This window comes from Pseudomonas sp. Pseusp9 (assembly GCF_059491265.1).
Genome location: NZ_CP168500.1, coordinates 2,420,172 through 2,650,857, shown reverse-complemented (window position 1 = coordinate 2,650,857; position 230,686 = coordinate 2,420,172). Strand labels below are relative to the sequence as shown.

198 protein-coding genes, 1 tRNA gene, 2 pseudogenes and 2 riboswitches (2 of these 203 only partly in view) are annotated in these 230,686 nt (G+C 59.6%); of the genes and pseudogenes, 91 read left to right on the top strand and 110 right to left on the bottom strand.

Translation table 11 applies throughout. The annotated features are described in order from the left end of the window. The 7 genes from ACEN8E_RS11940 to ACEN8E_RS11910 all read left to right on the top strand — a co-directional run. On the top strand, positions 1-255 hold the end of the coding sequence (locus ACEN8E_RS11940; protein WP_495592780.1) for an ABC transporter ATP-binding protein. Its footprint begins 1,323 nt before the window's first position; the window shows 255 of its 1,578 coding nt (coding positions 1,324-1,578); its start codon lies beyond the left edge, outside the window; the stop codon is at positions 253-255. 139 nt (positions 256-394) lie between these two features. Beyond that, a complete protein-coding gene (locus ACEN8E_RS11935) occupies positions 395-1,810 on the top strand; it encodes a sigma-54 interaction domain-containing protein (protein WP_495592779.1) in 1,416 nt (471 codons plus the stop codon). Positions 1,811-2,095: 285 nt separating this feature from the next. Further along, positions 2,096-3,487, top strand: coding sequence for a GntP family permease (locus tag ACEN8E_RS11930; RefSeq protein ID WP_413705012.1), 1,392 nt, complete (start codon positions 2,096-2,098; stop codon positions 3,485-3,487). 7 nt (positions 3,488-3,494) lie between these two features. Further along, positions 3,495-4,268 (top strand): 3-hydroxybutyrate dehydrogenase, encoded by a 774-nt coding sequence (locus tag ACEN8E_RS11925; RefSeq protein WP_495592778.1) that lies wholly within the window; start codon positions 3,495-3,497, stop codon positions 4,266-4,268. A gap of 119 nt (positions 4,269-4,387) precedes the next feature. Then, complete coding sequence (locus ACEN8E_RS11920) at positions 4,388-6,343, top strand: acetoacetate--CoA ligase (RefSeq protein ID WP_495592777.1); 1,956 nt, start codon at positions 4,388-4,390, stop codon at positions 6,341-6,343. Between the two features lie 195 nt (positions 6,344-6,538). After that, entirely contained in the window at positions 6,539-9,076 is a 2,538-nt protein-coding gene (locus ACEN8E_RS11915; RefSeq protein WP_495592776.1) for a PAS domain-containing hybrid sensor histidine kinase/response regulator, read from the top strand. Positions 9,077-9,142: 66 nt separating this feature from the next. Further along, the gene (locus tag ACEN8E_RS11910) at positions 9,143-9,418 is read left to right on the top strand and encodes a peptidylprolyl isomerase (RefSeq protein ID WP_007898282.1); all 276 of its coding nucleotides are present in this window, start codon (positions 9,143-9,145) and stop codon (positions 9,416-9,418) included. Positions 9,419-9,533: 115 nt separating this feature from the next. Here ACEN8E_RS11910 and ACEN8E_RS11905 read toward each other — a convergent pair whose 3' ends face one another. The 8 genes from ACEN8E_RS11905 to ACEN8E_RS11870 all read right to left on the bottom strand — a co-directional run bounded on the left by ACEN8E_RS11905 (position 9,534) and on the right by ACEN8E_RS11870 (position 16,208). Continuing rightward, a complete protein-coding gene (locus ACEN8E_RS11905; RefSeq protein ID WP_495592775.1) occupies positions 9,534-10,466 on the bottom strand; it encodes a sugar kinase in 933 nt (310 codons plus the stop codon). Between the two features lie 129 nt (positions 10,467-10,595). Further along, on the bottom strand, positions 10,596-11,813 hold the full coding sequence (locus tag ACEN8E_RS11900) for an amino acid deaminase (RefSeq protein ID WP_495592774.1): 1,218 nt from the start codon (positions 11,811-11,813) through the stop codon (positions 10,596-10,598). Between the two features lie 39 nt (positions 11,814-11,852). Next, positions 11,853-12,617 carry an IclR family transcriptional regulator gene (locus ACEN8E_RS11895; RefSeq protein WP_495593309.1) on the bottom strand — a complete coding sequence of 255 codons (765 nt, stop codon included), beginning with the start codon at positions 12,615-12,617 and terminating at the stop codon, positions 11,853-11,855. A gap of 146 nt (positions 12,618-12,763) precedes the next feature. Then, positions 12,764-13,153 carry a RidA family protein gene (locus ACEN8E_RS11890; protein ID WP_429371004.1) on the bottom strand — a complete coding sequence of 130 codons (390 nt, stop codon included), beginning with the start codon at positions 13,151-13,153 and terminating at the stop codon, positions 12,764-12,766. 30 nt (positions 13,154-13,183) lie between these two features. Further along, a complete protein-coding gene (locus tag ACEN8E_RS11885; protein ID WP_495592773.1) occupies positions 13,184-13,978 on the bottom strand; it encodes an amino acid ABC transporter ATP-binding protein in 795 nt (264 codons plus the stop codon). Continuing rightward, positions 13,975-14,637 (bottom strand): amino acid ABC transporter permease, encoded by a 663-nt coding sequence (locus ACEN8E_RS11880; RefSeq protein ID WP_495592772.1) that lies wholly within the window; start codon positions 14,635-14,637, stop codon positions 13,975-13,977. Before ACEN8E_RS11880 ends, ACEN8E_RS11885 begins: the two co-directional genes overlap by 4 nt. An 8-nt stretch (positions 14,638-14,645) precedes the next feature. Continuing rightward, positions 14,646-15,308 (bottom strand): amino acid ABC transporter permease, encoded by a 663-nt coding sequence (locus tag ACEN8E_RS11875; RefSeq protein ID WP_008015908.1) that lies wholly within the window; start codon positions 15,306-15,308, stop codon positions 14,646-14,648. Between the two features lie 51 nt (positions 15,309-15,359). Then, positions 15,360-16,208, bottom strand: coding sequence for a transporter substrate-binding protein (locus ACEN8E_RS11870; protein WP_495592771.1), 849 nt, complete (start codon positions 16,206-16,208; stop codon positions 15,360-15,362). A gap of 391 nt (positions 16,209-16,599) precedes the next feature. Between ACEN8E_RS11870 and wecB the strand changes: the two genes are divergently transcribed. The 6 genes from wecB to ACEN8E_RS11840 all read left to right on the top strand — a co-directional run bounded on the left by wecB (position 16,600) and on the right by ACEN8E_RS11840 (position 25,940). Next, entirely contained in the window at positions 16,600-17,754 is a 1,155-nt protein-coding gene (gene wecB / locus ACEN8E_RS11865; RefSeq protein ID WP_495592770.1) for a non-hydrolyzing UDP-N-acetylglucosamine 2-epimerase, read from the top strand. After that, the gene (gene nfrB / locus ACEN8E_RS11860) at positions 17,751-19,925 is read left to right on the top strand and encodes a cyclic di-3',5'-guanylate-activated glycosyltransferase NfrB (RefSeq protein WP_495592769.1); all 2,175 of its coding nucleotides are present in this window, start codon (positions 17,751-17,753) and stop codon (positions 19,923-19,925) included. The genes wecB and nfrB overlap by 4 nt, the downstream gene beginning before the upstream one ends. Next, complete coding sequence (locus ACEN8E_RS11855) at positions 19,922-23,086, top strand: NfrA family protein (protein ID WP_495592768.1); 3,165 nt, start codon at positions 19,922-19,924, stop codon at positions 23,084-23,086. The genes nfrB and ACEN8E_RS11855 overlap by 4 nt, the downstream gene beginning before the upstream one ends. Next, complete coding sequence (locus ACEN8E_RS11850; RefSeq protein WP_495592767.1) at positions 23,086-23,955, top strand: DUF4434 family protein; 870 nt, start codon at positions 23,086-23,088, stop codon at positions 23,953-23,955. The genes ACEN8E_RS11855 and ACEN8E_RS11850 overlap by 1 nt, the downstream gene beginning before the upstream one ends. Beyond that, positions 23,948-25,024: a GGDEF domain-containing protein gene (locus ACEN8E_RS11845; protein ID WP_495592766.1), complete on the top strand. Its 1,077-nt coding sequence runs from the start codon at positions 23,948-23,950 to the stop codon at positions 25,022-25,024. Before ACEN8E_RS11850 ends, ACEN8E_RS11845 begins: the two co-directional genes overlap by 8 nt. Before the next feature lie 187 nt (positions 25,025-25,211). Beyond that, entirely contained in the window at positions 25,212-25,940 is a 729-nt protein-coding gene (locus ACEN8E_RS11840; protein WP_495592765.1) for a hypothetical protein, read from the top strand. 12 nt (positions 25,941-25,952) lie between these two features. Here the strand turns inward: ACEN8E_RS11840 and ACEN8E_RS11835 are convergent, their stop codons facing one another. Continuing rightward, positions 25,953-26,357, bottom strand: coding sequence for a MerR family transcriptional regulator (locus ACEN8E_RS11835; protein ID WP_495592764.1), 405 nt, complete (start codon positions 26,355-26,357; stop codon positions 25,953-25,955). A 76-nt stretch (positions 26,358-26,433) separates the two neighbouring features. Between ACEN8E_RS11835 and ACEN8E_RS11830 the strand changes: the two genes are divergently transcribed. Further along, positions 26,434-27,657, top strand: a complete 1,224-nt coding sequence (locus tag ACEN8E_RS11830) for an NADH:flavin oxidoreductase/NADH oxidase family protein (RefSeq protein ID WP_495592763.1) — start codon at positions 26,434-26,436, stop codon at positions 27,655-27,657. A 148-nt stretch (positions 27,658-27,805) separates the two neighbouring features. Here ACEN8E_RS11830 and ACEN8E_RS11825 read toward each other — a convergent pair whose 3' ends face one another. The 4 genes from ACEN8E_RS11825 to cobW form a co-directional block, all read right to left on the bottom strand. Next, entirely contained in the window at positions 27,806-28,351 is a 546-nt protein-coding gene (locus tag ACEN8E_RS11825; protein WP_495592762.1) for a vWA domain-containing protein, read from the bottom strand. A 119-nt stretch (positions 28,352-28,470) separates the two neighbouring features. Then, entirely contained in the window at positions 28,471-29,478 is a 1,008-nt protein-coding gene (locus ACEN8E_RS11820; RefSeq protein WP_495592761.1) for a magnesium chelatase ATPase subunit I, read from the bottom strand. A 162-nt stretch (positions 29,479-29,640) separates the two neighbouring features. Further along, positions 29,641-33,483, bottom strand: coding sequence for a cobaltochelatase subunit CobN (gene cobN, locus ACEN8E_RS11815; RefSeq protein ID WP_495592760.1), 3,843 nt, complete (start codon positions 33,481-33,483; stop codon positions 29,641-29,643). Between the two features lie 3 nt (positions 33,484-33,486). After that, on the bottom strand, positions 33,487-34,557 hold the full coding sequence (gene cobW, locus ACEN8E_RS11810; RefSeq protein WP_495592759.1) for a cobalamin biosynthesis protein CobW: 1,071 nt from the start codon (positions 34,555-34,557) through the stop codon (positions 33,487-33,489). A 102-nt stretch (positions 34,558-34,659) separates the two neighbouring features. After that, positions 34,660-34,872, bottom strand: a riboswitch (cobalamin riboswitch). A 73-nt stretch (positions 34,873-34,945) separates the two neighbouring features. Next, a riboswitch (cobalamin riboswitch) is annotated at positions 34,946-35,171 on the top strand. 121 nt (positions 35,172-35,292) lie between these two features. Between cobW and ACEN8E_RS11805 the strand changes: the two genes are divergently transcribed. From ACEN8E_RS11805 to cobM, 4 genes are all read left to right on the top strand, one after another. After that, positions 35,293-35,484, top strand: coding sequence for a CbtB domain-containing protein (locus tag ACEN8E_RS11805; RefSeq protein ID WP_413423532.1), 192 nt, complete (start codon positions 35,293-35,295; stop codon positions 35,482-35,484). Between the two features lie 11 nt (positions 35,485-35,495). Continuing rightward, complete coding sequence (locus tag ACEN8E_RS11800; protein ID WP_495592758.1) at positions 35,496-36,203, top strand: CbtA family protein; 708 nt, start codon at positions 35,496-35,498, stop codon at positions 36,201-36,203. After that, positions 36,200-36,613, top strand: a complete 414-nt coding sequence (locus tag ACEN8E_RS11795; RefSeq protein ID WP_495592757.1) for a cobalamin biosynthesis protein — start codon at positions 36,200-36,202, stop codon at positions 36,611-36,613. Before ACEN8E_RS11800 ends, ACEN8E_RS11795 begins: the two co-directional genes overlap by 4 nt. A gap of 84 nt (positions 36,614-36,697) precedes the next feature. Beyond that, positions 36,698-37,444, top strand: coding sequence for a precorrin-4 C(11)-methyltransferase (cobM, locus tag ACEN8E_RS11790; RefSeq protein ID WP_495592756.1), 747 nt, complete (start codon positions 36,698-36,700; stop codon positions 37,442-37,444). Between the two features lie 167 nt (positions 37,445-37,611). On the opposite strand, the gene nfuA is transcribed toward cobM, so the two are convergent. Both nfuA and ACEN8E_RS11780 read right to left on the bottom strand, forming a co-directional pair. Continuing rightward, entirely contained in the window at positions 37,612-38,196 is a 585-nt protein-coding gene (gene nfuA / locus ACEN8E_RS11785; RefSeq protein ID WP_007912592.1) for a Fe-S biogenesis protein NfuA, read from the bottom strand. Between the two features lie 218 nt (positions 38,197-38,414). Beyond that, complete coding sequence (locus ACEN8E_RS11780; RefSeq protein ID WP_495592755.1) at positions 38,415-40,712, bottom strand: fatty acid cis/trans isomerase; 2,298 nt, start codon at positions 40,710-40,712, stop codon at positions 38,415-38,417. Between the two features lie 155 nt (positions 40,713-40,867). On the opposite strand from ACEN8E_RS11780, the gene metH reads away from it, so the two are divergent. Next, positions 40,868-44,578 carry a methionine synthase gene (metH, locus tag ACEN8E_RS11775; protein WP_495592754.1) on the top strand — a complete coding sequence of 1,237 codons (3,711 nt, stop codon included), beginning with the start codon at positions 40,868-40,870 and terminating at the stop codon, positions 44,576-44,578. Positions 44,579-44,642: 64 nt separating this feature from the next. On the opposite strand, the gene ACEN8E_RS11770 is transcribed toward metH, so the two are convergent. Then, complete coding sequence (locus tag ACEN8E_RS11770) at positions 44,643-51,323, bottom strand: NEL-type E3 ubiquitin ligase domain-containing protein (protein WP_495592753.1); 6,681 nt, start codon at positions 51,321-51,323, stop codon at positions 44,643-44,645. Between the two features lie 178 nt (positions 51,324-51,501). Here ACEN8E_RS11770 and ACEN8E_RS11765 point away from each other — a divergent pair, with 178 nt between their 5' ends. Further along, entirely contained in the window at positions 51,502-51,720 is a 219-nt protein-coding gene (locus ACEN8E_RS11765; protein ID WP_429371051.1) for a DUF2970 domain-containing protein, read from the top strand. A 6-nt stretch (positions 51,721-51,726) separates the two neighbouring features. Here ACEN8E_RS11765 and ACEN8E_RS11760 read toward each other — a convergent pair whose 3' ends face one another. After that, positions 51,727-52,815 (bottom strand): ABC transporter substrate-binding protein, encoded by a 1,089-nt coding sequence (locus ACEN8E_RS11760; protein WP_495592752.1) that lies wholly within the window; start codon positions 52,813-52,815, stop codon positions 51,727-51,729. A gap of 523 nt (positions 52,816-53,338) precedes the next feature. On the opposite strand from ACEN8E_RS11760, the gene ACEN8E_RS11755 reads away from it, so the two are divergent. Together ACEN8E_RS11755 and ACEN8E_RS11750 are read left to right on the top strand one after the other, a co-directional pair. Beyond that, positions 53,339-54,997 carry a nitrite/sulfite reductase gene (locus ACEN8E_RS11755; RefSeq protein ID WP_495592751.1) on the top strand — a complete coding sequence of 553 codons (1,659 nt, stop codon included), beginning with the start codon at positions 53,339-53,341 and terminating at the stop codon, positions 54,995-54,997. After that, on the top strand, positions 54,981-55,475 hold the full coding sequence (locus ACEN8E_RS11750) for a DUF934 domain-containing protein (RefSeq protein ID WP_111283403.1): 495 nt from the start codon (positions 54,981-54,983) through the stop codon (positions 55,473-55,475). Before ACEN8E_RS11755 ends, ACEN8E_RS11750 begins: the two co-directional genes overlap by 17 nt. A 45-nt stretch (positions 55,476-55,520) precedes the next feature. Here ACEN8E_RS11750 and ACEN8E_RS11745 read toward each other — a convergent pair whose 3' ends face one another. Beyond that, positions 55,521-59,438: a dermonecrotic toxin domain-containing protein gene (locus ACEN8E_RS11745; RefSeq protein ID WP_495592750.1), complete on the bottom strand. Its 3,918-nt coding sequence runs from the start codon at positions 59,436-59,438 to the stop codon at positions 55,521-55,523. 182 nt (positions 59,439-59,620) lie between these two features. After that, the gene (gene sohB / locus ACEN8E_RS11740; protein WP_495592749.1) at positions 59,621-60,643 is read right to left on the bottom strand and encodes a protease SohB; all 1,023 of its coding nucleotides are present in this window, start codon (positions 60,641-60,643) and stop codon (positions 59,621-59,623) included. 201 nt (positions 60,644-60,844) lie between these two features. Between sohB and ACEN8E_RS11735 the strand changes: the two genes are divergently transcribed. The 5 genes from ACEN8E_RS11735 to ACEN8E_RS11715 all read left to right on the top strand — a co-directional run bounded on the left by ACEN8E_RS11735 (position 60,845) and on the right by ACEN8E_RS11715 (position 65,277). Next, a complete protein-coding gene (locus tag ACEN8E_RS11735; protein ID WP_495592748.1) occupies positions 60,845-61,555 on the top strand; it encodes a histidine phosphatase family protein in 711 nt (236 codons plus the stop codon). Positions 61,556-61,619: 64 nt separating this feature from the next. Then, positions 61,620-61,934: an SCP2 sterol-binding domain-containing protein gene (locus tag ACEN8E_RS11730; protein ID WP_008015934.1), complete on the top strand. Its 315-nt coding sequence runs from the start codon at positions 61,620-61,622 to the stop codon at positions 61,932-61,934. A 151-nt stretch (positions 61,935-62,085) separates the two neighbouring features. After that, positions 62,086-62,949, top strand: a complete 864-nt coding sequence (locus tag ACEN8E_RS11725; protein WP_495592747.1) for a LysR family transcriptional regulator — start codon at positions 62,086-62,088, stop codon at positions 62,947-62,949. Positions 62,950-63,055: 106 nt separating this feature from the next. Further along, a complete protein-coding gene (locus tag ACEN8E_RS11720) occupies positions 63,056-64,201 on the top strand; it encodes an SRPBCC family protein (protein WP_495592746.1) in 1,146 nt (381 codons plus the stop codon). Next, positions 64,198-65,277 (top strand): SMP-30/gluconolactonase/LRE family protein, encoded by a 1,080-nt coding sequence (locus ACEN8E_RS11715; protein WP_495592745.1) that lies wholly within the window; start codon positions 64,198-64,200, stop codon positions 65,275-65,277. The genes ACEN8E_RS11720 and ACEN8E_RS11715 overlap by 4 nt, the downstream gene beginning before the upstream one ends. A gap of 249 nt (positions 65,278-65,526) precedes the next feature. Here ACEN8E_RS11715 and ACEN8E_RS11710 read toward each other — a convergent pair whose 3' ends face one another. From ACEN8E_RS11710 to ACEN8E_RS11700, 3 genes are all read right to left on the bottom strand, one after another. After that, on the bottom strand, positions 65,527-65,760 hold the full coding sequence (locus tag ACEN8E_RS11710) for a hypothetical protein (protein ID WP_495592744.1): 234 nt from the start codon (positions 65,758-65,760) through the stop codon (positions 65,527-65,529). 224 nt (positions 65,761-65,984) lie between these two features. After that, entirely contained in the window at positions 65,985-68,096 is a 2,112-nt protein-coding gene (locus ACEN8E_RS11705) for a hybrid sensor histidine kinase/response regulator (RefSeq protein ID WP_495592743.1), read from the bottom strand. Positions 68,097-68,304: 208 nt separating this feature from the next. Continuing rightward, entirely contained in the window at positions 68,305-68,994 is a 690-nt protein-coding gene (locus ACEN8E_RS11700; RefSeq protein ID WP_495592742.1) for a GntR family transcriptional regulator, read from the bottom strand. Positions 68,995-69,134: 140 nt separating this feature from the next. Here ACEN8E_RS11700 and ACEN8E_RS11695 point away from each other — a divergent pair, with 140 nt between their 5' ends. From ACEN8E_RS11695 to ACEN8E_RS11665, 7 genes are all read left to right on the top strand, one after another. Continuing rightward, complete coding sequence (locus ACEN8E_RS11695) at positions 69,135-70,220, top strand: ABC transporter ATP-binding protein (RefSeq protein WP_495592741.1); 1,086 nt, start codon at positions 69,135-69,137, stop codon at positions 70,218-70,220. A gap of 1 nt (position 70,221) precedes the next feature. Further along, positions 70,222-71,139 carry an ABC transporter permease gene (locus ACEN8E_RS11690; RefSeq protein ID WP_495592740.1) on the top strand — a complete coding sequence of 306 codons (918 nt, stop codon included), beginning with the start codon at positions 70,222-70,224 and terminating at the stop codon, positions 71,137-71,139. Next, a complete protein-coding gene (locus ACEN8E_RS11685) occupies positions 71,136-71,924 on the top strand; it encodes an ABC transporter permease (protein ID WP_429371083.1) in 789 nt (262 codons plus the stop codon). The genes ACEN8E_RS11690 and ACEN8E_RS11685 overlap by 4 nt, the downstream gene beginning before the upstream one ends. 17 nt (positions 71,925-71,941) lie before the next feature. Beyond that, the gene (locus ACEN8E_RS11680) at positions 71,942-73,009 is read left to right on the top strand and encodes an extracellular solute-binding protein (protein ID WP_495592739.1); all 1,068 of its coding nucleotides are present in this window, start codon (positions 71,942-71,944) and stop codon (positions 73,007-73,009) included. A gap of 132 nt (positions 73,010-73,141) precedes the next feature. Then, positions 73,142-74,338: an amidohydrolase family protein gene (locus tag ACEN8E_RS11675; RefSeq protein WP_495592738.1), complete on the top strand. Its 1,197-nt coding sequence runs from the start codon at positions 73,142-73,144 to the stop codon at positions 74,336-74,338. Continuing rightward, positions 74,335-75,822 carry an amidohydrolase family protein gene (locus ACEN8E_RS11670; protein ID WP_495592737.1) on the top strand — a complete coding sequence of 496 codons (1,488 nt, stop codon included), beginning with the start codon at positions 74,335-74,337 and terminating at the stop codon, positions 75,820-75,822. The genes ACEN8E_RS11675 and ACEN8E_RS11670 overlap by 4 nt, the downstream gene beginning before the upstream one ends. Positions 75,823-75,834: 12 nt before the next feature. Continuing rightward, on the top strand, positions 75,835-76,497 hold the full coding sequence (locus ACEN8E_RS11665; protein ID WP_495592736.1) for a flavin reductase family protein: 663 nt from the start codon (positions 75,835-75,837) through the stop codon (positions 76,495-76,497). A 130-nt stretch (positions 76,498-76,627) separates the two neighbouring features. On the opposite strand, the gene ACEN8E_RS11660 is transcribed toward ACEN8E_RS11665, so the two are convergent. The 4 genes from ACEN8E_RS11660 to lexA are packed head-to-tail and all read right to left on the bottom strand — an operon-like array spanning position 76,628 to position 82,359. Further along, positions 76,628-79,726, bottom strand: a complete 3,099-nt coding sequence (locus ACEN8E_RS11660) for an error-prone DNA polymerase (RefSeq protein WP_495592735.1) — start codon at positions 79,724-79,726, stop codon at positions 76,628-76,630. Next, positions 79,702-81,117 carry a Y-family DNA polymerase gene (locus tag ACEN8E_RS11655; protein ID WP_495592734.1) on the bottom strand — a complete coding sequence of 472 codons (1,416 nt, stop codon included), beginning with the start codon at positions 81,115-81,117 and terminating at the stop codon, positions 79,702-79,704. Before ACEN8E_RS11655 ends, ACEN8E_RS11660 begins: the two co-directional genes overlap by 25 nt. Positions 81,118-81,124: 7 nt before the next feature. Beyond that, entirely contained in the window at positions 81,125-81,742 is a 618-nt protein-coding gene (gene imuA, locus ACEN8E_RS11650; protein ID WP_495592733.1) for a translesion DNA synthesis-associated protein ImuA, read from the bottom strand. Continuing rightward, a complete protein-coding gene (gene lexA, locus ACEN8E_RS11645; protein WP_007987463.1) occupies positions 81,742-82,359 on the bottom strand; it encodes a transcriptional repressor LexA in 618 nt (205 codons plus the stop codon). The genes imuA and lexA overlap by 1 nt, the downstream gene beginning before the upstream one ends. A gap of 1,412 nt (positions 82,360-83,771) precedes the next feature. On the opposite strand from lexA, the gene ACEN8E_RS11640 reads away from it, so the two are divergent. Beyond that, entirely contained in the window at positions 83,772-84,491 is a 720-nt protein-coding gene (locus ACEN8E_RS11640) for an ATP-binding cassette domain-containing protein (protein ID WP_495592732.1), read from the top strand. Between the two features lie 69 nt (positions 84,492-84,560). Here the strand turns inward: ACEN8E_RS11640 and ACEN8E_RS11635 are convergent, their stop codons facing one another. From ACEN8E_RS11635 to ACEN8E_RS11585, 11 genes are all read right to left on the bottom strand, one after another. Next, positions 84,561-84,839 (bottom strand): DUF971 domain-containing protein, encoded by a 279-nt coding sequence (locus tag ACEN8E_RS11635; protein ID WP_495592731.1) that lies wholly within the window; start codon positions 84,837-84,839, stop codon positions 84,561-84,563. Then, on the bottom strand, positions 84,836-85,798 hold the full coding sequence (locus ACEN8E_RS11630; protein ID WP_495592730.1) for a HEAT repeat domain-containing protein: 963 nt from the start codon (positions 85,796-85,798) through the stop codon (positions 84,836-84,838). Before ACEN8E_RS11630 ends, ACEN8E_RS11635 begins: the two co-directional genes overlap by 4 nt. Further along, entirely contained in the window at positions 85,795-86,643 is an 849-nt protein-coding gene (locus ACEN8E_RS11625) for an ABC transporter ATP-binding protein (RefSeq protein ID WP_495592729.1), read from the bottom strand. The genes ACEN8E_RS11630 and ACEN8E_RS11625 overlap by 4 nt, the downstream gene beginning before the upstream one ends. Continuing rightward, positions 86,643-87,425: an ABC transporter permease gene (locus ACEN8E_RS11620; protein WP_495592728.1), complete on the bottom strand. Its 783-nt coding sequence runs from the start codon at positions 87,423-87,425 to the stop codon at positions 86,643-86,645. Before ACEN8E_RS11620 ends, ACEN8E_RS11625 begins: the two co-directional genes overlap by 1 nt. A 149-nt stretch (positions 87,426-87,574) precedes the next feature. Beyond that, entirely contained in the window at positions 87,575-88,981 is a 1,407-nt protein-coding gene (locus ACEN8E_RS11615; protein ID WP_495592727.1) for an ABC transporter substrate-binding protein, read from the bottom strand. A 241-nt stretch (positions 88,982-89,222) separates the two neighbouring features. Next, on the bottom strand, positions 89,223-89,468 hold the full coding sequence (locus ACEN8E_RS11610; protein ID WP_007946457.1) for a 4Fe-4S dicluster domain-containing protein: 246 nt from the start codon (positions 89,466-89,468) through the stop codon (positions 89,223-89,225). Positions 89,469-89,494: 26 nt separating this feature from the next. Further along, positions 89,495-91,225 (bottom strand): fumarate reductase/succinate dehydrogenase flavoprotein subunit, encoded by a 1,731-nt coding sequence (locus ACEN8E_RS11605; RefSeq protein WP_495592726.1) that lies wholly within the window; start codon positions 91,223-91,225, stop codon positions 89,495-89,497. Beyond that, a complete protein-coding gene (locus ACEN8E_RS11600; RefSeq protein ID WP_495592725.1) occupies positions 91,222-91,974 on the bottom strand; it encodes a GntR family transcriptional regulator in 753 nt (250 codons plus the stop codon). The genes ACEN8E_RS11605 and ACEN8E_RS11600 overlap by 4 nt, the downstream gene beginning before the upstream one ends. Before the next feature lie 221 nt (positions 91,975-92,195). Next, positions 92,196-93,164, bottom strand: coding sequence for a Gfo/Idh/MocA family protein (locus tag ACEN8E_RS11595; protein WP_495592724.1), 969 nt, complete (start codon positions 93,162-93,164; stop codon positions 92,196-92,198). A 16-nt stretch (positions 93,165-93,180) separates the two neighbouring features. Further along, positions 93,181-94,068, bottom strand: a complete 888-nt coding sequence (locus ACEN8E_RS11590) for a Dyp-type peroxidase (RefSeq protein WP_495592723.1) — start codon at positions 94,066-94,068, stop codon at positions 93,181-93,183. A 93-nt stretch (positions 94,069-94,161) separates the two neighbouring features. Beyond that, entirely contained in the window at positions 94,162-95,202 is a 1,041-nt protein-coding gene (locus ACEN8E_RS11585; protein ID WP_495592722.1) for an AraC family transcriptional regulator, read from the bottom strand. A gap of 208 nt (positions 95,203-95,410) precedes the next feature. Here ACEN8E_RS11585 and ACEN8E_RS11580 point away from each other — a divergent pair, with 208 nt between their 5' ends. Beyond that, a complete protein-coding gene (locus tag ACEN8E_RS11580; RefSeq protein WP_429371119.1) occupies positions 95,411-96,358 on the top strand; it encodes a SphA family protein in 948 nt (315 codons plus the stop codon). A 102-nt stretch (positions 96,359-96,460) separates the two neighbouring features. Here ACEN8E_RS11580 and ACEN8E_RS11575 read toward each other — a convergent pair whose 3' ends face one another. The 3 genes from ACEN8E_RS11575 to ACEN8E_RS11565 form a co-directional block, all read right to left on the bottom strand. Then, entirely contained in the window at positions 96,461-97,669 is a 1,209-nt protein-coding gene (locus ACEN8E_RS11575; protein WP_495593308.1) for a DSD1 family PLP-dependent enzyme, read from the bottom strand. Positions 97,670-97,743: 74 nt separating this feature from the next. Further along, on the bottom strand, positions 97,744-99,138 hold the full coding sequence (locus ACEN8E_RS11570) for a D-arabinono-1,4-lactone oxidase (protein ID WP_495592721.1): 1,395 nt from the start codon (positions 99,136-99,138) through the stop codon (positions 97,744-97,746). A gap of 21 nt (positions 99,139-99,159) precedes the next feature. Beyond that, positions 99,160-99,546, bottom strand: a complete 387-nt coding sequence (locus ACEN8E_RS11565) for a c-type cytochrome (RefSeq protein ID WP_495593307.1) — start codon at positions 99,544-99,546, stop codon at positions 99,160-99,162. 266 nt (positions 99,547-99,812) lie between these two features. On the opposite strand from ACEN8E_RS11565, the gene ACEN8E_RS11560 reads away from it, so the two are divergent. After that, the gene (locus ACEN8E_RS11560) at positions 99,813-101,438 is read left to right on the top strand and encodes an NADP-dependent glyceraldehyde-3-phosphate dehydrogenase (protein ID WP_495592720.1); all 1,626 of its coding nucleotides are present in this window, start codon (positions 99,813-99,815) and stop codon (positions 101,436-101,438) included. 44 nt (positions 101,439-101,482) lie between these two features. Next, positions 101,483-102,523, top strand: a complete 1,041-nt coding sequence (locus ACEN8E_RS11555; RefSeq protein ID WP_495593306.1) for an FUSC family protein — start codon at positions 101,483-101,485, stop codon at positions 102,521-102,523. Positions 102,524-102,538: 15 nt separating this feature from the next. Here the strand turns inward: ACEN8E_RS11555 and ACEN8E_RS11550 are convergent, their stop codons facing one another. Next, positions 102,539-103,432: a DMT family transporter gene (locus ACEN8E_RS11550; RefSeq protein ID WP_495592719.1), complete on the bottom strand. Its 894-nt coding sequence runs from the start codon at positions 103,430-103,432 to the stop codon at positions 102,539-102,541. A 136-nt stretch (positions 103,433-103,568) separates the two neighbouring features. On the opposite strand from ACEN8E_RS11550, the gene ACEN8E_RS11545 reads away from it, so the two are divergent. Both ACEN8E_RS11545 and ACEN8E_RS11540 read left to right on the top strand, forming a co-directional pair. Then, on the top strand, positions 103,569-104,006 hold the full coding sequence (locus ACEN8E_RS11545; RefSeq protein WP_007973356.1) for an Lrp/AsnC family transcriptional regulator: 438 nt from the start codon (positions 103,569-103,571) through the stop codon (positions 104,004-104,006). 56 nt (positions 104,007-104,062) lie between these two features. Next, the gene (locus ACEN8E_RS11540; RefSeq protein ID WP_495592718.1) at positions 104,063-104,392 is read left to right on the top strand and encodes a YceK/YidQ family lipoprotein; all 330 of its coding nucleotides are present in this window, start codon (positions 104,063-104,065) and stop codon (positions 104,390-104,392) included. 60 nt (positions 104,393-104,452) lie between these two features. Here the strand turns inward: ACEN8E_RS11540 and ACEN8E_RS11535 are convergent, their stop codons facing one another. Next, on the bottom strand, positions 104,453-105,124 hold the full coding sequence (locus ACEN8E_RS11535) for a Bax inhibitor-1/YccA family protein (RefSeq protein WP_495592717.1): 672 nt from the start codon (positions 105,122-105,124) through the stop codon (positions 104,453-104,455). Between the two features lie 123 nt (positions 105,125-105,247). On the opposite strand from ACEN8E_RS11535, the gene ACEN8E_RS11530 reads away from it, so the two are divergent. The 4 genes from ACEN8E_RS11530 to ACEN8E_RS11515 all read left to right on the top strand — a co-directional run bounded on the left by ACEN8E_RS11530 (position 105,248) and on the right by ACEN8E_RS11515 (position 106,550). Beyond that, positions 105,248-105,335, top strand: a tRNA-Ser gene (locus ACEN8E_RS11530). Between the two features lie 280 nt (positions 105,336-105,615). Further along, positions 105,616-105,750, top strand: coding sequence for a hypothetical protein (locus tag ACEN8E_RS11525; protein ID WP_495592716.1), 135 nt, complete (start codon positions 105,616-105,618; stop codon positions 105,748-105,750). A 150-nt stretch (positions 105,751-105,900) separates the two neighbouring features. After that, positions 105,901-106,185: a hypothetical protein gene (locus tag ACEN8E_RS11520; RefSeq protein WP_495592715.1), complete on the top strand. Its 285-nt coding sequence runs from the start codon at positions 105,901-105,903 to the stop codon at positions 106,183-106,185. A gap of 86 nt (positions 106,186-106,271) precedes the next feature. Then, positions 106,272-106,550 carry a hypothetical protein gene (locus ACEN8E_RS11515; RefSeq protein ID WP_495592714.1) on the top strand — a complete coding sequence of 93 codons (279 nt, stop codon included), beginning with the start codon at positions 106,272-106,274 and terminating at the stop codon, positions 106,548-106,550. A gap of 346 nt (positions 106,551-106,896) precedes the next feature. On the opposite strand, the pseudogene ACEN8E_RS11510 reads toward ACEN8E_RS11515, so the two are convergent. Continuing rightward, positions 106,897-107,049, bottom strand: a pseudogene (locus ACEN8E_RS11510) (CHAD domain-containing protein); the annotation flags it as partial. Between the two features lie 177 nt (positions 107,050-107,226). Between ACEN8E_RS11510 and ACEN8E_RS11505 the strand changes: the two are divergent. Both ACEN8E_RS11505 and ACEN8E_RS11500 read left to right on the top strand, forming a co-directional pair. Further along, a complete protein-coding gene (locus tag ACEN8E_RS11505; RefSeq protein ID WP_495592713.1) occupies positions 107,227-107,499 on the top strand; it encodes a YuaX family protein in 273 nt (90 codons plus the stop codon). Next, positions 107,496-108,173, top strand: coding sequence for a DUF3313 domain-containing protein (locus ACEN8E_RS11500; protein ID WP_495592712.1), 678 nt, complete (start codon positions 107,496-107,498; stop codon positions 108,171-108,173). Before ACEN8E_RS11505 ends, ACEN8E_RS11500 begins: the two co-directional genes overlap by 4 nt. A 366-nt stretch (positions 108,174-108,539) precedes the next feature. Here the strand turns inward: ACEN8E_RS11500 and ACEN8E_RS11495 are convergent, their stop codons facing one another. From ACEN8E_RS11495 to ACEN8E_RS11475, 5 genes are all read right to left on the bottom strand, one after another. Then, positions 108,540-109,193 carry a GntR family transcriptional regulator gene (locus ACEN8E_RS11495; RefSeq protein WP_495592711.1) on the bottom strand — a complete coding sequence of 218 codons (654 nt, stop codon included), beginning with the start codon at positions 109,191-109,193 and terminating at the stop codon, positions 108,540-108,542. Positions 109,194-109,317: 124 nt separating this feature from the next. Next, a complete protein-coding gene (locus ACEN8E_RS11490; protein WP_495593305.1) occupies positions 109,318-111,711 on the bottom strand; it encodes an efflux RND transporter permease subunit in 2,394 nt (797 codons plus the stop codon). 55 nt (positions 111,712-111,766) lie between these two features. Next, on the bottom strand, positions 111,767-112,789 hold the full coding sequence (locus tag ACEN8E_RS11485) for a WD40/YVTN/BNR-like repeat-containing protein (RefSeq protein ID WP_495592710.1): 1,023 nt from the start codon (positions 112,787-112,789) through the stop codon (positions 111,767-111,769). Between the two features lie 70 nt (positions 112,790-112,859). Next, entirely contained in the window at positions 112,860-114,200 is a 1,341-nt protein-coding gene (locus ACEN8E_RS11480; protein ID WP_495592709.1) for a DUF1329 domain-containing protein, read from the bottom strand. Positions 114,201-114,212: 12 nt separating this feature from the next. After that, the gene (locus ACEN8E_RS11475; RefSeq protein WP_495592708.1) at positions 114,213-115,787 is read right to left on the bottom strand and encodes a DUF1302 domain-containing protein; all 1,575 of its coding nucleotides are present in this window, start codon (positions 115,785-115,787) and stop codon (positions 114,213-114,215) included. Between ACEN8E_RS11475 and ACEN8E_RS11470 the strand changes: the two genes are divergently transcribed. After that, positions 115,786-116,031, top strand: a complete 246-nt coding sequence (locus ACEN8E_RS11470; RefSeq protein ID WP_495592707.1) for a hypothetical protein — start codon at positions 115,786-115,788, stop codon at positions 116,029-116,031. The two genes, ACEN8E_RS11475 and ACEN8E_RS11470, sit on opposite strands and share 2 nt — an antisense overlap. On the opposite strand, the gene ACEN8E_RS11465 is transcribed toward ACEN8E_RS11470, so the two are convergent. The 9 genes from ACEN8E_RS11465 to ACEN8E_RS11425 form a co-directional block, all read right to left on the bottom strand. Next, positions 116,032-116,697, bottom strand: coding sequence for an RraA family protein (locus ACEN8E_RS11465; protein ID WP_495592706.1), 666 nt, complete (start codon positions 116,695-116,697; stop codon positions 116,032-116,034). It abuts the gene before it with no gap. A 13-nt stretch (positions 116,698-116,710) separates the two neighbouring features. Continuing rightward, entirely contained in the window at positions 116,711-117,535 is an 825-nt protein-coding gene (locus ACEN8E_RS11460; protein WP_495592705.1) for a carbon-nitrogen hydrolase family protein, read from the bottom strand. A 56-nt stretch (positions 117,536-117,591) separates the two neighbouring features. Continuing rightward, complete coding sequence (locus tag ACEN8E_RS11455) at positions 117,592-118,935, bottom strand: MFS transporter (protein ID WP_495592704.1); 1,344 nt, start codon at positions 118,933-118,935, stop codon at positions 117,592-117,594. A gap of 53 nt (positions 118,936-118,988) precedes the next feature. Next, complete coding sequence (locus ACEN8E_RS11450; RefSeq protein ID WP_495592703.1) at positions 118,989-119,744, bottom strand: HpcH/HpaI aldolase family protein; 756 nt, start codon at positions 119,742-119,744, stop codon at positions 118,989-118,991. Positions 119,745-120,032: 288 nt separating this feature from the next. Continuing rightward, positions 120,033-121,676, bottom strand: coding sequence for an acetolactate synthase large subunit (locus ACEN8E_RS11445; RefSeq protein WP_495592702.1), 1,644 nt, complete (start codon positions 121,674-121,676; stop codon positions 120,033-120,035). Positions 121,677-121,855: 179 nt separating this feature from the next. Next, positions 121,856-123,235, bottom strand: a complete 1,380-nt coding sequence (locus tag ACEN8E_RS11440; protein WP_495592701.1) for an OprD family outer membrane porin — start codon at positions 123,233-123,235, stop codon at positions 121,856-121,858. Between the two features lie 247 nt (positions 123,236-123,482). Then, the gene (locus tag ACEN8E_RS11435; protein WP_495592700.1) at positions 123,483-124,805 is read right to left on the bottom strand and encodes an MFS transporter; all 1,323 of its coding nucleotides are present in this window, start codon (positions 124,803-124,805) and stop codon (positions 123,483-123,485) included. A 15-nt stretch (positions 124,806-124,820) separates the two neighbouring features. Next, entirely contained in the window at positions 124,821-125,927 is a 1,107-nt protein-coding gene (locus ACEN8E_RS11430; RefSeq protein ID WP_495592699.1) for a M14 family metallopeptidase, read from the bottom strand. 14 nt (positions 125,928-125,941) lie between these two features. Then, complete coding sequence (locus tag ACEN8E_RS11425; RefSeq protein ID WP_495592698.1) at positions 125,942-126,751, bottom strand: gamma-glutamyl-gamma-aminobutyrate hydrolase family protein; 810 nt, start codon at positions 126,749-126,751, stop codon at positions 125,942-125,944. Positions 126,752-126,867: 116 nt separating this feature from the next. Here ACEN8E_RS11425 and ACEN8E_RS11420 point away from each other — a divergent pair, with 116 nt between their 5' ends. Beyond that, positions 126,868-127,800: a LysR family transcriptional regulator gene (locus ACEN8E_RS11420; protein ID WP_495592697.1), complete on the top strand. Its 933-nt coding sequence runs from the start codon at positions 126,868-126,870 to the stop codon at positions 127,798-127,800. 144 nt (positions 127,801-127,944) lie between these two features. On the opposite strand, the gene ACEN8E_RS11415 is transcribed toward ACEN8E_RS11420, so the two are convergent. Together ACEN8E_RS11415 and ACEN8E_RS11410 are read right to left on the bottom strand one after the other, a co-directional pair. Next, positions 127,945-128,172 carry a YMGG-like glycine zipper-containing protein gene (locus ACEN8E_RS11415; RefSeq protein ID WP_495592696.1) on the bottom strand — a complete coding sequence of 76 codons (228 nt, stop codon included), beginning with the start codon at positions 128,170-128,172 and terminating at the stop codon, positions 127,945-127,947. Between the two features lie 11 nt (positions 128,173-128,183). Continuing rightward, a complete protein-coding gene (locus ACEN8E_RS11410) occupies positions 128,184-128,564 on the bottom strand; it encodes a hypothetical protein (RefSeq protein ID WP_495592695.1) in 381 nt (126 codons plus the stop codon). A 596-nt stretch (positions 128,565-129,160) separates the two neighbouring features. Here ACEN8E_RS11410 and ACEN8E_RS11405 point away from each other — a divergent pair. Next, entirely contained in the window at positions 129,161-130,954 is a 1,794-nt protein-coding gene (locus ACEN8E_RS11405; protein ID WP_495592694.1) for an alpha/beta fold hydrolase, read from the top strand. Positions 130,955-131,176: 222 nt separating this feature from the next. Here the strand turns inward: ACEN8E_RS11405 and ACEN8E_RS11400 are convergent, their stop codons facing one another. Both ACEN8E_RS11400 and ACEN8E_RS11395 read right to left on the bottom strand, forming a co-directional pair. After that, positions 131,177-131,965, bottom strand: a complete 789-nt coding sequence (locus ACEN8E_RS11400) for an ABC transporter substrate-binding protein (protein ID WP_495592693.1) — start codon at positions 131,963-131,965, stop codon at positions 131,177-131,179. Between the two features lie 59 nt (positions 131,966-132,024). Beyond that, on the bottom strand, positions 132,025-133,194 hold the full coding sequence (locus ACEN8E_RS11395) for a M20 aminoacylase family protein (protein WP_495592692.1): 1,170 nt from the start codon (positions 133,192-133,194) through the stop codon (positions 132,025-132,027). Positions 133,195-133,326: 132 nt separating this feature from the next. On the opposite strand from ACEN8E_RS11395, the gene ACEN8E_RS11390 reads away from it, so the two are divergent. Further along, positions 133,327-134,280 (top strand): LysR substrate-binding domain-containing protein, encoded by a 954-nt coding sequence (locus tag ACEN8E_RS11390; protein WP_495592691.1) that lies wholly within the window; start codon positions 133,327-133,329, stop codon positions 134,278-134,280. 129 nt (positions 134,281-134,409) lie between these two features. Here the strand turns inward: ACEN8E_RS11390 and ACEN8E_RS11385 are convergent, their stop codons facing one another. The 3 genes and pseudogenes from ACEN8E_RS11385 to ACEN8E_RS11375 all read right to left on the bottom strand — a co-directional run. Further along, positions 134,410-138,789 (bottom strand): response regulator, encoded by a 4,380-nt coding sequence (locus tag ACEN8E_RS11385; protein ID WP_495592690.1) that lies wholly within the window; start codon positions 138,787-138,789, stop codon positions 134,410-134,412. 48 nt (positions 138,790-138,837) lie between these two features. Next, positions 138,838-139,995 carry an HD-GYP domain-containing protein gene (locus ACEN8E_RS11380; RefSeq protein WP_495592689.1) on the bottom strand — a complete coding sequence of 386 codons (1,158 nt, stop codon included), beginning with the start codon at positions 139,993-139,995 and terminating at the stop codon, positions 138,838-138,840. 135 nt (positions 139,996-140,130) lie between these two features. After that, positions 140,131-140,259, bottom strand: a pseudogene (locus ACEN8E_RS11375) (IS30 family transposase); the annotation flags it as partial. 273 nt (positions 140,260-140,532) lie between these two features. Here ACEN8E_RS11375 and ACEN8E_RS11370 point away from each other — a divergent pair. The 3 genes from ACEN8E_RS11370 to ACEN8E_RS11360 all read left to right on the top strand — a co-directional run bounded on the left by ACEN8E_RS11370 (position 140,533) and on the right by ACEN8E_RS11360 (position 143,096). Continuing rightward, positions 140,533-141,354: a glycosyltransferase gene (locus ACEN8E_RS11370; protein ID WP_495592688.1), complete on the top strand. Its 822-nt coding sequence runs from the start codon at positions 140,533-140,535 to the stop codon at positions 141,352-141,354. A 71-nt stretch (positions 141,355-141,425) separates the two neighbouring features. Continuing rightward, entirely contained in the window at positions 141,426-142,223 is a 798-nt protein-coding gene (locus ACEN8E_RS11365) for a 2OG-Fe(II) oxygenase (protein ID WP_495592687.1), read from the top strand. Between the two features lie 132 nt (positions 142,224-142,355). Then, positions 142,356-143,096: a Mut7-C RNAse domain-containing protein gene (locus tag ACEN8E_RS11360; RefSeq protein ID WP_495592686.1), complete on the top strand. Its 741-nt coding sequence runs from the start codon at positions 142,356-142,358 to the stop codon at positions 143,094-143,096. 227 nt (positions 143,097-143,323) lie between these two features. Here ACEN8E_RS11360 and ACEN8E_RS11355 read toward each other — a convergent pair whose 3' ends face one another. The 8 genes from ACEN8E_RS11355 to ACEN8E_RS11320 all read right to left on the bottom strand — a co-directional run bounded on the left by ACEN8E_RS11355 (position 143,324) and on the right by ACEN8E_RS11320 (position 150,798). Then, the gene (locus ACEN8E_RS11355) at positions 143,324-143,860 is read right to left on the bottom strand and encodes a hypothetical protein (protein WP_495593418.1); all 537 of its coding nucleotides are present in this window, start codon (positions 143,858-143,860) and stop codon (positions 143,324-143,326) included. Continuing rightward, positions 143,860-144,441: a hypothetical protein gene (locus ACEN8E_RS11350; RefSeq protein ID WP_495593417.1), complete on the bottom strand. Its 582-nt coding sequence runs from the start codon at positions 144,439-144,441 to the stop codon at positions 143,860-143,862. Before ACEN8E_RS11350 ends, ACEN8E_RS11355 begins: the two co-directional genes overlap by 1 nt. A gap of 477 nt (positions 144,442-144,918) precedes the next feature. Further along, on the bottom strand, positions 144,919-145,668 hold the full coding sequence (locus tag ACEN8E_RS11345) for a hypothetical protein (protein WP_495592685.1): 750 nt from the start codon (positions 145,666-145,668) through the stop codon (positions 144,919-144,921). Between the two features lie 102 nt (positions 145,669-145,770). Continuing rightward, positions 145,771-147,396, bottom strand: a complete 1,626-nt coding sequence (locus ACEN8E_RS11340; RefSeq protein WP_495592684.1) for a DUF5666 domain-containing protein — start codon at positions 147,394-147,396, stop codon at positions 145,771-145,773. After that, on the bottom strand, positions 147,393-148,235 hold the full coding sequence (locus tag ACEN8E_RS11335; RefSeq protein ID WP_495592683.1) for a DUF6502 family protein: 843 nt from the start codon (positions 148,233-148,235) through the stop codon (positions 147,393-147,395). Before ACEN8E_RS11335 ends, ACEN8E_RS11340 begins: the two co-directional genes overlap by 4 nt. Positions 148,236-148,366: 131 nt before the next feature. Beyond that, a complete protein-coding gene (locus tag ACEN8E_RS11330; RefSeq protein ID WP_495592682.1) occupies positions 148,367-149,050 on the bottom strand; it encodes a hypothetical protein in 684 nt (227 codons plus the stop codon). Between the two features lie 383 nt (positions 149,051-149,433). Continuing rightward, complete coding sequence (locus ACEN8E_RS11325; RefSeq protein ID WP_495592681.1) at positions 149,434-150,006, bottom strand: hypothetical protein; 573 nt, start codon at positions 150,004-150,006, stop codon at positions 149,434-149,436. 360 nt (positions 150,007-150,366) lie between these two features. Continuing rightward, positions 150,367-150,798, bottom strand: a complete 432-nt coding sequence (locus tag ACEN8E_RS11320) for a glycine zipper domain-containing protein (RefSeq protein ID WP_495592680.1) — start codon at positions 150,796-150,798, stop codon at positions 150,367-150,369. Positions 150,799-151,090: 292 nt separating this feature from the next. On the opposite strand from ACEN8E_RS11320, the gene gltS reads away from it, so the two are divergent. The 6 genes from gltS (at position 151,091) to ACEN8E_RS11290 (ending at position 156,393) form a co-directional block, all read left to right on the top strand. After that, a complete protein-coding gene (gene gltS, locus ACEN8E_RS11315; protein ID WP_429373436.1) occupies positions 151,091-152,305 on the top strand; it encodes a sodium/glutamate symporter in 1,215 nt (404 codons plus the stop codon). A gap of 141 nt (positions 152,306-152,446) precedes the next feature. Further along, positions 152,447-152,764, top strand: coding sequence for a hypothetical protein (locus tag ACEN8E_RS11310; protein WP_495592679.1), 318 nt, complete (start codon positions 152,447-152,449; stop codon positions 152,762-152,764). Between the two features lie 159 nt (positions 152,765-152,923). Beyond that, positions 152,924-154,663 carry a dipeptidase gene (locus ACEN8E_RS11305; protein WP_495592678.1) on the top strand — a complete coding sequence of 580 codons (1,740 nt, stop codon included), beginning with the start codon at positions 152,924-152,926 and terminating at the stop codon, positions 154,661-154,663. 289 nt (positions 154,664-154,952) lie between these two features. Then, positions 154,953-155,108, top strand: coding sequence for a hypothetical protein (locus ACEN8E_RS11300; RefSeq protein ID WP_495592677.1), 156 nt, complete (start codon positions 154,953-154,955; stop codon positions 155,106-155,108). 342 nt (positions 155,109-155,450) lie between these two features. After that, positions 155,451-156,098, top strand: a complete 648-nt coding sequence (locus ACEN8E_RS11295; RefSeq protein ID WP_495592676.1) for a hypothetical protein — start codon at positions 155,451-155,453, stop codon at positions 156,096-156,098. Between the two features lie 88 nt (positions 156,099-156,186). Further along, on the top strand, positions 156,187-156,393 hold the full coding sequence (locus ACEN8E_RS11290) for a co-regulatory protein PtrA N-terminal domain-containing protein (protein ID WP_495592675.1): 207 nt from the start codon (positions 156,187-156,189) through the stop codon (positions 156,391-156,393). A 262-nt stretch (positions 156,394-156,655) separates the two neighbouring features. Here the strand turns inward: ACEN8E_RS11290 and ACEN8E_RS11285 are convergent, their stop codons facing one another. Further along, complete coding sequence (locus ACEN8E_RS11285; RefSeq protein ID WP_495592674.1) at positions 156,656-157,579, bottom strand: LysR family transcriptional regulator; 924 nt, start codon at positions 157,577-157,579, stop codon at positions 156,656-156,658. Between the two features lie 85 nt (positions 157,580-157,664). On the opposite strand from ACEN8E_RS11285, the gene ACEN8E_RS11280 reads away from it, so the two are divergent. The 5 genes from ACEN8E_RS11280 to ACEN8E_RS11260 all read left to right on the top strand — a co-directional run bounded on the left by ACEN8E_RS11280 (position 157,665) and on the right by ACEN8E_RS11260 (position 163,254). Further along, positions 157,665-158,726: an LLM class flavin-dependent oxidoreductase gene (locus ACEN8E_RS11280; protein ID WP_495592673.1), complete on the top strand. Its 1,062-nt coding sequence runs from the start codon at positions 157,665-157,667 to the stop codon at positions 158,724-158,726. A 66-nt stretch (positions 158,727-158,792) separates the two neighbouring features. Further along, on the top strand, positions 158,793-159,791 hold the full coding sequence (locus ACEN8E_RS11275) for a flavin reductase (RefSeq protein ID WP_495592672.1): 999 nt from the start codon (positions 158,793-158,795) through the stop codon (positions 159,789-159,791). Positions 159,792-159,862: 71 nt separating this feature from the next. Next, positions 159,863-161,263: an MFS transporter gene (locus tag ACEN8E_RS11270; protein WP_495592671.1), complete on the top strand. Its 1,401-nt coding sequence runs from the start codon at positions 159,863-159,865 to the stop codon at positions 161,261-161,263. A gap of 8 nt (positions 161,264-161,271) precedes the next feature. Continuing rightward, a complete protein-coding gene (locus tag ACEN8E_RS11265; RefSeq protein ID WP_495592670.1) occupies positions 161,272-161,685 on the top strand; it encodes a GFA family protein in 414 nt (137 codons plus the stop codon). Positions 161,686-161,880: 195 nt separating this feature from the next. Beyond that, complete coding sequence (locus ACEN8E_RS11260; RefSeq protein WP_495592669.1) at positions 161,881-163,254, top strand: DUF1329 domain-containing protein; 1,374 nt, start codon at positions 161,881-161,883, stop codon at positions 163,252-163,254. A 98-nt stretch (positions 163,255-163,352) separates the two neighbouring features. Here ACEN8E_RS11260 and ACEN8E_RS11255 read toward each other — a convergent pair whose 3' ends face one another. Continuing rightward, positions 163,353-163,529, bottom strand: coding sequence for a helix-turn-helix domain-containing protein (locus tag ACEN8E_RS11255; protein WP_495592668.1), 177 nt, complete (start codon positions 163,527-163,529; stop codon positions 163,353-163,355). A gap of 86 nt (positions 163,530-163,615) precedes the next feature. On the opposite strand from ACEN8E_RS11255, the gene ACEN8E_RS11250 reads away from it, so the two are divergent. The 4 genes from ACEN8E_RS11250 (at position 163,616) to ACEN8E_RS11235 (ending at position 169,124) form a co-directional block, all read left to right on the top strand. After that, entirely contained in the window at positions 163,616-165,742 is a 2,127-nt protein-coding gene (locus tag ACEN8E_RS11250) for a TonB-dependent receptor family protein (RefSeq protein WP_495592667.1), read from the top strand. A 188-nt stretch (positions 165,743-165,930) separates the two neighbouring features. Continuing rightward, a complete protein-coding gene (locus ACEN8E_RS11245) occupies positions 165,931-166,395 on the top strand; it encodes a MarR family winged helix-turn-helix transcriptional regulator (protein ID WP_495592666.1) in 465 nt (154 codons plus the stop codon). Then, the gene (locus ACEN8E_RS11240; RefSeq protein WP_495592665.1) at positions 166,388-167,593 is read left to right on the top strand and encodes an HlyD family secretion protein; all 1,206 of its coding nucleotides are present in this window, start codon (positions 166,388-166,390) and stop codon (positions 167,591-167,593) included. The genes ACEN8E_RS11245 and ACEN8E_RS11240 overlap by 8 nt, the downstream gene beginning before the upstream one ends. Beyond that, positions 167,586-169,124 (top strand): DHA2 family efflux MFS transporter permease subunit, encoded by a 1,539-nt coding sequence (locus tag ACEN8E_RS11235; protein WP_495592664.1) that lies wholly within the window; start codon positions 167,586-167,588, stop codon positions 169,122-169,124. Before ACEN8E_RS11240 ends, ACEN8E_RS11235 begins: the two co-directional genes overlap by 8 nt. Positions 169,125-169,213: 89 nt before the next feature. Here ACEN8E_RS11235 and ACEN8E_RS11230 read toward each other — a convergent pair whose 3' ends face one another. Then, entirely contained in the window at positions 169,214-170,044 is an 831-nt protein-coding gene (locus tag ACEN8E_RS11230; protein WP_495592663.1) for an oxidoreductase, read from the bottom strand. A gap of 130 nt (positions 170,045-170,174) precedes the next feature. Between ACEN8E_RS11230 and ACEN8E_RS11225 the strand changes: the two genes are divergently transcribed. The 4 genes from ACEN8E_RS11225 to ACEN8E_RS11210 all read left to right on the top strand — a co-directional run bounded on the left by ACEN8E_RS11225 (position 170,175) and on the right by ACEN8E_RS11210 (position 175,071). Then, positions 170,175-171,092, top strand: a complete 918-nt coding sequence (locus ACEN8E_RS11225) for a LysR family transcriptional regulator (RefSeq protein WP_495592662.1) — start codon at positions 170,175-170,177, stop codon at positions 171,090-171,092. Positions 171,093-171,130: 38 nt separating this feature from the next. Beyond that, positions 171,131-172,408 (top strand): peptidase MATCAP family protein, encoded by a 1,278-nt coding sequence (locus ACEN8E_RS11220; protein WP_495592661.1) that lies wholly within the window; start codon positions 171,131-171,133, stop codon positions 172,406-172,408. 165 nt (positions 172,409-172,573) lie between these two features. Then, positions 172,574-174,148: a DUF3300 domain-containing protein gene (locus ACEN8E_RS11215; protein ID WP_495592660.1), complete on the top strand. Its 1,575-nt coding sequence runs from the start codon at positions 172,574-172,576 to the stop codon at positions 174,146-174,148. Positions 174,149-174,228: 80 nt separating this feature from the next. Then, a complete protein-coding gene (locus ACEN8E_RS11210; protein WP_495592659.1) occupies positions 174,229-175,071 on the top strand; it encodes a DUF2950 domain-containing protein in 843 nt (280 codons plus the stop codon). 13 nt (positions 175,072-175,084) lie between these two features. Here ACEN8E_RS11210 and ACEN8E_RS11205 read toward each other — a convergent pair whose 3' ends face one another. From ACEN8E_RS11205 to merR, 3 genes are all read right to left on the bottom strand, one after another. Continuing rightward, entirely contained in the window at positions 175,085-175,585 is a 501-nt protein-coding gene (locus ACEN8E_RS11205) for a GNAT family N-acetyltransferase (protein ID WP_495592658.1), read from the bottom strand. 365 nt (positions 175,586-175,950) lie between these two features. Then, a complete protein-coding gene (locus ACEN8E_RS11200) occupies positions 175,951-176,778 on the bottom strand; it encodes a hypothetical protein (RefSeq protein WP_495592657.1) in 828 nt (275 codons plus the stop codon). 345 nt (positions 176,779-177,123) lie between these two features. Further along, positions 177,124-177,522 carry a mercury resistance transcriptional regulator MerR gene (gene merR, locus ACEN8E_RS11195; protein ID WP_495592656.1) on the bottom strand — a complete coding sequence of 133 codons (399 nt, stop codon included), beginning with the start codon at positions 177,520-177,522 and terminating at the stop codon, positions 177,124-177,126. Positions 177,523-177,669: 147 nt separating this feature from the next. Here merR and ACEN8E_RS11190 point away from each other — a divergent pair, with 147 nt between their 5' ends. Further along, positions 177,670-177,894, top strand: coding sequence for a GDCCVxC domain-containing (seleno)protein (locus tag ACEN8E_RS11190; protein WP_495592655.1), 225 nt, complete (start codon positions 177,670-177,672; stop codon positions 177,892-177,894). Between the two features lie 236 nt (positions 177,895-178,130). Here ACEN8E_RS11190 and ACEN8E_RS11185 read toward each other — a convergent pair whose 3' ends face one another. Beyond that, positions 178,131-178,364 carry a hypothetical protein gene (locus ACEN8E_RS11185; protein ID WP_495592654.1) on the bottom strand — a complete coding sequence of 78 codons (234 nt, stop codon included), beginning with the start codon at positions 178,362-178,364 and terminating at the stop codon, positions 178,131-178,133. Positions 178,365-178,628: 264 nt separating this feature from the next. Here ACEN8E_RS11185 and ACEN8E_RS11180 point away from each other — a divergent pair, with 264 nt between their 5' ends. The 3 genes from ACEN8E_RS11180 to ACEN8E_RS11170 all read left to right on the top strand — a co-directional run bounded on the left by ACEN8E_RS11180 (position 178,629) and on the right by ACEN8E_RS11170 (position 180,133). Continuing rightward, on the top strand, positions 178,629-178,907 hold the full coding sequence (locus tag ACEN8E_RS11180; protein WP_495592653.1) for a DUF2790 domain-containing protein: 279 nt from the start codon (positions 178,629-178,631) through the stop codon (positions 178,905-178,907). A 278-nt stretch (positions 178,908-179,185) separates the two neighbouring features. Next, positions 179,186-179,833 carry a hypothetical protein gene (locus ACEN8E_RS11175; protein ID WP_495592652.1) on the top strand — a complete coding sequence of 216 codons (648 nt, stop codon included), beginning with the start codon at positions 179,186-179,188 and terminating at the stop codon, positions 179,831-179,833. A gap of 93 nt (positions 179,834-179,926) precedes the next feature. Further along, complete coding sequence (locus ACEN8E_RS11170) at positions 179,927-180,133, top strand: co-regulatory protein PtrA N-terminal domain-containing protein (protein WP_495592651.1); 207 nt, start codon at positions 179,927-179,929, stop codon at positions 180,131-180,133. A gap of 157 nt (positions 180,134-180,290) precedes the next feature. Here the strand turns inward: ACEN8E_RS11170 and ACEN8E_RS11165 are convergent, their stop codons facing one another. The 7 genes from ACEN8E_RS11165 to ACEN8E_RS11135 form a co-directional block, all read right to left on the bottom strand. Continuing rightward, on the bottom strand, positions 180,291-181,094 hold the full coding sequence (locus ACEN8E_RS11165) for an alpha/beta fold hydrolase (protein WP_495592650.1): 804 nt from the start codon (positions 181,092-181,094) through the stop codon (positions 180,291-180,293). Between the two features lie 291 nt (positions 181,095-181,385). After that, the gene (locus tag ACEN8E_RS11160) at positions 181,386-181,715 is read right to left on the bottom strand and encodes a DUF190 domain-containing protein (RefSeq protein ID WP_495592649.1); all 330 of its coding nucleotides are present in this window, start codon (positions 181,713-181,715) and stop codon (positions 181,386-181,388) included. A gap of 221 nt (positions 181,716-181,936) precedes the next feature. After that, positions 181,937-182,287, bottom strand: coding sequence for a copper-binding protein (locus ACEN8E_RS11155; RefSeq protein ID WP_495592648.1), 351 nt, complete (start codon positions 182,285-182,287; stop codon positions 181,937-181,939). Further along, positions 182,284-185,442, bottom strand: a complete 3,159-nt coding sequence (locus tag ACEN8E_RS11150; protein ID WP_495592647.1) for an efflux RND transporter permease subunit — start codon at positions 185,440-185,442, stop codon at positions 182,284-182,286. The genes ACEN8E_RS11155 and ACEN8E_RS11150 overlap by 4 nt, the downstream gene beginning before the upstream one ends. Next, positions 185,439-186,923 (bottom strand): efflux RND transporter periplasmic adaptor subunit, encoded by a 1,485-nt coding sequence (locus tag ACEN8E_RS11145; RefSeq protein WP_495592646.1) that lies wholly within the window; start codon positions 186,921-186,923, stop codon positions 185,439-185,441. The genes ACEN8E_RS11150 and ACEN8E_RS11145 overlap by 4 nt, the downstream gene beginning before the upstream one ends. Further along, positions 186,920-188,176, bottom strand: a complete 1,257-nt coding sequence (locus tag ACEN8E_RS11140) for a TolC family protein (RefSeq protein WP_495592645.1) — start codon at positions 188,174-188,176, stop codon at positions 186,920-186,922. Before ACEN8E_RS11140 ends, ACEN8E_RS11145 begins: the two co-directional genes overlap by 4 nt. A 99-nt stretch (positions 188,177-188,275) precedes the next feature. Further along, the gene (locus ACEN8E_RS11135; RefSeq protein ID WP_495592644.1) at positions 188,276-188,617 is read right to left on the bottom strand and encodes a hypothetical protein; all 342 of its coding nucleotides are present in this window, start codon (positions 188,615-188,617) and stop codon (positions 188,276-188,278) included. Between the two features lie 368 nt (positions 188,618-188,985). On the opposite strand from ACEN8E_RS11135, the gene ACEN8E_RS11130 reads away from it, so the two are divergent. The 10 genes from ACEN8E_RS11130 (at position 188,986) to ACEN8E_RS11085 (ending at position 198,971) form a co-directional block, all read left to right on the top strand. After that, positions 188,986-189,951: an amino acid ABC transporter permease gene (locus ACEN8E_RS11130; RefSeq protein WP_495592643.1), complete on the top strand. Its 966-nt coding sequence runs from the start codon at positions 188,986-188,988 to the stop codon at positions 189,949-189,951. 15 nt (positions 189,952-189,966) lie between these two features. Further along, entirely contained in the window at positions 189,967-190,737 is a 771-nt protein-coding gene (locus ACEN8E_RS11125) for an amino acid ABC transporter ATP-binding protein (protein ID WP_495592642.1), read from the top strand. A gap of 76 nt (positions 190,738-190,813) precedes the next feature. Further along, positions 190,814-191,653 carry a transporter substrate-binding domain-containing protein gene (locus ACEN8E_RS11120; protein WP_495592641.1) on the top strand — a complete coding sequence of 280 codons (840 nt, stop codon included), beginning with the start codon at positions 190,814-190,816 and terminating at the stop codon, positions 191,651-191,653. Between the two features lie 104 nt (positions 191,654-191,757). Further along, the gene (locus tag ACEN8E_RS11115) at positions 191,758-193,065 is read left to right on the top strand and encodes an NAD(P)/FAD-dependent oxidoreductase (protein ID WP_495592640.1); all 1,308 of its coding nucleotides are present in this window, start codon (positions 191,758-191,760) and stop codon (positions 193,063-193,065) included. Positions 193,066-193,092: 27 nt separating this feature from the next. Continuing rightward, positions 193,093-193,563 carry an Lrp/AsnC family transcriptional regulator gene (locus tag ACEN8E_RS11110; RefSeq protein ID WP_495592639.1) on the top strand — a complete coding sequence of 157 codons (471 nt, stop codon included), beginning with the start codon at positions 193,093-193,095 and terminating at the stop codon, positions 193,561-193,563. A gap of 87 nt (positions 193,564-193,650) precedes the next feature. Further along, complete coding sequence (locus ACEN8E_RS11105) at positions 193,651-194,127, top strand: DUF6130 family protein (protein WP_495592638.1); 477 nt, start codon at positions 193,651-193,653, stop codon at positions 194,125-194,127. Between the two features lie 426 nt (positions 194,128-194,553). Next, the gene (locus tag ACEN8E_RS11100; protein ID WP_495592637.1) at positions 194,554-195,966 is read left to right on the top strand and encodes an NAD(P)/FAD-dependent oxidoreductase; all 1,413 of its coding nucleotides are present in this window, start codon (positions 194,554-194,556) and stop codon (positions 195,964-195,966) included. Positions 195,967-195,982: 16 nt separating this feature from the next. Continuing rightward, the gene (locus ACEN8E_RS11095) at positions 195,983-196,942 is read left to right on the top strand and encodes an alpha/beta fold hydrolase (protein ID WP_495592636.1); all 960 of its coding nucleotides are present in this window, start codon (positions 195,983-195,985) and stop codon (positions 196,940-196,942) included. 24 nt (positions 196,943-196,966) lie between these two features. Beyond that, the gene (locus tag ACEN8E_RS11090) at positions 196,967-198,394 is read left to right on the top strand and encodes a sensor domain-containing diguanylate cyclase (protein WP_495592635.1); all 1,428 of its coding nucleotides are present in this window, start codon (positions 196,967-196,969) and stop codon (positions 198,392-198,394) included. 124 nt (positions 198,395-198,518) lie between these two features. Then, positions 198,519-198,971, top strand: coding sequence for a thiol-disulfide oxidoreductase DCC family protein (locus ACEN8E_RS11085; protein WP_495592634.1), 453 nt, complete (start codon positions 198,519-198,521; stop codon positions 198,969-198,971). Between the two features lie 144 nt (positions 198,972-199,115). On the opposite strand, the gene ACEN8E_RS11080 is transcribed toward ACEN8E_RS11085, so the two are convergent. Further along, positions 199,116-200,018 carry a universal stress protein gene (locus ACEN8E_RS11080; protein ID WP_495592633.1) on the bottom strand — a complete coding sequence of 301 codons (903 nt, stop codon included), beginning with the start codon at positions 200,016-200,018 and terminating at the stop codon, positions 199,116-199,118. Between the two features lie 384 nt (positions 200,019-200,402). On the opposite strand from ACEN8E_RS11080, the gene ACEN8E_RS11075 reads away from it, so the two are divergent. Continuing rightward, the gene (locus tag ACEN8E_RS11075; protein WP_495592632.1) at positions 200,403-200,810 is read left to right on the top strand and encodes a hypothetical protein; all 408 of its coding nucleotides are present in this window, start codon (positions 200,403-200,405) and stop codon (positions 200,808-200,810) included. 107 nt (positions 200,811-200,917) lie between these two features. Here the strand turns inward: ACEN8E_RS11075 and ACEN8E_RS11070 are convergent, their stop codons facing one another. The 9 genes from ACEN8E_RS11070 to ACEN8E_RS11030 all read right to left on the bottom strand — a co-directional run bounded on the left by ACEN8E_RS11070 (position 200,918) and on the right by ACEN8E_RS11030 (position 209,699). Further along, positions 200,918-201,301 carry a VOC family protein gene (locus tag ACEN8E_RS11070; protein ID WP_495592631.1) on the bottom strand — a complete coding sequence of 128 codons (384 nt, stop codon included), beginning with the start codon at positions 201,299-201,301 and terminating at the stop codon, positions 200,918-200,920. Positions 201,302-201,367: 66 nt separating this feature from the next. After that, positions 201,368-202,480 (bottom strand): S-(hydroxymethyl)glutathione dehydrogenase/class III alcohol dehydrogenase, encoded by a 1,113-nt coding sequence (locus ACEN8E_RS11065; protein ID WP_495592630.1) that lies wholly within the window; start codon positions 202,478-202,480, stop codon positions 201,368-201,370. A gap of 59 nt (positions 202,481-202,539) precedes the next feature. Continuing rightward, positions 202,540-204,087 (bottom strand): HAL/PAL/TAL family ammonia-lyase, encoded by a 1,548-nt coding sequence (locus ACEN8E_RS11060; protein WP_495592629.1) that lies wholly within the window; start codon positions 204,085-204,087, stop codon positions 202,540-202,542. 104 nt (positions 204,088-204,191) lie between these two features. Further along, positions 204,192-204,968 carry an ABC transporter ATP-binding protein gene (locus tag ACEN8E_RS11055; RefSeq protein ID WP_495593304.1) on the bottom strand — a complete coding sequence of 259 codons (777 nt, stop codon included), beginning with the start codon at positions 204,966-204,968 and terminating at the stop codon, positions 204,192-204,194. Between the two features lie 4 nt (positions 204,969-204,972). Continuing rightward, positions 204,973-205,710, bottom strand: a complete 738-nt coding sequence (locus ACEN8E_RS11050; protein ID WP_495592628.1) for an ABC transporter permease — start codon at positions 205,708-205,710, stop codon at positions 204,973-204,975. 29 nt (positions 205,711-205,739) lie between these two features. Further along, positions 205,740-206,393 carry an ABC transporter permease gene (locus ACEN8E_RS11045; RefSeq protein WP_495592627.1) on the bottom strand — a complete coding sequence of 218 codons (654 nt, stop codon included), beginning with the start codon at positions 206,391-206,393 and terminating at the stop codon, positions 205,740-205,742. 170 nt (positions 206,394-206,563) lie between these two features. Beyond that, the gene (locus ACEN8E_RS11040) at positions 206,564-207,418 is read right to left on the bottom strand and encodes a transporter substrate-binding domain-containing protein (RefSeq protein WP_495592626.1); all 855 of its coding nucleotides are present in this window, start codon (positions 207,416-207,418) and stop codon (positions 206,564-206,566) included. 102 nt (positions 207,419-207,520) lie between these two features. Then, positions 207,521-208,645: an FAD-binding oxidoreductase gene (locus ACEN8E_RS11035; protein WP_495592625.1), complete on the bottom strand. Its 1,125-nt coding sequence runs from the start codon at positions 208,643-208,645 to the stop codon at positions 207,521-207,523. After that, a complete protein-coding gene (locus tag ACEN8E_RS11030) occupies positions 208,638-209,699 on the bottom strand; it encodes an aromatic ring-hydroxylating dioxygenase subunit alpha (RefSeq protein ID WP_495592624.1) in 1,062 nt (353 codons plus the stop codon). The genes ACEN8E_RS11035 and ACEN8E_RS11030 overlap by 8 nt, the downstream gene beginning before the upstream one ends. A 165-nt stretch (positions 209,700-209,864) precedes the next feature. Between ACEN8E_RS11030 and ACEN8E_RS11025 the strand changes: the two genes are divergently transcribed. Beyond that, positions 209,865-210,803: a LysR substrate-binding domain-containing protein gene (locus tag ACEN8E_RS11025; protein ID WP_495592623.1), complete on the top strand. Its 939-nt coding sequence runs from the start codon at positions 209,865-209,867 to the stop codon at positions 210,801-210,803. Positions 210,804-211,181: 378 nt separating this feature from the next. On the opposite strand, the gene ACEN8E_RS11020 is transcribed toward ACEN8E_RS11025, so the two are convergent. The 7 genes from ACEN8E_RS11020 to mhpA form a co-directional block, all read right to left on the bottom strand. Then, positions 211,182-212,501 carry an outer membrane protein transport protein gene (locus ACEN8E_RS11020; protein ID WP_495592622.1) on the bottom strand — a complete coding sequence of 440 codons (1,320 nt, stop codon included), beginning with the start codon at positions 212,499-212,501 and terminating at the stop codon, positions 211,182-211,184. Between the two features lie 158 nt (positions 212,502-212,659). Next, positions 212,660-214,561 carry an acyl-CoA synthetase gene (locus ACEN8E_RS11015; RefSeq protein ID WP_495592621.1) on the bottom strand — a complete coding sequence of 634 codons (1,902 nt, stop codon included), beginning with the start codon at positions 214,559-214,561 and terminating at the stop codon, positions 212,660-212,662. A gap of 2 nt (positions 214,562-214,563) precedes the next feature. Next, entirely contained in the window at positions 214,564-215,520 is a 957-nt protein-coding gene (locus ACEN8E_RS11010) for a fumarylacetoacetate hydrolase family protein (protein WP_495592620.1), read from the bottom strand. A 175-nt stretch (positions 215,521-215,695) separates the two neighbouring features. Then, positions 215,696-216,787, bottom strand: a complete 1,092-nt coding sequence (locus tag ACEN8E_RS11005; RefSeq protein ID WP_495592619.1) for a VOC family protein — start codon at positions 216,785-216,787, stop codon at positions 215,696-215,698. An 87-nt stretch (positions 216,788-216,874) separates the two neighbouring features. Continuing rightward, on the bottom strand, positions 216,875-217,489 hold the full coding sequence (locus ACEN8E_RS11000; protein WP_495592618.1) for a TetR/AcrR family transcriptional regulator: 615 nt from the start codon (positions 217,487-217,489) through the stop codon (positions 216,875-216,877). A gap of 395 nt (positions 217,490-217,884) precedes the next feature. After that, on the bottom strand, positions 217,885-218,532 hold the full coding sequence (locus ACEN8E_RS10995) for a TetR/AcrR family transcriptional regulator (protein WP_495592617.1): 648 nt from the start codon (positions 218,530-218,532) through the stop codon (positions 217,885-217,887). A gap of 2 nt (positions 218,533-218,534) precedes the next feature. Beyond that, positions 218,535-220,193, bottom strand: coding sequence for a bifunctional 3-(3-hydroxy-phenyl)propionate/3-hydroxycinnamic acid hydroxylase MhpA (gene mhpA, locus ACEN8E_RS10990; protein ID WP_495592616.1), 1,659 nt, complete (start codon positions 220,191-220,193; stop codon positions 218,535-218,537). A gap of 327 nt (positions 220,194-220,520) precedes the next feature. Here mhpA and ACEN8E_RS10985 point away from each other — a divergent pair, with 327 nt between their 5' ends. After that, complete coding sequence (locus ACEN8E_RS10985) at positions 220,521-221,006, top strand: adenosine-specific kinase (protein ID WP_495592615.1); 486 nt, start codon at positions 220,521-220,523, stop codon at positions 221,004-221,006. A 153-nt stretch (positions 221,007-221,159) separates the two neighbouring features. Here ACEN8E_RS10985 and ACEN8E_RS10980 read toward each other — a convergent pair whose 3' ends face one another. The 3 genes from ACEN8E_RS10980 to galB are packed head-to-tail and all read right to left on the bottom strand — an operon-like array spanning position 221,160 to position 223,698. Further along, the gene (locus tag ACEN8E_RS10980; protein WP_495592614.1) at positions 221,160-222,248 is read right to left on the bottom strand and encodes a 4-oxalomesaconate tautomerase; all 1,089 of its coding nucleotides are present in this window, start codon (positions 222,246-222,248) and stop codon (positions 221,160-221,162) included. Positions 222,249-222,250: 2 nt separating this feature from the next. After that, positions 222,251-222,967 carry a 4-carboxy-4-hydroxy-2-oxoadipate aldolase/oxaloacetate decarboxylase gene (locus ACEN8E_RS10975; RefSeq protein WP_495592613.1) on the bottom strand — a complete coding sequence of 239 codons (717 nt, stop codon included), beginning with the start codon at positions 222,965-222,967 and terminating at the stop codon, positions 222,251-222,253. Next, positions 222,964-223,698, bottom strand: coding sequence for a 4-oxalmesaconate hydratase (gene galB, locus ACEN8E_RS10970; protein ID WP_495592612.1), 735 nt, complete (start codon positions 223,696-223,698; stop codon positions 222,964-222,966). The genes ACEN8E_RS10975 and galB overlap by 4 nt, the downstream gene beginning before the upstream one ends. Positions 223,699-223,856: 158 nt before the next feature. Here galB and ACEN8E_RS10965 point away from each other — a divergent pair, with 158 nt between their 5' ends. Next, positions 223,857-225,056, top strand: a complete 1,200-nt coding sequence (locus tag ACEN8E_RS10965; protein WP_495592611.1) for a LysR family transcriptional regulator — start codon at positions 223,857-223,859, stop codon at positions 225,054-225,056. 649 nt (positions 225,057-225,705) lie between these two features. On the opposite strand, the gene ACEN8E_RS10960 is transcribed toward ACEN8E_RS10965, so the two are convergent. The 4 genes from ACEN8E_RS10960 to ACEN8E_RS10945 all read right to left on the bottom strand — a co-directional run bounded on the left by ACEN8E_RS10960 (position 225,706) and on the right by ACEN8E_RS10945 (position 230,003). Then, positions 225,706-225,975 carry a hypothetical protein gene (locus tag ACEN8E_RS10960; protein ID WP_495592610.1) on the bottom strand — a complete coding sequence of 90 codons (270 nt, stop codon included), beginning with the start codon at positions 225,973-225,975 and terminating at the stop codon, positions 225,706-225,708. A 17-nt stretch (positions 225,976-225,992) separates the two neighbouring features. Continuing rightward, on the bottom strand, positions 225,993-227,240 hold the full coding sequence (locus ACEN8E_RS10955; RefSeq protein WP_495592609.1) for an OprD family porin: 1,248 nt from the start codon (positions 227,238-227,240) through the stop codon (positions 225,993-225,995). A gap of 137 nt (positions 227,241-227,377) precedes the next feature. Further along, entirely contained in the window at positions 227,378-228,640 is a 1,263-nt protein-coding gene (locus tag ACEN8E_RS10950; RefSeq protein ID WP_495592608.1) for a gallate dioxygenase, read from the bottom strand. Positions 228,641-228,665: 25 nt separating this feature from the next. Further along, a complete protein-coding gene (locus ACEN8E_RS10945; RefSeq protein ID WP_495592607.1) occupies positions 228,666-230,003 on the bottom strand; it encodes an MFS transporter in 1,338 nt (445 codons plus the stop codon). A gap of 329 nt (positions 230,004-230,332) precedes the next feature. On the opposite strand from ACEN8E_RS10945, the gene ACEN8E_RS10940 reads away from it, so the two are divergent. Beyond that, positions 230,333-230,686, top strand: the beginning of a protein-coding gene (locus ACEN8E_RS10940; RefSeq protein ID WP_495592606.1) for an amidohydrolase family protein. The gene runs 651 nt beyond the window's last position; the window shows 354 of its 1,005 coding nt (coding positions 1-354); the start codon lies at positions 230,333-230,335; its stop codon lies off the right edge, out of view.

Below are 230,686 nucleotides of genomic sequence, written 5' to 3'. Positions count from 1 at the left end.
GAACCGACCTCGGCGCTGGACCGCACGGTGCAGAAACAGGTGGTCGCCCTGCTGCGCCAGCTTCAGGAAAAACACGGCTTGACCTATCTGTTCATCAGTCATGACCTGGCGGTGGTGCGCGCCCTGGCCCACGACATGATCGTGATCAAGGACGGCAAGGTGGTGGAGCGCGGTGCCAGCCATGAAGTGTTTGCCTCACCGCAGCATCCGTACACCAAGGAGCTGTTGGCGGCGGCGTTGTTGGGGCAGGCATAATCTTGCCGTTAAACCGCGTTGCGGCCTTCGCGAGCAGGCTCGCTCCCACAGTTGATCGGTGTCGTTCACAGATCCCCTGTGGGAGCGAGCCTGCTCGCGAAGAGGCCGGCACAAGCAGAACACAATCAGGATCAAACCCATGAACACCACCGAAAGCCTCAAGGACTACCAGCGCGTTCGCTTGCTGGCAATCCGCTCGTTGTTCGAGATCATCGAGCAGTCGAGCGAGGGCACGGTGATCGTCGACCGCGATGCCAACATCGTCTGGATGAACGAGCGTTATGCCCGGCGTTTCGGCCTGCAATCGGCGCAAGTGGCGATCGGCAAGCCCTGCGAAAGCGTGATCCCCGGCAGCCTGTTGCGTGAGGTGGTGCGCACCGGCCGGCCGATCCTGCTGGATATGCAAGACACCCCCAAAGAGCCGCTGGTGGTCATGCGCCTGCCGATTCACGACGATGCCGGCGTGGTGATCGGCGCCATCGGCTTCGCCCTGTTCGACGAATTGCGCAGCCTGTCGCCGATGCTCAAGCGCTACATGAGCATGCAGGAAGAACTGGCTTCCACTCGTTCGCTGCTGCGGGCGCGACAGACCAAATACAACTTCGCCCACTTCATCGGCACCAGTGCCGCCAGCCTGGAAGTCAAACGCCGCGCCCGGCGCAGTGCGAGTACCGAATCGCCAGTGCTGCTGCTCGGCGAGACCGGTACCGGCAAGGAATTGCTGGCCCAGGCCATCCACAACGCCTCGCCCCGTGCACACAAGGCGTTCGTAAGCGTCAACAGCGCGGCAATTCCTGAATCGTTGCTGGAGGCCGAATTCTTCGGCACCGCCCCCGGCGCGTTTACCGGTGCCGACCGCAAGGGCCGCGCCGGCAAACTGCAGATCGCCCAGGGCGGCACGTTGTTCCTCGACGAAATCGGCGACATGCCGCTGCCCCTGCAAAGCAAGCTGCTGCGGGTATTGCAGGAAAAGGAATTCGAGCCGGTGGGCTCCAACGAAGTGATCCAGAGCGATGTGCGGGTGATCGCCGCGACCTCCACGGACCTCGAAGCGGCCATCAAGCGCGGAGAATTCCGCGCCGATCTGTATTACCGGCTCAACGTGTTGCCGATCCAGGTTCCACCCCTGCGCGATCGCCTCGATGATGTGCCGGCGCTCAGCGAGGCGATTCTCGAGGAGCTGCGCAGCCAGCATGAACTGCACCACGAGGCCCTGGAACTGTTGGGGCAACATGCCTGGCCGGGGAACATCCGGGAACTGCGCAATGTGCTGGAACGCGCCGCTTTGCTCAGTGATGACTTGCGCCTGACGGTAGCGGACATCCGCGCAGCGATTGGTACGTTCACCCCGGTGGAGCGCGTGGCGCCCCTGGCCATCGAACCGATTGCCCATGAGACGTTCAGTGCGGCGCGGGAGCGGTTTGACCGGCAACTGATCGAAACGACCCTCGCGCAATGCGCGGGCAAGGTGCCTGATGCGGCGGTGCGATTGGGGCTGGGGCGGTCGACGTTGTACAAGAAAATGGCGGCGTTGGGGATCGTCGAGTCTCATTAAAGAGACATACATCTCCATTGTTAGACAGACCTTCGCGAGCAGGCTCGCTCCCACAGGAGCCCTTGCTCTACTAACCCACTCGGTCAACTGTGGGAGCGAGCCTGCTCGCGAAGAGGCCCTCACAATCGCTACAAGTCTCCGCTTTGAGACAATCAACTCGAATTCAACTCATAAACCAAATATATATCCTTACATTTCAACAACTTAAACATCTGGCACAAAACTCGCTATACGCCTCTCCTGTCAAGTTTCACCCTACAAAAACAAAAAACCAGGAGACACACCATGAGTGTGATCATTGCCTTGGCAGCCCTCGCGCTGCTGATGCTGGCTGCCTACCGTGGCTACAGCGTTATCCTTTTTGCCCCGATTGCCGCCCTCGGCGCTGTCCTGCTGACTGACCCGTCTGCCGTCGCCCCCGCTTTCACCGGGGTGTTCATGGAAAAAATGGTCGGTTTCATCAAACTGTATTTCCCGGTGTTCCTGCTCGGCGCAGTGTTCGGCAAGTTGATCGAACTGTCCGGCTTCTCGCGCTCCATCGTCGCCGCCGCGATTCGCCTGCTCGGCACCCGCCAGGCGATGCTGGTGATCGTGCTGGTCTGCGCCCTGCTGACCTACGGCGGCGTATCGCTGTTTGTGGTGGTGTTCGCGGTCTATCCGTTTGCCGCGGAAATGTTCCGCCAGAGCAACATCCCCAAGCGGCTGATCCCGGCGACCATTGCCCTGGGCGCCTTCTCGTTCACCATGGACGCCCTGCCCGGCACGCCGCAGATCCAGAACATCATCCCCAGCACCTTCTTCAACACCACGGCCTGGGCAGCACCGTGGCTGGGCGTGATCGGCACGATCTTCGTGTTCTGCGCCGGCATGCTGTTTCTCCAGCGCCAGCGCAACAAGGCACAACGTACCGGTGAAGGCTATGGCTCGGACCTGCGCAACGAGCCGGAAACCGCTGCCGACATCAAACTGCCCAATCCCTGGATCGCCCTGTCTCCGCTGCTGGCAGTGGGCATCATGAATCTGCTGTTCACCCAGTGGATCCCCCAGTGGTACGGCAAGACCCACAGCCTGGCGCTGCCGGGCATGGCCGCGCCGGTAACTACGGATATCGCCAAGCTCACGGCGATCTGGGCAGTCCAGGCCGCGCTGTTGGTGGGCATCCTGATGGTGCTGGCGTTCGGCTACAAGGCGATCAGCCGCAAGCTGGCCGAAGGCAGTAAAAGCGCGGTCAGCGGCGCGCTGCTGGCGGCCATGAACACCGCCTCGGAATATGGTTTCGGCGCCGTGATCGCGTCCCTGCCCGGCTTTCTGGTGCTGGCCGACTGGCTCAAGAGCATTCCCAATCCATTGGTCAACGAAGCGATTACCGTGACCCTGCTGGCCGGCATCACCGGTTCCGCCTCGGGTGGCATGAGCATCGCGCTGGCGGCGATGTCCGAGCAATTCATCAGCGCCGCCCATGCGGCGAACATTCCGCTGGAAGTGCTGCACCGGGTCGCCGCGATGGCCAGCGGCGGCATGGACACCCTGCCGCACAACGGCGCGGTGATTACCCTGCTGGCGGTCACCGGGCTGACCCACCGCGAGGCTTACAAAGACATTTTCTGTATTACGCTGATCAAGACCCTGGCGGTTTTCGTGGTGATCGGCACCTTCTACGCCACTGGCATTGTGTGAGGTATTCATGACGACTCTTTCGGGCAAGACCGCACTGGTCACCGGCTCCACCAGCGGCATCGGCCTGGGGATCGCCCTCAGCCTGGCCAAGGCCGGGGCCAACCTGATCCTCAACGGCTTCGGCGATGCCTCCAGCGTGATCGCCCAGGTGCAACAGTTTGGCGGCAAGGTCGGCCATCACCCGGCCGATGTCAGCGATCCGGCGCAAATTGCCGACATGATCGCCTACGCCGAGCGCGAGTTCGGCGGCGTCGACATTCTGGTCAATAATGCAGGTATTCAACACGTCGCAGCGGTGGATGAGTTTCCGGTGGAGCGCTGGGATTCGATCATCGCCATCAACCTGTCGTCGGTGTTCCACAGCACCCGCTTGAGTCTGCCGGGCATGCGCGCCAAGGGTTGGGGCCGGGTGGTCAACATCGCCTCGGTGCATGGCCTGGTCGGCTCGGTGGGCAAGTCAGCCTATGTCGCCGCCAAGCACGGGGTGATCGGCCTGACCAAAGTGGTCGCCCTGGAAACCGCGACCACCCAGGTCACCTGCAACGCGATCTGCCCGGGCTGGGTACTGACGCCTCTGGTGCAAAAGCAGATCGACGATCGTGCCGCCAGTGGCGTTGATCCGCAGCAGGCGCAGCATGATTTGCTCGCCGAGAAGCAGCCATCGCTGGAGTTCGTGACGCCGCCGCAACTGGGTGAACTGGTGCTGTTTTTGTGCAGCGATGCCGGCAGCCAGGTGCGTGGCGCGGCGTGGAATGTGGATGGTGGGTGGCTGGCGCAGTGACTGGCCACTAGACCGCGTTATCATTCTTCGCGAGCAGGCTCGCTCCCACAAGGACATGCACCCCCTGTGGGAGCGAGCCTGCTCGCGAATGGGTTAGAAAATAGAAGAAGAGGCAAACCATGTCCGACATCCTCTGGCAACCCGACGCCAAACGCATTGGCAAGACCCGCATGGAGGCCTTCCGGCGCTTCGTCAATCAGCGCTATCACCTGAAGATTGACGACTACCCTGCCCTGCACCAATGGTCCATCGAGCAACGTCCCGACTTCTGGCAGGCGATCGTCGATTTCTTCGACATTCGCTTTCATGATCAACCCGACAGCGTGCTGCTCGAAGGCCCTGAGATGCCCAGCGCCCAGTGGTTCCCCGGCGCAACCCTGAACTTCGCCGAACACCTGCTGATGCGTCGCGACGACGCGGTGGCAGTGGTGGCCATCGGGGAAAACGGTCAACGCGAACACCTGACCTGGGCCGAACTGGCCGAACAGGTCGCCGGTTTTCAGAACGGCCTGATAGCCGCCGGCGTCGGTGTGGGTGACCGGGTCGCCGCCTGCATGCCCAACAGCTGGCAAACCCTGGTGGCCATGCTCGCCACCACCAGCCTCGGCGCTGTCTGGTCCTGCTCTTCACCGGACTTCGGTACGCAAGGTGTCGTTGACCGTTTCGGCCAGATCGAGCCGAAAGTGCTGCTGACCTGCGCCGGTTATCGCTATGCCGGCAAGGCGATCGACCAGACCGCCAAGATCAACGAAATCCTCGAACGCCTGCCGTCGTTGCAGCAGTTGATCATCCTGCCGTACGGGCGGCCGCACACGCGGATCGAACATTTCCGCACCCCGGCCAACGTGACGCTGTGGGACGATTTCTACGAGCCCGGCGGCGAACCGGATTTCGTCCCGGTGCCCTTTGCCCATCCGCTGTATGTCCTGTACTCCAGTGGCACCACCGGCGTGCCCAAATGCATCATCCACAGCACCGGTGGCGTGCTCCTGCAACACGTCAAGGAACACGGCTTGCATTGTGATCTCGGCCCCGGCGAACGCCTGTTCTACTACACCACCTGCGGCTGGATGATGTGGAACTGGCTGGTGTCGGCGCTGGCGACAGGCAGCTCCGTGGTGCTGTATGACGGCTCACCGTTCCATCCCGACCCGCAACGCTTGATCGACCTGATCGACGACGAGTCCGTCAGTGTCTTCGGGACCAGCCCGAAATTTCTCGCGACCCTGGAAAGCAGCGGCATCAAGCCGCGTGAAAGTCATGACCTGGGCAGCCTCAAGACCTTGCTTTGCACCGGCTCGGCGTTGTCGCCGCAGAGTTACGACTTCGTCTATCGCGACTTCAAGGCTGACGTATGCCTGGCCTCGATGTCCGGTGGCACCGACATCGTCTCGTGCTTCGTCAACGGCAATCCCATGTCACCGGTAAGGCGTGGCGAAATCATGGGCAAGAGCCTGGGCATGGCCGTCGAAGTATGGAACGACGCCGGCCAGCCGGTGATCGGCGAAAAAGGCGAACTGGTCTGCACCCGCCACTTCCCGGCGATACCCATCGGCCTGTGGAACGATGCCGATGGCGAAAAGCTGCGCCAGTCCTATTTCAGCCTGTTCCCCGGCGTCTGGGCCCAGGGTGACTACGCCGAACAACTGCCCCATGGCGGGATGCTGATCCACGGCCGCTCGGATGCCGTGCTCAACCCCGGCGGCGTGCGCATCGGCACGGCGGAAATCTATCGCCAGGTGGAAAAGATCCCGCAGGTGCTCGACAGCGTGGCCATCGGTCAGCACTGGCAGGATGACGTGCGGGTGGTGCTGTTCGTACGGCTGCGCGAAGGGCTGGCACTGGACGAGGCGCTGCAACAGCAGATCCGCCAGACGATTCGCGCCAACACCACGCCGCGTCATGTTCCGGAGAAAATTGTCGCGGTCACCGACATTCCCCGGACCATCAGCGGCAAGGTCGTCGAGTTGGCGGTGCGCAATGTGGTGCATGGGCAAAAGGTGAAGAACACCGATGCGCTGGCCAATCCCGAAGCGCTGGAACAGTACCGAAACAGGCCCGAACTGCAGGATTGAAACAGGGTTACCTGTAGGAGCGAGCTTGTTCGCGATAAACTCGAGAGCGCCGCGGGGCACCTGCCAACCAGCGTTATCGTTGACGACCATCGTCGGAACGCCGCCCGGAGCAAGCTCGCTCCTACAGTCAACCCGGGCCTGTCACCTGTGCAAGAATAGATGCCAGATAGAGCGACTCAGGCGCAGGACTCCTTGATGAACGCAATACCGACCGGCAGTGATGCCCAGGCCCTGATAGCCCGGCTCGACTGGGCAAACAGTCCGCTGGGTGATGCCAGCAACTGGCCACAGAGCCTGCGAACCGCCGTGGACATCGTCATTCATTCACCCATGCCGATGCTGCTGCTATGGGGCCCGCAACTGACGCAGATCTACAACGACGGCTTCGCCCTGCTCGCCGGAAGCAAACATCCACACGCGTTCGGACAACCGGCACACCTGACCTGGCCAGAGCTGAAAGACTTTACCGACCCGATATACCGCGCCGTCCTGCAAGGTCAGGTGCGAACCTACAGCGAACAGCTATTTACCCTGCAACGTGAAGGCCGCGAGTCTGACTTCTGGCTCGACCTGACCTACAGCCCGATCCGCGACGAAAGTGCCGAGGTGGCCGGGATTCTGGTCACCGCCATCGAAACCAACGAACGCCGGCGCATCGCCCTCGAACTCGAACAGCGTTCGGCGGCCAGCCTCAAGGCCCAGCGTGAAACCGAGGAACGCCTGCAATTGGCCCTCGCCGCCACCGATGCGGTCGGCACCTGGGACTGGGACATCAGCGAGGACCGTTTCATCGCCGATGCGCATTTTGCCCAGTTGCACGGTATCGACCCGGCCATGGCCAACCAGTTGCCGATCAGTGAGTACCTGCACGGCGTCCACCCGCAGGACCGTGCCCTGATTGCCCGCAGCATCAAGCATTGCATCACCCACGGCAGCGAATACGCCGAGGAATATCGCCTGTTGCAATCCGACGGCCAGATGCGTTGGGTGTTTGCCCGTGGTCGCTGTTACAAGGATCACCATGGTCGGCCGATCCGTTTCCTCGGCGCCGCCCTGGACCTGACCGAGCGCAAACACACCGAACAGGCCCTGCGCCAAAGCCAGACCGAGCTGCAACTGATCATCAACGCCATGCCGGTCCTGATCAGCTACGTCGACCGCGAAGAACGCTTTCGCCTGAACAATGCGGCGTACCTCGACTGGTACGGGCTGACGCCGCAAGAGCTGTACGGGCGGACCATTCTCGAAGTGCTCGGTGAAGAAGCCTATGCGCTACGCGCCCCGTACATCACCGAAGCGCTGTCCGGCCGACCCTGCAGTTTCAGTATCAGCACCCCACACCGCGACGGCAGCATCCGCCAGGCCTTGATGAATTACCTGCCCCGCCACGGTGCGGACGGCGCGGTGAACGGTTTCTACATCTTCGTGATCGATGAAACCGAACGCAAAAAAACCGAAGAAGCCCTGCGCAACCTCAACGAAACCCTTGAGGAACGGGTTGCCGCCCGCACCCGCCAACTGGCCGAGGCCAACGAGCGTTTGCAAAACGAGATGTTCGAGCGTGAGCGCGCCGAAGACGCCTTGCGCCATGCGCAGAAAATGGAAGCGGTCGGCCAGCTTACCGGCGGCATCGCCCATGACTTCAACAACATGCTCACCGGCATCATTGGCAGCCTCGACCTGATGCAGCGCTACATCGCCGACGGCCGTGTCAGCGAGATCGGCCGATTCACCGAGGCGGCGGTATCTTCGGCCAACCGTGCCGCCGCCCTCACCCATCGCTTGCTGGCGTTCTCCCGGCGTCAGTCGCTCAACCGCAAGCCGCTGGACCCCAACGAGTTGATTCATTCACTCGCAGACCTGTTCAGTCGCACCAAGGGCGACCACATCGAACTCAAACTGCAACTGGCCGAGAACCTCTGGCGGGTCAACACCGATGTCAGCCAGCTGGAAAACGCTTTGCTCAACCTGGTGATCAACGCTCGGGACGCCATGCCCGAGGGCGGTGAATTGCAGATCGAAACTGCCAACCTGTACCTCGACGGCAGTGACCTCACGACCCTGGAACCGGTCAAGGCCGGCGACTACGTGATGATTGCCGTCAGCGACAACGGCACCGGCATGACGCCCTCGGTGCTGGCCAAGGCATTCGACCCGTTCTTCACTACCAAGCCCATCGGCCAGGGCACCGGTTTGGGTTTGTCGATGATTTACGGTTTCGCCCAGCAATCGGGGGGCCACGTCAGTCTGTTCAGCCTGCCCGGCCGGGGCACCAGCGTGCGCTTGTACCTGCCGCGCCTGCACTCGACCGAGCCGGAAAAGGTCCTGCCAGCCGTCGTCGGCGAGGCACCGGCGGCGATTGCCGGCGAGACCGTGATGCTGGTCGAGGACGATGCGGCGGTGCGCATGCTGGTACTGGACCTGCTCAAGGAGCTCGGTTATCGCGCCCATGAAGCCGAAGATGCCAGGGGCGCCCTGCCGGTGCTGGAGTCAGACCTGCGGGTGGACCTGCTGGTGACCGACGTGGGGTTGCCGGGCATGAATGGCCGGCAACTGGCAGAAATCGCCCGCCAGCATCGTCCCGGACTGAAAGTGCTGTTCATGACCGGTTACGCGGAGATCGCCGCCGAGCGCCAGGGTTTCCTCGAAGAAGGCATGGACATGGTGAGCAAACCGTTTTCCATCGAACTGCTGGCCAACAAGATTCGCACGATGATCGGCCAACCGGACTGAGTTGAGGCATAATCGCGCGCCCCGCTGGCTCGTACATAGCCACCACCGTTGCAAGGTAACCGCCACATGAAAGCTCAAGCCCGCCATATTCTGGTGAAAACCTCGGAAGAAGCCGAGCAGCTCAAACAACGCATCGCCAAGGGTGAAGCGTTTGATGTGCTGGCCAAGAAGTATTCGACCTGCCCATCGGGCAAGCGCGGCGGTGACCTCGGTGAAGTACGGCCGGGGCAGATGGTCGGCGTGATCGACGCGGTGATCTTCAAGAAACCGCTGCGGGTGGTCCACGGGCCGATCAAGAGCAAGTTCGGGTATCACCTGGTGCAGGTGTTCTACCGGGATTGATGCATTTGGCTTGAGTGCCTCTTCGCGAGCAGGCTCGCTCCCACACTGGAATGCGATCCCCTGTGGGAGCGAGCCTGCTCGCGATCCGATGGCGCAGCCAGCGGCCATCCACCACTTATCTCGGGATCAACGCCCCCGGCACCTGAATCACCCGGCTCGCCAACCGATGCCCGGCCTCGGCGGCTTCCTCGGGACTACCGCCCATGAGCCGCGAAGCCAGATACGCCGCACTGAACGAATCCCCCGCCGCCGTGGTGTCCACCACCCGCTCGACCTTCTGCGCCGGCACTTCGAAGGACTCGCCCGTGCAACGAATCAGGCACGCTTGAGCACCGCGCTTGAGCACCACCTCCGGCGTACCGATCTGCTCATACGCGGCAAACACCGCGTCACAATCGGCATAACCGAACAGCGCCTGTTCGTCCTCCACGGTCAGCAACGCCAGGTCGACATGCGCCAGCACCTGGCGATACGCCGCCCGGGCGTCCTCGACCGAGGCCCACAGCCGCGGCCGGTAGTTGTTGTCGAACACTATTCGCGCATCGCGCTGACGGGCTTCAACCAGGGTTTGCAGCAATTTTCCCCGGCCTTGCACGCCGAGTACCGCCAGGGTGATACCGCTGAAGTACAGCACGTCGTAATCCGGCAGCGCCGCCAGGATCGGCTCGGCGGCCGGCGTAGTGAAGCAATCGCGAACCGCCGCTTCATTGCGCCAGTACAGAAAGCGCCGCTCGCCCGCCGAGTCAGTCTGGATGCAATACAAACCCGGCAGACGTCCGGGCAGACGCTGAACCATGCCGAGCCCGATGTTTTCCGCCGCCCAACTGCGGCACATCGCATCGCTGAAACTGTCATCGCCCAGGGCGGTGACGTAGTCCACGGTGCCGCTCGCCCCCAGTTCCCGGGACAGGTACACCGCCGTGTTCAAGGTGTCGCCACCGAAGCTCTGTTGCAGGCTGCCATCGGCGCGATGCTGCAACTCGATCATGCACTCGCCGATCAGGGCGATGCGTGGAGCGTCGGGGCCCAGGGTGTTGATGGTGTTCATTTTGCGTTCTCTCTGGTGTTGCTGTGTTGTCTGTGCGGTTGCCTTCGCGAGCAGGCTCGCTCCCACAATGGAATGTGGCCTCCTGTGGGAGCGAGCCTGCTCGCGAAGGCCGCGCCTCGGTCCTGAACCTTAGAAACAGGTTTCCATGGTCTCGATGACGTTCAGTTGCTCGTCCACCAGACAGCCGATGCGCCACTTGTCGAACGTCAGGCACGGGTGCGAAGTGCCGAACGAAATGATGTCGCCCACCCGCAGATCAACCCCCGGCGCTACAGTCATGAACGCATGCTGGTCCATCACGGCGGTGACTTTGCAGGCACTCACATCATCGCCGCTGGCCGGCACCACACCCGCCTTGTATCGCAGCAACGGCACCGGCAAACCCGCGTCGTAGGCCACGTCGCGTTTACCCAGGGCAATCACCGCAAACCCAGGCTCGGGCAACGACTGCACGTGCGCCCACACTTCCAGCGCCGGACGCAGGCCTTCGTGCAGGTCGCTGCGCCGGTCGAGCACGCAGCACTGCGCCTCCTTGTAGATGCCATGGTCGTGAGCCACATAACTGCCAGGACGCAGCACGCTGAGGAAACGGCCAGCGGCGTTCTGCGCTTCGAAGGATTCGGCAATCAGGTCGTACCAGGCCGAACCCGACGCGGTGATGATCGGCTTGGCAATGGCGAACGCGCCGCTGTCCTGCAACTGCACCGCCAGACGCACCAGCGATGCGGCGAAATCGCGAATACCGGTCACGGCGTGATCGCCATGGATCACCCCTTCATAGCCTTCGATCCCGGTCAGGGCCAGGGCCGGTTGCGCGGCGATGGCCTTGGCCAGGTCGAGCACCTCCTGTTCACTGCGGCAACCGCATCGACCACCGACCACGCCGTATTCGATCATGACGTTCAGGCGCACGCCGCGGGAGGCGAAATAGGCGCCGAGGTCAGCGACGTTGTCCGGGTGGTCGACCATGCAATAGAAGTCGAACGCCGGATCGGCCAACAGGTCGGCGATCAGCGCCATGTTCGGCGTGCCAACCAACTGGTTGGCCATCAGCACACGGCGCACGCCATGGGCGTAGGCCGCACGGGTTTGTGTGGCACTGGCCAGGGTGATGCCCCAGGCACCGGCGTCCAGTTGGCGACGGAACAACGCGGGGGTCATGCTGGTCTTGCCATGGGGCGCCAGCTCTGCACCGCTGTGACTGACGAACGCCTGCATCCAGCGGATGTTGTGCTCCAGCGCCTCGCGGTGCAGCACCAGCGCGGGCAGGCTGACGTCGCGCACCAGGCTGGCGCCGATCGGGGCTGCGCCTTTATCCACGTTGGCTGTATTGGGGGCAGAAGACATGGTCGAACTCCTCGTTCTCGCGGCCGCAGGCAGCCGCTGTTATTCGTTGATGCGACGGGCCAGGCTGTTGGCGCTTTCGATCAGCACCCGGCGATAGTCGTTATAGTTGTTCCTGGCGTCGGCCCGGGGGGCGACGATGCACAGGGTCGCGATGGCCACGCCCCTGGGGTCTTTGACCGGCGCGGCGAAGCAATGGGTAAAGGTGTCGGCGACACTATCGAAAGAGAAGAAACCATCGATACCGGCCTGACGGATTTCCTTGAGGAACTGCTCAAGCGGCAGACGCTCGCCATCGGGCAGGATGAAGTCGTCGTGGTCGATCAGGTCGACGATTTCCTGGTCGCTCAAGTGCGCCAGCAACAGGCGCCCGGAAGCGGTCCAGGGGATGGGTGCGTTTTCGCCGATGTCCGAGGAAATGCGGAAATGCCGTTCCCCCTCCTTCATCAGCGCAACGGTGTATTTGCGCCCGTTGAGCAGGCACATCTGTGCCGTTTCATGGGTCTGGCTGACGATTTCCTGCAGGGCGTGATCGGCCTCGCGGGTGAGGTCGAAATGGCGCAAATGCGCCTGGCCGAGAAAGTACAACTGACGACCGAGGTAGACATGACCGTCCTTGCCCACCGGCTCCAGGATCCGCCGCTCCAGCAGCGAAGCCACCAGTTCGTAGACCGTGGATTTGGGGCTGCCGATGCCGTTGGCGATGTCGTTCGGGCGCAGGGGCTGGCCGATCTCCTTGAGGAAATCGAGGATATCGAACGCCCGGTCCAGACCGCGTGCCCGGCGCTTGATGGTGTCTTCGGTCATTTCAGTGGTTCCCATTCAGAGTGCCGGGAGTTTAACCAGAGTGCTGTGGTGACTGTTAGGCCGCTTTCGCGAGCAGGCTCGCTCCCACAGGAGAACGCATTCCAATTGTGGGAGCGAGCCTGCTCGCGAAGAATTCACCGCAATTCTCAGGCCTTTTTCTTGTAGGCAATACAGTCGATCTCGACCTTGCAGTCGACCATCATGTTCGCCTGCACACAGGCCCGCGCCGGTGCGTGCTCGGGTTTGAAGTACTCGGAGAAGACCTTGTTGAAACTGGTGAAATCCCGCGGATCCTCCAGCCACACCCCGGCACGCACCACATCCTCCAGGCCATAACCGGCCTCTTGAAGAATCGCGATCAGGTTCTTCATGGTCTGGTGGGTCTGCTCGACGATGCCACCCACAATGATCTCGCCATCCTTCGCAGGCACCTGGCCGGAAACGTGCAGCCAGCCATCGGCTTCAACGGCGCGGGCGAAAGGACGTGGCGTGCCGCCAGCGGCGGTGCTGCCGGTGCCGTAACGAGTAATGCTCATGAGTGTTTCTCCTGATTGAAAATTGAGTGTTTAAAACCGCGTGCTTTTGAGAAATTCAGCCAGACGCGGCGATTGCGGGCGCTCGAACAGTTCCTTGGGCGGACCCTGCTCTTCAATTCGCCCCTGATTCATGAAAACGATTTTGTCCGACACCTCGAAGGCGAAGCGCATTTCGTGGGTCACCAGCAGCATGGTCATGCCATCGTCGGCCAGGCCCTTGATCACATTGAGCACTTCGCTGACCAGCTCCGGGTCCAGCGCCGAAGTGACTTCGTCGAACAGCATCAGGCTCGGGTTCATCGCAATTGCCCGGGCAATCGCCACGCGCTGCTGCTGACCGCCAGACAACTGACCGGGAAAGTGATCGCGCCGCTCCAGCAGGCCGACACGCTCCAGCCATTTCTCGGCCAGGGCCACCGCTTGGTCCTTGTGCAGCTTCTTGACCTTGAGCAGGCCCAGGGTGACGTTCTGCAATGCCGTCAGGTGCGGAAACAGGTTGAACTGCTGGAACGCCATGCCGGTCATGGCGCGATGACGGGCAATGACCTTTTCCGGGTGGCGAATGCGTTTGCCGTTGACCTCGTCATAACCGATGGACTCGCCATCAAGCAGGATCTGCCCGCCCTGGAATTCTTCAAGCATGTTCACGCAGCGCAGCAGCGTGGTCTTGCCCGAGCCGCTGGAGCCGATCAGCGTCACCACGTTGCCGCGCTGCATGGTCAGGTCGACGCCCTTGAGCACTTCGAGTTGGTCGTAGCGCTTGTGCAGGCCGCGAATGTCCAGCAGCGGTTGGCCGTTCTGTGCATTGGATTGAGTCTGAGTCATGGCAAAGCCACCCGCTTTTCAATGTGCCGGCCGAGTAACTCGATGCCGTAGTTGATGACGAAGAACAGGAAACCGGCGAACAGGTAAAACTCCAGGGTCATGAAGGTCCGGGCAATGATCTGCTGGGTACTGAGCAGCAATTCCGCCACACCGATCACCGACAACAGGGTCGAGGCCTTGACGATCTCGGTAGACGAGTTGACCCAGGTCGGCAGGATCTGCCGCAACGCCTGGGGCAACAGCACGTATCCGAGGGCCTGGTAGAACGTCAGGCCGATGGCCTTGCTCGCTTCCATTTGTCCGCGCGGCAAGGCCTGCAATGCACCGCGCACGATCTCGGCGACGTGGGAGCCGCAGAACAGCGTCAACCCCAGCGCTCCGGCCTGGAACGCGCCGATCTGCCAGCCTAGCGCCGGCGCCATGTAGAAACATGCCAACACCAGCACGAACACAGGCGTGCCGCGAATCACATCGACATAAAAACGAAACGGAGCGCGCATCCAGAACTTGCCGTAGGTCAGTACCAGACCGGCGACAACGCCAACGAGCGTGCCGAGCAAAATCGCCAGCACCGACACCTGGACACTGGTCACAAAGCCTTGCCACAGCACTTCGCGCGCCACCCACAACTCATGCAACCAACTGGGGGATTCGTACATGGAGCCTCCTATCGGCGAATCGCCAGACGCTGCTCGAGGTAACGCAGCATCATGGCAATGAGGTAACAGGCCGCCACATAGAGCGCCGTGGTCACCAGCCAGGTTTCAATCACCCGGTAGCTCTCGACATTGATCTTGCGCGCGTAATAGGTCAGCTCCGGCACGGCAATCGCCGCCGCCAGCGAGGTGTCCTTGAACAGCGAAATGAAGTTGTTCGACAGCGCCGGCAACACATTGCGCAGCATCACCGGCACCGTCACGTAGGCCTTGACCTGCCACTCGCCCAGGCCAATGGCCAGGCCGGCTTCACGCTGGCCCTTGGGAATGCTCAGCAGACCGCCGCGGAACACTTCGGTCAGGTACGCCCCGGCATACAGCGACAGGGTGATGATGAACGACGGAATCTTGTCCAGACGAATGCCCAGGCTGGGCAACGCAAAGTAGATCAACAGGATCAACACCAGGATCGGCGTGTTACGGATCACCGTGACATACACCGACGCCAGCACCCGCAATGCGCGGTGCTTCGACAGCAAAGCAAACGCCATCATCAGGCCGATCACGCAGCCGATGGCGATCGACACCAGGGCCAGCTCAAGGCCCAGACCGAGCCCCGCCAGCAAGGTGTCGAAATCGCGCCATACGGCGGCAAAGTTCAACTGATAGTTCATGGTCAGCAGTACCTTGAGCGGGGCGCTCAGCGGCGCCCCACTCTCACGGGATCATTGGAATTCGACGGGGAAACCGATCTTCGGCGTTGGCAGGTCTACGCCGAACCACTGCTTGAAGGACGCCGCGTAAGTCGGGAACTCAACGCCGGTCATGGCCTCATGCAGGGTGGTGTTGACGAAGTTCAGCCAGTCCTGGTCGCCGCGCTTGACCGCGCACGCATAGGTCTGCGGGCTCCAGGCATAAACCGGGCTGCGATAACGGCCGGGGTTCTGCACCATCAGGTATTTCACCGAAGACTGGTCGGTGGCCGCCGCGTCGGCGCGACCGGAGTTCACGGCCTGGTACATCAGGTCCACGCTGTCGTACTGATCGACCTTGGCCTTGGGCAGCGCCTGATGCACCAGCTCTTCGGCATAGACGTTTTGCAGCACCGCTACGGTGAGACTGTCACCGGCGGCTTGCATGTCGTCGATTTCCTTGTACTTGCTGTTGGCCGGCAGCAGCAGGCCGACGCCTTCGCGGTAGTACGGCAGGGTGAACGCCACTTGCTGCGCACGGCTGGCCGTCACGGTGATGAACTGGCAACTGATGTCGACCTTGTCGGTCAGCAGGTTCGGGATCCGCGCATCGGACGACTGCACCACGTACTCGACCTTGGTCGGGTCGTTGAACAATCCCTTGGCGATCATGTGCCCGATATCGATATCGAAACCCTGCAACTTGCCATCCGCGCCCTGGAAGTGCCAAGGCGCATTGGTGCTGCCAGTGCCTACAATCAATTTGCCGCGAGCCAGAACACTGTCGAGCTTGCTGTCCGCCGCCTGAGCCACGCCCATGGCAGCAGCAGAAGCCGCGAAAAGAAAAACACACGCTTTGAACAAGGAAGGTCGGCGATGCATGGCAAGCACTCCAGGGTGATGTTTATTCCGTTATACCGGAACATTGTATGTAACAACGGAATAGACAGCAGAAAGTGTGCCACAGGATGTGGAGGGAATGTGAGGGGGATTGAAATTTGTTTTGAATCAGAGGGATGCGTGAGGTGAGGAAAAAACGTTACCAAACGCACGGAACCCTGACCGCTACCGTTGGCTACAAAAGGCGGGTATCTGGTTCACAACCGGGCGCGCCATGAGTCAATTCAGGGCAGTCCCTGCAATACGGCAGGACAGATGCCAGTCACTGCCGCTCATTGGACAACCCCCTGTCCGGCTGCTTTATTCAATGTTCCAGTGATAACCGGTCTAAACAGCCGCATTGCGTCGGCGTGTGCAGTCCCAGGAGGGGTTCATGTCCTTCAAAGTCATGATGGTGTTCGGCACGCGTCCGGAGGCCATCAAGATGGCACCACTGGCGCGCGTTCTGCGTAGCTGGCCCGGTATCGACCTGAACATCTGCTCCACCGGCCAGCACCGGGAAATGCTCAAACAAGTGCTCGATTCGTTCGAACTGACGGTCGACGAAGATTTGCAAGTGATGACCCAGGGCCAGACCCTCAACGGACTCTCCGAACAACTGCTGGGGCATCTCGACAAAGCCTACGAGCAAGTGCAGCCGGATATCGTGCTGGTACACGGCGACACCACCACCAGTTTCATTGCCGCCCTTGCCGCCTTCAATCGCCAGTTGCCCATCGGCCATGTCGAGGCCGGATTGCGTACCGGCAACCTGCGCGCACCCTGGCCGGAGGAAGCCAACCGGCACCTGACCGGCGTTATCGCCGACCTGCATTTCGCACCGACCACCAAGAGCGAAGACAACCTGCTGCGCGAAGGTGTGCCCAAGGCCAACATCGAAGTGACCGGTAACACGGTGATCGACGCCCTGGTGTGGATGCGCGACCACCAACAGGCAACCCAGTGGCACCCGGCCGCCGACTCGGCACTTGCCGTGCTCGATGACAACCGGCGCATGGTGCTGATCACCGGGCATCGCCGGGAGAACTTCGGCGGCGGTTTCCGCCAGATCTGCCTGGCGTTGGCCACCCTCGCCCAACGCTATCCCGACGTGCAGTTCGTCTACCCGGTGCACCTCAATCCGCAGGTGCAAAACGCGGTGTACAGCGTGCTCTCGGACAAGCCCAACATCTATCTGGTGGCACCACAGGACTACCAGCATTTCGTCTGGCTGATGGGCCGCGCGCACTTCATCCTCAGCGACTCCGGCGGCATCCAGGAGGAAGCCCCGGCCATCGGCAAACCGCTGCTGGTGCTGCGCGATGTCACTGAACGGCCTTCGGTGCTGGAAGGCGGGACGGTGCTGCTGGTGGGCACCGATACCGACCGGATCGTCAAGGAGTCCAGCCTGTTGCTCGATGACGAAGCCACGTACCAGCGCATGAGTCGAATCCACAGCCCGTACGGCGACGGGCATGCCAGCGAGCGTATCGCCAATCGTCTCGGGGTCTGGCTCAAACATCGCGCGGCCTCGGGAAAAGCCGTATGAGCCTGGAGTGGGTCGACTTCTTTGCCTATGTGTTGTTCGGTCTCAAATACCTCGCCATTATCCTGGCCCTGCTGATGTTCATACTCGGGCTCGATGACCTGTTCATCGACCTGGTGTACTGGACCCGCAAACTGATCCGACGCTGGCGGATCTATGAAAAATTCGAGCGCGCCGATGAGGAGCGGTTGTACACCATCGGCGAAAAGCCACTGGCGATCATGGTGCCGGCGTGGAACGAAGTCGGCGTGGTCGGCGAAATGGCGCGCCTGGCCGCCTCGACCATCGACTACGAGAACTATCAGATTTTCGTTGGCACCTACCCCAACGACGCCGAGACCCAGGCCGACGTCGATGCGGTGTGCCTGCACTACCCCAACGTGCACAAAGTGGTGTGCGCGCGCCCCGGCCCGACCAGCAAGGCGGACTGCCTGAACAACGTGATCGACGCCATCCTGCGCTTTGAAAACGATGCGAAAATCCAGTTCGCCGGCTTCATCCTGCACGATGCCGAGGACGTGATTTCGCCCATGGAATTGCGTCTGTTCAACTACCTGCTACCGGCCAAGGACCTGATCCAGATTCCGGTCTACCCCTACGCCCCGGAATGGAAAGGCTTCACCGCCGGGCACTACGTCGACGAGTTTGCCGAGAACCACGGCAAGGATGTCATCGTGCGCGAGGCATTGACCGGGCAAGTGCCCAGCGCCGGAGTCGGCACCTGTTTCAGCCGCAAGGCCATCAGTGCGCTGCTCGTAGACGGTGACGGTATTGCCTTCGACGTGCAGAGCCTCACCGAAGACTACGACATCGGCTTTCGCCTCAAGCAAAAAGGCATGAAGTGCATCTTCGCCCGCTATTCGGTGACCGACCCGAAACTGGCGCTGGAACAGCCATGGGTGTTCGGCATGAACCGCGCCTTCTCCCAGGTGATCTGCGTGCGCGAGCACTTTCCCCGGGACTTGCAACACGCGATCCGGCAGAAGTCGCGCTGGATTGTCGGCATCGTGTTCCAGGGCACCAAGAACCTCGGCTGGAGCCCCAAGGGCCTGCTCAACTACTTCCTGTGGCGAGATCGTCGCGGCTTGATCGCGTACCTGTTGAGCTTCCTGGTCAATCTGCTGTTTCTGGTGCTGCTGGCGATGTGGTTGGTGACGGTGATTTCACCCAATGCCTGGCGTTATCCGTCGATCCTTGCCGACAGTTCATTGCTGGCGACCTTGCTGTGGCTCAATGGCCTGATGCTGCTCAATCGGCTGTTCCAGCGCGGTTGGTTCGTCACTCGTTATTACGGTCTGGGCGAAGGGCTGTTGTCCGCCCCCCGGATGATGTGGAGCAACTTCGTCAACTTCTTCGCCAACCTGCGGGCGTTGCGCCAGGTCATGGAAATGGGCGATTCACGTCGCGTGGCCTGGGATAAAACCACCCACGAATTCCCCGCATTGACCCAGGCCCAGCGCACCCCGCTGGGGCATCGGCTGGTGGAAAAAGGACTGCTGACCGAGGAACAACTGCAAGCGGCGGTGACCAACCCGGTGCGCCGACGCCTGGGTCGGGAATTGCTACTGCGCGGGCACATCGACACCACGCAACTGGTGCAGATCCTGGCCGAACAACTGGACCTGGAATGGGCCCCGCTCAACCCGTTCAAGCTCGACAAGCGCCTGATCGATACCGTGCCGCGCAAGATCGCCACGCACTACGGGGTGCTACCGGTTGCCGAGGAAGGCGACACACTGGTGCTGGCCTCCGAAGGCCCGGTGAGCCAGGTGTCCCAAGGCGCAATCAGCCGTCAGCTCAAACGCCCGGTACGTTGCCGCCTCGCACCCCAGGGCCGGGTGACCCTGGGGATTCGCTACTGGTACGCCAGCCCTCGTCAAAGCGAGGAAGTGCGCCAGATGCTCGGGGTGCTTGAGCGGCATCAGGACGATGAAAGCCTGCTCGAACGTGTCAGCCATCATCAGGTGCTGCTGGGCAATTTGTTGCAAGTGCGCGGCATGGTCCCGGCAACCTTGTTCAATCAGGCATTGATCGACTTCGATGCGGAAAAAATGTCCCTGGGCGAACACCTGATCGATCGCGGCATGATCACCCGGGCGGTTCTCGAACAGGCCCTGGCCGATCAGTCCAGTGAACAGCAAGCCGCCTACCGCATTGCCAGAGAGGTCGCATGAAGCCCATCCCCCGTCAGACTCTGCTGGTCGGCGGCCTGCTGTTCAGCCTGTGCACGGTGGCGTGGGTCCAGGCCGAACCGTTGACCGACTTCGAGCAGTTTCGCAGCTTCCCTTACATGGACCGCAGTTACCGCGAAGCGAAAAAAGGCAACTGGAAGGAAGTCGAACGGCTGATGCGCCACCTGTTGAGCAAAGTGCCAAAAAACGAAGAGGCACAGGCCCTGCTCGTGCAATCGCTGGTCAAACAGCGACGCTACAACGACGCCGTGCAGGCACTGCCCGACACTCCGGCCAACAGCGAAGCCCTGCTCAACCTGCGCCTGACCTGGATAGAACAGGATCCGCCGGGTAGCGAACAGGTGGAACAGTGGATCGCCGGCAGCGACCTCACTCATCGCATCCGTTTGTGGCAGGCCTACAGCCTGAGCCTGGCCAGGTACGGCGGCGCGGCCAAAGCCCATGACTGGCTGGCGCAACTGGCGCCCAAAGGTGACGCACGCCTGCTGCATCTGGCGCGTGCCAATTGGTCCGAACAGTTGCGCGATTGGGACGGCACCATCAAAGAGCTGGCGCCCCTGGCCGCGAACAAACAACTCGATACCCAAGGCTGGCAACGCCTGGCCAACGCCTACGTGCAACGCCTCGACGAACAACCCCTGCAGCAATTGCTGCAGACAGCGCCAAGCCCGGAAGCGGCGCGCAAGGCTCGACTGGCCATGGTCGACCGGGCGATTGCCATGGGCCACATCCAGCTGGCAGAGCGCTGGATGCAGTCGCTGCCACCTGCCGACCTTGCCGATCCGGCGCAACGCCAGCGTCTGTGGGAACTGGCGCGGCAGACCGGCGACAGCGCCACAGTGCAACGCCTGAGCGCCGAGTTGCAGCGGCCCTGCCTGGAGACGGTCGACTGGCTTTCGCGCCATGATCCGCAAACCGCGCTGACCCAGTTGAAAAGTTGCCAACCCGAAGAGGATCCGCAGGCCTGGCTGATCCTCGCCCAGCGCCTGCAAGCCACCGAACTGCTGCAAGCGACACGCCTGCCGGAACCCTGGGACTCGCGACGCCGCGAACGTCTGCTCGACGTCTGGCAGGATGAGGGCCGCAGTGACGAAGTCATGGATTACCTTGCCAGCCAGCCGCAGACCGCCGACGTGGTCAAACGCCGCGCCGAGCTGCTCCAGGCATCGGGTCGCAACCGTGAAGCGGCGGCCCTCTGGGAGCGGCACTACCAGCAGACCGGCAACCTCAAATCGCTCGATCAGGCCACCTATCTGGCATTGAATGCCGGCCAACGGGAACAGGCGCAACAGTTGCTCGAAACGGCCTACGACCGCCACGCAGGCAAGCTGCCGCCCCCCCTGCTGCAACGGTTGGCGGGGTTGTATGCCGCGTCCACCCCCACCGCGGCACAACAGCAGCGCATCGTTTCGTTGCTCAACCGCGTCGACCCCGCCACTCGCGGGCAACTGTTGGCGCAACTGGCGGAAAACGGCCAGTGCGACGCCGTTCAACAGGTGATTGGCGATCACCCGCAAGCCGCGGGAGACTACCGAGCCCTTGGTCGTTGTGCGATGCCGGAGCGCCCCGGTGAAGCGGTGGTGTATTACCAGGCCGCCGAAAAACTGGGTGATCGAAACAGTCGCCTGCCACTCGCTTACGCCCTGGAAGCTGCCGGCGACTCGGCGGGTGCCCTGGCCATCTGGCGCAGCTTTCCGGATGCCGAACTCAGCGACAATGCCCGACTCACCGCCAGTCGCGGAGCCCTGAATATCGGCGACACGCAAACGGCCGAACGGTATTGGCAAGCCAGCCACACCCGCGGCGCCAACGAGTGGGCGTTGGGCGCGGCAATTGCCGATGCCCGGGGCGATCACACGCTCGCGCTGCAGCGCCAGCGTTCCGCCCTGCAACTGGCACCGGATGCCGAGCACTTCTATGCTGCCTCGGTCACGGCGCAAAAGGCCGGCGACCTGCAACAAAGTACCGAATGGCTGGCCGAAGCCGTGCGCCGCGATCCGGCCAATCCCCGCTATCGTGCCGACTACGGCGTGCGCCTGGCCGGTGCTGGCACCAAGGCAGAACGCACCCGCGCCATCCCCTATCTGCAACGTGCGACCCAGGACTTCCCGGAGGACTATCGCCTTGGCGAAACCCTGGCCTGGCGTTATGACGAGGTCGAAGACAGCGCCTCGGCGCGCAAAGAACTGGAACGCGTGATCGACCTGGAGCAGAACCCGGTGGCCGCCGACGACGAGGATGGCAGCATGGAGGCGCGACGCTATCGCCAGCGTCGCGCCCATGAAAGCCTGTCCCGTCGCGACTCCGTCACCATCGCCAGCACCTGGTCACCGGCCGGGGTATCGACCAACGACATCCTGCGCCCCGACGACAGCACCGGCACGCAACGTCGCTCCAGCTCGCAGAACGTGCAACTGGCCATGTGGGACCACGCGCTAGGTGAAGAACCCAGCCGCGCCGGCAGCACGTTGTCGGTCTACGGCCGCGTGCTGCTCGGTGGCGTAGGCTGGTCGAGCTATGCCGAATCCCTCGGCACCGGCGTCGGTCTGCGCTACAAGCCCTGGGGCACCGCCAACATCAACTTCTACGGCGAGATCTACAAACAAAGCCAGTTCGATGATGAAGACAACCACGGCCTGAGCCTTGGGCAGATGCTGGTTCCGGAAAAACTGTCCGATCAGGTCGGCGATCATCGTCAGGACGGCCACACCTCTACCGACTATCTACTGCGTACAACGGCCTCGTTCCTTGACCAGGGGCGATTCCGCAATGATTGGCGGGTCGATGAAAGCGATTGGGAAGAACGCTTCCTCTACCTTGACGCGGCATGGTGGACCAAGGCCGGCGACCATCAATGGCTGTCGCGCTTCCAGCAAGGGCACACCTGGAAGCTGCCGTTCAACGGCGCACAAACCGTCATGCCATACGGTTTTCTTGAGTTTTCCAGCCAGGACCCGAGCAACGACTGGCGCCAGGATCTGCGCACCGGGCTCGGCTTGCGTTGGCAATGGTGGTTCAACGATGACCTCTACAACGCCTACCGCGCACACCTGTCGGTACGCACCGAGTATCAGCAATGGCTGGGCGGCAATCTGTATGAAGGCGGCAACGGTGTGCTGCTGGGCGTGGAGTTGAATTTCTGATGAGGCGATTCCTATTGGTTGTGTGCCTGTTGCTGGGTGGGGTGGCGAGCCATGCGGACGAGCGGATTTTCTATCAGCCGCTCAATGCCGATGCCAGCCTGAGCCAGGCGCAATGGCAGCGAATCTGGCAGGACACCGCCCGCCAAGGTGCGCACACGGTGATCGTGCAGTGGACGGCCTACGGCGATTCGGACTTCGGCGGTGCCAACGGCTGGCTCGCGGGCAGCCTGAAACTGGCCCAGGCCCAAGGCTTGAAACTGGTGCTGGGGCTGCGCATGGACCCGGCCTATTACCAGCGCATCGACGCGTTGGACAGCGCCGGGCTGGCAATGTACTGGCAGACGCAGCTGGGGCTATCGCTGACCCAGCAGCAGAAGCTGCGCAAAGACTGGAAACTCCCGGTCAGCGGCTGGTACTTGCCCATGGAGCTGGATGACCTGCACTTTCTGCCGCTGGATCGCCGGCAAACGTTGCAACGCCAGCTCAAGGACTTTTCCGCAAAACTCGACGCACCTTTGCACATCAGCGTATTCAACGTCGGCAAACTCGCGCCGCAAGTCAACGGTCAATGGCTGGGCGAGGTGGCGAACGCCGGTATTCAGGTGTGGTGGCAGGACGGCGCCGGCACCGCACGTTTGCCGCCCTTGATTCGCAGCGACTACGCCAGTGCGCTGCCCTGCTCCATCGGCATCGTCAGGGAAGCCTTCCGGCAAGTCAGCGCGGCCGGGCAACCCTTCCGTGCCGAACCGATGCCCCCCCAATCGACATCGCCGGGTTGCCACCCGACATCGGTTTTCTCCCTGCGCTACCGTCCGTGGGGCAAGGTAATCCTCGACAACCAGCACAACAGCAAGGTCGGCGATGTATAAAACCATTGAAGATGAAGTGCTGAAAAAAGCGGCACCCGCTGAGCTTGAAGCTGAATTTCTCCAGCATGAATTTGAACGGCTACGCACCTTTTGCGTATTGATCTACATCGCCAGCATTGCGATCTGGGTTGTTTACGACCTGATCCTCAGTTTCATCGGCGGACTGCCGTTTACCTGGCGTTCACTGGTGTTTATCGGTGTCTTCTCGATACTGGTCGTCATCCTGCTGTTGATCCGCGATGCCCGGCACTTCCAGAAGCTGAACCTGCTGTTTGTATTCACCATTGCATTCGGCACGCGGCTGCTGACCGAAGGGCTGTCCGGCGATCACCAACCCGCCTGGCTATTGCTGGCGGCTTCGACCACCCTGTTCACTGCCTCGGTATTACCGCTGAGCCGCTGGTCTTACTTTGCCGCGCAATTCGTCACCTGGTCGTTTCTCAATCCCTTCTACCACACCGGTATTGAACTGATGGAGCTGAGGGATGTGATGGCCATCAGTTACTCGACATTTATCTGCGGCCTGACCCTCTACAGCTTCCTGACCCTGCGCAGGGCCAAGCTCTACAACTTCATCATGTTCAAGCTGCTGCTGGACCAGGCCTACGTCGACACGCTCACCGAAATTCCCAACCGCCGCTCGTTCATGACCCACGCCAGCCAACAGTTGAATAATGTGCCGCGGGAAAACGACCACTACCTGGCGATGGTCGATATCGACAATTTCAAGAAGGTCAACGATGTCTATGGCCATGACATCGGCGACGAAGTGCTCAAGCGCATCGCCCAGAACATCAAATCGGTGATGTCGCACTACGAATATGCGCGGTTGGGCGGCGAAGAGTTCGCGATTTACCTGGCCGGCGTGCGCCGTGAAGACGTCGAGGCGTTGGCAGGCAAATTGTGTCAAGTGGTGCGCGAGCAACCCGCCCGACATCCGGTAACCATCAGCATCGGCCTGGCCCGGGTGCTCGATGGCGACACGCTGAACCAGGCGCTGATCAAGGCCGATGAAGCCCTGTATGAGTCAAAGCATACCGGGAAGGATCGGTATACGTTTCATCAATGAACTGATCTATCCCACCCTACGCACAGAGCTTTTCTCACCGGTATCGAACGCGGTATGACCCATTGAAAAACGATCTGTCCAAACCCGAAACAACTGATCACTACTGTCAATTATGATAGTAGATGCTTGAGACATGCGAGGAGATACTGGCGCCGTAACTTACTGTTGAAACCAAAAGGACTTGAACATGAATACGGCCAAAACTTTACTTTTTTGCGCGACACTGGGAATGGGTTTAATCGGTTGCAACGTTTATCAGGACGCGACTGCTTCAACGGTCCGCGAAGAGTGCAGCGACCTGATCAACAAGAAATTCATTGGCCAGAATGGCCCGGAAGTTTGCATCACGACACCGCTTTCTAAAAGTGACACATCCATCTCCGGGACTATCGTTGGGACCACAGCAACAGGCCCTTTCCTGGTAACGGCGTTAACCAGCGATGGGGTCATCTTGAAGGAGGTAACCACAGGGTCTGACCGTAACTTCACGATGACTCAATTGAATCTGCTAGACCTGCCAGGCAAGGGCATTTCATTTTCGGTGTATGTAACTGGTATCAGCTCACAGCCTACCAAACTGGTCATTGGCCAGGAGCCGCCCTCGACATGTTCTCGTGGCACTCCAGACTATCCGCTATGTGGTACTTACCCGGGCGCAATCTTTTTTCCGATAAAAACATCCATCACCACTATTCTCAAAGTTCCGTCGCCCGAGTTATACGGCGGAGCGTCGCTACTTCCATACCAAATGGGCCTGAACCGTATTTATTGGAAGGCAGACCGAATTATCAACTTTTTTTCATACGTTCCAGCTCCGGCAAAGCCAGGGGACGAACTAACAGCGTACGCAACCAATCGAAACGACGACTCATTTGCCTACCCGGTCAAGCAGACTGTTCTTCCAGGTCAACCTTAACACTGACCTGACCTAGTGCTTGAATGATGTCATCACCCGCTCGGCATTTTCATCACAGGACATACCATCCGGTTTGTCCTTAATGGTGTCGATCCACCCCAGCAATTGCGCCTTGCTGTGCGCCAGGTGCCGTTGCATCTCTTCGATCTGCTCGATCTTGCGATGCAGGCCGGCCATCAACTCATCGTGCTTGAACGCGCCCGTCAGATTATCCGGCAGTAACTGCTTGAGTTCTTCCAGGCTGAACCCGGCTTGTTGCGCACACTGGATGATTTGCAGGGTTTGCAACGCCTGTTGCGAGTAACGCCGGTAACCATTGGCCGAACGCTCGACCTGCCGGATCAATCCCTGAGACTCGTAAAAACGGATGCGTGAGGCGGTCAACCCGCTCAACTGTGCCAATTCACCAATCTTCATAGGGATCTCATTTACCTGCTTGACATTAAAGTTAACTTTAAGCTTAGCCTCTACTCATCACTACGAGGAGTCAAGCATGTCGCCCTTCCAAACCTTGAATTTGCCCAACGGCCAGACCATCGGTAATCGCATTGCCAAAGCCGCGATGGAAGAGAACCTCGCCAACACCGATCAGGTGCCCGACCAGGCGCTGTTGCGCCTGTACCAGGCCTGGGCCGAAGGCGAAGCCGGCTTGTTGCTGACCGGCAATGTGATGATCGACCGCCGCGCCATGACCGGCCCCGGTGGAGTAGCGCTGGAGGACGAGCGTCATCTGCAACGTTTTCGCCAGTGGGCCATTGTCGGCCGGGCTGGCGGTGCGCACTTCTGGATGCAACTCAACCACCCAGGCCGTCAGACCATGGCCAACCTTGGCCAGCAAGCCCTGGCGCCGTCGGCGGTGGCCCTGGATCTCGGCCAGTTCTCGAAGATGTTCGCCGAACCCAGACCCATGAGCGAGGACGACATACAGGAGGTGATCCGACGCTTCGCCACCAGCGCCGCACTGGCGGAGAAAGCCGGTTTTACCGGTGTGCAGATCCACGCCGCCCACGGCTACCTGATCAGCCAGTTCCTTTCGCCGATCACCAATCGGCGCACCGATCATTGGGGTGGTTCGCTGGAAAATCGTGCGCGCCTGCTGTTGTCCGTCGTCGAGGCGGTTCGCCAGGCGGTGTCGCCGCAATTTTGTGTGTCGGTAAAGCTCAATTCAGCGGATTTCCAGCGCGGTGGTTTCGATGCCGATGATGCACGGCAGGTGATCCAGTGGCTCAACGAGCAACCGATCGATCTGCTGGAACTCTCCGGCGGCAGTTACGAAGCACCGGCCATGCAAGGCGAAGCGCGCGACGGCCGGACCCTGGCACGGGAGGCGTACTTTCTGGAAATGGCCGGTGAGCTGGCCAGCGTGGCGCGGATGCCGGTGATGGTAACCGGCGGGATCCGGCGCCTGGCAATCGTCCAACAGGTCCTCGACAGCGGCCTGGCCATGGCCGGTATCGGCACCGCCCTGGCCGTGGAACCGCAATTGGTCAAGCTCTGGCGTGAAGGCCAGGACAGCCATCCGCAACTGCCGCCGATCCGCTGGAAGCGCAAACCCCTGGCGGTGCTGGCGAGCATGGCGGTGGTCAAGTTCCAGCTGCATCGCTTGAGCCGCGGGCGCAAAACCCGACCCAATGTTTCGGCGCTATGGGCGTTGATTCTCGACCAGCTGTACATTGGCAAGCGGACCCGGCAGTACCGGCAGGCGATGGGCAAGTAATTCAAGTTCGAGGTTGGCTGGTATACCGTCTTCGCGAGCAGGCTCGCTCCCACAGAGATCTATCGGGCGGTCACAAAATTTGTGTTCAGCCCGGATCAATTGTAGGAGCGAGCCTGCTCGCGAAGAGGCCGGAACTGCCAGACAGATCTCAGCCCGGAAGCAGCTCGTCGATATGCCGGTACACCGATTGCAACTGCGCAGCCAGCAACTTGCTGCGCCCAAGCCGGATCGGCCCGCGCTCGATGTCGATCAACAGTCCCGGACACTCCAGCGGCAGCAGCAGCGGCCAGTCTTTCAGTCGGCCATCGGTCACCAACAACAACCGCTGCTGCTCGGCCGGAAAGCGTTTTTGCCGTGTGGCAAGCCATCGCCCCGCTTCGCTCAATGCCGCCAGCAACGGCGTGCCGCCACCCGCACCGAGGCCATCGAGCCAATGGCGCAATCCCGTGGAAGCCTTCAGTCCCTGCACCTGCCACTTGGGTACGGAACCGCTGGCCGTGAGCAGGGCCAGGCGTGCACGCTGGCGATAGGCATCGTCGAACAACTGCGCCAGCAAGCCCTTGGCATCGCTCAATGCCTGATGACGGCGGGTCGATGCGGAGGCATCAACGATCACCAGCCACAGTTCATGGGGCGAGCGAGTACGCAGGTGAAACAACAGATCGTCGCGCTGGCGCGGCCGGCCATTGAGCAATGTGCCGGGCCAGTTGACCGAACCACTGCGGGCGGCGTGACGCTTGCCTTGTTTGCCGTGGTCCAGCCGCCCGGCTCGGGGTCTGGCATTCGCCCCCGCGACAGATCGGGGGCGAATGCCTAGGGCTTTTTTGGCCAGACCGGCACTTCACGTCGGGCGCCGACCGCCAACGGCTGGGCAGGCAATTCGCCCCACTGGCCCTGCCCTTCGCTCGGGTTGGCGTTCTGCGGTGCAGTGGATTGCGGCGCGTGGGATGGCTGAGGCGCCGCAGGTGAATGCTCGCGACGGCGATGGCGCAAGGCGAACTCGGCGACTGCGTCGATATCTTCCTCGGCGATGGCATTTGCCCCCCGCCAGGCGGCGTGAGCCCGTGCGGCACGCAGCCAGACCAGATCGGCGCGCAAACCATCGACGCCAGCGGCAAAGCAGCGTTCGGTGATGGATGCCAGTGCCTGGTCGTCGAGGGGAATGCTTGCCAGGGCGTTGCGCGCGTTCTGGCAACGTTCGCGCAAAGATGCCTGCGCCGATTCCCATTCGGCGCAGAAACCGTGCGGATCGCTGTCGAAATCCAGGCGACGGCGAATGATCTGGCCACGTTCGATCGGCGCGGTCTGACCACCGAGGGCGACGTTCAGGCCGAATCGGTCGAGCAATTGCGGACGCAGCTCTCCCTCTTCCGGGTTCATGGTGCCAATCAGCACGAACTTCGCCGAATGGCGATGAGAAATGCCATCACGTTCGACCAGATTGGTGCCGCTGGCGGCCACATCGAGCAGCAGATCCACGAGGTGATCAGGCAGCAGATTGACCTCGTCGACGTAGAGCACGCCGCCGTCAGCCCGGGCCAGAACGCCGGGTGAAAACTGCGCGCGACCTTCGCCCAGCGCCACGTCGAGATCGAGGGTACCAACCAGGCGTTCCTCGGTGGCACCCAATGGCAATGTGACGAACTGACCGCTGGCCAGCAGGTCCGCCAGACCACGGGCCAGGGTCGACTTGGCCATGCCCCGCGGGCCTTCGATCAGTACACCGCCGATTTTCGGATCAATGGCGGTCAGGTACAGGGCCAGCTTCAAATCGTCGGCGCCGACCACGGCGGAGAGGGGAAAATGCGGGGTGTAGGTCATGTTCAATACTCGGTCATGGTCGGTGAACCATCTACAAAACTTACAGCTGCCTACATACCTGTGGGAGCGAGCCTGCTCGCGATGAGGCCATCACATCCACCATCATCGTTGGCTGACAAATCGCCTTCGCGAGCAGGCTCGCTCCCACAGGATATGCGGTGATCAACTGTCTTCTTCTATGTCCAGCAACAAATTTTCCAGCGCCTCGCGGTACTCGCCCGGGTCCTTCCACATGCCGCGTTGTTGCGCCTCGAGCATGCGTTCAGTCATATCTCGCAAGGCATGGGGATTGTGTTCGCGAACAAAATCCCGGGTGTCCGGGTCGAGCAAATAGGCATCGGCCAGCAACGCGTACTGGTGATCATCGATCAACTGCGTGGTGGCATCGAAGGCGAACAGATTGTCGACTGTCGCAGCCATTTCGAACGCACCTTTGTAGCCATGACGCTTGACGCCTTCGAGCCACTTCGGATTGGCCGCCCGGGAGCGGATCACCCGGTTCAGCTCTTCCTTCAAGGTGCGGATCTTCGGCAGGTCCGGCTGGCTGTGATCGCCATGATAACTGGCCGCCGCCTCGCCCTTCAGGCTTTCCACCGCCGCGAGCATGCCGCCCTGGAACTGGTAGTAATCGTTGGAATCGAGCAGATCGTGCTCGCGGTTATCCTGGTTTTGCAGCACCGCCTGTACCTGGCTCAGCCGCTGGCTGAACTGTTCACGAGCGACGGTGCCTTCGTCCGCACCACCGTAAGCGTAGCCACCCCAGTTGAGGTAAACCTCGGCCAGGTCCTCGCGGGTCTGCCACAGCCGACCGTCGATGGCGCCCTGCACGCCTGCGCCGTAGGCACCGGGTTTGGCCCCGAAAATTCGCCAGCCGGCCTGACGGCGCGCGGCCTCTTCATCGAGCCCTGCCTGCAACAAGGCTGCACGCTCGGCGCGCACCTTGGCCGCCAGCGGGTTGAGGTCGTCCGGCTCATCCAGGTCGGCGACTGCTTGCACCGACGCGTCGAACAAGCGAATCAGATTGGCGAAGGCATCACGGAAGAAACCGGACACACGCAAGGTCACGTCCACCCGCGGACGGTCAAGTAAACTCAAGGGCAGAATCTCGAAGTCATCGACCCGCTGACTGCCGGTCGCCCAGACCGGACGCACCCCCATCAACGCCATCGCCTGGGCGATGTCATCGCCGCCTGTGCGCATGGTCGCAGTGCCCCACACCGACAGGCCGAGCTGGCGCAAATGATCGCCGTGGTCTTGCAGGTGCCGGTCGAGAATCAGGTTGGCCGACTGAAAACCGATGCGCCACGCCGTGGTGGTCGGCAGGTTGCGCACGTCCACCGAGTAAAAGTTGCGCCCGGTGGGCAGCACGTCCAGACGACCGCGACTCGGCGCACCGCTGGGGCCGGCCGGAACGAAGCGACCGCTCAGGGCATCGAGCAAACCGCGCATTTCTGCCGGGCCGCAGGCGTCCAGTCTTGGCGCGACCACTTCGCGCAGGCTGTCGAGGATGACATTCACCTCAGCCCAACCCGCCTCCTGTAGGAGCGAGCCTGCTCGCGATGGTGTGTCAGCCACATGGGTGTCGACTGACACACCATCGCGAGCAGGCTCGCTCCTACAGGGGGCAGCTAATGCCTGCAAGATCAGTTGTGAGGCGAACAGCTCGAGGCGTTCGCGGGTATCACCGGCGGTGCGCCACAGTTCAGTGCTGATCGACAACAAGGCCTCTGGCCGAGGCCCGGTCCACGGCTCGGCCAGCGCACAATCGAGCGGATCGAACCCCAGTTCGAAAGCCTTGGCCAACGCCCGCAGCAGGCTCGATTGCGCACCACGGCCATCGCCCCGGGGAATGCGCAGCAACGCCAGCAAGGTATCGATACGCAAACGCCCGGTGGGCGACTCGCCGAATACATGCAGGCCGTCGCGGATCTGCGACTCTTTCAAGTCGCACAGGTAAGTGTCCAGGCGCGGCAACCAGATCGCTGCGTCGGCATCGCTGTCGAGTTGCTCGTCCAGTTGCAGTTCACGGTCGATGTGCGTGTCGCGCACCAGTTGCAGGATGTCGCGCTGCAACTCTCGGGCGCGGCGCGGATCGAGCAACTGCGCTTCGTAATACTCGTCCGCCAACAGTTCGAGGTTGCGCAGCGGGCCGTAGGTTTCGGCACGGGTCAGCGGTGGCATCAAGTGATCGATGATGACCGCCTGGGTCCGCCGCTTGGCCTGGGCACCTTCGCCCGGGTCGTTGACGATGAACGGATAGACGTTCGGCAACGGCCCGAGCAGTGCATCCGGCCAGCAGCATTCCGAGAGCCCGACGCCCTTGCCCGGCAGCCATTCGAGGTTGCCGTGCTTGCCGACGTGGATCACGCCGTGGGCGCCGTAGGTGTTGCGCAGCCAGAAGTAAAACGCCAGGTAACCGTGGGGCGGTACCAGGTCCGGGTCGTGGTACACCGCGCTCGGGTCGACCTGATAACCCCGGGCCGGTTGAATGCCGACGAAGGTCAGGCCAAAACGCAGCCCGGCGATCATCATCCGTCCACTGCGACACATCGGGTCGTTTTCCGGCGCGCCCCAACGTTCGAGCACCGCTGCGCGGTTGGCTTCGGGCAGTGCGTTGAACATCGTCAGGTAGTCGTCCATGGCCAGGCTTTGCTGGCACGGACGCTGATCGATCGTGTCGAGATCATTGCTGACACCACCGAGTAATTGCTGGATCAAATCAGTGCCGTTATCCGGCAATTCGGCCGGCAGCGGGTAACCTTCCTGATGGAGCGCACGCAGGATGTTCAACGCCGCCGCCGGGGTGTCGAGGCCCACTCCATTGCCGATTCGACCATCACGGGTCGGGTAGTTGGCGAGGATCAGGGCGATGCGTTTTTCAGTATTGGGCACCCGCGCCAGATCGACCCAGCGCCGCGCCAGTTCGGCAACGAAATCCATGCGTTCCGGCTGAGGCCGGTAGCAGACCACGTCCGATTGACTGCGCTCACTGCGCCACGCCAGGTCCTTGAAGCTGATCGGGCGGCTGATGATGCGCCCGTCCAGTTCCGGCAAGGCAATGTGCATCGCCAAGTCCCGAGGACCAAGCCCCTGTTCACTGGCGCGCCAACCCGGTTCGTTGTCCTGGGCGCAAATCGCCTGGATCACCGGAATATTGCGGCGAAACGGCCGCAGATGCGGTGCTTCCGGGCTGGACTGGGCGAAGCCGGTGGTGTTCAGAATCACCGAGACGCAGGCCTCGTCTAGCCAGTCCTCGACCACGCCAAGGCAGCCGGGCTCTTTCAGGCTCGCCAGCGCAATCGGCAACGGATTCAACCCCGCTGCCTGCAAACGCTGGCAAAAAACATCAATGAAAGCGGTGTTCGCCGCCTGCAAATGCGAGCGGTAAAACAGCACCGCCGCCACGGGTTGACCGGCTTGCCAGTCGGCCTGCCAGTCGCTCAGTGCGGCAGAGTGTTTTTGCGGATGATAAATCGCCGTGCGTGGCAGGGTTTGCGGTTCGCCCCAGGTGTAATCACGCGCCAGCCAGCGGTTGGCCAGGCAGCGGAAGAAATCCAGGGCATTGCCCATGCCGCCCTGACGCAGGAACTGCCAGAGTCGGTCGCGATCCTCCACGCCCACAGTGCTCAGGTCACTCAGCTCCGGGTCCGGGCGATCATCGCCCGGCACCAGAATGACCTGCACGCCGCGCTGCGACAGTTCGACCAGACGCTCGATGCCGTAACGCCAATAGGCGATGCCGCCGTGCAGTGAAATCAGGATCACCTTGGCGTGACGCAGCACTTCGTCGACGTACAAATCGACCGAGGCATGGTTCTGCACCTGCATCGGGTTGGCCAGGCGCACGCTCGGGTAATCGTCGGGCAGCTGCTGCGCCGCTTCGGCAAGCAGCGCCAGGCTGGAATCGCCACTGCACAGGACCACCAGCTCGGCGGGGGTTTGTCCAAGGTCGGCGATGTTGTCATCCGACACGAAACCGCCGGGCTGGGTCCTGAGCAGGTGCATGGCTTACACGCTGAGCGCGGCGCGCAATTGCGCTTCGAGTACGGCGGCGTCCAGTTCCTGGCCGATCAGCACCAGGCGGGTGATGCGTGCTTCTTCAGCACCCCATTGACGGTCGAAGTGCTTGTCGAAACGCGTGCCCACACCCTGGATCAGCAGGCGCATCGGTTTGTTCGGCACGGCGGCGAAGCCTTTGACGCGCAGGATGCCGTGCTGGACCACCAATTGGGTCAGCGCGTCCATCAGCAGGCTTTCGTCGGCTTGCGGCAGTTCGATGGAAATCGAATCGAAGGCGTCGTGATCGTGGTCATCATGATCATCGTCGCCATCGTGATGATGGTCGTGGTGGCTGTGGCGGCTGTCGATGTGTTCTTCGGAGCCGGCACCGAGGCCGATCAGCACGTCCAGCGGCAGGCGGCCGCTGCTGGCTTCGACGATTTTCACCGCTGGCGGCAACTCTTCGGCGACTTCCAGGCGCACGCGGGCCAGGTCTGCCGGGTTGATCAGGTCGGTCTTGTTGAGGATCACCAGGTCGGCGCTGGCCAGTTGGTCAGCGAACAGTTCATGCAGCGGCGATTCGTGGTCCAGGTTCGGGTCGAGTTTGCGCTGGGCGTCGACCTGATCCGGGAACGCGGCAAAGGTGCCGGCAGCCACGGCCGGGCTGTCGACCACGGTGATCACCGCATCCACGGTGCAGGCGCTGCGGATTTCCGGCCACTGGAAGGCTTGCACCAGCGGCTTTGGCAGGGCCAGGCCGGAGGTTTCGATGAGGATGTGGTCGAGATCGCCGCGACGGGCCACCAATTCACGCATCACCGGGAAGAATTCTTCCTGGACGGTGCAGCACAGGCAGCCATTGGCCAGCTCATAGACACGGCCGCTGGCTTCTTCTTCGGTGCAACCGATCGAGCACTGCTTGAGGATTTCGCCATCAATGCCCAATTCACCGAATTCGTTGACGATCACCGCGATGCGACGACCTTGGGCGTTGTCGAGCATGTGCCGCAGCAGTGTGGTTTTACCCGAGCCGAGAAAGCCGGTAACGATGGTGACAGGGAGTTTGGCCAGTGTTTTCATCGGATGCCCTATGGCTAAGGTGGCGGGCATACGGGACGACGACCGGCAACGCGCACGCGTTGCCTGATGAGTTCGCCACCGGATCACCCCGCCCGGTTGAATGTGAGAATCTGTGTCGAGGCAGGTCTCCTGGCTGACGGTGCGCCGGCGTTGAGCCTGGCATTCGCTGCGCCTTCCCGCCGGCCTCATGGATTGAGACAGCAGTGGCGTGGCAACGAACATCACCGTTCACAGTTGCGGGGGCAGCCGCGGCATCGACCGCGTTCCCTTCTTAGCTTCGACAAACGCCGAAGAACCTCGAAAGCGCAAGGCTACGCATGGTATTGGGGCGGGTCAATGTTCAAGTGAGAACCCCTGCCAATTGACGCCCAACCCCCGCCCATGCTCTCCTACACGCCTTGTTACGGGTGCCCTTCACAGGGTGAAACGGGAAACCGGTGAATCATGTGCTTTACTTCAAAGCCATGTCAGTCCGGTGCTGCCCCCGCAACGGTAAGCGAGCGAAGCATCAGATCCACTGTGCCATCACGGCATGGGAAGGTGATGCTTGCTGGATCAGGCGGAAGCCTGCGCCCCTCGTGAGCCCGGAGACCGGCCCGCAACACAAAGTGACCAGAACGTTCACTGAAACAACAATCCCGCGGTGGGCGGGCGCTGTTTGAAACGCTGCGCGCCTGGACGTGCAGGTTTTTGCATGCGCTCTCATTCCCCGCTGACAGACCAGAGGGAAACGCCATGTCGATCATCAGCAGCACCGGCCATACTACAACCAGCACCACTTCTACCCTGGCTCAACGCTTGACCGCCGCCGTCTGCGCGTCGATCCTCGGCGCGTGCCTGGTGTATTTCGCCGGTTTCTCGCACATCGAAGCGGTGCACAACGCCGCCCACGATACCCGTCACAGCTCCGCGTTCCCGTGCCATTGAGACCTGCCAATATGATCAAGCGTATTGCGCAAACCGCAGGTTTCACCGGGCTGCTGGCCGCCCTGTTGCTGACCCTGCTGCAAAGTTTCTGGGTCGCGCCCCTGATTCTGCAGGCCGAAACCTACGAAAAAGCCGAACCGGCCGCTGTTGAAATGCATGAACATGCCGACGGTGCGATGGCTGCCCACACTCACGACACCGAAGCCTGGGAGCCGGAAGATGGCTGGCAGCGCGTGCTGTCGACCACCGGCGGCAACCTGGTGGTGGCGGTCGGTTTTGCCCTGATGCTGGCCGGCCTCTACACCTTGCGCGCGCCGACCAGAACCGCCCAGGGTCTGCTCTGGGGCCTGGCCGGTTATGCGACATTCGTGCTCGCGCCCACCCTCGGCCTGCCACCTGAATTGCCCGGCACTGCCGCAGCCGACCTGGCACAACGGCAACTGTGGTGGGTCGGCACCGCCGCCTCCACCGCCGTCGGTATCGCCCTGATCGTATTCAGCCGTCACTGGCTGATGAAAATCCTCGGCGCGGCGATCCTCGCCGTTCCTCATGTGATTGGCGCACCACAACCGCAAGTGCATTCGATGCTCGCTCCCGAGGCACTGGAAGCCCAGTTCAAGATCGCTTCGCAACTGACCAACATGGCGTTCTGGCTGGCCCTGGGCCTGATCAGCGCCTGGTTGTTCCGTCGCAAAAGCGATGGCCAATACCACGCATGACAGATGCTGGCACAGCGCCGACCCTGGTGGTCGGCCTGGGCTGCCAGCGGGGCTGCCCCGTCAGCACGTTGCGGGCACTGCTCGACCAGGCGTTGGCGGCGCATCAAATCCCGTTGCATGAAATCAAGGCCCTGGCCAGCATCGACCAGAAACGCGACGAACCGGCACTGATCGAGTTGGCGACGCAACTTGGCCTGGAATTGATGTACTTCAGCAGCGAACAACTGGCCGTTTATGAGGCGCAACTCAGTCATCAATCGCAAATAGCGTTTGAACGCACCGGTTGCTATGGCGTGGCGGAAAGCGCCGCACTGGCCTTGGCCGAACAACTGGCCCAGGCTCCGGCAAAACTGGTGATTCCACGACAAAAATATGCCCAGGCAACACTGGCATTGGCCGGCGCCGCCTGAAATCCCCGATAATCCCCGCCATCGATCATGAACATTCTTCATCTGAAGCCCTGTTCAGCCCCTTTTTTCCCACAGGAACCGACCATGACCGTCTACTTTATTGGCGCAGGTCCCGGCGACCCCGAACTGATTACCGTCAAGGGCCAGCGCCTGATTCGCAGCTGCCCGGTGATCATTTATGCCGGTTCTCTGGTGCCTGCCGCCGTGCTCGAAGGTCATTGTGCCGAACAGGTGGTCAACAGCGCCGAACTGCATCTGGAACAGATCATCGACCTGATCAGGGCTGCCCACGCCAAAGGTCTGGATGTTGCCCGGGTACACTCCGGCGATCCGAGCCTGTATGGCGCCATTGGCGAGCAGATTCGCTATCTGCGTGAGCTGGGCATCGCGTTCGAAATCGTACCGGGCGTGACCGCCACAGCCGCTTGTGCAGCGCTTTTGGGGGCTGAGCTGACACTGCCGGACATTTCACAGAGTGTAATCCTGACGCGTTACGCCGACAAAACCGCCATGCCCCCCGGAGAGGAATTCTCCAGCCTGGCGCAGCACGGCGCGACCATGGCGATTCATTTGGGGGTCAGTCACCTGTCGAAGATCGTTGAGGAGCTCCTGCCGTATTACGGCGCCGACTGCCCGATAGCGGTGGTGCACCGCGCAAGCTGGCCGGATCAGGATTGGGTGACGGGAACGCTTGAGGATATTGCCGGGAAGGTTGCAGCCAAAGGGTTTCGGCGCACGGCGTTGATTCTGGTGGGTCGGGTGCTGGGCAGTGACCACTTCAGCGAGTCATCGCTGTATCGCGCGGGGCATGCGCATCTCTACAGGCCATAGGTCCCCTTCGCGGGCAAGCCCGCTCCCACAGGTTTCGAGTCGGTCACAGTACTGCAGCCTACACAAAATCTTGTGGGAGCGGGCTTGCCCGCGAAGGGGCCACTGAATTCACCCCATAAAAAAACGGCGCTCACGGGGCGCCGTTTTTTCAATTCGCAGCGAACACCTTAGTAGTAGGCGTTTTCTTTCTGCGTGTGGTCGGTCACGTCGCGAACGCCCTTGAGCTCGGGAATGCGCTCGAGCAAGGTGCGCTCGATGCCTTCCTTCAGCGTCACGTCGGCCTGGCCGCAGCCCTGGCAACCACCGCCGAACTGCAGGACGGCGATGCCGTCTTCGACCACGTCGATCAGGCTGACCTGGCCGCCGTGGCTGGCCAGCCCCGGGTTGATCTCGGTTTGCAGGTAGTAGTTGATGCGCTCGTTGACCGGGCTGTCGGCGTTGACCATCGGCACCTTGGCGTTTGGCGCCTTGATGGTCAGCTGGCCGCCCATGCGGTCGGTGGCGTAGTCGACAACGGCATCGTCCAGGAAAGCTTCGCTGAAGTGGTCGATGTACGCGGTGAAGCTTTTCAGCCCCAGAGCGGTGTCTTCAGGTTTCTCTTCGCCCGGCTTGCAGTAGGCAATGCAGGTTTCGGCGTACTGGGTGCCAGGCTGGGTGATGAAGACGCGGATACCGATGCCCGGGGTGTTCTGCTTGGAGAGCAGATCAGCCAGATAATCGTGGGCGGCGTCAGTGATGGTAATAGCGGTCATGGAAACTCCTCGCAGGCTTGGGCGCAGTTTACGCCAATCGACGCGCCGGACAAAGTCCCAGTATTTTTGTCGGGAAAGATTCCGACAATTCCCCTGGTTTTCTGTAGGAGCGAGCCTGCTCGCGATGGTCGCCAACGATAACGCGCACTCCCGGATTTACGCGGAGCACTCAAGACCATCGCGAGCAAGCTCGCTCCTACAAGGGGATTTGTGGTGTTTCAGAGGTTCTCGTAGCGGTTCATGTCCAGCACGCCCTCTTCCACCGGATCGGTTTCGTGGATATAGCGGCTCAGGTCATGGAAATAAACCCAGAATTGCGGATGACTGCGGCGTATCCCCCAGCGTTCGACGATTTTTTCGAAGCTGTCGGTATCCTTGGCGTTCTCCATCGCATCCACAAACGCCGGCACTTGCCCGGCCGGGATGTTGAACATGAAGTTCGGGTAGCTGCTGAGCACGCCCGGGAAAATCGTCAGGGTGTCGAGACCCGGCTGATAGCGCAGCGATTCGCCGAGCAGGAACGCGACGTTACTGTGGGCACGGTTGCGCAGCAGGCTGTAGACCTCGCGTTTGCCGCCAGGGGTTTCGATGCGCAGCAGGGTCGCTTCCGGCAGTTGATCGATGACTTTGAGTCCCGCCGCCGGGCGCGAAGTCAGGCGGCTCAACGCCTGCTCGGCGCTTTGCAGGTCCGGATCGATGTTCGGCCGCGAGCAGTAGGCGCCATCACAGCGGTTGATCGGGTCGGGCCGGGCATTGAGATCGCCATAACGGGCCAGCAATTGTTGGGCGAAATCCCGCTTGGGATCCTGCGGATCAAGCTTCAGTGCTGTCGGCTTGTCATTGTCGATGGACTCGTAGTCCAGCCACATCTTGAATTTGCCACTATTCTGATACCAGTCGTCAAGGTAGCCATTCCGGGAATCGGCAGGCATCAGGCGCAGGAAATTTTGCTCGGCACCGTTGCGGATCAGGTCGAAATACAGGCGCGTCTGGGCCTGGTGGGACACGTTGCCGAACACATCGAAGTTCACGGCCAGTTGATAGTAGGTGCGCTCCAGCAGCGGATAGTCGAACAGCCACATCGTTTGCGGCACTTCGCCGATCAGGCCTTTAGTCACCGAAGCACTGTCGAAATGGCGGAAGATACTGAGCAACGCATTGTCGTTGCCGGCCCACAGTGTCGACCAGCTCGGCGCCGGCTGGTCGGCGTAGCTGTCCCGGCGCAAGGCTTCGTATTCATTACGCTTGTCGCGGTAGTCGTGCCACAGGCTGAGGACGCTGCCGACATCGTCGTTCTGCCCCGGCATGGCCAGCAACGGCGTAGCCTGACTACGATAATTGGGGTCGATGACGTAGAGGTCGTGCTCGGGCGCCTGGAACAGCGCCCAGAAGTTATCGCGGATCACGTCGGTGGCGATCTGGCCACGACACACCGGCCCACGGATAAACGTGCGCACAAAGTACTCGGCGTTATCGAGCATGAACTGATAGCGCGCCTGGGCCGGTATCGCTTCGAAGGTGGCAAACGGGTTGGCCCGGCTCTGCGGCCCATAGCCCGGCAATGCGTCGACCTGCCAGTTGCCGCTGTAGAACAGGCTCTTGACCCGCGCCAGCTTCACCGTACTCAGCGCATAGGTGATGTGGGTCTTGTGCACGATCACGCCCTGCACCGGCCACAAGCGGTAGAAAAACTGCGTGCCCGGATCATCGTTCGGGCGACGGGTGTTGATCAGGTCGATCGGCTGGCCGGTCGGGGTGCGCGAACGCACCCACTGGAAGAAATGCCCGGGCTCGCCATCCTTGAAGTAGAGGTGGGCGAGGAACCAGTGCTCGTACAGCCAGCGCCCCACCAGACTTTCCCGGGCGCCCGGCGAATTGAGCAGGTTTTCCCACTGGACCACTTGCCCGGCTTCCGTTGCGCTGGGGATCAGGCCCTGCTGGTCGATGGTTGCCCCTGCCGCCAGCCAGCGTTGCAGCGTCTGGTACTGCTGGTCGGTCAGGCCGGTCACTGCCAGCGGCATGCCCTCCTTCGGGTGCGCGGCGGCGTAAGCGCCGAACTCTGCGGGCATGGCGCAGATGTTTTCCCGGTTCAGGCCCAGGACGATATTTTCCGGCAGTTTGGCATTGGGCTGCAGCGGGGTCTTGTGGCCAAGTTCCAGCATCCGCGCCATCAATGCAGCCTGGCTGCCCTGGGCATCGAGTACCGAATAGAAGCCCTTTTGCTGCCAGGCCTGTTTGCCGGAGGCGTCATAGAACAGTCGGGTCGGTGCAACCGCCTGACGACGGTCACCGTCATAGACCGGGACTTTCGTCGCGCCACGCGCCGCGCCCTCACCACTGCCCAGGTTGAGCTGACAGGCGGCGTCGTTGCAGGCGTGGCAGGCCACGCACTTCTCAGTGAAGATCGGCTGAATATCACGGCTGTAGGAAATGGCAGAGGAATTCGCCGGACTTTGCGCCACGGCGCCCCAGCTTAAAAACAGCAGCAATGTGCCGATGACGAAGCGATACGACATGTCCCTGGTCCCGAATCCTGAAAAACGCCGCGATTCTACCGGTCTGTCATCCCTGCCAACATGAACGATATTCATGCAAAACCGAGTCATGCTCCAAAAGCGCACAGGTTTGCTATCATCCCGGCCCTTCGTCATGGTCTTACCGAGTAGTCCAAATGTCCGATCGCAGCGTTCGCCTTCAAGCTCTCAAGCACGCCCTCAAAGAGCGCATCCTGATTCTCGATGGCGGTATGGGCACGATGATCCAGAGCTACAAACTCGAAGAGCAGGATTACCGTGGCAAACGCTTCGCTGACTGGCCGAGCGATGTCAAAGGCAACAACGACTTGCTGGTGCTGACTCGCCCGGACGTGATTGGCGGCATTGAAAAAGCCTACCTGGACGCCGGCGCCGACATTCTCGAAACCAACACCTTCAACGCCACCCGGATTTCCATGGCCGATTACGGCATGGAAGAACTGGCCTACGAGTTGAACGTAGAAGGCGCGCGCCTGGCGCGCAAGGTCGCCGATGCGAAAACCCACGAGAACCCGGACAAGCCGCGTTTCGTTGCCGGCGTGCTCGGCCCGACCAGCCGCACCTGCTCATTGTCCCCGGACGTGAACAACCCCGGCTACCGCAACGTGACCTTCGATGAGCTGGTGGAAAACTACACCGAATCCACCAAGGGCCTGATCGAAGGCGGCGCCGACCTGATCCTGATCGAAACCATTTTCGACACCCTGAACGCCAAGGCGGCGATCTTCGCCGTACAAGGCGTGTTCGAAGAACTGGGCGTCGAACTGCCGATCATGATTTCCGGCACCATTACCGACGCCTCGGGCCGTACTCTGTCGGGCCAGACCACCGAAGCGTTCTGGAACTCCGTGGCCCACGCCAAGCCGATTTCTGTCGGCCTGAACTGCGCCCTTGGCGCCCGTGAGTTGCGCCCGTACCTCGAAGAGCTGTCGAACAAGGCAGGCACCCACGTTTCCGCGCACCCCAACGCCGGCCTGCCGAACGAATTCGGCGAGTACGACGAGTTGCCATCGGAAACTGCCAAGGTCATCGAGGAATTCGCCCAAAGCGGCTTCCTCAACATCGTCGGCGGCTGCTGCGGCACCACGCCGGGCCACATCGAAGCCATCGCCAAGGCCGTGGCCGGTTATGCGCCACGCGAGATTCCGGACATTCCCAAGGCTTGCCGCCTCTCGGGCCTGGAACCCTTCACCATCGATCGCAGCTCGCTGTTCGTCAACGTCGGCGAGCGCACCAACATCACCGGCTCGGCCAAATTCGCCCGTCTGATCCGCGAAGACAACTACACCGAAGCCCTGGAAGTCGCCCTGCAGCAGGTCGAGGCCGGCGCCCAGGTGATCGACATCAACATGGACGAAGGGATGCTCGATTCGAAGAAGGCCATGGTGACCTTCCTCAATCTGATTGCCGGCGAACCGGACATCTCCCGCGTACCGATCATGATCGACTCCTCCAAATGGGAAGTGATCGAAGCCGGCCTCAAGTGCATCCAGGGCAAGGGCATCGTCAACTCGATCAGCATGAAAGAAGGCGTCGAGCAGTTCATTCACCACGCCAAGCTGTGCAAGCGCTACGGCGCCGCGGTGGTGGTGATGGCCTTCGACGAAGCCGGCCAGGCCGACACCGAAGCGCGCAAGAAGGAAATCTGCAAACGCTCCTATGACATTCTGGTCAACGAAGTGGACTTCCCGCCGGAAGACATCATCTTCGACCCGAACATCTTCGCCGTGGCCACCGGTATCGAAGAGCACAACAACTACGCCGTCGATTTCATCAACGCCTGTGCCTACATCCGTGACGAGCTGCCGTATGCGCTGACCTCCGGTGGCGTGTCCAACGTGTCGTTCTCGTTCCGCGGCAACAACCCGGTGCGCGAGGCCATCCACTCGGTGTTCCTGCTGTACGCGATCCGCGCCGGGCTGACCATGGGCATCGTCAACGCCGGCCAGCTGGAGATCTACGACCAGATCCCGGTGGAATTGCGCGACGCCGTCGAAGACGTGATCCTCAACCGCACTCCGGAAGGCACCGACGCCCTCCTCGCCATCGCCGACAAGTACAAGGGCGACGGCAGCGTCAAGGAAGCCGAGACCGAAGAGTGGCGCAACTGGGACGTCAACAAGCGTCTGGAACATGCGCTGGTCAAAGGCATCACCACCCACATCGTCGAGGACACCGAAGAATCGCGCCTGTCCTTCAACCGCCCGATCGAAGTGATCGAAGGCCCGTTGATGGCCGGCATGAACATCGTCGGCGACCTGTTCGGTGCCGGTAAAATGTTTCTGCCGCAGGTGGTCAAGTCCGCCCGCGTGATGAAGCAGGCCGTGGCCCACCTGATCCCGTTCATCGAACTGGAAAAGGGCGACAAGCCGGAGGCCAAGGGCAAGATCCTGATGGCCACCGTAAAAGGCGACGTGCACGACATCGGCAAGAACATCGTTGGCGTGGTGCTGGGCTGCAACGGTTATGACATCGTCGACCTCGGCGTGATGGTGCCGGCGGAGAAAATCCTCCAGGTGGCCAGGGAACAGAAGTGCGACATCATCGGCCTGTCCGGCCTGATCACTCCGTCGCTGGACGAGATGGTCCATGTCGCCCGCGAAATGCAGCGTCAGGACTTCCACCTGCCGTTGATGATCGGTGGCGCCACCACCTCCAAGGCGCACACGGCGGTGAAGATCGAACCGAAGTACAGCAACGATGCGGTGATCTACGTCACCGACGCCTCCCGTGCCGTGGGCGTGGCGACGCAGTTGCTGTCCAAGGAGCTCAAGGCCGGTTTCGTCGAGAAAACCCGCCAGGATTACATCGAGGTTCGCGAGCGCACCTCCAACCGCAGCGCCCGCACCGAACGCCTGAGCTATGGCGCGGCCATCGCCAAGAAGCCGCAATTCGACTGGGCCTCCTACACGCCGGTCAAACCGACGTTCACCGGCTCGCGGGTGCTGGACAACATCGACCTCGACGTCCTGGCCGAGTACATCGACTGGACGCCGTTTTTCATCTCCTGGGACCTGGCCGGCAAGTTCCCGCGCATCCTCCAGGACGAAGTGGTGGGTGAAGCCGCTACCTCGCTGTACAACGATGCAAGGGAAATGCTGCGTAAATTGATCGATGAAAAGCTGATCAGCGCTCGCGCGGTGTTCGGCTTCTGGCCAGCCAACCAGGTGCATGACGACGACATCGAACTCTATGGCGATGACGGCAAGCCAATGGCCAAGCTGCATCACTTGCGCCAGCAGATCATCAAGACCGACGGCAAGCCGAACTTCTCCCTGGCCGACTTCGTCGCGCCCAAAGACAGTGAAGTGACCGACTACGTGGGTGGTTTCATCACCACCGCCGGCATCGGCGCCGAAGAAGTGGCCAAGGCTTACCAGGACGCTGGCGACGACTACAACTCGATCATGGTCAAGGCGCTGGCCGACCGCCTGGCCGAGGCGTGCGCCGAGTGGCTGCACCAGCAAGTGCGTAAAGAACACTGGGGCTATGCCAAGGATGAAGTGCTGGATAACGAAGCGCTGATCAAGGAGCAATACACCGGCATCCGTCCGGCACCGGGTTACCCGGCCTGCCCGGACCACACCGAGAAGGCCCAGTTGTTTGCCCTGCTCGATCCAGAGGCCCAGGAAATGCGCGCAGGCCGCAGCGGTGTATTCCTCACCGAACACTACGCCATGTTCCCGGCGGCGGCAGTCAGCGGCTGGTACTTCGCTCACCCGCAGGCGCAATACTTTGCCGTGGGCAAGATCGACAAGGACCAGGTGCAGAGCTACACCTCGCGTAAAGGCCAGGAGTTGAGCGTGACCGAACGCTGGCTGGCGCCGAACCTGGGTTACGACAACTGAGAACCTGAAAAGAAAAAACCCGGCGCCGGGAAGACGGGCGCCGGGGGTTACCAACCGTGATGCTTCAGACCCGTGGCAGATCCCTCGATGTGCCCGGCTGTCCTGCCCCGCTGGCAGACTGACCCATTTCTTCGACTTCCTTGCGAGACAGCTCGATCATCTTGCCGTTGCGTGCAGCTGCAAGTTCGAATAACTGATTCATCAATGCCGCTTCGTCGGCGTCAACCACCTCCTCGGAATCGTCCGCCTCGTCCAGTTGCCTGAACGCTTGCGGGTATTTTTCCTTGAGGTAGTCCACCCAGTAATCGCGCTGGATGAGGTCTTCGAAAAAACCATCACTCTGTTCGGCATTGCTGACTTGTATACGCGCATCAGCCAGTTGTTGGGGCGTTACACCCGAGGCATACGTCATGTGCCTGGGCTGACCGGGCAACTCAAGACCGTCACCCCAACCGCCAGTCAAACCGATTCGATAGCCCAGGCGCACTTCTGCCTGATCCTCCCCCGAAGCCGCCGCTGCTTTCGTGGCGAGGTCGTCAACCTTGTCCAGGCGGAACAACTGCCTGGACAACCGCAACAAAGCCGGCCCCTTCAAGGCCAGACGCCCGGCTGGAATATCCAGCAAGGCATTGTGGGTGAACACTTTGCCCTCCAGGCCACTGAAGGTCAGGATTCGTCCATCGACACAGGTGCCGTGGGTAGTGGAGCTGGCGAACAGGACTTCGCGCAGCTCGCTGTTGCTGGCGGCGGCCTCCAGCACCGTCCACACCCGTCGGGTCAGGTCCGCCTTGGCCACCCTGAACTCCTGCGTGTCCTGCAATCGCGAAAGCAGATGGAAGAACGCAGCATTGTCCGGTTCCGCGACGAGCTGGTTCCAGATTTGCGCTTTCTTGCCCGATTCCTCAGGGGACGCATCAGCCAGCCACGGTGCTTGTTGTGCAGAATCAAGCCCCGTATCGGAGAGGTCTTCATCAGATTCGATACTCTCGCTCTCGCTTTCGCCGTTGCCACTGGATTCAGCGATCATCTCGTCAAGTTCGGAGCGCGAGATCCCCAGCACAGTGTCGCGCTGGCCGGCTTCGCGGTAATGGCGCAGCAGCTCAAGACTCTCAGGCGACAGGTTGTAGTTGTCACTCAGGTCGGTACCGGCCATCAACGCATCATGACTGCCATCCAGGGCCTCTGGCGGAATCGATATGACGTCGTTACGACTCAGGTTCAAGGTCCTGAGATGGCGGGCTTCCAGCACACCCTCCGGGAAGGCCGCCAGATCGTTGCGACGCAAATCGAGTGTCTCGAGTCGCTGAAAATGACTGACATCGAAAGTCTCCAGACCATTGAAACCCAAGTCCAGCCATTGCAAACGCTCCAGGCGGCCCAGCGAGGTGTAAAGGTGCCCGGTGTCGTTCAACCGGTTAGTGGAGAGTTCCAGGCGTTCAAGCTGATTCATGGACTGGATCGGTTCAGGCACGTGCTCCAGTTCATTGCCGTTAAGCTCCAGCGTTTTCACGTTTGCAAAGGCGCTGAAGAAACCATTGGAGCCTTGTGCGGTAAGCCTTGCACCGGTCAGGTTCAAGGTATCCACATGGGCAAATACTGCCGGCAGCTCAGGGAGATCACCCAATTGCAGACCATTGAGATCCAGCTTTGAGCCTGTCACTGCACCCGTGTCGGTCAGCCCTTCGCGCCAGCACTCCATGATTCGCAAGGCGGCCAACCGGCGGGTTTCGGGTGACACTATCCAACCTGCGCCGTGTGACTCCCGCGTGAACAGCCATCCATTCAACCGGCGCGTCAGTGCCTCGAAAGGCTGGTCCCATCCGTCAAACCGCTCGCTGATTTGCACGTCGGTTGCCCCGTTCTCGCGCATCTGTTCGATCACTCGCAAGGCATCGTCCTCGCCGAGAGTCGGTTTCAGTCGTTGCAGGCGCCCGGCAAAATGCACGCTGCCCTCGCCCACCGGGACTGGCGGCAGAGGCAACAAATGATGGCTGATCGAATAGCTGCTCTCCTTCGGCGGGAAAGTCGACGGCGCTTGTTCCTGGGCGAATCGCTCCAGTGAACCGGCCGCCAGCCCATTGGCAGATTCGATCCTTTGCCGGGCGCCTTTCAGAGCCGTCACGGCTTGCGGGTTCAACGGCGTGCCGGTCAAATCGGTTTTGAGCAGCACCTCATCCGGCAGTGTTGCCGGCAGCGAGGAAATCCTGCTGTCACGCATATCCATCCAGATCAGCTGCGGCAGATCCTGTGCCCCAACGGGCCACTCATGCAGCTGCGTCGCTCGCAGGTTCAGGGCCTTGAGCGAAGTCATTGCACCCACGTCCAGTGAGTTCAGCGGGTTGCCGCTCAAGTCCAGGGATTCCATAGCCCCCATACCCGCAAACACTTGCTGAACTGCCGGGCCGACGACTATCCGGTTGTCGGAGAGATCCAGACGGGTCAACTTCGCAAGGTCCTCTGCTGCAACCGGCACATCGGTCAAACCATTGCCACGGAGGTCGAGACTTTCAAGTTCGGAGAATCCTCTGACAAAGCCTCGAAACTGTTCAGCGGGCACGCGCGCCGCCCTCAAATACAATGTCTGCACATGGGGGAATGCACCCGCGGGCAAGTCCGGAAGCTCACTGATGTCCGGATTCGACAACTCAAGCACCGAGGCATCGACATTCGAGCCGTAGCGCTTGAGCACGCCGTTTCGCCAGCAGGACCTGATAGACGCTGCCGTCCACGAGCGCCCCACAAACTCTTTCACATCCAGTTGCGCACGGTTGCTCCAGTCATTCAATTGCCGCTCCAGTGCATTGAATTCCTCACTTATGGCGTCAACTGCCTTGAACCTTGGCTCTGCCCCCTGCCAATGCTCGAGAAAACTGTTGAACACCGCCCCGGAAGAATCGTTCCCTCTCGCCACATCCAAACGAATAAGCTCACCCTTGCAGTAGTCGCTGACCATTTCCTCCTGATCAACCAGATGTTCCGGGTGATTCCTGACGTACTCGTACGCCGGCTTGAAGTTTTCGCGCGGGAACAGCGACCAGTCCAGCGACAACCCGGACCAGAGCTTTTCATGCCCCTCGAAGATGCCGTCGGGCAGCCCGCTGATGTTTGTACCTTTGAGGTTCAGGCGTTCAAGGCGAGGCAGATCAAGAACACCGGGCGGCCATTGGTACAAGGACGGTGTAACGACCTCCAGTTTGCGCAGATTGCGCATCTGGCTGACATCCAGGTTCATCGGCGCGCCCCCCGAAGAATGAATACTCAGTTCCTCAAGCTTCGTCAGGGAACTCAATCCCGCTGTCGTATCCACTGCAACGGGAATGGACGAGTACAGGCTCAGCGCAGTGAGTTCGCGCATCCCGCTCAACGCTTGCGGCACCTTGGTGAACTCACTGCCTGTCGCATTTATCCGCAGCTTTTTCAGCCCGGGAAAACTCGTCAGCAACGCATCGACATTGGCGTCAGTGATACACCGCCCCCGAACATTCAATTCTCGCACGTGTGAAAAGTCCGCAGTCATCGAGGGAAGCGGATCATCGCAGACCAACTCCAGTGAATTTGAATGGGGGAGCTCTTCGGCCAACGGGGAGTCGCGCCAGCATTGCCTGATGTTGCGCGCGACTGAGGTCTTGCCCCCCAGCATGGACTGCAAAACAGTTTCCGCCGAGGGTTCACCAACCCATTCATCGAGCGTGGCCTGAAGTTCGTCCCACTCACGCATACGCGTCTGCAACAGGTCATAAATCTGTGCATCGGTTTTTCCTGCCCGCAACTGCTTCAGGATAAAACCGTTGGCTTGCTGATCGGTGAGCCCCGGGTAAAGGTCCTGTACGCGAGTCACCAGAGAAGGGTTGACGCCTTGTCCGCGCCCGCTGGCGTAGTACCCCACGGTTCGTTCTGTCACACGTGCGGGTGGCTTGATCCTTCTGTTGCTGCCGACACGCGTCTGTAGCCCATGCGTCAACTCCACCCGATGTTTGCCGGCAGAATCGATAATCGCCTTCTGCAGCTCGGCGCTCTGCCATACATGTGGAACGCCCAATGCCTGGCGGGATTCATCCGGCAAGGCGTGCGCGATTGAATCGAAAAAGCTGGCGCCTGGACCGGGCACACGGTTGAGTGCTGTTCCCCGTTCATCAAACGCTTGAAAGGCCGGCCCCTGCTTCACCATATACCTGCGTGTCGCGGCAGTCTCGCTGCCAATACCATCGATCAGCAGCCCTCCAATGTGGCCGTCGCGGATTTCCAGGCGCACATCGCCGGACCAGCCCGGCAGTTTTTCCAGTGCCCGCAATGCGAGCCACTGGCTGTCAGCCGACGCCATATTCTCCGTATGCAGAGCGGCGAAAGCCTGGCTTGTACGCCCTTCCCGCGCATACCAACGGCCCTCCTCCAGCATTCTCAATGGAATTCGTCGAGTGGAGTTCAGGCGCACGAGCTCCTCTGCGCTGGCATCCAGCAGAACTCTTTTTGCAGCAGATTCACTGAGGCCAGGACAAGCGCGCTGTAACCGACTGATGGATTGTCGGTGACCTGCCTGCTCGATAACCGGCGTCCCCCCGGGATCGGCTTTGAACAGCCGCAGGGCATCAAGCAATTCAGGGGGCGGAGGCAGGTGATCCATGTGCATCTTGCGCAAGGCGTTGTCGTTGACGCCACTGACATCGGCAATCTTGAGCAGTTGCTCGTCGCTGACCCCATCAGTGATATGGCCCATGCGCCGCAACAGGGTCAGTCGGTCCCACCCAAGCGGACGCTCTAGCGTATGGCGCCAGGCGCCATGCCCGTTGTGTTCGAGAATGGGTTGCCAGGCCTGCTCGTCCGTCGGATGGTTGATTCGCCATTTTTTCAGCGACTCATCGTAGGTTGTCTCGTAGTGCTTGCCGTTCTGCCGCACGTAAGTCTTGCCATCGGCCTGGTACTGTCCCGGCACGTCGGGAGTAGCGTCGAGTCCCAGCGCGACATCGCTCTCATAGCCACGAAGGTCTGGCTTCCACAATCGTGTATCGCCATTGGCCCGCTGGATCTGCTCCATGCCCTCAATCAAGGGTTCGGGCTTCACTGCCGCCAGTTTGCCGACGCCTTTGCCCACCCCAGCCATCACTGCGATCAGTGCCAGGTTTTCCGCCACATCGATCAGATGCCCCTTCGCCGCGTTGCGATCGCCCTCACTCCACTCGATGACCCCTTCGAAGGACTCGTACAGCAGTTGCCCGGCCATCACTGTGAGCATGACCTCGCCGAGGACCGGTACGAACATCGACACCAGGTTCAACCCCAACATGCCGATTTCCAGCAGATGATTGAGCTTCTCGGCGCGTACTTTTGCATCGACATCCGCAGTAGGGACCGCATGGCTACGCGCATCGGCAATGACCTTCGCGCGACTTTGCTCATAGAGATATGTCCAGAGGTCGGTATTGGCAACCCAGATACCGGCAGACCCGTTGGGAAGGGCACCGAATGGATTGAGATAGGGATCTTCCACTGGTTCCCGCTTGCCCTGGCGCTCGGGGGGCAGCTCTTTGATATGCACAACGGTGGAAATCGGCGGAATGTATTGAATGGCTTTTACCCAGATGGAGCGCAGCGGGTCAGATGGCGAGTCCCCGGTGTTGCGGGTGAACTGACTGAAGTAATAAGGCCGGTCGGCGTAGGCCACGAACTGGCTGAAAAAACGCTGGTGCGCCGTCGGTGTGGCGCCATCTGCCGATGATGTCCCCCGGGCAGTGAACTGCCGCTTGAATTCTTCTTGCATCTGCGAATACGTGTAGCGCTTGAGTGGATGCTCCGGATCGTGAGGAACGTAGACAATGAAATCATTGGTATAACGATATTTTTCACAGATGCTGAACACAACGCAGCCAGTCATCCGGCGCTTCATCAAACTCAGGTCGCGAAACCAGACTTGCCTGCCGCCAAGCCACGGATGGATTTCGCCACCAATCACCGCCAGGATCATTGTGTAGTCTTGCGGTTCAATATCCTGTTTCAGCAAGGCCAGCTCAGCGGCTGCCCTCATCGCCGTTTTTTGGCTGGCAATGAATTGCTCACGAAGTGTCGTTTCCATCCGCGCCTGCGCAGGGTGGAAAAAACCGTTCATATAGGCTTGATACTGCGCGCCGATATCCAGCGTGCGACAAAGTGACAAAAACTGCCTGACCGTCATGTTGACACTGACAACTTCGAACGTAGCGGGCGTCGATGTTTCTACGACAAACCCGGAGCTGCGGTGAAATGCGCCGTCCTCACACTCGGATTCTTCGAAGTTATGCAGCGCAGCCTGCAACAACGTCAGCTTCATGACCTCGAACGTCGAGACTTCGATTTCAAAGTCGCCAATTTCCAGGGGTCGCCGCAGGCACACCATTGTTTTGCCGACGTCGACCTCAACACCGAACTGATCTTTCAGAGCTTTGGCGAGTATCGGTGCAGCGAAGGTATCGATGTCCTGCAACAACGACATCGTCTTGTCCAATCGGGTCTGCGCGGTGAAGCTCGCGTTGAAGCTCTCCGTCAATACCTGCTGTCGATACGCGGAGGCCTGTTGATACCAGTCCGGCAGGCGCCCATGGGTGTTTTTCATGGAAGCGCGCCTTTGCGGCGTGGCGTCAACCAACCAGTCGGGAGCCATCAGTTCAAGCAGTCGGTGGTGAACACTGCTTTTTCCTGGAACAGGATTTTTATTGTTCAGGGTTTGGGTGGGAGTATTCGTCTCGGTGGGCGAAGTCGGGGATTGGCTGGACATAGTGTCTCTCCTGACAAATGGAGCGACATGACAGCATTCCCGATGGCCACGGCTGCGGTAGATAGTTATTGCAGTTGTGAGGATTGGTTACCCGTTGCTTCGACAGCCGGCTGCTCACCCCCTGCACGAAGCGCGGGATTGGCTATGCTCTGAGGAGCTATATTCACGCGAGGGATTTATGGACGATCCGGCCGACAACAAGCCGCCGACCTTCTGGCAAATGCTGCACAGCGTCATGGCAGCGGCATTCGGGGTGCAGAGCGGGAAGAACCGGGCCCGTGATTTCACTCACGGCAAACCGAGTCATTTCGTGATTCTGGGGATTGGCTTCACGGTGGTATTTGCGTTGACGCTGTTCGGCATCGTCAAGCTGGTGCTGTTTCTGGCCGGGGTTTGAGGCGACTCAGTGCATCAGGGTTTGCAGGGTGAACGGGTAACGCCAGGACGCGGGACGTCCCTTGGCCGAGAGTTTGTGGAAATCCACGCCGAAGTCCTGCGCGGCGGCGCCCATCGCCAGCAATCGCCTGGCCTGCGTCCGATCGATCAGTTGCAACAATGGAATCTGTCGGTCACGGCCGCCGTACTGGCTGATGTCCACGCCTTCATCGTAGTCATGCAATTGCACCAGCGCCCAGCCACCCAGGGTGAAGTGCCCGCCCAGCAACACACTCAGGCGACCGTCCAGCAGAGCCTGCAGCGCCACGGGTGAATTGTTGATCGCGCCGAACAACACGCCTTTGCCTGGCATACCCCCTGCCTCGACATATGCCTGCATCGCGCCGAACGCCATTTCGTCGTTCGCGGCCCAGACCAGCGACGCCTGCGGGTAGCGCTTGAACAACAACCTGGCCTGCTCGCAGGCACGTTGCCGGGTCCAGCCGCCGTATACCAACTGCCGTAAACGCACCTCGGGGTGCTCGGCCAAGGCGCGCCGCATGCCTTTCTCGCGAAACTGCGCGGACGGGGTGATTTTCAAACCGGAAAAAGCCAGCAAATCGATGGTCTGGCCGGGAGCGACGGGGCCGTGCTGTCGGATCAGCTCCTTGAGCATCAGGTAGCCGCCCTCCTCGTCATTGGGCACCAGACTGCCGAGCAAGTCGGGATACCTGTCAGGTCGTGCGCCGACGAGCTTCATCTGATCCGGGGTCAGGGCGTTGTTGACCATGAACAGCTTCACACCGCTGCCTTTGGCCAGCCGCAGGATTTCGGGGGCGATGTACTGCTCGTTGACGAAGACCAGGTAGTCGGGACGCTGGTAGCCCTGAAGGGCTTCACGAGCCTGGTGGATGGTGTTTTCGGAGACCCGGTCGGAATACTGGATGCGCAAGTCCATCCCCAGATCGGTCGCCGCGGCCTGCATGAACTGCGAGTAACTCAGCCAGAAAGCTTCCGTGGGGGTTCCCGGGTTCAGGAACAGCACTGACGCCGCCTGGGCACAGGGTCCCACGACCATACCCAGCGTCAGTAATACGCCACAGAGAAACTTCAACATTGGTCGTCCGAGCCCCCGGAAATTCGCCGCGCATTATAGCCAGCGAACGTCCGTAAAACGGCGACATATCCGTTTTTTGTCGGACAATCGTCGGAACCGGGCCCGGACGGGGTCGTTTACTGATGGCTGACCCAGAAAACCGCCGTCCCCACGACCAGGATGATCAGGAACAAAATTGCCCAGGCATCAACGGTGCTATCGCTTTTCCGTGCTTTGGTTGGGTTGCTCATTGCATCGCCTCTTGTCGGTTTTATCGGTGATTGCAGAAAGACTCGAGCAGAGTAAAGACGACGATTGCCCGCACCACAAACAGGGTCTTTGCAACAACGATTCTCATTAGGCGATTTGGTTCTTTACATATGCTCAAACATCACTTTTACGCATAACTGCAAACTGTTATCTTGCCCCGGCTCCGAAGGGAGTGCGCAGCCGTGCGCGCAGAATTGCAGAGGCTCCATCGGACTCCGGCAAGCACAAAAACGCAGCTGTATCCGAGCGACCCAAGCCTGAGAACAGGACTTATATGTACGTATACGACGAATACGATCAGCGGATCATCGAGGACCGCGTCAAGCAGTTCCGTGATCAGACCCGACGCTATCTGGCAGGCGAGCTGAGCGAAGAAGAATTCCGCCCCCTGCGCCTGCAAAATGGCCTTTATATCCAGCGTTTCGCACCGATGTTGCGAGTCGCCGTGCCTTACGGCCAACTGACTTCGCGGCAAGTGCGAATGATGGCCAGGATTGCCCGCGACTACGACAAGGGCTACGCCCACATCAGTACCCGGCAGAACGTGCAGTTCAACTGGCCGGCCGTGGAAGACATTCCGGACATTCTCGCTGAACTGGCCACCGTGCAGATGCACGCGATCCAGACCAGCGGCAACTGCCTGCGCAACGTCACCACCGACCAGTTTGCCGGCGTCGCCGCCGACGAACTGATCGACCCGCGCCCATGGTGCGAAATCGTGCGCCAGTGGACCACGTTCCACCCGGAATTCGCCTACCTGCCGCGTAAATTCAAGATCGCCGTCAACGGTTCGACCTCCGACCGCGCCGCCATCGAAGTCCACGACATCGGCCTTGAGCCTGTGCACAACGCCGCTGGCGAACTGGGTTTTCGTGTGTTGGTCGGCGGCGGCCTGGGCCGTACGCCGGTGGTGGGGGCATTCATCAATGAATTCCTGCCATGGCAAGACCTGTTGAGCTACCTCGACGCCATCCTGCGGGTCTACAACCGCTACGGCCGTCGCGACAACAAGTACAAGGCGCGGATCAAGATCCTGGTCAAAGCGCTGACGCCTGAAGTCTTCGCGCAGAAAGTCGATGCGGAAATGGAGCACCTGCGCGGTGGCCAGACCACGCTGACCGAAGCCGAAGTACAGCGCGTCGCCAAACACTTCGTCGATCCGGACTACAAGGCGCTGGACAGCCAGACCGCCGCCCTGGCCGAACTCGACCAGCAGCACCCGGGCTTCGCCCGTTGGCGCGTGCGCAACACCCTGGCCCACAAGAAGCCGGGCTATGTGGCCGTGACCTTGTCCCTGAAGCCAACCGGCGTTGCACCGGGCGACATCACCGACAAGCAGCTCGACGCCGTGGCCGACCTGGCCGACCGTTACAGCTTCGGTCAACTGCGCACCTCCCACGAGCAGAACATCATTCTGGCCGACGTCGAGCAGGACAAGCTGTTCGCCATGTGGGGCGAGCTGCGCGAGCAAGGTTTCGCCACGCCGAACATCGGTTTGCTGACCGACATCATCTGCTGCCCGGGTGGTGACTTCTGCTCCCTGGCCAACGCCAAGTCGATCCCGATCGCCGAATCGATCCAGCGCCGTTTCGACGACCTGGACTACCTGTTCGACATCGGCGAACTGGACCTGAACATCTCCGGTTGCATGAACGCCTGTGGTCACCACCACGTCGGCCACATCGGCATTCTCGGGGTGGACAAGAAAGGTGAAGAGTTCTACCAGGTTTCCCTCGGCGGCAGCGCCAGTCGCGACGCCAGCCTGGGCAAGATCCTCGGCCCGTCCTTCGCCCAGGAAGCCATGCCTGACGTGATCGAGAAGCTGATCGACGTGTACATCGAACAACGTACTGAAGACGAGCGTTTCATCGACACCTACCAGCGTATTGGCATCGACCTCTTCAAGGAACGCGTCTATGCAGCGAATAATTAAGAACAACGAGGTCGTCGACGAGACCTGGCACCTGCTGCCCAAGGATTTCAGTATCGACGAGATCACCAACTGCGACGACTACATCGTCCCGTTGCAGTTGTGGCGCGAACACAGCCGTATGCTCCTGGCCCGCGACGGTGGCCTGGGCATCTGGCTGGACGCCGATGAAGAAGCCGAGGAAATCGGCGAAGACGTGGCACAGTTCCAGGTCATCGCCTTGAACTTCCCGGCATTCACCGATGGCCGCAACTACTCCAATGCCCGCCTGCTGCGTGACCGTTATGGTTTCAAGGGCGAATTGCGAGCCATTGGCGACGTGCTGCGTGACCAGTTGTTCTACATGCATCGCTGTGGCTTCGACGCTTTTGCCGTACGCCCCGATAAAGACCCGTATGAAGCCCTGGAAGGTCTCAAGGACTTCTCGGTGACCTATCAGGCCGCCACTGACGAACCGCTGCCGCTGTTCCGTCGCCGCTGATCGTGAAGCCTTGAGCCCTTTGCAGGGCTCAAGGCTCATCGGCTGTTACCGGACACTCTCCGGGATCGGAAACGGCCGACCCAAAGCCACCCAGTCGGTGTAGAGCTTCGCCCGGCTTTCCAGTGCGGTGAACGCCGCAAACGGATTGTCGAACGCACCCGCGGGCAACGGTGCATCCTGATTCAACCGCCCCCACAACTCCTGCGAAGCGTCTGCTTCAGTCAGCAATCGCCATACTCGCGCCTGAAGATCCGGATAATCCACCTGGAAATCTGCGGTAAGTGCCAATGAGCTCACGGTCCCCAGAAATCGCTGGCCACGAGGCCTGAGCGCCAGGCGTTGCCAGACCTGCAACCGGGCGTCCCGCTGTGCCCCATCAATGCCATGCAACCAGGCAGACGGTTGCAAATAGTCGGGACCCGGCGTACTGAGCCAAAGATTGATACCCGTTTGTTCCCGATGCCTGACCAGTTGCTGCAACGTGTCCTCATCGGTCAAGGGGTTGTTCCACAGCAATACTCGATCCCTGGCAATGGCCTGGTTCAGGACCGCCTGTGGTACTCGATGAATCAGGTTATCGCGCAGGTCCAGAGTGGTCAGGTACGGCTGCTCCATGACCCCCACCGGACACGTTGTGATACCTGTATTGTTCAGCTTCAGTATTCGCAGCTCGCTCATTCCCAACACCATCGGGGGGACACCCAACGGGTTCTCGCTCAGGTCCAGCGATTGCAGATTGCCCAACTGACTCAACTGCGCGGCGGTACTCTCCTGGAATGTCAGGTGCGTGGATCGAAGATTCAGAGAAACGAGATGTTGTAGCTGGGGGATTGTCGACGGCAATACACTTTCCATTTGCCCCGCGATATCGATCAATCTCAAGTCAGTGCCTTCCATGTTCAACCTGCGCAAGTCTGGAAAGCACTCCAGAAAACCATTGAGGGTGCCTGGTTCTGTCAGGTGGAAGTTATTCAGGTTCAGCTCCACTACATCGTTGAACCGCACGTTCAATGCCGGCAATCGATGATAGTCCTCGTGGCTCATGTCAATCGTGAAGCCGCCTCGATGATCGCCCGAGTAGTGGCTGTTGCGCTGCGCAGCGCGCTTTTGCCAGATGGCAATCAGCTCTTCCCCCAGCTCGTATCGGGACTCGCCCTCATACGCCATAAAATCTTGCAGCAGCTCAGTGTTGCGCAGTTCGATTTGTGCAGGAGTCAGTCCCTCTGTTCCGGGATCGCCCATTTGCAAAAAAGGCACATCCATGTCTTCGATATCCACCGCCACCTGGTCGAGCCAGCCTTGCAGATCCGCGTACAGTTGCTGCAACTGCAGTCTTGAGCTGTCGATATGCGCCTGGGCCCCGCTACCCAATTGCCGCAGCACCCCGACGGCCTCGTCGTCGGAAAACTCGGGATAGATCTCCTTGAGCTGCATGCGCATCATGGCGTGGGTCAAGGCTCCCTCTCGAAGCGTGTCTGGATAACCTCCCCCCCTGAGACCCAGCGCTTCGAAGGGCAACCCTGAGTCCATTCTGTCGAGGCCCCGGACCAGCTCCGAACGGGACAGCGCGTAATCGCTGACACCAAGCCTCAACCCGGCAACCGGATCTGTCGACGATAGCTGCAAGGCCGTACGCTCATCCTCGGACAGGACGCCGACCACAGCCTCGTGAAACGTCGTGTCGACGAAGGATCGAGTCGGCACGCCGTACGATTGATAACGTTCCCCCACCTTGATCAGGCGTCGACAGTCAGGCGCTTCGAGTGGTCCGCCACGGTCCAGGACCCGACCGCCGGGTGAATCGTCGAGCACTTCGATTCGCAGGTTCCTGGGCCAGCCGGGCAGGTTTTTCAGAGAGTGCATGGCCAATATGTCCGACTCGGGATTGTCTACCGAGCGAAGATACAACCCTTCATAGGCACGATTGAGGCGCACATGCTTCTGATATTGGCGTGCCTTGCTGTCCAGCTGCCTGAACGATCGCCGGGCTTCGACCACATTCAGTTGGGCCTTGAAATCCATACCATGACGATCGAGCATCTGTTCCACGGCAGCTTTGGGCAATCCGGGATATTGTCGCTGGAACAATCGCACCCAGGCATGCTCCGACTGCTGCAGCGCCTGGTAGCGCTGATGGAACAATTCGGTGCGTGCAGCCAATGAATCAGCGAGCCCGGAAACCTCCTGATCGATCCTGAAGCGCTCAATGGTATCGACCAGCAAAGGGGTGGGTGCCCGACCCGCCTGTATCAGGCGCAGCATGTCATCATCGACTGCGCTGACCTTGCCGATCTGTGCCAGCAGCTCATCGCTGAATGAAGCAAATGGCGCGCAGACACCGCGCATCAACTCCAGGCGGGTGGCCACTGTCGCTGGAGCGGGTACAGGCTTGATCGTCACCTCTGGCAAAGGATGAGCGCCCGGTTCACGGGCCGGCTCACCGGGTTCGTGCAGCGTTTCACCCAGTGTCTTGGCACTTGAGCCTTCGCCCTTGAGTGCAGCTCCGGCCCCGGCCAGCGGCAACGCGTTGAGTAATCCGAATACCGTACGGGTGATGCCCTCGGAACGCTGCTCCGGGGTTTTACCGTTGACGGCCTGATCGAGGCCGTAGCCGGCATCGATGATTCCGGCCAATACCAGCAAGCCTTCGCCACCAGGAACAAACAAGGCCAACGGACCGAACTGGTTGATCCAGTGCACCAGCGGTTCAATCACTGCACTGAGGTTGTCACGGTTGACCTGGGCATCGTCACGGATGGTTTTGACGCTGGCCATCGCCGCTTGCCTCATGGTCAATACCAGTTGCGCAAAAGGGTCTGTGCTGGCAGATGAACGTTCGAAACCGATATAGTCCTGCGGGTCCCAAAAGCCGTCGTTGTTGAAAAACCCGGCAGTCTTTTTCAGCCGGTGCTCATCCGGATAGAGCACCATGCCCTCCAGCGCAGTCAGCACACCCGCATGGAAGGTCCCATCGTCACGGTCGTCTTCGGCAAAATGGCTGGCCAGGGCCTGTTGCGTGTCGCGATTCCTGCCTTGGGCCACGACCCAGTCGCGCATGTGCCGGATGTCGGTGAACTCATGCAAGGGCGAGGAGTTGGCCGGGACATACAGCAGCACTCGGGCGCTGCTGCGTTGGCGATAAAACCAGATGTCGGTCGAGGTATAGCGGTAGATCGTCAGGCGTCCCGTTTCGATCTGCGTACCAACGCGGGTTGGCGCTTGCAGTTGGGCGATGGCCAATGCTTCCCAGGTCTGGTCAACCGGCAGTCCTGCCGCCTGCATCGCCAATGCCAGGCCGGCCTGGCTCAGGCTGCCTTCCTGATGTTGCAGACAAGCGCTCATGACAAACGCCGCCTTGACCGATGTCCTCAACGCGTAAGGCTCGGCCCGCACGATCCGCTCAGCGGAGGGCCAGGCTTGATCGAGATAGGCCTGATAGCGGGACTGCAGTTCCAGCTCCCAAACCCACTTCTTGAAATCGGCCGGCCTGAGGGCAATTTGAGTCGAAGGACCGTAGGTCTGTGGTGTCGTACTCCGATAGATCCCCTCATAGTCGTGGTAGTAATCCACGGCTTTCGCCGCCGCATCATCGGCCGGACCTACAACATGAATCTCAGGCCCGATGTCCGGAGGTGTATACAGACCGAACGCTGTTTCGCCGAAACGGCCGTCAGCCACAGTTTGATAATTCGACAGTAATGCCTGTACCAGGGTGCGTGAGTTGTTTACCCGCCCCTGATGGATCGCGTTCCGCCCGACACTTGCGTCGCTGTCATAGTCGAGCGTTACCAACAGGGCTGAGGCTGGGTCAATACCCTGCCCCCATTTTTCCCGGATCAGTTGTGCGCCGTATTGCTCCGGGGTTTGCGGCAGCGCCGTCGCTACCGCCGTTTTCAATTCATCGCGCATGGGTGCAAGGGCTGGATGCGGCGGCGCGGCGCGAACGTATAGAGAGTCATTCATGTGCATTCCGTTGCGAAAATTGGAGGAATTGCAACATAGCCGGAGGCTGCGCGATGGGCAGCAGGAATGAGCCGTCAGCGTGCCGGGGAAATGTCGCTGAAACACGAAGGATAACGAGCGCAGCCAAGAACAGCAGGCAAAAAAAACCGCAGCAAACGCTGCGGCTTCATTCTTGTCGATTTTTACCAGAAGCGTTGCTGGGTCAAACGGCTCCACCAATTCAGCAATAGGCGGTCGACCGAACCGCTGGCGGCCATGCCAATGCGCTCCGGCAGGCTTTTGCGTTCGGCGTAATGCAAGTGATAGAGCTCGGACTTGCTGGCACGCTCCGAGAGATATTCATCGCTGGTCTTGAGTTCGTCGACCAGGTGTTTGTCCAGCGCCGCAACGCCGAGCCAGATTTCCCCGGTGGCCACTTCATCGATCGCCAGTTGCGGGCGATAGCGTGACACGAAGTTCTTGAACAGTTGATGGGTGATGTCCAGGTCCTGCTGGAACTTCTCCCGCCCCTTCTCGGTGTTTTCGCCAAACACGGTCAGGGTGCGTTTGTACTCACCGGCGGTCAGCACTTCGAAGTCGATGTCGTGCTTTTTCAGCAAGCGATTGACGTTGGGCAACTGCGCCACCACGCCAATCGAGCCGAGGATCGCGAACGGTGCACTGATGATCTTCTGGCCGATGCACGCCATCATGTAGCCGCCGCTGGCCGCGACCTTGTCGATGCACACGGTCAAGGGCACGCCGGCTTCGCGGATACGCGCCAGTTGCGAGGAAGCCAGGCCGTAGCTGTGAACCATGCCGCCGCCGCTTTCCAGGCGCAGCACCACTTCGTCCTTCGGCGTGGCGAGGGTCAGCAAGGCGGTGATTTCGTGGCGCAGGCTTTCGGTGGCCGAAGCCTTGATATCGCCGTTGAAATCCAGCACGAACACCCGGGGTTTGGCCTCGGTTTTTTTCTTCTGTTTCTTGTCGGTCTTAGCCTGGGTCTTGCGCAGGGCCTTGAGCTGGTCCTTGTCGAGCAAGGTTTGCTCCAGGCGTTCGCGCAGCCCTTTGTAGAAATCATTGAGCTTGCTGACCTGCAACTGGCCGGACGACTTGCGCCGCCCTTTGCTGCGCAAGGCTGCAAAACTGGCCAGGACCACCAGAATGGCGATCACCAGGGTCACGGTCTTGGCCAGAAAAATGGCGTACTCGGAAAAAAACTCCACAGGGACTCCTCAAGCGATGCGCGGCTCAAATTCGCGCGGGATGCCTCCAGCATACCCATGCGCCGGCCTTGCGACCAGTCGCACAACTTCTGGCAACAGGCCTGTAACGGGCATTTCAAACAAGCGTATGTTTTTTCATTGACAGCTCACCGCCATCCTCATAACCTCGCCAAACCTTCAACGTACCGGGATGACGCGGACGTGGGCAGCATCTATTTGATTCGACATGGCCAGGCCTCCTTTGGTGCAGACGACTACGACGTCTTGTCGCCGACCGGCATTCGTCAGGCTGAAATCCTTGGTCGGCACCTGGCCGAACTCGGGATCAGCTTCGACCGCTGCCTGGCGGGGGACTTGCGCCGCCAGCAGCACACGGCCAACAGCGCGCTGGAACAGTTCGCCGCGGTGGGCCTGCCCGTGCCGCTCCTGGAAACCGACGCCGCCTTCAACGAATTCGACGCCGATGCGGTGATCCGCGCGTTGTTGCCGGCCATGCTGCCGGATGAACCCGAAGCGTTGCACATCTTGCGAAACGCCGCGCAAAACCGCGGTGAGTTCCAGCGTATCTTCGCCCTGATCATCGAGCGCTGGCTCGCCGGCACCTACGACACACCGGGCCTGGAAAGCTGGCTGGGGTTTGTCGAGCGCGTACAGGCCGGCTTGCACCGCATCCTCGACCAGGCCGACAACACCCAGAAAATCGCCGTGTTCACGTCCGGCGGCACCATCACCGCCCTGCTCCACCTGATTACGCAAATGCCTGCCCGGCAGGCCTTTGAATTGAACTGGCAAATCGTCAACACCTCGCTCAACCAACTCAAGTTTCGTGGTCGCGAGGTGGCCCTGGCTTCCTTCAACAGTCATGCGCACCTGCAACTGTTGAAGGCCCCGGAACTCATCACGTTTCGCTGAGTCCGGACTATTGTGACCCTGGCTGTAATCAACCAGCTCTTAATACCCAAGAAAGGATCGAACCATGACCTCCGTAGCTGATGCCGTACAAGCAATGAAAGCCAAGTTCAACCCAGCCGCTGCTGCCGGTCTGGACCTGGTCTTCGGTTTCCGCATCGACGACACCAAGAACTTCTCGCTGATCGTCAAGGACAGCACCTGCGAACTGCAGGAAGGCGAGAACCCGGACGCCCAGGTGACCCTGGTGATGGACGGCGAAACCCTGGAAGGCATCGTCGACGGTTCGACCGACGGCATGCAAGCGTTCATGGGCGGCAAACTGCGCGCTGAAGGCGACATGATGCTGGCCATGAAACTGTCCGAGCTGTTCCCGTCCTAAGCACCCGGTTCCCGATCTTCGGGAACGTGCAAGGCCGCAAACGAATCCCGCCCCTCGTGGCGGGATTCGTCGTTTTTGCCCTTCGAAAATCGGGGTACCGATTGCCGGCCCCCACTCCTACAATACGAACACTTTCCACACCGGCCGCCCCATGGACATCGACCTCGCCCGTACCTTCCTCGAAATCGTCCGCCATGGCAGCCTGGCCGCGGCTGCCGAGAAGCTCCATGTCACCCAGACCGCGATCACCGCGCGGGTGCAAAAACTCGAGAGCCAACTGGGCAGCACCCTGTTCGTGCGCAACCGCGCCGGAGCCCGACTGACGCCTAACGGTGAAGCCTTCGTGGTGTACGCCAATCAACTGGTGCAAACCTGGGAAGCCGCACGGCGTGATTTGCCGTTGCCCGAGGGTTATCGCGATGTGCTGCATATCGGTGGCGAGGTCAGCCTGTGCAACCCGCTGATGCTCGGTTGGGCCGGTGAAATCCGCGAAAAGATCCCCAGTCACGCCTTGCGCATGGAAATCCGTGATGGTGAAAACCTGCTGCGCCAACTGGAATTGGGCGTACTGGATGCCGCACTGGTGTATCAGCCCGAGTATTGGCCGCGTTTGCAGGTCGAGCAGATTCTTGAAGAAAAACTCATCCTCGTGCGTTCAGCCGAACGACCCGAGCCTTACGTGTACATCGATTGGGGCGCGGGCTTTCGCCGCCAGCATGACGCCGCCCTGCCGGAAAAAGCCAAGGCTGCACTGACCTTCAACCTTGGTCCGTTGGGCTTGCAGTACATTCTCGAAAACGGCGGTAGCGGCTATTTCCGCACCCGCGTGGTACAGCGCTACCTGGAAAGCGGTGTGCTGGAACTGGTGCCCAAGGCTCCGGAATTCAGTTATCCGACCTACCTGGTCTATTCCCGCGACCGCGACTCGCCAACCCTGCAACACGCCTTCGACCTGCTGCGCGAGGTCATCGATTCCGACGAAGACTGGTCACAGCGCTGGGACCCACTGACCTGACAACGGTTTGCACCGGATCATGGCCGTTGTGTCCTCAAGGTTCGGCCCGCCAGACCGTCCGAATCGACTAATCTTCAGGAGATAACAATAACGACAGGTGATTGCAGTGAGGCAGACCACCGAAGGATTCCGCAGCCGTTACCGCGCCGACATTCATCCGCTTTACAACCCCTGGCTGCACGGCGCTTTTGTGCTGGCGTTCGGGGCACTGGCGATCAGCATTTTCTGGAGCAACGTCCATCAGGTCAGTCCGGCACAATGGCTGGCGGTGCCCGTCACGCTGCTGTTGTTCAACTTCGGCGTGTACATGGTGCATCGCCACCTGGGGCATCATAAAAAGAGTTTCGCCCGGCTGTTTTATGCCCGTCACGCTGGCGACCACCACAGCTTTTTCACCCCTGGCCACATGACCTACGACAGCGCCCGCGACTGGCGGGTGATTCTGTTTCCGGCATGGCTGATCGTGCTGCACACCCTCACTGTCGCCCTGCCCCTCTGGTGGCTGCTCAAGCCATTGGATGCGAACGTTGCCGGATTGGTCGGAGGCGTTCTTGTCCTCGGTTACCTGGCTTATGAAGTGTTCCATGCCTGCGAGCACCTGCCGCCGCGCAACCCGCTCACGCGATTGCCGTGGATCCGCCAGATGCGCCGGCTGCATGAGCTGCATCACCGCCGCGAACTGATGCAGAAGCGTAATTTCAACATCGTTTTCCCGCTGATGGACTACCTGTTCGGCACCCTCTATTGGGAACCTGAACCTGTGCCGCTCAACCCGCCGAGAACGCCCATGACCCGCATGCAGCATCAGATTGTCATTGCCGGACACCCGATAGATGTTCTGGCCTACGCCAGTACCGTGACCCTTTGGCCGCAATGGCATCCTTCGTCGCTGCATATCGATGGGCCAAAAGGCCCGTTGCATGCCGGCGCACGTTTCGAAGAGGACATCCGCGCCGGTGGCCGCGACGGGCACTTGAGCTGGGAGGTGGCGGAGTACCTGCCCGGACGGCGCTGGAGCGCCCGGGCCCGGGGTGATCATGGTCTGTCGCTGGTGGTGACCTATGAATGCGATGCCACAGGCCAGGACACACGTTTCGTCCGGACCCTGGAATATCAATTCAGCGATCTCGCGATGCGGATTGCCAACCGGTTGTTGCTCCAGCGACGCATCGATCGGGAATCGGCGGCATCGATGCAGGCACTGCGCGACACGGCGCAGAAATACCTGGCGGCGACAGGGGTCAGCGCGTGAGCAGATTCTTCAAATGTCTGTTGCTGGTCATTGTCGTCATCGGCGCTTTCCTGCTGCTGATGCCAACCAGGGTGCGACCGGTGGCCTGGGCGCCACAACCCGCGCCTTCCCTCACCAGCGGCATCTACGCAGACAACCAGCGGCTCAAGGGCGTGGAACGCGTCGGTGCCGCCGACATCGACGGGCCGGAAGCCTTGTTGCTGGAAAACGACATGCTCATAACCGGGCTGCACGACGGTCGCCTGATCCGCACCAGCCTGGACGGCAAGACCACCAAAGTCCTGACCGACACCGGTGGCCGGCCACTGGGCCTGGCCCGGCATCCCAATGGCCTGCTGGTGATCGCCGATGCCGTCAAAGGCTTGTTGTCACTCGACGCCCAGGGCCGCCTGGTAGCCCTGACCACAGAAGCCGGCGGCGTTCCCTTCGGCTTTACCGACGATGTGGTTATCGACAAACCGGGTCACTACGCCTATTTCAGCGATGCTTCGAGCCGCTTCGGCTATGGCCACGACGGTGAGGCCGTGCTCGAACACGGCGGCGACGGGCGTCTGCTGCGTTATGACTTCCAGACCGGCAAAACGTCGGTTGTGCTGGACAAGCTGGAGTTTGCCAACGGCGTGACCCTGGGGCCGGACGATGCCTACGTGCTGGTCAATGAAACCGGCGCCTACCGTATCAGCCGTTACTGGCTCAGCGGCCCCAAGGCCGGCACCCATGACCTGTTTATCGACAACCTGCCGGGGCTGCCGGACAACCTGTCGTTCAATGGCCACGACCGGTTCTGGGTGGCGCTGTATGCCCCCCGAAGCGCCTTGCTCGATGGCACGGCGGCGCATCCGTTCGTGCGCAAGATGATCGTGCGAGCCATGACCGTCTTGCCCAAACCCGTGGAAAAACGCGGGTTTGCCCTGGGCCTGGACCTTGAAGGCAAAGTGATCGCCAACTTGCAGGATGGCAGCAGCGACAACTACTCCCCCATCACCACGGTGCGCGAGTATGGGGACTGGCTGTATTTCGGTTCACTGAAAGCGCAGAACATGGTGCGGTTGCCGTTGAGCAAGGCATTGCAATGAGCAAGCGCCGCCTCTGATTTCACTCCCCCTGTAGGAGCGAGCTTGCTCGCGAAAAACGTCTGAACAACGCGATCAATCAGACAGCACGCGTTATCGTTGACGACCATCGCGAGCGAGCTCGCTCCTACAAGGGAGCGGAGTTCAGTTCACCGGGATATTCGGGCGGGGTCATGAGGCACCTCGTCGAGAGCCGTAACATCGGTCTCCGGGCATTTGAGGTGCCGGTTCTGGTTGCCGTTCCAGCTTGGATCAGGACGATGAGTCAAGTTGCCTGACGATCTTGTCCTTGACCTCCAGGCGTTTCGCCTTGAGCTTCGTCACCATGTCATCGTTGGATTTGGCCTCCTCTGCTTTCACCACTTCGGCATCCGCCAGGGAATACTTGTTAAGCAGTGAATCCAGTAACGGATCCTTGGTGCGTTTCTGCTGGATTTCTTCCTTTGAGCGTTTCAGATCCTGATAAAGGTCATGGGACACCGGCATGGAACACCTCCGTTTGTTAATCGGTAGCAAGCGCGATTGATTGCGTTCACCAACTATCAGAATGGCCTCGGTTGGCCCGTTCTGTCGACCACCTGTCAGACCAGTGGTGTCCGTTCGTCGTCCTGTCGCAAAGGCGCTAAAACCTTCGCCTGCGCTAACGCCTCCGCCGGTTGACGATCACTCGAGCACCTTTTGAAATCCGCGTGGGGAATTAGCTGTTTTTGTCAGCCGTTAAGCACCGTGCGCACCATTTTCCTGAGCGCCTCAGGATTGTAGGGTTTGCTCAGCAGGTGGGTGTCAGGGCTGAGCTGGTGATTGCGCGAAATGATGTCGCGGGTATGCCCCGAGGTGAACAGCACGGCAACGGGAGGCTCCTGCACTTTCGCCCAGGCGGCCAGGTCCGAACTCTTGATCAGGCCGGGCATGACCACGTCGGTGAAGATCAGGTCCACCGCCAGCCCTTCCAGCAACATTTGCATGGCGACGTCACCGTTGGTGGCCGTGAGGATCTGATAGCCCTCTTCGCGCAACAACTCCACCACCGACACCCGCACCGCCTCATTGTCTTCAACCACCAGGATGCGTTCGTGCCCGCCCCGCTGCGGCACTTCAGGGGTCAGCGTTTCGCTGGGTGCGGCGCGCAAGGTGCGCGGGAAGTACAACTGCACCCGGGTGCCCTGCCCGACGTCGCTGGCGATTTCGATATGACCGCCACTCTGTTTGACGAAACCAAACACCATGCTCAATCCCAGCCCGGTGCCCTGCCCGTCGGCCTTGGTAGTGAAGAACGGTTCGAACGCCTGGGCCAGCACCTGCGGCGGCATGCCGACGCCGGTATCCGCCACGGACACCCGTACATAGTCCCCGGCGGCAATGCCCTTTGCGGCGCAAAACTTGCGATCGAGGGTGACGTTTTCTGCGCACAGGTCAATCCGGCCCTCGCCTTGAAGGGCGTCACGGGCATTGATCGCCAGATTGAGAATGGCGTTTTCCAGTTGATTGCGATCGACAAACACATTCCAGGAGTCTTCGGGTGCCGTCATGTGAACCTGAAGGGATTCACCCAAGGCACGCAGCAACAGCTCCGCCAGGCCATCGAAAATCTGCCGCAGCGTGAAGACCGCGGGCGACAACGGTTGGCGACGAGCGAAGGCAAGCAACTGCGAGGACAACTTGGCACCGCGCTCGACGGCGGCAATCGACGCCGCGACCCGGCGCTGCACATTGGCGTTACCCGGCTCATGGCGCGCCAGCAGGTGCAGATTGCCGGCAATCACTTGCAACAGGTTGTTGAAGTCATGGGCCACGCCGCCAGTGAGGCCGCCAATGGCTTCGAGTTTCTGTGACTGGCGCAATTGTTCTTCCGCCGCCAGACGCGCCTCGACTTCATCGGCCACCCGTTGTTCCAGATTGCGGGTGAACTTGAGCAGGGATTCTTCGGCGGTCTTGCGTTCGTGAATATCGATCAGCACGCCGGGGAAACGAAACGCCTCGCCTTGCTCATCGAACTCGCAACAGCCGCTGGCGAGTACCCAGAGGTAACTGCCATCGGGGCGCTGGATCCGGTACTCGACGTTGTAGGGTTCGCCGGTATTGACCGACAGTGTGATGCGCTCCTGAACCCAGGCGCGATCATCCGGATGGATCCGGCTTTCAGCGATGTCCTTGGACAGGTTTTGCAAGTCTTGCGCGGGTGGATAGGAAAACGTGCGGGCGAAGCGCTCATCACCCGACAACACGTTGGTCTTGACATCCCAGACGAAGGAGCCGAGCAAGGCACCGGCGTTCAGCGCCAGCCGTACCCGTTCATTGTCGGCGTGATAGGCGTCTTCGGCCGCCTGTCGCCGACGTTCGGATATCACCCATTCGGTGGTTTCCACCACCATGGCCATGACCCCGGCCGGGCGACCGTCATCGTCGGCTACCGGGCTGTAATAAAGGTCGAGCCAGACATCCTCGGGAATGCCGTCGCGCAGCAGTACCAGGACTTTGTTGCGATAGGACAAGGTGCCACCCGCCAGGCAGGTATCCACCACGTGGCGATTGAATTCAGCGACTTCGGGCCAGCCCAGTTCGACCGTAGACCCCAGCAGGTACGGATGGCGTCCACCGGCAAACTTCGAGTAAGCGTCGTTGTAGATCATGTACCCCGACTGCCCCCAGAGCATCACCATCGGCAACGACGAGGCGAGCATCAACTGCACCGCACTGCTCAGGCTTTTCGACCATGAGTCGAGTGGGCCAAGTTCAGTCAGGCGCCAGTCGAACGCACGAATGCGCTCGGCCATTTCGCCGTTCCATCCGGCACACCCGTGGCTATCCGCTAGAAACTCCATCGACTGGCCCAATCCCGGTAAATTGCACCCGTTTGTTTCGAGCATTCTGGACGCTATTCGTTTCATAGAGGTATAGCTGATTCTTGCGGACCACTGGAGGTCCACTGTGGGAGCGAGCCTGCTCGCGAAGGGGCAATGTCAGTCACCCTCAATGTCGAATGTACTGGCCTGTTCGCGAGCGGGCTCGCTCCCACAGGTTGATTTGCGATTACACCTCTATCAAATGCTTGAGCGGGTTGTAGCTGGTTTTCAACGTAGCCGCGACATCCAGAATGGCTTTCTCGATGCCATTCAGATGCATGCAGGTCAGCTCGATGGCCGCGCTCTGGTTGCCTGCTTCGATGTACTCGATCAGCCGCAGGTGTTCATCGTCGCGGCAGGCTTCATGGCTGTCGTCATCCAGTGCGGCGGCATACAGCGACGCCCGGGAAATCAGCTTCTGGAACCAGTCGAGCAGCACCGGGTTGTTCAGGCTGCGGGCCAGTTTGATGTGGAACTCGCCGAGCAGGTGAATCAGCCGCTCGTGATCACCGCTTCGATGCGCCTCATCCTCCAGCAGCAAGTGATCGCGCAAGTCCCGGGTCACCGCCGTATCGCGGCGACGGCACAGTTCACTGACGATACCGATCTCGACCAGACGCCGGGTTTCGAACAGCGAGCGGATCTCCTCGTCACTGGGCAACGACACCGATGCACCTTTATTGGGCTCGGTGGTGACCAGTCCATCGGCTTCCAATTGCTTGAGCGCGGCCCGGACAGACGTACGGCTGACATTGAACAACTCGGCCAGCGAGGCTTCGCCCAGCTTCATTCCCGGACGCAGCGAACGCTTGCTGATCGCCTCGTAAACCCCTTGGTAGACGCGGTCGACCGTGGTTTCCAGTTTCTTTTCCGTCATTCATCAACTCCTTCGGCCCTGTGCAAACAACCCTGGCGAATGAACGGCCATTGAAAAAGGGGCTTGCACGAGCAGGTTAATCCGGGTATTTCTAAATTGCATCCAGATTTTGCATACAATAATTAGAGGAATGCACCATTATGGGTCATCCAGTTGCAATTGAAGTGCGAAACGTCTCCAAACGCTATTCCGACGATCCGGGGCTTGCACCCGCCCTCGATAATGTATCGGTGGACATTGCCGACAATGAATTCTTCACCCTGCTTGGCCCTTCCGGCTGTGGCAAGACCACCCTGTTGCGCACCATTGCCGGCTTCGAACATGTCAGCGACGGCGAAATTCGCCTTGCCGGCGAGCCGGTCAATGACTTGCCGCCGTTCAAGCGTCGGGTCAACACGGTGTTCCAGAGTTACGCACTGTTTCCGCACATGAGTGTTGCGCAGAATATCGCCTTCGGCCTCGAGATGCAGGGCCTTGATCGCAAACTGATTCCGCAGCGGGTCGACGAGATGCTCGCGCTGGTGCAAATGCAGCACCTGGCCAAGCGCAAACCCGCCGAACTGTCCGGCGGCCAACAGCAACGGGTGGCTCTGGCCCGGGCTCTGGCGCCGAAACCGAAAGTGCTGTTGCTGGATGAACCGCTGTCGGCCCTGGACCTCAAGCTGCGCAAGGAAATGCAGGTCGAACTCAAGCGCGTGCAGAAAGAAGCCGGGATCACCTTCATTTTTGTCACCCACGATCAGGAAGAAGCGCTGACCCTGTCCGATCGCATTGCCGTGATGTCCGCCGGCAAAATCCTGCAAATCGGCACGCCCAATGAAATCTACGAGCGCCCGCTGCACCAGTTCGTCGCGCAATTCATCGGCGATATCAACTTCCTCCCCGGCCACCTCAAGCGCGGCCAGCAGAACGAAAAGCTCTTTGTGCCCAGCGGCATGCCAGTGGAAATCCCCTGCCCGGCCCAGGGCTTTGACGGCAGCAAGGTGCAACTGGCGTTCCGCCCCGAGCGCTCGCAACTGGTCGAGCCGACGCAGCCCCATCACCTGCGCGGTGTGATCGAAGCCGTGCTGTATGTCGGCACCGCCACGCTCTACCAATGCCGCCTGAACAACGACATCAAGGTCATGCTGCGCGAAAACAACGAAGGCCTGAGCCACGGGCGGGTGGTGGGTGATCGCGTCGCGGTCAACCTGCCGCCCCATGCCTGCCTGTTGATGGAGGCTTGAGATGAGCGTCAGCAGCACTTCCCCGGCCCTCAACCGCGCGCTGTTGCTCAGCCCGGTAGTCCTGACCCTGCTGGCCCTGATCGCCATTCCACTGGGCATCATGGGCTATATCAGCCTGTTGCCACGCAACGTCTATGGTGGCGTCGACTGGCAGGCCAACTGGCAATTGCAAAGTTATGTGCAGCTGTTTTTCCAGGAAGGTTTCGACGGTGAGCTTGAGCTCAATTGGGTCTACGCCCAGGCACTGATCCGTTCGGTATTCCAGGCCGGCGGTACCACGGTCCTGTGTTTCCTGTTCGGCTTCCCGGTGGCGTTGTGGATGTCGAGCCTCACACCCCGGCGACGCAACCTGATGGTGTTGCTGATCACCATCCCGTTCTGGACCAACCTGCTGATCCGCAACTACGCGTGGCTGATCATCCTGCGTGAACAAGGCTGGGTCGCCCAGAGCCTCAACGCGCTGTTGCCACAGGCCGGCGGCATCACCCTGCTCTACAACGACTTCGCGGTCAGCGTCGGGCTGGTCTACAGCTTCCTGCCGTTCATGATTCTGCCGATCTATTCGACCCTTGAGAAACTCGACTGGCGCCTGGTGGAGGCGGCCTATGACCTGGGCGCCAACCGCTGGCACGCGCTGCGCCGGATCATCCTGCCGCTGTCGATGCCCGGGGTGATTGCCGGTGCGTTGCTGGTGTTCGTGCCAAGCCTGGGCGCCTTCATTACCCCGGCGATCCTCGGCGGCGGCAAGACGCTGATGATCGGCAACCTGATCCAGCAGCAGTTCGGCACCGCGCGCAACTGGCCGCTGGGCAGCTCGCTGTCGTTCCTGTTGCTGGGGATCATGTTGCTGTCCCTGGTGCTCTACGCCCTCTATAGCCGCAATGCCGCCAAGTCCCACCGCCCGGGAGCCCAAGCATGATCGCCCTGCACCTGAAGAAACTGCCGCTGACCCGTGAAGTCAGCCTGTTGATGCTGGCCTATCTGTACCTGCCGATTTTCGTGTTGATCGCCTACAGCTTCAACGCCAACCGTTCGGCCACGGTGTGGACCGAGTTCTCGCTGGACTGGTACGGGCGCATCCTGGCCAACCCGTCGATCCAGACCGCCGCGCTGAACTCGATCATCGTCGCCGGCATCGCCACGGTGTGCGCCACGGCGATTGCATTGCTCGCGGCGCTGGCGACTTACCGGCCGTTCTACGGGCAGAAAATGGTCGAGGGCGGGATCAACCTGCCGCTGATCCTGCCGGAGATCGTCACCGCCGTGGCCACCCTGCTGCTGTTCATGGCACTGGGGATCAAGCTCGGTTTGCTGACGGTGATCATCGCCCACATCGGCTTCTGCATTCCCTTCGCCTACCTGCCGATCCGCGCGCGGCTCAACGACCTGGACAAGAGCCTGCTGGAAGCGGCGAACGACCTGTACGCCAACCCCTGGCAGGTGTTTCGCCGGGTGACCTTGCCGCTGCTGTGGCCGGCGGTGCTGTCCGGTTCGGTACTGGCCTTCGTGGTCAGCCTCGACGATTTCATCATGACCTTCTTCGTCGCCGGGCCGGGTTCGACGACCCTGCCGGTGTACATCTTCTCAGCCATCAAGGCCGGCGTGACGCCGGAGATCAACGCGATCTCGACCCTGATGCTGGTGATATCCATCGTGCTGGTGGTGCTGGCCTTCTGGCTGGGACAGCGCGGTAAACAACAATAAGCCTGGAGACTTCTTTTATGAGCAAGAAAGTGAAAAGCATGAGTTTCGCCGTTGCCGGTCTGGCCTTGAGTTGCTTCACCGCGTTCACGGCGCTCAGCGCCCAGGCCGCCGAGCCCAAGGAACTGTTTTTCTACAACTGGACCGACTACTACCCGGTCGACCTGCTGGCCAAGTTCGAAAAGGAGACCGGCATCAAGGTCACCATGGACGGCTACGACAGCAACGAAACCCTGCTGGCCAAATTGCAGGCCGGCGGCGCGGCCTATGACGTGATCGTGCCGTCGCAATCGATCATGCGCACCCTGATCAACCAGAACCTGCTACTGGAGATCGACGCCTCGACCCTGCCCAACTTTCAGTACGTCAAACCGGCGTTCCGCGACCCGGGCTTCGACCCCGGCCGCAAATTCTCGGCACCGTACCTGTGGGGCACCACCGGGTTCTCCTATGACAGCGCACGGGTGCCCGGCGGCAAACTCGACGACTCGTGGAAAGAGTTCTTCGAGCCGCGCAAGGAGCTGCAAGGCCAACTCGCCGCCCTCGACACTTCCAGCAGCGTGATCAACGCCGCCAGCCACTACCTGAATGTCGACGAATGCAGCGAAAACCCGCAGGACGCCAAGCGCATCCTCGAACTGCTGCAAAAGCAGAAACCATTCCTGAAGATGTACAGCTCGGACAACACCGTCGACCGCATGGCCAGCGGTGAAGTGATCATGATGCAGAACTGGAACGGTTCTACAGCGCGGGCCACCCTGCAGAAGAGCACCATCAAGTACGTGTATCCGAAAGAAGGCGTGGCGATGTTCCAGGACAACTTCGCCGTGCCGAAAAGCGCGCCGCACCCCGGCAACGCGAAGATCTTCATCGACTGGATGATGAAACCGGAAAACGCCGCCGCCGTGTCCAACGCCATCGCCTACGCCAACGGCATCCAGAGCGACAAGCTGATCGACGCCAAATGGCGAGTCATGGACGCCATCAACATGCCCGACGAATTCGCCTCGCGCCTGCGCCCGGAAAAGGAATGCAGCAACAAGGCGCGTGAGCTGCAAGACCGTATCTGGGCGAAGCTCAAGGGCTGATCCAAAACCGAGTCGCGGCCTTCGCGAGCAGGCTCGCTCCCACAAGGGTTTTGTGAGCACCGCAAACTCAATGTGGGAGCGAGCCTGCTCGCGAAGAGGCCTGCCCTGACAACACAAAGCATGAGGTATGCAATGACCCACCCCCGCTGGCTACGCAACGTGCGCCCCTACGGCGCCCCCGCCGAAGACCTGCTGATCGAAAACGGCCGGTTCAGCCAACGCCGTCCCGCTTCGAACGAAGCCCCGTCGGCCACCGACATCGACGGCCAGAACCAGTTGCTCACTCCCGCACTGGTGGAAAGCCACGTGCACCTGGACAAGACCCTCTGGGGCCAGCCATGGCGCCCAAACAGCGCCGGCCCGACCCTCAAGGACTACATTGCCAACGAACGGCGCATCCTGCGCGAAGTCACCACACCGATTGCCCAACGGGCCGGCGCCCTGCTGGAAAACTGCATCGCCCGTGGTTCGCTGACCATGCGTTGCCACGTCGACATCGACCCGGAGTTCGGCCTGCGGCATGTCGAGGCCATGCAACAGCTACGCGAAGCCTACCTCGACCTGATCGACCTGCAACTGGTGGTGTTCCCGCAAACCGGCCTGATCAGTCGCCCCGGCACCGCCGAACTGATGCGCGAAGCCATGGCCCTGGGCGTGGAGAACGTCGGCGGGCTGGACCCGTGCGGCATCGATAACGATCCGGTTGCGCAACTGGATTTCGTATTCAAGCTCGCCAGCGAATTCGACCGTGGCATCGATATTCACCTGCACGACAAGGGTGAGCTGGGCCTGTGGCAGATCGCGCTGATTGCCGACTACACCGAGCGTTTCGCTCGCCAGGGTCGGGTGATGATCAGCCATGCGTACTGCCTGGGGATGTTGCCGTGGAGCCAGGTCAAACCGGTAGCCGAGCGCCTGGCGACACTGGGTATTTCGCTGATGAGTTCGGCCCCGGCCGATTGCGCGGTGCCGCCATTCCTGGCCCTGCGCGAAACCGGCGTGAATGTGTGCCTGGGCTCCGACGGCATTCGTGATGCCTGGTCGCCCATGGGCAACGGCGACATGCTGGAACGGGCGATGCTGCTTGCCTTCCGCTTCGACCTGGGCAAGGACGCAGAACTGGCGGCGGCGTTCGAGGCGGCCACCGTCAACGGCGCCCTGGCACTGGGTTGCGAAGCCAATCGCCTGGCGATCGGCCAGCCGGCGGACTTCCTGCTGATGCCGGTGCAAACACTGGGTGAGGCGGTGGTTTCGCGGCCGCTGCGTCAGGTCTATCGCGCGGGCCAGTTGATTGCTGCGGGTGGCCGCTTGCTGGAAAGCCGTCTGTGAAGCGCATCGGCTTGCGGGCCAGTTGCGTGGTTGGCTTCGACGGTACACGGCATGTGCTGTGGCGCGACGGCGAAGTGGTGTTCGCAGGCTCGCGCATCGAGTTTGTCGGGCGCGGTTATCCGGGCCCGGTAGATCAGTGGATTGATTACGGCAATGCGCTGATCGGCCCCGGCTTCATCGACCTGGATGCCCTCGGCGATCTCGATTCCACGGTGCTGACCCTGGACAACGGCGACGAGCGCGACATGGGCCGGATGTGGTCGGCGCAGTATCTGGCGCGTGGATCGCGGGAAAGTTACAGCCCCGAAGAAGAAGTCTTCAAATACCGCTACGCCTTCACGCAACTGATCCGCAACGGCATCACCACGGCCATGCCGATCACCTCGATGTATTACCGCGAGTGGGCCGAGACCTACGACGAGTTTGCGGCGGTAGCCGATGTGGCGGCCGAGTTGGGGCTGCGCACTTACCTCGGCCCTTGCTACATGAGCGGCATGAGTTACTGGCAGGCCGACGGCACGCTGGCCCACCACTGGGACGAAGCCCGGGGCATGGCGGGACTGGATGCGGCTGAACGGTTTTTCCGCGATTTCGACGGCGCGAATGCCGGCCTGATTCGCGGGGCGCTGCTGCCGGACCGCATCCAGACTTGCACCCCGGCGCTGTTGCAACGCACCGCTGCGCTGAGCCGCGAGTTGAACGCACCGATGCGTTTGCATTGCTGTCAGGGCCTGGGCGAAGTGGCGATGGTCGAGCAACTGCGCGGTGCCTCGCCGTTGGGCTGGTTGCAGCAGCTTGGGCTCTTGAACCCACGCAGCCTGCTGCCCCACGGCATCTACACCCACGGTGATGACGACTTGCAGCGAGTCGTGGACGGAGGCGCCAGCCTGGTGCATTGCCCGGTGGTATTCGCCCGGGATGGCGAGGCGCTGAACTCGTTCGGACGCTATCGGGCCAAGGGCATCAACTTCGCCCTGGGCACCGACACCTGGCCGGCGGACTTGCTGGACAACATGCGCCAGGGCTTGAACATCGCCCGCCTGATGGAGGGTGGTAATGACCTGACCAGCACGCTGGACCTGTACAACGCCGCGACACTCGGCGGCGCCACGGCTTTGGGCCGCGACGATCTCGGACGTCTGGCACCGGGGTGCAAGGCCGACATCACCGTGTTCAACCTGCGCGCAATGCACCTGGGACCGCTATTCGATCCGCTGAAAAATCTAATGCTGGCCGGTCGCGGTGACGACTGCATCGCCAGCTACATCGACGGCCGCTGCGTGATGCAGGACGGCCAGGTCAAGGGCGTCGACTACCCCGCCCTGCAACGCCAGGCCCAACGCCAATTCGAAAAACTGATGCGCAGCCACAGCGACCGGGCCTTTGGCCAACCGGACTGGAAAAGCCTGTTCCAGCCAGCCATCCCGTTCGCCGACGACTACAGCGCACAGGCGCCACTGAGCGCGATCGATCCCCTTTTTTAGAGAATCCTGCCTATGCAAAGCTTCGACTTCAGCCAACTGAGCCCACGGGACAAATACAAGATTCTGATCGGCAGCGTCGTGCCACGGCCGATTGCCCTGGTCACCACCGTCGACGGCGAAGGCCGGGTCAACGCGGCACCGTTCAGCTTCTTCAATGCGCTGTCAGCCGACCCGCCCATCCTCGCCCTGGGCGTGGAAAACTACGGCGACCAAAGCCCCAAGGACACCACGCGCAACATCCAGATGAACCAGGAATTCACCGTCAACATCGTCAGCGATGCACTGGTGGAGGCCATGAACGTCTGCGCCGTGCCCTTCGCCCCCGGCTTCGACGAATTGACCGCCGCCGGCCTCACCGCCATCCCCGGCACCACGGTCAAATGCCCGCGCATCGGTGAAGCCCCGGTGGCGCTGGAGTGCCGGCGGATGATGGCGCTGTCCATCGGCCAGTCCCGGGAGATCATCTTTGGTGAAGTGCTGATGGCCCATGTGCGCGATGAACTGATCGATCCGAAGACCCTGTACATCGATCAATTGGGGCTGGATGCGATTGGGCGCATGGGTGGGCATGGCTATGCGCGCACGCGGGATTACTTCGACTTGCCGACACGGTCGTTGCAGGCATGGACGGAAGCGCCGGGGGGTGGGGAGCGGTTTTGGCCGCTGGGCAAGTAGCAATTTACACATAAACCTGTAGGAGCGAGCCTGCTCGCGATGGTCGTCAACGATACCGCGAGTAACCTGACACCCCGCGGCGCTCTCAGGTTCATCGCGAGCAAGCTCGCTCCTACAGGGGGGCGCGTGGTCAGTGAAAGTCCCGGCTACGCACAGTGATGCCATCCAGTAGCGGGCTCAAATCACTCAAGCGCCCGGCAATCAGGTGTCGCACCTCGCCCTCCTTCTCCCAGCGGCCATCGACCTTGAGCAACTGCGAGCCGACCAGCACCCGGCGCTGCCGCTCGGCCAGGTCACGCCAGACCACCACGTTGACGTTGCCGAACTCGTCCTCAAGGGTGACAAACGTCACGCCGCTGGCAGTGGCCGGGCGTTGTCGGCCGGTGACCAGCCCGGCGACGCTGACCGGCCGACCGTGCTCGACGTCCAGCAACTCCTGCGAACTGCGGCAGCGCCGCGCCTTCAACTCACTGCGCAACAGGGCCAGCGGATGCGGCCCGAGGGTGGTGCCGACACTGGCGTAATCGGCTTGCAGGTCTTCGCCCACTGTGGGTTTGGGCAACGACACCGCGTCCTCCTCCCGGCTCGGCAGGCCGGCAAACAAACCCAGCTGCTTTTCTACCCCGGCCACTTCCCAGCGTGCCCGGTGCCGGTCGCCGGCCAGGCCACGCAACGCGCCGGCATCGGCCAGTTGCTCCCGGGCGCGGGCATCGAGTCGCGCCCGTTCGCCGAGGTCGGCGATGTCGGCAAACGCGCCTTGCGAGCGAGCCGCCTCGATGCGCCGCGCATCGTCCTCACGAAAGCCCTTGATCATGCGCATGCCCAGGCGAATCGCCGGTTGCGCGCCGCTGACCGGTTCCAGGCTGCAATCCCAGTCACTGGCGCGCACGTCCACCGGGCGAACCTGCAAATGATGACGGCGAACGTCCTGCAGAATCTGGTCCGGGCTGTAGAAGCCCATGGGCCAACTGTTGATCAGCGCACAGGCGAAGGCCGCCGGCTCGTGGCATTTCAGCCAGCAACTGGCGTAAGTCAGCAAGGCGAAACTGGCCGCGTGGGACTCGGGAAAACCGTAGCTGCCAAAGCCCTTGATCTGCTCGAAGATCTGCGCGGCGAATTCCGCCGTGTAGCCCTTTTTCTTCATGCCGGCGGCCAGCCGTTCCTTGTGCGGTTCCAGCCCGCCATGGCGCTTCCAGGCGGCCATGGAGCGACGCAGCTGATCGGCCTCGCCGGGGCTGTAGTCGGCGGCGACGATGGCGATCTGCATCACCTGTTCCTGAAACAGAGGAACGCCAAGGGTACGTTTCAACACCTCGCGCAACTCTTCGGAGGGGTAGCTTTCGAGCTCTTCCTTGTTTCGTCGCCGCAGGTACGGATGCACCATGCCGCCCTGAATAGGTCCGGGGCGCACGATGGCCACCTCGATCACCAGGTCATAGAACTTGCGGGGCTTGAGCCTGGGCAGCATCGACATTTGCGCCCGGGATTCGATCTGGAACACGCCGATGGTGTCGGCTCGGCCGATCATGTCGTAGGTTTGCGAGTCTTCAGAGGGGACCGTCGCCAGACTCAAATCCAGATTGCGATGACGGCGCAACAGATCAAAGCAACGGCGTATTGCACTGAGCATGCCCAGCGCGAGGATATCGACCTTCAGCAGACCGACCGCGTCCAGATCGTCCTTGTCCCACTGAATGATCGTGCGTTCGGCCATCGCGGCGTTTTCCACCGGCACCAGGTGGTCCAGCGGCTGCTCGGAAATGACGAAGCCGCCGGGGTGCTGCGACAGGTGCCGGGGGAACCCGATCAGTTGCTGCGTCAAACTCAACACCCGGCGCAGCACCGGGCTTTCGGGGTCGAAACCGCCCTCACGCAGGCGTTCCACGGGCGGCGTTTCGTCACTCCAGTGACCACAGCAATCGGCCAGGGCATTGATCTGGTCTGGCGGCAGCCCCAACGCCTTGGCCACATCGCGTACCGCACCGGCCGCATGGTAAGTACTGACCACGGCCGTCAGTGCCGCGCGGGTCCGACCATAGCGCTGAAACACATACTGCAAGACTTCTTCCCGACGTTCGTGCTCGAAGTCCACATCGATATCCGGTGGCTCGTTGCGCTCCCTGGAGAGAAAACGTTCAAACAGCATGTTCATTCGCTCGGGGTCGATCTCGGTGATGCCCAGGGCGAAACACACCGCCGAGTTGGCCGCCGAGCCTCGTCCCTGACAGAGAATCTTCTCGCGCCGGGCGAAGGCGACAATGTCCTGAACAGTCAGGAAATAGCTTTCGTACCCCAGCTCGGCGATCAGCCCGAGCTCCTTGTCGATCAGCCCGCGAACCTTGTCGCTTGCACCGTCGGGCCATCGTTCGCGAATGCCGCGCTCGGTCAACTCCCGCAGCCAGGACTCCGCGCTGTGCCCTTGCGGCACCAGTTCGCGGGGATATTGATAACGCAACTGACCAAGATCAAAGGTGCAGCGCCGGGCAATGGCCAGCGTTTCTGCCAGCAACTCTGGCGGATAAAGCGCCTGCAGCACGTCGAGGCTGCGCAGATGGCGCTCACCATTGGAATGCAGGCGCAGCCCGGCATCGGCCACCGGCAGGTGGTGACGGATCGCCGTCATGGTGTCCTGCAAGGCGCGCCGGCCGCGAGCGTGCATGTGCACATCGCCGCTGGCCACGGGGGGAATCCGCAGCTCCCTGGACAGGGTCAACAGATTATTCAAACGCCGGGTATCGTCCTGACCGCGATGCAGTTGCACCGCCAGCCACAGGCGTTCGGCGAAAACCTGCTTCAGCCAGCGGCCCTGCTCGACGTCATCCACCGCGTCCGGCACCCACAACGCCAACAGCCCCGGCAACGGTTCGCTGAAGTCTTCGCGCAGCACCTGATACTGGCCTTTCTGCGTGCGCCGCCGGGCGCGGGTGATCAATCGGCACAGCGCCTGATACCCCTCGAGGTTCTCCACCAGCAGCACCAGTTTCGGACCGTTCTCGATGCGTATTTCACTGCCGATGATCAGCGGCAACTCCACCGACTTCGCCGCTTGCCAGGCGCGAACGATGCCCGCCAGGGTGCATTCGTCGGTGATCGCCAGGGCTTGATAACCCTGTTTTTTCGCGCGCTGGAACAGCTCGAGGGCACTGGAGGCCCCGCGCTGGAAGCTGAAGTTCGACAGGCAGTGCAATTCGGCATATTCGATGCTCATGCGAACCAACCCTGCAGCCACAACGGGCCATCCTCACCGACCGCCCGGTAGGCCCAGCCCTGTTGGCCGGCACGGGTTTCGATCAGGTAATAGTCACGGCGCACGTCGTCACCGTCCCACCAGCCGGACTCGATACGCTCCGGCCCCATGAGGATGCGCGCCGAGCCCTGATGCACGGCCAAGGGTTCAGTCAGCAGCCAGCCCGGCCGTTTCACGGCGGCCGGCACCGCGCAAGGCTGACTGTCGGCACTGACCCGCCACGCGCACTCGGGGCGGTGATCGGCCTGGAAACCCAGGCCATGCACCGCGTCATCCCCCAGCCGTGCACGCAGGCGTTCGCGCAGTTGCTCCCAGGGCAAGGACTGCTGCGGACGATCGTCGAACAGTTCCCGATGCTGGGGCACGAAGGCCGGCAAATCCTCGGCGCGCAAGCGAAAGCCGCGCACCGGTGCCTCGACCTGGACGTGCTCCAGCCGCCCCCGGGCCAGCTCGAAGAGCATCGCCGGATCGCGCTCGGCGCTGAGCAGGCCAACCTTGATGACCGTGTCCGGCAAACCGGCATGCTCCAGATGCAGGTCGAAACGCTGTACTCCGCTGTCGCGACCGCAAAGGAACGCCGACAGGTCGCCAGTCAGCCGGCGCAACGGAAACAGCAAGGCTTGATGGGACTGCACATCGAAATTGAGCTCGATACGCACATCGAAACGGTCCGGAGGCAGGTAAAACGCCAGCGCCAGCCGCCGCAAACCCGACAGGGCATCCAGATGCTTGAGCACCTGGACCTCGAAACGCCGGGCCAGGCTATGCCTGGGCAGCGCCTGCACCTGACTCAAGGTGCGCAGGCCCATGCGCGACAAGGCCGTGGCAACCGATGCTTCAAGACCGATCCGGTCGACGGGCATTTGCCCCAGATGATGCTGCAGGGCTTGATCGTCTGGCACCACCAGGCCGTCATAGACGTTGGCCAACACCCGCGCCGCCACCGGGTTGGGCGCGGCCACGATGCGGTGCCGAAACCCCAGCTCAACGAGTTCACGACGCAAAAGCGCTTCGAATTGCGGCCAGGCACCGAACAGGCCGAGACTGGATTCGATCTCGAACACCACGGCCCGGGGGTAATGCACGCTGACCTGGGAACTGAAGCGATAGGCCCAGGCGGCGAGAAACTGCTGCCAGTGTTCGATGTCGGCGGCGTCGTATTCAGCCGTGACAAAACCTTTGCTCAAGGCCTGTGCCGCGCTCATGGACTGGCCGGGACGCAAACCCAGCGCCCGCGCCGCATCGTTGACCGCCTGCAGCACCCGGCGCTGGGCCGGGCCGGTCAGCAACGCCAGGGGTTCATCGGGATCGGCGCGCTGACGCAGTACCGCGTCCAGCGCCAATTGCGGGAAAACAATGCAGACCCAGCGCATGGCAACCTCAATGCCCCACGGCGAAGGTAATCGGTGCCGAACGGGCCAGGCCGCCGCGGCACTTGAGCACACGCAGTTGTGCCGGTCGGGCATCGATGGCGATGCGCAGGGCCGCCGGCGAAGGGTTGACCGCTTCACCGAGGGGACGATAGGCGAAGGCCAGGGTCTGGCCGGTTTCCGCAGCCACCTGCAGGCGGCGCAAGGCGCGGTCATCGGCCTTGTGCGGCCAGCACAGCACGGCACCGCAACTGCCCGAACGCAGGCATTGTTCCGCAGCCCACAGCGCATCGCGCTCGCCGGCCTGGATGATCGATAACTGACGCAGATCGACCCCGGCGCTCTGCCACGCCTGGGGATACGGCACATAAGGCGGCGCCACCAGCACGATGCGTTCGCCCGCCGCCGACAGCCGCGCCAGCGTCGGCCACACCAGTTGCAACTCGCCCACGCCCTGCCCGGCCAGGAGGATTTCCGTCAGCGCCGCCTCCGGCCAGCCTCCGCTGGGCAAGGCAGCGTCCAGCGCGGCATGCCCGGTGGGTTGCGGGCTGGCGACCGCTGGCGCAGGCCGGCCCTTCCAGACCTGGCCAGCGTTGAACAGCGTATCCAGCGCAACGACGGCACCCATCAGCCTTGCCTCACCAGACCACAGAACACGCCTTCGATGGCCAGGTCCCGGTCGGCTTCGACAATGATCGGCTGGTAGGCCGGGTTGCGTGGCAGCAGGCGAACCACATCGCCGACCCGCTCGAAGCGCTTGATGGTGACTTCTCCGTCGAGCCGCGCCACGACGATCTGGCCGTTGAGCGCCTCGGGGTTGCGGTGCACGCCCACCAGATCGCCGTCGAGAATGCCGTCCTCGATCATCGAATCACCCCGGACCCGCAGCATGTAGTCCGGCACCCGCGAGAAGATCGACGGATCGAGCAGCAAGCGGCTATGGACCTCCGCATCGGCCCCGATCGGCGCACCGGCCGCCACCCGACCCAGCACCGGAATGTCCAGTAACTCGGGACGCGGCGGCTGCCCGAGCAGGCGAATGCCCCGGGCCTGGTGCGGGTTGACTTCGATAAACCCGGCTTCGGTCAGCGCCAGCACATGCTTGCGCGCCACACTGCGGGAGGCAAAACCGAACGCCTCGCTGATTTCAGCGAGGCTCGGAGGCTGACCGTGCTCGGCGATGCGATCGCGGATGAAGGTCAGAATGGCGGTACGGCGGGGAGTCAGAGTCGTCATGGAGTACATTTGTACTCTTTTGGCTTTTACCTGGCAAGGACCGCCAATCATCTGGCAGCAGGACCGATAACCTGTGGGAGCGAGCTTGCTCGCGATGGTCTTTCATTCAACATGTGTGTCGACTGACCGGGCCTCATCGCGAGCAAGTTCGTTCCCACATTGGATTTCAGTGACTCAAGGGGTGAGTTGTGTCAGATCCGCCGACGTAAAGCCCAGCCTCCTTACTCGAACGTAACAGCTATCAAAAAACAAAGCCTACCGTTCGTCGCCTTTCTAAAAAAATAAGCACCTGAAGAAAATAAAAAACTCATACAAAAGTACAAACCGCACATTTGCTCCTACAGAAATATTCTACTCAACATAGAAAGATCATTTCTGCTTGCCGAAAACCAACACACAGTTTCAAAAAGGAATTCCACAGCTCCAGATTAGAAACCATCCACACTAAAACCGAACCAAAATACCGGGCCTCCTAACATCATGTAGGACGGACCTTAAAAACACGTAGGAACCGCCCTGCAGTACAAAATCTTCTCGCTTGCACGCAACAGCAAAACCAGTTAACCCTTGCAGCATCACTTAAAATCAAGTGACAAACACAACGAAAGAAAAGAAAAGAAAAGAAAAGAAAAGAAAAGAAAAGAAACAATGATTCAATTTCCCCTAGAGAAATCAATCATGCCTAAAAATATTCTACCCAGAGTTTTCGCCCTAACATCCATATTCATGAAAGAACAATTAAAAGAACCCATCGCCTTTTTTTGGATCATGATATCACCTTGCGCGATGTTCTATTTTTTTGCAGCAACCAGGCAAGACCCCAACTACTTTTCGAACAACTACATCACTATTTCAGCATGGTTTTATGCCTACATCTCTTCTAGTGTCGCATTGTTTGGATTTTCCTTTTACATAATCGGGAGAAGGGAAAGCGGATTCACCCGATCATTTATTTACTCCAAAGACTCAAAACTAATTTTTCTTTTATCGCACTTCATTACCTACTCACTAATATCGACAGCTTATTGCGCAACCTTTTACTTAGCGACAAAATTTCCATTTGAAAGCTACTCCCTCAGTGAACTACTGAATATCGCGCTACGCTTTTACATCTGCTTTATCATGTTTTGCACTCTCGGGGCTGTATTTTCATTGCTGCCGATCAATTTTCAGAACTCGAACACTTTGCTTTCCATTTTTTCGTTCTGCATGTTGATCCTCGGAGTAATGAGTGCCAGCAGATCAAACCACATTACCGACGCTTTGAACCTCGCAAACCCACTAACACTTGCTAGCCAGATAATGGAACAAGGTCTTGAACCCAACAAATCCATCACAATTGCAATTATTCTTTTATTTATTTCAGTACTGCACAAAACCTTCAAACACCTAAGAATCAATCCCGTATGGAGCCGATACTGATGAAAAAATTCACGGCGCAGAGCATTGACTTCTCCTATACCGACACCCCCCTCTTGACACAGGCATCTCTAGAGGTTGCTCAAGGCGACATTGTCGGCATTCTGGGGCCCAATGGATCTGGAAAAACAACTTTTTTCGATATCGTCTGTGGCCTTAAAAAAGCAAAGTCCGGCTTGATAAAAAACGACTTCAGTCACTTCTTATACCTTTCTCAAATCATTTCCACTCCCCCACCATTGCGCATGCGCGACATTTTTAAAATGGTGACTGCGCTGTCTTCCAGCGAGCCCATGACACAAGATAAAACCCTGAAAAAACTAAGTACCTGGAGCCCTGCGATAGTTGACCGATACCAAGACATATGGAACAAAAAATCATCGCTCTGCAGCTACGGAGAGACACGCTGGTTCTTTACGCTCTCTCTTCTTTCAATTTCCGCAGACTTCGTGATTCTCGACGAACCTACTGCCGGTGTAGATCCGGAGTTTCGTCACTATATTTGGCAATGTCTTCATGGCGCTGCCAGGGAGGGCACCGCCATTCTGGTTTCCTCGCACAATGTCGATGAAGTCATTAACCATTGTGATTATTTTTACATGATTAGCCAGCAACGCTTCAATCGCTTTGCCAGCGGTAATGAGTTCATGCATCGGTATGGAGTAAAGACTGTGGATGATGCGTTTATCCGAGCCGTTACTGAACCTGTATTCGCGACATAAGCAACTGGAAGCGCACACGGGGGAGCTGCCGCAGACAGCAACAGCTCCCGATGAGGAATGGAGTTTGATTCAGTCGGTAAGCCCGGAAAGATACGCCCACGGATAAATCCCCCGCTCATGCCCATCACTGAATACCAGCTGCAGGCCATACCCCTGCGAGTGCAATTCGATCACCTGCACCCGCGCATCGACCATCGGCGCCATCCCCCGCAACCGAAACGACCGGCACTGCGAACACGGGCACTGCCGACGCAGTTCGGCGTGGTCCAGCCACTGTTCGCGACCATCGGGCCAGTTCAGTCGCAACTGCTGTCTGCTCCGTGAGTTACCCACCGCCAGCGGAATCATTGCAGTTGACTCAAGGCAATGCGCACGGCCTTGCGCACTTCCGGGTCGCCGTCGTCCTGTGCGGCCTGCAATGCCGCAACGGCCCGTGGGTCGTTCAATTCGCCCAGGGCCAGGGCGGCTTCCTTGCGCAGGTTGCTGATGCGGTGGCCGAGGGTGTCGATCAGCGCATCGAGCGCAGGTACAAAACGCAAGCGACCGAGACTGCGGGTGGCGCGCAGGCGCACTTGCCAGTAGTCGTCGCCCAAGGCGTAGATCAGGGCCGGGCCGGCGTCGGAGTGGCCGACCTTGCCCAGGGTGGTGGCGGCTTCTTCGCGGACTTGCCAGGCAGCGTCCCGCAAGGCCTGGCGCAGGGCCGGCAGCACCTGTGCGTCAGATGCCAGACCCAAGGCCCCGGTGGCGGCGCGTCGCACGTCGGTGTCCGGGTCATCGCTGGCCAACCTTGCCAATGCCGGCAAGGCCTCGAGTTGCTTGAGCCAGCCAAGCACGCCCACTGCCTCGCGGCGCACACTGGCACTTTCATCGTGCAATGCCCGTGCAGCCGCAGCGGCGGCATCGGGGCAGCGCAACTCGCGCAAGGCCCTGAACGCGGCAATGCGTACGCCAATGTCGGCGTGCCCGGTCCACGGCAGAATGACCCGGCCCGCCGCCTCGCTCTTGAGCAGGCTGAGGCTTTGCGCAGCGGCCGCCTGCACCGCCGGGGACGGATCAGTCAGCGCCTGGCACAACGCTTCGACCACGGGTTCGTCCTCCCAGGCTTCCAGCAATCGCGCGGCTTCGGCACGCACGTCGGCAATCGGGTCTTCGGCCAGCCGATCGATCAGCCACAGCAGGCCGTCCGGTTCCTCAAGATCGGCCAATTCGATCAGCGCGATCCGGCGCACGCCGGGGTCGTCATCGGTCAGGCGCGGTTGCAGGGCAAGAATGTCGTCGTTATCGGTTACATAGAAGAGTGAGGTCATAGGGCAAATCGCGGCAGTTTGTTTTCAGGGGGAAGGCCGAGCGGGTTCAGGCGCGGCAGCTGCCGGCCGTCTTCGTGGCGCAGGAGTTCGAGGCAATGACGCTTCAGGTGCGAGAATTCATGGCGGGTCACCAGCTCTGTGCTGCGCGGCCTGGGGAAGTCCAGGCGCAGGTCTTCGATGATCCGCCCGGGGCGCGAGCTCATGACCAGCAAGCGATCGGCGAGGAACAGCGCTTCGTCGATGTCATGGGTGACAAACACCACGGTGGTGCGGATGCGCGTCCAGATGTCCAGCAGCAGTTCCTGCATGTTCAACCGGGTCAGGGCATCGAGGGCACCGAAGGGTTCATCCATCAGCAACAGGCGCGGACGGTTGACCAGCACCCGGGCAATTTCCACCCGTTGCTGCATGCCCCCGGAGAGCTGGTCGGGCCAGCGCCCGGCAAACCCTTCGAGCCCCACCAGGGCGAGGATTTCATCCGCGGCCTTGTGCCGTTCGGCCTTGCCGACGCCACGCATTTTCAAGCCGAACGCCACGTTGTCACGCACCGTGCGCCACGGAAACAAGGTGTGCTGCTGGAACACCATGCCGCGTTGTGGCGATGGCCCCGACACTGGCGCGCCATCCACGTTCAAGGTGCCGGTGCGCGGTTGCAGGTGCCCCGCCAACGCGCCGAGCAAAGTCGACTTGCCGCAGCCGGACGGCCCGAGAATGCACACGAACTGTCCCGGTTCGATCTGGCAATCGAGGCCCTGCACCGCTTCGAAGGCCGCGTGGCCCTCGCCCAAGCTGATCGACAGCCCGCGAATATCGATACGCCCTTCCAGGTGTTGAAAAACGCTCATCAGGCTTTTCCTCGTGGTCGATGCCAAGGCGTGAACAGCCCGCCCAGACGCTTGATCAGCAGGCTGCTGCCCATGCCGAGCACACCGATCAGCAACATGCCGACGACGATGTCGGCGTAGTTCTGGAGGGTGTAGGACTCCCAGGTGTAATAACCGATGCCGAATTGGCCGGAGATCATTTCTGCCGTGACCAGGCAGAACCACGAGGTGCCCATGCCGATGGCCAGGCCGGTAATGATGCTGGGGGCGGCCCCCGGAAGAACAACTTCCAGCAGGATGGCCCGGCGCCCTGCCCCGAGGCTTTTCGCCGAGGCGATCAGCCGAGGGTCGACACCTTCGACGCCGTGCACGGTGTTGAGCAGGATCGGGAACAGCGCGCCGGTGAAGGTGATGAACACCATCGACAGTTCCGACGAGGGAAACATCAGGATCGCCAAGGGAATCCACGCCACCGCCGGGATCGGGCGCAGGACTTCCAGGGGCGGCAGCAACAGGTCTTCGGCCCATTTCGAGCGACCGATGGCCAGGCCCAGGGCCACGCCGATGATCAGCGCAGCGAGGTAACCGGCGAATACCCGGCCAAGGCTGCTGCCCAGGTGCTGTGCGAGTTTGCCCGAGTCGCCGAGACCCAGCGCCGCTTCGATCACGGCAAGCGGCGTCGGCACATTGGCGAAGGTCACCAGGCCGAGGTTCCAGTGGTGGCTGGCGGCGAGTTGCCAGAACAGCAGGCAGAGCAGCAATGAAGCGGCTCGGGGGAGCCAGCGGTTAAATGATCCGTACACAATTCTTCCTCTCAACCGAGCCCCCACTGTAGGAGCGAGCCTGCTCGCGATGGTCGTCAACGATAACGCTGGCAACCTGATGCCCCGAGTCGCTCTCGGGTTCTTCGCGAGCGTGCTCGCTCCTACAGGGGATTGCGGTGTTCTAGGGGTTAGCGAACAGCCACGGCCTGGGTCGTGGCATCGGTGAAGTCGAACACCTTGCCGCCCTGGGCGGTGGCGAACTGCTGGGCCTGGCCCTTGAGCAGGAACGCACTGAGCCGGCCTTTCGCATCACTGGCAAACCACGCCTGATCCGCCAGCAACTTGATCCCGCTGTCGCTGGTCTGGGTGTACACCGCGCGGATGTTCTTGCCCTCCTGCTTCAGGGCGGCCAACGCCGTGAACGCCAGTTCCGCCGAGGCGTACTGGCGGACCTTCGGCTCACCGCGTACCCAAATCTCGGCCACGTGGCTGAAGTCGCTGATGGCTTTGCCGCTCGACGCATCCACCGCCTTGAGCGGCGTCTGCGCGTAGTTGGCCAGTTGCGCTGTGTAGTCCAGGTTCGACGCCTTGAACGCGGCGCGGATGTATTGGTCGTCGATGAAGGTATTCAGGTCGAGACCGCGATCGGCCTTCTTCAACAACCTCAGGGTATCGATGGCGGTGCCCACGGCCTGACGGTATTCCGGTTTCCAGCTCAGGTCGCGGGTCTGCACGCCGAGGGGGCCATGAAACAGGTAATTGACCTCGGCATCGACTCCGGTGACCTTGGCGATCAGCTCGCTGTATTTCTCCGGTTCAGCCGCCAGCAACTGGTTGGCTTCGATACTCGCCCGCAGGTAAGCGACGACGATTTCCGGGTACTGCCTGGCATAGGCCTGATCGACCAGCGCACCGTGGAAGGTCGGCGCGTTGGCCTGGGAGCCGTCATAAATCTTGCGGGCAAAACCACGGCTGGGGAACAGTTCGGCGAAGGGTACGAAGTCCGCGTGAGCGTCGATCTTGCCGGCTTGCAACGCGGAGCCGGCGACTTCCGGCGGCTGGGCGATGATGTTCACGTCCTTGAGCGGATCCCAGCCCTGAGCCGCGACGGCGCGCAGCAACATGCCATGGGCGGTGGAGGCGAACGGCACGGAAATGCTCTTGCCCTTGAGCTCGGCCAGCGCCTGCACGCCGGATGCACTCGGTACCACGATGCCGTTGCCGCTGCCCTTGGTGCTGCCTGACAGCACGCTGATAAACAGGCTGTGCTTGCCCGCCGTTTCGAACGCCACGCCGTTGAATGCACCGGGGAAGTCGGCCATGGCGCCGAAGTCGAGTTTGCCGGCGACCATCTCGTTGGTCAGGGGGGCGCCGCTGGTGAAGTTTTTCCACTGCAGGTCGTATTGGGCGTCTTTGTATCGGCCGTCGTGGGGCAGGTATTTGTCCAGCAGGCCCAACTCACGAATCAACAGGCCACCGGCGGCGCAGTTGATGGTGGTGTCCTGGGTGCCGATGGCAATGCGGATGGTTTCGGCTGACGCCGACAAGGTGAATGAAGCCAGTACCAGACCGGCCAAAGCTGCACGCAACATCATGAGTGTTTCCCCTCGAATCATTTATTGGCTGTTCGTCTCCGCCACGATCTGGGCGTGGTGGGAAACGAGGGGGGGTTTGAAGCAGGCGTCCGGTGGTGGCCGGATGGCGTTTGACGTTTTTTGAAGTGACCTCGATCCACTGTGGGAGCGAGCCTGCTCGCGAAGGCGTCTGGTCAATCAATGAAGATGTCGTCTGTGAGGGCCTCTTCGCGAGCAGGCTCGCTCCCACATGGACAGTGTTTCAACGTAAGAGGTACGGGATCTCCACTTTCACCGCCCCGGTCGGGCAGTCCTTTTCGCAGGGCATGCAGTACCAGCATTCGTCGAAGGCCATGTAGGCCTTTTGCGTGGCCGGGTTGATCGCCAGCAGGTCCATCGGGCAGACGTCGACGCACACGGTGCAGCCCTTGTGGGCGATGCAAAGGTCCTCGTCGACCGTGACCGGTGCATTGGAGCGGAAGAAAATTTCCTGGGGTTGATAGGCCATGTTCGCTCTCTCTTTCGTTGGCGGCGTCAAGCCGCGTCGGCACCGACCCGCAATCGGTCGTAGGCCTGCATTTCATTGGCATCCAGCGGGATGATGTAGGGTTCGACGGCTTTCTTGAAACTGATCATCAAACCGTTTTCGCCCTTCTTCAGGTGGCAATGGCAGAACCAGTCGCTGTCATTGCGCTGCGGGTGATCGACCCGATAGTGGTACAGCCCCCAGCGGCTTTCGGCGCGGAACAGTGAAGCGCGGGCGGCCATTTCGGCGCAGTCGCGGATCATGCTGACTTCCATGGCACGCATCAGCTCGTGAGCGTTGTGGGCCTTGATCTGGTCGAGGTCGCGCTGGATGTCGCTGAAGCGTTGCAGGCCGATCTGCATCTTCTTCGTCACTTTCGGCGGTTGCAGGTAATCGTTGACGAAGCGCCGCAGCTTGTACTCGACCTGGGCTGGCGGCAGGCCGTGTTCGCGATCCAGTGGTGCGTAGACCCGTTGTTTTTCGGTTTCGATCTGCCGGGCATCCAGTGCGGAAAACTCACGCCCGGCGACAAAATCCGCCGCGTTGTGGCCGGCGAACCAGCCGTAGGTGAACGCGCCGAGCATGTAGTTGTGCGGCACCGCGGCCATGTCACCGGCCGAGTACAAGCCCTTGACCGAGGTCTCGGCCTTCTCGTTGACCCACACCCCCGACGCCGAATGCCCGCTGCAAAAGCCGATTTCCGAGATGTGCATCTCGACCATCTGCGTGCGGTAGTCGGTGCCGCGATTGGCATGGAACTGGCCGCGACTCGGACGCTCGTTGCTGTGCAGGATTTCCTCGATGTTCTGGATGGTTTCCTCGGCCAGGTGATCGAGCTTGAGGAACACCGGACCGTTGCCGCTTTCCAGTTCCTGGTGGAACTCCCACATCATCTGTCCGCTCCAGTAGTCGCACTCGATGAAGCGTTCGCCCTTGTTGTTGGCGGTGTAGCCACCCAGAGGACCGGTGACGTAGGCGCAGGCCGGGCCGTTGTAATCCTTGATCAGCGGGTTGATCTGGAAACACTCCAGGTTCGCCAGCTCGGCCCCGGCGTGGTAGGCCATCGAGTAGCCGTCGCCGGCATTGGTCGGGTTTTCGTAGGTGCCCATCAGGTAGCCCGAGGACGGCAGCCCCAGGCGTCCGGCGGCACCGCAGGCGAGGATCACCGCCTTGGCCTTGATCACATGGAAGTCAGCGGTTCGGCAATCAAAGCCCATCACGCCGTTGACCGCCCCCTCTTGATCCGTCAGCAATCGGGTGCACACCAGCCGATTGGTAATGGTCACACGTGCGCGCTTGAGCTGGCGGTACAGGACTTTCTTGATGTCGTGCCCTTCCGGCATCGGCAACACATAAGCGCCCATGTGGTGGACCTTCTTCACCGCGTAGTCGCCGGTTTCGTCCTTCTCGAATTTCACGCCCCAGCGGTCCAGTTGTTCGATCGTCTCGAAACTGTGGATGGCATAGGCATACACCGCCGCCTGGTTGACGATGCCGTCGTTGGCGATGGTGATTTCCTTGGTGTACTGCTCCGGTGTCGAGTGGCCGGGAATGATCGCGTTGTTCAGGCCGTCCATGCCCATGCTGATCGCGCCGCTGCGCTTGACGTTGGCCTTGTCGATCAACAACACCCGCAGGTCGCGGTTGCGTTCCTTGGCCTTGATCGCCGCCATCGGGCCGGCAGTGCCGCCGCCGATCACGACGATGTCGTATTCCTGCTCCAATGTGCTGCGCGTCATGCCTGATCCCCTTTTTTACGGTCAATCCGCAGGCGGTACTGGAAGGCATCGCCACGGTAGTAAAGGTGTTCGAAGTCCAGCGGCCGCCCCTCGGCATCATGGGTCAGGCGTTCGATTCGCATGATCGGCGAACCCGGCTCGACTTTCAGCGCCCGGGTCAGGTCGCTGTCGGCCAGCACCGCATCGATGGCCAGGTCGGCGTGTCCCAGGCTCAGGCCGCAGTCGTTTTCCAGGATCAGGAAAATGTCACGGGTAACCAGGTCGGCTTTTTCCAGACGCTCGCCAATGGCCTTGGGCAGGTAGGTGACGTCCAGGGAAACCGGCTCGCGATTGATCAGGCGCACCCGCTTGATCTGCGCCACGACCTCGCCTTCGGCGACCTGCAAACGCTCGGCGACGAGCTTGTCGGCGGCAATGAACCTGAAGCTGCGCAGGCGGTTGATGACCTCATAGCCGCGATCAGTCATGGACTCGGCCAGGCCTTGCAAGGTGCTGACATTCTGGAAGGCTTTCGGCTTGGCGACGAAGGTGCCCTTGCCGTGAATCCTGAAGATCAGCCCTTCTTTTTGCAGGTCACCCAAGGCCTGGCGCACGGTGATGCGGCTGACCTTGAACAACGTGCCAAGCTCGCTTTCGGAGGGCATCTGGCTTTCTTGCGGGTATTCGCCGTCGAGGATGCGGGCGCGCAGCACCTCTCGCAGCTGGGTGTGCAACGGGACACTGCTCAGGGATAGAACGTTATCGGTCATGGCAGATCACTTGTTATAACGAGTTATGACGTGATCTTAGAGAAGCGTTATGCCAGTTGAGAAATACCGAATGCGCATAAGGTTAGAAGTGCCGTGCAATACCAAATGTGGGAGCGAGCCTGCTCGCGAATGCATTGTGTCAGTCAATATGTTGTTGGCTGACACTCCGCTTTCGCGAGCAGGCTCGCTCCCACAGGAGGGATTGTGTGTGGTCTGAGGGATCAGTGGCGCTTGAGGATCTGGTCCATCACCCAATCGGTCTTCAGCGCCTGCCCGGCCACGGCCGGATGCTGCGCGTCACCACGAATATGCGCATTCATGCCCAATACGTGGTGCCACTGGATGTGTGCGTGATGCTCGATGTTCAGGCTGAGATGCTCGTCGGCGTGCAACTCGATCGGGTGCTCATCGAACACTGAAAAAGTGATCCGGCCTTTACTGCCAATCACTTCCACCCGGTCTTCACGGCGATCGGCGACGAAATTCCAGCACCCCGTCCCCAGTGCCCCGCTGGCAAACCGCCAGGTGGCGCTGACGGCATCTTCGGCCGCGTACAAACCGGCCTGCCGTGCGGTGAACCCGGCGACTTCGACGATATCGCCGAGCAGGTACTGAAACAGGTCCAGGCCATGGCTGGCCAGATCGGCGAAGTAGCCGCCACCGGCAATCGCCGGGTCAGTGCGCCAGTTATCTGTGCCATCGCGATCCACTGCCGACGGGGCTTTGGTGAGCGTCCAGCTCAAGTGCCGGACCTCGCCGATTCGCCCCTCCTCCAGCCATTGCCGCACTTGCCGGAAGCGTGGCAGCGAACGTCGGTAATAGGATACGAACAGGTGCAGCCCGGCATCGGCAAACACCTGCTGCATCTCGCGGCTTTGCCCGGCGTTCAGCGCCATCGGTTTCTCGACGCAGCAATGCTTGCCGGCGGCGGCCACCTGCAAGGCATAAGCGTGATGACTGTCGGGTGGCGTGGCGATGTACACCGCGTCGACTTCGGAATCGTCGATCAGCGCTTGCGCATCGGTGTAAACCCGAGCGATGCCGTGGCGCGCGGCGTAGTCGGTGACGGCTTCCAGACGCCGGCCCATCACCGCCACCAACGCCGATCCGGGGGCCTTGTAGAAGGCCGGCGCGCTTTTGCGTTCAGCGACACTGCCACAACCGATCATGCCCCAGCGCACCACGTTCATAAGCTCTCCCGGCTTCTCAGCCGATGCGCAATGCACGCAGGTCCGGTCGACCGTCCTTCAGCGGCGGGCACCAGTAGTAGCCGCCGGTGATCGGACGGCTGATGCGGTACAAGCCGTCGGTGATGCCGTCTTCCAGGCCGCTCATGCGGCGCAGTTGAGCTTCGAAGGCATCGAGGGAAAAACCGAAGGCCAGGAACATCAGGCCGGCACGGTCACCTTCGATCCACGGCATCGAGCGGCGCACCACGAAGGCTTCAGGCGCAAAGCTTTCCTGGGCGGTGCGTTTGACGTGGGCGGAAACCGGCGCGTCGTCGATCTCTTCGTTATCGCTCAGGCGGCGGCCCATGATGTTGTCTTTTTCATCCGCCGACAGCCCATGGAAAACTTTCAGGTCATGCTGCCACTGCTGGATCGCGGCAAAGCTGCCACCCACCGTACCGTCCGCGCCCTCACCGACCACGGCGGCGGCCACGGCGGCTGCGTCGTGCGGGTTCTCGGTACCATCTTCGTAGCCGGTCAGGTCATGGCCGCTCATGTGGCGGAAGGTTTCGTTCATCTGCACCAGGCGCAACGCCGGGGCCAGTGCTGCGGTGATGGCATTGCTGCGGTTGAGCAACTCACCACGGTCTTCACCGTGCAGCCAGCACCAGAGCGCGTGTTGGGTCGATGGGTTGTCGACGCCGACACCGGTCAGTGCCGGGAAAACGCGCAGGCCTTCGATCTGCCCGCCCAGCGCCTTGACCAGGGACTCACCGAAGCCGACCACCACCGATTTGCCGTCCACCAGGCCTTGCAGGTTATCGAGCGCGACCGGTAGAGCAGCGACGGATTCGAGAGCGAAGAACATATGACGGGCTTGAGGCGGAACGGGGGTGGCGAGAATGCCCGGCTGGTAATGACTCATATGAACTCCTCGAAAAAGAGTTCGGAGTTTAACCGGAGTGTGAGGGTTTGTGTGCTGTCAGAGGCCACACAAGCCCTTCTCATCACAAGGAGATCAGACCGCGCTGGGGCTTTCGCTGCGGAACGCACTCGGGCTCTTGCCGGTCCAGCGCCTGAAAGCCCGGCGAAAACTGCGCACGTCGCTGTAGCCGACTTCCTCGGTGATGCGTTCGATGGACATGTCCGGGTTGGCCAGCAGGCTCATGGTGCGGGCCTGGCGCACTTGTTCCAGCAATGTCTCGAACGTCAGGGCGTGTTCGGTGAGGCGGCGGCGCAAGGTGCGGCTGCTCATGTTCAGGTCGCCGGCGATTTTCTCGATGTGGCTGCCCTCGGTCAGGTCTCGGGCAATCGCCCGTTCCACCGCCTGGATCAGATCCATTTTCCGGTGTACCTGAGCAGCTTCCAGTTCAAGCAATTTCACCGCCTGACGCAGGGCCAGGGAATGGTGATTGGGCAAGTGAACGTCCAGCCAATACGCATCGATCACCATGCGGTTCTGCAGGCAACCGAAACGCACGTCAGGCCCCAGCACGCGCGAATACTCGCTGAGATAGTCCGGCGCGGCATGCATGAACTCCACGGCCATCGGCTTGAAATCCGCCCCGACCAGCGCCCGGCCGTACACCAGCAGGCTGGCGAAAAACTCCTCGACCGCGAACAACTGCACGTCGGCGAACGGCAAGCGGCATTCAACGTCGACAAACACCCGGTCACCCGCCTCTTCCACGCTCGACACGACAATGCCGCCGGAGGTGTGTTGATGGCGAATGCCCAGCTCAAAGGCATCGCGCAGGGTCTTGCACAGCGATAACACATGCCCCAACAACCCCAGCGTACCGAGTACATTCTGCGCGCCGACCCACAAGCCCAGCCCCTGATTGGGCAGGACCTTGAGCGCGCGTTGAATCATGGCCACGGCCTGGCGATAGGAAATGCGCTGCGCCGGGTCCTGAAGGTCTTCAAAGTCAAAACCCAACCCTCGGCACAGGCTCTCGGGGTCAATGCCTTTTTGCTCGGCGACTTCGGCCAGGGTTTGCAGGAGAAACGGCGACACCAGCGCCAGTTCAAAGGTGGGGTCAGTCACTTTCATTTGCATGGGGCTATACGTTCCGGGTCGAGCTGCATTCTTATTTTTGTAACCGGTTATGTCGAAGGAAGTTAGCACAGGGTTCAAAGGCTGTCCGCAGAAGTCCCCCTAAATGGCCGCCAATACCCTGCCTTGCAGGGCGCAGACAGCTTATTTCTATGTTGCGGCCCTCGTATGGATGCCGGAAAGCCCGCTAACAATAATAATGAGTACACCCATGATCCCGACCCGCACGACACTTCCCCTACTGGTCATTGGCCTGGCCGGCGCCTGCGCCCTGCAACCGGCACTGGCCACCGAGGCTGGCGTGGACAACATCGGCCCCGGCACCGACGGCTTTTTCGTGTTGCCGCTTTCGCCCGACAGCCTTCCGGACAACATGGTTGCATTCAACCTCTACTACAACCACTACAAAGCCACGAAGCTGAACATCAGCTCCCTCGGCGGCAAAGTGCCAAACGTCGAGATCGAATCCACGGCGGTCATTCCGCGCCTGGACTACCTCAGCCCGGTGCGCGTGTTCGGCGGCCGGCTGGCCGGCTACATCGCGCAACCGTGGCTCAAGCAGGAAGTCTCGGTGTTCGGCCTGCCGCAGGACACCCGCGAAGGCATGGGCGACACCACGTTCGCGCCGATCATTCTCTGGGACATGGGCCCGAACCTGACCCTCGGCGCCGCCATTGAAGTCACCGTGCCGACCGGCGAATACAGCGTTGATCGCCTGGCCAATACCAGCAACAACTTCTACACCTACAAACCGCTGTTCTCCTTCACCTGGCTGCCGACGGACAGAACCGAGGTGTCGATGAAGACCACGTACAGTTTCAACGAGAAAAACAAGGACACCGATTACAAGTCGGGGCAGATTTTCCACTTCGACTATTCGGCCAGTTACAAAATCACCGACGACCTGATGCTCGGGCTGAACGGCTACTACCTCAAGCAAACCACCGATGACAAACAGTTCGGCCACACCGTGCAGTTCAATGGCCAGGACGTGAACGACGGGGTGCGCGGCCAGGTGTTTGCGATTGGTCCGGCACTGCACTGGACCTTCCTCAAATACGCCAGCGCGGAGATTCGCTGGGCCAAGGAATTCGACGTGGAAAACCGGCCTGAAGGGGAAATGCTTTGGGCCAAGGTCAGTATTCCCTATGCGTTCTGATTGCCCCCCCTTCGCGAGCAGGCTCGCTCCCACAGGTAGAAATGCAGTCCTTGTGGGAGCGAGCCTGCTCGCGAAGGCGTCGGAACAGTCACCCGGCAAGTTTCAGGAATACACCGGCCAGCTATCCACAATCTTCCCACCCCGAACCGCCAGCAAATCCCCGAACTGCAACAACACCGACTCTGTCTGGGTCGGCCGCAAAAACACCTGGTCCTCAACCGTCAGCCCCACCGCCGCCGAACCATTGACCATTTCCTGGTTCGAGCTGCGCCCATACACAGCATTGCTCTGCAACCCCGGCGGCGATTCGAGTTCCGCCATCCAATTACCGCCATAGATAAAAAACGTCTCGCGCTGATTGCTGTCCCACCACGAAAACAGCCCGGACTTGTCATCCAGCGCCGGAATACTCACCGCCCCGGTGCTTTTCAACACCGGCGTAGCGATGTAGGCGGCTGGCACATGCTCCACCAGTGACGGCAAATCGTAGTGAACGGGCTTGAGCATCGCCGTCCCCACCGACACTTCGCTGCTGAGCTGTTCGCGCTCATGCATGCGATAGCTCGGGCTGCCAGCCGTATTGAGGGTCAACCCTTCTCGCCACAAGGCGGGATATTGCTCACGGGTGAAATCGACGCAGCGGTTGTAAATCACCATCACTTTGGCGAACAGTTCTTCGGGCGAGCCCAGGATCCCCGGCACCCCCATGCCCACGAACGGGTCGTAGCCCATGAACCCGGCGAACTCCAGGTGCTGCGGGTGCTGGCTGATCAGCGCCAGCATCTGCCCGAGTGCGCCAAGGTCGCTGACGCCACCGCGATGCAATCCGACATCCAGTTCGATGTTCACCCGCAATCGCGTGCCCAGCCCCTGAGCCAGGGCGAGGTATTGCTGCAAGCGTTGCGGTGTATCGAGCAACCATTGCAATTGCTTCCCAGGGTCGAAAGGTCCCTTGTGCGACTGATAAAACAACTCGGCCGAACGCACCGGCAGCGGCTTGCCCAACAGAATGTCGGCCCCGGGAAACTGCACCGCGTCATGATTGAGAAAGGGTTGGTGAAAGGACATCAGGCGTTGCGTGCCGGCGCGCTGGGCGATGTAGGTCAACAGCCCTGGTGCCGGCAGCGATTTCTCCACCAGCCGCAGGTGTTTGCCGCCGCGCCTGACTGACTGCATCACCACATCGATGTTGTGATCCAGCCGATCAAGGTCGATCAGCATCACCGGGCGCATCGGGCCGTGGTCCTTGAGTTCGCGGTTCAGCGCGCGGAAGTAATCACTGTACGGCGCACCTCGGTCACCCGGCCGCAGCCAAGCCCCGAGCCCCACCAACAAGGCACCAACACCTGCGCTTCCGAGCAAGAAATTGCGACGATTGACGGCCATCAGCTCACCCCCAGAATCGATGACAAATGCGCATTGAGGAACTTGCCGCTGGGATCGAGTTCCTGCCGTACCTGGATGAACTCCTGCCAGCGCGGGTACAGCGGCTGCAGGTTTTTCGCGTTCAGCGTATGCAACTTGCCCCAGTGCGGCCGGCCGTTGTACTTCCAGAAAATCGGCTCGACGGCGGCAAAGAAGTTGTGATGATCCATCTGGTAATGCTGGTGGACCGAGACCGAACAGCTGTCGCGGCCTTCGAACATGCTCAGGGGAATGTCGTCGGCCTTGACGTAGCGGTACTCAATCGGAAACCAGGTGCGCAGGTCCTTGTCCTGGATCAGCTTGAGGATCTCGCGCAAACACGCCGGACCGTATTCGGCCGGCACGGAATACTCCATTTCGTTGAAACGCACCGTGCGCACATTGGCGTAGATGTCGAACGAGTCGCCCACCCGCTCATCGAAACTGGCCAGGTGGCGCAGGCTGTTGAGCATCGTGCGGCGCAAGTCCGGGAAATCACTGGCGTATTTGTCGATTTTCTCGATCAGCGTGACGAACTCGTTGCCGCCCTCCTCATCCGCCGGGACCGGCGGTGTGGCCGGGTCGCCGGTTTCGTTCAGGGCGATCGACAAGGCGTAGTCGGAATGGGTCACCACGAGCATTTCCCAGTGCTGGTTTTCCCGGGTGTTCTTGTCCAGGTCTTCCAGCAACTCTTCCGTCCTGGCGATCCACTGCCGCTCCCGCAAGCGATACGCCGGGCGGTTTTGCAGGCGCACCCTGGTTGCCACGCCCAACGCCCCCAGCGACACCCGGGCGGCGCTGAACACTTCAGGATGACGATTGGCGTCGCACTCCAGCACGTCGCCGTTGGCAGTCACCAACTGCAAGCCACAGACATGCGCCGAATACGATTGAAAGTTCTTGCCGGTGCCGTGGGTCGAGGTCGAGATCGCGCCGGCCAGGGTCTGGTAATCGATGTCAGCCATGTTTTGCAGGGCCTGGCCGATGTCTTTGAGCGGCGTGCCCATGCGTGACATCGGCGTACCGGCGGCGAACTCGGCTTGCAGGGTTTTCGCATCGTGATCGAGCAAACCCGAGAAATAGCTCAGCGACAACAAGGTCCCGTCAGTGGGCACCAGCGCGCTGAAGGAGTGTGCCGAGCCTACCGGCCGAATCTTGCCGGGGGCCTGGCGCACCACTTGCGTCAACTCATCCAGGTTCTTTGGCGCCAGCCTTGCCGCCGGCAGGCAACTCTGGCCGCCCGACCAGTTGCGCCAGGGAATCAACCGTGGCGCGCGCAGCAGTTCGGCCAATGCCGGTGTCGAGCCGAGCGCCGTAAAGGCGCCAATGACGCTCGCCCGTTGCAACAACTGACGCCGTGTCATGTCCATCGTCATGAATCGCATCCTGTCTTGTTGTTATTGGATTGGCTGGCCGGACATAAAGGCAATCAACGCCAGGAACTGTTCTTGCGAACACTGCATGCACATGCCCATCGGCGGCATGCCGTTGTAGCCGTTGATCGCATGATCGAGCAGTGTGTCGGCGCCCTGTGCCACCCGAGGTTCCCAGGCCTTGATGTCGCCAGTCAGCGGCGCCCCAGCCGACGGATTGGCATGGCAAAGCTTGCAGCTGTTGTCGTAAACCTGCGCCAGCTCGACGTCGGCGGGCCTCGCGGTAGCCGCTTCGCTGCGGCCCGGCGGGTTTTTCGGCTCTTTGCCGCACCCCCCAAGCAACGCTGCAAAGACGCACCCCGCCAAGGCCAAACAAAGGCTAGGCTTTTCAGTTAATCGGCTTGCCCGCATGGCTGTCCTCTTATTGGGTGCCCGGTCAGCCGGGCACACCTTTTTTGTGGTGATCAAGGAGAGCTCAACACTAAGGCACCCCGTATGGGCGGGTTGAGGGCATTGGGGGCCAACAAGGGGAGCATCTGAGGCCATGACGGAAGGCGTCGACGAATCCGCGATCTGTCACGCTGTGCGAAAAAACGCTGAGATGAGTCATGACAAGCGTTGCTGAGGTCTGCTAAAACGATTCATCAGTGCATCACCCAATCCAGAGGGGTAGCGACATGACCACAGCCAAGATTCTCGAGAACCTGTTCCCAAGCCCCGCCGACATCCCGGAAAAATACCGCCTTGGCGGCCAGACCGAGCAGCGTGAGTACCTGGTCGATGGCGTGCTGAAAACCTGGAACGGGCCACTGGCCAAGGTCCGCAGCCCGGTGTACCTGACCGGTGCCGATGGCGACGAGCAAGTGATCCTCGGCAGCACGCCGCTGCTCGATGCCGAGACCGCATTGACCGCCCTCGATGCAGCCGTGCGCGCCTACGACCGTGGCCAGGGACTGTGGCCAACCATGCGCGTGGCCGAGCGCATCCAGCATGTCGAAACCTTCCTGGGGCGCATGCGCGAGCAGCGCGATGCCGTGGTCAAGTTGCTGATGTGGGAAATCGGCAAGAACCTCAAGGATTCGGAAAAGGAGTTCGACCGTACCTGCGACTACATCGTCGACACCGTCAACGCACTGAAAGAACTCGACCGCCGCTCCAGCCGTTTCGAACTGGAACAGGACACCCTCGGCCAGATCCGTCGTGTGCCGCTGGGTGTCGCCCTGTGCATGGGACCTTACAACTATCCGTTGAACGAAACCTTCACCACACTGATCCCGGCGCTGATCATGGGCAATACGGTGGTGTTCAAACCGGCCAAACTCGGCGTGCTGCTGATTCGCCCGCTGCTGGAGGCCTTCCGCGACAGCTTCCCGGCCGGAGTGATCAATGTCATTTATGGCAGCGGCCGCGAGACGGTCAGCGCGCTGATGGCCAGTGGCAAGATCGACATCTTTGCCTTCATTGGCACCAACAAGGCCGCCAGCGACCTGAAAAAGCTCCATCCCAAACCCCACCGCTTGCGCGCCGCACTGGGCCTGGATGCGAAAAACCCTGGCATCGTCCTGCCGGAAGTGGATCTGGACAATGCGGTCAGTGAAGCGGTGACAGGCTCGCTGTCATTCAATGGCCAGCGCTGCACGGCGCTGAAAATCCTGTTTGTCCACGAAGACGTGGTCGAGTCCTTCATCGACAAATTCAATGCCAGGCTTGCCAACCTCAAACCCGGCATGCCCTGGGAAAGCGGCGTAGCCCTGACGCCACTGCCGGAGTCGGGCAAGGTCGACTATTTGCATGCACTGGTGGCCGATGCCGAAAGCAAAGGCGCCAAGGTGGTCAACCCGAACGGTGGCGAGGCGCGTGCATCGTTCTTCTACCCGGCAGTGCTGTACCCGGTCACGCCGCAGATGCGCGTTTATCAGGAAGAACAGTTCGGCCCGGTCATCCCCATCGTGCCGTACCGCCATCTGGATACCGTGATCGATTACGTGCTGGAGTCGGACTTCGGCCAGCAATTGAGCATCTTCGGCACCAACCCGGTGGCGGTTGGCCGGCTGGTGGACACCTTTGCCAATCAGGTCGGGCGCATCAACCTCAATGCCCAATGCCAGCGCGGCCCGGACACCTACCCCTTCAATGGTCGCAAGAACTCGGCCGAAGGCACCTTGTCGGTCCATGACGCACTGCGGGTGTTTTCGATCCGCACCCTGGTGGCCACCAAGTTCCAGGAAACCAACAAGGACCTGATCAGCGAGATCATCAGCGGGCGCAGTTCGAGCTTCCTGACCACCGACTACATTTTCTGAGGAGAGCCAGCCTGAGTACATCCAGAGCCCAACGACTGCCACCGCTGCTGCGCCGATTGCTGCGGCCGTTGCTGGACCCGTATCGGCGCTACCGCCATGCCCGGGTGATCCATGCGGTACGGGTGTCGCTCGGGTTGCTGGCGACGATCCTGCTGACCACCGGCATCCATCTGCCCCACGGTGAATGGGCGTCGGTGACGATGCTGGTGGTGATCGGCGGCTTGCAGCACCACGGCAACATCGGCAAGAAAGCCGCCGAGCGTGCCATCGGCACCTTGATCGGCGCCGGTGTCGGCCTGGCGTTGGTGGCACAACAGGCCTGGCTCGGGATGCCCTGGCTGACCTATTTCGCGATGTCGGTGGTCTGCGGGTTTTTCTCGTATCACGCCATCGGCAAGGGTGGTTACACCGCGCTGCTGTCGGCGATTACCGTGTTTATCGTCGCGGGGCACGGCGACAACCCGGTCACCGATGGCTTGTGGCGCGGGGTGGATATCCTGATCGGCATTGCCCTGGCCCTGGCGTTTTCCTTCGCCCTGCCGCTGTACGCGGTTTATTCCTGGCGCTACAACCTGGCCGATGCACTGCGTGATTGCGCTAAAACCTACGGGCGCATCATTGACGGCCAGGCCATCACCGCCGACGAACACCTCAAGCTCATGACCCGCCTGAACGCGGTGATGGTGCAACTGCGCTCACTGATGCCGTCGGTGTCCAAGGAAGTGAAGATCTCCATGACCGAACTGGATGCCATCCAGCGCAACCTGCGCATGTGCGTCAGTACCCTGGAAATTCTCGGCAACACCCGACCGGATGCCAATGATCCCGAGGCGATGACGCTCCTGCAAACGGCATTGAAAGCTGAACACCGACAGATTCGCGTGCAACTGATCGGCATGGCCCGGGCCTTGAAATCAGGCGCTGCCCAGCGGCTCAATCGGCCCACGGAGTTGCCGCTGGTCAGCCTTGATGCGCCGGTCTACAACGCGCTGGACGGGTATCGCTTGCTGACTCGCCAACTGGCCGCCAACGTCGGCGAGATGCGCCAGCGACTGGCCGCGAGCGCGCCGCGCTGGAACATCTGACGCCGGCGTAGCGGGTTACGACGTCACCGTGCGCCGAAACTTCAGCGACCAGCCTTGTTGCATGCCGGCTGCGGCCAGCAGGATCGCTGCGACACCGATCCACTGCAGCGGCTCCAGGCGATGACCGAAGGCAAACCAGTCGACGAAAATCGCCGCGATCGGGTAGATGAAGGACAGTGCCCCCGTCAACGCCGTCGGCAGTTTTTGAATGGCGCCGTACAGCAACACGTACATCACACCGGTGTGCACCATGCCCAGCGTCACCAGGCTGGCCCACGCGCTCGGCGCCTGCGGCAATGCCGAAAAATGCGCGAATGGCGCGAGCAACAACACGCCAGTGCTGACCTGGATCAGCGCAATCAAATGCGGTGGAGTACCGGTCAGGCGCTTGATGATCAGCGCGGCAATCGCGTAGAGAAACGCCGCGCCCAACGCCAGGGCAATCCCCGTCAGGTAATCGCTGCCGCTCTCGCCCTGGCTGCCATGGGCACTGACAATCGCCAGCATCCCGAGAAACGACACCCCCAGCCAGGCCAGCTTCTGCGCGGTGATCTTTTCATTGAGAAACAGCGCCGCCAGCCCTACCAGCATGAACGGCTGGACGTTATAGACGGCCGTGCCGATGGCAATCGACGCCCGGGAATAGGAGGCGAACAACAGCACCCAGTTGCCGACAATCGCCACACCGCTGAGCACCGCCAGCAAGAACGTGGTGCGGGTCAAAATGCCGGGGCGCAAAAAACCGAAGGCGGCACAAATCAGCAGCAAGGTGCCGGCACCGAACAGGCAGCGCCAGAACACCACATCCAGCACCGGTTGCCCGGACACCAGCACGAACCAACCGATGGTGCCGGAAATCAGCATGGCGGCCGTCATTTCGAACGAACCGCGGCGTAGGGATTTGTCCATCATCAGACTCCTGTGTTTGTGGCCAAAGTATGCCAATGCATCCAGGCGCTGCTCCATAGCAAAAAGCAGGCTAAACTCGATATCGGCCTTTTTTATCAAGGCCGTTTTGAAAAAATGCCTAACAGAGGGTTTCGCCATGACCGATGACATCGACCAGGTGCTGATCACAGCCCTGATGGAAGACTCGCGACGTTCGCTCAAGGCCCTGGCACAAATCAGTGGCCTGTCCTCCCCCAGTGTTGCCGAGCGTCTGCGCCGCCTGGAAGAGCGTGGCGTGCTCAAGGGCTACACCGTTGAAATAGACCCGAAAAGCTTTGGCTATCAACTCCAGGCCATCGTGCGCATTCGCCCGTTGCCGGGGCAATTGCAGGAAGTGGAACGGCAAATCATGGCCATTCCCGAATTCACCGAATGCGACAAGGTCACTGGCGACGACTGTTTCATTGCACGCCTGCATGTGCGCTCGATGGAGCAACTGGACACCCTGCTCGACCGCCTCAACACCCATGCTGAAACCAATACGGCAATCGTCAAGAAAACCCCGGTCAAGCGCCGGTTGCCGCCCATGGCGTGAGTGATATTTGTTTCAGACTGAAGTAGATTGACGGTTTCCGGCGAAGGATTGACGGCATGAAAACTCAGGCAATGCTACTTGTGGCGATGCTGCTTGCAGGTTGCGGCACGATTCAGACGGTTGTACGCAGTGACGAAGTGGCCTCGAAAAGCCTCAAGGAGCAAAAGAGTTACTGCGGTGCGGTACCGCGAATCTACAGTGGCGTGACCTACGACTTTTGCATATTGAATGCGCCCCTCGAAGAGGGTCGGGATGCACAGGTACATGGCCCTGCCCCCGCTATTGTGCTGGTCGACGTGGTCATCTCCGGCGCGCTCGACACCTTGTTGCTGCCCTACACCATCTACCGTCAGCAAGCCGACGGCAGCATCGTCATTGTCGAATAGTCCTGAATTTCAGGTAATAAAAAACCCGCCTGAGCGGGTTTTTTACTTCAAGGCCGACGATCAATCATCGCGACCCATGATGCCGAACAGCTGCAACAGGCTGACGAACAGGTTGTAGATCGATACATACAGGCTGATGGTGGCCATGATGTAGTTACGCTCGCCGCCATGAATGATGGCGCTGGTCTGGAACAGGATGCAGACCGAGGAGAACAGCACGAAACCTGCGCTGATCGCCAGTTGCAGACCGCTGATCTGGAAGAACATGCCCGCCAGCGTTGCACCCAGCAGCACGAAGAAGCCTGCCGTGATGAAACCGCCGAGGAAGCTCATGTCCTTGCGGGTAATCAGCACATACGCCGACAGACCGCCGAACACCAGCGCCGTCATTGCGAACGCCGAGCTGACCACTTCAGCGCCGCCCTGCATACCCAGGTAACGGTTGAGGATCGGGCCAAGCAGGAAACCCATGAAACCGGTCAGGGCAAATGCCGACACCAGGCCCCACGCCGAATCACGGAGTTTGTTGGTGAGGAAGAAAAGACCGTAGAAGCCGATCAGCACCACGAAGACGTTCGGGTAGCCAACACGCATCTGCTGGGCAACGTAGGCTGTCACACCGCTGAATGCGAGGGTCAGGGCGAGCAAGCCGTATGTGTTGCGCAGGACGCGGCTAACCTCTAGCTGCTCAGCCTGCACGCTGTTATTAACTGCGTAATCCTGTTCGCGCATGGCGACACTCCTGTTGGTTTGAAACGTTCAGTCGCAAAGATCATAACAGACGCTCTGTAACAAGCTATGCAGAGAGTTTGACAGTGTGTTTCATTCAGGTATTATGGCGCCCGCAACGCAAACGGAGGTGTGGCCGAGTGGTTTAAGGCAACGGTCTTGAAAACCGTCGACTGTAACAGGTCCATGAGTTCGAATCCCATCGCCTCCGCCATCTTTATACGACAAAGCCCTGATTATTCAGGGCTTTGTCGTTTCTGGGATCAGGGGAAAATCTAGGCGCTGGGCATGTGCTCCATAACTATTTTGGAAGTGTTCCATAACTCAGCCCGTTATGCCCCTCTCCTGGCGTTCTGCCGACGGTTAAAAATCCTTCATGAAACGCAGTACTACGCTGACCTCAAAACCGAGGATTCGCGATGCCAAACTCTGACCTACTCCCTTCCCTGCTATTCAAAATCAACTAAAACCAACTCGCCCTGGAGGCCGCCATCATGGAGCTCACGATCTGGGTTGAGCAGCGTGGGGCGACCGAAGTCGCTGAAAACGTGCATGCAGCCTTGGAAGCCATCGATCGCAATGAGGAATTCATCAAGATGACGCTCGCGGTGATGATGGCGCCGGAGTGACGGCGATAGGTACAAATCTTTGCAGCATCAGTTGTACAAAAATACGGTTATGCGCGGCCATCGGCTTAATGGCTTTTTGCTATGGTATTGCTTACCCATGAATCATCTGACATTGCCATCGACGTTCACGGAAAAAGGAAGATCTGGCTAATGAAACGACTGATCGCCTTGGTAAAGAATAAACCGCGCTGGCTTCCTAACGAAGGCTACTGGCGAATCCTGCAAATACTGCGCATGGCGGCCTTTGTCCCGCCAGCGCTAATCGGAGTCGCTCTTCTCGCCTTTATCGATGTCAATAGCGAAAAGATTATTTCAGGGCTATTAGTAGGGATGTTCTTCTTGGTCCTGAGTGTGGCAGCCTTTCTGGCTGTGCATGGAGTCGCATGGATGCTTGTCTGGGTAATCGAGGGGTTTTCAGAATCAAAAAAGAGATAACCGGCACCCCCTGATTACCCGGTCAGTGGTACAAAAACTGGTACGGGCTTTCGACCGTCCTAGGTTGATTTAACGTTGAGGCAAATATGGATATTGAAAAACTCTCGCTCCTGCTGAACCCTTGGCTACGTGTGGACACTTGGCATACCGGTCATCCGATGGACGACCAGCGCTTTCACCGTGCGTTGAAAGCAGCATTTGATGAGCTTGGTGTACAAATAAGCTCGGACGATTTTCGGAAAGCAATCGCGGCTTGTCTGAAAGAGCACCGCCCAGGGGACGTGGGGGCATTCGAAAGCGATATCGAAGAGTTCGCGCAACGTGGCGAGGATATCGCCAGTTACCTGTTCGACCTGAAACCTTAGGCTGACAACGTCCGTGGCGCCCTAGAAGCAATTGACCGCAACGAGGAGTTCATCAAGATGACGCTTGCAATCCTGATGACACCGAAGTGACAGCAATCAGTCCACACTCACCCCCTAGTACCCCATGCTTGAAAATGGGCACAAGGCCCAGCATTTACTGGCTCTTCTTCCGGCGCTCGCTGCAAACGGTGACTTACAGAGTTGTAACAGGAAATAGCGAATCCCCGAAAAAGTCCCCACACTCTTTTGGGACCATCCCCGGCGTTCTGCCGACCTAAAACTCCCCTGCTACGCTAACCTCATAACCGAGGATTCGCGATGCCAAACTCAGACCTACTCCCTTCCCCCGGGGCGGTGTCGTTTGTCTACCAGCCTCTGCCGCCGCCACGTTTAAAGTTGCCATTACGTCCATCGAACGGAACGGTCGCAACAAGCTTCTGATGCGCCGAACGGCAATTCCAAGATCGTGTAATGCTTCGCCATCGGTGCGAGTGTCCAGTGAGGTTAGCCGCAACTGACGCTTCATCGGGCATACCACTGTTCAGCTGCATGCCTTGCTCACTGTAGCCTACAATTCTGTTTCAGTTTCGAGCCACTGCACCCCAATACGAGTGCGTCCAGTCACAAGCGATCGACTCATGTGAAGACTGTCAACCGCACTCAAGGATGACCAAAAATGCATTCAGGCCCAGACGTAGTTCGCGCTCAAATGCGGGAAGCAGAACCGCTCTTGAAGCACCTCGACCAGGAACCGGAGACGATCAAATTCGACCCTGACGTCCTGTCCAGCGTCGAGGCAGCGACACGGCGGGTCACAGAAGCAATTGACGGTCTCCTGGCGAGGTTCAAGGGCAATCCAATACTCGGCTCACTGGCGAGTCAGTTTAAGGTCCAGTATGTCGAGGCCACCCAGCAGCAGGTGGTGCCCACTCCGGAAACGAACATATGACCTTGCCCCATAAACTGTTTGCTGGCGTCGCACTGGCCTGCCTGCTACTCGGCGGCTGCACCTCTCAGGTCACCGAGCGCGAGCAGTACTCCGGTTTCCTGTCCAGCTACAACAACCTGGAAGAAGTGACCACCACTACGGGTGAGAAGGCACTGCGTTGGGTAAGCCCGTCGTGGAACCCGAATGCGTATGACACCATAGCGTTCAGAACGTTGGAGTTTTATCCCGCACCAAAACCCAATGAGCAGGTCAATCAGCAGACGCTGGCCGAATTGCAGGACTTCATGTCCAGAAAGGCCAAACTCGTGCTGGGCCGGAAATACCAGCGGGTGTCTAACGCGGCCGCTGCACCGGCCGGGTCACGCCCCCTGATCCTGCGTGCGGCAATCACTGGCGTCAGCGCTTCGAACGAGGGCATGAAGTGGTATGAAGTGATGCCGATCGCGGCCGTTGTTGGAGCGACACAGGCCGCCACCGGTCACCGGGATCAAGACACCAATCTGTTTATCGAAGCCGAATTCATTGACGCGAGAACCCATCAGACAATGGCCAAAGTGGTACGCAAGGTATTCGGCAGCCAGCTGGAGAACGAGAGTCAGCACATCACCACCAAAGACTTTAAAGCCGCTATCGAGAAATTGAATACCGATCTCTGGGCATTCGTCCACCGTTGAACCGACTGCTTCAGGTCATTTGCGATGCACCTTGATAGGCAGCACAGCCAATAGCTGCCGGTCGTGCATGTTCAATTCCTGGCTGATAGCTATAGCCAATTGCGCCCCGCAGTTGGCAAACCAGCCCCCCGCACAGCAGACTTTGAACGGCTGATAAAACAACAAAAAAAAGCGAGGGCATTGCCCTCGCCTCCGTAACCGCTGACAGGTTCTTGCTTCTGTTCGGCATTGACCAGATAAGTTGCGTGCGCGATGAAAAATCTCTCACACCTATTGGGCAGCCTCTCCTGGCGGGGCCACTACTTCGGTTTGCCTGGCTGCGATACATCTACGCCAAAGGCACTGATTTAGTGTGCCAATTCATTCTCAGAAGCGTCTGAATCGCAATGCAAGATTGGGATCCAAATGTTGACTGAGAATTTTGAGCAAAGCTGCTTCATCATAATTTTTGAGTGCTTCAACCAGTTCCTTATGTTCTTCCAGCACTACGCTTAACAACTTTTCGTCGATTGGAATAGATGCGCAAGCCAGCAAGTGACGGAATTGCAATGCATCATAAAGCTCCAAAAGCACTTCATTTCCAGAAAGCTCCACGATGATGCGATGCAACTCCCTGTCAAGCTCCGCAATTTCATGCGCCATAATGAATTGCGTAAGCCTTGCCATCTCGCTTACCAGCTCATCAACTCTCTGTGGAATAGGAGGACGAATCGCACATACGCGGCGCGCTGCATAAGTCTCAAGCACAATGCGGGTTTCAAAAAACTGATGCATTTCACTGGGTGAAATTGCGCGGACTCTCGCTCCGCGTCGCGGAATCAGCTCGACGAAACCTTCCGCGCTCAATTTGTTGAATGCCTCCCTGATAGGTGTTCTGGATACCCCTATCTCATTTGCTACTGTTCCTTCTTCAACGAATGAACCTGACGGAAATGTACCACGCAAGATACTGTTGCGAATGTAGTCATAAGTTCGGGTTTTGACCGAGTCCGTACTTGGCTCTGCGATTTTGTTTTCCATGTTCTTACTCACATAACCTGAAGGGGTATCGCATGACCACGAGTATACATGAAAAATGCATGACGTATAAAGTCGAGAAACAGCCTTCGCCGAGAGGGCCTCCAATGAGGCCCCGGAAAACAACTCAACCCCATTGCACCCTGCGGGCGAAGGCTCGCCGCTGCACCAGGGAACCCGGCGGGAGGAGGAAATGCGACAGCGCAGGTATCAGGATCAACGCGCCAAGCATGTTCCATACGAACATGAATGCCAACAGAATGCCCATGTCAGCCTGAAACTTGATCGGTGAAAAGACCCAGGTCACCACACCCACCGCCAGGGTCATACCGACCAGGCCGACCACCTTGCCGGTGAAGGCCACTGCATGGCTGTAGGCATCGGCAAGCGAGTCCCCAAGGCGCTGCCTGGCCAATTGGATGCTCAGCAGGTACAACGCATAATCAATGCCGATACCGACCCCCAACGCGATAACGGGTAGCGTCGCAACCTTGACGCCGATGCCAAGCAGCACCATCAGCGCCTCGCACAGGATCGAAGTCATGATCAGTGGAATGATTGCAACCAGTACAGCTCGCCAACTGCGGAATGTGATGTAGCTCAGCAGGATGACCGCCGCATAGACATACATCAGCATGGCCCGATTGGCGTCTCGCACGACGATATTCGTCGCTGCTTCTATCCCGGCGCTGCCAGCCACCAGCATGAATCGCCGGTCCGCGGTACTGTGCTCAGCAATGAACCGTTCGGAAACAGCCATCACTTTATCCAGGGTTTGCGCCTTATGATCGGTCAGGAATGCGATGACCGGCATCACCGAAGCATCACCATTGAACAGCTCCGGATTGTTGACGGAAGCCACCTGACTGCCATAGTTGAGGATGTCCTGGTTGCGCGAAAGCGTCAGCCATTTCGGGCTACCTTCGAACGTGCCGCTGGTAACCTGACGCACAGCATCCACCAGCGAGGTGGTCATCTGCACTCCCGGTATGCGTCGCAATTCCCAGGCGAGGCGGTCAGCCTCTACCAGACTCTCGTATTTGTAGCTGCCATTGGCAGGCGTCTTCAGAATGACCGCGAAGAGATCGCTGGAGAGTGAATAGTGATGGGTGATGTAGGTGTTGTCCCGGTTGTAACGTGAATCCGGGCGCAGTTCGGGCGCTCCTGCATCCAGATCACCGATTTTCAGGTTCGTGCTGATGACGAAACCCACCAACACCAGCATGGAGGCGCCCACCAGGGCGAAGGTAGCCCAGCGACGAGACGTGAAATGACCCAGGCTGTCCCACAGCACGTTGCTTGTGGTGCGCCCTTCCTCAGCCAGGCTACGACGTGCCGCGTTCGCCCCCACCCCAGTGAAGGAAAGCAGCACGGGCAACAGCAGCAAGTTGGTAAAGATCAGCACCGCAACGCCAATGCTGGCTGACAACGCCAGACCTTTGATCACCGGGATGTCGATGACCATCAGCACCGCAAAGCCTACTGCATCCGCAACCAGCGCCGTCGCCCCTGCCAGGAACAACCGCCGGAAGGTGTAACGCGCCGCAACGAATTTATGGGTGCCGCGACCGATGTCCTGCATGATGCCATTCATTTTCTGCACACCATGGGAGACCCCGATGGCGAAGACGAGAAAAGGTACCAGCATCGAGTAAGGGTCCAGGTCGAACCCCAGTGCGGTAGCGAGGCCGAGTTGCCAGATTGCCGCGATGATCGAACAAGAGATCACCAGGGTGGTGCTGCGCAAACAACGGGTATAGGCATAGATGATCGCCGCAGCGACGATCGCCGCGATAGCGAAGTAGAAAAAGACTTGGATAAGCCCATCGATCAGGTCGCCAACAAGTTTGGCAAACCCGATGACATGGACCTTGATATCCGCAGTCCCCTGCGTCCGGATGCGCTCTTCCAGCGCCTTGGACAGCGCGCTGTAATCAAGCTTATGGCCGGTCGCCGGATCCACATCCAGCAGCGGAACAACGATCATCGCAGACTTCAGATCCGTGCCGACCAGACTTCCGACGATGCCGGCGCGATTGATATTCTGCCGCAGCATTTGCACCTGCTGGGGACTGCCATCGTAGCTGGCGGGTAACACCGGCCCCCCGGTGAAACCTTCCTCGGTGACCTCCATCCAGCGCACCGCGGGTGTCCAGATCGATTTCACCCATGCCCGGTCAACACCGGGGATCAGGATCAGCTCATCGTTGATACGTTGCAGGACCGCCAGGTATTCCGGATCGAAGATATCGCCATTAGTGCGCTCGACGACTACCCGGATGACATTGCCAAGCCCACGTAGCTCACCCTTGTTATCCAGATAGTTGCGGATGTACGAATGGCTTTGCGGAATCATCCGTTCGAAGCTGGCATTGATATTGATATTTTTCAACTGATAACCCAACACGACGGTCAAAACCGTGCAAAGCATCAGCAGGACAATTCGGTGGTTGAACACCATGCGCTCAAGCCACCCGCCAGATTTCCGATCAAAGAGCCTGTGATCGGACACGACGGGCATCTCGGCTTCTTTCTCACCTGAAAACGCCACGATTATTCTCCACTTATGAGACGGCTTAACGGAGCACCTGCTTGCTCAAACCCTGTCCACTTCCCACTACCAATGACCGACCGTCATCGAGAGGGACCAGAGATGCCGCAACCGAAACAGGAGCCAGACCGGAGACCTTGGTAAAATGAGTGCCATTGTTGCGACTGGCCAGAACCTGGCCGTCCTGGCTCAACAACATCACTTCACCCGCCGCGGTCATACCATCGGCAACCAGCGATGTCGGAACATCTGTCTCGACCGGACTCCAGTGGTTACCGGCATCACTGGAAACCACGATGCTGCCCCTGAGCCCGTAAGCAACCAGGTGATCCGGCGTACCGGTTATGCCGAAAAAGGTACCGGCGGCGTTGCTGTCGAGGCGCTTGAACTGCCCTGCCTGGCGATCCAGTTTCATAAGCAGGCCAGCCTCTCCGGCAACATAGATGTCCTCGCCAATTGCCCGGATGGCATACAGATGCAGCCCCATGGGATTGTCGGCCTTGCTGGACCATGGCTCCCATGAGTTGCCACCGTCGGTGGTACGCCAGATTTGGTTGAAGGCACCGACAATGAACCCCTGCCGTTCTGTCTCGAACCACAGCCCAAGGAACGACAGATCTGCAGCGGTGTCGTTACCATTTTCGCCACCGCCTGCCGGCAGCAGTTCCCGGGCCATGCGGGCATCCAGTTTGCGCTCCCAGGACAATCCTCCATCCGTGGAACGAAGCACGACACCATCGTGACCGACTGCCCAGCCCACCTGTGGGCTGGGAAAATTCACCGCATTAAGGTCGGAGGAAACCGGAACCCGGGACTGCTGCCAGGTGCTGCCATCATCATCGGAAAAGACAATGTGCCCACGACGCCCCACACCCACGATGCGTTTCCCGGCCTTCGCCAGCCCTGTGATCAATTGCCGGGAGGAAAGCTCGGTAATGACAGCGGGCGTATCCAGGACATCCTGAAAGCCGTCGCGGGCCACTACCCATGCCGGCTGGGTGCCGGCCACCCCGATTAACAGAAAAACCAGCAAGGAACGGACCTTCATTACTTCATCACTCCTAAAGTCGCCCGAGAAAGCCCTTCCTGGCACACGCCAGGAAGGGCTCCTGTCCTGTTCAGCGGACGCCGGTACCCGCCAGTGAATCGGCGTTCCAGTCGCGCTCGGAGAGCGGCTTGATGTACTTCAGGCCACCCTTATCCCCGCCCAGGTGCACGACCATCGCGTAGTTGCCAGCGATCAGGTCATAGGCGAAGTAGGAACTGGTGAATGGCGCAACCGCATCGTAACTTTGGGTTGGGGTAGCAATGACGGTGCGATAGAGCTGGCCGTGACCGTCATATTCATCGCTGGCCAGTGCCGCCCAGCTGTCTTCGTCGATGTAGAAAGTGCGCTTGCTGTAGATATGACGCTTGCCCTCCTTCAAGGTCGCCTCAACGACCCAGACGCGATGCAATTCCCAGCGCACGAAATCGGGATTGATGTGATTCGGGGTCAGCAGGTCTTCAGGCTTGGTCTCATAGGTCATCTTGTAAGTGTTGTAGGGAACATACATCTCCTTCTTGCCGACCAGCTTCATGTCGTACCGTTCCATCGACCCGTTGAACACGAAGGCATCGTCGTAGGTCGTCGCGCCCCCGGTACCCGGGTTGGGGGTATCAAAGGCCAGGGTTGGTGCCAGGCGTACGCGACGCTGTCCCGGCAGGTACTGCCAGGTACTGCGTCCCTTGCTGACCACATCGATGGCATCCTTCAGCAGAATCGCCTCGCCGTTACGACGCTCCGGCCCCAGATAGCGAACCTTGAGGCGCCAGAAGATATCCGCGCCGGGAGAATGGTAGTAAGGGAAATCGTCCGAGTTGATACCTTCGGTGGCAAGGATCGGCCGTCCCGAGGCGTCAACGTTCCAGCTCTTGTAGCGATACTCCATTGCCTCGCCGCTATAGCGAAGCAAATGGTTCCACATGACCTGGTAGGCATCCTTGGGAATCGGGAACGGATAACCGGCCTTGACGTTCTTTACCCCCAAGCCACCATCAATGGATTCTCCGTTCAGGGCGTTGGACAGCGTCGACTTCTGAATCAGTTCCGGCACGGCCATGGTGCGGTGCGAAGGATAGACATCGATGCGAAAGCTCGGGTAACGCTTCATCAGCGCCTTCACCGACTCGGTCAGGCGCTCGGCGTACTGCCCCATGTTCTGCCCATTGACGGAAAACAGCGGCTTTTCCGTGGCAAAGGGATCATTGCGGATCCCCGAATCTTTCTGGAATCCCGGCGGTGGCGTTGTCAGGCCACCGGTATAGGCAGGGATGGAACCATCGGCATTGCCGGCTTTTTCGGCACCGACTGCCGTCAGACGGGCTCCGAGCTGTTGTGCTTCGGCGGGTGTCACCGCGGCATGAACCGAACCTGCCAGGGTATACATCAGGCCCATCAGCAAATATTTGTTGAACATGTTGTCCCCGCCTTAGAAAGTGGTTTTGAGGGTCAAGGTAAGCATTCCGCGATCTTTCAGCAGCGCCGATCCGCCATTGGCCACCTGTACGGCGCCAGTCGCGGGGTTGGTGCTGTAGTCACCGAAGAAATCGATGTACTTGAGATCAGCCTTGTATTTCTGCGCAATGTCCGCGGCAATGCCGAAGCTGTAACTGCCAGCGTCTTCGTTGCCACCATTGGAAACCGGTGAATTGCCACCGATACCGGAACTGATCACCATCGGCATGGAGAGGTCCACGCCGGGGAAAACCTGCAACCAGGTCGGCGTGTAGGTCGCGGTCAGGACGAAGGCATCGCGATCGGCGTGATCGAGCGACTGGTAGTTGCGGTTGCCTTTGTAGAACTGCTCACCATCGGTGACATCGACCAGATGACTCCAGGCAAGCTCCGTGCTCCATGCAGCAGAGTCGTAAATGCCGTTACCGCTCATCACGCCCACCAGGTTCAGGACGCCGTGCATGGTTTCGCCACGGGCCCCGGGCGTTTCGCCGTGCTTGGGAAGAGCGGTGACGGGCACGGCAATGCTCACCAGCGGCATATTGCGGCGGTAAGACAGTTCGGCCCCGACGGAGACCCCGCCGTAGTTCTGCGACAAGCTGATCCCGAAAAGATCGATGTCATCGGCGTAGGCCCAGTGGTAACGGCCTGCGATGCCATTTGCCGGCGGCGCTCCCTCCAGCAGCAACTGCGGGATGCGGTCGGAGAAATTGCGATAGTAGAAGCCCAGTGTGCCTTGCAGCCATTCCGGCGACCAGCGTGTCGAAAGTCCCCAGTCGCCATGATCGCGCGGGTCGATGTCTTTCCCTTTCAGGAAGCGATTGGGGCCGGCGATCAATGAGCCTTCATTGCCACCGATGTTGATGTCACTGGAGCCCAGGTAGGTGCCGCCTTCGGGAAACAGGTTCTGTTCCCAGTCGAGGAAATACTGGCCCGCAACCGACAGTGAATCCGTTGGCCGTACCTGGAAGGAGACATTGTTCACCGGGCGAAACAGTTCCTTGGCCTCAATGCCGGGAATGGCCTGGCCCTTGCCGATATCCAGTGGCATCTGTGCGTACGCGATACCGTTGATGAAGGCCGTCAGCCCAAGACTCTCGCCCCAGTAGATGCTGTGGCTGCCGACTTTGACATCGACTGGAACCTCACCGATATCAAAGCCGCCAAAAACGAAGGCGTCGAGAAACTCGCCGCTCGGGCCAGCAAAGTAGCGCTCGGTGTAGCGGGTCAGACCAACCGCGGGCACACCATTTTTCAAGTGGTTGGAAGTTTCCGGAGAGTCGTTATCCAGATCCTGGTTATATTGGTAGTCATACCAACCGGCAGCCGATACACGCATGCCATACTTGTTCTTGTAGATGGCATCGAATTCGGATAACACATCCAGGCGATTGGAAACAATGCCGCGATCAAAGTTCCGATCGCCATCGTTATTGTTTACCGCATTGATAATCGCCTTATTCTGGGATTCGACTCGCTGAGTCAGGGTATAACGCGGAGTATTATCCCAACGCACCTGCCAGTCTTCGCTTCCGATCGGGATTTCCATGGCCTGCGCACTTACACAAGCAAGCGTTAGCAATGCCAGGCTACTGCTGGCAAGCGGAACCAGCTTGTTTCCATTGCCCATTACTTTCCGCGTGTTTTTTATTTTTATCATTACCTACCTCGATGGTGATCACCGAATCAGCGCGCAAACAATGCCGCGCTGTTTTTCGGCAAAGATCATCCAGACCCACGATACAAATGCTCGTGAGCGCCGGATTGACAGGTTTATTCGGAAACTTGACTAATTACTGTTCGAGCTTGGCCATTACCAGGGCGGTGGCGCCGGTCAATTCACCCAGTGTTTTATCTTTGCTGATCAGTGGAAGTCCTTTCTGTTCGGTTTCCTGCAGCAGGACTGCGCGTTCGATATCCAGCGCCGCTTCTTCACGAGGAATGAACACCACGCCCCCTTCATCGGCAATCACCAGATCCCCCGGCGCAACAACCGCCCCACCGCAGCACACCGGCACATTCATCCGCCCGCCAATGCCTTGCAGGCGCGTTGTGATACTGGCAACCCCCCTCGCCCACACCGCAAGACCAACATCGCGCAGCTCCCCCGGGTCGGCCACCGGGCCATCGATAATGACGCCGGCAACCCCCGCCTTGGCCAAGGCATAGGCCACACCGCCGCCAAGACAGGCATGGTGCTTGTCCCCCAGCCGATCGATGACCACGATATCCCCCGGACGCAACCGTCCGACGGCATGGTGCAGCAGTGTCGAATCGGCTGCCGGAAGGGCCAGGGTAACCGCCGGACCTGCAATCCTCGGTACCGGGTACAGGGGCCGTATAGCATTGTCCGGGAAGCCCATCAGGCGAAAATGGCCAATCGTGGCAGGCTCGGCATTCAGTGCGCGCTCGACCAGGCTCAAAGGCATTGGCTCAGGCATCGGGCAGATCTTGAACATGCAATACCCTCCCTTAACCGGCCACGAATCGGCGTGCGAGCAGTCGATGGTTCTTCAGGGGCATCCGCGTGCGAATGGCTTGCTGATAGTTCCTATCGATACTGGCGCTGGCGAATGCTTCGCTGCTGGAGGCCTGCGCGACGATCTGCCCCCATGGATCGATGATCATCGAATGCCCCCAGGTCATGTATTTGCCATCGTCGAAGGTGCCTACCTGGCACGGGGCCGCCACGTAGCACTGCCATTCGATGGCACGTGCCCTGAGCAGCACTTCCCAATGGTCGGCGCCCGTCTGGAAGGTGAACGCGGCGGGTACCACGATAAGCTCCGCGCCTTCATCGCACAGTGCCTGGAAAAGCTCCGGGAAGCGCAGGTCGTAGCAGATGGCAAGACCAACCTGTACACCGTCGATTTCAACACAGACAACGTCCTTGCCCGCCTCGACATGCGCGGACTCCTTCAGTTCGGAGCCATCGGCCAGTACTGCATCGAAGCGGTGGATCTTGCGGTATTTGGCCAGCAACTCACCCTCGCGACCGAAAACCAGCGAGGTGTTGTAAACCTTCTCGTCCTCCAGCTCCATGGCGCTGCCGATATGCAGGTTCACCTTCAGGCGCCTGGCCAGATTAGAGAAGCGCTCGTATACCTCGCCGCCGGGGAAGGGTTCGGCTGACGCCTTCATCGACGCCGGAGAACCGGCGATGCAAGCGATCATTTCCGGCAAGATGACGAAATCCGGGCGGTCCTGTTCTACCGCCCGTTCCACCAGTTTCTCCACCGAGGCAATGTTGGCGTTCTTGTCTGCGGAAACATTTTTCTGAATAACGGTAATTCGCACTTGCTTGCTCCTTTTTTCATTGTTTTTTTGCAAAGGATTTTTTCAATTGCTGCGGGTCAACGAACCTCGGCCGAAGCACGTAGCGGATTGGCACGTCGTCCGAGATACAGGCCCAATGTCGTAACCGACAGCACCAGCCCGCCCCCTCCCACGATAAGCACTGCGGTTCGCAGGTCGGTGGCATTACCTCCCAGCAATGCGACAACACTTGCGACGAGAATCGGTCCCACTGCCAGGCCGCAGATATTCACGACCATGACGTACAGTGCAGACACGCGGCTTCGAATGGCTGCCGGCGAGCGTTTCTGGATGAGTGCCGGTGCAATGCCGATGGAGCAGGTGCACAGGCCGTGTAACGCAGCGCAGGCGATGAGCACCCCCACAGGCCCGGTGGCCAGCAGGAACACCAGGCCGGCCGGGATCGCCAGCACGCCGGCAAAGAGCGGGACACGCAGGGCTGAACACACGTCTTGCGCCCGACTTGAAAGGCGGTCGGCGATCCAGGCGGCGGCGAACATGCCGCCGATGCAGGAGAACAGCACCACTGCGCCATAGATTCGACCAATCTCACCGGGCAGCCAGAGGAACTCACGAACGAAAATCGCGGGAATCCAGGTGAGCAACGCGTAACTCATGGTCAGCAAGCCCGCCATGCCGACGAAGACAGCAGCAATGAACGCCCGATCTTCGACAAGGTACGCAATGACTTTCACGCTTTCGCTGTGCGGCGCTACCGCGTCCACGCCCTGATGACGGGTACCGTCGCGGCGGTTCAGGATCCACCACAGTACCGGCAGCAGCACAAGCCCCGGCAACGCTACCAGCAGAAAGGTTGATTGCCAGGGTTCCCGCGCCGCGAACCAGCCCAGGTTGATCACGCCGATCGGTTCCAGCCATTCGTACAACGAGCCGACAATATAGAAAGCAGTCCCTGCGCCAATGACCGCGCCAGCCTGAAACAGTGTCAGTGCCCTGTTGAGAATCGCCTTGGGAAAGCGTTCATAGATCACCGAATAGGCGGCCGGTGCCAGGGCGGCCTCCCCCGCGCCGACCAGCATCCGTGCAAGGAGCAAGCCCGTGAAGCTGTTGGCAAGTCCGCACGCCGCCGTTGCCGCGCACCAGATCAGCATTCCCAGCAGAATGGTCCCGGTACGGGACCACTTGTCCGCCAACCAACCGCACGGGATTCCCAGGATTGAGTAAAACAACCCAAAGGCGAGACCATGCAGCAGGCCGATATGCACATCGCTGATCGCCAGCGTTGCCTTGATCGGCGCCACCAGCAGAGAAAGCGCGAATCGGTCAACAAAGGAAATGACCATTGCAACTGCGAGGATGGCGGTTGTAATCCATGCCCAGGTGTAATCAGGCTGATTGACAGAGACTTTGCTATTGCTCACCACGGCGAACTCTCCTCTGCAACTGTCGATTGTGATTGCTCAGGCACTGGCGGTTACGCCTGCTCGGGAAGCAGGCTGACGGAAGCATCCCAGAGTTGCCGCAAGCCCATGGCCAAGGCGAACTGCTCCATGGCAATGAAGATGCGCTCGGCACCGTGCTCAATGGCGAAGGCTTTTTCCTCAGGGCTCCAGGCAGGGAAGATCCACGGTTTACCGGCGGCTTTTGCGGCCTCGACGATCAAGCCGATGTCTTCCCAGTCTCCGGGCTGCTTCTTATAGATGCCGCGGTCGCGGCGAATCGAAAGATCGGTAGGCCCGATGAAAACGCCGTCCACGACAGGCAACGCGAGAATGTCATCGATCTCCTCCAGCGCTTGCGCGTCTTCGATGATCGGGTAGCAACGCGTACGGGTGTTTTGCTGCTCGATCCATGTGTCCGCCGGATAAGCGAACCGGGTCGTGCGGCCCCCGGCAAGGCTGCGGTCACCTAACGGCGGCAATTTGGCGTAACCACAGACACGCCGGGCTTCGGCAGCACTGCTGATGTGCGGGATTACGACTGCGTCCGCACCAAAGTCCAGCGCCTGTTGTACCGCCTCACGCGTAGGACCGAGTGCCTTCACGAACACCTCGAACCCCAACGCCTTCAGAAACGGGATGAAGCTGTCGAGAGTGGCAAGGTCGAAGATGCCGTGCTCCACATCCAGGATGGCGACCCGATAGCCGATGAGCTTCGCAATCTCCGCCATGCCGATGTTCGGGCCAGTGAACCACAGCCCCAAGTCCTCTTTACACAGTTGCTTGGTCAATTCGCGACGCCTCCGAGGTTGTCTTCCATACTTCATGTATACGTGTCGTATTTGTGAAGTATGCTATAGCCAGACCCGGAAAGCGTCAATAGCGTTGTTGAAAGGCGGTGGTCGCCATTGCTGCCAGCTTGGAAAGCTTCAGAGTGCCAAAGCAAAAGCCCAGCACGAGGCTGGGCAAATTTCTAAAAGATCAGTCGTGATAAAGCGGCAATCGGCCAAAAAGCACCCACTCTCCAGCGGCTGCTTTTGTCCCGACAGACGTCATGCTCCAGCGAATTCGCGTAGCCTTTAGACAGCCAAGGATCGCTCGCGCAACTCACTATTGAGGATGCGGTCGTTCTCGCTGTAGTCGACCGGGCAGTCGATCACATGCACGCCCGGGGTCTTGATGCAGTGTTCCAGCAGCGGCAGGAATCCTTCGGCACTTTCCACGCGATAGCCATGGGCACCATAGGCTTGGGCGTATTTCACGAAATCGGGGTTGCCGTAATCCAGGCCGAAGTCGGCAAAGCCCATGTTCGCTTGCTTCCAGCGAATCATGCCGTAGCCATCGTCACGCAGGATGACCACGGTGACGTGCATGTTCAGACGCACCGCCGTTTCCAACTCCTGGCTGTTCATCATGAAGCCGCCATCGCCGCACACGGCGATGACTGGACGATCCGGATACACCAGGTGCGAAGCCATCGCAGACGGCAGACCGGCACCCATTGTCGCTAGCGCATTATCGAGCAGCACGGTGTTGGGCTTGTGCGCCTTGTAGTTGCGGGCGAACCAGATCTTGTAGATACCGTTGTCCAGCGCCACGATGCCCTCGGACGGCAGTGCGCGTCGGATATCGGCTACCAGCCGCTGCGGATAGACCGGGTAGCGGTCGTCATCAGCCCCTTCGGCAATCTGTGCTTCGTTGGCTTCACGAATCGCCAGCAGGCGGGTGAAATCCCAATGTGCGGTGTCGTTCAGCGCCTCGCCGATCTGCCAGACGGCATTGGCGATGTCGCCGATCACTTCGATTTGCGGAAAATACACAGCATCGACTTCAGCGGAACGGAAGTTGATGTGGATGACCTCGGTACCGCCACGCATCATGAAAAACGGCGGTTTCTCGATCACGTCGTGACCGATGTTGACGATCAGGTCCGCCGCTTCGACCGCACGATGCACGAAGTCACCTGAAGACAATGCAGCGTTGCCGAGGAAGCGCGGGTGACGCTCGTCAACCACCCCCTTGCCTAGCTGGGTCGTGACGAATGGAATGCCGGTCTTGTCGATCAGCTGGTTCAGGACCTTGGCGGTCATCTTGCGGTTGGCGCCAGCGCCGATCACCAGGATCGGGCTACGGGCCCGTTGCAGCTTCTCGACAGCGGCGTCGATGGCGCAGTGCTCGGCCAGCGGGCGGCGATGCAGACTGCGAGGGATTGGCAAGCTGTCGGTCTGCTCGGCGGCGATGTCTTCCGGCAATTCCAGGTGCACGGCGCCCGGCTTTTCCTCCTCCGCCAGACGGAAGGCTTCACGCATGCGCGAAGGGATGTTATCGGCTGAGGCCAACTGGTGGGTGTACTTGGTGATGGGCGCCATCATGTTGCACACGTCGATGATCTGGAAGCGACCCTGCTTGGACTTCTTGATCGGTTTCTGGCCAGTGATCATCAACATTGGCATGCCGCCCAGATAAGCATAGGCACCGGCGGTGACCAGGTTGGTGGCACCCGGGCCAAGGGTCGAAAGGCTTACGCCGGTCTTGCCGGTCAGGCGGCCATAAGTGGCGGCCATAAAGCCAGCGGACTGCTCATGGCGAGTCAGTACCAACTTGATCTGCGATTTGCGCAGGGACTCCAGCAGGTCCAGGTTTTCCTCACCGGGAATGCCGAACACATACTCGACACCTTCGTTTTCCAGGCATTGCACAACGACATCAGCGGCCTTGGCCATCTTGCTTGTAACCTCAGAGATAATTGCCGGGATTGGCATTGCACTGCGGCACGGCCCTTCAAATGCCGGGCCGCGCAGTCAGTTTTTCGTTCGAATCAAGAAAGGGAAGTAACGACCAACGCGGCATTTTTGCGGTTGAGCGACAACAGAGACCGATGCCCTGCCCATGTTGCGTCGACTCAGAATACGTTGAACGGAATCGTTGTAACTATCCGAAGTTCTTTGACACTGCCATCGATTTCGTTGGGTGTTGCACGATGCGCCACATAGCCTACCTGGAGACTACTGTCTTTCAATGTACCGCTCTGCAGGGTGTATGAACTCAAGAGACCCGACTCCTGGTGTTTGTCACCATCCGAGCGCTTTGAAGGATAACTATTACCCTTGTAATGAGTTCCATCGATGCCCCAGCCACGGACGTTATACAAATAGAATGTCAGCCCAGGCACGCCATAGGGCGCCGCATCGAAAAGGTAGGCCAGTTGCACTGACTTTTCGTTGGGGCCGTTGTAGTTCGACAAAAACGAGTTGGCCAGCGTCGACCCTTTGCTTTCGTGAATAAAATCGAAGTATTCATTACCATTTATCTGTTGCCAGGCGAGCACCAGACCATGAGCACCGTGAGTCAATCTAAATGCCAGGCTATAGGCATCATTATCAATAGGGCCCATTTTAGCCGAGCCCTCATCGTTGGTCTTATAGTAATTGAACGAGGTATTCAGCCCCAGTACAGCTCGATTTCCCGCACTGTGCACGAAACCGAAATAGTATTGATTCCAGAAATCTTCAACCTGAGTCGCATAAACGCTTGTCTTCAAACTTGCAAAGGGCGTATAGGTCGCTCCTGCAATGTAAGCCGCATCGCTCGACACGTTGCGATTACCATACTCAGATACGATATCCGTAGTACTTTGTTCCGAGCGCGGAGACACTTTATCAAACGCACCCAGGTCGAAACTCAGGTTATTGAATTCAACACTGTTCAGGCTTACACCTTCGAAACTTGAAGGCAGTGCCCTGTTAGTGTTGGTTGCAATCATTGGTGTTTGCATATTCTGGCGACCAACCGTCAGCGTCGTATTGGATACGCGCGCCTTGATGTTGGCCAGCCCCAGCTTGCTCCATTGATCGACTGCATTTGCGTCACTGTCCGTCAGCGTCCGATTGCCACCACCTGCGATACGCCCCTTTCCCTGTTCGAGTGCAATGGCGTTATAGGCTCCCACCTCAACGCCAAGGCCCAATTGGCCCTGAGTGAACCCGGAGCGATAGTCCAGGATCGTGCCTTGTACCCAGGTATCACGACGATCCGTCTTCTCCAGCGAGCCGTCATCCTTCTTGATGAAAAAGGTGCTATTGCGGTCCGCTTGCTCCTTGGACAGGAAGTTCTTGGTGGTTCCCGACAGCGATTGCCCGGCAATGAAGCCTGAAGCTTCATCTTGAGCACTGCCGGATTTGAACTGGGTAGCAGTAAAGCCCTGGCTGGCATTTTCCGCCAGGGCCACAGGTGTCGCTACAAGAAAGACCAAAGGCAAAACGGTACGCTGCATACGAATCATATTTAACACCGGAGTTTTTATTATTAGACAGGATTAAGAACGCCAGCCGCTCTCGATAACACCGAGCTCGACCCGCAGCAACAAAGCACATCAATGTAAATGGCGCTCAACTCCAATAAGAGGCTGGATGCAGCGCCACATTAACTAATGTTGACAGGCTCACACTTTCAGCAAACCCAGGCCTGCATGCACGCAAACCAAAGTCAGGCATAAAACCGCAACGCGATTTTTCAACTAGCCAAACACATCACTTTCGAATGTCTATATCTTTTGACTCAGGCAGGAACAGCATGGCAAGAAGACTCACAACACTGACCCCAGCCAAATACCATGCCGGCGCCATTGGACTGTTAGTTACCGCAATCAGCCAGGTCACGACAAATTGAGTGGTACCGCCGAATATCGCTGTACCCAACGCGTAAACCAAAGACAAACCTGTACTGCGAACTGCGATCGGCAACAACTCCGGAATTTGTACAAGTCCGGCGGTAGCAAACATCGCGGTCAGTGCCGCAATCACCGAATTCACCGTGAACAGCGTGAGCAACGTAGGCGCATTCACCAACCACATGAACAGTGGAACAATCGCCAGCGTTAAAGCCACCCGGGGAATAAAGTTGGTAATCTTTCGTCCCAGGCGATCACTGAGAAGACCGCCCAAAAGAGCAAAGGCAAAGGTAACTATCCCGCCAACCAGTACACTCCCCTGCGCGATAGGCGCAGAGAGTTTTAGTACTTGTACAGCGTAACTGACCATATAGTTGCCGATTTGCGACGCAACGCCTATCGAAGCGAACAGCAGAACACCCAGCAGCAGTACCTTTTTATGCTCACGAATCACAACACCAACGATTTCAGTGCTTGTGCGTTCTTGCGCAGCTTCATGGGTCTCCGGCAAGGCTCTACGCATGTAGATAACGATCGGAATCAGTACAAGGCTAAGGAAGAATGGAACGCGCCACCCCCAGGCTTCCAGCTGTTGGGCACTCAACCACAAGGACAGTGCAACACCCAGTACCCCGCCCACTGCTACAGCGATCCCTTGGCTCGCAATCTGCCAGCTGGAATAAAACCCGCGACGATGAGGGGGCGCGGCTTCAATCAGCAGCGATGTTGCAGGTCCGACCTCGCCACCCAGTGCCAAGCCCTGGATCAATCGGCAAATAACGACAATGACCGGCGCGGCAATACCGATTGACTGATAACTGGGCGTCATCGCCAAACCAATCGTACCGATGGTAATCATTGCGACCGTCAGAATCATGGCCGGCTTGCGCCCTGCCCGGTCGGCGTAGGCGCCAATCAGAATGCCACCCAATGGGCGCGCGAAAAAACCAACACCAAATGTGGCAACGGCGGCCATCAAGCTGCCGTATTCGCCAGCCACCGGAAAAAACGCTTTGCCGATGTAAACAGCGAAATACGCATAAATGACGAAATCATAGAATTCAAGGGCATTGCCAGCGACAGCCGCCGCAATCGCTTTTTTATTGATGCCTGCATGATCAGTGACTGCGTCAGTGCCTGAGCAGCGCGTGTCGACCATTTCAGCTATTGTTTGATTATTCATTTAATGATCATCGGGTTAGTTAAAATTCACAGTCACTTGGCTTTCTGGCTGACGTAAAACTGCAAGACCATCAAGGGCCTGTACGACTGCTTGCTCCCCCTGCTCCCAAACCATTTGCTGCCATTCGAGCTTGTCCGGGTAGAAGGTGTCCTTGAGATGTCTTGCTATTCCCAATCCCTGTGCTGACATGCGCATGTCATAACGATGGGCCCAATGATCCGCTCTCAGTGCCGTGATCACCCGTTCAAGTGGGTAGGTACCGTATTCAAGACAAATACCAATGTGTTTGGCACTTGCACATTCTTGAATAATAGCGGTCTGAATCGGACCACTCATTGCCACGCTGGTGGAGGTGCCTGTGTGCACATTGGTCAGTTCGCCCCACCAATCTTGCGCAAGATTGAAAGTGTCATTATCAAAACCGGCGAATATTTTTTCACCGTGACCATGGGGCCCAAGCCCGGTGTGAATATCGATTGAAGCCAGTACTTCTACATCCGCCGTGTATTTGCGCAGAATCTCCCTGAACGTATCGTTGCTCCAGGTTGGCGCACGACCGCCAAACCACATGCCATCTTCTGACTTGTATTGCCCTATGGACATCGCCTGTTGCAGCGCCTTATCACCATGTTCCAGGCGATACTTCTCCAATACTTCGTCAGTCTCGGGCGGCCATGTTTGCGGGAGCAAGGCATCATGAATCTGCTCATAACCCGGGTTCTGCGGCAAACTGGAATTAAAATCGACAAAGTTCCTGTTAAGGTCGACATTTTCCTGAGTGACACGGCGCAAGTGCGAGAATCCGAACGGATTGATCGCGTGTACATATAAAACAGCCGTATCGTCCGGTTTTGGCAATTCCACCCCAAGCAAACCGGTTTGCACCGCTGAGCCCGTAAACCCTTCAACGCCATGAACGCCACTGATCACAATGAGCATTCTGGAAGCATCCAGCGGACCATCGACCACGACATCGGTGGCAAGCGCCTCACCTTCTGCACCTTTGCATGCCAGTTCATAACTTTCGACAGCCAAGCCTCTGGACTGCGCAGCCGTCAGGAATTTTTGTCGTGATTCAGCGTACGTCTGGCTGAATAGCTGAGATATTGTTTTTGTGTTCATTGGACTCTCGTTTTTCACCGACTGGCTTTGCGCGATTCAGCACGAAAAATGGATCGCTGCCGGCATGCTTCACCAAAGGCTTTGAATATCCCTCGGGCCAGGTCGCTATCATGGACTCGCATTTCCGGATGCCACTGCACAGCCAATGCAAAACCGGGGGCTCCCTCTACCGAAAAAGCTTCGACCAGCCCGTCCGGCGCGAGCGCTTCAACCTTCAATCCTGCACCCAACCGCTCCACACCTTGGTGGTGCAGCGAATTCACCAGAACGTTTTTTTCGTCACATAGCCCTGACAAGACGCCGCCGGGAATGATCTCTACCGAATGGCAGTCCTGGTACCACTCCTTGATCGGTCGGGATTGATCGCCCTCCCGATGGTCAATGGCCCCGGGTTTCTCGTGGACTGCGGTATTCAAGGTCCCTCCCCAGGCCACGTTCATTTCCTGAAACCCGCGGCAGATCCCCAACACCGGAATACCCGCGGCAACGAGTGCTTTCACCAGCGGCAGAACCGTTGCATCGCGGGCCAGGTCAAGCATGGCCCCCTGCGCAATCGCAGTTTCTCCATAGTGATGGGGAGCAACGTTCGATGGGCTACCCGTCAGGACCACGCCATCGACATGGGCGATCAAACTGGCCATATCGATGGCCGCTTCATCCGCAGGTAGTGCCAAGGGCATCCCTCCAGAAATCGACACCACAGCATCCACGTAGCCGTGGAGCAACGCATGGGCTTGATGACCGTAGCGCTCCACCCGGTCGGTGGCGATAGCGACCAGTGGCCTGACGGGTGAGAGGATCGGGAGGAGTGATGCGTGAGTCATGAATTTGTACTTGTCATTGGTTTGTGTTGGTTCGAGTGTAAGGAGTGACCTTTATTTAGGTATATTGCAATTTTCAGCCTAATATCTTGCAGATCTTGCAACTGGAGGCCTCACGCATGAACACCCGGCAGCTTCACCATTTCGTGGCCGTGATGGATACAGGATCACTCAGCGCTGCTGCCGAGGCTGTGCACCTGAGCGTCCCGGCGCTATCCAGAAGCCTCAAAGCCCTGGAAGACGAGCTTCGCGTCTCTCTATTTGATAGAAGTAATCGCCGCTTGCACCCCACGCCTTACGCTTTGGAATACCTGGATCGTGCACGACGCATTGTTTTTGATGAGCGCGAAGGCGCGCGAGCATTGAGCCTGATGAAGAACGGTGCCTATGGCCCCTTGGCTTTTGGGCTGGGATCCTCTTTGGCAATCGACTTGCTCGCACCTTTGATCAACGAGTTGATTGCCAGTGGGCCCAATTTGAGGGTGCAGGCTCAGGTCGAAAGCACCGATGCCTTGCTGGACTCATTACGAAGAGAGAAACTGGATTTTTTCGTGGGCGACGTAAGCTCGGCAGCAAGTTCAGCTGATCTCATAGCGGAGCCTTTATATAAATGCACTTACGGCTGGTTTGTCAGACATGACCATCCGCTGGCCGAGAAGAAGAAAATAACCATCAGCGAACTGGAAAACTATCCAATCATCGGGTCTGGCTATATCAGCGACACGTTGGCGTTCAATATTTCACAGCTGTATGGATGGAAATTACCGCTGGAAAAGAACTTTTCCGTAAACATAAACAACCTGGAAACCATCCATAAACTCCTTTCCTCTTCCAACATGATATCCCCCTCGACCTACAACGCGATGCATCAACCATTAGAAGCCAATGCCGTTGTAGCCCTCGACGTCTATCCCAAGCTCAACCTGGATATGACGCTGGGCATTGTAAGATTGGCGCTTCGCACGCTGGTGCCTTCTACGGAACACGCCTTTGAGATCATAAGAAGCTACTTCATCAGAATAGACAAAGAGATCTCCAAGTACACGGTGTAGCCTCAACAGACGCCCCCTTGACCAATTACAACGCCATGCACCGCAATGGGGTACGCCCCCAGTGCCAAAGCGGCGCGCGGCTGAGCAGGCCCGCCGATGTTCCATGTCACAGGCAAGCCCTTGCCAAAGCGCGGATCGGCCCGTCTACTTCTGCTGCCTACTGCCTTTGATGTTGCCGGCAACCCCGCCAGCAACGGCACCGATCGCAGCGCCAGTCCATCCACTGCCACCGGAGATCGCGGCAATGCCAGCGCCGGCCGCAGCACCGATGGCCGCACCACTCACCGTCCCCTGCTGCTTGGCAGTCATCGAGGTGCAACCGATCACGCTCGCTGCGGTGAGGACTGCGGCAAACCATAGAGACCGTTTCATGTTCACCTCCGCTACTTATTCTGCTTCAGGCCGGGCAAGACCATCTCGAACCAGATGGTCTCGATGACGGGGCGTTTCACTCGGTCGGGATTGGCGGCGTACCACTGGTTGAGCCTTTCGCGCACGGTATCGAGCGTTTGGCCCTTCAAGCCCCTGCCGAAACGTGGAATCAGGCTCTGCTCATCGGACGGCGGCTTCGCCGCATAGTAGGCTGCCTCCACCTCGTAGGCATTGGCGATGCCGATGAGATAGACTTTCTTGAGCTGCTCCGACGACTGCAGCCATTGCTCGCCGGTGATCATGGCAACCCCTTCGGCGCGGGCAATACCCGATGCCGTCACCAGGGTCACCCATGCCACCAGTACCAACGTGCCCCATCGCAATACTCTCATCGCCTTCCCTCCTCGCCAGGTTGAACCTCGACACCTACCGCTCGTTTCTTCGCCTCGCGCTTGCATAATCAGCCGGTAACCCCGGGCCTACGGACAAGTTTAGATTCCCGTAGGAAGGTCGCGATGTTTTTGACGCATGCTTGAACCGTCGCGACAACGGGCGCACACCGCAATCGCGCCTGATCCTGCCTCCAATCGCCGATACGGCGGTGCAATATGCAAGCCGACTCATTCGCCAGCGCTTGTGGCGATAACGCATGCATCAGAGCATTGATGCATAGGTACAACTGGATTCGGCCTCACCAATTAAATGGTGGGTTGGCGCCGCCTCGGGCCGAGGAAAAACTGAACATCATGTGCGGGATCAGCTGACCACTACACTGCAGAAAAAATGCAGGTGCGGTTCTAAAGATACCTATCACTTCCCCCTCTAAGTGGCCGCTGCCTGTCCCGCAGGCCACCCGTTCAGCTCGTCGCCCCGCGACTTCCTTGTCATCAAATGAAAATTCGCTGTCGTGCAATGCGAGGTGGCCACCGCCGCTGCTGCCCTAGAGTCGGAGCAAAACAATACAGCGCCCGGAAACACGAGAGCCGCCATGACCAGATCCACCCGAACGAGCGAGACCGCAACCCCCACCCAGCGCCCCCCGGCGACCGGCCGAAAACGTCGCACTCGCAAGGATGTCGATCTCCCGGACACCCCCCTGCAACAAGAGTTGATCGGTACGGCTGCCAACCAGACCCTGGCAGGCAATCCGCTAGTCAGCGTGCGGGCGGCGGACCTGGTCAGCTCGGCCGGCTACCTGCTCAAGGCCGTGGGCAAGTCGCCGCTCAAGGCTGGCGCTCATCTGGGTGGCTACCTGAAGGAGCTGGGCGGTATCGTCGGCGGCAAGTCGAGCATTGCGCCGGACCCGAAGGACAAGCGCTTCGCCGATCCCGCCTGGCAATCCAACGCCTTCCTTCGCGCGCTGCTGCAGAGCTACCTGGCCGGCCAAAGTGAGCTGACCCGTTTCATCGAATCCACCGACCTTGCCCCGCTGGAAAAGAGCCGGGCCCGGTTCGTAGCAGCGCTCCTGGCCGATGCAGTGGCTCCGAGCAACTCGCCGCTGACCAATCCGGCGGCGCTGCGCAAGATGGTGGATACCGGCGGCATGAGCCTGGCCCGGGGCATCCGTCAATTCGGCCAGGATATGCTGAACAACCGTGGACTCCCGAGTCAGGTCGACAGCACGCCGTTCAAGGTCGGGGAAAACATCGCCACGGCCAAGGGCGAAGTGGTGTTTCGCAACGAAATGTTCGAGCTGCTGCAGTTCGCGCCCACCACCGAAAAGGTCTATGCCCGGCCCTTGGTGATGTCGCCGCCGCAAATCAACAAGTACTACGCCATCGACCTCTCGCCGGAGAAAAGCCTGATCAAGTGGATCCAGGACAGCGGCGTAAACCTCTTCGTCATCAGCTGGCGCAATCCCACCAGCGAGCACCGCGACTGGGGCTTGTCCGATTATGCGCTGTGCCTCGACCAGGCTGTGGACGTAGCGCGCAGGATCACCGCGAGCCCGGATGTGAACATGTGGGGCTCCTGCTCGGGCGGCATCACCCTGGCGGCCTACCTGGGCTGGCTGGCGGCCCGTGGCGAAGGCCACAAGGTGGCCAACACCAGCTGGGCCGTGTGCGTGCTCGACATGCCCTCGGCGCTGGACGACACCACCCTGGGGCTGTTCACCACCCCGTCCGCCCTGCGCGCAGCCAAGGCCAGCTCCCGGCGCAAGGGCGTGTTGAGCGGCCAGGGCATGGCCCGCATGTTCGCCTGGATGCGCCCCAACGACCTGATCTGGAACTACTGGGTCAACAACTACCTGCTGGGCAATAAGCCGCCGGCCTTCGATATTCTGGCCTGGAACAACGACACCACGCGGCTACCCGCCCAACTGCACGCGGACTACCTCGACCTGGTCCAGCAGAACCCCTACAGCAACCCGGGCACTCTGGAGATTGCCGGCGAGTCGATCGACATGACCCAAGTGAAGGTGGGCGCCTATGTGATTGGCGGCACCACCGACCACATCACCCCCTGGCAGGGTTGCTACGGTACCGCCCGGCTGTTTGGCGAGGACACAACCTACGTGCTGTCCAACGCCGGCCACCTGCAGAGCCTGGTGAATCCGCCGGGCAATCCCAGGTCGTTCTACTACGCAGCGCCTGCCGTCGCCGAGTCCCCGGAAGCCTGGCTGCAGAACGCCGGGGAGCGCCAGCAAGGCAGCTGGTGGCCGCATTGGCGCGAATGGATCGGGCAGCGCTCGGGCGACAGCCTGCCGGCGCCGAAGAAGCTCGGTTCGCGCAAATACCCGCCACTGTGCCCCGCACCTGGTACTTATGTCATGGAGCGTTGAGGCTGCCATCTCTACCTCGACCTGACCCCCACGCCACCCGTGGGTTTCAGCACTTTGCGCAGGTGAGGATCGACTGAGCGGCATGGTCCTCGAGTCTCGGAATGATTGATGGCAGACGGCTAAAGATCAGGCGGTAGCCAACGACTCGCATCCTGTCACTGTCTGGGCTCAGGCGTTCGCTGTAGATCGAACGAGCGCCCTGCTCAACGAATCGGCCGTGGGTTACTGGGCACCGTAGACGTCAAAATCGAAGTACTTGTTGTTGATCCTTGCGTAAGTACCGTTGGCGAGAATGGTTGCCAGGGCTTTGTTCAAGTCTTCGCGCAAGGCAGTATCGTTCTTGCGCAGGCCGAGGCCATCACCCACGCCGAAGTAGCCCGGGTCATCCAGGGTGGCACCGGCAAACTCATAGTCCTTGCCCTCCGCTGTTTTCAGGAAGCCGTAGCTGGCTTGAATGGAACCCTGCAGCGAAGCATCCAGTCGCCCCACTACCAGGTCGGCGTACACCTGATCCTGATTCTGATAGGAAAGAACATCTACGCCTTTGGCACCCCACACCGCTTTGGCGTAGGACTCCTGGGTCGAGCCCTGCTCCACACCAATGCGCTTGCCCTTGAGTGATTGGAGGGTCGGCTGTAATCCCGATCCACGTTTAGCCACCAGGCGTGCCGGTGCATTGGACACCTTGTCGGTAAACGCGATCTGCTCCAGGCGTTTGGGCGTGATGGTCATCGAAGACGCCACCGCATCGAACTTGCGCGCCAGCAGTCCCGGGATCATCCCGTCCCAACTGCTTTCCACCCAGACGCATCGGGCTTTCAGTTCGGCGCAGAGCGCCTCGGCGATGTCGACCCCGAAACCGGTCAGCGTGCCATCCTGATTCTTGTATTCCAGTGGTGGGTACGTCGGGTCCACCCCCAGCTTCAGCACTTTGCCAGACCAGTCGGCCGCACCGGCCAGGCTCGATGCCGTCAGGAACACCAGGGAAACGGCCGCAATCATCTTGTTCATTGTCATTCCTCTCCAGGCTGCAGAATTTTACCCAAATGACGCGCAAAAAAAGCGCCGTCTCAACACAGAAAACGCTCGACCAACTTGACCCAGTAGCTCGCGCCCACCGGCAGGCAGCCGTCATTGAAGTCGTAGCCGGGGTTGTGCAACAGGCACCCGCCCTCTCCCTCACCGTTGCCGATCACCAGATAACTGCCGGGGCATTTTTCCAGGACAAAGGCAAAGTCCTCACTGGCCGTGAACGGCCGCAAGTCATCGATCAGGTGCTGCTCCCCCAGCCAGTCGCGGGCGACTTCACGGGCGAATGCAGTGTGTTCGGGATCGTTGATCAACACCGGATGGCAATGCTGATAATCGATGTGGGCCTGGGCACCAAAACTCGCGGCCTGGCCCTTGACCAATTCAGTGATTCGAACCTCCAGCAAGTGCCGAACCTCGGGGGTCAGGGCGCGCACGCTCAGGCTCATGTCGGCGCTGGACGAAATGACATTCGAGGCGCTTCCGGCATGCAGGGAGCCCACTGTGATAATCGCCATTTCCTGCGGGTTGACATTGCGCGCAACGATGCTTTGCAGGGCCATCACGATCGAGGCACAGACCACCACCGGGTCGACGGTTTTGTGCGGCACCGCACCATGACCGCCATTGCCGATGATTCTGATGTTCACCGTGTCGGCAGACGCCATGAACGGCCCGCTGTAAAAACCCAAATGCCCGACGGGATAGCCCGGCACGTTATGCATGGCAAAGATCGCATCACACGGAAACCGTTCGAGCAGCCCTTCCTCGAGCATTTTCCTGGCACCGCCCAGTCCTTCTTCCGCCGGTTGGAAAATCAGATGCAGCGTGCCCTTGAACGCCCGTGTCCGGACCAGATACTGACCTGCTGCCAACAGGATTGCCGTATGGCCGTCGTGGCCGCAGGCATGCATGACACCGTCGATCCGGCTGGCATAGGGCAAACCGGAAGTTTCCTGTATCGGCAATGCATCCATGTCGGCGCGCAAACCGATGGACCGGCCTTCGCCATTTTTCAGGGTGGCAACGACCCCGGTCTTGCCCACGCCGGTGCTGACCTCAAAACCCCACCGGGTCAAACACTGCGCAACCCGCTCGCTGGTGGCGAACTCTTCAAACCCCAGTTCAGGGTGCGCGTGAATGCTGTGACGTATCGCGATCATTTCATCTTGCATCGCGGCAATACCAGGCAGGACCAGGCCGGCATTCATGGGTGTTCTCCTTCGACAGGGGCTGAGCAGCAGCGAAAGCGCTGTTGGGGTCGATCTTAGGGAACGGGCGCTGGGCTGGGGAGGCGCAGTTTGGTTATGATGACAACCATTGGTTGTCGCAAAGGTGGTCAGATGAAACTGCATCAATTACAGGCACTGATTGCCAGCGCCGAAACCGGCAGCATCCGTGCGGCCGCGCGCTCGCTGGAGGTTTCCCAGGCCGCCGTGACCAAAGCGTTGCGCGAACTGGAAACCAGTCAGCAGCTGCCGTTGTTCACCCGAACCCCCAGTGGCCTGCACTTCACCGAATACGGGAAAGTCCTGCTGACTCACGCGCGGCTGGTGATCAAGCAACTCGAACATGCGCAGACCGAGCTCGACCATATGCGTGGCAAGGCCCAGGGACGGCTCTGCGTCGGGATCACCCCATGGATCGCCCTGACCTTCCTGCCCGAAGTGGTGTTGGCTTTTCGCGAGCGCATGCCGCAAATCAGACTGGAGCTGTTTGAAAGCCTGATGGCCGTTGCCCAACCGCTGTTGCGCGACGGCAGCATGGACTTCGCGATCGGTCAGCTCCATCCAGCACAATCAACCCGGGAATTCGCTAGCGAAACCTTGCTCGACTACCAGACTTCGGTGCTGGTGCGCGAGGGGCACGCCCGACAGCACGCACGGTCGATCCACGAGTTACTGGAGGAAAACTGGACCCTGAACTACGCACCGGACGGGCACGATGGGCTGATGCAGGAACTGTTCTGGAAACACGGTGCGCAAATTGATGAGAACCGAATCGTGCGCGCCCATTCGCTGGCCATTTTGCAGATGATGGTCGAGCGGGCCGACATGTGCACCTGGGGGCCGTCCATCGTGAGCACCGCCCCGCCATTCCTGGGGCGCGTGGTGTCCCTGGGGCTGACCGAACAATTCGAGCCCCGACAACTGAGCATCGTCACCCGACGCAACGGGGCGCTGAGTAACCCGGCACTCTGCTTCACCGATTGCCTGTTGCAAGTCATTCGGCGTCATGCCCGTTCGGCCAGAAAAGAGGATCGGCAACTCTTCGAAACGTTGCGTCTGCGAATGTAAGGCACAGGATGCGCCGCCTGGGCTTGACAGGGCGATTGTTTCACCGCCTCAAGGCATGCCGGATCGACCTGTTTCTGCTCGATATCGAAGCGTAGCGCTTCCAACCGCGCTCGGCGCTGCGGCAAGGTTTCAGTCCGCTCCTGCGTCCTGCAACAATTCCAGAGCACGATCAAAGTCGAAGCGCTCGACCTGCTGCGCCACAAGACTCAGGCGCCTGGCCAGATCCTGTTCGAGAGACAAGCCACGCAAATCATCAAGCATATCCACGGCAGCGGTGTCGCTCTCGGCCAGCAGGCGCTTGAGTCTGGCGAGCTGTCCCTGGAGATCCGCCCCGGACTGCCGAACCTGCGCCCGTGGCACAGGGACTGTTTCGCCAAGACGGGCCAGGCCAGCCAATACCGGTGCCAGGCGCTGCTCGACCTCGGCCAGACGGGCCTGCACCCGTTCACCTGTCTGGCACGCCGTCTCCAACTCCGCAGCAGCCTGCGCCACGGCCCTGGCTCCAATGTTCCCCGCAGTACCGCGCAGGCTATGGGCCAACCGAACCGCGGCTGTTGCATCAGGATCGGCGAGTGCTGCCTGGAACTGCCCGGTGAAGCTTGTCTGGGCGGCGTGGAACTTGCGCAACAGGCGCAGGTAAAGCTCACGCTTGCCCATACAGGTGGCCAACCCGACGGCCATATCGATGCCGTCCAGCCCGGCGGGCAACAAATCAGAGGCTGCAGGAACAGTCAGCACCGCAGGTATGCTGCGACGATCGGCGTGCGGTTTGATCCATTTGGCAAGGGTGGCGAACATGCCAGCTACATTCAGCGGCTTGGAAATATGATCGTTCATGCCACAAGCCAGGGCTTGCTCGCGGTCTCCGGCCATGGCGTTAGCGGTCATGGCGATGACCGGCAACTCGGCGAAACGCGCCTCCTGGCGAATTCTGCGGGTAGCGGTGTAACCATCCATCACGGGCATCTGGCAGTCCATCAACACGCCGTCAAAATCAGTGTCGCGCTCCAGTAGATCCAGCGCCTGTTGACCGTCGCATGCCAGAACGAGCTCGATACCCACCCCTTCCAATAACTCACAGGCCAGTTCCCTGTTCAGCTCATTGTCTTCCACCAGCAGCAGGCGCGCGCCCTTCAGGCTGGCCAGGCAGCTGGCACTGCGCACGCTGCGCTCACTGTCCCGGGTCTCGGTCTGCACCACCCTGCCGAGCACGGTGCCGATGGCCTCCAGCAAGGTGGATGGGGTGACCGGCTTGGTCAGCACCACTGGCAGGCGCATGCCTTGGCGCTCGGCCTGTTCACGTATCTCTTCACGGTCGAAGGCCGTGACCATGATCACCGAAGGCGTGTACGCCAGATTGGCGGAGTGCATCTGGCGTACGGTCTCCACCCCGTCCATACCCGGCATGCGCCAGTCCATCAACACCAGGTCGTAAGGCAACGACTTCTGCTCGGCCTCAACCAACATGCGCAGGGCCACGCGACCGCTGTCCGCTACATCCACTTCGACGCCGAAGCTTTGCGCCATGCCCGAGAGAATCTCTCGGGCACTGGCGTTGTCATCCACCACGAGCACGCGTACGCCGAGCAGCTCGCCAGCGGTAAACATCCGTCGCGGTCGTGCGTCGGTCTGCATACCCAGACTCACGCAGAAGTGAAAGGTGGAACCAACGCCGAGTGCGCTTTGTACCCAGATGCGCCCGCCCATCAGTTCCACCAGACGCTTGGAGATAGCCAGGCCCAGACCGGTGCCCCCGTATTTGCGAGTGGTAGAACTGTCGGCCTGGTTGAAGGACTGAAAAATCCTCTGGCACTGCTCTTCGCTCATGCCGATGCCGGTGTCGCGCACCCAGAAATGCAGCTCCACCTTGCCCTCATCGCCACCCTGATGCTCCACACCCACCACGATTTCACCCTGTTCGGTGAACTTGGCAGCATTGTTGCCCAGGTTCACCAGGACCTGGCCCAGGCGCATAGGGTCGCCAATCAGCGCGGTGGGCAAGTCGGCTGCCGTGTTGTAAAGCAGTTCCAGGCCTTTGTCCTCCGCCTTCATGCCGACCATGCCGGCGAAGTTCTCCAGCACGTCCTCCAGGTGGAACGGGATGAATTCCAGATCCATCCTGCCGGCCTCGACCTTGGAGAAGTCGAGGATGTCGTTGATGATTCCCAACAGGTTCTCTGCCGAGCGATGCACCTTCTCGATGTAGTTGCGTTGCCGGTTGTCCAGTTCGGTACGCAGCGCCAGGTGGCTCATGCCGATAATGGCATTCATCGGGGTACGGATTTCATGACTCATATTGGCGAGGAATTCGCTCTTGGCCCGCGTCGCGTCTTCGGCAATTTCCCGGGCGCGCTGCACCTCCGCCTCGGCGGCCTTGCGGTCGGTGATGTCGTAATACCAACTGGCGTTGATGCGCCGCTCGCCAAGGGTCAGCGTTACCGCCGAGAGCAGCACATCGAAACGCTTTCCCCCCTCCTGTAGCAGGCTGGCCTCGAAATTCAGCACCTCCCCCTCAGCGGCCGCTGCCAGGAAGCTTGCGCGCGCTTGTGCATCGCACCAGAAGCGACTTTCGTCCGCCTCGCAAAGTTGCTCGCGGCCAATGCCGAACAGGCTCTCCAGTTCCGGGTTGCAGTAGCTGAGCCGGCCGTCATCGCCGCGGATCAGCATGGCCACCGGACTGCTGTCCAGCACCGCGCGCAGCTGCGTCTCGCTGGACTTGAGTGCCGCCTGCAACTGCCGCCTCTCGCTGACGTCACGCACCGAGGCACAGATGCAGGTGCCGCGCCCTTCCAGGGTTGGCAAGTGCGAAAGGCCGATCTCCACCGAGAACAGGCTGCCGTCCTTGCGCACCCCCTTCAAGTCCTCCAGGTTCGCGCCCATCTGCCGGGTACTGCCGTGAGCGATGAAGCCATCGCGCAACGCCACATGCCGCGCGCGAGCCGCGTCGGGAACCAGCCGTTCGACAGTTTTGCCGGTCAGTTCCCCTGCGACGTAACCAAACAGTTTGTCCAGTTGCGGATTGGTCATCAGGATGGCACCGTCAGCGCCGATCACCAGCATGCCGTCCGGCGCTGCCTCGATGATCCCGCGATACCAGGCCTCGGTGGCACGCAAGGCGGTCTGTTGAGTCTCCAGTTCCTCAGACTGCTGCTCCAGCCGCAGCGCTTGCTCGCCCATTTCATCGGCCTGACGCCGGGTTTCTATCAGCAGGGATTGCACCGCCAGGTTACGCTCCATGACAGCCATGGCTCCAGACAACCGCGGCAACGCCTCCTGCAGAAGAGACAGCTCACGCTCTCCAAGCGCCTGGTAGCCCGCCAGCTCAAGCACGCCGAGCAGGCGCTCACCGCGCAGAATCGGTTGCAGCAATAAATTGCTGGCCGACACCTCGCCCAGCTGCGAATGCAAGCGGCCGAACAGCCCCTGCAGTTCACGCGGCACTCGATCTATCGCGCACTGCCCGAGCAGACCGGCACCCAGGGCCACGGTCGGCGCAGGTGGCTGCTGCGGATCGGCGGCGTAACTGCCAACCAGCTGCAAGCTGTCGGCACTTTCCTGCACGCTGTAGAGCACGCCGCGGCAAATGCCTAGCATGCTCGCCATATGTTGCAGGAAGACCTGGGCCAGCTCGTGGGGTGTTTCCGCTTGCGGCAGATCAGCCTGTAGCTGCGCCGTCTGAACCTTGATCCAGCGCTGCCGTTCCAGTTGCCGGGACTCGATCTGCAATTTGGCGATGGCACGGGCCAGGTCGCCGGTCTCGTTCTGCAGATCGGTATGGGGAATGTTCTGTTCCAGTCGGCCAGCGGCCAGCTCGTCGACGGCGGCGCGCACCCGTTCGAGCGGCTGGCGAATCGAACGGCTGACCAGCCAGGCCATCAACAGTGCCAGCGTCAGGCCGCCCAGCAGCAATTCATAGGTGAGTGTGGTGCTGTGTCCAGCGAACTCGGCGATCTGTTTGGCTGTGTCATGGATAGAGGCTTCCTTGATCCGGGCAACCTGATCAAGCAGTTCGTCACCCTGTTGATCCAGGCTCTGGAACTCGTCGCTGTTGAGCAACAGCAGGGCCTGCTCCTGATGCCCCTGGGCGGCCAGTTGCAGTGCCTGCTCGCCATCGTGCTGCAACTGCTCCAGCAGCACCTCGAACCTGGCCAGCCGCACCTGATTTTCCTGGCGCCAGAGGGTGGGTTGAGCCCGGGCCAGGGCTTCCTGGAGACGCTGTTGAACATCGCGCACCCGGGCAACAGCTTCGAGGCGAGTGTCCCCGTTGGGGCTACCGACGGCACGCAGCAATGCCTGCACCAGGTGCGGCATTTGCACCCTCGCTTCGTGCAGGTGTGCAATGCCGACCAACTCCTGCTGATACAGCCGATGCATGTCCCGCTTCAACGACTCCTGGGTACGCAGACTCTGCGCTCCAAGCACCAGAATCAGCGCCAGCAGCGTGGCGAAACCCAGGATCAGTTTGTGGCTTAAAGACAGGCGCTCCAGCAGGACGAACACTCTGGTCATTGCAGCTCCCCGTTTACGCAAACCCCTGTGTGGTGGTGCATGAGTCGCTCAGGGCTCCTGAGCGACTCGTTCAATGGCGGCCCGTTGCCTGGTCATATCCTGATCGCTATCGGCAAAGCGTTCGGCGATGGTACGAAACTGCCCGGCGCTGCTCACGAACGCATCACAGACGTCCGGATCGAAGTGTGAACCGCGCCCTTGCCGGATGATCTCCACCGCCTGCTCATGAGGCATTCCAGCCTTGTACACGCGCCGACTGATCAGCGCGTCGTAGACATCCGCCACCGCCATCAGTCGGGCACTGACCGGAATGTCGTCGGCGGCCAGTCCTTCCGGGTAGCCGCTGCCATCCCACTTCTCCTGATGGCTGTACGCTATTTCCTTGGCAATGCGCAAAAAGCCCACCGAGACACCCAACTGATCCTCGGCATGCTGGATCGCATCACGTCCCAGGGTGGTGTGGGTCTTCATGATTTCAAATTCCTCGGGAGTGAAACGCCCCGGTTTAAGCAGGATGTGATCGGGAATTCCGATCTTGCCGATATCATGCAGCGGTGCCGACTTGAACAACTGGTGGATGGTTTCATCGTTGAGGAAGTGCTTGAAGCGCGGGTGGTCGCGTAGCAGTTCGCCCAGCAGCCTGACGTAGTGCTGGGTGCGACGGATGTGGTTGCCAGTCTCGTTGTCACGCGTCTCGGCCAGCGAAGCCATCGCCTGGATGGTGACGTCCTGGATGGCCATCACCTCTTGTGTGCGGCGCTGAACCTCCTGCTCAAGGAAGTCGTTTTTGTTGCGAAGGAAGTCAGCCGCGGCCTTGATCTTCAGTTGGGTTTCCACCCGCGCCAGAACCAGTGGTGCACAGATGGGCTTGGTGATGTAGTCAACAGCGCCCAACTCCAACCCCTGGATTTCATCCTCCATCGACGCCAGGGAGGTGAGAAAGATAATGGGGATATCGTGGGTGCGTGAATCTTTCTGCAGTTGCTGCGCGACCTGATGGCCCGATAACCCCGGCATCATGATATCGAGCAGGATCAAATCCGGTAATGAATCACCCTGCAGTACGCGAAGGGCCTTCTCTCCGCTGTTGGCAGCCTTGACCCGATACCTGTCCTTGAGCAGGTTAGTCATAAGCATCAGGTTGTCTGGCGTATCATCGACCACCAGAACAGTGGCCGCTGGATAAATGTCCTGCTCGTCAGCCATGGCTATCGGCTCCCCTTCCCTATGAGGAGAGGCCACGCGATGCCGCTCCATTGCATGCAAGCGTAGCTCTTATTAAGAGCTGCAACTGAGTGAAGCTCCTGGGGAGGCTGGCTGATGTCTCCTCCAGTTGTGAATTCAACCGGTGGAGGCAACGGAATGGCTAATTCGTTCAGCGGGCGATTCGTAGTTCAGTGTTTTCCGAGGGCAGCTGTTCAACTGTCTTGTCTCGTCATTCAGCATGGCTTGCGAGTGCTCCGCAAGGTCAGTTCATACCCCCCGGGACGCTTGCCTGACGCCTGCGCAGATAACGAATCAAGTCACGAATGTTTACCTATAGAGCAGATCCTTATACGATGAAGTCCGCATCTGCGGCTCTCCATCAGGCCTGAGCAAGCCTTTGTCATTATCCAGGACAAAGTCATTTAACAAACCATGCTCTATTGCCACACAAGATTTTGTGCAAAAAAGACAAGCAAAATCTGCATACAGGTTAAATTATTACTGTAATTGAATATAATAATATTGAGCACCTGAACAATGAGCACTCCTGATTTTGCGGCCGAAAGCCCTAAAGCTTTCAGCATAGTCATAGTAAATTACAAAACACCAGAAATCACCAAGATATGCCTGGACTTATTGCACCAGCATTTTGGCAGTAACGGCGTGCCAATCTGGGTAGTCGACAACTATTCCGCCGATGAAAGCACTGAGTATTTACGAACTCTTGACTGGATCAATTTAATCGAGCGCTCCGCTTCCAAACCGGAAGCTGGCCATATCGCGCATGGCAAGGCACTTGACCTGGTTTTACAGCAGATTGAAACTGATTATTTATTCCTGATGCACACCGATACATTTGTTTTCGATAAAAATGTTTTTCCAATGATGCTGAATAAATGCATAAAAAACCCGAACGTCGTGGCCGTCGGTTGTGTTGAGCAAATAAACCGTGGCACCACGAGAACGCTTTGGCGCTTTAGCTCACGATTATTCAAACACCACTACAGACGCCTGAAAATCTCCATGGGATTGCGTTCCAGAGAACCAAAACCGTACAAAGAAGCCTACTTGAAAAGTTTCTGCACATTGTGGAACTGCAAAATTGTCAAGCAGCACAACATGCACTTTTCAATGGATGATCGCGTGCCAGGCTATACGCTCCAAGACCGTATGACCGAGCTTGGTTATGCCGTTGAGATGTTATCGCCGCGTAAAATCTTCAGCTATCTGGATCACATTCAGGCCGGTACTGTCGCAGCGGCTGGCGGCTATGGAAAGACTCACAGACGAACCAAAATGTACAACAGCATTCTTAAGCGCCTGAACAAGGACGACAGAAAAAATCAAGCTACGAATTGACGCAACGAACAGTGCGTCAAATTCTGTTTGATGTCACCCACAAGTCTTTATATCAAGTTATTGGAGCGGTAATGGCCCCCATCACTCAAGCACTACCCATGACCCTATCCCCGGAGCTTGATTTCGACCAACACGCCGCCAGCGCCTTCGGTGACTCATTGGCCAGTCGCTATATTCAGGCTACGCCATTTCCGCACATCGTCATCGACAACTTCTTGCACGAAGACCTGATTGCGAATATCTGCTCGCATTTCCCAATCGAACCAACCAACAACGAAATGCTCTACGAGCGAGGTTATAAAGGTCAACGAAAACGTCAAATCAGTCCCAACGAATGCACCCCTTATCTGAAGACTATCTTCAACGCCTTCAATTCGGCCCCCATGTTGCAGTTTCTTGAAAAGCTCACAGGCATCGAAGGCTTGATACCCGATCCCTACTTTACCGGTGGCGGCCTGCATGAAACGAAAAGCGGTGGTTTTCTGGGTGTGCATTCGGACTTCAGGCTCAACAAAAAACTTAATGTCGAGCGCAGACTGAATGTCATCATTTACCTGAGCGAAGACTGGCGAGAGGAATACGGCGGCAATCTGGAACTCTGGGATGTCAACATGAAGACTTGCCTTAAAAAAGTCCTGCCAATTTACAATCGCTGTGTCATTTTCAACACAGACAAAGACAGCAATCATGGGCATCCAGAGCCTTTAACGACTCCCGAGCACATCACCCGTAAATCCATAGCGCTTTATTACTACACCGCCGGAACCATGGCGGCCGACCCCACACAAAGAAACAAAACCCACTATAAACCAAGGCCCAAAGACCGTTTAAGCCTAAAGTACTACATGGGCAAACTGATCAAAAAGTAATAAGCCCTCCCCTCCCCAGCTAAAAGAAAAGATTGGCTCACTCTTTCAGCGGGAGTTTCGCAGTTTGGGGCCTGCCGGAGAAGGTGCCCGGACTGGACTCGTTCATCCTGCAGTCCTGCCATACTGTTCTACATGACCAGAGCAACCTTCCGCTTCTACGAGGAGCTCAACGATTTCCTGCCGGCCGAACGGCGGCGGCAGTCCTTCACCTGCGAATGCGCGCAAGGGGCGACGGTCAAGCACATGATCGAGGCGCTCGGAGTACCGCACACGGAGGTCGAACTGGTGCTGCTCAATGGCGAGTCGGTGGGCCTCGAGCGGGCGATCTTCGACAGTGACCGGCTGGCGGTGTATCCCAAGTTCGAAGCGCTGGACATCAGCCCGCTGCTGAAGGTTCGTGCGCAACCGTTGCGGGTGCTGCGCTTCGTCGCGGACGCGCACCTTGGCGGGCTGGCCAGCCTGTTGCGCATGAGCGGCTTCGACACCCTCTACGACAATGGCTTCGAGGATGGCGAAATCGCCGAAATCGCTGCGCAGCAAGGACGCATCGTGCTGACCCGCGACCGCGAACTGCTCAAGCGGCGGATCATCAGCCATGGCTGTTATGTGCATGCCCTGAAACCGTCACTGCAGCTGCGCGAATTGTACGAGCGCCTCGATCTGGCGCGCAGCGCACGGCCATTCAGCCTGTGCCTGCATTGCAACCTGCCGCTGCACGAGATCAGCCCGGATCTGGCCCGATTGCAGGTACCGCCACGCATTGGCGCCCTCTATTCACACTTCCTGCGCTGCGACGCCTGCCAACGGGTTTACTGGGAGGGTTCGCACTGGCGCGGCATGTGTGCATTGCTGGCACCTCTACTGGACCGATAACCACACGTATCTGCGAACTGATCCCCCCGCGACCCAGGTTTCAGGAATGAAAATGCCCGGCGATTTGCCGGGCATTCCTAACCATCAGACGAACTTCAAACAATTCAAAAACAAGTCGCAAACCCCGCGACTCAACAGGGCTTGCGACTCATTGCCGATACGTCCCTCAACCCCCCGGGACGTATGTTTCAGGTATGCCTGCCGTGTTCATTGCGCAACGTACAGGCCTAGTTTTGCACCTCAACTACATCGACATCCCGCGCGTCCGGGGCACCGGGGGCGTTCTCTCTAGCCTCTCTGGCCGCCTCTCTGGCTGCCTCGTTAGCCTCTCTGGCCGCCTGGCCAACCTCCTCGTTAGCCTCTCTGGCCGCCTCTCTGGCCGCCTCGTTAGCCTCTCTGGCCGCCTGGCCAACCTCCTCGTTAGCCTCTCTGGCCGCCTCGTTAGCCTCTCTGGCCGCCTGGCCAACCTCCTCGTTAGCCTCTCTGGCCGCCTCTCTGGCCGCCTCGTTAGCCTCTCTGGCCGCCTGGCCAGCCTCCTCGTTAGCCTCTCTGGCCGCCTCTCTGGCCGCCTCGTTAGCCTCCTCGTTAGCCTCTCTAGCCTCTCTGGGCTCTCTGACTGCCCTCGCCTGTGCCTTGGCAGCGTTCCTGGCCGCATTTGCAGCAGCCCGGGCAGCGTCCCTGGCCGCATCGGCGTCTGCCTTGGCGGCATTCCTGGCGGCATCTGCCGCGGCCCGGGCAGCGTCCCGGGCTGCATCGGCGCCCACTACGCCAGCAGCTCTCGCAGCGTCCCGAGCTGCGTCCGCATCAGCTCTGGCGGCGTCCCGGGCTGCATCGGCAGCAGCTCTGGCAGCATCCCGGGCTGCATCCGCATCAGCTCTGGCAGCGTCCCTGGCTGCATCGGCGGCGTTGTCATTGTCTCTGGCGTTGTGGTTGTCATGCGCATTGCCCGGGCCTCTGTTCCCGGCCATACCACCATGGTCAGCGTCACCGCGCCCCGGCCCTCCATGACCGTCACCGCCATGGCCTGCAGCACCACCATGGCCACCACCGCCGTCACCACCGTGACCGCCACCGCCGTCACCACCGTGACCGCCACCGCCGTCACCACCGTGACCACCACCGCCGTCACCACCGTGACCACCGCCTCCGGAACCGCCGGAGCCACCGCCGGAGCCACCGCCGCCACCGCTACCGCCGCCGTGACCACCACCGCCTCCGCTACCACCGCTTCCGCTACCACCTCCGCCGTGGCCGCCTCCGCCGTCACCACCGTGACCGCCGCCTCCGGAGCCACCGCCACCACCGTGACCGCCACCGCCTCCACCGTTGCCGCCATCTTTGGCATATACGCTGGAGAAACTACCGATGTAATCGGGCACCAGGACAGTCGATGCCGACAGGACTCCGCCAATCGCCACCGCCAACAAACATTTCTTGAGCAGCATGATGCACCTCCACTTGGAGTTGCGTCGTCATCTCCGTATCGAACGCAATGTCTAGTGAGTTCCCGGCCGCCCATTGTGGCGGCCAGCCAACCGGCACGAACATAAATCTGCAGCAATAACGAGCAACTGCGGTATCCGCACGATCCCTCAGAGCCAGTTAGAAATGTTGCGTGGGAAATATTCCCACATCTTTAGATTACTGCTGTCAACTCAAGTGTCAACAACCGAACATCGGGACTATCGGGACTAAGGCACGCGCAGAGCCATGCCCATGATCCTCACAGGCTCACAGGCATGAAAACTTAATGGCCGGCGTCACCAAACCGGGGGGCGTGCAGCAAAGCCCCGGTCTGATCAGTGCAGGAAACAGGCGGGTATCAGAAGGTGTGACTGAACAACAGTCCAGCTTCGCCATCCGGACTGGCATCGGAAAAGCCCTTGACGGCATACAACTGGAACTTCCAGTGCTGATTGAGCTTGTGCGTCAGGAAAAGCGTGAGTTCCTTGATCGGGTCGCCCGTGGAAACAACCTTCTGCCGCCAGTCGTAGGATGCGCCCGCCGAGGTGCGTGCAAACACGGGCATGGCGAAGCCCAGACTGGTGAATATCGGGTCGTGGAAATCGGAGCCCGACGGGTCGCCGAATTTTTTCCAGCCCAGGGTGGCAAACCCGGTCACAAAACCAAAGGATTTGGTGACATCGACCTGGGCGGAATAGTCGGTTTTGCCGGTGCCCAGGCACTTGTCTTCGTCGGCTGTAGGCAACTTGACCTTGCCGATCAGGTCCACGAACAGCCCGCCAACACTGTCCTCGAACACGGCATAGTCGGCACCGGCGATAGTGTCGCCCAAACCACTTTCAACTTTGCCGCAGCCACCGGGCAGTGGCTCGCCGTCAGGGCCGACCGAAGGGTTGGTGATCCGCAGCCAGGGCACGGTGAGCTTGTAGGTCATGGGGCCGGTCTGGTATTTGCCCACCAGCGGGACATACCAGGTTTCGGAAGTAGTGCCGGTGCCATAATCGCCCCGAGAGTAATCGGTGCCGATCGAGGTCGTGAAATTATCGGCCCGGGCTGGCAAGGCCAGGCTGGCAAGCAAACCGACGAGCAGGATGCGCATTGGGTCCATGTTCACCTCGTGTCTTGCGTCATCGAAGTTCACACGCATGTTTTGTTGTGTGACTTACCCAGCCTAGTCACTTATGACGATAGTGCATCACGACTGCACTTCTTAACCCGGCCTGCCAGAGTGATCGACTTTTTCAACCGGCTCGACCTTCTCGACCCTTTCGACTTTCTCTACCTTCTCGACTGTTTCTGGCCGTTCAACTTTCTCGACTTTCTCCGGGCGTTCGACCTTTTCAACCTTTTCGGGGCGTTCGACCTTTTCGACCTTTTCGACTTTCTCTACCCTCTCCACCTTCTCCACCCTCTCGACCTTGTCGACCTTGTCGGGTTGCTCGACACGCTCCGACTTGCCGGACTTGTCCACGCTTTCCACTCTGTCACCGTCGCCATGACTGTCATTGCCCCCGTGGCGAGTATCGTCGCCGCCGCTGTTTTCGCTGCCGGAGCGGCCGCTCCTGTCGATGCCCGAGTCCCCCGAGCTGCCGGAACCGCCGGAACTGCCCGAATTACCAGAGCCGCCAGAGTTGTCCGAGCCGCTGGAGCTGCCCGAGTTGCCCGATCCACTCGAGTCGCCCGTGTTTTGCTCGCCGTTGCGGAGTTTCCCGTGTTGGCTACCGCTTGGCGAATCGGAACGCTCGCGGGGCAATTCGATGCGCGTAGCCTGCACATCCCGCGCACCGCTGAACACGCCAGTGACCCGCACGCGTCGATCCAGCGCCAGCTCCGAAGGCTGTACACCCACAAATACAGTGTCGCGCGCCAGCGTCACATTAAAGCCACCCACCACCAGATGGCGGTCCTGTCGAACCTGTACCAGGCCCTCGATCACTGCATTGCGCACCCGGCCAATGAAGGGCAGGCTCGGGTCGGGACGGCTTTGGGTCACGTCCAGCTCGCGGCCGGACCAATGGCCGCGTACCAGCAATTCCTGCGCCGGACCGGAGTGATTGCTGAGTTTGAGCCCCTGGAGATAACCACTGCGATCCACCGGGCCGATGGCACTGGCCTCCTTGAGGCCAGGCGCACGGTCGATGCGGCTGGCCACCACTTCACCAAGGGCATCGCGCAGCCCGCTGACCCGTACAGGATCACCCGGGCGCAGACCGGCAGCGACTTGAGCACCGCTGGCCAGGCGTACCGGTTGCCCCATGACGCGCATGGGCATGGAATCGCGTGGCAGGGCCGTCAAGGGGCCTTCATAGACGTGCAGGATGGAAATGCGCCCGGCCTCCAGACCGCGACGGGAATTGAACGCTTCCACGGCAACCACCTGGCCTACTGCCAGCTGGGTGCTGGTGGCGACAATGCCGTTCTCGCTGACAGGCACATTGTTGTTGAAATGCACTTCCACGCCATTGACGCAGATCGAGGCGAACCCGGTGATGGTGCCGACAATGCCGGTGCCACCAATCCCGCCGTTATCGTCGCTGATGCCCGTGCCACCCACGCCGCCTGCAACGGCGCCGGTGCCACCAATGCCGCCGGGGCGTTTTGTGAGCGGTGCGCCGGTACCGCCCACCCCACCGTTATCGGTGTCGATGCCGGTACCGCCCATGCCGCCAGGCGCCGCGCCCGTACCACCGGTGCCACCCGGAGCCTGGATGACCGGCACTCCAATTGTGCCCGCGTCATTCTGGCTGACACAGGCTGGGGCGGCCTGCAACGCAATGGGAAGCCCGAGGCCCAGAGCGAGGGCGATGGCTCGAATCAGGCGCAAATTGACGGTCATGGCTTAGGGGCCGTTGGTGAATCGGGATCGGAACTTTCAGTGTAGAAGTACAGGCCGACAGTGATGCGCTGGCGCGGTTCAAGACTGGGCAGGTCCTGGAATTCCAGTTCCGCGGCGAGTCGGTTGAAGCTCAACAGGGTCTGCATCCCCTCGTTGGCAACGGCCTCGCGCAGTGACTCGACACTCATCGGGGCCAGTGCGTCATAGTGGACGCTACGTTCAAAAAACGCCGGACCTTCGCTGCTCAGGTTATGTACCGCGGCGCAGGCATGATCGTGCAGATTGTGCCCCAGGTAAGCCGCTTTCTCATCGAAGCCCTTTTGCGGCACAAAAGCCTGGGCTTCGAGGTTCACGCGATCCTGTTCGTCGAGGCGCACGACGCCCAGGCGCAGCCATTCGTCCAGCACTACCCGCGCCCTGATGTCCTTGCTGACCTTCGCCACCAGGGCGTCAAAGGAACAGTCGCCGCCGACACTGGCCAATCGAGGCAGTGGCAGTGGCTGGCCGGCGTCGTTGCAGAAGGGTGCACTGGTCCAGGCGTTGACCAGTTGCGCACCGAAGGTGATGTTTTCCGGAAGCGTCAAGGAAGCGGAGTCGCTGGTATTGCGCAAGCGCCGTACATCCTTGCGGTGCACGCCAGTGAGCAGGCTGATGCGGCTGTCGCTCGGTGCCTTGTCGCCCAGACGGAACTCACGGTCCGCCACTTCGACGAAAACCTCTTTGAGCAGGTCGGTAAACACCAGGTAGGTGACACCTTTGCGCAGCATCAGGCGTACCAGCGGTCGCATGACATGCCGCAAGGCTTTGAGGAGCGAGGTGGGCAAGGTGGACGATTGCATTCAGTGCATTCCTGGTCAGATAACCCCAGTATAGCCATGTGGGAAATAATCCCATGAATGCAGGCATGTATTTCTGCCGTGCCTCATGCAAAACCCGTCCCTGGGGTTTTGCATGAGGTCATCAGGCCGCCTCACATCTGGCTGTTGTCGTCGCCGGGTTCGCCGCCAACATGGACGCCGCGATCGTCACCCGGCTCACCGCCGACATGGACACCACGGTCATCACCCGGCTCGCCGCCGACGTGGACACCGCGATCGTCACCCGGCTCGCCGCCGACGTGGACACCGCGGTCATCACCCGGTTCACCGCCGACGTGGACGCCGCGGTCGTCACCCGGTTCACCGCCGGCGTGGACGCCGTGATCGTCACCCGCTTCTGCATGGGTGCCGCCGCGACCGGAGTTGGCACTTCCAGGACCGGAATTGCCTGAATGGCCATTCCCATGGTCGCTGCCACTGTGACCACTATTGCCACCATGGCCGCCGCCACTGCTGCTACCGCCACCGCCGTTGCCGCCGTGGCCGCCACCACCGCTACCGCCACCGCCGTTGCCACCGCCGCCGCTGCCACCACCACCGCTACCGCCTCCGCCGTTACCTCCACCGCCGCTACCGCCTCCGCCGTTGCCACCACCGCCGTGGCCACCGCCGCCGCCACCGCCGCCACCGCCGCCGCCGCCGCCGCCGCCGCCATCCTTGGCATAGGCACTCGAGTCATGGGAAATGAAATCCGGCACCAAAACGGTGGAAGCCGAGAGGACGCCGCCAATGGCCAGCGCCAGTAAACCTTTCTTGAAAAGCAGATAAGTGTTCATCGTGCATTCTCCTGATGATTTGCCGCGAGCAGTGCCAACGCAATCCGCGTTGCAAACCGGGAGCGGCAAGCGAGCAACCCGTCAGACTTACAGTCTCTTGAATATCTTGTGTGGGATTATTTCCCACGTATTGAAATTAGTCTTTTTTGGCTCCGGGTCAACCGGCAAAAGAGAAAGCCGACCGACGGCTGAGGACGACAGCCCGGCGCGTAAATGGATAACGCCTTGTGAAGGCCATCGAATGATCGGGGAACGGCCAATTGGCCATGGAAAAAGGACGAGTGATCGAGACACCTGCAACACGGGTGATCACCGAGATGTGACGGCGGCTGGGGCAACACCGGAACGGGCCGGTAGTACTACCGGCCGCACGTCATTGACAGCTATCCCGGGACCGAGGTTTCTTGCGCACCAACACTGCCCGCCCTGCTGGCGACTGCTAGTGCCACGCAGCAAGCCAGTAACGAGAATGCGGCAAATGCCCCCATCACGTGCAAGTAAGGCAACACGTGATTCCAGGCTCGAGCCACCCCCAGGAACGCGGCGAATAGCCAACCGCTCATGGAAAGTGCGCCCAACAAGGCGAGCCGCATGCGGCCCGCACTGCGTAGCACGACGAATGGGGCCTTTTGCAGCAGGGGGAAACCGATTCGATGCAACAATGCGCCGTTCAGGCTAAGCACCACGACGACAGTCACCTTGGCCCAGAGTTTTTGATTGAGCAGATACGCGTCGCCTTCATTGAGGTACCCCTGGAGCACCAGCATCAATCCGCTTGCCCAAAGGGCCAGCAGGGCGAGGCTGACGATCCTCCGGGTTTCATCAAGGTACTCAAGCCGCGCCTGGTCCAGTGTTTCCTTGCGCCAGTTCCAAAGCTTGTGATCCGCCTGCAACACCCTCCCCAGGGCAATACACGTAGCAAGCAGATGACCGTATACGAGAAGCATTTTGAGCATTGCCTTGACCTTATTATTGTTTGGGCGCTGCGTTCCTTGCTTCGCTAATTTGAAAACGAATGATACAAATTAGCAATTGCATTTTCAAGGCATCTCCCCCTCAGCGTGTGCCGCACTGACGGCCATGCAAGAGTCTTCACACATAGAGATATGTCATTGCCGAGGCGAATGAATGTAGCCGGGGCGCCGGACCGCGCCGTGGGTGGCAGGACTGGAGCCAAGGCGCATCCATTCGCTCCGGAAAATCCCGTTCTGAAATGCAAAACGCCCGATGCGGTGCATCGGGCGTTCAGAGGCTGAAACAGGTGTAATCCTGTTTCAGGACCAGACACTTTCAATTGCGGCGTCTCGACTCAGGCATCAGTCGTCATGCTTGTTTTTATGTTTATGCTTGTATTTATTCTTGTGCTTGTTATCGGAGCTGTGGTGGTCGTCGTCATCGGCCATATTGTTGCCGATAGCACCACCTGCCGCGCCGCCCAGTCCGGCGCCGATCAAGCCACCGGTGGAACCGCCGACACTGTTGCCGATGACTTGACCACCCGCTGCACCGAGACCGCCACCAATAGCCGATTCAGTCTTCTTGCCGCTCTTCGCCGTCATTGCGCCTCCAGCCGCGCCGCCTACACCGGCTCCGATCGCGGCACCGGTACTACCTCCCATGGCCTGACCGACCACACTTCCAAGGGCGCCGCCAACACCGCCACCAATAGCCGTGTTGGTGGCTTCGCCAGCGAGGGAGTACTGCGATACAAGAAGACTTAACGCTACGACGGAGAATGACTTACGCATCAAACAGACCTTTATATATACACAAGAGGGCAAAAGTCTGTTGGTACGAAACCGTCAGGTCAACACTTTTCCGGTTGTGCATTCATTTGGATGCGGCCTATGCCAACGCAATCGCCTTTTTCCAATTAGGCTAGGCTGTCCTCATTCCTGGCGCACAGATGTACTTGGTGATTGAGCAACTATCTGGACAAGCAAGGCTGCATTTGCTGTATCGACCGATTCATTGACACAGGTCTAAACATTGACTGACCGAATCCTGATAATGATTTCCCGGTTTTTAGGTAGGCCTTAAATGACTTCACAGCTCTTGCAAGTTCACGGCCTCGTGAGTTTCACCCTTGCCATCCTCCTGCTTTTCCTCGGCAAAACCCTCGTCCAGCACAACGCCTTTCTGCGTCAATACTGCATCCCCGAATCGGTCGTCGGCGGCTTCGTCTGTGCGGCGGTTACGTCCTTGCTGTACTTCGGCCTGAATATCCAGATCGAATTCGATCTGCAGGTTCGCGACACCCTGCTGCTCTATTTCTTTGCCGGCATTGGCTTGAAATCGGACATGCGCCAACTGCTCAAGGGGGGGCGCCCGCTGCTGATCCTGTTGTTACTCGCCGCGGTGTTCATTCTCCTGCAGAACTCGCTGGGCATGGGTGTGGCCGAGGCCTTTGGGCTTGATCCCAAGGCCGGCTTGATGGTGGGCTCCATTTCCCTCACGGGCGGGGTGGGCACCACCCTGGCCTGGGCGCCGCTGTTCGTGGAAAAACTGGGCATCGGTAACGCGCACGAACTGGGCATCGCCAGCAACACCGTCGGCCTGATTGCCGCGTGCGTCATTGGCGGCCCTATCGCCAACCGACTGATACGCCGCTATCAACTGACACCGTCCCGGGATGCCGACCTGGAAGTCGGCATTCTCGAGCAACAACAGAGCAAGCCACTGGACTACTACGACGTGCTCTGGGCCTGGATGTGGCTCAACCTGACCCTGATGCTCGGCTATGGACTCAACCTGCTGCTGGTCGAAGCCGGCGTCACCTTGCCGAAATTTGTCAGTTGCCTGTTCGCAGGCATCGTCATTCACCACCTCGTTCTGGCCTTTGTCGGCGATCAACGACTGAAAACCTGGAGCGGTGCCAGCCTGGGCCTGTCGCTGATCTCCGATATCTGCCTTGGCATGTTCTTGACCATGGCCCTGATGGGGCTCCAGCTATGGCAACTCAGCGGCGCGTTGATGTTCATTCTGTGCGCATTGACCCTGCAGATTCTGCTGACAGTCCTCTATACGTATTTTGTGGTGTTCCGCTGCATGGGGCGCAATTACGAAGCCAGCGTGATTGCTTCCGGATTCGGCGGGATTGCCCTCGGCTCCACGGCCACGGCCATCGTCAACATGTCGACCGTGACGCAAAAGTACGGTGCGGCCCACCAGGCCTTCCTGATCGTGCCGCTGGTGTGTGGCTTTTTCATTGACCTGGTCAATGCCGTGATCATCAGTATGTTCAGTGGTCTATAGCGCCAATCGGATAGCACTAACGCCAAAACACATGATTCTATTGATTGAGACAGAACCTTGCGCAGGTGGAAGATGTGCTGACAGGGGCCTAATCTGAATAGGTACGACCTCCAGCACGCCTCTTGAGACAGGGGAACCGGGATGACAAGACAAATTGCGCGCAGACGCTCGTCATGGATCCTGTTTTCCCTGCTCGCCGCCAACCTGGCGCTGCTGGCCGGATGTTCAGGCAAAGCCAGCACGGCTACGGCTCCAGCTCCAGTTCCAGTTCCAGCTTCAAACAGCGGCTCAGTCTGCTTTGCCAAGGCACTCCCCACCGTCGGCGAGGGTGGCCTCGCCTGGGGTGATAACCTGGCCACCGCCCGCCAGAAATCCCTGAGTAATTGCATACGTTATTCCGGCCGATCCGGCGGCACGCCGGGTACCTGCAAAGTGGTGTTCTCGGAATGTAAGCATTGATAGAGCGGTTTGTCGTTTCTGCGTCGCTTTTGCATTTCTGTGCGACAGATCCTACTTCAGGGGCTCCCGTTTCACGTGCTCGTGGTGTTAGTTTGCAAATGTTTCTGATCAAACGATCAGATATTTCTTACAAACCACCTGCAAAGGAATGCCCCAACAATGGATTTTTCACTCAAGCACCTGGCTGCGACCAGCCTCATGCTCGCCAGCCTTACATCGTTCACCACCGTCGCCCACGCCAACATCACCCCGCAACAGAGCGCGACCATCCTCAAAGCCTTCAGTGATGCGTCGGTCAAGGATTTCAGGCAGTTCCTGGAAGGTTTGGCCAAGAGCGATATCGCCAAAACCGACGACCTCGGCCCGGCGATCCATGCGTTCCTCGACAACAAGTCGCTTACCGCTGAGCAGCAGAACCAGATCCATCGCTTGCTTGGCCTCTATGCCCGAATGAAATACGGCAGCGCGGCCACCGAAACCTTGAAGGAGCTGGTGGCCATCCCGACCGTGCGCGTGGACGGCATTGCCCAGCACGACAATCCCGAATTCATCAGGATTGCCGAGAAGATCAAGGGCCTCGCCCAGGCGTTCAACCTGGACTTTCGCAACATCGACAACCGCGTCTATGAGATCTCCCTGGAAGGCTCCGGTGAGGAAGTCGTAGGCATTCACGCCCATGCCGATGTGGTGCCAGTGACGCCAGAGAACTGGGTGCTGCAGGACGGCACTCGCCTCGACCCATTCAAGGTCACCCTGGTCGGCGATCGCATGTATGGCCGCGGCACCGAGGATGACAAGAACGGCATCGTGGTAGCGCTCTACGCCATGAAGATCATCAAGGAAGAGAAGCTGCCGCTGGCCAGAAACTTCAAGCTGCTGGTCGACACCACCGAAGAGACCACGGGCGATGCCATCCCCTATTACTTCGAACGCAACCCGACCCCCAACTACAACCTGGCGCTGGATGGCGGCTACCCGGTGGTGATCGCCGAGAAAGGCTATGGCACCGTCATGGCCAGCTTCGCCAGGCGCAACGCTCGAGGCCAGGGCGCGGAGATCACCGCAATGACCGGTGGCCTGGCCACCAACCAGATTCCGTCGACATCGGTCGCGACCCTGGTAACCGACAAGCCCGCCGAACTGGCCGCCAGCCTGCAAAAGGCCGGCACCGAGTATGCCAAGCGCAACGGTGGCAACTTCGAGGTGGCTGCCAGGGCCGACGGCAAGGATGTCAAACTGACAGTTACCGGTGTGTCCGCCCACTCCTCCGAGCCCGAATCCGGCGTCAACCCGGTGGCCAGGATGCTCGACTTCATCAATAGCCTTGACGGCAAGGTGGCGCTCAAGCACAACCAGATCACTGACGCTGCCCGCTACGCCGCCGACAATTGGGGGCTGGATTACCTGGGTGGCAAATTGGGTGTCGGATTTTCCGATGGGTTCATGGGCCCGCTGACCACGTCCCTGACCTATGTCGGGATGGACGACAAAGCCTTCAAGCTCGCGGTGAACCTGCGTGTGCCGAAGGGCAAATCACCTGAAACGCTCAAATCCGAAATCGCCGGAAAACTGGACACCTGGAGCAAGAAGACCGGGATCGCACCGGCCTTCGACCTGTCGATTGCCGAACCGATGTACCGCAACCCCGAGGGCGCATGGGTCAAGGCCCTGCTCGCGGCGGCCAGCGAAAACCTCGGCATGGAGCACAAGTTCGGCACCTCCGCCGGCGCCACGTCGGTGCACGAACTGCCTAATGGTGTGCAATTCGGCTTGGCCATGCCGGACGTCAAATACACCGGTCACAACGACAACGAGTTCAAGACCACCGAACAGTTCCTGCTGGACTTGCAGATCGTGACCGAGATGATGGGTCGCGTCGGGCAATTGCCGAAACTCTGATCCCCCTCGGACCCGCCCTCCTGGCGGGTCCGATTCTTGAGCTGTCATGACCATCGACTGCCATCGTGGCAGCGTCCGTCAGCCAGCAATGGCTCGTTGCCTGGAATTCGGTGCGGCCTGAGGCCTGTGCGAGGATTGTTGGAAATACAACTCGAATATCTGGCCATTGGTCGATTGCTGTCGGCCACAATAAAAAATCATCCACTAAGGCAACGCTGCGAGTGTGCTTTTTTCGAGGGAAAAAGGCAGTGCTTTTAACTGGCTGGTTAACAAAACCAAGGGGATTTTCATGACCGATTTGATCATGCCACCCCGATTTTCCCCATGGAATCCGGAAAAAAAGACGAAAAAATCAGCAGGGCTCTATCCTGTCCCCCGAATCGCCGAAAAGCTGTTTACGACGGGGGCTGCGCCGCCAAAGCTGGCAATGTGCAACTATCCATGAACACTGCCGTTGGTCAGTAAACTTGATCAAAAAATGAACGCACACGGATTTTTCCGTTCAGAATACGCAGCAGGTGACACGGGCTCTGACCCTCACCTACCCCCCAGAAGCGGAAGTTAAACCTCATATGCACCAAGTGCGATTGAGGTTTTTTGTTACCTGAAAATGGAAGTGCCGAATGACTAATAGTTCATTCGTGAAACTCACATTTATCCTGGCCGCGTAATGCCGCCAGATTAATTAATAGTAATGAGTGGATATTGACGGCCATCCGCAACGGAAAATTTCAATTAATCCGTGCCGAGCGTCATGTTGATTCACTATTAAAACAAAGAGGCAACCATGGATCTTAGTTTTCTTTCTTCGCCAGCCGTGGAATATGTTCGTTTGGGCGTTGTGTACTTCCACCTTATCGCCTGCTGTGTAGCAATCGGCCTGGTCTTGACCAGTGACGTAGCAATGGTCAAACAACTGCTGAAGGGAGATGCGTCAGGTCATCAAGATGACGCGCACTTGGACAGCCTGCAAAAAACCGTAGTACTTGCACTTTGGGCGCTTTGGATTACCGGCATCGGTATTGTCGGGATCGATTATGCCGGCAAGGGGATGGAGTATTTCCTCAATCCAAAACTGCAAGCCAAAATCGGCATCGTTGTGTTGTTGACCTTCAACGGCTTCGTGTTGCATAGCGCAGTATTGCCAGCGCTGAAAAAAGCCGGCTCGATACTTAATCTTTCCTTCAACCTGCGCATGCTCGCACTGTTCTCGGGCGCTCTCTCTGCCGTGTCGTGGTTCTATGCCGCCATGCTGGGTGTTGGTCGTCCGCTGGCCTGGAAATACTCGCTGGTCGAGTTGCTGGCAGCCTATCCGGTTCTCATCGTCGGTGGTTTCGCGATGATGGTAGCGCTCACCGCCTATGCAAAAAACAAAGGCACCGAAGGCAGCGCTCAACAAGATATCTGGACAACAAGAAACGCCGCCCTGGCTTGATGGTAAAGCCCGGCTGAACAAGTAAATTCTGCTTTAGCAATTAATACCTTTATTAACTATTTATAAGTTCTCACTTGAGGAAACCCAAATGAAATCCATGAAAGTTCTCTTCGTAGCCGCCGCTCTGACCGCTTCTTCCCTGGCAATGGCCACCGGCGGCGGTGATCGTACCTTCACTCGCATGGAGTCGGCCCGGAAAGTCTCGATGGAAGCCTTCCAGGTTGCCCAGAAACAAAAGGCTGAAGCCGGTGTAGCTCAAAGCAAAGCCAAGGCGACCGATCACACCAACAGCTGATCGCTGTAGCGCACCCCGAGGCCGCCAGCAATGTGCGGCCTCAAACCTCAAATGCAGCACCCACGGTGCTGCTGGCGCTGGTTCGAACCAGATCCTGGTTACCAGAATCCGCCTGTCGCACCGACCAATTGAATCCACAATCACAAGCAGCCTTTCGCGAAGGGCTACTTCACGTCAAAAGCGCAACTAGCAACTAGTTAGATGAGTAAAATGCACCGTTGGAATTTTACTTATTCACACTGTGCATACTCATGTTAATCCCTTACTCAGGGCGAGTGATCGCGCAATCCTTTATCAGCTCACGCAACCATTTCAAACCTGGATCTGCATCGAATCGAGCGTGCCAGTAGGCAATCAATTCGGGTTCCGGGAAGTCGACTGGCGGCTCGTGGCAGCTCAGGCCGAAAACCCCTGCAAAAGCCTCTGCAATTGGCCCCGGCAAATTGCAGATATAGCCTGTTTGCGCGGCAATCACCGGCATCGCCATGAAGTTCTGCACCAGTACGCCAACACGACGAGCCAGCCCTTGGGCCTGTAGGGTTGTGTCGATAATGTTGCCCTCCCGCTGGTGCATCTCGATCATCACTTGCGGTCGCTCCAGGTAGAGGTCGAGCGGAAAGCGTCCAGGTGGCAAGCCCTCGCGCTGCCAGATCAGCGTGAGCAACGAAACCGTGGTGATCGACTCCTCGCGCAGACCAGCACCCAGCTTCATGGGCGTGCTGATGACCAGGTCGATTTCGCCGTTCTCCAGTAACGCAGGCAAGGCATTGTTCGGCGGCAGCGGCACCACCTCGATCATCACGCCGGGTGCTTCACGGGCGATGTGCTGGATCAGACGCGGCAGGATCAGGAATTCGACGAAATCGCCGGAGGCAATTCGAAACTTGCGCTGCGCCGTTGCCGGCACAAATGGCGTAGAGCCTTGCAGCACTTCGTCCAGACGGCTCAGTGCTTCGCGCACCGGACCAATCAGTTCGGTCGCACGCGCGGTCGGCACCAGGTTATGGCGTCCAGTGACGAACAGTTCGTCGCCCAGACGCTCGCGCAGCCGTCGCAATGCATGGCTGACCGCTGGCTGGCTGAGCGCCAGGCGTTCGCCGGCACGAGTGGCGTTCTGCGTGTCCCAGAGGGTCGCGAAGACCACCAGCAGGTTCAGGTCGAGCGTACGGGTATTTATGTTGTGCATACCTTAAATTCTATCTATTCATTTCCATCACTGTACAGGCTTTGTTGTAGTGGCTCCAACGTTCCCTCGGTACAAGAGCCCACGCATGAACAATAAAAAATCCCTGCAGATGGGTTGGTTCATTCCAACCATTGGCGACACCACCGCCTTCAGCGATCCGGGTAAAAGCATCCCGCAGTCCCTTGAGCATTTTGAACGGGTAGCCGTCGCCGCCGAACAGGCAGGATTCGACTACGTGCTGGTCCCCGTCACCCCATTCTGTTGGGATGCCTGGGTGACTGCCTCCTTCGTCATCGCCCGCACCCAGAAGCTGAAAGCCTTGGTGGCGGTGAAGCCCGGCTTCATCCACCCGGTCGCCCAGGCCAAGATGTTCTCCACCTTCGACCAACTGTCCAAAGGCCGCATCTACATCAACCTGATCGCCGGCCTCAGCGAGAAAGATGCTTACGCCGAGGGCCAGATCGCCTCCAAGGAAGAGCGCTACGAGCAACTGGAAGAAGAAGTCGAGCTGATGAAACGCCTATGGACCGAGGAAGGCGTGGAATACCAAGGCAAGTACCACCAGGCACACGGGCCGAAAGTCATACCAGCCCCCTTCCAGCAACCCCACCCGCCGTTCTTCCTCGGCGGTGGTTCGGAGCATGCAGCAGAAATTTCCGCCAAACACTCCGCCGTACACTTGTTCTGGGGCGACTACCCGGAACGCATTGCCGAACAGATCAAGGAAATGCGTGAGCGGGCTGCCAAATACGGCCGCGGCGAAGCCATCGAATTCGCCATGCGCCTGCAGATCATCTGCCGGGAAACTGAAGAGCAAGCCTGGGCCGCGGCAGATACCTTGGTCAACGGTGCCGATCCGACCTGGACCGAACATGTCAAAACCATGATGGCCGAGTCGGTTGCCAACCAACGCATGAAAGAGCTCTCCAAAACCGCCGGCCGCAAGATGACGCCGCACCTGTGGACCGGCATTACCGAAGTGCGTCCCGGTGCCGGTATTGCCGTGGTGGGCAATCCACAACAGGTCGCCGACCAGTTGCTGGCGTTCGTCGATGCCGGTTGCAGCGGTTTCTGTCTGTCCGGCTACCCGCACCACGAAGAAGCCGAGCGCTTCGGTCGCCTGGTCATGCCGCTGCTCAACCGCTGAGCCACTGCACTCCTGTCCAATAACAATCAGTCGCCGGCACGCCCGGCGGCAATGGAGTTTCCGTCGATGAATACCTCTGACTTCGACCCCAAGCAGTTCCGCCAGGCGCTTGGTGCCTTTACCACCGGCGTGACCATCGTCACCACCCGCGGCCCGGATGGTCAGGACTACGGGTTGACCGCCAACAGCTTCAACTCGGTATCGATCGACCCGCCGATGGTGCTGTGGAGCATCAACAAGGATTCCTCGTCGGCGCACGCCTTCACTGAAGGCTCGCACTTCGCCGTGCACATCCTGGCGACTGACCAGGAGCCATTGTCCAACCGCTTCGCCAAAAGCGGTGCTGACAAGTTCACTGGTCTCGACCTGCAACGCGGCCCCAGCGATATTCCGCTACTGGACGGCTGCTCGGCGCGCTTCCAGTGCAAAACCACTTATCAGTACGAGGGTGGCGACCACATCATCCTGGTCGGTGAAGTGCTGGCTTTCGACCGCTTCGACAAAGCGCCACTGGTGTTCCACAGCGGCGGCTACCGACGCCTGGTGCCCGCCGCCGCGCATGGCCAGGAAAGTGTCATCTACGGCGAGAACTGGCTGGGTTTCCTGCTCGGTCGCGCCTATTACCAACTGCAATTGCCGATCCGTCAGCAACTGAAGGCGATGGGCATGCAGGACCAGGACTTCGAGCTGTTGGGCATCCTCAGTTTCAGCGAAGGCCGGACGCTGGACGAACTGCTCCAACTGTTCGAGTTCACCGGCAAGGTGCTGGCCGAAGATCAGTTGGCGCTTTGGCTGCATAAGGAGTTGCTGACGCTTGCGGACAATCGCGTGCTGTTCACCGACAAGGGGCGCCAATTGGCGATCCAGTGGCTGTCGTTCGCCAAGGCCGCCGAGATGGCGGCTCTGCAAGCACTCTCTTTCGACGAGGCACAGCAACTCAAGCTCTTGATCGGCCGCGTCATCCAGCACACCGGAACCGAGCTGCCGGCGCACTGGCGCAAGGAAAACATCTGGCAGGACAACAACCTCTGGCAGCAACCCGACGCCATCGCGTCGGCACGCTAAAGCAGCGCCGCGCGGCGACCTGCGCGCTGTGCGGCTTCGATGACAAGAACAAGCCAAAGAGGTAACCGTCGATGACGAGCACAACAACCATCAAAGTCACGGCCACACCCTGCGCGGCACGAACGCTGCCCAGCCGTGGCCAGGCCAATTACGCCCTCGGCGTGCTGCTGCTTGCCTACGTCTTCTCGATCATGGACCGGCAGGTCCTCAGCCTGCTGGTCGGGCCGATCCAGCAATCGCTGCACGTCAACGATGCCTGGATGGGCATGCTGCATGGCTTCACCTTCGCCGCCTTCTACGCATTGGCCGGCCTGCCGATCGCGCGCCTGATCGATCGTGGCAACCGACGTCTGATCATCACTGTCGGCATTGGCTTGTGGTGCCTGGCCACCGCTGCCAGCGGCCTGGCCAGTGAGTTCTGGCACCTGCTGCTGGCACGCGTTGGTGTGGCGGTCGGCGAGGCCGTTCTGCTGCCGGGTGCCGTATCGCTGATCAGCGACCTGTTCGTGCCGCACAAACGTGGCCGCGCCCTCGGTGTGTTCGGTGCCGGCGGCCCGGTCGGTGTTGGCGGTGGCTTACTCGCCACCGGCCTGGTGCTGGGTTACTTCAGCGCCCATCCACTGACCCTGCCTTTGCTTGGCACTCTGGCCCCCTGGCAAACCACATTGATGTCGATCGGCCTGCCGGGCCTGATCGTTCTGCTGTTGATGTTCGGTGTGCCGGAGCCACGACTGAATCGCGCCGGACGGACGACGCGGTCCTCAATGGCGCCAGGCGTGCCAATGGATGAAGTGCTGACGTTCTTGCGCACCAACCGACGCACCTTCGTCGCCATTGTGGTCGGTATGGGCTGCTATAACGCCGCAGTGTACGGCGGCGGCGCCTGGGTCCCCAGCTACCTGGTCCGCGAGTTCGGATGGACTTACGCCAAGGCCGGCACCGTGATGGGGCTGATCATGTGCGTCAGCTCGCCGCTCGGCGTGCTCGGTGCCAGTTGGCTGGGTGAATACTGGCGCCGGCGCGGCGTGGCCAATGGCAATCTGCGTGTGGCGATCAGCGCCAGCATGGTTCTGCCGCTGTTCGCCACACCGCTACTGCTGGCGCCCAGCGCCCCGCTGGCGCTGCCGTTCCTGGCCCTATCCGCCGCCCTTTGGGTCTGCCTGTTCGGCATCGGCCCGGCATTGATCGTCGAAATAGCGCCCGCGCCGATGCGCGGACAGTTCATTGCCCTGTTCACCGGAGTCCTGAATCTGCTCGGTGTTGGCATTGGCCCGCTGGCTATCGGCGTCATCACCGACTACGTACTGGTCGACCCCTTCGCCATTCGCTACTCGATCCTGATCGTCACGCTGATCGCCTGCGCCCTTGCCTGCCCGCTGCTGCTCTGCGCCCGACACAGCTTCAAGCATACCGCCCTGCGAGCCAGCCAATGGCAGCCCGCTACCTCGCCCCTGAACTCTTCCAACCAATGAGAGCGCTCATGAACACGATCAAAGGCAGCTGCCTGTGCGGCGGTATCCACTACTCCAGCCACCTCGCCCCGCTGTCCACAGCGGTCTGCCATTGCAGCGACTGTCAGAAGCAGACCGGCAGCGCCTTCTCGGTCAACCTGTTGGTGCAGGCTGAGGGCTTTCTGATCCAAGGCGCCGGCCTCGGCTGCTATGCCAAGGCCGGCGGTAGCGGCCTGCCGGTTCGCCGCTACTTCTGCACCCGGTGTGGCTCGGCGCTGTACTCGGAAATTACCGCAATGCCCGGCGTGCTAGCGGTCAAGGCCGGCACCCTGGCCGAACCGGCCAACACCCCACCGAAGTTGCACCTGTGGTGCGCCTCGGCACAACCCTGGGTGGTCATCGACCGCTCACTGCCATGCTTCGAACAGGCACCCACCGAGTGAAATACCAGGACCTGGCCGAGGGCCTGCCGAAGCCGATCGAGCACGAGCAGTCGGCCATGATCAAAGACGCGTATTACGCGGCCCTGCACATGATTCTTCGACAGTACCCATAACTGACACCCCAACCGATCGCAACGCTGTTGCGCTCGCGCCGGTGTGCATTCCCGAGCGGTTCCAAAACTTGAGAGCGACTACATGAAAACAACAAAAATACTTGTGCAATCCGGCGTCCTGGCGCTTTCGCTACTGGCCACGGCCGTTTTGGCAAAGGTGTCTCCCGAGGAAGCCGCACAGCTGGGTACGACACTGACGCCAATGGGTGGCGTCAAGGCCGCAAACGCCGACGGCAGCATTCCGGCCTGGACCGGAGGTCTGCCAACAACGGCTGGCACCGTGGACAGCAAAGGCTTTTTGAGTGACCCGTTTGCCAACGAAAAACCCTTGTTCGTCATCACGGCAGCCACCGCCGAAAAGTACAGGGACAAGCTGTCTGCAGGCCAATTGGCGATGTTCAAGCGTTACCCGGACAGCTACAAAATCCCGGTCTACCCCACCCATCGCACAGCGGCAGTACCAGCAGACATCTATTCGGTCATCAAGGGCAGTGCGGTGAAGACTGAAGAAGTTGATGGCGGCAACGGCCTGACCGGCTTTTCCGATACCCGTTACTACGCTTTCCCTGTGCCCAAAAATGGCATCGAAGTGCTGTGGAACCACATGACCCGTTATCGTGGCGGCAACGTCAACCGCCTGGCAACCCGCGTCCAACCGCAAACTGACGGGTCTTTCAGCATGATCCAACTGGAGGACGAGATCTCCTACCCTCGTGAACTGCCTGACCTGGACAAGAGCAAAGCCGAAAACATCCTGTTTTACTTCATCCAGCGTGTAACCGGACCAGCCCGCCTGGCCGGTAACGTGTTGCTGATCCACGAAACCATCGATCAGGTCAAGGAACCCCGTGACGCCTGGTTGTACAACGCCGGACAGCGCCGCGTTCGCCGTGCGCCACAGGTTGCCTATGACGGCCCGGCCACTGCCGCCGATGGCCTGGCCACGACGGACAACTACGACATGTTCAACGGCGCACCTGACCGGTACACCTGGGAACTTGTCGGGAAGAAGGAACTGTACATCCCATACAACAGCTACAAACTCGATTCACCGACGCTCAAGTACGCCGACATCCTCAAGGCCGGACACATCAACCAGGACCTGACCCGCTACGAACTGCACCGTGTCTGGGAGGTGGTGGCCAAGGTCAAGCCAGGCGAACGTCATATCTACGCCACACGACACATGTATTTCGATGAGGACACCTGGCAACTGGCGGAAGTGGACCATTACGACGGACGCGGCCAACTGTGGCGCGTGGGTGAAGGGCATGCCCAGCAGTACTACCACAAGCAAGTGCCTGGCTATACCGCTGAAGCCCTCTATGACCTGCAGTCCGGCCGCTATTCGGTACTGGGCCTGAAAAACGAAGAAAAGCGCAGCATTGAATTCGGCGCCGTCGCATCGGCGAACAATTACACCCCCGCCGCGTTACGCCAGGCAGGCGTGCGTTAGTCTCATAACCGACGTTGCATCGGGTGTTGTTCTGGCGGCTATCCAGCCGCCTTTTTCAAGGATGGCCGTTCTGAACCGGCCTTGAAAACTGCTTCCCTTCATCCTGATGAAAACCGCTTGCGATAGTCGCTCGGCCCAACACCGAGACGCCGCATGAAGGCCCTTCTGAACCCATCCGTATTGGCATAGCCGACGTTATCGGCCAGGCGCTTGAGCGGTACATCCGAATCCTCGATCAGCCGCCTGGCCGCATCGATGCGGGCCAGCCAGGGCAAAAACTACAAAATTGCCATGTGTTTCCTTCGTCCCTTCCTGCGTCGCACTGTTCCTTGCCCGTTTCCGTCTGTCTGGAGTTTCCCCAATGCCCTCGCCTGAATACTTGCCCGCCGCGTTGCTGGGCATGGCCATTGTTTGCCCGGCCATGACCGAGGCTCAGGGCCTGGAACTGGGACAAGTGCTGATCGGGGCCGAAGACCAGAGCGACGAAGACCGGGCGATCGAGGACGCCAAGGCTCGGCTGGCCCAGGTGCCCGGCGGCACCAACGTGGTCGACCTGCGCCGCCCGTTGCAGGGGCGCGTGGCCAGCAACCAGGATGTGCTGGCTTACCAGCCCGGGATCTATGCCCAATCGGCGGGCAACGAAGGGGTGAAGATTTCGATCCGCGGATCGGGCATCAACCGTGCACCGGGTGCCCACGCCTCGGGGCTGTACGCCATGCTCGACGGTCTGCCTCTGACCGGCCCTGGCGGCACGCCCTATGAATTGCTGGAGCCGCTGTGGCTCGACCATGTGGAAGTGCTGCGCGGCGCCAACGGTCTCGACCGGGGCGCACTGGCCCTGGGCGGTGCCATCGATTACGTCAGCCACACCGGCTACGACTCACCGTTGTTGCAGGTGCGCTACGCGACCGGCAGCCACGGCTACCTGCAGCGCCAGGTCAGTTCCGGGCAAGTGCTCGGCGACTTCGATTACTACGTGGCCATGACCGAGGCAAACGCCGACGGCTACCAGGACCATACGGCCAGCGAGAGCCAGGGCGTCATCGCCAACTTCGGTTATCGCCTCAATCCCGACCTGGAAACCCGCTTCTACCTGCGCCACCGCCAGACCGACAACGAGCTCGCGGGGCGCGTGACCAAGCACTCCATCGAGCACGACCCACGGGCGGCCAACCCCGCCTATGTGGCGCGCGACGACCGCCGCGACGAGCCGGGCAGCACGTTCATCGGCAACAAGACCACCTGGTACATCGATGACGATTCGAGCGTCCAGACCGGCCTGGTCTACCACGACTATCCCATGGACTTGAGCGAAGGCCCCAACCGCCTGAAGGTGGCGTACACGGACGTCAGCGGCACGTTCGACTACAAGCGCCGCCACACGCTCCGGGGTCTGCAAAGCCAAAGCACGCTGGGCCTGCGCGTGACCAAACACCTGCCCAATGATGGCGCCAGCGAGTTCGTACGCATCCCCACCGGCAACACCGCCGGCTACGCACCGGGCACGCTGATTCGCAACTTCACCTATCAGGGCTCGGACACGGTCCTGCATGCCGGCAATGACCTGGAGATCGCCGACGACCTGTGGCTGACCACCGGCCTCGCCGCCATCTACACCCGCCGTGAAAGCGACGTCACCTTCCCGCAGGAAGGCGGCAAGACCAGCCTGCACGACTGGGACTACGCCCCGCGCGTGGGCCTGCGCTACCAATTGACGCCTGACGTGCAACTGTTCGGCAATCTCAGCCGCTCGGTCGAGGCGCCGCACCCTTGGTCGTTGATCTATAGCTCCAATATTCGCTTCCCCGTCGGCAGCGGCGTCGCCACCGGTGCCCAGCGCGATCCGGTGAAGCTGCAAAACCAGACCGCCACCACCCTGGAAATCGGTGGACGTGGTGACAGCACCTTGGGGCAGTGGAGCCTGGCCTGGTACTACGCCCAGGTACGCCATGAATTGCTTTCGGTGTTGCCGGATGCCAACGCCACCACGCCCTACGAACTCAACGCCAGCCCCACCGTGCACCAGGGCGTGGAAGCCAGCCTGCTGAGCCCGCTTTGGTCGCCGGACGATGGCGGCCAATTGAGCCTGCGCCAGAGCTATACCTTCAGCGACTTCCACTACCGCGACGATGAGCGCTTGGGCGACAACCGCCTGCCGGGCCTGCCGATGCACTATTACCAGGGCGAACTGCGCTATGACTGGCCACAAGGCTTTTTCGCCGCGTTCAACACGCAATGGGCGTCCAGAGTGGCGGTCGATTACGCCAACAGTTACTACGCCGATCCCTACGCCATATTCGGTGCAACGTTGGGCTACAACGCGCCCAAGGGCGACTGGCAGACCTGGCTGGACCTGCGCAACCTGACCGACAAGCACTATGCCGCCACGGTCACGCCGGGCTACGACGACAAAGGACTGGACGCGGCACGCTCCACACCCGGCGAGGGCATGGCGATGTACGTCGGGGTGTCCTGGAGCCTGCTCTGAGGTCGGGTTTACCGGCCGCAAGGCACTTTTTAAGGAACGCTCTCGAGGTATTGAAAGGCGCCGCTCAATGCCAGTCACCCCGGCGCCGTCGAGAGAATCGTTTCACCTGAATTATTTCGCAAATATAGATAGCTGACTAATTACAAGCTCAACTATGATGAGTTAACTCATCAGCAGCAGATCTCACCATGACTGACCCGTTGACCTTAGGTTTTGCCCTGCATGACAGCGCCCGGTTGATGCGCAAGCGGTTTGAACAGCGCGCGCGGCATGTCGGCCTCACCCGGTCGCAGTGGCAAGTGCTGGCCATGCTGTCGACCCATGAAGGCATCCATCAAAAAGGGCTCGCGGACCTGCTGGAACTGGAGTCGATCACCCTCGTGCGTCTGCTGGACAAAATGGCCGAGCGCGGTTTGGTCGAGCGACGTCGTCATCCCACGGATCGACGCCTGTCCCTGCTGTTTTTGACGGAGCAGGCTCATCCGCTTCTGCAACTGATGCGTGACATGGGCCGCTCGACTCGCCAGGAGGCCACCCGCGGATTCTCTGCCGAAGAGGAACAGCTGCTGCTGGGGATGATGAAGCGCATGAGGTCCAATCTGATCGAAGCCTGCAGTCTTCCCATCGAAGAGGAGGAGCGTCGTCATGACTGATCAACGCCTGAAGCCACCCGCCGAGCCTGCCGCGATGCCCAGGGCCCCACGGCTTGAAGGCCCCTCGTCAGCCGAATCGCGCAAACCGGACCTCGGGCACACCTCGGCCGGGCCGGGCAATGCCTCCCTGGCCCGGCCGAGGCGGCAACTCGTACGCACCACGCTCTTTGCCTTGCTGCCTGTGGTGCTGGTGGTCGGTGGTTACCTGTATGTCACGGGCGGGCAGATCGTTGCCACCGACAATGCCTACATACAAGCCGATCATGTCGGTGTCTCCACCGATGTCTCGGGCCTGGTCGCCTCGGTCGACGTCAAGGACAACCAGCGGGTGGTCAAGGGCCAGGTCCTGTTCACCCTCAAGCCCGAGCCCTTTGAGATTGCGTTGGCCAGCGCCAGGGCGCAGCTGAGCAATGTGCGTAACCAGATCCTCAATCTCCAGGCCAATTACCAGCAGGCGCTGGCCGAAATCGACCAGGCACAAATCGACCTTGCGTACTACCAGGCCAGCTTCCAGCGCCAGCAAACCCTGGTCAGCGTTGCGGCAGTGTCCAGAACCAACTACGACGATGCCCGGCATGCGCTGGACAGCACCCGGCAAAAAATCACCGTGGCCAAGGCCACGGCACAAATGGTGCTGGCGCAACTGGGCGGAAATATCGCCACCCCCGTCGAACAACAGCCTGCGTATCGGGTCGCCCAGGCAGCGGTCGACGAAGCGCAGCGCAACCTCGACAACTCGGTGGTCAGGGCTGCGTTTGACGGTGTCGTGACCAACGTCGATTCGCTGCAAGTCGGCTCCTACCTGCAACCACCGCAATCGGGCATCAGCCTGGTGTCGGCCGACCACCTGTGGGTCGCGGCGTCGCCGAAGGAAACCGAACTGACCCACATGAAACCCGGCCAGTCCGTCCAGATCAGCGTCGACAGCTACCCCGGCGTGCAGTGGCACGGCACCGTCGACAGCATCAGCCCGGCGTCGGGTTCGAGCTTCTCGTTGCTGCCGGCGCAAAACACCACGGGCAACTGGGTCAAGGTCGTGCAGCGGATTCCCGTGCGCATCAGCATCGATGATGCCGGGGGAAAACCGCCGCTGCGCACCGGCATGAGTGTGCAGGCCGAGATCGATACCGGCTCGGCCCGTGGCCTGCCGCACCTGTTCTCGGGTTTGCTGGCGAGCAAGGCCGCCGTCCATGACTGACCCGGCCGCGACCGAACCGGTGGCCCATCGCGGGATGATCACCGCGTGCGTCGTGCTGGCGGTGATCATGCAAGCGCTCGACACCACCATCGCGAACGTCGCCCTGCCCTACATGCAAGGCAGCATCTCGGCCAGTTCCGACCAGATCAACTGGGTGCTGACGTCCTACATTGTCGCCGCCGCAATCATGACGCCGCCGTCTGCCTTCCTGGCCCGGCGTTTCGGGCGCAAACGCGTGCTGCTGTGGGCGATTGTCGGCTTCGTGGTCTCGTCGATCCTTTGCGGCCTGGCGCAATCGCTGGAAGAAATCATCCTTGCCCGCCTGCTGCAGGGCCTGGCGGGCGCGGCGCTGGTGCCGCTGTCCCAAGGCATTCTGCTGGACATCTACAGCCTCAAGGAGCGCGGCTCGGCCATGGCGCTGTTCGGTGTGTCGGTCATGGTCGGCCCCGTGCTGGGGCCGATGCTCGGTGGCTGGCTGACCGAAAGCTTCAGCTGGCGCTGGGTGTTCTTCATCAATTTGCCCATTGGTTTGCTGGCGCTGGCCGGGATCGTCTATTACGTCAGCGAAACGAGCACCGACACCACGACCCGCCTGGACTGGCTCGGCTTCGGCTCGCTGAGCGTGGCGATCATGGCCCTGCAACTGTTCCTGGACCGGGGTGAGCAACTGGGTTGGTTCGCGTCCGGGGAAATCCTGGTCGAAGCGATAGTGGCCGCTGTCGCCCTGTACGTGTTTGTGGTCCACACCTTCACCACCGACGCCCCGTTCATCAGCCCGAAGCTGTTCAAGGATCGCAATTTTTCGATCAGCGTCATCTTCATTTTCATCGTCGGCATTACCTACCTGGCCTCACTGGCATTGATGACGCCCTACCTGCAAACCCTGATGGGCTACCCGGTGCTGACCGCCGGCATGGTGATGGGCCCGCGTGGCCTGGGCACGATGCTGACCATGTTCCTCGCCGGTCGCCTGTTGGGCAAAGTCGATACCCGCCTGTTGCTGCTGACGGGCCTGGGATTGTCAGCACTGTCGATGGGGCTGATGACCGGCTGGACGCCGGACGTGTCGATGCAAACCGTCATCTGGGTCGGCTTCATCCAGGGCACCAGCCTGGGCCTGCTGTTCGTGCCACTGACCACGGTGGCCTTCGCGACCCTGCCCACCTCCTTGCGCGCCGAAGGCACCGGGCTCTACAGCCTGTCGCGCAATGTCGGCTCCAGCGTCGGGATTTCCATCGTGACCGTGCTGCTCACCCAGAACATCCAGGCCAACCACGAGCAGATCGGTGCCTACATCACACCCTTCAACCGCGCCTTCGACGCCGCAGTGATCAAGAGTTTCCTGGACCCGATGGCCGCCTCTGGCCGCGCCACCCTGGACGCCCTGGTCAATGTGCAAGCCAGCTGGATCGCCTACGTGGATGACTTCAAGCTGCTGATGCTGTTGTCACTGGCGGTCATGCCATTGTTGCTGATTATCAAAGCCCCAAGCCCGCAGACACAGGAAGAGCCGCCAGCGGTCATGGAATAAACATCGGCATGAGCTTATCTGCACAAACGCAAAAACCGGGACTCGCCCGGTTGTTGCGCACCTGTTGAAACCCGCGTTGGGCCGTCGCGTCAGACCTTGAAATCGGTGGACAGCGCCAGCGCTTTCCATTCGCTCAGTTCCGCTTGCACAAAGCGGTTTTTCGCTTCGACTCGAGCCACGGTGTCGCTGCCCAGTGCCAGGCGTTGTGGTGGCTCCTGGGCGTTGACCAACGCAAGCATCGCTTCGGCAAACTTCACCGGGTCGCCAGGCTGCGCATGGTTGGCGCCTTCGGCAAACTGGCGCATCTTGCCCACGGTTTCCTCGTAGTCCGGCAGTTCCAGGGCGGTCTTGATCAGCGACTGCTCGTCCAGGAAATCGGTACGGAAGAACCCGGGCTCGACAACGGTCGCATGGATGCCCAAGGGCGCCAGCTCCTGATGCAGCGCTTCGGTAATGCCCTCCACCGCAAACTTGGTGGCACCGTAGACTCCCCAACCCATGTAGGCCTGATAGCCGCCGATCGACGAGATGTTGATGACATGACCGCTGCGCTGGCGACGCATGTGCGGCAGTACGGCGCGGGTGACGTTGAGCACGCCGAACACGTTGGTGGCGAACAGACGCTCCGTTTCGCTGGCACTGGTTTCTTCCACCGCGCCCAGCACACCGAAACCGGCATTGTTGATCAGCACGTCAATACGCCCGAAACGCTTGATGCCTTGCGCGACCGCCTGATGCGCTTCTTCCTCGCGGGTGACGTCCAGCCGCACGGCGAGCAGGTTTGGGTGGTCACCCAGACGGTCAGTGATGTCTTGTGGCTTGCGGGCAGTGGCGATAACGGCATCGCCGGCACGCAGGGCGTGTTCTGCGATGAGGGTGCCAAAGCCACGGGAAGCGCCAGTAATGAACCAGGTACGCATTTCAACTCCTCCTGTCAGCGACCCGTGCGACATTGCCGGGCCTTCTCGATGAGTTGATGCGACTTTAAGCGCGTGCTACTGATGTGATAATCCCAGGAAATTTGCATGGCTTAGTGAAAGGCGCTCATAAATGAAATCCCCCTCCACTGCTGACCTGTCGATTTTCCTGTGCATCGCCCGGCACCTGAACTTCAGTCGGGCGGCAGTGGAACTTGGCCTCACGCCCTCGGCCTTGAGTCACTCATTGCGCGCCCTGGAGAATCGCCTGGGCGTACGACTGTTCAACCGCACCACCCGCAGCGTGGCCCTGACCGACGCCGGGGAACGCCTTTACGCCCGGCTGAAACCGGCCTTTCGTGACATCGACGATGCACTGGAAGACCTCAACAACTTTCGCGACAAGCCCTCGGGCAACCTGCACATCACCGCAGGACGACAGGCGTGCGAGCTGGTGTTGCTGCCGATTGTCAGCCAGTTCTTGCAGGCGTACCCGGATATCCGCCTGGAGATCGTCGAGAGCGACGCCTTGGTGGATGTGGTCGCCGGCGGTTTTGACGCAGGGGTACGCTTCGGCAATCGCCTGGAAGCCGACATGGTTTCGCTGCCCATCGGGCCGAACATGCGCTCGGTGGTCGTGGGCTCCCCGGCATTCTTCGAACGGCATGCTGCACCACGCCAACCCGAGGACTTGCATGGCCTGCCGTGCATCCGCCATCGTTTTCCCAGCGGCGCGATCTACCGATGGGAATTCGAACGCGGCGCGATCACCCAGGAAATCGAAGTCAGCGGCCCGCTCACCCTCGGCGATGTCAGCCTGATGATCGGCCCGGCCTTGCAAGGTGTGGGTCTGGCCTATGTGTTCGAGGACATGGTCAGCGGGCACCTGGCTGATGCCCGCCTGATCCAGGTACTGGCCGACTGGTGCCCCTACTATCCGGGCCTGCACCTGTATTACCCGAGTCGCCGCCACGTGCCCGCAGCGCTCAAGGCCTTCATCGACTTTGCCCGAGCGGCCCGTGCCCAACACGTATCCGCGCGCGACGGCTAAGCTTTTGTAACGCCACATTGTCACTCAAGGAGATATCCATGAGCGCCGCTGACCTGTCCGAGCTCGATGCCGCCCTGCCCGGTCTGACCCGCAAGATCCGCGTGCTCGATGCCCTGTCCTGGCCGGACGGGATCGAGGAAGACTTCCTGGCGAAATGGCGCGGCGGGCGTGCCGAACTGCCCAGGGTCGAGTTGCAGCCCCGCGACCACAGCGCCGACATCGCCGCCCTGGAAACCTTTATCCGCCGTTGCGATGTGGGGCATCCGGCCGGGAACTTCCTCGCCATGACCGCCCGTAGCTATGCCACGGCCGGGCACATGCTGGGGGCCATGGGTACCCCGGCGTTTACCCACTATTCGTCAGCGCTGTACCGGCGTCCGGACTTCTATTACTCGCGTTTGCAACTGAGCATGCTCGACGCCGCCAATTTCTTCCTCAAGACCACCGACGCCCTGTTGGGCGGTGCGCAGATTCCGCCGAGCCCGGCCGAGATCCCGGCCAAGGCGTTCGCCGACTGGCTTCGACCGGAACTGGACCGTTTCTTCGGGGCCGGACAGATCACGGTCGTGCTCGATCCGAACCTGGCCGCCAAGGCCATCGCCGGATCGAGTCGCATTCGCCTGCGCGCCAGCGCACTGTTCACCGAGCTGGACAAGAATCAGCTGTTGCAACACGAGGCCTTCGTCCATGTCGCCACGGCACAAAACGGCGCGCGGCAGCCCAACCTCACCAGCCTGGGCCTGGGAGCGCCCCGCACGACGCAGACCCAGGAAGGCATTGCCACCCTGGCCGAACTGTTCACCGGCAGCATGGACATCAACCGCCTGCGTCGCCTGGCCCTGCGCGTACTCGCCGTCCAGCAGGCGCTGGAGGGCGCCGACTTCATCCAGGTGTTCGAAGGTTTTCTGGCGGCCGGGCAGACACAAGAGGAATCCTTCCGCTCGACCCAACGAGTGTTCCGCGGTGTCGATCTGCGGGGCGGTTCGGCGTTTACCAAGGACGCCGCTTACCTGACCGGGCTGCTCGGCGTCCACACGCTGCTGCGCATTGCCATCCGCGATAACCGGCCGGAACTGATCGGGCATCTGTTTGCAGGGCGCCTCAGCCTGGCGGACACCCTGCGCCTGGCGCCACTGTTCGACTCAGGCTGGCTCAAGGCACCGGTCTATCTTCCGGCCTGGGCCTCGGACCTGCGTATCCTGGCCGCCAACCTGGCCTTCTCGGCGTTCATCGCCCAGATCAAGCTGGATGTGCTGGACCTGAAGGTCTTCATGGCATTCGCCGAAGAACACGAAAGCGATGCCAGCGCACATTGATCGGGATCAGCGTCACAACTTTTTAAAGCCAACCGGGGTCCTTGAAATGAGCTGCTACCATTAGGAAGCGGTGTCGGGGCTGAGCTCTGTGGCTTGCATAGCCGGCTTGCACCTGCCAGGGATGATCCACTCATTTCAAGCCTGCCTGACCTCATGGGGGGTGCAATGCACATTCCATTACTTTACACATTGTCGGCCGTACTGCTGTTGAGCGGACCGTCCTGCATGGCACTGGGTGCGGATACGGCCGCACCGGCACCGGCAAGCACGACCAATGCGGCACCCGTCACAGCGGCGGCCAAGGATCCGGTGTTTACCCAGGAACAACTGGATCAAATGCTGGCGCCCATTGCGCTGTACCCGGACCCCTTGCTGGCACAGGTACTGATGGCCACCACGTACCCCGGGGAAGTCGGTGAGGCGGTAAGCTGGTCCAAAGCGCACCCCGACGCCAAGGGTGACGATGCGGTCAAACAAGTAGCGAGCCAACCCTGGGATCCGAGCGTGCAGGCGCTGGTCGCCTTCCCGCAGGTTCTGGCAACGCTGGGGCAGGATCCCGTCTGGGTACAACGCCTGGGTGATGCCTTCCTGGCGCAGCCCGACGATGTCATGAACGGCGTACAACGCTTGCGGCGCCAGGCCCAGGCCGCTGGCAACCTGCAAAGCAACCAGTATCAGAACGTGACTATTCAGAACGTCGCGGCGCCGGCCAAGGCGGCCACGACCACAACACAGTCAGCGGCTCCAGCCCCTGCACCGGAAGCGGCACCGGCCAGCAGTTCAACCATCATCATCCAGCCTTCCGATCCGCAGGTGGTGTACGTCCCCACTTATAACCCGACAACCACCTACGGCACCTGGGCCTACCCGGCGTCGCCGCCCGTGTACTATCCACCGCCGCCCGCCTATTACCCCGGTCAGGCCTTGATGGCCGGGCTCGCGTTTGGTACCGGCGTAGCCATCGTCGGGGCGTTGTGGGGTGAATGTGACTGGGGCAATAACGACGTCGACATCGACGTCAACCGCTACAACAACATCAACGGCAACAACCGCATCACCAACAACCAGAACAAATGGCAGCACAACCCGGTGCACCGCAATGGCGTTCCCTACCGCGACAACAAGAGCCGCGAACAGTACGGCCGCCAATTGAACGGTGCCAGCCAGCGTGAAGCCTATCGCGGGGACAATCCCCAGCGCGCCCAGGCCCGTGAAAATGCGCGCAATTCAATGGACAAGCACGGTATCGAGCGACCTGCCACCAGCAACCGTGAAGCCCGTGACCAAACGCGCAAACTCCAGTCCGAAGCCGCGGGCGGCAACCGCTTGCAGGCCGGTGCAGACAGACCCAAGGCAGCTGACAGGGGCCAGGGGACTGCCAGGAACACCCGGGACAATCAGCAGCCCAGGAACGCGAATCGCCAGGCCGATCAGCAACCCAGGAACCAGAATCGCCAGGCCAGTCAACAACCCAGGAACCAGGCCTCCCAGCTCAATCAGCGCAAAGAGGGTGGCGCGCAGGCGCGTCAAGGAACCAACAAACGGCCGGCCGCCAGTGCCGGCAGTGCCCGCAATAATGCGTTCGCCGGCGCGCGCTCACCGTCCCAGGCCAACCTCCAGGCCAATCGTGGCCGGGCGAGCCAGTCATCCGCGCAACGCCCAAGTGCCTCACGATCGGCCGGTCAGCAGATCAGTCGGCCGTCCAGTCCACCAGCACGTCAAAGGGGAGGCCGCCGTTGAAAAACCATCCAGGAGTGAAAGGACTCACGGGCTTGCTCCCTCATGTCCTTGCGATAGCTGTCGGCTTGGCGTGGTCGTGCATGGCGACGGCGCAGCAGGCGTTTCCAACACCGGAAAAGGCCGCTGAAGCGTTCGTTGAAGCATTGGGCACGGAACATTCCGACCAGGCACGCCTGACCGAGCTGCTGGGCAGTGACTGGCACAGTTACATCCCCAGTGAAGGTGTGCAGCGCGAAGATGTGGACGCGTTTCTACAGCAATACCGCGAACAACATCACATTGAAAACACCAGCGACCGCAAGGCAGTCCTGGCGGTCGGCAGCAAGAACTGGACACTGCCCATCCCCATGACAAAAGCCGCCGACGGTTGGCGCTTTGACTTGAAGGCCGGCAGTGCCGAGATCCGTGCACGTCAAATCGGCCGCAATGAACTCGCCGCGGTGCAATCGGTGCTGGCCTACCACGACGCCCAGATGGACTATGCGTCGGTCGATCGAGACGGTGATGGCGCCCTCGAGTATGCGCAGAAAATCTTCAGCACCCCGGGCAAACACGATGGGCTCTATTGGGCAGAAGACGATAGCGAACAGATCAGCCCGCTAGGGCCTTCGTTCGGCAAAGCCATTGCCGACGAAGACTGGCATGGATACCGCTTCCGTATCCTTGATGGCCAGGGACCTTCGGCTCCGGGTGGCGCCTACAGTTACCTGATCGGTGACAAGATGAGCCGGGGCTTTGCACTGATCGCCTGGCCGGCGAAATACAACGACACCGGGGTGATGAGTTTCATGATCAGCCATGATGGCCAGGTGTTCGAGAAAGACCTGGGGCCCGGTGGTGAAAAACTCGCCAAGGCCATGAAGCGCTTTGATCCGGATGACAGCTGGAAAGAGGTGGATGAAGATCAAGCACAGCAGGAGTGACCGGGGCTCTTGTCTAAAGCAACAGGACGAATCGCTCTTCGTTCCCCGTGCTTTCGTTACAGGAGGGTTGTTCCAGGCGGAAGCCGCACCGATCGAGGACTTTTCTTGAGCCTGCATTTTCCTTGTAGGCAAAGGCAACCAGTTGCGTCAGCCCCCAACGCAAATGTGCCTGCCGGATCAGATGCCTCAGCGCCAACGTTGCCAGCCCCTGCCCGCACGCGCGTTGATCGATCCGGTAGCCCACTTCAGCAGAACCTGACGCCGGGTCGATGCTTTTCAGATTGGCTCGCCCAACGATTGCCCGACTGGAATCCACGATGACAAACGGGTGCCAGGCGCCGCTGGCAAAATCGGATAAATAGCTTTCGATATGATCGGCGACACCCTGCAACGAGTAAAAAGCCGGATCGCGCGCATCAATATGAGATTCGAACCATTCACGGTTATGGGTTTCGAATGCCAACAATGCTTCAGTGTCAGTTGTTTTCAGCTCGCGAACGCTAAACGATTCCATTCATCACCTCTCCTTTGTCGTGCGCCGATGCGGCTCAAGCTTATCTCATACCTCGACAACCTTGCCGAGCCGCGGCTTCACCACTACGCCCCGTAACACCCTGGCGCGCAATGAAACACCCTGAGAATGCTGATGGAGATCGTGCTCGGCATCATCTTCCAGCGGATCGGGTATTGGTTGCTCAAGGCGAAGCCAGACTGAGTCAACAAACACTGCCGCTGGTTTCGGACCACTCGTCACGATGCCGAAAAAGTCGCAAACCCCATGTCTCCACAGGATTTGCGACTCTTTGCCGATACGTCCCTCAAGCTCCCGGGACGTTTTCTACGAGTATGCCTGCCGTGCCAATTGCGCAAGGTGCAGGCTTAGTGTTGTACCTCAGCCATGTCGATATCCGGGGCGTCCGCCACATCCTCTCTGGCTTCGTTCGCCTCGACTCTGGCCGCCTCCCTGGCCTTGTTCGCTTCGGCTTTGGCAGCGTTGCGGGCTGCATCTGCAGCAGCCCGAGCAGCGTCCCTCGCGGCATCGGCGTCTGCCTTGGCAGCGTTTCGAGCCGCATCTGCCGCGGCCCGGGCAGCATCGGCATCCACTACGCCAGCAGCTTTTGCAGCGTCCCGAGCTGCATCCGCGTCAGCTTTGGCGGCATCCCGGGCTGCATCCGCATCAGCTCTTGCCGCGTTCCTGGCCGCATCGGCGTCGTTTCTGGCAGCGCCCCTGGCTGCATCATTGTCATTGTCCTTTGCGTTGTCATGCGCATTGCCCGGGCCTCGGTTCCCGGCCATGCCACCATGGTCAGCATCGCCGCGCCCCGGACCGCCATGACCTACAGCACCATGATCGCCAGCCTCTCCACGGCCAGCAGCACCATGATCACCACCCTCTCCACGGCCAGCAGCACCATGATCGCCGCCCTCTCCACGGCCTGCGGCACCATGATCACCACCCTCTCCATGACCTGCCGCACCATGATCGCCACCTTCTCCATGGCCAGCGCCACCGTGACCGCCTGCGCCGTCACCACCGTGACCACCGCCTCCGGAGCCTCCGCCACCGTGACCACCACCGCCTCCACCGCTGCCGCCATCTTTGGCGTACACGCTGGAGAAACTACTGATGTAATCGGGCACCAGGATCGTCGATGCCGACAGGACACCGCCAATTGCCAGAGCCAACAAACATTTTTTGAGCAGCATGTTGCACCTCCGCTTGGAGTTGCGTCGTCATCTCCGTATTGAACGCAATATCAAGTGAGTTTCCGGCCGCCCTTTGGAGCGGCCGCCAACCGGCCCGAACTTAATTTTCAGCAATAAGGGGCCACTGCGGTATCCGCACGGCTCCTCAGAGCCAGTCAGCATGGTTATGTGGGAAGCCTTCCCACAGTTTTTTTAGATAGGAGCGTTCAGCCCGAGTTCAAAAAAAGAGAATCTGAATTGACCGTTCAGCCAAAAAGTCATTCCAGACCGCTGGCAAGCAGCCTTGCGATTACAGGGTACGGGGTGCTGGCCTGATGCCTGTGCACGAAGCCCGGCAACCAGGCATCACTCCCTGTTCAGCACATCGATGATCGGGCAAACGGCCCCGCCGCCGCCTTCATCGCATTTCTTCACCAGTTCGCCCAGCACCTGCCGAATGGCGGCAAGGTCGGCCATCTTTTGCTCGATCTTGGCCAGTTTGCGCACGGCCAGTGCCCGAGTCTCGCTACAAGTGCAGGCCGCATCAAGTGTCAGCAGTCTGCCCACCTCATCCAGCGTGAATCCCAGCGCCTGCGCCCTCTTGATGAAGCGCAGGCGTTTGACCTGCTCCGGTAGATAGTGCCGATAACCGCCGGGCGGCTTTGACGGTTCATCCAGCAAGCCGCGTCGCTGGTAGTAACGAATGGTCTCGATGTTCACCCCGGCCGCTTGCGCCAGCTTGCCGATACTCAGCCCTGTCGTCATCACACGCCCCTTGATTCTGTACCCGGGTACGGAGTGTAAAGTGACTCTAGGTTAGATCGATTCAATGGAGAAGACGATGGCTCAGGCTCCTGCAGAAACCATCAGGCTCGACATTCAGAATCCCCACCGTATACAAGTGAGGCAACCATGAGCGCCGTCATCCTCGAATCCGTTTTGACCTGCCCGCATTGCGGCTTCGCCAAGCAGGAAGCCATGCCCACGGACGCCTGCCAGTTCTTCTACGAGTGTGGCAGTTGCAAAACCCTGCTACGCCCCAATCCTGGTGACTGCTGCGTGTTCTGTTCGTTTGGTACGGTGAAGTGCCCGCCGATTCAGGAGCAGCGCGGATGCTGTGGTACGGGAATGACCTGAGTTCATTCGGTTTATCAGACGCCCCTGACGCGCCTCAAACCGCGATTATGGGAGGTGAGTGTCATGTGGAATTACGCTCTGATGCTCGTGGTGATCTACCTGATCATCACCCTCTGCATCGGCTGGTTGTATACCATTGCTCTCCTGCATTGGTTCTGATCCGATGGGAGAAGTGCTGCTGTACCATTTACCGAACTGGAGACAGCTTCACTCCCCCCACTCCCGTCGATCCTTTGTCAATTACCCCACGCTCGCCACACACCAATAGCGGCAATGCACCACGTCAGTACGATAAGCATCGCAGCAAGCTTGTTCACCGAGCGCTGCAAGTCTCCAGCCTGCCACTGCGCCGCATTGAGTTGACACTCCTGCAGCACGGCTGATGGCATCAGCCGAAGCGCAAGCAGAATGCCAAACGGCCAATACCCGATCTTTCTCCCCTGGTCAGAAAACAGGCATTTTCGGTCCATGTACTGTCACATCCACCGAGTGAATTCCTGCGCAAAAATCCGTCATGACATGTTATGACCACATCAAAAAAAGGCGTTTTACCCAACAAATACGGCGTTTAATGGACGAATGGTCGTAAGGCGTCAAGCGCGGGGAATAGCCGGGAGCCTGAAGCCACTACAGGCGACTCAGGTTGGTGCGTTCGTCGAGGTTTAGTGAACTTCGCTTTCATCACGTGTCACATTAGGTCCTCGTCAAGCGAACTTCAGAAGAGGTAAAGCCTAATGAACATCGCCACAGTAGTAAGTGCCGTGATTTCCAGTCTCGCACCCAGTGTCTTTGACCAAAACGGCCTGCAAGAACCCGGCGCGCATGTCTCGGCCGTCGAATACCACTACGGAATGGAAATCGATGTAAAACGTGTACTGCAGCGCACCGATACATCCGACAAGACCGGTATGGTACCGGTGACCCTGGTCTATGAAGATAGCGAAGGTGAAGTCCACAAGATCCGTTTCCTCGAATGGGGCGGAAGCCCTGCCAGTCCAACCACCATTGCCTGATCCGCTCGTCGCCAGGGTTCCGGGCCACGCTGCCCGCCCAAGAAGCGGAAGTAAAACCTCATATGCACCCAGTGCGAATTGATGTTTTTGTTACCAGAAAAACTACATGATCGAATGATTAAAAGTTCATTCGCGAAGATCGCTATTATCTTGACCGCATAATGCCGCAAGATTAATTAATAGTGATTACTGAATCTTAATTGCAATCAGCAACGGCAAACGCCAGTCATGCCGTACCGAGCGTCATGCTGATTCACTATTGAAGACAAGAGGTCACCATGGAACTTAGTATGTTTTCTTCGTCCACCGTGGAATATGTTCGTTTGGGCGTTGTATATTTCCACCTAATCGCCTGCTGTGTTGCAATTGGCCTGGTCTTGACCAGCGACGTCGCAATGGTCAAGCAACTCCTGAAGGGAGATGCCTCAGGTCATCATGATGACGCGCACATGGAAAGCCTGCAAAAAACCGTAGTACTTGCACTTTGGGCGCTCTGGATTACGGGCATTGGTATTGTCGGGATCGATTATGCCGGCAAGGGGATGGAGTATTTCCTCAATCCAAAACTGCAAGCCAAGATCGGCATAGTCGTACTGTTGACCTTTAACGGCTTCCTGTTGCATAGCGCTGTATTGCCGGCGCTGAAAAAAGCCGGTTCGATACTTAATCTTTCCTTCAACCTGCGCATGCTCGCACTGTTCTCGGGCGCTCTCTCTGCCGTGTCGTGGTTCTATGCCGCCATGCTGGGAGTTGGTCGTCCGCTGGCCTGGAAGTACTCGCTGGTCGAGCTGCTGGCAGCCTATCCGGTTCTCATCGTCGGTGGCTTCGCGATGATGGTAGTGCTCACCGCCTATGCAAAAAACAAAGGCACCGAAGGGCGTCTGGAGCAAGGCACCGGGACCGCACGACACGCCGCCCTGGCTTGATGGTAAAGCCAGGTTCCGCTTTAGCAAATAAATACCCTTATCAGTTATTTACAAACTTTAGTTATTTACCAATTCTCACTTGAGGAAACCCAAATGAAATCCATGAAAATTCTCTTCGTAGCCGCCGCTCTGACCGCATCTTCCCTGGCCATGGCCACCGGTGGCGGTGATCGGACCTTCACCCGCATGGAGTCGGCCCGGAAAGTCTCGATGGAAGCCTTCCAGGTTGCCCAGAAACACAAAGCTGAAGCCGCTGTAGCTCAAAGCAAAGCCAGGGCGACCGATCACAGCAACAGCTGATCGCTGTAGCGCACCCCGAGGCCGCCAGCAATGTGCGGCCTCGAACCTCAACTGCAGCACCCACGGTGCTGCAGGCGCTGGTTTGAACCAGATCCTGGTGACCAGCATCCAATTCGTTGCATCCCCCGTTGAATCCACACCCGGAATCATTCATCCATCAATGGCTGATTCCAAGGAGTCGGGCGACTGCACCCAGAACGACATCGGGGGCCTCTCGATGGGGGACGTGATGACAATTTTCCAGTATCAGGTATTCCCCGGGCGCGCTCGCTAGTCTGGCGATGCGCATGGGATGCTGAACGGATCCGTACTCGTCCTGCTCTCCATGAAGCACAAGCAGTGGGCAGTGAACCGAGTCAATGGTGTCTTCAATCGTCCAGCCGCTGAATGCCTCCGACAGCCAGGTATCCGTCCAGGCTGACAGCACCCACTGCGCTTTATCGCCATGATATTTCTCAAGACGCGCCATTTGCCCCGGCACCTGAAACTGCGCCTTGGCATCCCGAATGCCGTGCAGCGTCTGCTCTTCTACGAACGCTTGCGCTGAAACGGTGATCAATGCAACGCAGCTCTGCGGGTACAAGGAAGCGCAGACTGTTGCCATCGCGCCGCCCACACTATGGCCCATGGCGACAAACCGATCGAATTGGAATTCGGCCCTTACCAGCGCGAAGAAGCGCTCGGCTTCGTCGCGAATGAAATGCATCGGCAAGCTCCCCGGGTACGGATCCGACTGCCCGAAGCCGAGTCGGTCATAGGCAATCACCTCGCGCTTTGTGGTCTGACAGAGTCGCTCAGGAAAATCTCGCCACAGTTCGACGCATCCCAGGGAATCATGAAAAAGGATGATCGGCGGTTGTACCTGGCTGTATTCCACGCCCGCCGGCAACCAGCGTCGGGTAAACAGTCGCCCATGTGGCGTATCGATCCAAAGCGTTTCGGCACAGACAAACGATGACATTGGAATCCTCGACTGATCATTCAGGCGGATAAGAGTAAACGAAGTGTTGCGGTCGCGAGGACAGCGATCTGCACGAGCAGGAAAGTCGGCGAATATGTCAGTGGCGGTTCAGCCAAGAACTCTGTAGGAGCGAGCTTGCTCGCGATGGTCGTTAACGATTACGCGTGTTTACTGGCTAAACGCGGCGCTCTTGAGTCCATCGCGAGCAAGCTCGCTCCTACAGTGGATCATTTTTTAACGGGCTTTTTTGTCCTTGGTATCTGGCATCAACATTCCTGTTTTTCTCAGATTTCAAGGCTGGTTCGCCTGTTTACCGACAGCTCCGAATTCTACCGGGGTCTTTATGTAGAACAGGGAGATATCTTCGGCCTCAAGTCGCTCAAACAGGCGAACGGACTCTTCTTCGGTAATTGCCATATGGATTTCGGTAGGCTGATCGGCCAGCTCGAAAAAATGCGAGGAATGCAGTTTCCCTGAATGCCCGAAACCTTCGATACCCGTTGCCAGGGTTGCACCGCGCAGCCCCATCTCTTTGGCCAGGTCGATGAGCCAGTCACCCAGCATTTTTCCGTGATGTCGACGGCTCTGTTGGGTAATGAAAATCACCAAAAAGCCTTTCATGACTCATCACCTCTCTAGCGTGTGCCAATCAATTGAAGCGATACAAGCCCTGCAATGGTCATCGCCAGCGAGCCTGCCACGTGTAGCCCGCGTTGCCAGGCCCCGAGGGAGGCGCCGATAGCGATGACGAGTAGTGATTTCAGCATAGCTGTCCGTCTCCCTGGGGCATCCTGTATCAGCCCCGCGAAAGGCGACAACCGGCCACAAGCAACATCAGTGCTTCATTTTCTTATGGAAACAATCGTGGCTCTACCGCCCTCCAGCTGGAAGGAAAACGATACATGGTCTCCAACCTTCAGCCCTTTCAACTGATCTTTCGTCACTGAAAAGGCCATGGTCATCGGCGGCCATTGCACCGCTGGTACGGCGCCATGAGCGAGGGTCACCGTATGCTTTGCAGTGTCCATGGCCTTGATCGTGCCCTCGGCGTTGGCGACTGGAGCCTGCTTTGTTTCCTGCTCCATTTTCATGCCCTCCATACCCTCCATTTTCATGCCTGGCATATCCTCCGCGCGGGCAGAAAGCGCTAGCGCAAATACGGTGCTTGCAACAGCAATAAGGGTCAGTTTCATACGACTTTTCCTTTACGGGTGAGTGGTTCGATAGAGAGCTGCCGACGACGCATCAAGCGATAGGCCGCCGGAATGACAAACAGGGAAAGCAAGGGCGCCGTGACCATACCGCCGACCATGGGCGCGGCGATGCGGCTCATCACTTCGCTACCGGTTCCGCTGCCCAACTGGATGGGTAACAGGCCGGCGATGATGACGGCCACGGTCATGGCCTTGGGTCTGACACGTTGCACGGCGCCTTCGCGAATCGCCGCCATCAGTCCGCGTTCAGTGCTGTCGCCGAGGTCTTCACGTTCGGCCCAGGCGTTCTTCAGATAGAGCAGCATGATCACGCCAAACTCGGCAGAAACTCCAGCCAAGGCGATAAAGCCGACCCCGGTGGCCACCGACAGGTTGAACCCCAGCAGATAGAGGAACCATGCCCCGCCAGTCAGCGCGAACGGCAGAGTGGCCATGATCAGCAAGGCCTCGTCGAAACGGGCGAACGTCAGGTACAGCAGCACGAAAATGATCAACAGCGTGGCCGGCACCACCAGTTTGAGGCGTGCGTTGGCCCTTTCGAGGAACTCGAACTGCCCGGAGTAGCTCAGGCTCATGCCCGGTTGCAACTTGACCTGTTCATTGATGGCCCGCCGCAGATCGGCAACCACCGAGGCAATGTCCCGGCCACGCGCATCGATGTACACCCAGCCCGAAGGTCGTGCGTTCTCGCTCTTGAGCATCGGCGGACCGTCGCTGACCTTGACCTTCGCCACCATGCCAAGGGTGATCTGACTGCCCAGCGGGGTATAGATCGGCAGTTGCTCCAGGGCACCGAGCGAATCGCGCCACTCTCGTGGGTAACGGACGTTGATCGGAAAGCGTGCAAGCCCTTCAATGGTCTCGCCGACATTTTCACCACCGATGGCACCGGCAACGATGGACTGCACATCGGCGATATTCAGTCCGTAGCGGGCGGCGGCTTTGCGGTCGATTTCCACATCGATATAGCGCCCGCCCGTCAGCCGTTCGGCCAGTGCCGAACTGACACCGGGCACGTCCCTGGCCACTCGCTCGACGGCCTGGGTGACCGCATCGATTTCTGCCAGATTGGTGCCGGCAACCTTCACACCGATCGGGCTCTTGATGCCCGTCGCCAGCATGTCGATACGGTTTCGAATCGGCGGTATCCAGATGTTGGTCAGCCCAGGAACCTTCACCACGCGATCCAGTTCCTCCACCAGTTTTTCCTGGGTCATGCCCGGGCGCCATTGCGCATGCGGCTTGAATTGAATGGTGGTTTCGAACATTTCCAGTGGTGCCGGGTCGGTGGCGCTTTCGGCACGACCGGCTTTACCGAAGACGTGTTCGACCTCCGGAACAGTCTTGATCAGGCGGTCGGTCTGTTGCAGCAGTTGCGCCGCTTTCTGCGCCGACAATCCCGGCAAAGCCGAAGGCATATAGAGCAGGTCGCCCTCGTCCAGCGGCGGGAGAAACTCGCCCCCCAGGCGAGACATTGGCCACAGCGCACTGGCAAAAACCAATAGCGCCACCAGCAGCGTGATCTTAGGTCGACGCAAGACTGCGTCCAGGGCTGGCTGATAGATCCGGATCAACCAGCGGTTCAACGGGTTCTGTTGCTCGCTGGGGATTCGTCCGCGAATCCAGTAACCCATCAGCACTGGCACCAAAGTCACCGACAATCCCGCCGCTGCGGCCATGGCGTAAGTCTTGGTGAACGCCAGCGGACCGAACAGACGTCCTTCCTGCGCCTCCAGGGTGAACACCGGAATGAACGACAGGGTGATGATCAACAGACAGAAGAACAGTGCCGGGCCCACCTCTGCCGCCGCTTCGGTCATGACGTGCCAGTGACGTTCCCCCTTCAGTTCTTCCCCGGGATTGGCCAGGTGCCAGGCCTCGATCTTCTTGTGGGCGTTCTCGATCATCACCACGGCGGCATCGACCATGGCGCCGATGGCGATGGCAATCCCGCCCAGGGACATGATGTTGGCGTTGATGCCCTGGTAGCGCATGACGATGAAGGCCATCAGCACCCCCACCGGCAGCGAGATGATCGCCACGAGCGATGAGCGCAAGTGCCAGAGAAAGATCCCGCAGACCAGCGCGACAACGATGAACTCTTCGAGCAGTTTGTGGCTGAGGTTCTCCACTGCGCGGTCGATCAACTTGCTGCGGTCGTAGGTGGTGACGATCTCCACGCCGGCGGGCAGGCTGCCTTTGAGTTCTTCAAGCTTGCTCTTGACCGCGGCAATGGTCTGGCGAGCGTTCTTGCCGCTGCGCAAAATCACTACGCCGCCGACCGTCTCGCCTTCGCCGTCGAGTTCGCTGATGCCGCGACGCATTTCCGGTCCCGACTGGATCGTGGCGACATCGCCGAGGGTCACCGGCACACCACCGGCACCGAGCTTGAGCGGGATCGCCCGAAAGTCATTGAGCGACTTCAGGTAACCGGAAGCCCGCACGATGAACTCGGTCTCCGCCATCTCCAGCACCGCGCCGCCCGTTTCCTGGTTGGCCTTGCCGATAGCCGCGGTCACCTCAGCCTGAGTGATGCCGAGGCTGGCCATTTTGAGCGGATCCAGCTGCACCTGATACTGCTTGACCATCCCGCCGACCGTAGCCACCTCGGCGACGTTGGCCAGGGTCTTGAGCTCGAACTTGAGGAACCAGTCCTGAAGTGCGCGCAGCTGTGCCAGGTCGTGTCCGCCACTGCGATCCACCAGTGCGTACTGGTAGATCCAGCCCACCCCCGTCGCATCCGGCCCCAGCGCCGGCTTGGCACTGGCCGGCAAGCGGCCTTGTATCTGGCTCAAATATTCCAGGACCCGCGAGCGGGCCCAATACAGGTCGGTTCCGTCCTCGAACAGCACATAGACAAAGCTGTCGCCAAAGAACGAGTAACCACGCACCGTCCTGGCCCCCGGCACCGAGAGCATGGTGGTGGCCAACGGATAGGTCACCTGGTTCTCGACGATCTGCGGTGCCTGCCCCGCAAAGGGGGTACGGATGATGACCTGGACATCGGAGAGGTCCGGCAATGCATCGATGGGCGTGTTCTGCACCGACCAGATGCCCCAGGCCGTGACGAACAGTGTCGCCAGCAACACCAGGAAGCGGTTGGCCACTGACCAGCGTATGAGGGCGGCGATCATGGCTGGCCTCCGGTTTTTTCCAGGCGCTCGACCCGCAAGCCATCGTCAGTCTGGCTCACCGCGACCCGAACCCTGTCGCCCGGCTTGAGGCCCTGCGTCAGCGCCGGATTGGCGAGTGGAAACGTCATCGTCATACCCGGCATGCCCAGCGTCTTGAAAGGACCGTGGGCGAGCGTGACTTCCTTGTCGTTGATCTCGATGATCTGCCCATCCGCTTCATGCAAGCCGGAGGCGGCTGCGTTGGGTGGCGACGCTTGCTCCGGGCTTGCAACAATACCCTTCAGGCTGGCCTCCGAGTCGAGCAGGAACTGGCCGGACGTAACGACCTTCTGGCCATCTTCCAGTCCTTTCAATATCTCCGTTTTGCCATCGCTTTCCTGCCCGGGTTGCACCTCCACCGGCCGGTAGCGGCCCGCCTCTTCGGCAAGCATCACCAAGGCACGCCGGCCTGTGCGGATGACGGCCTCGCTCGGTATCCACAACACACTGTGCTGCGTTGAGCGGTTCAAGCGTACCTGCGCGGTCAAACCCGGTCTGAGGCGTCCGTCCGGGTTGGGCAGCTCCACCCGCACGCGCAGGGTACGGCTGTCCGCATTGGTCTCCGGCAGAATGGCGCTGACCTTGCCATTGAGCTTTATCCCCGGGAAGGCGGGCAATTGCGCTTCAACCGTTTGCCCCACAGCGATGGTTCCTGCCTCCGACTCGGGAACGGCCACGGCCATCCAGACACTGCTCAAACCATTGACGCGCGCCAGCGTCTCGCCCGCTGCAACGGTCATTCCCGTGCGGACATTCAACTCCTGCAGCACACCACCAATGGGGCTGGTCAGCGTCAGGTAGGGTTGGACCTTACCGCCCCGCTCCACCTGAGTGATCAGTGTTGCCGGCATCCCCGTGAGCTGCAGTCGCTGGCGGGCCGCAGCCAGCAAGTCCGCATCACCGCTGCGCTTGAGTGCAAGGAACTCGGTCTGGGCGGCGACCCACTCGGGCACCAGGATATCCGCCAACGCCGCGTTGGCTTTCAGCACATCACCTGGAGCATGGGCGTAGACCCGCTCCACAAAGCCGGGAGTACGAGCCTGTATCACGGCGACATCCCGTTCGTTGAACGCCAGGACACCGCTCACATCGAGACTGGAATCAAAGGTCCCGCGACTGACCGTCGCAAAACGCAGGCCGAGATTCTGGGTCAGGCCTGGGTCGATACTGACCGTCGCACGGTCGCTACCGCCACTGGCGTATTGCGGGACCAGTTGCATGTCCATGAAGGGAGACTTGCCCGGCTTATCGAACTTTTGCTGAGGGTACATGGGGTCGTACCAATACAGCGCCTTGCGTTCATCCGGTGCATTGGGGCTCTGCTTTGTGGCGGCAGCGGGTACCTCGCTCACGCGCTGGTGAGCGAACCAATAACCACCGGCACCCCCCAATGCCAGCGAGATGCCCACCAACAATGCCCCGTTCCATTTTTTCAGGATCATTGGCTGGACTCCCCATAGGCAAAATACAGTCGCGCGCTGGTCAACGCTCGCTGCTCTTCCACGTCGATCTGTTTGAGCCGGGCTTCGATGAGTTCACGACGGGCGGCAACAACGGCATTCAAATCGCCTTTGCCGGCGCGATAACTGGCCATGCTGAGCTCGACCTTTTCCCTGGCCAGCGGCAACAGGCTCTCCTGGTTTCGCTGTACTGCACGATTCAGGCGTTCGTAATCAGCCAGCTCACTCTCCAGTTGCTGGGTGTGCTCGCGTGACAGGGCTTCGCGCTCGGCCTCAAGCTGGCTGAGTTCAGCCTGTCTGGCGGCGATTCTGGGGTTTTGGCGAGCGTCAGGGAACAGTGGCAGATCCCAGGAAAATTGCACACTGACCATGTCACCGAACTCACGGCCACGGTGCTGGTAATCCACCTCCCAACTCCAGTCCGACTGTTTCTCCGATTCGGCTTCACGAACCTTGGCTTGCGCTTCGCGGGTCATCGGCGCAAACGCTGCCAACTCGGGATGGTGTTGCAATTTATGGGCGTAGCTTGAGGTATCGACAGGCCATTGCGGCAGGCTGCCCACAGGCTTGTCGTTGGCGGCGGGACCGATCCAGCGCTTGAGGGCCGCGCGTGCCTGCGTTCTCTGGCGAATCAGGTCGTCCTGCTGTTCCTCCAACTGAGCTGCTTCTTGCTTGGGTGTCACCGCGTCGGCGGGTTGAGCGCGGCCACCGGCAATCTGCGCCCGGACGGTATCGCTCAGCAGGCGATTTTCCTTGTACAAGTCCTGGAACAGCGCATCTTTACGCTCAACCGAGTAGCTGCTGATCCAGGCCAATGCCGTGGACTGGCGTACGTTCAAGCGTTCGACTCGACGCTCTGCCGCAGCGCGATCAACGGCGGCGCTGGCGACCTCGATACGCGCTTTGCGCTTGTCACCGTTGGGCATCTCCTGCCGGACCCCGACCATTTGCATGGTCATGAAGTCCTGGTCAATAGTCCAGCGATCCGGACCACCCACGGGGTAGTTCTGCACACCCAGCAGCAGCTTGGGGTCAGGTAGTTCACCGGCGGGAATAGCCGCGCTGGCGGCGGCCTGAATTCTGGCGTCTTGCGCCGTCAGCGACGGCGCATTGTTTTCCGCCAGCCGCAACGCTTCGTCGAGTGTCAATGCCGCAGCGAAGCTCGGCAATGCCAGTACGCTTGCCGCCAGGCCGGCCACGAGCGGCCAGCCTGTGCAATAGCACTTGGAGTTCATGTTTACGATTCCTGTGATCATCCACTGCACGCATCAAACGACACGCGCACAGCCATGCCATCCCGCTAAAACGGAATGACGCTCAATGTGGCTCAGGAATCAAACGCGGGGCGGTCGCCATACCCCGGACGGGGTCGATACGGGTACGGAATCGCCGATGAGGGAAAGCACTACAGGGTGGAACACCGTTACAGCTGGCTTGGAGATCGAGACTTGCAGCATGCCACCCGTCTTGCATTCCTGGCCCGGCTTGCAGGGCTTGCCGTGCTCGGTCGGGCTTTTCATGTCGTTGCAGCAGTCCATCCCCATGTCGTCCATCATCGCCATGCCCATTGTCTTCATCGGGCACGGTTCTGTCGGCGCTTGAACGCCCGCCATCCCGCTGAGGGGAAGCGCCAGGCTGATCACGAAAATGAGACAAAACCGCAGGTAGCGTTTCATGGGATTGGAGTGTAGCCGCCAGAAATAGTACTAACAATCAACTGAACGCACGCTCTCGGTTGCCTTGCACAAGGCGCCGATTGCGCGTGATATCAGCGAATCAGAATTAAGCCAGCATTACCGACACGAGAATCCACAGTCGATAGCGACCCTTCGACAATAGATAAAATCCAGGCCCCCGCCCAAGCTCGACCTGCCCTCCCTCCCTTCCACATCTGCCACCCGTTTCCGGCATTTGTAGGGATCACACCCACCGATATGCCAGCAGAAACCACTGAATACAGCATTTTGCCGGGTGCCTGCCGGCATTTCGCCCACCCATAATGGACTTACAACAATAAAGGGGCTCACCCCGAGGTACGCAAGCCATGTACAAGGACCATATCGTCAAGGCGCGTATGACTGACAACGTCATATTCATGGGGGTGGTCGCCGCAGTCATTTTCATCATCACGCTTGTCTGCGGTGTGGGCGAAGGCCGTCTTTCCAATCTGATGGGGCCTATCGTTCTCGACCTGAAGGCGCCTCTGGCGCGTGACATCGCGGTCGGCGGCACTTTCACGATTACGCTTGTCCTGAACCTGTTCATCCTTGGCCGGTTTCCGTTACGGGCGCAGATCATTACGGTCTGGTGCGAGTTGCTGGTGCTGTTCCTTCTATTCTTCGATACCTTCAATCTTTCCTACAGTTTCATCGCGACCAAAGTGGGCTTCATGATTACCCAAGGGGTGTTCACGACCGTCTATGTGTCCGCGATTTCCATTGCCATAGCGTTCGTCCTGGCTTTGTTGGGGGCGACGGCCCGGCTGTCTTCCAACGGTTTCGCCATTGCCATCGCCAGCTTCTACACCTCGTTTTTCCGTGGTGTGCCGCTACTCATCCAGATCTATCTGATTTACCTGGGCATTCCTCAACTCGGCTACGTGGTCGGCGCCGTCCCGGCCGGGATACTCGCGCTCTCGCTCTGCTACGGCGCCTACATGACCGAGATCTTCCGTGCCGGGATCAGCAGTATTTCGCGGGGTCAGTGGGAGGCTTCCAGGGCGATTGGCCTGAATCCGTTTCAGACGATGACGCGCGTGATTCTCCCGCAGTCCATGCGCCTGATCATTCCGCCGACGGGCAATCAGTTCATCTCCATGCTCAAGGACAGCTCGCTGGTTTCGGTGATCGGGGTCTGGGAGCTGATGTTCCTGGCGCGAACCCAGGGACGCGCCGAGTTCCGACACCTGGAAATGCTCATCACCGCCGCCGTGCTCTATTGGCTGCTGTCGATCGTGCTGGAAACCGTGCAGTCCCGCCTGGAAAAGCACTTCAATCGCGCCCATCGCTGAATCAGGAGCATAACGATGAACCCGCTATCAGCTTCAGCAGCCCCTGCCCCGTATCCCGCCATTTCGATTCACGACATGCACAAATGGTATGGCGATTTTCATGTGCTCAATGGCATCGACCTGCACATTGCCAATGGCGAAATAGTGGTCGTTTGCGGCCCGTCGGGTTCCGGCAAATCGACGTTGATTCGCTGCCTGAACCTGCTGGAAGACTTCCAGAAAGGCAGCGTGTTCATCGAGGGAACGGAATTGACCCGCAATGCCGCCTGCGTGGCCGGCATCCGGCGCCAGGTCGGCATGGTTTTCCAGCAGTTCAACCTGTTCCCGCACATGACTGTCCTGGAGAACCTTATGCTGGGGCCGCGACTGGTGGGCAAGCTCAGCGAGCCCCAGGCTCGCGAACTGGCCTGCGAATACCTCGATCGGGTGCGCATCGGGAACCAGGCGGATAAATACCCCAGCCAGCTCTCCGGCGGACAGCAACAACGCGTGGCCATTGCCCGCGCACTGTGCATGCGGCCCCGCATCATGCTGTTCGACGAACCCACCTCGGCGCTCGACCCGGAGATGGTCAAGGAGGTGCTCGATGTAATGGGCGAACTGGCCCAGGACGGCATCACGATGGTGTGCGTGACCCACGAAATGGGGTTCGCCCGGCGGGTCGCCGATCGAATCATCTTCATGGACCAGGGCTGCATCATCGAGCAGGCCAGACCCGACGAGTTTTTCGACAACCCGCAGCACCCACGCGCGCGGGAGTTTCTTTCACAGATTCTCAGCCACTGAGAAGCATCGCCGTACCTTCGGAAGTCATCGACAAAAACAACAAAAAACCGAACTCAGCACACCTGGAGGCTTACCCATGATCTCGATTACCCGCCTGTTCACCGCAGCCGCTGTCGCCACTGCCGTCACGCTCGCCACGGGGGTCGCCTGGGCTGGCTCGACCCTCGACCGCATCCATCAAACCAAGGTGATCAAGGTGGCCACGGCCGCGAACTGGCCACCGCAATCGTTCCTCGGCCCGGACAACAAGTTGCAAGGATTCGATATCGATGTCGCCAACGAAATCGGCCGGCGCCTGGGCAGCAAGACCGACTTCGTGACACCCGAGTACGGGATCATCACCGCCGGACGCTGGTCGAATCGCTGGGACCTGTCGGTCGGTTCGATGACGCCAACCACCGAACGCGCCCGAGTCCTCGACTTCCCCGCCATCTACTACTACACGCCCTATGTCTTCGCCGTGCACAAGGATGCCGCCGGGACCCAGGCGGCGGACTTGAACGACAAGATCATTGGCGTCGAAGCCGGCACCACTTCGGAGGACTACATCAATCGTCGACTGAAGATCGACGCCGTGGATGTGCCCGCGTTTACCTACGACGTCACGCCGGGCGAGGTGAAGACGTATGGGGACAGCATGGGCCCCCTGGATGATTTGCGCATGGGCAACGGTGTCCGGTTGAACGCCACCCTGTCCGCGCTTCCCACCGTCGTTGCCGCCGTCAAGAACGGCTACCCCATCGTAAGAGTCGAAGGCAAACCCGCTTACTACGAACCCTTGGCCATCGCCGTGGATAAAGGCGATGAGGCGTTCAACAGCGCGCTGACCAAAATCGTTGCCGACATGAAAGCCGATGGCACGCTCAAGCAACTTTCCGAAAAGTGGTACGGCGCCGATCTCACCCAAATACAGTAAATCCAGGCGCAGTAAATCCGCTGCAATAACCCCAGGCATTACAGGCGCCCGTTCTCAACGCGGCGCGCTGTATGCCTGCGCCGCAAAAAAGGACAACGGACTTCATGCACACCTACAACAACAATTACTACACCGCCACGATGAACGTCACGACTGAGCGCGCGGCGTTGTCAGCCAAGGTCCAGGCCGACGTTTGCATCATCGGCGCAGGCCTGGCGGGGCTGAGCACGGCCTGGGAGCTGCTCTCGCGGGGCCGGTCCGTCGTGCTGCTCGAGGCCGGTCGTGTCGCTTGGGGAGCCTCCGGACGTAATGGCGGTTTCGTCCTTCAGGGGTGGTCCGAAGGCTTGTCAGCCATCGAGCGACGCTGTGGCAAACCGACCGCCGCCGCGCTGTTCAAACTGTCCCTCGAAGGCGTCGACACTGTGCGAGACATGATCGCCCTGCATCAAATGCCGGGGTGCGCGCCAACCCCTGGAAAATTGAGCGTGGTGCGCTACGAGGATGGCGATAACCTGCAGCGCATGCGTGACAGGATGGCGAAGGATTTCGACTTCCACCTCGAGTATCTGGATCGCCAGGCCGTGCGTGCAAAGCTCAAGACAGACAGGTATTTCCAGGCGCTGCGCGACAACCATGGTTTTCACTTCCACCCCTTGAACTATTGCCTGGGCCTGGCCGGGCTGATCGAGCGCAGCGGCGGCAAGATCCATGAGCAGTCACCCATGGTCCGGGTCGAGAGCCGGGATGGTCGGCACCGGGTCAGCACCGACCGGGGCACTGTCGATTGCGCTGATGTGGTGTATTGCTGCGGTGGCTATGGCGGCCCCGAGTTCGGCAAACTGCGCCGTGCCTTTCTGCCGATCGCCACCTACGCCGTGCTGACCGAGCCTCTGGGCGAACGCCTGGCAGACGCGGTACGCACCACCGATGCCGTCGGCGATAATCGCCGCGCTTCGGACTATTATCGAATCGTCGAGGGTGACCGCCTGCTCTGGGGCGGTCGTATCACCACCAGGAACCTGCAGGATGAAAAGCGCCTGGGGCAGTTGCTGACCGAAGACATCCTCGACGTCTACCCACAATTGCGCGGCATCAGGATCGACAAAGCCTGGTCCGGACTGATGGGCTATGCGCGGCACAAAATGCCCCACATCGGCCCGCTCGGAAAGGGACTGTGGGCGTGTACATCATTTGGTGGCCATGGTATGAACACCGCCCCTATCGGCGGGCGCGTGATTGCCGAAGCCATTTGCGGCGAGACTGATCGCTATCGATTGTTCGATGCCTACGGTCTGCAATGGAATGGCGGCCCTCTCGGCCCGGCGGCGGCACAAACGGTATACGCCGGCCTGAAGGTGATGGACCTGTTCCAGGAAACGCGTTCGCAACGCAGGGCGACGCAAAAAAACTGAAATCCCAGCGAGGTCAAGCAAGTGTTGATGGATGCGCAGAACCCCGGTCCGTTGTTCAACCTGACTGACAAGGACAGGCAATTGCTTGGCCTGCTGCAGGCCAACGCACGCGAACCCACCGCCTCACTGGCGCGTAAACTCGAAGTCTCGCGTTCCTCGGTGCAAGAGCGGATCGCCCGCCTGGAAAAGGCGGGTGTCATCACCGGCTACAGCGTGCGCATCGACCAGAACAGGCTCCAGCAGATCATCAACTGTTTCACCATGACCTCCTGCACTAACAAGAGTTATACCGATGTCATGACCGCGTTGCGCAAGATGGACTCGGTGCAGGCGGTGTATGCGGTCTCGGGCGAGTCCGACTTCATCATCCACCTCGCCACCTCGACCCTGAGCGAACTCAACGCCGAACTCACCCGGATCAACATGATCAAGGGCGTGGCGCACACCGCTTCCCATATCGTGATGGAGACCAAGTTCAGCCGGAAGTTGACGGTGTAGGGCCCGGGCGACAACAAGCGGTTTTTTCAGCAGGAGCGGGTACGAAGATTGATCTAGGCTTGAATGACATCCTGCGGGAGAAACACCATGTCCCTCGCTCTCGGAAACCTGTCCGTTCTTGCCATGGCTGCCTTCTTTTGCACCGTCGCGTGCGGTGCAGACTCCATCGCCCCACCGGCGATACTGCCATTGCAATCCGAAGCGGCGCCAACACTCGTCGCCTATCCGCCACTTGCCGAGCCGCTCGCTCGCGGCGTTGTGATAATCCAGTATCGAGCCGAGCACGCCAGGATCATGCCGGTGTTCGGTAAAGAGGCCGTGGAAGTATCCCCCCGCCTCGGCCACCTTCACGTGACCGTCGACGACTGGAACGGTACATGGGCGCACACCAGTGAAGACCCGATTATCCTGGTCGGACTCAAGCCCGGCAGTCACAAGATTCTGCTGGAAGTGGCCGACCCGAATCACAAGATCCTCACCAGCACGACAGTGAGTTTCAGCGTTCCGGAAAAGAAACCGGCCGACGTCCCTCAAACTGACGATGGTCACGCAACAAAGCCATGACAAACCCCTGATTCCCCCCTGGATGACAGGAATGGGATGCCTTGGCGCCCCCGTTCCTCATTGCTCAGGGAGAGCAGCATGTCTGTGAAAATCGAACGTTCGGAAACTGTGACTGAAGCAGAGCGGCCGGCTATGCGGGAAGATCTCTTATCGATGGCTGTTCATCGATCTGGTCAGCGTCCCCAAGTCGATGCGCGGCGATCTCCGGGGCGCCCGTCTACTGCGCAGTCATTGACTACCGGTCAACTGAAACCCAGGCCGTGGAGCTGGATGTTTCTTGGCGCATACCGACTTGAGCATGGACATTCAGGCTGCAGCCATTAATTCCTTTGGTTATGTGAGTGAGGCGCATTCGTTCTATTGCACGCGGCACAGGTGGCTAATCTACGGAGGTTGAGGGGGCAACCTAGGGGAAGGTGCAACCAAATGGACGAAAATCCGATCGAAACCGACTACTTGATCATCGGTGCTGGCGCGACGGCAATGGCCTTCGTCGATACGCTACTCAAGGAAACGAATGCCCGCATCGTGATGGTGGATCGACACGAACGAGCTGGCGGGCACTGGAATGATGCCTACCCCTTCGTCCGGTTGCACCAGCCCTCGACTTGCTATGGCGTCAACTCACGCGAACTGGGCAGCGGCAAGAAAGACACCACGGCACTGAACGAGGGCTTGCATGAGCTAGCCTCTGGTGCCGAGGTGCTGAGCTACTTCGACCAGGTGATGAATCAGCAGTTTCTGCCGTCAGGTCGAGTCGGTTATTTCCCCATGTGCAACTACACCGGCGACCGCATTGACGACCACCGGTTTACCTCGCTGGTCAGCGGCATAACCCGTCAGGTCCGGGTGTACAAAAAGGTGGTGGACGCCACCCATGCCCAGACAGCCGTTCCTTCGACCCACCCGCCCAGGTACAGGGTGGAACCCGGCGTGCAATGCGTGCCACTGAACGACTTGCCGAAAATCCGCCACCCATACTCCAGCTACGTAGTGGTGGGATCGGGCAAGACCGGGATCGACGCTTGCCTGTGGCTGCTGCAAAACGGTGTTGCGCCCGCAACGATCTGCTGGATCATGCCGAACGATCCGTGGTTGATCGACCGGGCCAACATGCAACCCGGCCTCGACAGCTTCGAACGAACAATCGGTGGCCTCACGGCCCAGTTCGAGGCCATTGCAGCCGCAGACTCGATCCCGGATCTGTTCTCCAGGCTCGAGGCGACGGGCCAGCTCTTGCGCCTGGATACGTCCGTCGAACCCACTGCCTACCGCTGCGCCACCGTCACACAAGCGGAATTACGCGAGCTGCGACGCATCGACAACATTGTGCGCCTGGGGCGGGTGCGAGCGATTGAACCAACGCGCATGGTGCTCGATCAGGGCAGCATCGCCACCAGCCCAAATGCTCTGCACATTGATTGCAGCGCCAGTGCCATCCCGACACTCCCTGAAATGAAGGTGTTCGACGGCAGCAGGATCAACCTGTTGATGGTCAGCAGCTGCCAGCCCGTGTTCAGCGCGGCCCTGATCGCCTATGTGGAAAGCCACCTGGCCGATCAAGCGCAAATGAACTCGCTGTGCATGATGGTCCCCCCGCCTCACGTCCCTACGGACTGGATCAGAATCTGGGCGGTCTACCTGGGTAACCAGCTACGCTGGGGAGAACATGACGGCCTGGCCCGCTGGATCAGGCAGTCGCGCTTGTACTTCATGACGGCGGTGGTCAGGGGCTTGCAAGAAACCGACACCGAAAAACTGGCACAACTGCATCGGCTCTCTGTCAGCAGACAGCAGGCTCAGGCGAGTTTGCCACGGTTGCTGGGGGCCATCGCTTGAATCGCAGGGAGCGCACATGAACGGGCCACACCTCGAACTGCTCGACATCAATGGCATCCGCATGCAGATAGCCACGCAAGGTTGCGGGCCGCTGGTCTTGCTATGCCACGGTTTCCCGGAGCTGTGGTACTCCTGGCGCAACCAGCTCGCTGCGCTGGCGGCCGCCGGCTACAGAGCGGTAGCACCCGACATGCGCGGCTATGGCGGCACAGATGCGCCGGCCGAACCCGACGCCTACACCATGCTGCACCTGGTAGGCGACATGGTCGAATTGGTCAACGCACTCGGCGAACAACAAGCCGTGATCGTCGGCCATGACTGGGGTGCTCAGGTGGCCTGGAGCGCAGCAATGATGCGGCCCGATCTGTTCCGCGCAGTGGTCGGCATGAGCGTTCCCTTCTCGCCACCGGCGCGCGTGGAGCTCCTCGGCGCGCTTGCCTCGCGGGGTATCAGCGACTTCTACATCCAGTATTTCCAGACGCCGGGTGTGGCCGAGGCCGAGCTGGAAAGAGACGTCGAGTCGTCGATCCGGCGCATCTACTTCAATGGCTCGGGTGACGGGCCCGATTGGCCGGTGTTCGGCCAGCTGCAGTCGGGCCAGGGCTTCCTGGGGGCGATGATCGAGCCCGAAACCCTGCCAGCCTGGCTAAGCCTCGAGGATATTGCCTGCTACACCCGCGAATTCACCCGCAGCGGATTTCGCGGCGGCTTGAACTGGTACCGCAACATGACCCGTTCATGGGCGCTGCTGGCACCCTGGCGCGGCTGCATCATCCGGCAGCCGTCGATGTTCATTGCCGGGAGCCGCGACGGCGTGCTGAAGTTTCCGGGCTCACCGCGACAGATCGAAGCCTTCGCGCAGACACTGCCGGAACTGCGCGGGTGTCATATCCTCGAAGGTGCCGGCCACTGGATACAGCAAGAGCGCGCGACCGAGGTCAATGAGCTGTTGCTGGGCTTCCTGAAAAAAATCTGATTGGCTTTAAAACTGGAGGGAACCATGAGCAATCTCATCGCCACCGACGAGCCACCTGTAGCTGTTCGCCTCATGGTCAAGGTTTACGCCTACTTGCTGCTCGCAGGATTTGCGTTTGTTCCGGCCTATCTGATTGGCTACTTATACTTTTTCCAGGACCCCACGCTGATATTCGAGAATCACCTGTTCCATGTGATTGCGATCATCACAGCCACCTTGGCGGGCTCGTTTGTCACCTACGTAACCTGGCGCTGCTATCAGTCATCGGGAGATCCGCTGCTGCGATGGATGACACTTGGTTTCCTCGGTTTTGTACTGATCTACGCGTTGCATGGTGCGTTCACCGGGCTTGCACACCACAATATCTGGCTCTTCCTGCTTTATGGACCAGCCTCTCGACTGGTCATGTCGATCCTGCTGTTAGTCGGAATGCTGTCGTACCACCGCCCACCGGATACCGCGGACCAACGAATGAAGGCCCGCCCGTGGTTGACCTGGATAGGACTGTTCCTGCTGGTTGACCTGGCAGTGGCGTACGTCGCGAACTTGCCGATCGCCGGCAATCTCGCGGTGCGCCTCTCGATGGAGGGTGGTGCCCTGGTGCTTTCCACATTGACCGCGGCAATACTCCTGCTGCGCCGTATCCGTTCGCCGCTGATGATCATTTTCATCATCTCGGTCACCGCGTTCGCGCTGTCATCTCTTGCCTTCATCCTTGCGCGTCCGTGGAACCATATGTGGTGGCTCGCCCATGCGATCTTCGCCGGTGGATTCTTCATGCTGAGCTATGGGGTCGTGCAAGCGTTCCTCACCACGCGGTCGTTTTCGAAGATTTACAGCCAAGAGGAATTGATGGTGCGTCTTGCCGAATCGATGGCATATGCCGAGAGCGCCCTGCAGGAACTCCAGCGCGCCAATCAGGAACTTGGGCACCTTGCCTCGACCGATCCACTGACCGGCGCCGATAATCGGCGGCGCTTCATGGAGCGGGTCGAAGTCGAAATTGGCCGGACCAAACGCGGCGGTGCGCCGTTCTCCGTGTTGGCCCTCGATCTGGATAATTTCAAGTCCATCAACGATCGCTTCGGGCATCAGGTTGGCGATGACATCCTGAAGAGCTTCGTGGAGAAATGCCTCGATTCGATCCGGCCGTATGACGGCGTAGCCCGAGTGGGTGGGGAAGAGTTCATGATACTGCTACCTCAGACTTCACTTGAAGGCGCGCACGAAATCGCCGAGCGTTTGCGCAGCACCGTTGCAAATAACTCCTTTCATGAGCTGCTGCGGTCAACCGTGGTCACAGTGAGCATCGGCGTATCGCAATCCGGTCGCGATGGCGACACCATCGAGGAATTACTGCGCACAGCCGATCAACGCCTGTATCACGCTAAACACGAAGGCCGTAACCGTGTGGTCACTACCTTCAAGTCCAGCCTCCAGTCTCTACCCTGACCATCGTCTCGAACCGGCGGTCATGGGTCGCATGCCGCTACAGGCAACAACCGACCAAATGCAAACTTTAACGCTGGCACGCGGTTATGATCCGGGATAACCAGGCTCTCTTGGACCCATGCTTATGCCAGCCACGCAAATCCGCCCCTCACCCGCGCCACTGCTCAAACCAGGAGAGACGGTGGTCTTGTTCGATGGTGTCTGCAAGCTGTGCAATGGCTGGGTGAGATTCCTGATTCGCCATGACCGCCAGCGGCGCATTCGGTTGGCGGCGGTTCAGTCACCCGAGGGGCAGGCTCTGCTCGCGTGGGCAGGTTTGCCCGTGGATCAATTCGACACCATGGCGGTGATCCGCGACCGACACTACTGGGCGCGCTCGGATGCATTTTTCGAAATCATCGCCCAGTTGCCCGCACTTTGGCGTCCCGTGAATCTGTTGCGCATCTTCCCGCGCAAACTTCGAGATTGGGCATACGACCGCATTGCGCTCAATCGTTATCGGCTCTTCGGGAAATACGACACATGCCTGTTGCCGGATCCGGATCATGAACAGCGCTTTCTGAAAACGCCCCTATGAACGCCCTCAAACGCATTGACTGGATCGCCCGTAGGGGGCTGGCGTTCATGTTTGGCTACCGTGGTCTGATTCCCGGGTTGCTGTAGCCACGCCCGGGCGAGCGGACAATGATCCAGTCACTTACGCTTTGCTTTGCGTTCCCGATCACTGATCCGCAGAACCCCTCATCGCGAAAATGTTGCAGGGCACTTGATACAGAACCTGCTCCGTCGTACTGCCCACCCATTTGCCCAGCCCCTTGCGATGCGCATTTCCCATGACGATCACATCGGCCCGGTGATGCGTTGCAAATTCGCTCAGTGCTTTGCCGGGCGGCCCTGCAACGAAGTGTTGTCGCTCAGTGGGTACGCCAAAGTGGTTGGCCAATGCGCTAAATGACCTTTGCAGTGACTTGCGTACATCGCTGCTGAAGCCTGGCATCGTCACAGCACCAGCGCCTGCGTCGGATATGTGTGTCAGCGATAGATCGTAAGCATGCAGCAGATGCAGTTCCGCGTTGCATTGCATCGCCAGCCCGTTTGCCGCCTGGATGATGCGGTCGTTGATGCCGGTGATCTGAGTCTCGGGTTGTGACGGATCGACTGCCGCCACGACCACCCGTGGAAGTGGACACCTGAGTTCGCTGACCAGATGCACAGCCACCGGACATTCGCGCAACAAGTGCCAATCCAGAGGCGTAATGAAGACGCGTTTGAGCGCTGACTCGTGGTGCACGTCCTTGATAACCAGGTCCGGCTGCATTTCTGCCACATGCCGAAGTATTTCTTGCAGCGCGGTGCGCGTAACAAGCACTTCGGTGCTCACTGCGACTCCGCGCCCCCGGATCAAATCAGCCTCGTCCTTCAGCCACTTTTCGTTTTCTTCCTGGCAGGCCTCACGAAAACGTGCACCGGCGCTCATCAAACCCATGAGGTTGGAGTCTTCGATAAACACCGTGACATGCAGCGCTGCACCCGTGGCTTCGGCAATGGCGACAGCTCGTTCCAACGCCGGGGTGTGGCGCATGGCTGGACCGGCTATCAGAAAGAGTCGTTGATACTGGCTCATGTAACACCTCCAAACGTACCGGGATATCTGGCTCCCCCAGCGCTCTCGACTGTCACACCACCGACAACTTGCTATTGCCTCAACTCTCTGGATCGACACTATCAATATACGCCTGGAATCCATCAGTTCCCTGTTTGGCCGAGTCGACTTTTTCAACAGAAACGACCGATGGTTGCCGATCGTCGTAGTCAACGATTCAGCCGAAAGCCCACTGTCAGTGCGTTGTATTTGAATCGCCCCGTTTGACCAAATGCATGACCGGGCGGGTTGGGTCGGTAGCTGCCCTTGGCGACGGGCAGCAATCGGCCAGAAGCTACCTTTCACCTGTCCACAGAAATACACTCAACGCATCCTGCTGAAAGACGACAATGAAAAGGTGTTCGAATGAAAACTGATTGGCAACAAATTCGAGAAATGATGAACACAGTCATTGATAGCTGTGAGCAGATCGAAATGGCAGGATTCAATGAAGAACATCGCTCCGCGACCGTGGAAATCAAAGGTGTCGAATACTCAGTTCAGGAGTTTTTAATCAGTGCCTGGACGCTCCCGGAAAACATTCGCTACCAGATCATTCGTGAGCGTCATGAAACTGGGAATGACCTTCCCTACGTTTCCGAAGCAGCCCGCATTCTTGTCTCGATGGCGCAGGCTTGTGCGGAATTGGTCGGAGCAGCCGACACGGCACCCGCTCAGAAAGCTATTGCAGGCATGAACCATTGGTACAAGGCCTACGCTGTACCGCATATGACTACAGCCATCAGGCTGGCAAAGAAAGAATCTGACGCCTAGATCCACAGGCAATCACACGGCGGAGGCGGATCTGTCATCTTTGGTATGAACGTCTCCTATGGATGGGTTTATAGAAGGCGAGCCCAATTACCGGGCTCACCCAAGACTCAAGCAGGTTTGAAGCAATACGCCGCAATCTTGTTGCCATCGAGATCACGGAAGTAGGCCGCATACGCGTTCTCTGCCCAACCACGTGGTCCCGGTGCACCTTCGTCTTTAGCCCCAGCGGTCAAGGCCGTACTGTGACTGGCGTCGACCGCTAAGCGATCAGGGGCCTCAAAGCTTACTGTGACACCGTTGCCGACCGTTGCCATCTGACCGTTCGCCGGTTTCAGCACGAAGAACGATGGTGCGGTATCTCCCCAGATCGAGCCATTGTCACCCAGGTCGGCGAGGCGTTTAAGACCAAGTTTGCCAAGCACCGAGTCATAGAATTCACGCGCTGCTTCCAAATCATTTGTACCGACGGTGACGTGTGTATAGACAGCCATGTTGATTTCCTTTTTGTTACGACGATTGAGGAGTGATGCCCGGCCGCATTTCGCAGAGGGCGTGGTTTAGAAATGGATGACGCTGCGGATGCTCTTACCTTCGTGCATGAGGTCAAACGCCTTATTGATATCTTCCAGGCCCATGGTATGAGTGATGAAAGTATCCAGCGGGATCTCCCCTCGCTCAGCCATATCCACATAGCTCGGCAACTCGGTCCGGCCACGCACGCCGCCGAAGGCTGACCCGCGCCAGACACGACCGGTCACCAGTTGGAATGGACGGGTCGTGATTTCCTGGCCGGCAGCGGCAACACCGATGATCACTGACTCGCCCCACCCCTTGTGGCAGGACTCCAACGCTGCGCGCATCAACTGCACATTGCCTATGCACTCGAAGGAGAAGTCCACACCACCCTCGGTAAGGTCGACAATCACGTCCTGGATTGGACAGGCATAGTCTTTCGGGTTGAGGCAATCGGTAGCGCCCAGCTGGCGAGCAATCTCGAATTTGGCCGGGTTTATGTCGATGGCCACAATGCGGCCCGCCTTCGCCTTGACCGCACCGATGATCGCCGACAAGCCGATCCCGCCGAGGCCGAAGACAGCTACGGTATTGCCGGGCTGGACCTTGGCAGTGTTGATCACAGCCCCAATGCCAGTGGTCACGCCACAGCCGAGCAGGCAGACCTTCTCCAGTGGAGCCGCAGCAGGAATCTTCGCCAGAGATATTTCCGGAAGCACGGTGTACTCGGAGAACGTAGAGGTTCCCATGTAGTGGAAAAGCGGACGTCCCTGATAGGTGAATCGTGAAGTACCGTCAGGCATAACGCCTTTGCCCTGGGTTGCGCGGATCGCCTGACAAAGGTTTGTTTTGCCCGAACGGCAAAACTTGCATTGCCCGCACTCAGGGGTGTACAGCGGTATGACATGGTCTCCGACCATCAAAGAAGTCACGCCCTCGCCGACAGCTTCGACGACACCGGCGCCCTCATGGCCGAGAATGCTAGGAAAAATTCCTTCCGGATCCGCACCGGACAATGTGTAAGCATCGGTATGGCAGACGCCGCTCGCAACAATGCGCACCAGCACTTCCCCGGCCTTGGGTAGCGCCACATCGACGTCGACAATCTGCAGGGGCTGGCGCGGCGCAAAGGCGACGGCAGCACGGGATTTGATCATGCGCAATACTCCAGACCGACCCCGCATCAACTTGCGTTACGCGGGTCAGTCACAGGCACTTATTGAAGGTTGATAACTCGGTTAACGGTGGCGAGTACTTCCCCAGAACGTACCTGCTCGGTTACCGCGACAATGTCTGGGTAAAAAGCACGGTCGTGCTCGACCGTTGGCACTCGGCTACGCACCAGATCGTAGAGTGCACGAGTAGCACTGGAGGCTTTGGCCACCTCATGGAAATCCAGGGCCTGACAACCCACCATGATTTCGATCGCCAGTACCGATTCCAGCTTGCGCGAAACCTGGTATGCCTTGATCGCGGCATTGAAAGCAAAGCTCACCGGGTCTTCCTGATTGCCGCAGGTCGAAACGCTATCGACTGTCGACGGATGAGAAAGCACCTTCATTTCTCCGAGAAGTCCGGCTGCCGTGTACTGGACGATCATGTAGCCGTTGTTGAGCCCAGGATTGCGCACCAGGAATGCCGGCATTTCACTGAAGTGCGAGTTGACCATGCGGTCGGTTCGGCGCTCAGAGATTTTGGCCAGGTTGGTCAGAGCGTTGCACAGCGTGTCCGCCGCGATGCCAATGTATGAGCCATCGAAGTTCGCACCGGAGATAGCGATTCCATCGTCATCACTGGTGGGGAAGATCACCGGGTTATCGCCGGACGAACCGATCTCGTTGGCGATACATGCCTGGGCATATTCAATGAATTTCTTCGAGGCGCCGTGAACCTGAGGGATGGCACGCAGGCTATAAACGTCCTGAAGGCGATAGTCGATATTCTCTTGGATCAGTTGGCTGTCGCCAAGTATGCGTTTGATGAAGCGTGCGGTCTCTGCCTGCTCGGTATGAGCCTTGACCGAGTGATAGCGCTCATCGAACGCACGGATCGTACCCTTCAAGGCCTCAAGTGACAGTGCGGAGGCCACATCCGCCACGCGCGAGGCTTCGATGGCGTTGTACAGCGCCAGGGTCGCAATCGCGGTAACCGAGGTGGTGCCATTGAGCATGGCCAACCCCTCCTTGCATTGCAGCGATATGGGCTGCAACCCAACCTGACGCAGCGCCGTCGCGCCATCTACCCAATCGCTACCCGCGATACTGGCCTTGCCTTCACCAATCAGCACCAGTGCCAAGTGCCCTTCCGGCCCCAGATAGCCGACTGATCCTTCTCCGGGAGCAAAGGGCACCACATCGTTGTTGAGCAAGCTGGCGATGAGCTCCAACAGCTCCATACGAACACCCGAATAGCCCTTGCCAAGGCTGATCAGAATCATCAACTGGACGGCGCGAACCTGTTCGCGATTCAGTGGCTCGCCAATGGAAACTGCGTGCGAGCGTACGATATTGACCTGTAGCGTTTGTGCGTCTTCTGGTGAAATCACGTGACGGACGTTGTCACCAAAACCGGTCGTCACGCCATAGACCAGACGATTTTCATCGAGGAATCGCTCGATGAGCTTTCGCGACCGAGAAACCCGGTCGCGGTATTTTTGCGAAAAAGAAACCTTCGCTGAATAACGTGCGATGGCTACGAACTGATCGATGGTGGGCTCGACGTCGCCCAGCACCACATTGGAAATTTCTTCAGGGTGAACACGCATTGCTTTGCTTCCTCTGCTCAATAGCCTTTTTCAGGGCGTAGAAAGCCTGTCCCGTAAATGAACAGGCGAAAAAAAGTTGAAGAATTACGCGGTTATCAGACGCTTCACGCCTGGCTCAGGATGAACTTCCTGAATCGTTCGCAGCTCTGCTCCCGGAACATTTCGTCGGGTGTGCCCTGGGCTTCAATCAACCCTTGATTCATGAACACCACACGATTGGAGACATTGCGCGCAAAACCCATTTCATGAGTGACCACCAACATGGTTCGGCCCTCCTCGGCCAGCGCACGCATCACCTTCAACACCTCGCCGACCAGCTCCGGGTCAAGCGCCGAGGTAGGCTCATCGAACAAGATGACCTTCGGTCGCATCGCCAGCGCTCGAGCGATGGCGACACGCTGTTGCTGCCCCCCGGACAGGAAAGCGGGGTAGTGATCGCGCTTGTCGATCATCCCGACCTTTTCCAGCAGTTGTTCGGCCTCGTCGATGCATTCTGCCCGTGGTCGTTTCAGCACACGCATCGGCCCTTCAATAACGTTTTGCAGCACCGTCAAATGCGACCAGAGCCCAAAACTCTGAAACACCATGCCCAGCTCGGAACGTATGCGATCAATTTGTCGACGGTCGGCCGGGACCAGGAGTCCGTTGCGTTTGCGCTTGAAGGTCACCTGTTCTCCGGCTACACAGATCTCGCCTGAGTCCGGGGTTTCGAGCAGGTTGATACAACGCAGAAAAGTGCTCTTTCCTGAACCGCTGGCACCGAGGATAGACACCACGTCACCTTCGTGGGCATCCAGTGAAATCCCTTTCAGGACCTCCAGGTTTGCGAACGACTTGCGCAGTTGTTTTATCTGCAGAACCGGATCATTTCCCGTAGCCATGCCACTACCCTCTTCGCGTGCTGAGTGCATATTTTTTTATTGTCGGGCGCCCGCCTGCCGGCGGCCTGGGGGATAACTTCCATTCAACCAGAGCCAATGTGCGAACGATGAGGAAGTTCAACAACAGATAGATCAGTGCGGCACAGAGAAAAACTTCCATCGTCCGGTACGTCTCGGAGATGATTCGTTGCGCCACACCAGAGACTTCGTAAACCGTCACCAGGCTCGCCAGTGACGTGGCTTTCATCATCAGAATGACCTCTGTCGAATAGGCCGGCAGACAACTGCGCAATGCGACAGGGATGATGATGCGCCGGGCCAACAGCCCACGGGACATGCCTACAGCCCGACCGGCTTCGATCTGCTGTACTGGCACCGTCAGCAGGCCACCGCGGAAAATTTCCGCCATATACCCGGCGGTACACATTGCCAAACCGATCACTGCGCAGGTGACCGGCTCGCGCAACATGGGCCAGAACAGACTCTGTCGCACAGCCTGAAACTGGCTGAGGCCGTAATACAACAGGAACATCTGAATCAACAGCGGAGAGCCGCGAAACAGAAAAATGTAGCCCCGTGCCAACTGACGAAGTACTGCGATATCACACACTCGCATCCACACCACCAGCATGGCCAGCAGCGTCCCGATGCTGACCGAAGTGGCGAACAGCAGCAGCGTCATAGGCAGCGCCTGCAGCAGTTGCAACATCGTGCCGGCTAAAAAATGCATATCTATCAACATGGTTAGCTCCTGGGTTTCGGCATTGCCGATCAGCTACGGCGCAAGGTTCGACCGACGCGCCGCTCGGCTCCGGAAAAGACCTGGCCGGAAAGCCCGGTCAGCACAAGGTAAAGTGCGCACCCCGTGAGAAAGAACAGCACATACTGGCTGGTGGACGCCGCGGCCACGCGGCTGGCACGCATCAACTCGACCAACCCGGTGACGGAGATCAACGCCGAGTCTTTCAAGCTGATTTGCCAGACACCGCCGAGGCCCGGCAGAGCGAAACGCAGAACCTGCGGAACTATGACCCGTCGCAGTCGCATGAAAACCGGCATGCCAATGGCCTTGGCCGCCTCCAGCTCGCTACGCGATACCGCCTGGAAAGCACCTCGATAAACCTCGGCCTGATAGGCCCCCGAAACCACTCCAAGGGCAAGTGCGCCGACGAGAAACGCCGGTATGCCGATGAAACCCTCTGCGCCGAACAGCCTGCCGACGCTACTTACGAGGGCCGAGCCGCCATAGAAAAACAAATAGATGACCAGCAATTCCGGTACGCCACGGAACACGGTGGTGTAAAGGTCACCAAGCATTCGCAAGACCAGGCTTTCATGCAGTTTCGCCGCTGCAACGAGCGTTCCGAGAACTGCGCCGACCAGGAGGGCAGCAAGTGTCACCAGCAGCGTCATCAGGGCGGCCATTAGCATGACCCCACCCCAACCCGACGCGCCAAAACCCAATAAATTAATCACGAGTACACCTACTGATAACCGAGGCAGGAAGACGGCTCGTAAAGCACGGCCGAATCTGAAGCGCGATTCCATCTATCCATCGCCACTACGCCAAACAACTGCGCCGATGGATCAGCCTGTCAGCGGCTGGGCGGTGTGAAGTCGTGCTTGAACCATTTCTGACTCAGCCGGTTGATCGTTCCATCGTCGATCAGCGAGGCGATGGCTTTATCGAGCTTGGCCTTGAGCTCCGGTTCGCCCTTGCGAATGCCAAAAGCTTCACCTTCGCCCCAGATCGGCCCATTGATCGCAGGTCCAATCAGCACTACGCCACTGCTGGAAGGAAGTGCCATTTCCCCGGCGAGAAAGCCCATGTCCTCGAAGACCACATCCACACGCCCACTCTTCAGATCCATGAGCGGCTCCGGCGGTGTCTTGTACTCACGGACGGTGGCCACGGCATCGAACTGATCATGGATAAACCTGGTGTACACCGTACCGGAGACAATGCCTATGACCTTCCCCTTCAACTTGGAACGCAGGTCTTCGACGGCAGGGGCATCCTGTTGCGGGTTACCGCTCAAGTGCAGTGTGCCGCGATGCAGGTCTATATTGCTGGAGTCCAATGCAATGAACGTGGCCGGGGCCTTGGTATAGGGTCGGGAAAAATCGATGATTTGTTTGCGTGTTTCGCTGATGGCCAGTGCGTCCATCACCACGTCGAATTTGCCGGCCTTCAGACCTGGAATCAACCCGTCCCAATCCTGCGCAACGAGCGTGCAATGGGCCTGCATGCGATCGCAAAGCACTTTGGCCATTTCGGGCTCAAAGCCGTCGAAACTGCCGTCCGGCAACGTCTTGTTCCAGGGCTCGTACACCCCTTCCGTGGCGATCAGAATGTTGCTCCATTGCTTGGCTTGAGCCGCCATGGAGTAACCTGAGCACAGCATCAACAACAGCGAGGAGACGGCGAATACGGTTTTCTTGTTTTTCATTTTTATTCTCCGATGCAAAAATTCTGAAGGTCTCTCATTCGTTTTACGGCTACTCACCGTTCATGGAATATCTTTGATGGGATGACTTTCTACTTCGGCCCTTCACTGCTTCATACCGCCCAGGGCTAACACCACCGATGACGTCGGTCGGGCACAACAAAGCAATACCTGGCCAGCATCGGGCGCTATCAAAGGATCTTCGATGTATTCAACGCTGCCGCTCAGGAGGGGAGTCAGGCAGGTATTGCACAACCCGGCACGGCAGCTGAACGCAGGCGATAATCCGGCCTGTTCTGCCAGCTCCAGCAATGTATGACAGCCTTTGTCCCACACAACGGGTAGACCTGACGGTTCAAAGCGCACACTCATTTCTGTATCGAACGCCTGCTTCATGCCAGCCGGCGGTGATGCCGGCACGGGTACCGACTCGTCTTCATCCAGGATCGTCGCCGGGCCGAAGAACTCGTAACGGATGCGTGTCTTCTCGACACCCAGCCCCCGCAGCAAACGCCAATTGGCCTGCATAAACGGACGAGGTCCGCACAGATACACATCGTAATCGTCGAGCGGCAGCAGCGCCTGCAATGTCTCGCGGTTGACGAGTCCGCTGCTGTGATGGCGACGATTTTCAACGTCATCAACGGTCGGCGTTCGATAGCAGAAATGCACATGGATGTTTGAGCGTTTGGCCGCCAGCGCCAGCACCTCCTCGCGCAAGGCATGCACATCACCGTTTTCGCAGGCGTGAATGAAGTACACGGTTCGATTGGAGCGTGTTGTCAGGCGATGCAGCATGCTTACCATCGGTGTCAATCCAACGCCACCGCTGAACAGCACCACCGGGTGCCCACTGCTTTCGTCAAGGACGAACTCACCGGAGGGACCGGCAATGTCCAACTGTTCGCCGACATCCAACGACTCATGCAAGAAACTTGATCCAACGCCTGCCGGTACATCGGGCAGGTGTGCTGGAGCGGTTTCATGTTTGACCGAAATACGAACCTGGGAATGATCGTCCGGGTCACTGGACAAGCTATAGGTCCGCAGCACCTGCGCCCCGTCCGCTAGAGGAATGCGTACAACGATAAACTGGCCGGGACGGAACGCCATGCCGGTGTCGTTTATTGCCGGTCTGAGCACGAACGATGTTATCGACGTGCTCTCGCGAACTTTTTCTGTCACGAAAAAGCGCGTAAAACCCTTCGAGACGCCAACGGACTCAAGCATGGACTTCAGCCTCGCTCAACGGTATCAAGCCAACGGGGTCTTGTTCGGCCTGTATTAGCGCCTCCATGCCGCGGCGGAAACGCAACGGACCGGAGTCTATGGCAAGGTCGATGTTGGGCGTTGTGCGTCTTTTCATGCCGGCGTGCACCGCGGTGAGGATCACCCGGTCCTCTTCGAAAGCACGACGCACATCGCTGGCAAACTGCCGGGACACGCCCTCATCGTCAGCATCGAAGTTGCGCAACTGGAACCAGTAGTAGCGGGTCCGATTCTCGTCTACCGGCGTCATGAAGTTATAGGAGTCCATCAGGAATGCCTTTTCATGCACCGGGCCGTTTTCACTAGCCGTACCCGCCGGCGTTAGCACACCTTTGATGATGGCGTGAGCCGGATAACGCACTTCGTAGTATTGCAGACGGTCGCAGCGTCCTTCGAACTTAAGGTACTTGGTATAGAAAGGCGCCACATCAACATCATGCAGCCAACGCGAGACCACCACGCCATCGTGATTGATCGTGGTTTGCAACGGCTGCGACTCACAGGCCGAATTACCAAAGGTGGATTGATGCACCCAGGCAACATGGGACGGATCAAGCAGGTTGTCTGTCATGAACAGGTAATTGCATTCGATGGTCATGGAGTCGCCACGGTTCAGACCCCATAGCGGGTCTTGCCATTCTGCGATATCGAGAATTTTCGAACGGTCAGCTCGTGCGGGATTGCCCATCCACACCCAAACCAGGCCATAGCGTTCTTCCACCGGGTAACTACGCACATGAGCGGCCTGCGGCACACGCGATACACAGGCTGCTTTTACACAAGTCCCTGATCCGTCAAAGGTCAGGCCGTGGTAGCCACACTCGACCACATCACCCAACAGACGTCCCATCGACAACGGCAGTTTGCGGTGCGGACAGGCGTCCTCCAGTGCTACAACAACGCCGTCCGCCTTGCGGTACAAGACAATGGATTCGCCAAGGAGAGTGGTGGCATGCAAGGCATGCTCTACTTCCGTATCCCACGCAGCTACATACCAGGCGTTTTTCAAGAACATGGCTCGAAGCTCCTCTTGTTATGCACATCCAGCTCTTGGTGGCTGGACTTGTTGAAGGAGATCGTAGAACTGCCGGACCGAAAAGAATAGATGGTGTTTTCTGTTGCATTTTATAGATTTTCTAAACTATAAAAGACCCTGAACTTCTCTTTATCGGGAGCAACCATGAGCTACCTTCCCCCCCTGCGCTCACTAGAGATGTTTGAAGCCGTGGGGATATGCGGCGGCATTTCTCAGGCAGCGAAACGGCTAGGCGTTTCCCCTGGCGCCGTTAGTCAACAGATGAAATTGCTAGAGGAAGCGGTCGGCCAAAGTCTTACGGTCAAAGACGGACAGCGACTGCGCTTGAACGCTGCCGGGCAACGTTTTCATGAAGGTTGCAGCGAAGCTTTCGAACGGCTTCGGGCAGCAACCGCTGAGCTTGAGCGTTCAAAAAACGCCAACAACTTGTTTATCAGTGCTTTGCCATCTCTGCTGTCCAAATGGCTGGCTCCCCTTGTCGCCGGGTGGCAATCCGAATACCCCGGCCTGAGCGTTTATCTGGATGGCACGCATACAGAGCCGTCGAAGGCAGATGCCAACGGCATCGACTTTAGAGTTAGCTATGGCGAGGGAATGCAAGACAACAACCACACCATGGAGCTGTTCCGCGATTGCGTGATACCGGCTTGCAGTCCGGCATTGCTTGCTAACCCCAGGGCTCAAATTGATGTGGGTGAGCTACTGAACTATCCGCTACTGACCATCGACTGGCGGCCCAAATTCGAATCACCGCCTTCATGGCCAGAGTGGTCAGCACACCACGGCGTGTCCGGTGTGACCATCAATAACAGCCGAATTTTTTCCCTTTCGAGCATGGCCATTCAAGCGGCGATCGAAGGCCAGGGTATGGTACTGGCGCAGTACTCCATGATTAAGGATGACGTTGACAACGGTCGGTTGCTCCTCCCCTGCCGGCGAGCCATGCCCCTACCGTCCTCATACCATTTGAGCTGGAATCACAGTACTTTTCATAAGCCCCAGTGCCGCGCATTTCACCGCTGGATAATCGCTCGCGGGCGGGAGCAACAACACCTCTCTGATCAGTTGATTTCCGATAACTGATGCAGGTGGCTTCACGACTTCAGACAGCCAGTCAACCTTGATCAAGGTTCTTAAGCAGCGGTTATCGATCAACAATGGAGCCCGCGAGTTGTCACCGAGATGGACGGACTATCTATAAAGGGTCGGTTGCTGCCCTTGCCGACAGGCAGAAACCGGCCAAAAACTACCTTTCAGTCGCAGAGATAAAGCAGAGCCCCTCTTGTGGAGAGTGCACCGACAGCAAGGCGCCCGATAAAGCGCCTCGATCAGGCATGGCTACTAACGCCGTGGAACGCGTAGCGTCCGCCCGCTGTAAAGAGCCCCCATGACAATTTCAGTCATGGGCGCTGGAAAAACCACTCAATCAATTCGTAGTGGAAATGCTCCGGGTCAAGCCGATCAGTACCGATAGGTTGCCTGCACTGAAACTCCATTCGCACTATTGTCGTATTTGGCACTGTATTCTGGTTGAAGACCGGAGTTGTTCGACTGTTTCACCGAGACTTTGGAATCCCAGAGATAACCATAAGCAAAGTCGATCGTCAGATCGGAACTCGGCGAATAAGCGCCACCCACGGTCACCGCCTGGCGATTCCCGACCGGAACGCGCACGCTGCGATCGGCATTGCCGATTGGCGACGGATCATAGGCGTAGCCTGCGCGCAGCAGCCATTGTTGGTTCAATTGAAAGGATGCGCCAACGGCGGTGGTCCAAGTGTCATGCCAGTTCATTTCTTCGGTCACACTTCCCAGTCCAGCTGCCTGGCCCAAGGGGGAAAGTCCGCTGTTGACTGCCTCGACCTTCTTGATCCGGCTCCAACGCTTCCAGGTAGTCCCCAGGTATCCCGTCCAGCGACTATTGAAATGATGGGTGATAGAGGTGTCGACGGATTCGGGCATAGTGAGATCTATCTTGTTGTCATACTTTCCATCCAGCGGGATAACGCTCGGGGAGCCGGAAACCTCGGTATGCCCTTCAAGCTCATAGTCCACCTTCGAGTGATAGTTGATCCCCCAACGGGTGGCCTCGGTAATGTCGAACAGGATGCCGATGTTGTAGCCAAGTGCGGTGTCATCGCCTTTGATCGTGACCAGCGTGTCTTCTCCGTTGTTCAGGGCGCCGGTGGCCAGGTAGTTCTGAAGCTTTGCATCGAAGTGGTTTATGGTCGGTCCGCCACCAATGGACACGTAATCATTGATCCGCCAGGCAATGGTGGGCTGGAGGGTTATTTCCTTGGTCGTGCTATAGGAACCATGGTAACGGCCCTGAAAACTGCTCTCGTAATCATTGATCAGGCCACTCGGGGCATACAGACCCAGACCAATCGAAAAACGATCGTCAAGCGGCGTCGACATATAGGCAAAGGGCACAACCCCCAAAGGGACCGAGTCCCCTTTATTCGTTCCCGGGGCACTGCCCTGCGCATCACTGATGTCAACGTTCACCGAGACGACCGCGGCTCCGCCGGAAATCTCGGTACGTTTCAATTTGGTCAAACCTGCAGGATTTCCAAAGATAGTGCTGGCGTCCAGCGCCGAAGACGACCGTCCCGCATAAGCAGTACCTGCACTACTTGCACTTTGCTCGTTCAAGGCAATGCCATTGGCGCCCGCGCTTGTTGAAACGCTGAGTATTGCCGCGGCACCTGTGAATTTGATCCAGGAAGACATTTCTTGCACAGCTGAGAGACACGGGGTTGTGCGCTTGCTCAGTTTCATTTCCCACCTCGTATTGTTTTTATTGATTGGTGCGCGGGCAAAGCTTCGCCTTCCGGTGCACTTGGCAGTGCCGGTTGGCGTTGATCGAAGTTGTGAAAAAGGCCCTGGCTGATTAGTACCAGGGTCGGCGTGCCGAATTTACGAAGACAACGTCAGGATCATTCAAGCCACTCCACCTGAAAGCTGTAGCGACCTAGAAGAAGGGCCAGGGACTCTTGTTCTCGCCCGGCCCGGATGCGCGCGACCAATCCACGTTGTTCATGCTGAATTACCTCGACCGCAATGTCCTTCAGGCACATGCGCTGCACTTCCTGGCGAATGACTCGGGCGACCTCGCGCTGCTGCAAGGCGGGTTTGAAGATCTTGCCCACCGCCGTCAATGGCAGTGCTTCGAGGATTTCGATCCGCTTTGGAACAGCCGCTCGCTCGCTGATGTGGCGCTGGGCAAACTGTTCAAGTTCTTCAACGTTGCAGATGTGACCTGGTCGCAGTTGCACATAGGCGACCGGCACTTCACCCGAATAGGCGTCCGGGCTGCCAATCGCAGCCGCCAACGCCACCGCTGGATGGGCTTGCAGAACCTCCTCGATTTGCTTGGGATCGATATTGTGGCCGCCGCGGATGATCAGTTCCTTTTTGCGCCCGGTCAGCCAGAAGTAGCCATTTTCATCCTGACGCCCCAGATCGCCCGTGTTCAGCCAGCGCTGACCATTGATGTCGATCCACAGGCCGCGGTTATGGCTTTCTTCAACGTAACCCTCGAACAGGTTCGGACCCGTGAGGGTGATCAGGCCGACTTCGTCGATGTCGGCGTCACGCAGATAATCTCCCGCGTCGTCGAGCATGACTGCACGCATGTCCTGGTAGGCAATCCGTATACCGATGGAGCCGATATGGCGCTCACCATGGGGCGGATTGACCGAGGAGACGCACGCGCCTTCGGTGAGTCCATAGCCTTCGAGAATCTTTACCCCGGTCCGGCCTTCAAACTCCCGGAAAAGTTCGACCGGCATCGGCGCGGCACCACACATGGCATAACGCAGACTGGACAGGTCGCGGCCTTCCAGTTCGTTTTGCAACAGTGCGGAATAGACGGTTGGAACGCCGGAGAAAAAGTTGATGCCGAAGTGCTCGACCATCTCCCAGAAGCGTGGGATCACACCCTCACCGCGATACCCCTGCGGCGTGCCGAGGATGACATGATCACCCTGGGTCCAAGGCATCAGGCCTGTCACCAGCTGAGCATTTACATGGAACAGCGGCAACCCGCAAAAAATGACCTGACCACCCCCATGTGGTTGCATGTGCGTGGCCATGGCCCACGCGTTGAAGACCTCCGCCCCATGGGTACGCATCGCAATCTTGGGCAGCCCGGTGGTACCGCCGGTGCAGAAGTAAGAGGAACGATCCTCAGGGCGGAACAGTCGGGCACTCTTCAGGTGCGAGCCTGGCTGAGCATCCATCAACGTTCGTAATTCATGAATCGTGGTCCTCCTGTGCAACTCACGCTCTTTCTCTGCCAGGGATTCAAGCGATTCACGCTGAGTGACATCAACATAGGGGTCCATGCCCACCCATACGACGTGCTTGACCTGGGGAAGTTGATCCAGCTGCGAGGCCAGCTTGGACCACAGGTCGCTGCCCGGCGTCGGGGCGAGCGTGACCACCACGCTGGCCTTGGCGGCCCGTAGCAAGGACGCCATCTGTTTGGCCTCTTGCAGCGGATTGATCGCCATGACGACACCCGCCGCTTCACCCCCCCAGATGGTGAAGTGGGTTTCCGGCAGGTTGGGCAGGATGAAGGCCAGCACTTCACCCGGGGTAATGCCCAGGTCGTGGAAGGCATTCGCCGCGCGAGTGATATCTTCGACGAGTTCGGCATAGCTCCAGTGATGGGTGTTCCTGAAGCTGCTGGCGTCGGCGAAGAAGCTCAGAGCGGGCGCATTGGGAGAACGCCCGGCTGTACGCACCAGCGCTTCATAGGTGCTGCAAGCCAAGCCACGCTCGGATAACGGAGCCTGCTCGATACTTTCAATGTCGTTCAGAGATCGCACCATCATCTTCAGGCTTCCTCTACGACTCGGTTGCGTTGCACACCCAGGTCAATCACGCCGTCCGCACTGCGAATGCGCGCTTCGACGACGTCTCCTGCCTTGAGATATTGCGTCCTCCCCTCCTGCGCCTTGAGGAAAAGCTTCCACTTGGTGGCTTCTGGCATCAGGGCGGCGATGCGCTGTTTGGCGGGCGAAGGAATGGTCAGCGCGCATCCTGCCGGAGTACCGGTGGCGATCAGGTCGCCGGGGGCAAGATCCTGAACGGCAGAGAGTTCGGTCAGGGTTTCAGCGGGGCCATACACCAGGTTGGCCGTGCTGTCGTTTTGTCGGACTTCGCCGTTGACCGTCAGGCGCAACTGCAATGCTTTCAGGTAATGCATGTCCTGGGCATCCAGCAGGCAGAGGTAGGGGCCGACCGGGCCAAAGGTGCGAAAGCTCTTGCCCTTGTAGAACTGCATCTGCGGGATCTGAATGTCGCGTGCCGAGTAGTCATTGACGATGACCACGCCGGCAATGAACTCATGCAGGTTGGCATCGTTGACGGTCACTGCGCCGCTGATCACGCGCTTCATCACCAGCCCGAGTTCGATCTCATAGTCAAGAAAACGGACGTTGCGCGGCTTGATCAGGACGCTGTCTGCGGCCACCAGGCAACTGGTCGCCTTGGTGAACATCATGTTGTATTTCTTCGCATCCGGGTCCATGCCCGACTCGATCATGTGCTGTCGATAGTTGGCCCCTTGGCAGACGAACTGCTGGTTACGGGTTATCGGCGACAGCAGCTTCACTTTGTGCGCCTCCAACTGAGTACCGGTCAGTTGAGCGAGGTCATCGATACTGTTCTGGCAGATGAAATCACCCGTGGTCTCAAAGGTACCCGGGACAACTGTGATACGGTCTTGGCGCAACACGCCCCAGTGGATACCGTTCTCAAACTCAAAGCGGACTACGTGTACAGCAGGCATTGAAGGTACTCCTGGAGCAGTGTTTGTCTCGCGCTCGATGGTGCGAGAACTGGGGTGTTGTTCTGAAGGGGGGCTGGCAACGGTGTAGACCCACGCACTGCCAGCAATCAAAGCGCTGGCTTTAAGCAGGTCCCGCCGGCCATACCGTGTAGCGTTGCCCGACATGGCGGCCGCTCTACCCGAACATCCGCATCAGCGTGATCAACTTGCGAATCGTCAAGTCCGGGCTGCGCCGCAGGTTGCGGATCAGCGCTCGTACATTGCTGAAACTCATCCTGGGTTTGGTAAAACTCTTGGGCATGCGCTGCCCCCACTGCGCCATTGCTTCGGGGCTCACGGGATGGATGCCCGTAGGGTGCATGGCGGTAAAAATATCCCCGTCGCAGTAGTGCTCGTGCTTGTCACCCCAGGGGTCTTGCCAGTAATCGAAGATCTGACTGCCCAGGATGTGCCGGCCGATTCCCCACGAGTGCTCCCAACCCCGCTCTCGCAGGACCCGTTGCCCCATGCCCACTGCATCGGCATCGACGACCTCATAGGCACTATGGCTATAGGTCGCCATGAACCCCTGGGCGATCGCGAGCGTATGGTGATCCGCAGGCTGGTCACCGAGATCGAGGCGCATGAAAGCGACGATGGGGGTGCCGTCGGGGAGTACCTGCACATCGCTGGGAATGAACCCGAAATGCCGGGTGTACCAGGCACAGGTTGCCTGATAGTCGGCCACTTCAATGACGATATGCCCCAGCTTGATGACTTCAGGCGGTGCAATCGGCGTGCGCTGCGTGGCGTTGATTCGCGGTTGCTCTTGCGCCAGATTCCAGGGAAGCGCAGCTCTGTGTTCCAGGTTTTCACTGGGCGTCTGGTCGCAAACAGCCTCGACGATAAAGCCGGAAGGATCGGTCAGTCTGACGTAGTGGCCGCCGCCAGGGTGGGTCGGGGCCTCGACCGAAGATGCACCTGGAATTTGCGTCAGTTTTTCCAGATCCCTGAGCGATCGCACTGTCAGGCCGAAACCGACAAAACCTGCCTTTTCTGCACGGTGTACGCGGTAACAATAGGCAGTTGGCGCTGTGCCGCGCAGATAGAGCATGTCGGCGTTCTGATGACTGACGGTCAAACCGAAGTCAGTCAGGAAATGCGCCGCCTCATTCAAGTCCGGCCTTTGAAAAATCAGGTGAGTCAGACCTTGGGCCTTCACCGTTGGTTGCGGATGTCGGGCAGGTTGTGGCGTCGTCAACTGGGGCATTGCATTTTTGCTGTTCATTGTTCTTGTTTTCCGGTTTTTTCGGGCAAAGCGAGCCCCGAACCCCTGAACATGCCAGGGGTTTGTTCGTAGTGTCGGTTACTGCGCTTAGTCGATCGGAGGAAGCGCCGGCAACTCTACGGTCGCCAGCGCTCTAGCCTCCTCGGGAGGCACACCCAAGGCCCGCAGCACGAGTTCGGCGGTGTCGGCTCCCGATTCGCGCCATGTTCTGTGCCCTTCCAGAACCAGGAAAATGGAGCCGAGGACGCTGCTCGATATCAGCGTCAGGACCGAGAGCAATTGCTCTTGCTGAAACAGGTACCGACCGGTGGAAAGCCCATTCAGAAGATCCGTCGTCGCCTGGCTGGAAAACATTTCACGCAGCGAAGCGTTGCTCATGGCGAACTTGTGGATGAATGCCCCCCAGTGGGAGTCTTCGTGAGCCCGACGGATGAAGAACCGGATGCCATTGGCCAGGCGCTGAGCGGGATCGGAGAGGGAGTTGAAGCTCTTGTTGACCCGTTCATGCATCTCTTTGGCGAGCTGACTGGCGACCGCCTCGAACAGGCCTTCCATGCTCTCGATGTTGCTATAAACCGTGCCGCGCGCCACCCCAGCCTCTTGCGCAAGGTCGAGGATGTTCACTTGCGAGGTGCCTTTTTCCGCGAACAGGCGAAAAGCGGCCTGGTGAATGCGGCGCTGTGTTGGATTCAGAAGTTCCACGGTCTCTCTCCAGAATTGCTTTATGCGCCAATTGAACACGCGTGTTCGATTGTCGTCAATCTGGTTTTTGCAATGAGAGGCTGTTTTTTCGAATAAAAACCGCGAATGCCCTTTATTTGTCTTATTTAGCAAAGGGCTTTCAAGGCGACCAGGCGCATTTCAGATACATACGCACTGACTTATTTGAACATATTTGTTCAGTAACTAGCGCAGTCGCAGGGTGGTCCATCAAAGTCGTCTGACGCCATTTCCCCAGCCATAGGCAAACCGACCCGGCCCTGTCCAGACAGTGGATGGCAGGTCAGGACACCGAAGTGGAGCCCATCGTCGTCCACTGGAAGTACAAGGCGCTGGCACCACTTGCAGTGGCGTCATTGATCAAGAAAGAACTCAGATCAGGCAGGTAGCGGCTTTGCGGCGATTTTCCGGGCTTTGGCCGGCGTTACGCCCAGGGCCTGGAGAATCATTTCGGCGACCCGCACATCATGCTCCAGCACTGCACGTCCCTCGACAATCGAGCGCATCGCTCCGGTTGTGCACGATATGACCATATCCAAGGCGATGCCTTCGTCCTCGTAAGTGAAAATGCCCTCCCGCAGTCCTGCACGCAGGTCGCCAAGCACATGCTCAGCCAAACGCGAGCGCATGGCCTGGTCGAAATGGATGATGCGCAGCAACGCATTCGCCCATTGGTGGTCGGCGGCGGCCCGACACACAAACATGCGTACGCCGATCGAAAGCCGCTGTGCTCCGCATTGCACGTCCGCGCTCAAGGCGGAAATGGCGTCAGAGAACTCGGCGGCCATGGCAATGCCCACCGCTTCGAGGACTTCGTCACGCGTTCGGAAATAGTTGTAGATGGTGCCGTTGGATACCGCCGCCTCGGCGGCGACTTCGAACAATGCGATCTCCCCCACTTCCTTGCGTGCGACAAGTCGCAATGCTGCGTCCATCAGGCCGCGACGGGTGCGCTCGCGCTTCTTGTGCCCCCTGGTGAGAGGTTCTGGCGCAGCAGCTTCAAAAGGAGGTGTGGGGGTATGCATGATCAAGCTCGTAATCTAATCGGCTCGTTAATGGTACTGGAAACGCCGTCAGGGGTGGCGTCATCACTCATCAGCAGGCCCCGGCAGTCTCGAAGGAGACTGCCGGCCTCTGTGCCTGGGGCGTGGTGCATGATGATACGGTCAGGACGAACCGCGACCAGTGTTCCTTTCGCGGCCAGCGGCAGGATGTCATGGTTCATGTCTTCGATGAAGTCACAACGGCCGCCGGAGCGTTGCCCGCGGGGCCGGACCTCCAGGAAGTGCCCGCCCAACTTTTCCCAGGAAACGATCTGCTCAGTGGTGAGCAGTGACAACGGATCAACACCGAATCCAACCAGGGTCAGGCTGTCTCCCAGCGCATCGTCGCTGAGCTTGATCTGCTTTTGCAGGGTGCGAATCCAGGCCTGGGGAAACAGGCTGCCACGTACCAGCTTGTCACCCCGACGATGTTGCACGAACAGACCCTGCTTGAAGGTGTTCTTCGGCTTGATGTCCAACTGCTCGAAGTACCTTCTGGTAGCAGGAGTCAACGCCAGCATGCGCATCAGGCCGTGAATGAAGAACGCCGCGATCCTGTTCTTGGGCATGACCAGACGGCCCATCATTTTTGCCAGATTGATCATCGCCTGAGCATGCGGGCGACGCTCTACATCGTAGGTATCGAGTATCGCCGGCGCGGCGTGGCCACGAAGGACCCAAGCCAGCTTCCAGGCCAGGTTGGCGCCATCACGAAGGCCCGCTACCAGACCTTGCCCGACGAAGGGAGGGGTAATGTGCGCGGCGTCACCGACGAGGAACGTACGTCCCTTGCTGAATCGCTTGCAGCAACGCGCGTGGAACCGATACACCGCCTTGCGCTCGATCTCCAGTTCCTGCGGATTGACCCATGGCGCAATGAGCCGCGCGATGCTTTCCGGGCTTTCCAGCTCCTCCCGGGATTCACCGGGTTGCAACATGAATTCCCAGCGTTCCCTTCCACCGGGGGCAGGCATGTGCGGCGTGGGCCGCTGCGGATTACAGATAAACTCAATGTGATCAATGGCTGACTGATGCCGGTTTTTGGCATCGACAATCAGCCAGTCCTCTGCATAGGTTTGTCCTTCGAACTCCTGGCCGATCAGCGCCCTGACCCGGGAGCTGGCACCGTCCGCACCGATCAGGTACTGGGCGCGAACAGCATGCGATTGCCCATCTTGATCCCGTACGGTGGCGACCACGCAATCGGCTTCCTCGACCAGACCCTCCAGTTCGAAACCACCCAGGCTGGTCACTGATTTCAGTCGGGAAACCTGACCACGCATCGCTCGCTCGAGGTCGGGTTGATAGAAGGTCACAAGCTTGGGATGACCGTCGATACACCCTTCGGTATTGGCTCGACCGAATTGGCCGAGGACCGGAGAGTGCATCTTCACTTCAGGGATCACGATCTTCTCGAAAGCATCCTCCGACAATCCGGCGAGTTGCAGGATGCGCAGGGCCTCGTTGTCCAGAGCAATGGCACGAGGCATCAGTACGATTTCATGGAGCTTGTCCAGCACCAGGGTCGTAACCCCGTAGCGGCCGAGCAGCGCCGCGATCGTCGCACCTACCGGACCGTTACCGACGACCAGCACGTCGACGGCGGTGGGAGGCAATTGGCAATCATTTTTATTGTTGTTCATTTTGAGCCCTTGGGTGATTGAAGTCGTGAGGCGCGCAGGTCTCATCGTCAGGCATCACCAAGGTATGCAATATTGAGAGATATTTCAATATTGACGTTTACGTCATTTTTTAATCATTACCAAATCACAGAATGAGGCATTGCGCAGTACCAGGGACTTGCGAATCGAGTCCGGTCCCAAGCGATGAATGCCGCAGGCGTTTGCAGCCCTTCCTGGCAGGCAGCAATCAGCCACAAGCAGTCCGTGTACGGAGCAATAACCAATGAGTAGCTATGCTTGATGTGTTGCCAGCCCCTGATAGCAATACCGTGAAAGGAGGTGTTCGAGATGCAACTCATCACGTTGAAAATCGATAAACCGGAAGTGACGAACTTCATTCTGGGTCAGACGCACTTCATCAAGTCCGTCGAAGACATCCACGAAGCGCTGGTCAATGCCGTGCCGGGGATCCTGTTTGGCGTGGCCTTTTGTGAAGCCTCCGGCAAATGCCTGGTGCGCTGGTCTGGCACCGATGCCTCAATGATCGAACTTGCACAGAAGAATGCAAAAGCCATCGCCGCAGGCCATAGCTTCATCGTTTTCCTGGGCGACGGTTTCTATCCGCTGAACGTGTTGAACACCCTCAAAATGGTTCCAGAGGTATGCCGCATTTTTTGTGCAACGGCCAATCCAACCGAGGTGATTCTCGCCGAGACGGAACAAGGGCGAGCCATCCTCGGCGTAGTGGATGGTTTGCGTGCCACTGACATCGAAGGCGATGAAGACATCCTGTGGCGCAAGAACCTGTTGCGGCAGATTGGCTACAAGCAGTGAGGCGGGTGCCAGGTCTCGACTGATTCGTCTCCGATGAGCCGCCCTCCCACCTCTGTCTAACGGTGGCTCCGCCAACGGCCGCACAGTCCTGCAAAGGACTGTCGGCACGGAGCCTTACCCGGGTGGAGCACATCCATGAAACGAACACAACATTCAACTACCCTGGTTGCCTGGCCATAGCGTCCGCGGAATACAGACAGCCCCATCCAGTAGCAATCGGGCTGTTCTCATCAGGCCGCAACTCATCAGACGATCATGACCAGGACGCAATTCTACGGTGAACTCTCCCGTGGGGTGTTCAACCGAGAGTCGCTTGATTTCACCCTCTACGACAGACGCCACACCCGCCACCACACTGCCCTCGACCAGGCAGGCAACCGCCACACTGACCGCAGCGAACACGCCGATGCTGGTATGGCATCGGTGCGGAATGAAGGTTCGGGTGCTGAGTGCCCCACCCGCTTGTGCTGGTGCAATCAGGCACATCTTGGGCACATTGCGCTGGCTCACGTCCCCCAGGTTCATGCGTGGACCGGCCTGCAAACGGATCGATTCGAGTCGGGCCTTCAACCCGATGTCGGCATCCAGTTGCTCAGGGTGCTCGTAGCCACTGAGCCCGAAGTCTGCGGCACGGATAACAACGACCGGCATGCCGTTGTCGATGCAGGTGACCTCGACACCCTCGAACACATCGACAACGTTGCCGGTGGGCAGCAATGCGCCGCAACTGGAGCCGGCGATGTCCTTGAACTCAACGACCAAAGGCGCACCACGGCCGGGCACACCGTCAATACGTGCTTCGCCAGAATAGCTGACGACACCCTGCGGTGTCGGCACATGAACAATCGCGATCTGCCCGGTGTTCTCCATGAAAATGCGCACCGGGGTCACATCACTCGACGCGGGCACCAGCCCGCGCTCAATGGCAAACGGCCCGACACCGGCGAGAATGTTGCCGCAGTTCTGGCCGTAATCGACGCGCGGTTCATCGACCAGCACCTGGGCGAACAGGTAGTCGACGTCGGCATCGGCGCGCGCGGAAGGTTTGATTATCGCCACCTTGCTGGTCAGCGAATCGCCGCCCCCGATGCCATCGATTTGCCGCGCATCTGGCGAGCCCATGACCGCCAGCAGTACACGATCTTGAAGCGCTTGCTCGTCGGGCAAGTCACTGGCCAGGAAATACGCGCCTTTAGACGTTCCGCCGCGCATCAGCAGACAAGGAATACGTGTCTGGCCCATGCTCAATCTCCGAGTTCGTCAAGGCTGTCGACGTAGCGCAAGCCCTTTTCCGCGAGCCGCTGGCGCATGTTGTAAATGTCCAGCCCCAATTCACCCCTGGCCAGGCGCAACGCCTTCTGCTCTTCGAGGTCGGCACGCGCACGGCTGGCTTCGACAACCTGCGCAACTTCGCCACGACGCACGATGACCACGCCGTCGTCATCGGCTACCACCACATCGCCGGGGTTGACCAACTGACCACCGCACACCAGCGGCAGGTTGACCGAACCCAGGGTCTCCTTGATCGTGCCCTGGGCACTGATGGCGCGGGACCAGACCGGAAAGCCCATCTCGCGCAGGGTGTGGGTGTCACGCACACCGGCATCGATCACCAGGGCTCGCACACCGCGGGCCTTGAGCGACGTGGCAAGCAGGTCGCCGAAGTAACCGTCGGTGCACGGTGAACTGGGGGCGACCACCAGAATATCGTCGGGCCGGCACTGCTCCACCGCCACATGGAACATCCAGTTATCGCCCGGGGCAACCAGTACCGTCACCGCCGAGCCACTGATGGCCGTCCCTCGTTGAATCGGTGTGATCGAAGACGTCAGCAGGCCTTTGCGCCCCTGCGCCTCATGAATCGTGGCGACACCGAAGTGCTGCAGTTCATCGACCAGTGCCCGTTCGGCGCGGTCGATGTTACGCACGACGATGCCGATTTTTCCGATCAACACGCTCATGCCAGGTTCTCCGTCACACGCGGGAAGATGCTCTGGTAGCCCTCGCCATAAACGATGTCGCGGCTGGAGGTGATACCAACGTTGCGCTTGGCCTGCACGCCGCGCTGCAAGGCGACGCGGGTGTAGTACTCCCACAGGTGTTCCTGACCGGCCATGCACTGGATGGCGGCGTACTTTTTGTCCCACACCGAGGTGATGTCCAGCAGCACGTCAGGGCGCCATTCGCATTGCTCGGGCTGGTGCGGCTCGAAGCTGTAGACCGGTGGTGCACCGACGATTTTTTCGCCCGGCCTGTAGCCTTCGGCCTGGGCGATGATGCGTGCCTCCTGCGTCAGGTTCATGGCCAACGGGTGATCGTAGTTGTAAGGGTCCTTCAGCGAGTGGCTGAGGACGAACTCGGGCTGGACGCGACGAAACACATCCGCCAGGCGAAACAGCGTTTCCTTGTCGGCACGCATCGGGTAATCGCCGATGTCGAAGAACTCGACACTGGCCCCCAGGATTTCAGCTGCGGCCTGAGCCTCCTGGCGCCGGGCAGTCTTGACTTTCTCTTCGCTCATCTCACCTTTGCGCCACAGCTTGGCGGACTCACCGCGCTCGCCGAAGGACAGGCAGACGATGTGCACGGCATAACCCTGTTGTGCATGCAGCGCGATGGCACCGCCCGCACGCCAGACAAAATCGGCAGAGTGGGCGCTGACGACCAGCGCGGTTTTCGGTGAATCGGTCATTGCGGATACTCCTGCTGCGTTTCGAACGAGCATCGCACCGCGACCGGCTCCAGGAGTAATGCGTTGAACTGTTGGAGGTATGCGTTTTTTTTATTGCCACTCGAACAGGGCGGCGGCATAGTCCAGCTCGAAATGACTATTTGCAGAGCCCGCGCCCCATGGAATCCACCGAACTGCCCAGCCTGATGCACGTACGCGCCTTCGTCCGCGTGGCCGATCACGGGAGTGTTTCCAGGGCTTCTGTGGCGCTATTTCGTGCTCAGTCAGTCGTGACCCGGTCGATCTCCGAGCTGGAGAGCCGTCTCGATGTACCTTTGTTCGAGCGCCACGCCAACGGTATGCGTCTGACCGCTTTCGGCGAGCGCTTGCTGCCTCGGGCGCGTCGCGTGCTGGCCGAACTGGACAGTGTGCCGCGACTGCTGGATGGCGCGGACAAACGAGCGGTCGAGCCGCTGTACCTGTTCCAGGCCCGGCGCCTGCAAGTGTTCGTCAAACTCTGCGAAACCCGGCATATGCAGACCGTCGCCAGCCTGCTCGGCCTGAGCCAGCCGGCGATCAGTTCGACCATCAAGGTCATGGAAAACGGCTGCGGCCAACCGCTGTTCGAGCGCACCCCTCGCGGATTGCAGCCCACCCGTGCCAGCCAGGAAATCCTCTTTCCGATCCGCCGGGCGCTGAACGAACTGCGCCATATCGAGACCGATATCACCGCTCTGCGCGGTGTCTTGCAAGGCGTGGTGCATATCGGTGCCCTGCCCTTGGGTCGCACCCGTATATTGCCCGAGGCCATTGTGCGCATGATGGCCGAGCATCCACAGATCCAGGTGATCACCAACGAAAGTCCGTTTGATTTGCTGGCGACCGATCTTCGCGCTGGCGATGTCGATTTCATTTTCGGCGCCCTGCGTTCGGAAGCCTACGCCAGCGACCTTACCGGCGAGGCGCTGCTCACGGAAGACATGGTGGTATTGGCGCGGCGTGATCATCCGCTCTATTCCAGAACGACCTTGCACGATGAACTCGGCGCGGCCCAGTGGGTGCTGCCACGTGCCGGCTCGCCAGCCCGGCAGATGCTCGATGAGTGCTTCAGCCGATTCGGCATTGCGCCGCCCCGGCCGGTAGTGGAAAGCGGCGACATGGCAATCATCCGCGGGCTGTTGCTGCGCTCGGACATGCTCGCGGCAGTGTCCGCCCATCAACTGGAACAGGAGATTGCTTCGGGCGAGTTGTGCATCATGCCGCTGGAGTTGAAACAGACCACCCGGGCCATCGGACTGACTTATCGCAGTGGTTGCCTGCACTCGCCAGTGGCGCAAGCCCTGATGGATGTGATTCGCCGGGTGATCGGCAAGCAATAGAATCTCCCCCAGGTTTTAAGTACAACGCCAATCCCCTGTAGGAGCGAGCTTGCTCGCGAAAAACGCCGGGACACCACGGGCATTTAGACAGCCCGCGTCATCGTTGACGTCCATCGCGAGCAGGCTCGCTCCCACAGAAGAGCAGAGCAAAAGCAGGTCCGCGTACACCCAAGCTCTTCACCACTCAACAGGCCGAGCGTTAGCTCGCCTGCCGCTCTTGATCTTGATCCACCCGCCCCTTCGGCAGGCTGAGTGGAGGCGTTCATCCGGGGATGGGCGCGCAGCGCCGTTCGACGCAGTCGAACCCATTGCATGTAGTTCGCGCGAAGCCGACCGGAGGGCAATGCCCCCGGATGAATGCCGGAGCGAAGGAACCCCGAGCCTTGGCGAGGGGCCGGACGTTCGGGGCGAGCGTTTTTTTTGCTTACTTTTTTTGAGTCGCTTGTCAAAAAAAGTGAGTCGCCGTAAGGGCGAAACCCTAAGCCGCCGTTACCGCAGCAATGGATATGTACACAGTCAACAAAAGACAAACTGGCTGTGTGTCTGGCCACTTTTTTTGTGTACATATCCGTTTCTTCGGTAACGGCCACTAACGGTTCCGCCCTGACGGCGGGTCACTTTGGAAAAGCGCCAAAGTAACCAAAACGCTCTACCCCTGACGTTCGGTGCCGGGTTGCCCACTGCGCAGAACCGGAACGAAGCCTCTCGACGGGGCAAGAAAATCAAAAGCCAAAGCAAAAGCAAAAGCAAAAGCAAAAGCAAAAGCAAAAGCAAAAGCAAAAGCAAAAGCAGAATCGAGGCGGCCTACTGGCCGGCCTGATCGCAATTGAACTCGTTTCCCTGTGGGAGCGAGCCTGCTCGCGAAAAACGCCTGAACACCGTAGGCATTCAGACAGCACGCGTTATCGTTAACGCCCATCGCGAGCGAGCTCGCTCCTACAGCAGGCTGAAGGGATAGCTGACGATCAGGCGGTTTTCGTCGAACTCGTTGCTGCTGTAGTCGCGGCGAATACTGGAGTTGCGCAGGCGCATATTGAGGTTCTTGAAGGTACCGCTCTGTACCGTGTAGCCCAGTTCGGACTCACGCCCCCATTCCTTGCCATCGGTGACGCTGCCAGTGTGCACATTGTCGCCGCTGATGTAGCGGTTCATCAGGGTCAGGCCGGGAATGCCCAGCGCGACGAAATTGTAGTCATGGCGCAGTTGCCAGGATTTCTCCCGGGCGTTGTCGTAGCTGCTGTTGTAGCTGTCGTTGGCCAGTGTTCCGCCACTGGTGCCGTTGACCCGCATCCACGCATCGTCACCGGTGAGTCTTTGCAGGCCGACATAGAAGGTGTTGCCGCCATAACGCGCAGAGAGAAGTGCCGAGAGGGTCCGGTTGTCCAGGTCACCGGCCCGCGCACTGCCATCCTCCCGCCCCCAGAAGTAACCGAGGTTCGCGCCCAAGGTCCAGGCACCGAGCGGCTGACTGTGAACCAGCTGCAGGTATTGCTGCTGATAGATGTCCTTGAGCTCGGCATTCCACAGGCCGATCAAGGTGCGCTTGTCGTTGAAGCTGTATTCACCGCCAACGAAGTTGAAGCGATCGGAAGTGAAGGCTGTTTTGCCCTGCATGAACATGTCCCCCATGCTTGAATCGTTACGTGGGCTGTTCTGCCGGAACTGACCACCATACAGGGTCAAGCCATCGATATCCTGCGAAGTGACCTGGCCGCCGCGAAAGGTTTGCGGCAACGAACGGCCGTCGTCGGACCGCAGGATCGGCAGCACCGGCATCCACTCCCCGACCTTCAGTTCGGTTTTCCCCGCTTTCATTTTTCCGGCGACCGCCAGACGGCCGAAATCATCGGCAGGACGACCATCGCTATCGAGCGGCAACAGCTGCGTACCCCCCGTGCCCTTCCCGCCATCAAGCTTGACCGAATAGAGCCCCAGCACATCCACGCCAAACCCCACCGTACCTTGGGTGAAACCGGAACGGGCATCGAGGATGAAGTTCTGCGTCCACTCTTCGGCTTTCCCTTGCGGGTACGCCGGGTTGGTGAAGTTGCGGTTGATGTAGAAGTTACGCAGGTTCAGATTGGCGCTGGCGTCTTCGACGAAACCTGCAGCCTGTCCTTCCAGAGGTAACCCGCAAGCAACAGCCAGCGAGCAAGCGATTCGATGATTAGCGGTGATTTTCATTGTTATTGTTGTCCGGTTTTTGGGTAAAGGAATGCCCTGCGCCCTTATTTGCCGGGCACAGTGAGATCAAGCGAAAAATGGATGATGGCGACCCGGGCAGGGTCGCCGAGAACGGTCGGGGCGCTCGCCCCTGATGATCAGCGCGGTGCTTTGCCCGCCACCGAGTAGAGCACCTGCTGGTTGCGGGTTTTCATGAACTCTTCCAGGCTCTGCCCACGCATCGCCGCGTAGACCTGCAAGTTGGGAATGCCGAGTACCGCCGCGAGCTTTTCCAATACGAAGAAGATCGCCCCGTACTGGATCAATCCGCGCCAGTCACGGCGCCGCAGCAGCTCGCGCTCCTCTTCGCTCAAGCGGCCTTCCTCGAACAGCGCCTCCGGGGCATCGAGAAAACGTTGCCGCCATTGCGGCTCGATCATGCGATGCAGGAACTTGTTCAGGCGATAACCCTTGGCACTGCGCTCGAGGGTGAACGGATACGTCCCTTCCAGTTTCTTGATGCCGGCCAACTGGTGTTGCATATGCTGCAAATGGCGGGCGGTGACCTCGGCAGGCACCGCACGGTCCTGGTTTTCCAGCAACAGGGTCGCGATGCCGGTCATGGACGGCAGGTAGTAGTCCTGATGCAGGTTTTTCACCGTGGCCGACAAGGCGCCACGCATGATCAGCCAGGTGATCACCTCCGAACCCTCCATGCCCCCAAGGGTGGCGTACTCGGCATGGGTCATTTCGGTCAGCCGTACCGGGTCGTTGACCAGCAGATCAATGAACTGCTCGTCCCACTGCGGATTATTGAAGCCGCAACGCTCGCCATGCACCTGATGGGATACGCCACCGGTGGCGACAATGGCCACCTTCAGGTCTTGCGGATAGCTTTCAATCGCCCGGCGCAAGGCCTGGCCCAGCTTGTAGCAGCGCAAGGCGCTGGGGATCGGGAACTGCAACACGCCGACCTGCAGCGGCACGATTTCCACCGGCCAGCCGGGTTCGCAAGGCAGCAGCGCCGACATCGGCGAGAAGAAACCGTGGTCCAGCGGCTTGTCGCGGAAGAAGCTCATGTCGAATTCGTCAGCCATCAGGCTTTGGCCAATATGCCGCGACAGCGCCGCATGCCCGCCGACCGCTGGCAGCGAACGGGGGTTGCCGCCCTCGTCCGCCACCTCGTAACGCTCATCGACCCCGAGGGAGAACGCCCCATAGTGATCGAAGAAAAACGAAGTCACGTGGTCGTTGAAGATGTAGAACAACACATCCGGTTGTTGCTCCTTCAACCACACCTTGATCGGTTCGAAGCCTTCGAAGATCGGTGCCCAGGCGGCCTCATTCTGTTTGTCGTGATCAACGGCAAAGCCGATGGTGGGAGTATGGGATACAGCGAGACCACCGATGATGCGTGCCATGAAGAGTTCCTTTTTGCGAAGAAGATTATTGCGTCAGCAAGGCCTGGTTGGCCTGGCGCCGCGCATGACCGTTGGCCAGGATCGCCAGGGCGGCGATGAAGGCCGGCACGCTCAACAGTGCGAACAGCAACGGCAGGCCCAACCCGAAGCTGAGCACCGCACCACCGATGAGAGAACCAAAGATAGCGCCGAATCGACCAATGCCCAGCATCCAGCTCACGCCTGTGGCGCGGCAATCGGTCGGGTAGTAACCGGGCGCGAAAGCGTTGAGTCCGGTCTGCGCGCCGCTCATGCAAAAACCTGCCGCGACTACACCGAACGCCAACAGACTCGATTCCAGACTGAGCGCCCCCAACAGCAGGATAAACACGCCGCCCAAGGCATAAGACGTGGCGATGACTCTGTTCGGATTGCGCCGGTCCATGGCCCAACCGACCGCAATCGCGCCGACCGTACCGCCAATCTGGAACAGGCCGGTGATGGTGGCCGCCCGCTCGATGGACAGGCCACCTTCGCGCAACAGGGTCGGCATCCAGCCCATGGTCAGGTAGATCACCAGCAGGCCCATGAAGTAGGTCATCCACAGCGCGACAGTGCCGAACCGAAAGCCCTCGGTGAACAGCATGCGCACCGGCGCTTTATGCAGTACCTGAGGCTCGGTCATGGTGAATTTTGTGCTGGCCGAAAAGGTGCCGCCCAACTTGTTCAGCACTTTGGCGATCTGCATGGCTGGCGCATTGCGGGCCGCCAGGAAACGTGCAGATTCCGGCAACAACAACCAGAGGAAAGGCAGCAACACCAGTGGCAGGATACCGCCGACCAGCAACACCGATTGCCAGCCGTGCAGAGGAATCAACCAGGCGGCGACCAAACCGCCCAGTCCCGAGCCCATGTTGAAACCGGTGAACATGATGGTGATGAACAGCGAGCGGTTACGCTCTGGCAGGTATTCGGCAAGCAGCGTGGTGGTGTTCGGCATCGCGGCGCCCAGGGCCACGCCGGTCAACAGCCGCAAGGCAGCAAGTTCGTAGGGGTTACGGGCGAATGCACAGGCAAGGCTCAGCACGCTGAATCCGGTCACGGCAAACAGCAGCACTTTCTTGCGTCCCAAGCGGTCAGCGTAAGGGCCGGCCGTCAAGGCACCAATGGCGAGCCCGACCATGCCCGCGCTCATGACCGGGCCAAATGCGGCTTTTGACAACCCCCACTCCTGAATCAGTGAAGGCGCGATAAACCCCATGACCGCCACATCGAGGCCATCGAATAGAACAATGAAGAAACACAGGCTCATGATGAGCCACTGGTACCTGGCAACCGGACGGTTATCGATCCACGCTTTGATGTCGACCGTTTCGTGACTCATGTTTTCACCTTCTTGTTTTTATAGAAATGCCGAACGGCTTGGGGATTGGCGCAGGCCAGAGGCCGCCCGACAGCCGAACGTTGAGCGTGACTTTAAAGCCGCAAGTGCCTGCCGCGCCTCTGGGAAATCCTTAAGCGGGTATCTGTTTTGTTTATCGGATGATTTGAGGCGTGCCGCTCGGCCTTGCAGCAATACCGATAAGAAAAACCGATACCTGCTTAATGACTTCACAGGCGACGCTCGGGAAACGCTTGCCTTAAGGTCGACGCTACTGCCTTGACGGTGGTAGCGGTGATAGCCGCACATACTAATAAAACAGGGGTTTGAACATGACCACGCGTCTCGATGACAGCGGTTTTTCCCGCCGCTCGCTGCTCAAGAAAAGCTCCATTGTGCTGACAGCCAGCACCGCGCTCGGCATGCCGATCCTGAGCCAGGCCGCTTCACTCAATAACAAGGAAGGCACCCATCAATTGCCAGACACCGTCATGGATTCCCAACTAATGAGCCTGTTGTCGCAACCCAAGATCGATTGCCACCATCATGTGATCGACCCGGTCCAATACCCCTACCCCACTGACTCCACCTACCAACCGGCAGGACCTGAGGTCGGCCCCGCGGCGTATTACGAACAGGTCATGCAGGCCTATGGCATTCGCCATTCAGTGATCGTGCAGCCGACC

Coding starts and splice junctions, on each gene's coding strand:
- ACEN8E_RS11935 (WP_495592779.1), top strand. CDS start 395: ATGAACACCACCGAAAGCCTCAAGGACTACCAGCGCGTTCGCTTGCTG.
- ACEN8E_RS11930 (WP_413705012.1), top strand. CDS start 2,096: ATGAGTGTGATCATTGCCTTGGCAGCCCTCGCGCTGCTGATGCTGGCT.
- ACEN8E_RS11925 (WP_495592778.1), top strand. CDS start 3,495: ATGACGACTCTTTCGGGCAAGACCGCACTGGTCACCGGCTCCACCAGC.
- ACEN8E_RS11920 (WP_495592777.1), top strand. CDS start 4,388: ATGTCCGACATCCTCTGGCAACCCGACGCCAAACGCATTGGCAAGACC.
- ACEN8E_RS11915 (WP_495592776.1), top strand. CDS start 6,539: ATGAACGCAATACCGACCGGCAGTGATGCCCAGGCCCTGATAGCCCGG.
- ACEN8E_RS11910 (WP_007898282.1), top strand. CDS start 9,143: ATGAAAGCTCAAGCCCGCCATATTCTGGTGAAAACCTCGGAAGAAGCC.
- ACEN8E_RS11905 (WP_495592775.1), bottom strand. CDS start 10,466: ATGAACACCATCAACACCCTGGGCCCCGACGCTCCACGCATCGCCCTG.
- ACEN8E_RS11900 (WP_495592774.1), bottom strand. CDS start 11,813: ATGTCTTCTGCCCCCAATACAGCCAACGTGGATAAAGGCGCAGCCCCG.
- ACEN8E_RS11895 (WP_495593309.1), bottom strand. CDS start 12,617: ATGACCGAAGACACCATCAAGCGCCGGGCACGCGGTCTGGACCGGGCG.
- ACEN8E_RS11890 (WP_429371004.1), bottom strand. CDS start 13,153: ATGAGCATTACTCGTTACGGCACCGGCAGCACCGCCGCTGGCGGCACG.
- ACEN8E_RS11885 (WP_495592773.1), bottom strand. CDS start 13,978: ATGACTCAGACTCAATCCAATGCACAGAACGGCCAACCGCTGCTGGAC.
- ACEN8E_RS11880 (WP_495592772.1), bottom strand. CDS start 14,637: ATGTACGAATCCCCCAGTTGGTTGCATGAGTTGTGGGTGGCGCGCGAA.
- ACEN8E_RS11875 (WP_008015908.1), bottom strand. CDS start 15,308: ATGAACTATCAGTTGAACTTTGCCGCCGTATGGCGCGATTTCGACACC.
- ACEN8E_RS11870 (WP_495592771.1), bottom strand. CDS start 16,208: ATGCATCGCCGACCTTCCTTGTTCAAAGCGTGTGTTTTTCTTTTCGCG.
- wecB (WP_495592770.1), top strand. CDS start 16,600: ATGTCCTTCAAAGTCATGATGGTGTTCGGCACGCGTCCGGAGGCCATC.
- nfrB (WP_495592769.1), top strand. CDS start 17,751: ATGAGCCTGGAGTGGGTCGACTTCTTTGCCTATGTGTTGTTCGGTCTC.
- ACEN8E_RS11855 (WP_495592768.1), top strand. CDS start 19,922: ATGAAGCCCATCCCCCGTCAGACTCTGCTGGTCGGCGGCCTGCTGTTC.
- ACEN8E_RS11850 (WP_495592767.1), top strand. CDS start 23,086: ATGAGGCGATTCCTATTGGTTGTGTGCCTGTTGCTGGGTGGGGTGGCG.
- ACEN8E_RS11845 (WP_495592766.1), top strand. CDS start 23,948: ATGTATAAAACCATTGAAGATGAAGTGCTGAAAAAAGCGGCACCCGCT.
- ACEN8E_RS11840 (WP_495592765.1), top strand. CDS start 25,212: ATGAATACGGCCAAAACTTTACTTTTTTGCGCGACACTGGGAATGGGT.
- ACEN8E_RS11835 (WP_495592764.1), bottom strand. CDS start 26,357: ATGAAGATTGGTGAATTGGCACAGTTGAGCGGGTTGACCGCCTCACGC.
- ACEN8E_RS11830 (WP_495592763.1), top strand. CDS start 26,434: ATGTCGCCCTTCCAAACCTTGAATTTGCCCAACGGCCAGACCATCGGT.
- ACEN8E_RS11820 (WP_495592761.1), bottom strand. CDS start 29,478: ATGACCTACACCCCGCATTTTCCCCTCTCCGCCGTGGTCGGCGCCGAC.
- cobN (WP_495592760.1), bottom strand. CDS start 33,483: ATGCACCTGCTCAGGACCCAGCCCGGCGGTTTCGTGTCGGATGACAAC.
- cobW (WP_495592759.1), bottom strand. CDS start 34,557: ATGAAAACACTGGCCAAACTCCCTGTCACCATCGTTACCGGCTTTCTC.
- ACEN8E_RS11805 (WP_413423532.1), top strand. CDS start 35,293: ATGTCGATCATCAGCAGCACCGGCCATACTACAACCAGCACCACTTCT.
- ACEN8E_RS11800 (WP_495592758.1), top strand. CDS start 35,496: ATGATCAAGCGTATTGCGCAAACCGCAGGTTTCACCGGGCTGCTGGCC.
- ACEN8E_RS11795 (WP_495592757.1), top strand. CDS start 36,200: ATGACAGATGCTGGCACAGCGCCGACCCTGGTGGTCGGCCTGGGCTGC.
- cobM (WP_495592756.1), top strand. CDS start 36,698: ATGACCGTCTACTTTATTGGCGCAGGTCCCGGCGACCCCGAACTGATT.
- nfuA (WP_007912592.1), bottom strand. CDS start 38,196: ATGACCGCTATTACCATCACTGACGCCGCCCACGATTATCTGGCTGAT.
- ACEN8E_RS11780 (WP_495592755.1), bottom strand. CDS start 40,712: ATGTCGTATCGCTTCGTCATCGGCACATTGCTGCTGTTTTTAAGCTGG.
- metH (WP_495592754.1), top strand. CDS start 40,868: ATGTCCGATCGCAGCGTTCGCCTTCAAGCTCTCAAGCACGCCCTCAAA.
- ACEN8E_RS11770 (WP_495592753.1), bottom strand. CDS start 51,323: ATGTCCAGCCAATCCCCGACTTCGCCCACCGAGACGAATACTCCCACC.
- ACEN8E_RS11765 (WP_429371051.1), top strand. CDS start 51,502: ATGGACGATCCGGCCGACAACAAGCCGCCGACCTTCTGGCAAATGCTG.
- ACEN8E_RS11760 (WP_495592752.1), bottom strand. CDS start 52,815: ATGTTGAAGTTTCTCTGTGGCGTATTACTGACGCTGGGTATGGTCGTG.
- ACEN8E_RS11755 (WP_495592751.1), top strand. CDS start 53,339: ATGTACGTATACGACGAATACGATCAGCGGATCATCGAGGACCGCGTC.
- ACEN8E_RS11750 (WP_111283403.1), top strand. CDS start 54,981: ATGCAGCGAATAATTAAGAACAACGAGGTCGTCGACGAGACCTGGCAC.
- ACEN8E_RS11745 (WP_495592750.1), bottom strand. CDS start 59,438: ATGAATGACTCTCTATACGTTCGCGCCGCGCCGCCGCATCCAGCCCTT.
- ACEN8E_RS11730 (WP_008015934.1), top strand. CDS start 61,620: ATGACCTCCGTAGCTGATGCCGTACAAGCAATGAAAGCCAAGTTCAAC.
- ACEN8E_RS11725 (WP_495592747.1), top strand. CDS start 62,086: ATGGACATCGACCTCGCCCGTACCTTCCTCGAAATCGTCCGCCATGGC.
- ACEN8E_RS11710 (WP_495592744.1), bottom strand. CDS start 65,760: ATGCCGGTGTCCCATGACCTTTATCAGGATCTGAAACGCTCAAAGGAA.
- ACEN8E_RS11705 (WP_495592743.1), bottom strand. CDS start 68,096: ATGGAGTTTCTAGCGGATAGCCACGGGTGTGCCGGATGGAACGGCGAA.
- ACEN8E_RS11700 (WP_495592742.1), bottom strand. CDS start 68,994: ATGACGGAAAAGAAACTGGAAACCACGGTCGACCGCGTCTACCAAGGG.
- ACEN8E_RS11695 (WP_495592741.1), top strand. CDS start 69,135: ATGGGTCATCCAGTTGCAATTGAAGTGCGAAACGTCTCCAAACGCTAT.
- ACEN8E_RS11690 (WP_495592740.1), top strand. CDS start 70,222: ATGAGCGTCAGCAGCACTTCCCCGGCCCTCAACCGCGCGCTGTTGCTC.
- ACEN8E_RS11685 (WP_429371083.1), top strand. CDS start 71,136: ATGATCGCCCTGCACCTGAAGAAACTGCCGCTGACCCGTGAAGTCAGC.
- ACEN8E_RS11680 (WP_495592739.1), top strand. CDS start 71,942: ATGAGCAAGAAAGTGAAAAGCATGAGTTTCGCCGTTGCCGGTCTGGCC.
- ACEN8E_RS11675 (WP_495592738.1), top strand. CDS start 73,142: ATGACCCACCCCCGCTGGCTACGCAACGTGCGCCCCTACGGCGCCCCC.
- ACEN8E_RS11665 (WP_495592736.1), top strand. CDS start 75,835: ATGCAAAGCTTCGACTTCAGCCAACTGAGCCCACGGGACAAATACAAG.
- ACEN8E_RS11655 (WP_495592734.1), bottom strand. CDS start 81,117: ATGCGCTGGGTCTGCATTGTTTTCCCGCAATTGGCGCTGGACGCGGTA.
- imuA (WP_495592733.1), bottom strand. CDS start 81,742: ATGGGTGCCGTCGTTGCGCTGGATACGCTGTTCAACGCTGGCCAGGTC.
- lexA (WP_007987463.1), bottom strand. CDS start 82,359: ATGTACTCCATGACGACTCTGACTCCCCGCCGTACCGCCATTCTGACC.
- ACEN8E_RS11640 (WP_495592732.1), top strand. CDS start 83,772: ATGAAAAAATTCACGGCGCAGAGCATTGACTTCTCCTATACCGACACC.
- ACEN8E_RS11635 (WP_495592731.1), bottom strand. CDS start 84,839: ATGATTCCGCTGGCGGTGGGTAACTCACGGAGCAGACAGCAGTTGCGA.
- ACEN8E_RS11630 (WP_495592730.1), bottom strand. CDS start 85,798: ATGACCTCACTCTTCTATGTAACCGATAACGACGACATTCTTGCCCTG.
- ACEN8E_RS11625 (WP_495592729.1), bottom strand. CDS start 86,643: ATGAGCGTTTTTCAACACCTGGAAGGGCGTATCGATATTCGCGGGCTG.
- ACEN8E_RS11615 (WP_495592727.1), bottom strand. CDS start 88,981: ATGATGTTGCGTGCAGCTTTGGCCGGTCTGGTACTGGCTTCATTCACC.
- ACEN8E_RS11610 (WP_007946457.1), bottom strand. CDS start 89,468: ATGGCCTATCAACCCCAGGAAATTTTCTTCCGCTCCAATGCACCGGTC.
- ACEN8E_RS11605 (WP_495592726.1), bottom strand. CDS start 91,225: ATGACGCGCAGCACATTGGAGCAGGAATACGACATCGTCGTGATCGGC.
- ACEN8E_RS11600 (WP_495592725.1), bottom strand. CDS start 91,974: ATGACCGATAACGTTCTATCCCTGAGCAGTGTCCCGTTGCACACCCAG.
- ACEN8E_RS11595 (WP_495592724.1), bottom strand. CDS start 93,164: ATGAACGTGGTGCGCTGGGGCATGATCGGTTGTGGCAGTGTCGCTGAA.
- ACEN8E_RS11590 (WP_495592723.1), bottom strand. CDS start 94,068: ATGAGTCATTACCAGCCGGGCATTCTCGCCACCCCCGTTCCGCCTCAA.
- ACEN8E_RS11585 (WP_495592722.1), bottom strand. CDS start 95,202: ATGCAAATGAAAGTGACTGACCCCACCTTTGAACTGGCGCTGGTGTCG.
- ACEN8E_RS11580 (WP_429371119.1), top strand. CDS start 95,411: ATGATCCCGACCCGCACGACACTTCCCCTACTGGTCATTGGCCTGGCC.
- ACEN8E_RS11570 (WP_495592721.1), bottom strand. CDS start 99,138: ATGACGATGGACATGACACGGCGTCAGTTGTTGCAACGGGCGAGCGTC.
- ACEN8E_RS11565 (WP_495593307.1), bottom strand. CDS start 99,546: ATGCGGGCAAGCCGATTAACTGAAAAGCCTAGCCTTTGTTTGGCCTTG.
- ACEN8E_RS11560 (WP_495592720.1), top strand. CDS start 99,813: ATGACCACAGCCAAGATTCTCGAGAACCTGTTCCCAAGCCCCGCCGAC.
- ACEN8E_RS11550 (WP_495592719.1), bottom strand. CDS start 103,432: ATGGACAAATCCCTACGCCGCGGTTCGTTCGAAATGACGGCCGCCATG.
- ACEN8E_RS11545 (WP_007973356.1), top strand. CDS start 103,569: ATGACCGATGACATCGACCAGGTGCTGATCACAGCCCTGATGGAAGAC.
- ACEN8E_RS11540 (WP_495592718.1), top strand. CDS start 104,063: ATGAAAACTCAGGCAATGCTACTTGTGGCGATGCTGCTTGCAGGTTGC.
- ACEN8E_RS11535 (WP_495592717.1), bottom strand. CDS start 105,124: ATGCGCGAACAGGATTACGCAGTTAATAACAGCGTGCAGGCTGAGCAG.
- ACEN8E_RS11525 (WP_495592716.1), top strand. CDS start 105,616: ATGGAGCTCACGATCTGGGTTGAGCAGCGTGGGGCGACCGAAGTCGCT.
- ACEN8E_RS11520 (WP_495592715.1), top strand. CDS start 105,901: ATGAAACGACTGATCGCCTTGGTAAAGAATAAACCGCGCTGGCTTCCT.
- ACEN8E_RS11515 (WP_495592714.1), top strand. CDS start 106,272: ATGGATATTGAAAAACTCTCGCTCCTGCTGAACCCTTGGCTACGTGTG.
- ACEN8E_RS11505 (WP_495592713.1), top strand. CDS start 107,227: ATGCATTCAGGCCCAGACGTAGTTCGCGCTCAAATGCGGGAAGCAGAA.
- ACEN8E_RS11500 (WP_495592712.1), top strand. CDS start 107,496: ATGACCTTGCCCCATAAACTGTTTGCTGGCGTCGCACTGGCCTGCCTG.
- ACEN8E_RS11495 (WP_495592711.1), bottom strand. CDS start 109,193: ATGGAAAACAAAATCGCAGAGCCAAGTACGGACTCGGTCAAAACCCGA.
- ACEN8E_RS11490 (WP_495593305.1), bottom strand. CDS start 111,711: ATGCCCGTCGTGTCCGATCACAGGCTCTTTGATCGGAAATCTGGCGGG.
- ACEN8E_RS11485 (WP_495592710.1), bottom strand. CDS start 112,789: ATGAAGGTCCGTTCCTTGCTGGTTTTTCTGTTAATCGGGGTGGCCGGC.
- ACEN8E_RS11480 (WP_495592709.1), bottom strand. CDS start 114,200: ATGTTCAACAAATATTTGCTGATGGGCCTGATGTATACCCTGGCAGGT.
- ACEN8E_RS11470 (WP_495592707.1), top strand. CDS start 115,786: ATGGCCTGCGCACTTACACAAGCAAGCGTTAGCAATGCCAGGCTACTG.
- ACEN8E_RS11475 (WP_495592708.1), bottom strand. CDS start 115,787: ATGGAAATCCCGATCGGAAGCGAAGACTGGCAGGTGCGTTGGGATAAT.
- ACEN8E_RS11465 (WP_495592706.1), bottom strand. CDS start 116,697: ATGTTCAAGATCTGCCCGATGCCTGAGCCAATGCCTTTGAGCCTGGTC.
- ACEN8E_RS11445 (WP_495592702.1), bottom strand. CDS start 121,676: ATGGCCAAGGCCGCTGATGTCGTTGTGCAATGCCTGGAAAACGAAGGT.
- ACEN8E_RS11440 (WP_495592701.1), bottom strand. CDS start 123,235: ATGATTCGTATGCAGCGTACCGTTTTGCCTTTGGTCTTTCTTGTAGCG.
- ACEN8E_RS11435 (WP_495592700.1), bottom strand. CDS start 124,805: ATGAATAATCAAACAATAGCTGAAATGGTCGACACGCGCTGCTCAGGC.
- ACEN8E_RS11430 (WP_495592699.1), bottom strand. CDS start 125,927: ATGAACACAAAAACAATATCTCAGCTATTCAGCCAGACGTACGCTGAA.
- ACEN8E_RS11425 (WP_495592698.1), bottom strand. CDS start 126,751: ATGACTCACGCATCACTCCTCCCGATCCTCTCACCCGTCAGGCCACTG.
- ACEN8E_RS11420 (WP_495592697.1), top strand. CDS start 126,868: ATGAACACCCGGCAGCTTCACCATTTCGTGGCCGTGATGGATACAGGA.
- ACEN8E_RS11415 (WP_495592696.1), bottom strand. CDS start 128,172: ATGAAACGGTCTCTATGGTTTGCCGCAGTCCTCACCGCAGCGAGCGTG.
- ACEN8E_RS11410 (WP_495592695.1), bottom strand. CDS start 128,564: ATGAGAGTATTGCGATGGGGCACGTTGGTACTGGTGGCATGGGTGACC.
- ACEN8E_RS11405 (WP_495592694.1), top strand. CDS start 129,161: ATGACCAGATCCACCCGAACGAGCGAGACCGCAACCCCCACCCAGCGC.
- ACEN8E_RS11400 (WP_495592693.1), bottom strand. CDS start 131,965: ATGAACAAGATGATTGCGGCCGTTTCCCTGGTGTTCCTGACGGCATCG.
- ACEN8E_RS11395 (WP_495592692.1), bottom strand. CDS start 133,194: ATGAATGCCGGCCTGGTCCTGCCTGGTATTGCCGCGATGCAAGATGAA.
- ACEN8E_RS11390 (WP_495592691.1), top strand. CDS start 133,327: ATGAAACTGCATCAATTACAGGCACTGATTGCCAGCGCCGAAACCGGC.
- ACEN8E_RS11385 (WP_495592690.1), bottom strand. CDS start 138,789: ATGACCAGAGTGTTCGTCCTGCTGGAGCGCCTGTCTTTAAGCCACAAA.
- ACEN8E_RS11380 (WP_495592689.1), bottom strand. CDS start 139,995: ATGGCTGACGAGCAGGACATTTATCCAGCGGCCACTGTTCTGGTGGTC.
- ACEN8E_RS11370 (WP_495592688.1), top strand. CDS start 140,533: ATGAGCACTCCTGATTTTGCGGCCGAAAGCCCTAAAGCTTTCAGCATA.
- ACEN8E_RS11365 (WP_495592687.1), top strand. CDS start 141,426: ATGGCCCCCATCACTCAAGCACTACCCATGACCCTATCCCCGGAGCTT.
- ACEN8E_RS11360 (WP_495592686.1), top strand. CDS start 142,356: ATGACCAGAGCAACCTTCCGCTTCTACGAGGAGCTCAACGATTTCCTG.
- ACEN8E_RS11350 (WP_495593417.1), bottom strand. CDS start 144,441: ATGCCAAAGATGGCGGCAACGGTGGAGGCGGTGGCGGTCACGGTGGTG.
- ACEN8E_RS11345 (WP_495592685.1), bottom strand. CDS start 145,668: ATGGACCCAATGCGCATCCTGCTCGTCGGTTTGCTTGCCAGCCTGGCC.
- ACEN8E_RS11340 (WP_495592684.1), bottom strand. CDS start 147,396: ATGACCGTCAATTTGCGCCTGATTCGAGCCATCGCCCTCGCTCTGGGC.
- ACEN8E_RS11335 (WP_495592683.1), bottom strand. CDS start 148,235: ATGCAATCGTCCACCTTGCCCACCTCGCTCCTCAAAGCCTTGCGGCAT.
- ACEN8E_RS11330 (WP_495592682.1), bottom strand. CDS start 149,050: ATGAACACTTATCTGCTTTTCAAGAAAGGTTTACTGGCGCTGGCCATT.
- ACEN8E_RS11325 (WP_495592681.1), bottom strand. CDS start 150,006: ATGCTCAAAATGCTTCTCGTATACGGTCATCTGCTTGCTACGTGTATT.
- ACEN8E_RS11320 (WP_495592680.1), bottom strand. CDS start 150,798: ATGCGTAAGTCATTCTCCGTCGTAGCGTTAAGTCTTCTTGTATCGCAG.
- gltS (WP_429373436.1), top strand. CDS start 151,091: ATGACTTCACAGCTCTTGCAAGTTCACGGCCTCGTGAGTTTCACCCTT.
- ACEN8E_RS11310 (WP_495592679.1), top strand. CDS start 152,447: ATGACAAGACAAATTGCGCGCAGACGCTCGTCATGGATCCTGTTTTCC.
- ACEN8E_RS11305 (WP_495592678.1), top strand. CDS start 152,924: ATGGATTTTTCACTCAAGCACCTGGCTGCGACCAGCCTCATGCTCGCC.
- ACEN8E_RS11300 (WP_495592677.1), top strand. CDS start 154,953: ATGACCGATTTGATCATGCCACCCCGATTTTCCCCATGGAATCCGGAA.
- ACEN8E_RS11295 (WP_495592676.1), top strand. CDS start 155,451: ATGGATCTTAGTTTTCTTTCTTCGCCAGCCGTGGAATATGTTCGTTTG.
- ACEN8E_RS11290 (WP_495592675.1), top strand. CDS start 156,187: ATGAAATCCATGAAAGTTCTCTTCGTAGCCGCCGCTCTGACCGCTTCT.
- ACEN8E_RS11285 (WP_495592674.1), bottom strand. CDS start 157,579: ATGCACAACATAAATACCCGTACGCTCGACCTGAACCTGCTGGTGGTC.
- ACEN8E_RS11280 (WP_495592673.1), top strand. CDS start 157,665: ATGAACAATAAAAAATCCCTGCAGATGGGTTGGTTCATTCCAACCATT.
- ACEN8E_RS11275 (WP_495592672.1), top strand. CDS start 158,793: ATGAATACCTCTGACTTCGACCCCAAGCAGTTCCGCCAGGCGCTTGGT.
- ACEN8E_RS11270 (WP_495592671.1), top strand. CDS start 159,863: ATGACGAGCACAACAACCATCAAAGTCACGGCCACACCCTGCGCGGCA.
- ACEN8E_RS11265 (WP_495592670.1), top strand. CDS start 161,272: ATGAACACGATCAAAGGCAGCTGCCTGTGCGGCGGTATCCACTACTCC.
- ACEN8E_RS11260 (WP_495592669.1), top strand. CDS start 161,881: ATGAAAACAACAAAAATACTTGTGCAATCCGGCGTCCTGGCGCTTTCG.
- ACEN8E_RS11250 (WP_495592667.1), top strand. CDS start 163,616: ATGCCCTCGCCTGAATACTTGCCCGCCGCGTTGCTGGGCATGGCCATT.
- ACEN8E_RS11245 (WP_495592666.1), top strand. CDS start 165,931: ATGACTGACCCGTTGACCTTAGGTTTTGCCCTGCATGACAGCGCCCGG.
- ACEN8E_RS11240 (WP_495592665.1), top strand. CDS start 166,388: ATGACTGATCAACGCCTGAAGCCACCCGCCGAGCCTGCCGCGATGCCC.
- ACEN8E_RS11235 (WP_495592664.1), top strand. CDS start 167,586: ATGACTGACCCGGCCGCGACCGAACCGGTGGCCCATCGCGGGATGATC.
- ACEN8E_RS11230 (WP_495592663.1), bottom strand. CDS start 170,044: ATGCGTACCTGGTTCATTACTGGCGCTTCCCGTGGCTTTGGCACCCTC.
- ACEN8E_RS11225 (WP_495592662.1), top strand. CDS start 170,175: ATGAAATCCCCCTCCACTGCTGACCTGTCGATTTTCCTGTGCATCGCC.
- ACEN8E_RS11220 (WP_495592661.1), top strand. CDS start 171,131: ATGAGCGCCGCTGACCTGTCCGAGCTCGATGCCGCCCTGCCCGGTCTG.
- ACEN8E_RS11215 (WP_495592660.1), top strand. CDS start 172,574: ATGCACATTCCATTACTTTACACATTGTCGGCCGTACTGCTGTTGAGC.
- ACEN8E_RS11210 (WP_495592659.1), top strand. CDS start 174,229: ATGGCGACGGCGCAGCAGGCGTTTCCAACACCGGAAAAGGCCGCTGAA.
- ACEN8E_RS11205 (WP_495592658.1), bottom strand. CDS start 175,585: ATGGAATCGTTTAGCGTTCGCGAGCTGAAAACAACTGACACTGAAGCA.
- ACEN8E_RS11200 (WP_495592657.1), bottom strand. CDS start 176,778: ATGCTGCTCAAAAAATGTTTGTTGGCTCTGGCAATTGGCGGTGTCCTG.
- merR (WP_495592656.1), bottom strand. CDS start 177,522: ATGACGACAGGGCTGAGTATCGGCAAGCTGGCGCAAGCGGCCGGGGTG.
- ACEN8E_RS11190 (WP_495592655.1), top strand. CDS start 177,670: ATGAGCGCCGTCATCCTCGAATCCGTTTTGACCTGCCCGCATTGCGGC.
- ACEN8E_RS11185 (WP_495592654.1), bottom strand. CDS start 178,364: ATGGACCGAAAATGCCTGTTTTCTGACCAGGGGAGAAAGATCGGGTAT.
- ACEN8E_RS11180 (WP_495592653.1), top strand. CDS start 178,629: ATGAACATCGCCACAGTAGTAAGTGCCGTGATTTCCAGTCTCGCACCC.
- ACEN8E_RS11175 (WP_495592652.1), top strand. CDS start 179,186: ATGGAACTTAGTATGTTTTCTTCGTCCACCGTGGAATATGTTCGTTTG.
- ACEN8E_RS11170 (WP_495592651.1), top strand. CDS start 179,927: ATGAAATCCATGAAAATTCTCTTCGTAGCCGCCGCTCTGACCGCATCT.
- ACEN8E_RS11165 (WP_495592650.1), bottom strand. CDS start 181,094: ATGTCATCGTTTGTCTGTGCCGAAACGCTTTGGATCGATACGCCACAT.
- ACEN8E_RS11160 (WP_495592649.1), bottom strand. CDS start 181,715: ATGAAAGGCTTTTTGGTGATTTTCATTACCCAACAGAGCCGTCGACAT.
- ACEN8E_RS11155 (WP_495592648.1), bottom strand. CDS start 182,287: ATGAAACTGACCCTTATTGCTGTTGCAAGCACCGTATTTGCGCTAGCG.
- ACEN8E_RS11150 (WP_495592647.1), bottom strand. CDS start 185,442: ATGATCGCCGCCCTCATACGCTGGTCAGTGGCCAACCGCTTCCTGGTG.
- ACEN8E_RS11145 (WP_495592646.1), bottom strand. CDS start 186,923: ATGATCCTGAAAAAATGGAACGGGGCATTGTTGGTGGGCATCTCGCTG.
- ACEN8E_RS11140 (WP_495592645.1), bottom strand. CDS start 188,176: ATGAACTCCAAGTGCTATTGCACAGGCTGGCCGCTCGTGGCCGGCCTG.
- ACEN8E_RS11135 (WP_495592644.1), bottom strand. CDS start 188,617: ATGAAACGCTACCTGCGGTTTTGTCTCATTTTCGTGATCAGCCTGGCG.
- ACEN8E_RS11130 (WP_495592643.1), top strand. CDS start 188,986: ATGTACAAGGACCATATCGTCAAGGCGCGTATGACTGACAACGTCATA.
- ACEN8E_RS11125 (WP_495592642.1), top strand. CDS start 189,967: ATGAACCCGCTATCAGCTTCAGCAGCCCCTGCCCCGTATCCCGCCATT.
- ACEN8E_RS11120 (WP_495592641.1), top strand. CDS start 190,814: ATGATCTCGATTACCCGCCTGTTCACCGCAGCCGCTGTCGCCACTGCC.
- ACEN8E_RS11115 (WP_495592640.1), top strand. CDS start 191,758: ATGCACACCTACAACAACAATTACTACACCGCCACGATGAACGTCACG.
- ACEN8E_RS11110 (WP_495592639.1), top strand. CDS start 193,093: ATGGATGCGCAGAACCCCGGTCCGTTGTTCAACCTGACTGACAAGGAC.
- ACEN8E_RS11105 (WP_495592638.1), top strand. CDS start 193,651: ATGTCCCTCGCTCTCGGAAACCTGTCCGTTCTTGCCATGGCTGCCTTC.
- ACEN8E_RS11100 (WP_495592637.1), top strand. CDS start 194,554: ATGGACGAAAATCCGATCGAAACCGACTACTTGATCATCGGTGCTGGC.
- ACEN8E_RS11095 (WP_495592636.1), top strand. CDS start 195,983: ATGAACGGGCCACACCTCGAACTGCTCGACATCAATGGCATCCGCATG.
- ACEN8E_RS11090 (WP_495592635.1), top strand. CDS start 196,967: ATGAGCAATCTCATCGCCACCGACGAGCCACCTGTAGCTGTTCGCCTC.
- ACEN8E_RS11085 (WP_495592634.1), top strand. CDS start 198,519: ATGCCAGCCACGCAAATCCGCCCCTCACCCGCGCCACTGCTCAAACCA.
- ACEN8E_RS11080 (WP_495592633.1), bottom strand. CDS start 200,018: ATGAGCCAGTATCAACGACTCTTTCTGATAGCCGGTCCAGCCATGCGC.
- ACEN8E_RS11075 (WP_495592632.1), top strand. CDS start 200,403: ATGAAAACTGATTGGCAACAAATTCGAGAAATGATGAACACAGTCATT.
- ACEN8E_RS11070 (WP_495592631.1), bottom strand. CDS start 201,301: ATGGCTGTCTATACACACGTCACCGTCGGTACAAATGATTTGGAAGCA.
- ACEN8E_RS11065 (WP_495592630.1), bottom strand. CDS start 202,480: ATGATCAAATCCCGTGCTGCCGTCGCCTTTGCGCCGCGCCAGCCCCTG.
- ACEN8E_RS11060 (WP_495592629.1), bottom strand. CDS start 204,087: ATGCGTGTTCACCCTGAAGAAATTTCCAATGTGGTGCTGGGCGACGTC.
- ACEN8E_RS11055 (WP_495593304.1), bottom strand. CDS start 204,968: ATGGCTACGGGAAATGATCCGGTTCTGCAGATAAAACAACTGCGCAAG.
- ACEN8E_RS11050 (WP_495592628.1), bottom strand. CDS start 205,710: ATGTTGATAGATATGCATTTTTTAGCCGGCACGATGTTGCAACTGCTG.
- ACEN8E_RS11045 (WP_495592627.1), bottom strand. CDS start 206,393: ATGGCCGCCCTGATGACGCTGCTGGTGACACTTGCTGCCCTCCTGGTC.
- ACEN8E_RS11040 (WP_495592626.1), bottom strand. CDS start 207,418: ATGAAAAACAAGAAAACCGTATTCGCCGTCTCCTCGCTGTTGTTGATG.
- ACEN8E_RS11035 (WP_495592625.1), bottom strand. CDS start 208,645: ATGCTTGAGTCCGTTGGCGTCTCGAAGGGTTTTACGCGCTTTTTCGTG.
- ACEN8E_RS11030 (WP_495592624.1), bottom strand. CDS start 209,699: ATGTTCTTGAAAAACGCCTGGTATGTAGCTGCGTGGGATACGGAAGTA.
- ACEN8E_RS11025 (WP_495592623.1), top strand. CDS start 209,865: ATGAGCTACCTTCCCCCCCTGCGCTCACTAGAGATGTTTGAAGCCGTG.
- ACEN8E_RS11020 (WP_495592622.1), bottom strand. CDS start 212,501: ATGAAACTGAGCAAGCGCACAACCCCGTGTCTCTCAGCTGTGCAAGAA.
- ACEN8E_RS11015 (WP_495592621.1), bottom strand. CDS start 214,561: ATGATGGTGCGATCTCTGAACGACATTGAAAGTATCGAGCAGGCTCCG.
- ACEN8E_RS11010 (WP_495592620.1), bottom strand. CDS start 215,520: ATGCCTGCTGTACACGTAGTCCGCTTTGAGTTTGAGAACGGTATCCAC.
- ACEN8E_RS11005 (WP_495592619.1), bottom strand. CDS start 216,787: ATGAACAGCAAAAATGCAATGCCCCAGTTGACGACGCCACAACCTGCC.
- ACEN8E_RS10995 (WP_495592617.1), bottom strand. CDS start 218,532: ATGCATACCCCCACACCTCCTTTTGAAGCTGCTGCGCCAGAACCTCTC.
- mhpA (WP_495592616.1), bottom strand. CDS start 220,193: ATGAACAACAATAAAAATGATTGCCAATTGCCTCCCACCGCCGTCGAC.
- ACEN8E_RS10985 (WP_495592615.1), top strand. CDS start 220,521: ATGCAACTCATCACGTTGAAAATCGATAAACCGGAAGTGACGAACTTC.
- ACEN8E_RS10980 (WP_495592614.1), bottom strand. CDS start 222,248: ATGGGCCAGACACGTATTCCTTGTCTGCTGATGCGCGGCGGAACGTCT.
- ACEN8E_RS10975 (WP_495592613.1), bottom strand. CDS start 222,967: ATGAGCGTGTTGATCGGAAAAATCGGCATCGTCGTGCGTAACATCGAC.
- galB (WP_495592612.1), bottom strand. CDS start 223,698: ATGACCGATTCACCGAAAACCGCGCTGGTCGTCAGCGCCCACTCTGCC.
- ACEN8E_RS10965 (WP_495592611.1), top strand. CDS start 223,857: ATGGAATCCACCGAACTGCCCAGCCTGATGCACGTACGCGCCTTCGTC.
- ACEN8E_RS10960 (WP_495592610.1), bottom strand. CDS start 225,975: ATGGGCGTTAACGATAACGCGTGCTGTCTGAATGCCTACGGTGTTCAG.
- ACEN8E_RS10955 (WP_495592609.1), bottom strand. CDS start 227,240: ATGAAAATCACCGCTAATCATCGAATCGCTTGCTCGCTGGCTGTTGCT.
- ACEN8E_RS10950 (WP_495592608.1), bottom strand. CDS start 228,640: ATGGCACGCATCATCGGTGGTCTCGCTGTATCCCATACTCCCACCATC.
- ACEN8E_RS10945 (WP_495592607.1), bottom strand. CDS start 230,003: ATGAGTCACGAAACGGTCGACATCAAAGCGTGGATCGATAACCGTCCG.